This is a genomic window from Chloroflexota bacterium (assembly GCA_014360825.1).
Taxonomy (GTDB): Bacteria; Chloroflexota; Anaerolineae; order UBA2200; family JACIWT01; genus JACIWT01.
In genome coordinates, this window is the sequence record JACIWT010000003.1 from 1 (window position 1) to 215,147 (window position 215,147).

Consider the following 215,147-nt stretch of genomic DNA (forward strand, 5'->3'; position numbering starts at 1 on the left):
CTGATCCAAAACCACAAAGGCCATTGTGAGGAGAATGCACATGTCGAACGCTCTCACCGCACCGATGACGATGAATTCTACATCCCCAGAGCGCTTGCTATTCACAGCGAGCGGGATTTGCTCGACGAAGCCCTGGGCTATCTCTACTACTACAACAACGTACGAGAACACTCCTCCCTGGGCTACCAAACACCTTTTGCCCACCTCAAGGAGCAATTGCCAGAGATCGATGAGAACATCAGGTTGGTCGTACCTTTTATGCTCGACAAAGTCGCCGTTGAACTAGGCCCTTGGAGTGGATACCATGTGCTGGCACAGCACCCAAATGACTCGCACCGCTGAGGAAACCATCACTAGTGATTGCTCTCCCTTGGGCCATTCGCCCGATCTACCCACTTGCGAAAAAGGTCCGTTGGAGTATAATGACCTCTGAAGAAATCAATCTTTGGATAGGGGGAAAGAATGGGTGGTCCTAAGATCGCATTCTATATCGGCCCTATTGGCATTGCTTGGTATGGCATTATCTTGGTCGCTGCGACGTTAGCAGGAACCACAGTCGCCGCTTACGAGGCCAAGCGTCGTGGCGACAACCCAGATCACGTCTGGAATGGTGTTCTGTTGGCGTTGGCCTTCGGCATGATCGGGGCGCGGTTGTATCATGTCCTCTCAGCGTGGGACTATTACAGCCGGAACCCGCTCCAGATATTCAACACTCGCACTGGGGGGTTGGGTATTTTCGGGGCCCTTGCTGGCGGCTTGCTGGCGCTGTGGATCTACACTCGACGCAATAATCTGAGTTTCTTTCACTGGGCTGACATCGCTGCGCCGGGAGTCGCCCTGGCTCAAGTCATTGGCCGTTGGGGCAATTTTGTTAACCAGGAACTCTATGGTTACCCGACTAACGTACCCTGGGCCATCTACATTGACCCAGCCCATCGCTTACCCGGCTTTGAGAGTTACGAGCGCTTCCACCCGACTTTCCTCTACGAATCATTGTGGAGCCTGGGCAATTTCCTCTTCCTGATGTTCGTGGCCCGTCGGTTCAAAGAACGCCTCCTCGATGGCGACGTCTTTTTACTCTATTTCATCAACTATGGTGTCGGGCGTTTCCTGGTGGAATTCCAGCGACCAGATGCCTGGCGCATCGGTGGCATTGCTACTGCCCAGATTGTGGGGTTAGTGGCTGCCGCAGCATGTTCCGTAGTCCTGTGGCATCGGCACCGCGCCCTACCGCATCGGACAACCGAGCACGAGGGCCCAAGCCTGTAGGTGTGGGCAGGGGGCATCCGCTGGGCCCCAGGCGAAGTTTGGAACGATGCCATGAAAAAGCAGCGATTGTGGGCCATCCGGCTGACACTTATGCCGACTCTGGCGGTGAATCTCCTGTCCGGGCTCTCATGGGCTCTGGCTCCCGAGGCCGTCATGCCGGGCTTCGAGGTGGAGGGTATCGGTGGGCGGGTGTTGGTACAGGCATTCGGCATCTCACTTGCCCTCTCCACAATGCCGTATGTTGCGGCATGGTCGAATCCATACCGCCATCTGCTATCTTTCGTTTACGTCCTACTATTTCAATTGTTGGGGACGTTGGCGGAGATAGTGGTTATCACCACCCTGCCACCTGGGCATGAGGTATTGCGAACCACAGGGAAATTATTCATTACCGTAGATGGAGCAGGGTTTCTGCTCCTGTTAGTAGGCTTTGTTCTGACGTGGCAGGGCCGAGGGAAGCGAGTTTGAGTCTGCGAAGACGAACTTGTTGATCTTAGAAAACGAGAGAGAATAGAGGGTGTAATGAGAATCCACGATCCATTGTCAGAGGAACTTGTTTTGGTGCGTGGTTTGCTACCCAGCCTGGTGGCAGCGATGGAACGCACTGTACCCTACGCTGCTGCCTGGGTCTCACGCATGCAAGGGCTCCAGATCATAGTGAGCGACCGCGAACAACATATCGCTGAGGTACTGCCCAGCCAGGGCGCAGTCTTCACCGCCTGGAACGGCGAGTTTCTGGAAGAAGCGGCTACTAGTGATCTAAGCCGTGGGATACTCGAGAAAACCGCCCTCGATCTGGCAAAATGCATAACCTTCAGGCACGGGGCCGACGGCATCGACCCTGGCGACGCACTTACACAGGAGTATGTAACCCGAGTGAAGATGTGGCCCAGCGACCTCTCGCCTCAAGAGCGCCTGGAGTTCTGCATCGATTTGCATGCCCGCACCCGGCGACTTGACCCGCGCATCATCAATGTACAAGTGCGCTACACCGATGGCGCGATAGCCACCGTCTTCGCCAATCGGGCAAAATTGCTTTCCCAATTTGTGCAGCGCGTGCGACTCCTGGTTCTCGTGATGGTGAGCGATGGCGAGAAAATGCGCTACGACTATCTTTCCCGCGACGGTACTGGCGGCATGGAATTGCTAGAGGTCAGCGACGACGACTTGCGGAGGCTATGCGACACCGCCGTAGCACTTCTATCTGCTGAAAGAATCGAACCGGGCTTCTACAATGTAATCTGTACACCAGACGTGTCTGGCGTGATGGCGCACGAAGCCTTTGGTCACGGCGTGGAGATGGACATGTTCCTGAAAGATCGTGCCAAATCACGGGAGTTCTTGGGTAAGCGCATTGCCCCGCCACATGTGAATATCCTGGATGATCCTTCGTATCCGGGTGGCTTTGGCAGTTACTTTTTCGATGACGAGGGGCAACTTGCCTCCCCCACATACATCATTCGCGATGGTATCTTCGAGCGTGGTCTAACTGACCTGTACTCGGCGCATGTCTTAGGTTTTCCGCGCAGCGCCAATGGCCGCCGTGAGAGTTTCGCGCGCAAAGTCTACGCCCGGATGTCCAATACTTTTTTCGGAAGGGGAACCACACCGGTAAGCGAAATGGTCGCCAGCATGGAACGGGGCATCTACCTCAAGCATGTCTCCAGTGGTATGGAAGACCCCAAGGGGTGGGGTGTGCAACTGACATGTCACTATGGCGAGGAAATAGCGAATGGCAAGCCAACAGGACGGCTCTTCCACCCAATCGGTGTCACTGGCTACGTGCCAGACGTGCTGAACAGCATTAGCATGGTGGGCAACGACTTTGCGCTGGATGGTGGAAATTGCGGCAAGGGGCACAAAGAATGGGTGCCGGTTTCATCAGGCGGTCCACATCTGAAAATGAAAGTGAGATTGGGGTGATGTTAGATAGTGTAGCAGAATTACTGAATGAGCAACGTGGTGTAGATGATTGGTTAGCCCGCGAAATTGAGAAAACCAGCACCCAGGTCTATATAATAGGCGAACGGCCCGAAAGCCGACGCACCGTGTTCAACCACTTGGTCCAGGTAAAGGTATTTAATGATCACGTGGCTCCAGATACCGGTGACCGAAGCCGTGGCTCTGCTGTTTTCACTGTCCTTTCCTCAGACAAAGATAACGTACCTACTAAGATAGCCGATGCTGTTTCCATCGCTCGACTGACACATAACCAACCGTATGGTCTTCCTGGTCCCGCAATGTATCCAGAGGTGCCCATCGTGGATGAAGATATATGCCACGCACCGTTGGACGTCGCTGAGCGACTTACTGAACAGTTGCACCGTGCCTTGCGTGATGAGAAAGGCGTCCGACTTTCTAGCGCGGAAATTTTTGTCCAATCCTCACACTTGCATCTGCGCAACAGTCGGGGTATTGACGCCGTTATGGACAGCACAAGCCTATTGCTTGACCTAGTGCTCCTTGCGCGTAGAGACAATGGCGAAATGGAGTCACATGTTGCTCTGGAACGCCGCCGTAGCGCTGACCTCGACATCTCTGCCCTGGTGCATCGCTACGCCCAATATGCCCGGGATTCGTTGGAGGCTATCCTCCCCGCGACCGGTCGCTATCCCGTTGTGGTGAGCCACGAGGCGCTCGCCGAACTATTGTTTGGAGAGGGCTCCTCGCCGCTTGTGTTCCGCACTGCAGCGGAGCAGAAGTATCAGAAAGTAAGCCCTCTGGAAGTGGGTGAGAGCATCTTTGGCACAATTCAGCCAACCGGCGATCCCATTACTTTCTACTCTAATGCTGTCCTGCCCTACGGCATGCGTAGCTGTCGCTTCGATGAGGAAGGATTACCAGGCCAGAGAGTTATCATCGTGGAAAGCGGCACGTTGCGACACTTTTGGGCCCCTCAACGCTACGCTGAGTATCTGGGCGTCTCGCCCACCGGTATTTTTGGCAACCTGGAGATGGTTGGAGGCACCACGCCGATGGCTGACCTATTGCACAGCGACGGACGTATGTACCATCTAGTGGGTTTCTCGGCCATGAATCCGGATCCGATCACCGGCGACTTTGTGGGCGAGATCCGCCTGGGATATGAGATAAACGGCAACCGCAAAAGGGCCATCAAGGGTGGCTCAGTCAGCGGCAACTTGTTCGATGCCCTTGCGACAGCGCGGCTCTCAGAGGAGTCAGTTTTTCTGGGTAACTACCAAGGCCCCGTCGCGGTACTTTTCCCCTCATTGACCATCTCTGGTGCGTAAATAGTCGTCAGAGATACAATTCGGTTTCTTAGGGGTTTGCAATTCGTTTCTACTATTCTGTAACGCTGTAGATCAGTTTTGCCAAATGTACATAAATATGCTATAATAAAATTAAATAAATGTTCAAAACAGGAGTCTGAGATCACACGCCACGCGGCGGGTCAGCGGAACAATGAATTAGGAGATTGCGTTTACAAATCATAAGATGAGTCCCTAACTTTGGGGCAAGGAGGAACAACAATGACGGAAACAACAAGGACCCCATCGAAAAGCACCCGCCCCGTATCCCCCCTATGGCTAGCTCTCCTGATTGGCGCTATGGTTTTGGCTGTGGTGGCGTCACCACTGACCGGCTCAGGAGCAGCATCGGCTCAGGAGTATCTTCGCTGGCGCGGCGAGTACTACGACAACGAGGCACTTCAGGGAACCCCCCGACTAGTTCGCTACGAGAATGAGATCAAGTTCCGCTGGGGGTCTGGCCGACCTGCCGCTGACTTCCCGAAAGACCACTTCTCTGCCCGTTGGACCGCCATGGTCTTTTTCGAGCCCGGGCGCTACCGCTTCAATGCCTATGTGGATGATGGCGTGCGCGTGTGGTTGGACGGCCAGGAAATCCTCAGCGCCTGGTACAGGCAGCCAGTGACCCTCTATCGCACCATCGTGGAAATCTCTACTGGATACCACGACTTGAAAGTCGAGTATTTCGAAAACATCGGCGATGCCATCTGCGAGGTGTGGTGGGAGAAAGAGGCTCCACTGCCTCCCCACGAGGGCGAACTATGGAGAGGGGAGTATTTCGACAACCGTGATCTCAATGGTTTCCCCGTCTTAGTTCGCAACGACTCCGAGGTCAACTTTGACTGGGGCTACGCTGCGCCTGGCCCTGGGGTTCCCGCCGACAATTTCTCGGTGCGCTGGACCCGCTATATGTGGGTGGAGAACCGAACGACTTTCACCTTCTACGCTCTGCACGACGATGGCTTGCGTATGGCGGTGGATGGGTCCTGGATCATCAATGCCTGGTACGATCAGCGCCCGACCACGCATCAAGCGACCGTAACTCTCGACCGGGGCTGGCACACGTTACAAGTGGACTACTACGAGCACACCGAGGTGGCCATCGCGAAAGTGTGGTCTACACCGGGGATCGGGCCTGGGGTCACCCCAAGTCCCACTGTCTGTCCGAGTGAGGTCGTCATAGACGATTACTATGGCTCGGGCTTCTACCGGTACGGCCCGAACGAAGGTTGGTTCTCCGGTTGGGTGGGGTACCAGGGACACGTCTATTGGACGTATAACAGTTATTCCGACGTGATCAACTACGCTCGTTGGAAACCCAACCTGGTCTGCCCGGGCAACTATGAAGTCTATGCCTACATCCCCCGCCAGTATGCTGATACGACTGGAGCGCGGTATCAGATACACCATAGCGGGCAAGACCACTACAAGGTCGTCAACCAGTCCATCTACTTCAATCAGTGGGTCTCGCTGGGTACATATTACTTCACCGCTGATGGCAGCGAGTACGTCCAATTGGCTGATCCGACCTACGAGTACTATCTTTCACGCAAACTCGGGTTCGATGCCATGAAGTTTGTGCGGCGAGGTGCACCAGCCGCCACGCCTGTGCCAACCGTGACCACTATACCTACGGCGGGGCCTACACCCACTGCAACCAGCACGAGCGCACCGATACCTGTTTGCACACAACCTCTGGTTGGTGGCTTCGCGACGGTTTGGAATACACACTCCGAGGTCCGGACTGGATTGGGCTGTCCCATTGCCCCTGAGGCCAGCATCCAAAGCGCCGAGCAGACCTTTGAGAATGGCTATATGTACTGGCGCGCTGACCTTAGCTACATATACGTGCTGTACACAAGCGATCACACTTGGGCCCAGTACGTAGACTATTGGCATGAAGGCGATCCGGAGTGGGATCCCAGCATCGTCCCACCCGCTGGCCTCTACCAGCCCAAGCGGGGCTTTGGCAAGGTGTGGCGTGAGCAGCCTGGCGTGCGCAGCAAGATCGGCTGGGGCACTATCGAGGAACGCGCTCTATCTGCTGCCTACCAGTCATTTGAGCACGGCCTCATGATCTGGAGCGCCACGCAGGGCGTTTTTGTGCTATACGATAACCATACCTGGGCAAAGTATTAGGATTCGACACGCTCTTTAGACAGAGGCGGGGTTAAAAGCCGGCTCAAAATTGGCTCGGCCGTAGGGTTTTACCTAAATCATGTGCGATGGGGATGCAACTGCAAGGGTTGCATCCCCAAAGATGATGCCTGGTGAACTAAGAGCCAGGCATTTTTGGGATAGGCTCCTGAGAGTCATGCAAACCAACATCCTGCTTGTCGAAGACGAAATAACCCTTCTCGATACTCTAAGATATAATTTGGAGAAGGAGGGCTATACTGTCTCCACAGCCACCGATGGTGTACAGGCACTGGAGATAGCCCGCCGTGACAAACCTGACCTCATCATTTTGGACATCATGCTGCCCGAGTTGGATGGGCTTTCAGTCTGTCGGATCTTGCGGAAGGAAATGAGCGTGCCCATTATCATGCTCACTGCCCGCGGCGGAGAGGTGGATAAAATCATCGGCCTGGAAAGCGGGGCCGACGATTACATTACCAAGCCCTTCAGCCTAGGAGAGTTTCTGGCACGCGTCCGTGCTGTGTTGCGCCGGGCACCATCAACCCCCGCGGATCGCTTGGAATCAGGGGACCTCGTCGTGGATCTCATCGGCCGCCGGGCTTACCTCGGAGATAAGGAGCTGAACCTAACCCACAAAGAATTCAGCCTCCTTGTGGAATTGATGCGTCATAAAGGCGTCGCTCTCTCCCGGGACCTGTTGCTTACGCGGGTATGGGGCTATGAGTATTACGGTGACAGTAGAACGGTGGATGTACATATCCGCTGGCTGCGAGAAAAGATCGAACAGGATCCCTCCGTTCCTCAGAGAATCCAGACCATTCGCGGCATTGGCTATCGTTTCGAGGGATAGGCTATGGCCGCGAATTGGTTTTATCTCTTTGCCCTAATCGCTGGGCTCCTTCTGGCTTATGCCTTCTACCAACTGCACTGGCTCAGGCGACGCCTCGCTGCGGCTGGAGAACACGTCGCCGAATTGACCCATGATCTTCAGGCTGAAGCAGTGAGAACTGCCTTCTACCAGGGTCAGTTGGAAGCCATCGGCGATGCCATTTCAGATGCTCTCTTCGTTGTGGATGAATCCCGCTGCGTGATCTCTCTGAATGAGGTCGCTGCTAACCTATTCCCGATCGAACACCCTATCGGCCGTCCGTTCATCGAGGTAATCCGCGACCACGAGATCCATCAGTTACTCGGGGAAACCTTGGCTGGACATGTAGGCCTCGTTCGCCAGATTTATTTAGATGACCGCGTGTTCCTTGTCCGCGCTGTGCGCTTCAGATCGGACGGGAGCAAAGGAGCAGTTATCACTCTTCGTGATATCACTGAATTAACCCGCTTAAGCCGCGCCCGCCGCGACTTTGTCGCCAATATTTCTCATGACCTTCGCACACCCTTGACCACCATTCGCCTTTTGGTAGAAACCTTGCAGCGCGGTGCGGCAGGCGATAAAAAGCTCTGGTCACAGTTGGTGGAGCGTATTTCCGCTGAGGTGGACATGTTAGAGCGGCTGGCGCAGGAGTTACTCGACCTCTCGCAACTGGAGTCTGGCAAGGTGCTGCTGAAGTTGACCCCCGTGTCTTTGGCACAGGTAGTAGATGAGGTAATTGATCACCTGGCCTCTCTGGCCGAGAGGAAAGGAATAACTGTTTCTTCGAAAGTAACGCCCTCCAGCCTGGCGCTGGCTGACGGCGAGAAATTATCACAAGTGCTCACCAATTTGATTCACAACGCCATCAAATTCACGCCGAACGGGGGGCGCGTTGTGGTGGACGCACAGGCCAATGATGAATGGTTGCAGGTGAGCGTAGAGGATACAGGCATTGGCATTCCGGCACAGGAACTGCCGCGCATCTTTGAGCGTTTCTACACAGTAGACCGCGCCCGAAGGCGCGCCGATAGCGGCATGGGGCTCGGCTTGGCGATCGCCAAACACATTGTGGAAGCACACGGGGGCAGAATTTGGGCTCAGAGCGACGAAGGCCGTGGCTCGACGTTCTACTTTACAGTGCCCCGGGCCGAACCATCTTCGTCTCCGGAAAGCGGGGCATAACCCAAATCGCTGCTGGTATTGCGGCGATGGGTCGCATTCTGATCACAACAGTGCCCGCCCGGCCTCCATAGCCGCCTCGTATACCCGCATAAGTGGCTCCCCCGACTCCCGGGCCAGGCGCGCACAATCCTCATATTCAGGTGAGGCGCTGACTGGCTGTCCGGCCAGGTATTTCACTTTGATTCGTACCGGACCCCAGGGAGTTTCCACGGTTTGATCGCTCGTCCTCCAGGCTACATGGCGCTGCAGACGAGTTTGACGCAGGCCAAGGGTGGTGGTCTCCTGCAATATGATCTCTGCGACTGCCCCCACGCGCTCTGGTGTGGCTAGGGCGGATAACAGAATGCCAGGTCGGTTCTTCTTCATCTGGATGGGCGTGAACCACACATCCAACGCCCCAGCAACCAAGCACCGTTCCATTGTGTAACCCAACACCTGGCCCGTAGTGTCGTCCAAATTACACTCTAAGAGCACAACCTCATCGCGCTCTGCTATCTCTAATAGCGGTTCTCCGAGGACCACACGGACTGCATTTGTCCACGGCAGTTCTCGGTCTCCAAAACCGTAGCCCACCCTGTGCACGCTCATTGAGGGTTGATCGAAAGTGGCGAACTCAGCGAGCAGCGCAGCTCCAGTCGGTGTAAGGAGTTCGGTCTCCACAGGGGTAAACTGGATTGGCGCTCCCACTTCGGCCAGTATCTCTAATGTAGCCGGGGCGGGGATGGGCAAAGGTCCGTGTGCCGTTTCCACCATTCCGCTGCCGGTGGGGAGGGTCGAGGCATAGACTGTGTTCACGCCCAGTCGGTGAAGTCCGACGACGAAGCCCACCACATCCACAATGCTATCCACGGCGCCGATTTCGTGGAAGTGTACTTCATCGAGCGGAATGCCGTGCACCTTCGCTTCAGCCCGAGCCAGCCGCTCAAATACGGCGATGGCACGTGCAACCACCTGAGGGGCGAGTGTGCTCTCTTGGATAAGCGCACGGATTGCCCTTAAATCACGGTGCGGTTGGTTAGTGCTCTGGTCTACGGTCACGCGCAGTTTCGTGCCGCTTACACCACGCCGCACTTGCCGCTCCGTCGAAAGCGTGTAGCCCCCCAAAGGCAATTTCCCCAGTTCTGTCTGTAGGATATCAAGCGATAACCCGGCATCCACCAAAGCACCCAGTAACATATCGCCGCTCGCGCCTGAGTAGCAGTCGAAGTATGCGATTACCCTATCTGGCAATTTTCACCCCCTTCGCGCCGCCGCGACGCGGTTAGCGATCCGCGCCGCCACTGCCCCCGCGCCGATGCCATTGTCAATGTTCACCACGCACAACCCTGGCGCACAGGTCTGTAGCATTGAGAGCAGCGCTCCCACGCCCTCGCCACCCAAGCCGTAGCCCACGGACGTGGGCAGTCCGATCACTGGTATATCTACCAACCCTGATACCACCGAAGGCAGTGCCCCATCCATTCCTGCAGCGACGATGAGCACGTCCACGCCTTCCTCTTTCACCATATGCTCCAGAGGCCCAAAGAGGCGGTGCAGCCCGGCCACGCCCACATCGTAGGCGTTGTAAACGGCGCAACCAGTCTCGCGGCAGACGAGTGCGGCTTCTTCGGCGATGGGTACGTCGGCCGTCCCTGCAGTGATGATGCCCACCCTCCCGCCAGTTCGTGGCACCGATTGCCCACTCCTGCGGAGGATTGCGGCTCGGGGCGCAGCATACCATTCAAACATTGCATCTGAACTGAACTCAGTTCTGAGCCGTGCCTCCAATGTTGGTGGCACGCGGCTGATGATAGCCCGGCCCTCTTGTTCGAGAAAACGCCGCGCGATGACGATGACTTCTTCCTCCGCCTTACAATCGGCCAAGATGATCTCGGGTATGCCACACCGTTCGGTGCGCCCGAAATCTGGACAGGCAAAATCGTTCGGTGTCTGTATTTCACTACCTGTTGAGGACATCGTTCATGCTCCCTGATTTGAAAGCGCCCAAATCCAGCGCTACATATATGTAGCCCAGCTCGCGCAAACGCTGCACAACGCGTTGTCGATTGCCTTCCGCAGCGAGGAGTGGAATAGCCTGGGGTTCGACCTCCAGTCGGGCAATGGCGTCATGGTGACGGACGCGCACTTGTCCCAATCCGAACTCACAGCGCAGGAACTCTTCTGCTGCTTCGACCCGGCGTAACGCTTCTGCCGTCAGCGGCGTGCCGTAGGGAAAGCGCGATGCCAAGCAGGCCATGGCTGGCTTGTTCCAAGTAGGCAGGCCACGTTGTTTGGACAAAGCACGGATATCGGCTTTTGTTAATCCGACCTCTGATAGCGGTGCCCGCGCCCCCGATTCTCTCGCCGCCTCTATGCCAGGGCGGTAGTCACCCAAGTCGTCCGCATTCGCGCCATGGATTACGTGACGCAACCCTCTCTCTCGTGCTATCTCCCACAGCCGGGTCATGAGTTCTCGCTTGCAGTGGTAACAACGGTCCGGCAAGTTTCGGGCGAACTGTGGATTATCTAATTCATTGGTCTTTATCACTTGGTAGGTCGCCCCCAGGTGTTTGGCCACTGCTTGCGCCTCCTCCAATTCGCGGCGTGGATAGCTCTCCGAATCGGCGATGACCGCCAGGACGTTCTGTGGTTTCAACACTTCAATACACACTGAAAGCAAGTACGTGCTATCTACGCCGCCAGAGTAGGCCACTACCACGCTCCCTAATTCCTTCACAATACTTCGTAATCTCGCTAACTTCTCGTCTTCACCCATTGCTGTGTATCTCCTCACCAAAGCAAAGACCACCGCCCCCGGCCTCCTGGCCAGGTCGGTGGTCTTCATGACCACGTTCTCCAGCAGATCCCTTATGTTGCTCGGGTTATAGGTTGGGAACCCTTTTCAGGCTTGGCTCACTGGCGGACTCAGTCTCGCCTGACGCACGATTTCATCAATGGCAGACTCGATGTGTTCGCCCAGCGACTTGGGCTCAATGCCCATAATTTGCAGATGCGACTGTTCCACCGGCAATAGAAGTTTCACGCCGGGCGCGGCTACCACTGTTTGGGCGATCTCGGGTGTGATCTCGCCCAGCATTGAATTGGGGATCACGATGCCAATCGGCCCGACGATGAAATCCGCCGACTGCACAGTAACGCGGATGGCATTCTCCCCACTCGCACCTCTATTAGCGCGGGCTTTTAGCATACGCTCCGTGGCGATGGCATTCGTGCCCAGAGCGATAATTTCCACCTGACGCGGCAGGGCACTTCGGAGGCGGCTTACTATCTCGGCTCCCAAACCCCCGCCAAGCCCATCAATCACGGCCACAACGATTTCCCCCCGGCCTTTTTCCATAAGCCTGTCTCCGATTCGGAATTATAGCGTGAGTAAATGTCGGCGGTCAAACACGCGATAGTCATCTGTGTTAAACAGACTTAACACAAATTTAAGGACGAATTAAAAAACAGTTAAACGGCATTTAAATGTACAGTGATATGATGGTGTTGCCAAAAGAACAACTGGATCAAAAATCGTGCAAACACACAGTGAGGAGGAAACAGAACAATGTTTCACAAGATCGTACGAATAGGTCTGGTCGCATTTGTAGTGCTCGGCCTTGTTGCGGGATGCGGCCCCGCTGCCACACCAACCTCGGCCGTCCCAACCCAGACCCCCCGCGTCATCGAGGGGCTTGTCACACCGACGCCGGAGCCAAAGCCTGCTCCCGGTTCCATTGCCTTGAACGGTGCTGGTGCAACTTTCCCGTGGCCAATCTATACGGAGTGGATTTTCGCCTACCAGTATGTTGATCCTTCTGTAACGATCAATTACCAAGGCATTGGTTCTGGCGGTGGAATTAAGGCGATCAAGGACGGGACCGTGGACTTCGCTGGTTCTGACTCGCTCTTGAAAGAGGAAGACTATGCCGAAAAACCAGATTTGCAGATGCTGCCTATCCTCGCGGGTGCTGTAGTTCCTATCTACAACCTTATCGGGAAAGATGGCGAGCCTATCCAAGACCTGATCTTGGATATACCAACACTCGTTGACATCTACATGGCCAAGGTCACGAAATGGAACGATCCGAAAATTGCGGCCCTAAATCCAGACCTGAGGGACAAACTCCCAGATGCGATCATCACTGCCGTGCACCGCTCCGATGGCTCTGGCACCACTGAGATTTTCACTACTGCACTAGCAGGTGTAAGTGATGAATGGGAAAACAGCGTCGGCGCTGGTAAGGCTGTGGAATGGCCAGTGGACAAAGCAGGGAATGGCATCGGAGGCAAAGGTAATCCAGGAGTCGCTGCGGCGGTGCAGAACACGCCCAACTCCATTGGCTACGTCGAACTGAGCTACGCGGTCTCGAACAATATTCCGTTTGCCAAGATGGTGAATGCCGCCGGCAACGTAGTGGTAGCCAATGCTGAGACTCTTCAGTCTGCCATGTCGGACTTCGGCACAGCCTTCGACGAAAGGCTCACCATCAAAAGCATCAGCAATGGCCAGGGCCCATATTCCTGGCCTATCTGCGGCTACACTTACCTCATCATAACTATGGAGCAGTCGGATTGTGCTAAAGCCAAGGCGTTACTCAACTACATTCGGTGGTCTTTGACCGATCCTGGCGCGGCCAAGCGTGCAGCGGACCTGGGATATGCCACCATACCTGAAGCGGTTCGCGATCTGGTACTCTCCAAACTGCAAGAGGTGAAATGCAACGGTCAGCCTGTGCTGTCCAGTGAGTAAACGCTCCATTGATCGAAAAGAAATACAAATGCACCGATATGTTGGGATAGCCCCGCGGCGTGTGGCGGGGCTATCCCCAGACGTGCACAAGTGAGGGAGTCACGCGATGTCAGTTTCTCAAAGAACGCTGAGGAAAGTGAACGGGCCATTTGCCGCTTTTGGTCGATGGCTCCACCACGGTGACACCCCCTGGCGGCTGTTGACCTTTGTGATGGCGCTCTGTATCCTATTGGTAGTGGTGGCGATAGGAGTATCACTGTGGCAACAATCTCGACCAGCCCAGGTCGCTTTCGGTTGGCAGTTCCTCGCTCCTACCCAAGATGCGTCGTGGAACCCAGTGCTGGACAAGTTCGAGGCCTGGCCCTCCATCTACGGTACGCTGGTGACATCGCTTATCGCAGTGGTTCTGTCAGTGCCGGTGAGCATTAGTGTGGCCATTTTCCTGACCGAACTTTGCCCTGCTTGGCTGCGCACACCCCTGGGCCTCCTTATCGAATTACTGGCTGCGGTCCCTAGTGTTGTCTACGGTCTGTGGGGCATGTTTGTATTCTTGCCAACGGTTGTAACCCCAATTGGTCAATGGCTGGAAAGCGCTCTGGGAACCCTCCCGATTCTCGACGGACTTTTCTCGGGACCCGTGCCGCTCTCAGGCCTCAGTCGACTGGGTGCTGGCTTCATCCTCGCGATCATGATTCTTCCCACGATCTCGGCTGTCTCACGGGATGTGTTGCTGGCCATTCCGCGAGCACAACGCGAGGCCTCACTCGCCCTCGGCGCGACACAATGGGAGACGATCTCGCAAGTGCTCATCCCCTACGGACTTTCCGGTATCCTCGGCGCTATACTTTTGGGCTTGGGCCGAGCGCTCGGCGAAACAATGGCGGTGACCATGGTAATAGGCAACAGTCTAGAACCCACATCTTCGCTTTTGCGCCCCGGCTCCACAATGGCCAGTGTGATTGCGAACGAGTTTGCAGAAGCAGTCAGTACACTGCACTCGAGCGCTCTGCTCGAGATAGGGCTCATTTTGTTTGCGATGACCCTCCTATTGAATGCGATAGCCCGGTTGCTCGTGTGGAGCGTCGCCCGACGAATCCCACAGGAGGCGTGCGCATGAATGGCACTTTGCTGAGGACAAGATCAGGCTTACTCAACCCCAGAGCGCGATATCGTGCTCGATGCTTCAGCAACAGGTTCATGATGTTTCTGATGGGTTTGGTGACCGCATTGGCGTTTGTGCCATTGGTATGGATTGTGACCTATGTAATGGCAAAAGGTGGTCGCTACCTGAACCCAGCGTTCTTCACTCAGCTCCCCAAACCGATGGGTGTAGAAGGCGGCGGCATACTACATGCGATCGAGGGTACGTTGCTACTTGTTGGTCTGGCCACCTTGTTTGCTATCCCTATTGGTGTACTTGCGGCTTTTTACGTTGCTGAACATTCCAATGCTTCTCTTGCCATTGCTGTACGTTTCGGCACAGATGTACTGGCTGGCGTGCCCTCCATTGTGATAGGATTATTTTGTTACACGGTGGTTGTGAAATCGCAAGGGCACTTCTCCGCGCTGGCGGGTGGAGTGGCACTGGCGATTATTATGTTGCCGACAATTGTCCGCACTACAGAAGAAATGCTCAAGTTGGTGCCCCGCAGCCTGCGTGAGGCCTCATTAGGGCTTGGCGCGCCGGAATGGAAAACCTCTCTCAAAGTGTTGATGCCAGCGGCGATCGAGGGCATTATCACAGGGTTTCTACTGGCGATGGCGCGGGCAGCTGGCGAGACTGCACCCTTGTTGTTCACGGCATTGGGTAATGACCGTTACGAGATCAGCAAAATCATCCGTCAAGGTATTGCGGCAGGAATGAGTGCGGGGCAGATTATCTCTGGCGTCATCGGCCAGCCGGTGGATGCGTTGCCACTGACTTTGTGGAAATACGCACAGCAGCCTTACCCCGAGCGCATCGCCCAATCGTGGGCTGTTGCCTTGGTGCTGATGACCTTTGTCTTGTCCGTCAACGTGTTTGTGCGGATATGGATACAGCGGCGCATGTCGCGTTTGAAAGGATAACGGGCCTCGAAAGCAAGATGATTCTAAAAGAGGGGGTTTAAAATCTCATGGAGAGGGCAATAGAACGAAAGGGGCAACTATTTGTTTTAGTTCAGCCCCTATCCTATCACTGTGAGGATGTAGCGACCGCCGTGATGGCTGGTGAGAAAATGCGGGTAGACAACGTCTCGATCTACTACCGTAATTTCTGCGCGCTACGTGATGTGAGTCTGACAATCTTAGATCGGAGAATCACAGCCATTGTAGGGCCATCGGGCTGTGGCAAATCGACACTACTTCGTGCTCTCAACCGTATGAACGACCTCATTCCTGGGTCACGGCTCGAGGGAACCGTGTGGCTTGGCAATCAAAACATCTATGGCCCCGGCGTGGATGTGGTAGAGGTCCGTCGGCGCGTCGGTATGGTTTGGCAGAAGCCTAACCCGTTCCCTAAGTCCATTTTCGACAATGTCGCCTATGGTCCTCGCTTGTATGGAGTACGCGGTGGGGCGTTGAAGGAATTGGTCGAAGCCAGCCTGCGTCGCGCTGCACTATGGGACGAGGTAAAAGACATACTTCATCAGCCCGCCTTAGCCCTTTCCGGTGGGCAACAACAACGTTTGTGCATTGCTCGGGCTTTGGCTGTGGAACCCGAGGTCATCCTAATGGACGAACCTTGCTCGGCTCTTGACCCCTTCGCCACATTGCGTATTGAGGACCTGATGCGGGAACTCCGGCGGGACTACGCCATTGTCATCGTTACCCATAATATGCAGCAGGCAGCTCGCGTGTCCGACTACACCGCTGTTTTTACAATGGAAAAGGATCGCTCCGGTGTGTTAGTGGAATATGGCCCAACGAGTGAAATCTTCACCAACCCGAAGGACAAGCGCACCGAAAACTATATCACAGGCCGTTTCGGCTGACTTTGCCACCAGGCCCAGATTTGCTTGTTAGGAGAGATTCGACGATTACACGAGAGAGAATGTCAACGAACGCAGGTGGTCTTGGGAGATAGTGTTTAGTGAGGTGATCGTCTTCTTGGCCCCGAGCAGATCTCTAGATCCACTCGGGGCTGACTTCTTTTTGTAGACCCAATAGATTTTGAGGTATAATGTTTGTGATTATCTATTGTTTACTCAGAGTGAGCGAGGGATGAATACTGTTAGTGTCGTGATCCCAATTTACAACGAGGAAAAGGCTATCGCTGATGACCTGGATGTGATTATTCGCACGATGGACGCATGGGGCGGCCGCTACGAAGTCATTGTCGTTGATGATGGCTCTACCGATCGCAGCGCCGAGATTGTGAGCCAATATCCCACTGTCCGACTCATCCGGCATCCCTACAACCGGGGCACGGGTGCCGCACGGAACACGGGCCTCTTGGCTGCCCAGGGTGATGTTGTGGTAATGACCGACGGGGATGGCACCTACCCCAACCAGGACATTCCCCGACTCCTCGAGTTCATTGACCAGTATGACATGGTGATCGGCGCTCGGAAGCAGGAGAGGGGCACGCTACCATGGCTACGAGCGCCCGCCAAATTTTTCATCCGCAAACTAGCATCTTACCTGGTGAATGTGCCTATCCCCGATCTCAACTCCGGGTTCCGCGCCTTTAGGCGGGAATCCGCGTTGCGATGGCTGCATATTCTGCCGAGCACACACTCCTGGGTGAGCACCATCACGATCGCTTTTCTGAGCGATGGGTATTTCGTGAAGTGGATACCCATTGACTACTACGCACGCAAGGGCCGTTCCTCATTTCGTCCAATTCGTGACACCTACAACTATATATCGCTTGTGTTGCGCTCGGTGGTGTATTTCAATCCCCTGAAAGTTTTTCTACCGGTCAGCGCCGCACTTTTCACCATTGGCGGGGTGAAAATGATATACGATATCTTCAAGTATCACTTTCACTTCGCACCCTCGACCGTGATCCTGGTAGCGACTGCTACCCAGATTTTCGTCATGGGATTGTTAGCGGATCTCATCGCTCGTGCCAGTCGTTTGGGACGAGGTTGGCCATCCTAGCCGGAGTTCCTGGTGCGAGGCACTGTCTGCAAGACCTCCATGAATTGCCTGGCCCCTCGTTGCCACTGAAATTTCTCTCGGGTGTATTTCATGCCCGCACAGCCCATCTGTCGGGCGATGTCTTTGTGGCTTAACAAATAAAGAAGTTGCGCGGCCAGCGCTTTGGGCGTGGCTGGTACCAGAAACCCAGTGCGGCCATCTAACACGATCTCGCGGGGCCCACCCTCGTTCACTGCTACCACGGGCACCCCAAATCCTGCCGCTTCTAAGAGGACCAAGCCCAGTGATTCCTCCCGCGCAGTGTGAACGTAGACCTCGCTCAGCGCATAGTGGGCGGGCAGTTCGCTTTCGAGGACAAAGCCAGGAAACCGCACATAAGGCTCCAGTTCGAGTTCTTGGCATAGTGCTTTCAGGCGTTCGTTTTCCGGGCCTGACCCTACAATGAGTGCTACTGCCTGTGGGCGCTCGCGAACGATCAGCGACATTGCCCGCAGTAGCAGGTCGAGCCGCTTGCGGGGATGGAGGTGATTCACTGCGAGGATTACTTCACTGCTTTCTGAGAGCCGATAGCGTGCCTTGAGGGCAGTGAGTTCGCTCGGGTCAACGGAGTCAGCCAGGTCTGAGCCGCAAGTGGAGACATAGGCTTCGATTCCGTAGATCTCGCGTATTTGTTGCTTTGAGAAGTCGCTGTTCGTGAGAATGGCATCGGCATAGCCGATCATTTGTCGGTCTGCGTGTCGATAGAGGGCGAATAAACAGTTTGCGAGCGGGCCCAGGGGGCCCAGGCGAGTCGGTATTTCGGCACGGTCTCGGTAGAGAAAGCGCGGCGGTTCGAAGGCGTAGTATAGGCAAGGGATGCGCAGGCGCCGAATTGCTTTGGCATACCACAGCCCCGGTAGTCCTGGGCCGCCGAAAAAACACGCAGCGCTCGCTTCCGGTCCAATGTACTCTGCAAGGCGTAGTGAGGCCAGATATTCCAGTGCCGCCTTCAGGTAATGGTTAGTGGTCCGGTCCTTCCAGTGCCCCGTCTCAACGAGCGTTACATTCGGGGTCACAAGCGCTCGACAGGCTGGCACGCACTGGTGAGTCGCGATGGTAACAGGTTGACCCCCTCGCGCTAAGTATTCGGCCAACTTGAGGATGTGTCGCTCGGCGCCAGTGAGTTTGGCCAACCGAGGGTAAAGGAAATAGATCACCGTGACCTCTGCGATTCGGCCAGACCTTCGTAAATATCCACGAACTGGCGCGCTACATCGGCCCAGGAATATTGTTCTTGAACAGTGTGCCGGGCGCGCAGACCCAATTCTGTCCGGAGATGAGGTGCGGCTAACAGGCGGATGATAGCCCGTGCCAAGGCCACATGGTCACTGGGTGGGATCAGGAGTCCATTGCTACCATCATGAATCACTTGGGGGATGCCGGCGACACGAGTGGCGACAACGGCCCGCCCCGTGGCCATACCCTCAAGGAGAGTGTTCGGCAACCCATCTACGTTACCGCTCTCATCTTGTACCGAGGGGACAACGAAGATGTCGCATGCGGCCAGGTAACGAGGTATATCGTAGTGAGGGATGGCTCCCAGGAAATGCATATGCTCGCTCACGCCGACCTCATTGGCCTCGCGCTCCAGCGCTGGTCGTAGGTCGCCATCACCAATCAGGACAAAATGAGCGTCTGAGTGTTCCGCTAGTACTAAGGGGGCAGCGCGGATCAGGTATTCGAAGCCTTTCTTATGCACCAGCCGCCCGATGGCTAGGATCACCGGGCTATCGGACCACGGATAAGGAGGGGGCCCTTGCATTGGGGTAAAGCGCTGTGTGTCCACGCCGTAGGGGATCACCCGGGTCTTGGCGGGATCCGCACCTAAGGTCACTGCCCGTCCCCGCAAGTCTTGACTGCAGGCGGTGATGGCCCCGGCGATTTTGAAGCAAACCCGGGCCACCGCTCCCACGGGAGCCAAGCGCTCGGCCAAGTATACATCAGAGCCATGTAGGCTGACTACGAGAGGAATATCCCTGTGCCGGGCGAAAAATGCGGGCACAGGTGCATTGGGGATCACCCAGTGCGCATGCAGGATTTCAGGTCGAGCATCATGCAGTAACTGATGAAGGGCGCGAGCCATTGCCGTAACTACGAAGGGCGCGAGTAGATAGATGGCGGGCTTCACCCTGATGTCGGCGGAGAGGGACGAGGCATAGCCCCAAAGATATAGGCCTGGCAGCGGTGTGTAACGGAAAAAATGCAGGTGTACGCCATCTTCGATGGGGTTGCGGCGAATGTCGGGGTGAAAAGGGGCCAGCACGTGCACTTCATGGCCCTGGGCTGCTACGTGTGTGGCGATGGATTCGATGAACGGAGCTGTCCCATCCCCTGGGGATTTCGGATAGGATGACGTTAACATACAGATGCGCATGGTTTCACACTCTTACGCGGTTCGTTCAACATGAGTATAGCATAGCCTTCACATTCGAGCAAAGGCTGGTGGCGGTAAGATTGTCTGCGGATTATCCTTTGGTCTATATCGTCATTTTAAACTGGAATGGCGCGGCGGATACTATCGAGGCTCTCCTATCTGTCGAACAGTTGACGTATCCCCGATATTGTGTGGTTGTGGTGGACAATGCCTCCACAGATGAATCTGTCTGTGTTATTCGTGAGCGCTTTCCTCACGTGCCGCTTATCGCCAACACGGAAAACCTGGGTTGTGCGGGGGGCAACAATGTCGGCATTGCCTATGCTCTGGAGCACAGTGCCGATTATGTGTTCATTATGAATAACGATGCCGTTGTGGAACCTGGTCTGCTGGAAGCGCTCGTGGCGGAGGCACAAAAAGATAGCACTGTAGGCATCCTTGCGCCCAAAATCCTCTATTATCATGAGCCCACGCGCATCTGGAACTTGGGGGCAGAGTGTCATTGGTATGCGCCTCTGCCAGTCAGTCCGGGCTTGAATCGTGCGGACGGCCCGATGTACCAACAGGTACGCAAAGTGGATCTAGTCACTGGCTGTGGCATGCTGGTTCGACGAGCGGTGTTTGAGCGTATAGGTTTGCTTGACACACGCTTTTTCATGTATTATGAAGATAGTGACTTCTGTCGTCGCGCCCAGGAAGCCGGTTTCCAGGTACTAGTCGTACCTTCCGCGCGCATGTGGCACAAGGTGTCGCGGAGCACTTCTGACCAGGCTCCTGCGCAACGTTATTACAAGACCAGATACCGGGTACAATTCTACCGTCGACACCGCTATGGCCCACATCCACTCCTTACCCATATGTTAGTTCTCGCCAGTGTTGTACGCAATGCCGCGCGTGACCTCTTGCGAGGCGATAGTGCAGCGGCACGGGCCACTTTGCGCGGCTGGCGCGATGGTTGGCTGCCTCCCGGACGGGGTTGTGATCTGGATACCGCTCGCACAAGTTGATGCTTATGGAAAAAATTCGTTGTGATCTATGCGGGGCGGATGATGCAGCTTTATTCATGGAGGAACGAGATCGCTTCTTCAATCGTGGGGAGATATTTACCTTGGTGCGCTGCCGTCAGTGCGGCCTCGTTTACCTGAACCCTAGGCCCACACCAGAGGAGATGGCCCGCTACTATCCTGATGAATACGTGGCCTTCAGCCGGGCCATTGAAGATGAGCCAGGGATTGTGAATCGTTTGGACCGCATGTATGGCATCTACAAGAAATGCCGGGCTGTGGTCTCGGCTCAACCGTCTGGAGGACGGCTGCTTGACCTGGGATGCGCAACGGGCAATTTCCTGAACGCGATGCGCGCTCGCGATGGCTGGGAAGTCTATGGCGTCGAGGTCAATGCCAACGCCGCGGAGTATGCTCGGCGCCGTTTTGGGTTAAATGTGTTCACTGGGGAACTGGCAGACGCCCATTTCCCAGATAAGTTCTTCGATGTGGTTACATTGTGGGATGTGCTGGAACACTTACATGAGCCAACCAGGACGCTGCGCGAGATCGGACGGATTCTGGTGCCTGGTGGTTTGTTAGTGGCCAGCATGCCTAACCTCGACAGTCTCGATGCCCGCCTCTTCAGTCGCTACTGGGTAGGGCTGGACGCGCCGCGCCACTTGTACGTTTTCACCCCCGACACTGCGCGTGCCCTATTTATCAAGACGGGCTATCGGCTCGAACGCATTTGTAGTTTCACAGGGGGTTATCTCGCCTCTGCTCTCAGCCTCACCTTTTGGCTGGACGAACACCTGGGGAGCGAGAGCATAAAGCAGATGCTGAGACATGTCCTCTACTCCCCACTAATCAGGTTGTTGGCTTTGCCCTGGTTCACGCTGCTGGGGAGACTTAACAGGATTACGGGAATGACACTGTTTGCAACCCATGCGGGGGAGGTTGAACCTACGTGTTAGAGATACGTCAAGAACACATCTCCGAAAGTGCAGATAGTCAGCGTGCCTATGATGAGATTTACGCCGGTGAAGGTATCCGCCAGCCCGACTCTTTTTACCGCTGGGTTTTGGATCTCCTTGGTGTTGAGCGAGGTAAGCGTCTACTGGACGTGGCGTGTGGTATAGGGGTGCTCGTGGGCCTCGCTGCCCGGCGGGGCCTCGTCGCGCACGGGGTGGACCTCTCGCCGGTTGCCATCTGTGCCGCCTGCTACAGGACTCACGATGGCTATTTCGTGGTGGGGGATGGCGAAGCCTTGCCCTACGCCGACGAAACGTTCGACTACGTGACAAGCATTGGCAGTTTGGAACATTACTTGGATATGGAAGGTGGCACGCGAGAGATGGCCCGGGTACTGCGCGACAATGGACGAGCATTGATCCTTTTGCCCAATACATTTGCTTTGCTCGGTAACTTTCTGCACGTGTGGCGCACGGGCCGGGTATACATTGGGTCGCAGCCTATCGAGCGCACGGCAACACGCGCAGAGTGGCAAGATTTACTAGAGGCTAATGGTTTCCACGTCGTTCGTACGCTAAAGTGGGAAAGGGAAATGCCGCGTTCTTTAGCCGATCTGCGCTGGTACCTCCACCACCCCAAGCATCTGGCACGATTGATGCTCTCTCCCTTTGTGCCCCTCAATCTGGCGAATTGTTTCGCTTATCTCTGCTACAAGGTCAAATAAGCGAGGGTGTACATTGTTGAGCAAAATGCAATCCAACAACCGCCGCATACTCCAGGTGGCGCTTGGTGTGCCGATTGCCTTGGCGTGTTTCGGTTTCCTGGGTTATAGTATTTACACCAACTGGGCTAAGTTAGCATCGTATCCCTGGGAATTACGCTACGGTCCACTGATCGCCTCGTTCTTCGTGTACACCTTCGATCTGGGATTGGCAGTGATAGGCTGGCATAACATTATGCGACACTTTGACCTTGGTTCGGATCTGCGTCTAAACGCCAAGATTTGGTGTATGACCAACCCTGGGCGACGACTGCCTGGTTTCCTGTGGCATGTTGTAGGGCGTGTCTATTTTTACGAGCGCGAGGGTGTGCCCATTTCTGTCACGTCGGTGGCAAGCGGCGTGGAATTGGTGGTCATCATAGTGGCTGGGCTTATCACTGCACTCTGTGCCCTCCCCTTTGCACGTGATCTGCCATTGGAGATAGGCCCTTGGCCGCTCCTGGTGGGGCTCTTGCTGGGGCTTGTCCTCGTCCACCCACGGAGCATGACCTTCATCTTGGTAAGGTTGCGGCAATCGCCACCGCCTGGTCTGCGCTACCGCGACACCCTAGCATGGCTACTCATTTATGCAGTAGTCTGGGCAGTGGGTGGAGTGATGCTGTATGCAGTCGTCAATGCGGTGTCAACCGTGGAGGTGCGCTTGTTACCTGGTCTCATTGCTGCGTGGACGCTTTCTGGCGTGGCCTCTGCGCTTGCTACCTTTAGTCCCAGCGGCCTGGGCATCAGAGAGGTCACACTTGCGCTGCTCCTCACCCCTTACGTGCCCACCGCTGTGGGGGCCATCATTGCTTTGCTGATGCGATTGGTACTGACAGTGTACGAGGTAACGTGGGGGCTGATAGCGACCAGGATCCCTGTAGAAGTCAGGTGAAGGGATCTTACACACGAAGAGTTCGGTATCAGACAAGCAATACAACATTCGCCCTCATCTGCTCTCAGGTTACTGGGAGAAACTCTCCGCATCGGATTACGATTTGGGTGCGATGGTCTATTCAGGCCGTTGCTGCGATCACCAGCGCCCGTATCGAAGATATGCCCCAATCCGTCTTTAAGAGTGGGCAGAGCAGTTAGGCAAGGATAGCGGTGAGCAGATGCCACTCGTCCCGTTTGATTATTACAGTGTGAGTACTCACGCGCTGCGGCGCGCGATGACGAGGAATTGTATCGCCGCATTGCGGTATAATTACATTATAAGGCACTCGGACAACGTGCATTACACCATCGCTATCTCAGGGCTATTAAGAGGTGATTACAATCCCTGGCATATCTTCAAAATGGTGGTGGACATGGAAACCAACGCCTATGTGCGGGTGCTCCTTAATCAGGGCGTTTACCTGGCTGGCGATTACAAGGCAAGGTCATTGGTTCGAGTGAGAGGCCTGCCATCGTTATTGGGATTGAGGTAGAATAAGAGAAAGCAGGGTGTAGTGACCCCCTTAGAATGGACACTTTTAGGCCTGGGAACCGAATACTTTGCATCAGTGGCATAGAGTTTCAGCGGATCCACAGGTGGTCCTTCCGGACTTACACGGATAGACCGGGCTTCCTACTGCGCCTGGAATTCGGCGGGTGGTAGATAGCCTAAGGCAGAATGGACCCGCTTGTGCATGTACACGCCGTCCAGAAAGCACTGGATATGCTGGTAAGCGTCATGGGAATCTGCGTACTCGTTCAGATACACCTCCTTTTCTTTCAAGGTGCGAATCAATCTCTCGACGTAGGCATTCTCGCTCGCTTGGCCCCGCGCAGCCATGCTGTTCTCCACTCGGGCCTCGTGCAGCAAGGCCGTGTAGCCGTTTGCGGCATACTGCACGCTCTGGTCCGAGTGATGAATCTCAGGGCGACGGTGGCTCAAGGCACGTACCAAAGCCGCTTTGGGCAATTCCTCGGTCGGGTGGCGAGCCAACTCCCAGCCACGAATAGCCCGCGTGAAGATATCCGCCACCGCCAGATAGATAAACTCGCGCTGCAGGCGAATGTAAATCTGGAGGCTTTTTTGACGCCGACAACTCCATGGTCAACTGGCCTACCAAGCGTTCCAGCTCGGCGATGCGTTGCTGTTCCGCTGAGAGGGGCTCGACACCAGCAAAGATACTCGCTGCTCGCTCCAAGAAGGGCCGCCACTTGCAAAGCCTCGGTGGCGCAATCTCGTACTCGCGACAGATTTGTGCATCGCTTTTGTGGCCTTGCAGCGAATCACGCATCACCTTGAGCTTGAACTCAGGAGAGTAGGTACGTGCGTCGTTTACCCATGACAACCCCCTTCTCTTGGACAGTATACTACAAAACATTCGTTTCATACCTGTCCAGTTTTAGGGGTTCACTACAATTCGGGAACATGCTTCTGATCTTAGTGCTGGTGTTTACATTTTCGAGAATCTTGTTTTTGGATGCCGACCCCTTTATATTTAAGGGCATAATCGATATTGGAGATGAGGGATATTGGGCATACGAAGCCAGAAATAAGGTCCTATTTGATGAGTGGATATCGGATGATCTTACTGCAAGCATGGCAATGGCACCCCTATATGCTTTCTTATCATTTGTTGCATTTAAATCCTTTGGTGTGCATTTGTTTAGTGCAAGATTAGTGCCCGCAGTAGCAGGTATTCTATCTGTTTTTGGGGTGTATCTTATCGTAAGAGAATACAATAAAAGATTGGCTGTTATTGCGGCCTTCATTATGGCAATAAATAACGCATTTTTTATGTATAATAGAATCGGACATCCAGAGTCATTAGTTATATTTTTCTTATTACTCAGTTTCTTTTTCCTAACATCTAAAAAGAGATCCAATATTCATTATTTACTAGCAGGAGTTTGTTTTATGTTAGCAATTCTTTCCAAATTGACTGCAGTCTATTTTTTCCCTGTTATAATTTTTTATTTCGTGGCACTGTCCTTTAGAAAGGAGACGTACTCTAGAGGCATTCTTACCTATTTTGCTGGGGTCTTTTTAATAGCAATACCTACAGTGCTTTTTTACTATATCCGGCTCTTTCCGATGTTCAAATCGACTCTGAACGGGCTTTCGGCCGGTAGAGGTGTACTATCTTTAATCTTGATCCCTTCTCACATTTTTCGTTTTGCATCAAATCAATATTTCTCTTTACCATCTATTTTCTTACTCTCACTATTATCAATAATCTATTTCAGAGAAAGAAAGGCTCTCAGATTTTTTGGGAATATTAAACAGAATATAAAATGTCTTGATGCGATAGAACTGATGGCTTTCTCTTGGTTTTTCGGTTATCTAATCGGAGTACTGTTTTCTGATTTTTACGATAGAAGATTCACGATTCTGATAATTCCCTTGACATTATTCGGTTCGATGGTATTTGATAAGAATGAAAAAGTTAACTTTGCAGGTAAGGAACATATTGGCCTGTTTACATTCGTTATTTTGCTAGTGCCTTTTTTAAACCTGTTACGCTATCCAGTTTATGAGTTATCGAATCATATAAATTTAAAGTCAATGTTAGAGCCTGTGCTTCCTTCAAGGCTCTTTTCTATGATTGAACCACTTAAATATGCCACAGTAACAGAATTAGCATTGACAGGAATACTCCTTTTGATGGCGAGCATTACAGCAGTTTTATATGCGACCATATTTACACTTAAACCAAAATATAGAGCCCCAATAGGTAGATGTTTGCCCCAGTTTTCCCTCTTTAGTCTGTTTTTAGCATTGTTATTAAATTTCACTTATAGAAACAGTGCAATCATAGAGTTCTTTTACACTAGAATCCCCAGAAGTTTTGTCATCTTAATTGCGACATTGTTATCTATATCGCTAACTAGAGGTGTAAAAGAGCACACTTCTCTATTGAAAACAATAGTCTCAAGCATTTATGTGGTATTCTGCACACTCATAATAGCCTGCACTTTATTCTTTCCTTCCTTCTCTATAACAAAGTCTTCCGCAGAAATGGCCAAGATTTGCAATGAGAGGGAGTGGATTATTGGCCCTTTGGGGCATGAGCTCTCATTCGAGAATAAATTGAGACCCTTGTGGTGGATACCAAATGAGAAAAATTACGAAGATATGAATAAGGACGCTATGGAGAAGTACAGACCAAAGTATTATCTTAGAGCAATATATTGGTATTGGGAGGGGGAAAAGACGACTCTTGAGGATAGTTGGCCAACACCAGAACAGATCAACAGGCCATTAGTCTACTTGGATACCTTTGAGTTATGGCCCGTTTTTGGGAAACCACGAGCCATTTTGGAGTTATATAGGATAGATTATGTATTGCCTATGTAGCACACATTCAGACAGCGAAAGAGGGAGCGACCCCAAATACTACCAAGGGGTTATTGACATTGAAGCGTAGGTGTAGTAATATAATAATAAAGGTGTGAGCCGGTTTTGTTCACCCTACCCGTGGAAGGGGGTGGTAGCGAAGAAATTCGCTGGCCCAATCGGGAATCACTTTCGTCTGTCGAAAGACTATAAATCCAGACTAACAGGAGGAAACAGAGAGTATGAAAAAGATACTTGTGATCAGCCTGGCCTTGGTACTGTTGTTGGTTACACCTATGGCGGCCTTTGGGCAAATCACGTACAACACTGGTTTTCAGGTCCAGAATCTGGGCACTGGCATAGCCACTGTTACTATCACGTTCTACAACCAGAACGGCACGGTGGCAGCCACACGCACGGTGACCATTCCCGCGGGCGCCTCGATGACGTTCTTCCCCTTGGCCGATGTGCCTGATGGCTTCAATGGCTCGGTGGTCATTTCGTCTAACGAGCCTATCGCCGCCATTGGCAACGAACTGGGCAATGTCAACCAATACGCATCGAGTTACGCCGGTTTCACCGCAGGTGGAACAGAAGTGTACCTGCCCCTCATCATGCGCAACAACGCTGGGTTCAACACCTGGTTCAACGTCCAGAACGCCGGCACGAGCGATGCCATGGTCACTGTGAGATATACCGCTGGCCCAGCGGGCAACAACTACACCGATCCGACCACCTACACCATCAAGCCCGGCGCGGCGCGCACCTTTGACCAGGCCCCGCTTTCTGCCCTGGGCAGCGTCTTCATCGGTTCGGCCAAGGTTACCTGCACCAACGGCGTACCAATCGTGGCCACGGTCAACCAGGTTGGCACAGGCACGGCCAGGACCATGCTCACGTACAATGGCTTCCTGGGCGGTTCATCCGAGGTTGTGTTGCCGCTCATCAACCACATGAACGCCGGGTACGTGACTGGTGTCTCAATCATGAACATCGGCGCCTCCAGTGCAACTGTTACGCTGGAGTATACGCCCAGCCTGGCGGGCGATCCCGCTACTGAGACCCAAACTATCCCCGCGGGCGGCTCCAAGATCTTCTGCCTGAACTTCCTGACCTCGAGGTTCATTGGCTCGGGCAAGGTCACCAACCCCGAGGGACAGCCGCTGGTTGCTGTCGTGAACCAACTCAATGGCGGTGCCAACAAAGGTGCAGCCTACGGTGGTTTCAACCCTGCCAGCGCCACCGACAAAGTCTCTATGCCACTGATCATGGACCGGAACGCTGGCTTCTTCACCGGCTTCAGCGTGATGAACGCCGGCACGACCACTACGATAATCAACGTCGCTTACTCGGACTCCGCCGTCACGGAGTCGGCCACTCTGGCGCCCGGTCAGGCCTACACATCGATTCAGAATGGCCGCATCGCCAGTGGTTATGTGGGCTCAGCGACGGTGACAGCAAGCGGCGGTGGCAAAATCGTGGCCATCGTGAACGAACTCCACGCCACTCTGGCTGGCGACATGTTCCTGGTCTACGAGGCTTTCAACTACTAAGCATCTCCCCGAACGCCAAGAGGCCACCCTACAGGGTGGCCTCTTTTTCTTCTGTCTCTCCCACCATTGACCCGACGACCATGGTCAGACCGATGAAAAGCCAGAAGGTAGCCACTGCATGGGGGAAATTGAAGTTTAAGAAATAATGGTCGAAAATCCCGCCCACTAAAGCGCCCACGACTGCGGCTTGTAGGCTGATCAGCAATGATGCGATCCCCTCATTCGCGCTCACCGCACGCAGCCAACGAAATGTCTGTGCGAAGAAAAGCACCACGATGAGCGAGAATAATCCCAGACCTACCAAACCCAATTGTTCGGCGATGAGCAAGTACATATTGCTCACCCCCAGATAGATGTCGATGTCTGGCGTGCCTGTGAAACCCACCCCGAGGATGGGGTAGCGAGAGATGAGGATAAACGCATCCTTGTATTCCCCGAAGCGCATCTGGGTGGCCAGGTCCTCCCCTTGTATTCCCTCGACGTAGCGCTGGATGTACCACTGGGTCTGGGGGAGGAATAAGGCGATGAGAGCGATGATGGCCAAGAGAATGAGAAGTCTCCGGTAGCGGAAAACGCCCAGATAAACGAGCCCCAATGCCATTCCTGTGAAGGCTCCGCGAGAGTAGGTCAGCATCATGCACAGGATCATTGTGCCAAGCACAGGAACAGTCAGCAGGTTGATACCCCGCCAGCGCAATCGCCGCCAGGAGAACATAGGCAAGGGCTTTTCGGATACAAGTTGAGGGGCGGTAATAACCGTCACCAAAATCAATAGGCCGCCGAAGACATTAGGGTCGATGGAAGTGGATGTAGCACGCATTGGCAAGTCGGGGTTATCTTCAATAAAACGCAGTACGTCACTGCCTGATGGATAGTGCAGGACACGGAGGACGGATAGCAGCCGTATGGTCAAATCTTGAGGCAGGAAATACAAGACCACGCCGACGAGTGCGGCCATGAAACCCGCCAATATGATGACGCTTACAACCTGTTGCACTTGCTCAGGCTCACGCACAACATTGACAACGACGTAGTACAGGCTGATAGCCAGCAGAAACTCCCCGAACTGACGGGCTACGTTAAGTGTGGGCAAAGCATGAGATAAGCCCGCTAGGAATGATGCAATGGATAGGAGAAGAAACACGAAGATCGGGAGCCCCAAGATTGTTCCACCGAAAGTCTCCTGCCGGCCAGTTGCTATTTTCATCAGCCACACGAAGAACAGCGCCGCAAGAGCGATATCCAAGAGGGTGGGGGTAAAGGGAAAATTGCCGGGCAGGGGGATGGCAGCAAACGGTAGCAGGCAGACTACGGCGACTAGCGCGAATATCCCGAACTGCGTATTGCGCAGTATGAGTCCGCCCGCGACAAGCCCCATGACAAAGACAGCGGTGAGTATCGGGCCCAGGAAAGCCATGACCGCACCACCTATCATCCCCACCACTAAGCAAAAGATGATGGTGGCCACAAGTTTGCGGTTCCCCCTGCTTGTAACTAACCAATCTTCGAGACGTTGTCGAAAGGCGCTGCTTTCCATCCACTAATTTCCCACGACTTCTTCCAAAGGCAATGATAGCACAATGCGAATTCTTAGCCAAAAGGCGTTTGGAATGGATGTGATACTATGGCTGAATTTCCACCGTTCCAAGCAAAATGCGTCGCTCAGGGATGTCACTGCCACCTACCTGCACGGGCAGACGCATACCCGTTGCCTCATTGTACAAACCGACCTCGAGGGTATATACGCCGGGCACAACATCCACGCCGATGGGTAACGCATAATGGTCCACAACGATTTCTCCTGCGATCCAGCCACTCGTGGGTCGTGCCCCATTTTGGGGAACTGTGTCCCGTTGGGCGCGCAGGATACCTGTGGTATCCAGGAGATGCACGAAGCCTTTGTAATCTTCGCCGATGTCCGCCAGCGCTTTCCAATATAATGTAACTTCTAGTACCTCGCCCGATTTGACCGAGGATGTAGCCAGGTCATAGCCCAAAAAGGTGATACTCTCGCCCAATTGTGCCGATATGGGGTGTTGAATGGGGGGCATTTGGAATAGATATTGGCGAGGTTCGACTGGCACATTCAGCAATGACAGATCCTCCCTAAGAACCATAGTGCCATCCCCCCGTTGGAGGTTAATGAATAATGTTCCTTCTCCGGGCGATGCGTTCGGCGCTACAGGTAGGCGGTATGGTACACGCAGCCGCTCTCCCTGTGGCCACGATGTTGTCGGATACTCTAGTCCTGCTACTGGCCATAGCGACTGACCCAATATTTGTCCGTCCTGATCACGCAAAGTGAGCCTAATTTTATAGTCGGTGGAGGGCCTTTCCTGCGCCTCCCAGTACAACCAGACCGTGAGTTTTTGCCCGGCTATGGCGTGGGCCCCAGCCAATGTGTGGCCGACCAATGCCAGTTCTGGCCCTATCATTTCATGCATTGCGTTGGGCGGTGCCAATTCTTCCAACGTCGCCGGCACGGTTGCGGGCCGGACCTTGATCTCTCCCACCAGCCATGCTGTCCCTGTGCCTGTTCCTCCTGTGGTGAACACGTTCAGGCGATGGTTATCGGCTGGGCGATACACGCCCAGGACGAGCCGGTACTTTCCAGGTGGCACACCTGGCATGAGCGCTAGGGTATATGTCCCCTCGGCTTGTGTGCCCAAGACCCAGGCTGATGAAGGGTTCCCATTGGTGTCCAAGATGGGCGCATCAACCTGTGCCCACTTGCGCCCGGCTTCGTCCACTAAGTGCAGAAAAACGTTGTAGTCGCCGTCCAACGCGCCGTCACTGTGCCAGCGCAGGGCAACCCCCAAACTTTGGCGGTACTCCGCACTTGTGGCACTCAGGCCATACGCTTCCAGGCGCAGATGGTCACCAAATGCTATTTCCGCATGGCGGTCTGCCAATAGTGGTTGGAACACTGCTCCCTCACGCAATTGGTACAAGCGCAATCGGGTATGAAGAAAGACGTGTTCTTCCAATAGGAGCGCGTGTGTATCCAACAAACGTAGGAGAGTGGTGTTGCCGTAATCAATCAGCCAGATCCGCTTGCGGTTCTCTGTCCATAGGTTCAATATCTGTGCCAATGCGTTCTCATCAGCGGAGGGAACTGTGTACAAGGCAGCAGGACCCTGGTAGTGCCGGACGATGCGCGATGGTGCGCCTAACAGGATTAGGTCACTGGCGGTGGTTTGCTCTTGTAGGAGGGACAATGCCTCTTGCCCGACGATGTTCGGGTACACCCAGACGTATTCAGTGCCGAAGAGTTGTACGGTGAAAGGCGTCACCTCAGACTCCTTGAATGCCTCTAACAGTGGCGAATGAGTCTGTTCATCAGAAATGTAAAAGAGGACGTAATCTGCGTTGACCAACCCCGCTTCATCTAACGGCAGCGTCTTACCGACAAACCTTGGAGCCACACTCACCACTGCCGCTGTCGCCACACTCGTCTCCGTTGCGTTGGGCAAGGCATTTAGATAAGCGACCGCCTGGTCAATACCCTCCCCCCAACCAACAGGCAAAACCCATCTGGCCTCCGGTAGCCCACCTACGAGAGGGTTATAATAAGCCAGATAATAGGGATGGAGTGGCAGGGCGAGAAGCGCTTGTGTACCAATGAGCGCCAAGACCATTATAGCGTTCGGTAAATGGGCCATTTTCTTCACCCATTGCCCAGCCGCTCCCCAGCCGATCCCAGATAGCATTGCCAGCGCGGGGAAAATGGGCGTCAAGTATCGGTCAAATTTCTTTGCTCCCAGGGTCATGATAAGAACGAAGAGCAAAATGTAGATCAGCAAGGCGCTAACGACCCACCGCTGTTCTTTCTGTTTGGCGAGGTAGAGGGGCGACAAGATCACTCCCAGGAGCGTTAGCGGCGAAAGGCGGAAGAGCAGGGCTATCGGATAGAAAAATATACCCGGGTCAGTGTCTACCTGTTTGCCCATAAAAAAGCCGGCTAAGTGGGGGGTCGAGGCATGATGTGACGCAGTGCCCAACACCATCGTAAGGGCAGTGGCTGGTGATGTCCACATAGCCGGGAAAAGCAGAATAAAGACAAGAGCAGCAGCCAACCCCCAAGTGCCCCAACCCTGGAGCACGAAAAGTGCCCGTTCTCGCCAGGCCATTTTCTCACGCTGAAATACAAAAGCAGTAAGACCCACAAACACTATGAGAAAAGCCGCCGGCGTCTTGGTTAACACGGCTAGTCCGGCCATGGCTCCGGCGAAAAGCATATCGCTGCGAGAGTGTGGAGGTCGCAAGTAGCAGAGGCTGGCAAGTGCCGATAACGCCATGAAAGAAGCGGCCAAGGCATCCACGTGTAGCACACGGGAGAGGGCGATATGAAAGGGCTCAAAAACCAGTAACAAAGTGCCCAGCGACGCTATAGAGTGGCCGAACAAGCGGCGCGATAGGACATAGATACCAACTAAAGTGAGCGAAAGCACAATGGCTATGGCTACTTGCGCGGCAGGCAGGTAGGCGTCAAGGGTTTTCATCGCGGCTGCGTTGTAAGGGTCCAGGCTCGGGGACGAGACAAGCCAATCCCCGGCTTTAAGGGTGGGATGGAGCATGTTCGTTAGCGAAATGGCAAGGCTGCCTATCCACATTGTGGTGATGCCGGGGTGGCCAGCCAGGGCGGTCGCAGCAAAATCACCTCGAGTGAGCGCGCCCAGGAACTTGGCTGAGCGATCAACCCACTTTAGTTCATCCCACGTGATGAAGACCGCCGGCGAGATCGCACGTGTGAGGAGACTTAGAGAAAATAGTCCCAGGCAAATACACCATTCCTGCCAGCGTTCAGTAAGAGTCCGCATGAGCCTTCGCTAACCTAGGTATCCAAGATCCCTTAGCCGGTCGAGAACTTCTTGTTCTTCTTCCGCACTCATGGTGTATTCCGTCATGGCGGGTGCGGGTTCGGTTTTGGAGTATTGTATCGCGTGCGAGAGGCTGTAACCGGGTTCGAATATCTCGGTTAGCACACGCCCGTCCATATCATCAGGCACAGGCACTCCCATGCTATATAAGATCGTAGGTGCAATATCCACTATTCGTGCGCCCGCTACTTGCGTCCCAGCGCGAATATGCCGTCCATGGGCAATGAACACCCCATGTTGTCGATGGCTGCCTGAGTCGCCACGGATCTGCTGTGTGATCACATCGACGCGGCTGGCAAAGAGGGGGAAGGAGATATAGCGGTAGCCGTCCATGACCACATATAAGTCGGGGCTGCGATCGAAGTAGGGGCCAGAGCAAACCTCCTCTTTCCGTAGTATGCGATCCACGATAGGCTTGCCCGTGTGAGGGTCGCGAAGTTCACGTAATGCTGCGATGAGGTATTCTCGTACTGCTTCGTACTCTGCGCCAGGCTCGACAATCCCGTGTGGTTCGCGCCCCTTCAGATTCACATACAATTGGCCAACGTGACCCATTGAATAGGCCTTTGTTCGTGACCAATCCACATCCTCAAACGAGAGAAACCGGCTGATGATGCGGTTGCGCTGTTCTTTAGACACTTTCCAAGTCAGATTCTGCAGGCCCAGGCGCGCGATCCATTCATAGGCGTGCGCCGGGCTCAAGCCCATGCGGAAGGCTGTCCAACGCAGTTGGGTTGTAGGCCTGTTCTTGAGTCTTAATAGGCCCAGCATGAGCAGGTAACTGTTCAAGTTGACAATGTAGTGTAGTGGCCCGAACCCGTGGTCTGACATCACAATGATAGTTACATCGGTGGGGAGTCTTTCCCTCATGAGATTGATCATCCTATCTACAGCCTGATAGACGCGTTGGATGCCACTCTTGAGTTCCTCGGCTGCAGCTGGGTTATGTCGGGGATGGGTTGGGTCCATGAATCTCCACAATGAATGCTGAGCAATGTCGGTCGCCAAGAAGTGCACCATCAGAAAATCCCAAGGCTGTGTCTCCATCACTCGCAGTGCGAAACGCCCCTGGGTTTGTGTTAGGTCGAGCAAATCTTCGATAAGTGCCTCTTCGTCTCCTTCGCGGTACTCTACACGAGGCACGATGCGGTAGCGCCCTAACTCAGCCTCGTATGGCTTGAGGAAGCCAGGTGGATGGCACAGATCGGCATTCGGGGGCGAGAGCAAGCCGGTGATCATAAAGCCGTTCACCGGCGACGGCGGATAAGTTACCGGCACGTTCATGACGCCGACTTTGTACCCCGCCTCCGATAGAATGCCCCAGAGGGTCTTGCCGTCAATGGATGAGGCATTCACTAAAGTGAAATCGCCTTGCTTGTTGCGAATGAAATCGAAGACCCCGTGTTTGCCCGGGTTTTTGCCAGTCATGAAAGACGGCCAGGCTGGGGAGGTTACTGGTGGCATAGTGGATTCCAGCGGCCCACTCACCCCACCCTTTATCAGGTCTGCTAGGGCGGGCAAACTCCCCCTTTCTGCCCAAGGTCGTATCAAGTCTAGGGTGCCCCCATCGATGCCAATGACGAGGACACGGGGTTTGGGTTCGTTCTTCATACTCGCTCTATTCCAGAATCTCCCGTATCACATAAGTGCGTTTGCCCTGCGACTCGTGGTAGGTGCGCACCATTAATTCAGCCAGCAGGCCCATAGTCATGAATTGGATGCCGATCACGATTAAGAGAACTGCCAAAAGCAACAAGGGCCGCTCTCCAATGCTCCGATGGTAAGCGATTTTGAGGATGGAAAGGTACAATCCCAATAAAGAGCCTATTCCAAAAGAGATCATCCCCAGTGTACCAAACAGTTGCATCGGCCGTGCCGAAAAACTGAGCAAGAAGCGAACTGTGAGAAGGTCCAGCAGCACCCGAATGGTGCGCGATAAACCATACTTAGAATGCCCGAACATCCGCGCACGGTGGTTCACTGGCACCTCGGCTACATCCACACCCATCCAGCTCGCCAGAGCGGGTAGGAAGCGGTGCATCTCGCCGTACAGTCGTAGACTCTTCACCACCTGTCGGTCATAAACCTTGAGAGAGCAGCCATAGTCATGCAATTTGACCCCTGTAACCGTGGAGATGAGCCAGTTTGCCACCATAGAGGGCAGGCGACGAGTAAGTAGTGGATCCTTGCGGTTTTTCCGCCAGCCACTGACTACATCGTACCCTTCTTGCATCTTCGCCAGCAGAATAGGAATGTCATGGGGGTCGTTTTGGAGATCGGCGTCAATGGTGATGACCGCGTTTCCGTGGGCGTAATCGAAGCCCGCAGAAAAAGCAGCGGTTTGTCCGAAGTTCCGGCGGAAGCGGATGACCTTGAGGTTGTTGTCCTTGGCATGTAGTTCGCACAGTGTTTCGTAACTGCCATCGGTTGAACCGTCATCCACGACGATGATCTCATAGGGCCGACCCACTGCATCCATCACCTCTTTGAGTTGCTGGTGTAGTGCCGGCAAGCACTGCACTTCATTATACACCGGGATAACGATGGAGAGATCCACGCCGGCTTTGTTATCAGACATGGTTTACTCCTATTGCTGGTTGGTCGCGATCTAGAAACCGCTCTCGCAAAGGGACAGCCCCCGTGAAAAGTAGGTCTTCATGAAACATAGCCCAGATCCCTGAGCCGTTGCATCACTCGCTCTTCATCTTCCTCAGAGTAGTCTTCGCTCTCAGGCCGCTTGGTGCACCCAACCTCTTCGTAGCGAACCGGGTTAGCGCTCATATACTCGGATGCGAATGCTTCACTTAGTACGCGTCCGTCCATATCTGAGGGCACAGGCAATCCCATGGCGTAGAGTAGTGTCGGAGCAAGGTCTATGATCTGTGCACCTTCGATCTTCTTCCCCCGCTGTATTTGCTCTCCGCAGATCATCAGAATGCCGTCCATCTGGTGATGACCGGTCTGCCCGAAACTGGGTTCCAGAATGCGGTTGGAGCCGAAATCGGCATGGCCAAAGGAGACGTACTTGGAGCGGTCCGTGTGCAAGATAATATCCGGCGCGTGAACCAGGCTCTCGCCGTAGTAGATCTCCTCTTTCCGGTAGGCGTATTGGATGACGGCCTCACCAGTCTCGGGATCACGTAGTGCCAACGCCTCGCGGATGATACGATCGCGCAGGGCCTCGTACTCTGCACCGGACCGAACGATGCCCTGTGTTCGCTTACCCGCCAGATTGATGTAGATTTGACCAAAATTGCCGACGGCGAAGGCAGCCGTGTGGCTCCAGTCCACATCATTGAAGGAGAGGAAGACTCGCTTTAACATCTTCACACCACGCCCACGTTTCACGTTCTTGCGCAGCCGGCTCAATCTCAGGAATGTGACCATCTTCAACACGTTCACTGGCGTGAAGCCCAACCTATAAAGAGTATATTTCGCCATGCTGACTGGATTGCGCTTCCAGCGGAGCAAACCCAGGCTGTGCAACCAATTGTTGACGTGGAAAAAATACTGGAAAGGCCCGGCCCCGTGGTCTGACATAATCAATATTAGAGCATCCTCTCCTGCCGCATCTATGAGCTGGCCCAGTGCATGGTCAATATCTGCATAGAAGCCCCAAATTGCCTCATGGTACCGACTGGCTTGCTGTGCGTCGTGTCGGGGATGGCCTGGGTCCAGAAGATGCCAGAGTTCGTGCTGCAGCGTATCCGTCGAACTGAAGACAAATGCAAATAGGTCCCAGGTCTTGTTCTTCATCAAATAAAGCACATGCTTCACTCGGCCCAAATCAAAGTCGCGCATCTCCTGGATAAATTTGAGCACATCGCCCGATCGCTGCGCCTCTGACATAATGAGGGGAAACTCTCCCACCGCATCCCGTAGTTCATACTTGAGGCCATCAGGGTAGGTCCAAGGGCTGTCGAAATTGGGGGCGAGGAAGCAACTGGCTACAAATCCGTTCACGGGACGACTGGCGGGCGGGTAGGTGATGGGCACGTTGACTAACCCCACCTGTCCTCCTGCATCGCTTATGTATTCCCAGAAGGCGCGTCCGGAGCGATAAGTAACATTGGCAACGCAGACCTCGTAACCATCGGGTCTGGGAAATACAAAGTCAAAGAGCCCATGCTTACCCGGATTTTTGCCGGTAGCGAAAGACACCCAAGCGGAGGCCGAAACCGGCGGTATGGTAGTCCTGAGTTTGCCCCACACCCCATTGGCTCGCAATTTCGCCAAGTTGGGAAGCCATCCCTCATCCATCAAGGGCCCCAGGATGTCAAATGTGGCCCCATCCATGCCAATGATGAGAACCTTTCTCAATTTGCTCACCATATCACCTTCTATTTCTCAGCCTCGTTCTGTTTCACTGTTTTGGCCAGGCCTCGTAGTCCCTCGGCTATGTGGAGAAGTCCCCCGATGAGGCCGCCTATCATGCGCATCACATAAAATGCCAGCGACATGGCTATCGAGGCGGCGGTTGACACTCCGGCCTGGCCGAATAAATACACGTAAGCAACCTCTCGCACCCCAAGTCCGTTCAAGGAGATGGGAAGCATGGCGACCAAGTTAATAATAGGTACGAAAATCAGGAAGTAGAACAGGTGAATTCGCACATCCATAGCGAGCGCGATGAGATATCGCACGACGATCAGGGTGGCGTTGAAAAGCAGTGCAATGGCGAGGGCGCGAACAATGGTTTGGCCGTCGTAGGCTTCCATCGAGGCTACAATGCGCTGCACCTGCTGGGTTTCCAGCACTCGGCGGATAAGGGCCCAGCGGCGGCTGATATTAGCCCAGGCTTTGCGGTGGCGCAACAACCATACGCCTCCCAATACAATTGCCCAGAAGGCGATCACAGTCAAACGGATCTCTGGAGAAACAAGCCGGTACGCGAATGGCAGACTTACCAAAGCGATGGCGAAAAGCATCACGATGCCCGTCACTCGGTCCATCACCACACTGGTAGCCGCCGAGATAGTCTCTCCCTTCTCACTCGCTAACATATACATTTTTACCACATCCCCTCCGACGGTGGAGGGTAAGAGGCTGTTAAAGAACCCACCGATGAAATAGAGCACCGTCAATCGTCCCAGTGAAACGTGAACGCCTTGCGAGGCCAGGAGCACCTGCCAGCGCCAGGAACTGATAACCTCGCCAGACAGGAAGAGTGCAAAGGCCAGTAGATAGTAACGACTATCCACCTCCCGGAGAGTGCTGATCAACGAATTGAGCCCTACCCTTGAGAGTAACCAGGCAAGCAAGACAACACTGAGCGCGATCCGTCCCCCTTGCATCCATCTGCGTTTCAAGTTGGAATGGCTTCCGGCAGACATTTCAGTGCTCTCTACCACACCTGGATAGGTGGCAGCAAGATGCTGTCATCCAACGCGTTTCCCTCGGCATCCACCACCCGGAGTCGCTCGACCGCAGGCCAGGTATATAACCCGATACGGAACTGGTAGCGACCAGGAGGCGTATTGTTAGGTACAGGCACTTCGTATCGGTCCTCGATGATCTCCCCTGTTGCCCAGCGCGACGTGGGATATATGCCATCAGTAGGTTGGCGGTCTACCTGAGCCCACCGCGAATCCAGAGCATCAATGAGGTGTACGAACACAACGTAGTCTTCGCTCATTGGCTGTAGTGCACGCCAGCGCAATATCAGGGAGATGGTTTCGCCAGGATGCACTGTCGTAGGCTCCAATTTGTAATCCTCCAAACCTAATTTTCCTTCCCAACTCACTTGGGGCAAGTAGCGCTGGAGTGCGGCTTCGGCGGAGGGCACCATGATCCGCCGGCCCCCATGATAGATTTGGAATGGTTCATAGCGCTGGAAAACCCACTGTGTGAACTCTGATAGCGTCGACAATCGCCCGCTCGACAAAACAATGGCCGACGGTGATGCCACCTCCGTCGCTGCGATAGCCTCTTGGTCTGAAAGGAACCCCGCTTGAATGCGTTTATGGGACGTGTCGCACAGCCAGTTCACCGATTTTCGCCCGGCCTGGAATGCGATGATCGGGTCGTCACAAACCACCCGTGAATCCGGTGGCGTGACTATTTGCAGCACCCTGGCCATCTGAACACTCGTCTCGTCATTGGGAGCAGAAGCCAACGTTTGATTAGCGGCTATCGAATCCGGTAACGTTGTCAGGTAAAAGGCACCAAAGATCAATCCCCCGATTGCCAAGCCGCGTTGCAATAGGTGTAACGAGCCAAAACTGCGCACCATCCGCGTCATCTCACCGATAGCCACGCCCGATAGTACTCCCACTGGGGGCAGCAAAATCGCTGTGTGGTGTGCTAGCCATAACGGCGAGTGTGCCAACAACGATGCCACCGTCAGCGCCAACCAGAGCGGGACTGGCCATGACTCTCTCTTGTGTCGGAGGAACAGTACTACCGTCCCGTAAGCAGCCAATCCCAATAGGGCAGGGTACTGATTCCTCACGTAGTCCCAAAGAGCCATTGCATTGGCTCTCCAATCCAGCGGATAGACCGCCCTGCCAACCCACCACATCCCCCAGATCTGTTCCCACATAGCACGCGGCTCGTACGCGATCAGGCACAAGGACACTGGCAGGGTTATGGAAAGCAGTAAAGTGCCCACGGAGGTTGCCAAATCCAGGTAGGTCGTTCTGCTGTCGGATGGTCGTGCCAGGATAATCGCCACTAATGCCAGGCCAGAAGGCGCCATCACGGGCTTGACCAGCAGACTCAGGGCAAATATCAGACCCGAGAGGACCAACCACCATCGTCTGCCATTCCGAGTATAACGGAATGCCACTGCCAGCGCCAGTGCAGCCAGGCTGGCGGCAGGTAGATCAGTCATGACTGCCCGTGACCATTGGGAGAAGGTAGGTGTAACGGCGATGGCAGCCATGGCGAAGAAGGCTGCTAACCATCCACTGATTTGGTACGCGAGCCACGCCGCCCCGATTAGCCCTAACGTGCCGAAAAGCAGACTCGTCATCCGTCCTGCGGCCACAGTGCGTCCCATGATATCAAATGCAACCGCGATGGCCCTGATGAAAGCGGGTGGATGGGCGGCCCAAACATCGGTGTAAAGGGCGGCACCATCGTGGGTGGTCCATGCCCATTGTAGGTAGACGCCCTCATCGTAATCCCACAACCACCCGCCCAGCCGATTCGCCTGCCAGGCAAAAATCAATGTGAGTGTCACAGCCAGCACGAGTAAACCTACGGCATCCCGCCGAATGGCATATCGCGATGAGTTGGGCGGGGGACCGCTCAAAGTGGCCACTCAGCGCCTCCAATTGGCGAGTTATCCGCCTGCCACGCTATCTGCGCTCGCAGACCTGCCTCTAAATCCACCTTAGGCCGGAAACCCAACATCTCCCTCGCTCTCGTCGTGTCGGCCCAGGTGTGGCGAACGTCGCCGTGTTGAGGTGCTTCGTGGACGATCCGAGGCTCTCGTCCCACGATCTCGCCTATCCGCTGTATCACATGACCGACAGTAACCTGCGACCCGCCACCGATGTTGAGCACTTCGCCTACCAGATCCGATTTCGCTGCCAACAGAGTAGCCTCTACTGCGTCCGCGACGTACGTGAAATCTCGCGTCTGTTCTCCGTCGCCGTAGACAGTCACCTCGTGCCCTGCTGATATCCACCGGATAAAACGGTGGAAGGCCATATCCGGGCGCTGCCGGGGCCCATAGACAGTGAAATACCGCAACGAGATCACAGGCACACCGAAGTTGCGATAATAGAGGTAGCAGAGTTTCTCACACGCTAGTTTCGTCACGCCATAGGGCGAAATCGGCTGCAGGGGGCTTTCCTCGCGCAACGGCAAGTCATCGGAGTCGCCGTACACCGAAGACGACGACGCGAAGACGAATTTTCTCAAAGGGAGACCCTTCGCTGCCTCCAGCAACCGTTGGGTAGCCGCCACGTTACTCTCCAGATAGGCGGAGAAATTCTGACCCCAACTGGCACGCACACCCGCCTGGGCGGCCTGATGAAACACCACCTCAACGCCATTTAGCAATTTCGTCAGATCCACCAGATTTAGATCGCCTTCTATGAATTCGAACCGCGATTCTGTTCGAAGTTTCGCTAAATTGCCCTCCTTGACTGTGCGTGGATAGTAGTCGGTAAAGGAATCCACTCCCCGTACGTTCCAACCATCTGCCACCAATCTTTCAGCCAAGTGCGAGCCAATGAATCCCGCGACACCAGTCACGAGTGCGTTATTTGGCATCCCTTTCTCCACCCTTGTAATACCCGCGTAGACCTTCAATGGCGTAGAGCACGCCACCAATTAACCCTGTGATCCCGTTGATAGCGCCTATAGCCAGGGAGATCGAAATAGCCTTGGCCTCGGGCACACCCGCTTGTCCGAAAAGGTATACATATCCCACTTCGCGAATCCCCCACCCGCTCACTGAGAAAGGCAATACGAGCAGTGTGGAGATCAGTGGCACAAACAATAGAAAATATTTCAAATCCATTTGCACGCCCAGTGAACGAGCCAGGAGTACGTTGATGAAGATGAGCAGGGCGTTGAACGCCACTGAGATAACAGAAGCCTTCTGCAACGCTGTGGAACTATATCCCACCAGGGACTGGTATACTTGGCTTATGGTTTTCCCGCCCCAACGCGGCCGTAAGCGACCAAGCCATGCCCCAATGCCCTTGATCCAACGTCGGTTGGCAAGTGCAAGCAACCCTACCGCTGAACCCACTCCCAGGGCTATGATAAGCATCACGACCCCTGGTGGCACCAGGTGATAACTGAACGGGAGAGCCATGGTGGCCATCGCCAGGAGCGTGAGCAGTCCGGTGGCTCGGTCCCAAAGCACGGAACTCACGGCCAATGCGCTTTTATTGCTTGCCCTCCCCAGTTCATACATTTTGACAATATCCCCGCCTACGCTGGTGGGGAGAAAATTGTTAAAGAAAGTGCCAACGAAAAACAGGTGTACTAGCCGTTGTAAAGGCACGCAAAGCCCTTGGTCCGCCAGCAGCACACTCCAGCGCCAACTACGGACCACCATACCTACCAGCGATAGAAATAGCGCCAGGATGACATATCGCCAGTCCGTGCCCTGCAAGACAACCCATGTCTCCCGCAATCCCGCTGACGAAAGGACGAAAATCAGGAGTGCTACACTGACCACCACGCGGGCCAGGTTCAATAACGTATCACGCATTACAACCCCGATGGCAGAATGTGCCATATCTCGGCATATTATATATCCATATGTCGCGGGGCCGAAACTCCTATTCCATGGGCTGTAGTCTGAGAGCAGAGCAAGCATAGGGCGGCTAGAATGGCCGCCGTGGGATGCCCATTATGTCCTCAGCCGGGCGTCTTGGAAAATCATCTATCTGACGGTGACAATAGCAAGTTCTATGTAGTCGCCCAGAGAACTACCATCCGCGCCTGTGATGTCCAGCCGCTCCCCCGTTTCCAATAGATACATGCCCACTCGCAGGTAGTATATGCCCGCTGGTGCATCGCTCTGTAGAGGGATCACGTATTCGTCGCGCACTACCTCATCGGGTGACCATAGGCTGGTCGGATATTCGCCGCCCAGAGGTTGGGAATCGTGCTGCCCCCAGACTTCTCCGTTGTCATCCTCGATGTGCGTGAACACGGTGTAATCTTTTTCGAGCGGGCGCAGACAACGCCAATACAATGTTAAAGGTACGGTTTCGCCCGCTCGCGCAACGGTGCGATCCAGATCATAGCCAACGAGCGCGATGGAATCACCTAACCTGACATCCGTTGCGTGAGCCGGATGATAGATGGGTGGTGTTTTCTCGATGAGTTTGAGCGTGGCGAGGATGGGGCTACTGACAGGACGACCACTGGCGTCGCGCACGGGCAAGACGCTGTATGTTTCCAGGTCGTATAGGCCGATCTCAACTTGCACCTTGGATGGCGTGATGGCTTCATCAGATATTTGTACAGTGTAAATATCACGGACAATGTCGCCAGGCTGCCAGAGACTGGTGGGATATGTCCCGCGGCCTGGGTAACTATCGTGTTGTCCAATGGGCTGGCGTTTGTGCCCGAACAAGTGTACGAAGACGCTGTAATCTCTGCTCATGGGAGCGAGAGATTGCCAGTACACAGTAATGCGCAGCGAATCGCCAGGGTGTAGAGGAGAGCTCTCTATTTGATAGCCCAACAGGCACATTGCATTATTGTAGGTGTAGCCCACATGTTGCACCGAGGCCGGCACATCCTCCGGGCAGAGGATGGCGGGTCGGGCGTAAGCCGGTTGGATGAAAGCCCATGGGCAGATAGCAGTGATGAAGAAGAGGACCGCCGACAACACAACAAGCAGCCAGCGGTGGTAACGAGCGGACACCCATTCTTCCAGCCCGCGGTACATAAGAATAGCGATGGCTGCACCGGCTGGATAAAGCAGACGCCCTTGGCTGGCGGGCACCAACATGGTCCAGCGGATCAGCCCCGCTCCGATAATCAGCATCCAACTGAAGGTAATGCCTACCTCGCCGCGCATACCCTGTCGTGGCCGGCGCGCCAAAGCCAATCCCAGGCCAGCCACGGCAGCTATCGCAAGCAGGTCGAACGCCAGATACTGCCAACGGTCGACCAAAATCTGAAACCAGCCGAAAAGTGCCCAATAGGACATCCGAAGGCCACGAACTTCACCCCATAGTGCATCGGGCCTTGGCAGGGCAGTCCGCCGCCCGAAGACGTCCAGCATGACGTTGAGGCCGGTGAAGTCGCCGTACAGCGCGAAATTACGCACATACCACCAGCCGGCTAAAGCGAGGGCAATCAGCCCAGCGAGGGCCGCACCAGACAGTACACTAGCCCCCTCTCGCCGCCACAAAGCAATAGTTACCAGAATCGCCAATATCGCCAACCCCAACCCGCTCAGTTTGGCCAATCCTGCCAATCCCACCAACATCCCAAGGGCTATCCAACGCCGCCAAGATGGCCCATGCCGCCAAATGCGAACTAACAGCCAGAGGCCCATTGTGCATAAAGCGATGACGGCATTGTCATTGTTCACGGCACTGCTGATGAAAACGAACTGCGGCGTGAAAGCCAGAAGCATCGCTGCGCCCAAAGCGGTGTATTTTCTTTGCGGAAAAATCTCTCGTGCCAGAAGGTAAGTGAAAAGCACGGTGGTCGAGCCTAGGGCGAGGGAGAATAGTCGCAGGATGTGCACAGCCAGCGGCACGCCATGCCAGGGAAAATCCTCGTCGCGGGTGTGAATGAAGACGTTGATGTTGTCTTCTGTGCCTGGGATACCTACTTTGGCATGTGGGTTCCGCCAGCCCATCCTTTCGATGCTACCCGTTTCGATCCAGAAAGTCAGGGCCGCACCTGCTGCGTAGTACAACGGGGGCTGGCTACCCTCTTGCTTCCATGCCGTCTCGCGGTCAGGACTCTGCACCGGGAGTCCGCCGCCGTCGGCCAGATGCTGGATGTAGGCATAGTGCTCCGACTCATCGGGCGCCTCGAAGACCGGCGTGACCACGCCGTAGGTCAGACCAAGTATCCAAAAGACGAGTATCAGCAGAGCAATGCCCTGGTGTTCACACCAGTGTTTAAATCTCATCTTCATCTGTTCAGCGGGTTACGACTAAACCCACACCCAGTAGGGCGCGGCTGTCCAGTCGTTCACCCCGCTCGTTGACAACGTAAAGTCGGTCACCTGACAACCGCTGATATAAACCAATTTCCAAGTACAAAGGACCAGGAGGCGTGTCCGGCGCGATAGTCAGAGCGTATTCATCCTTCACTACCTCTCCGGGCGCCCAGAAAAGCGTGGAGTAACCGTCCTGGGGTAGTTTATCATGCTGCCCCCGGATCTGGCTCCCGCTATCGAGCAAATGTGTGAACACTGTGTAGTGGCCAAAAACTCTCTTTTGGGGCTGCCAATACAAAGTCAGGTGTATCGTCCCCCCGGGTACAGCAGTGAAGAGTGAAGACTTATCGCTCTCTCGTGGCTCTGCCACATCGAATCCCAAAAGCCGAATGGATTGTTCGAATGTGGTATTCAACTTGTAGGACATTGGGGGGACTGTGAACGCCCTCGGACGCGTCTCTACAACGATCGTTAAGGGCAAACGACGCGGGTCTCCGTCTTCTGGTGTGACTACCGCATAGTATATACCGGGTTGAGTGCGGTAGTCCACCAGGAACAGGTGTTGGCTGTAACCACTCTCGTTAACGCATTGGAGCGGCAACTCAGTCCAGGGTTTCCATCGGTATCCCTCATCGTCGTGATTGCGAAGTTCCAAGCAAACAGACTGTGGGGGTAGTGACCTCATCGTGCCAATCCATTCGAGTTGGATGATAAGGCTGTCTCGGTAATGCAATTTGGTGTACCCATCCCGGTTTATCCTGCCCCCAACTGAACTGTAGCCGCTCAATGTCAGTCCGTTCCCCACATCCAGGTCTAACGTTTGACCCTTCGCGTGATGGCTTATCTCCTTCTCGACCTCTAATGAGCCGATGACGACCTGCGACACAGCCCCGGCCTCCCGCATAGGCCGAGCGAGTAGCACCTGGGCGTTGTCCGCATTCCATAAGGAGAGTTCCAGGAAATATGTTCCTCCCACCAAATTTGGCGGCAGCAAGAGCACGTGAGCGTCTTCCACATAATCGCCGGCATCCCAGGCAGATGTGGGGTAACGCCCCTGGGCCATCTGCTGTGCGGAGATGGCATAGACACCACCGCCATCTACCAAACTCAGTTGTGTCACGATGTCGCAGTCCATTGTGGCACTAGCGTGCCAGTATAATGTTACCTCTACTTCCCCGCCTGGACGTGCCTCGGTGTCGGTAGAATAACCCAGGAGGGTGGGTCCACCTTCGAATTCCACCTGGCAAAGGTGTTGAATCGTATGGGCGGGGAATGGAGTGGTGCGCACCGGCAGACTGGGCCCGTAGGCCGGCAATAAGAAAGCATGAAGGCAGACGGCTGAGAGAAGGCATAGCGCCCCGCCAATACCAGCCGTCAAGCACATCCCCCGCTTCTGGCCTGCCCACTCCCACAGGCCGACGAAGAGCAATATGGCGAAACCGGAGATAGCCGGAAAGAGGTGCCGGCCTTGGGCTGTGTCAGGCAGGCGAGCCATGACTCCGTAGAACATAGCCTCTACGCCCAAGAATGCCAGGAATTGGAGGGCCAACAGTCCGAATGTCAGACCCCGATCACCCAGCCCCTGGCGTTGGAGATGGCGACAGGCGCGAACCAATAGCCCCACTAAGGCCAGCACACATAGGGATGCGACCACAAGATATACCCAACTGTCCGCCTGCACCGTCATTGGACCGTAAAAAGCCCAGAACGATTTAAAAAGCAGACTTGCCCAACGCGCTGGCTCGTGTCGGAAAAAGGAGATAATTGCTCCTGGAAAAGCAGTCAGGCCGGCGCCTGCTGTCCCCTCGCCCACAGAAGTGAACCAACGCTCCATATGCACTACATCCAACCAAAGCAAGAATGCTGGTAGTCCACTGCTAATCGGTGTTTGCTCGGATAAAGGGCGGATATACGACAACCACGGCCCAGCGATCACCATGCTCAACACTACGGTGCACATCCCCCCGATGGTCAATTCTCGCACCGATCGGCGCCGGAAAGAGGCGACCGCGATCACTAGCAGTGCCAAAGGCAAGAGCACCAAGGTATAGAACTTGGTCAGGCGCGTCAAGCCCAGAAGAATGCCCAACGCGACATAATCCAGAGTTCTCCGTTCTCCCTTGAGGATACGCACCAGAACAAGCAGTACCAGAGACGATAGAGCAATCGCTAGGTTGTCGTTGTTGATCATTGCGCTGATATATATGAACTGGGGAACGAACGCATTGATGGCCGCGGCCCCCGCTGCAACCCATGGCTCATCGGGATAGAATTGGCGGGCGATGGCATAAGTGGTAACAATGGTAACAACGCCGAAAATGGTTGAAAGTAGACGAACCAGGTGCCATGACAACACGACGCCCCGATAAGGTAAGCCCTCGTCGGCGGTGTGCATAACCGCATGCTCAATCAGCACTTCGCTTGGAATACTGTGGCGCGGGTAGAGATTAGGGTCAAGAAGTTTGAGCGTAGGGCCATCCGAAGTATCCACCCAAGCGGTCGCGATCGCGCCTATGATGTGATAGAGGGGCGGTTCGTGCCCTTTATAGCCTGCTGTGGCGCGCTCACTGGCCGTCTGGGGCAGCCGGTGGATCTGGAGGATGTACTGGATGAACTGGAAGTGGGCCAGTTCGTCTGGAGCTTCGCCCAAGGGAACCGTTATATTGTAAACCAAACAGAGGGCGAGGAACGCCATCAGGATAGCGAGCAATATCCAGTGCCGAGATAGATGGGTCAGTATTCCTGGCGAAACATTTGGCATAGGGAATTCTCTTCGTCCCATCGCTACGCCTCGGCTCACGATTCGGCGGGCAAAACCCGCACTTTGCTCAGGAACGCGCGGTCATCCACCACTTGGCCGCCTTCCCCCAGTACACTAAGGCGTTTTTCGCCCAGGTAAAATCCTATCTCAATCTCGTAAACTCCAGCCGGCGTCTGGTCATTCAATCTCAATTCATAGTGATCCTCGATAACCTGACCTGGCACCCAGGTGGAGGTAGGCGCATTACCGCCCTGCGGCCAACTGTCCATCTGTGCCCAGATACTGTTATTGGGACCTAAAACGTGGGTGAAAACGCTGTAATTGTCCCGTACAGGGCGGAGGCATTTCCAGAACAGCGTTAGGTGAAAGGTTTCGCCTGGTCGGGCTACCTGGCGGTCTAGATCATAGCCAACCAGCGCAATGCAGTTGTCGAAATTGATATACACGGGATTTGGAATGCCCTCCTGAGGGCTAACCGCAATGGTAATCTCGCCGAATCGCACGTGATCACCGACAGGTTTTCCCTCTATGTAGGCAGGCAGACGTTGGCCAGTTTCTACTGTGTACAGGCCTACCTCAACCTGTGCCGCTTCTGTGGCGAGTGCCACCGGAGATACCTTGAGGGCATAGGTATCCCGAATAGTATCCCCTGGCTTCCACAGGGTGGTAGGGAATTTTCCCAACCCGGGGTATGTGTCCCTCTGGCCGAGGATCAAATCGCCTGGCGCCAGCAGGTGCACGAAAACGCTATAATTGCGCTCCATCTCTTTTTGTGCTTGCCAGTATAGTGTCACCTCGAGCCAGTCGCCGGGTCCCACTGCATCCGCACTTAATTCGTAGCCCAGCAGGGTAATCTCGTCGTTGAATGAGACGTGCAGTGGATTGAGAATGGCGGCTGTTTCTGTCGGTGATAGGAGAGCAGGCCTGGCGTAGGCAGGGGCAATGTATATGAAGGGAGCAACGATCGCAATGGCGAACATAAGCGCAGCCAAAGCCGCCATGCTCCATGGCCGGACACGTGGTGGCGACAGATGCCACAAACCGAGCGCCACGATAAAGGCAATACAGGGCAGGGCAGGGAAGAGGTGTCGCCCTTGCGACGCTATTGTCATCAGGGTCCAGCGCACGAAAGAGGCGAAAAGGATGATAGGCCAGGCCATAAGCAGGGTGATTTTCAGCCAACGTTCGGTGTGGAAACGCCGCTGTAGCCAGGCCCAGACCAGCGCTAAGACACAACTGAGCACGCCGATCTCAGCAATCGCTGTCAGCAGTTGATAGATCCAATGGGCCATCGGTACATTCACTCCGCCGAAAAAGCCCCAGAACGACATAATGAATCCCCAGCGCTCCCCCCACAACTGAAGCAAAGTGGGCGTTGGGTGACGCGGCCCGGCAATGGTAACGAAGACATTGAGGCCCGTGAAATCACCATAGAGCAGCCAATTGCGAATGTACCACCAGCCGGCCACCACTGTCACGCAGGAGAAGACAATAGCACATCCTCGAACCAGGAAGGACCATTCTTTTCGCTGCCAACTTACCAATATCAGCGCCAACATTGCCAATGGCAACAAACCCAGCCCACTCAGTTTCGAAAGCGCCGCCAACCCGATGACCAAGCCCAATAATGCCAGATGGCCGCATCCCGCCCAGCGCTGAGATACCAGACGCACCATCATCCATACCGCAACAGCGCATAGGGCTGTGGCCAGGGTATCGTTATTCACTGATCCGCTAATGAAAAGGAACATAGGATTGAAGGCCGTGAAAGCCGCCGCGCCCACTGCCAGGGGTTCCCTCTCGGGGAATACTTCAACGCAGATGCGATAGGTACACCACACGGTCACTAGCCCCACGAAGACACTGAGTGCGCGGATGATGTGCACTGCCAGCACTGTCCCTTGGTAGGGAAATCTCTCGCGATCAGTATGCACTATCATGTTGATATTGCCGTCGGGGGTGGGAATGCCGATGTCTGCGTGAGGATTGCGCCACAGTATTTCACTAAGGTCGCTCGTGTCAATCCAGAAGGTAGCAAGTGCGGCCACGGCGTAATACAAAGGAGGCTGGCTGCCTTCCTGTCGCCAGAGTTGCTGGGCCGTCGGGTCCTGAATGGGCAGGCCATGCCCGTCAGCAATGTGTTTGACAAATGGATAGTGCCACAGTTCATCTGAAGCCTCGAAAATGGGCGTGACCACACTGTAAATAAGCCCCAGAAGCACGTAAGCACTTAGTACCGAAATGATAGCCCAGTGTGTTTTCCACTCAGCGCGCCAGGACGGCACGGTAAACCTCCAGCGTCTGCTGTGCAATTTTCTCCCAGCGGAATAACTCCGACAACTTGCGCGCCCCTTCCCTCAGCCTTTGCCGAACTTGTGGATCGCTCATCAGCGTTGTAACTCGCGCGGCGATCGCCTCCGCATCATCTACGGAGACCAGGGCCACGTTTTCTCCATCAACCAGTTCCGGCGTCTCGACCTGTGGGTATGTAGTGACAATGGGCAACCCATGGGCCAGTGCGGCCATGAAACTACCGCGTCGGAAACTGGCACCATCGCGGTATGGAAGCACCACGACATCTGTTGCCAACAGGTTCGCTGATACCTCTTCGGCAGGTGTGTACCCCGTCCACTGGACTCGTTTGCGCAACCCTGATTCTTCTATGAGCCGGTCAATGCCTGCGGCGTAAGCGATGTTCGTCGGGTCACTTGAACCAGTGCGCCCACCTATCATGAGCAACATTGCTGGCTTTCCTGTGTCCACCAATAACCTCAATGCTCGGATCAGCGTTTCCCCACCCTTGCTGGCGTTCAAAAAACCGAAATAGCCCAGGAGCCAATCCTCTGCCCGCACGCCCCAGCGCGCACGCCAGGCATCTCGATTATAGTCAGCAGGCGGATGAGGGCAGATGTTGCTGCCGATTGGGATAAGGTGCGGTTCCCGAGGCCTCATCCATGCCCGAAGTTGTAGGAAATCCTCGCGGTTGGTAGCGATAGCTACCTGACTTTCCCGAGCCAATGCCTTGTTCACCCAGGCCCGCAAAGGCCCTGCCTTGGGGAAGAGATATGGCACGCGCACGTCGTGAAATGTAACTACGATTGGCACGCGTCGCCTTACCCAGCGTGAAGCCAGTGGATACAAATTGATGGCTGGATGCAGGTGGTAGGCTGCTGTCTGGTACTGAATATGGACTACGTCGGCGTGCAGGGTTTGCACATATTGGTGGATCGCAGGCCAGCACCTCCACCCCCAGTTCGGAATGACGCGATGCACTGGTAGTGGCTCCGAGGGTTCACTATCACCAACGCCCGTGACCACGACGATTTCAGCACCCAAACTGCACAGGGCACGACCTAACTCGCGGGTGAAATCGCCCACTCCACCTTGTTGTGGTGGGTATTCGGCGGTCAGCAGGACAACTCTCACGCTATCCCCTTTGTAGGAGTGCGCAGGCCTGAGCGGAGCACCTGTGCATAGGCACGCACCCGCTCTGCCCTTAGCGACCGTTTGTGGCCGATCAGCCACTTCAGTCCCTCGAGGACCATCTGATAGAAATATGTGCCCAGCAAAAACCAACGTAGTATTTCGCCCCAAAGGCCAAAATACTTGCGGAAGTAATACACCTTGCTGCTCTGAAAATAGATGTGGCGCTGTGGCACTACCTGGCTACTCGAGCGGCCCTCGTAGTGTACTACCCGTGCCGACGGCAAGTAGACCACGTGCCAGCCACGTTTTACCAACCGATGGCACCAGTCCATCTCCTCAGAGTACATGAAAAAGCCCTCGTCCAGCGGTCCTACCTGATCAAGAGCCTCCCGTCGCATCATCAAGCACGCTCCCACCACCCAATCTACTTCTTGCTCTTCCTCATCAGAACGGTCCAAACAGTAATAACGGCTGAGGATGCGATTGTGCGGGAACCATTGCTGCAGGATCGTGCTTTCCAGGAAGGCGGTTGCCAGTGTGGGGAAACGACGCCGCGAAGACTGCACATGACCGTCGGGGTAGATTAGTCTGGGTCCAAGTGCGCCTACGCTGGGGTGTGCATCCATATAACGCACCATGGTCGAAAGGGCACCGTCTAACACCTCGGTGTCAGGATTGAGTAACAAGATATAGCGCCCCTTGGCGGTAGCAATGCCCTGGTTGTTCGCCGTTGTGAAACCCGCGTTGCGTTCGTTGGCGACCAGCTGCACTTGAGGGAAGCACTCCCTTACCATCTGAGGGCTGCCGTCCGTTGAGGCGTTATCCACCACGATGACCTCGATCTCCAGTCCATCGCTGGCATGGAAGACCGATTCCAGGCAATGCGCCAAGAGATCTTTCACGTTCCAGTTCACTATCACTATAGAAAGGTCTATCATACCGGACCCCGCTGGAGATGGTTGCCGACAAGGGGTGTATGCAGTTCGCTCTGTGTGGATAGGCTCAAAAGCCGAAGAGACGGCGAGCGTTCACCGTTGTGGCCTGGGCGATTGATTGAAAAGAAATCCCCCGCGTTTCTGCTACCTTCGTGGCTATGAGGCGCAGATAAACGGGTTCATTGCGCCGACCCCGGTATGGCATCGGTGCCAGATAGGGACAGTCTGTCTCTACTAGCAATCGTTCTAACGGTACCCTCGCTATTACTTCTCGCAATCTAATCGCGTTCGGAAAGGTGACAGAACCAGCGGTCGAAATGTAGAACCCCATTTGAATGGCTTCTTGGGCTGTCTCCAGGCTGCCAGAGAAACAGTGCATCACACCCTGTAGCCCTGCTCCGTCTGCCTGTAGCATCTCCAACACCTCTCGGTGTGCGTCTCGATCGTGAACGATAATGGGCAACCCCAATTCTTTGGCCATCCTTAGTTGTGCTCGGAAGGCGCGTCGCTGATCGGGGGCAGGCGACAAGTTACGGTAGAAGTCCAATCCAATTTCACCGATAGCGATCACTCGGGGATGCTTTGCCAATTGCCGTAATTCTTCCCAAGTCCTTTTGTCCGTTTCCTTTGCCTCATGAGGATGCACTCCCACTGCAGCGAATACGCCTTCATACGCCTCCGCAATCGCCACAGCGCTCTTACTGGAAGTGATATTTGTGCCCACAGTGATAATGAAATGCACGCCGGCCGCCACTGCGCGGCGGATGGTTTCTTCCAAATCGTGCTCGAACTGAGGATCATCTAAGTGGGCGTGTGTATCAACCAAGACAGGCACATCTGTGGTAGCCACTACGAATCCTGCTCCAACCCAGCGATTTCCAGCCCTGCTTCCAGGATGGGCTGCACCAAATCCTGGCGTGTGGTTTCCGTATAGATGCGGATAAGGGGTTCCGTCCCAGAGAAGCGGATGAGCAGCCAGCTCCCGTCCTCTAAGTTGAACTTGAAGCCGTCTTTAGAATCTATGTGCAACACCTTAAGTCCGGCAATCTGGTCACATCGGCAGGATTGGACACGGGAGGTTACTTCGCCCCGATCTTCAGGCGGAAAATGGACGTCTATCCGGTCGTAGTAGTGGGGCCCAACTAGCGAGTACAGATATTCGACAAGCCTGGAAGGTGACATATCTTTCCGAATCATCAGATCCAGCAGGAAGAGCCCCGCTACAATGCCATCGCGTTCGGGGATATGCCCTTTGAATCCGAAACCACCGCTTTCTTCACCGCCGAAGATCGCATCTTTCTCCATCATCATCGGCCCTACGTATTTGAAACCCACTGGCGTTTCATAAACCGGCAGATCGTATAACTTCGCCAATTTGTTGGCCATCGCAGTCGTGGTAACAGTTTTAATGATAGGGCCGCGCATTCCTCGGACTTCAAGTAGGTAGAGCAAAAGCAGCCCGTAGACCTGCAACTGGTTGATGAAGTTGCCCTGCTCATCCATGAGGCCGATGCGGTCAGCGTCTCCGTCAGTGGCCAGCCCTGCGTTAGCCTTGTGCTCAGCGATAGCCTGGGCCAGTGCTTTGAGGTTGTGGTCAATGGGCTCGGGATGATCGAGGCCCGGGAAAAGCGGGTTGCGGACGTTGTGGATTTCAATCACTTTCGTTGTGCCATCATCCAGCAAAGTTGGGAAGTAACCCATCCCTGCGCCAAACATAGCATCTACAACAACGGTTAACCCCGCCTTTTTAATAGCCTCTACATTCACCAGCCTTTTCACTTGTTCTAAGTATGCTGGACGGGGGTCGAGGTCTCTCACGAGCCCCTTCTCACGGGCCCGCTCGAGGTCTATGTACCTCACCTGGATTTTACCCGCCTGGGTTGCGCTAATGTGCTTCTCCAAGGCAGCGACAACTTGAGGGGAGGCGCTGCCCGCGTAGTCTGGTTTGTACTTGAAGCCATTCCAGATGCCAGGATTGTGACTGGCGGTAATGATGGCAGCGCCGGCGGCCTTGCGATCCAGGATAGCCCAAGAAATGGCGGGTGTGGGCGCGGGCCGGTCACATAGATAGGCGACGATGCCGTTCCCTGCCATTACTTCCGCCACAGCCGCGCCGAAGTTCTCGGACAAGAAGCGCGTGTCATAGCCTACTATCAGGCCGCGTTGAGTGTCGTTAGTCTCCTTCAGATACTCGGCCACAGCCTGTGCACAGATGCGCACATTCTCAAATGTGAAATCCTCAGCGATGATCGCCCGCCAGCCATCCGTGCCGAATTTGATGACCCCGCTCATCGTCCTTTCCCTCAACCTCGTTGTTTTCGCACCAATTCTAGATCTGCATCCACCATCATTTCGATGAGCTGCTTGAATGAGATCTCTGGTTTCCAACCCAGCACACGACGAGCCTTACTGGCGTCGCCTACCAGTTGGTCTACCTCCGCTGGGCGGAAGAATTGTTTGTCCACTACTACGTGGTCTTGCCAATTGAGCCCCACGTAAGCAAATGCCATCTCGCATAACTCGCGCACAGAATGGGTCTCCCCTGTGGCAATGACGTAATCATCCGGTTTATCTTGCTGAAGCATGAGCCACATTGCCCGCACATAGTCACCAGCGAACCCCCAATCTCGGCGTGCGTCCAGATTGCCCAAGCGCAATTCTTTCTCCAGGCCCAGTTTAATCCGCGCCACACCATAACTCACCTTGCGGGTGACGAATTCTAACCCCCGTCGTGGCGACTCGTGGTTGAACAGGATGCCGGAACAAGCGAACATATCATAACTCTCACGGTAGTTCACTGTGATCCAGTGCCCGTACACCTTTGCCACACCGTAAGGGCTGCGCGGGTAGAAGGGCGTTCTCTCATTTTGAGGGGACTCGCCCACTTTACCAAAAACCTCGCTACTGGATGCCTGATAGAAGCGGATACTGGGATCCACCAAACGAATGGCCTCCAACATCCGAGTTACGCCCAGGGCAGTGAATTCACCAGTTAGTACCGGCTGTTTCCACGAGGTAGGCACGAAGGATTGAGCCGCTAGATTATATACCTCATCGGGCCGATATTCACGCACGATATCGAGCAGGGAACCCTGGTCAAGTAAATCGCCCTGTGCCAGTGTTACCCTATCTTGGATATGACGGATACGCTCAAAGTTCAACGTGCTGGTGCGGCGCACCATGCCGATGACATCGTAGCCTTTCTCAAGCAGGAATTCGGCCAGGTATGAACCGTCTTGCCCGGTGATGCCTGTGATTAATGCTTTGGTCATTGGTTATGCTGCCTCCTCACCTTTGTGCGCCAGTCATCCAGAACGTCAGCCAACGTGCGCTCAAAGGGTATTTGTGTTTGCCAGCCTGTTAGAGCGCGGAACTTACTGCAATCGCTTAGCAATTCAGGGACCTCTGAGGGCCTCATACGTGCCGGATCTTGTTCGATCCTGACCGCGACTGTGCTCAGCGACTGGAGAATAGTCAGCAACTCCTGGATGCTGTGCGAGCGCTCAGAGCCAAGGTTATAGACCTCGCCTGGTTCTCCCATAGTGATGGCCAGATAATACCCACGCACGATGTCTCGCACGTCGCTGAAATCACGCTTGGCACTAAGATTGCCGACGCGCACGACTGGCTCGCGCTGCCCCAACTCGGCCTCAGCAATCTGTCGGGCGAAGGAGGATGCCACAAATGCATCGCTCTGGCGCGGGCCCAGGTGATTGAATGGCCGCACCCGGATAGCAGGCAACTTGTAACTCACGGCGTATTGGTAGCCCAAGAGGTCTTGGGCGACCTTACTGACCGCATAGGGACTGGAGGGGCGCAGAGGATTTGTCTCGCGGATGGGGAGTTCGCCCGGATGGACCAAGCCGTACTCGTCTGCTGAGCCGATTACCAGTACCCTCGGCATGGGATCAAGGCGCACCGCGGCTTCCAGGATATTGAGTTGAGCGCGGATATTATTCTCCAACGTAGCCCATGGATCTTCCCACGACTTGGGCACAAAAGACTGAGCAGCGAGATGGAAAATATAGTCTGGTTGCATCTCGGCGCAGAATTCCTTCAGTGCTGCGGCGTCCATTAGATCCACTTTGCGCAGGGTCAATTGCGAGTGTAGATGGGCAACGTGACCCCCACTCGAGCGAATGGTGCCCCACACTTCCCAGTCCGTGTGCTCAAGCAGGTATTCAGCCAGATGGCTCCCAGCGAAACCAGCGATGCCCGTGATCAGTGCTCTCAGTGCCCCGCCTCCGCACCCAAATTGATTCGATGCCCTTACCTTATTAAGAGTATTTCAACTTATTATAGCCTGCTTTGACTAGTAACGCAAAGCCGCCCGCGGTCTTTGCAAAGGCCCGCAGGCGGCAAAATAGCTCTCAAGAGCGTAACTATGTCCCTGCTTCCCACGATTCCAGATACTGTTTCTGCGATGGTGTCAGTGTGTCTATCTCCACGCCCATAGCACGCAACTTGAGCCGAGCGATAGCCTGGTCAATCTCGGTTGGCACCGGGTACACTTGTTTCTCCAACTCTCTCGCGTGTTTCGCCAGATACTCTACGCTCAATGCCTGGTTGGCGAAGCTCATGTCCATGACGCTGGCGGGGTGGCCCTCGGCGGCGGCCAGGTTCACCAACCGTCCCTCGCCCAATAGCGAGATACGCCGCCCATCGTGCAGAACGTACTGGTCCACATACTCGCGCACGCGACGTTTCTCCACAGCCAGCTCCTCTAATGCTGGTATATTGATCTCGACGTTGAAATGGCCCGAATTGGCGAGTATCGCGCCGTCTTTCATCACCTCGAAGTGAGGCTTATCCAGCACGTTGATATCGCCAGTGGACGTAACGAAGATGTCGCCGATTTTGGCTGCTTCGAGCATGGGCATCACCCGGTAACCATCCATGACTGCCTCTAAGGCGCGAAGGGGGTCTACCTCAGTGACAACGACGTTCGCCCCCATGCCGCGAGCACGCATGGCAATGCCTCGCGAGCACCAGCCATACCCACCAACTACGAGGGTCTTGCCCGCTAAAAGGATGTTGGTAGACCGAACAATGCCGTCAATGGTAGATTGCCCTGTGCCGTAGCGGTTGTCAAAGAGATGCTTGGTCATAGCGTCGTTGACGGCGATGATGGGATAGCATAACACGCCATCTTTGGCCATTGCCCGTAGGCGAATGACGCCGGTGGTGGTCTCCTCAGTGCCGCCCAGGACATCGTTGAGTTGCTCGCGGCGTTCCTTATGCAATGTGGAAACCAAATCCGCACCGTCGTCCATAGTGATGTGGGGTTTGTGATCGAGCGTGGCCTTGATATGTTCATAATACGTGACGTTATCCTCGCCTTTGATGGCGAATACCGGTATTTCCAGGCGCATCACAAGTGAGGCCGCTACATCGTCCTGAGTGGAGAGCGGATTGGAAGCGCAGAGTGTCACGTCGGCTCCACCGGCTTGTAAGGTGCGCATGAGATTAGCGGTCTCCGCGGTGACGTGCAAGCACGCCGCGATGCGTAAGCCACGTAGCGGCCGCTCGCGTTCAAAGCGCTCGCGGATTAACCGTAGGACTGGCATCTCCTGCTCGGCCCATTCGATGCGGTAATGACCCTTGTCTGCCAACCCCGGATCTTTGATATGGTATTCTCTATTCGTCACTCGGCTCCTTTACCAGACGCTAAATTCGCCTCGAGAGAGGCGTTCTGTGAACTGATAGATGTCCGTCAGTTCTCGTTCCATAATGCTGCTCACCCGCTTGTGAATGTCGCGGAGATCAGTCCCTGGTGCTAGCACAAGCTGGGCGGAGGCAATGAGAGGCTGATCAATGGGCTGACCGATTTGGCTGCACAACCAGACGTAAACTTCTGAGAGGCCTGGTACATTCTCATAAATGTCGTTCGCTATGCGATGGCTGAGCAGGCTGTAAATTTTGCCCACATGGCTGACGGGATTCTTCCCCGCTGCGGCTTCGGTGCCCATTGGTCGGTTCAGGGCGATCACGCCATTCACCTTGTTCCCGCGCCCCACTTGTCCACAGTCGCCACCCTCGGCCGAGGTGCCTAATACCGTCAGATACATCCCGTCTGCACCTCGCCCGGGAATATCAAGCGTGTTCAGATCCACGCGGATGCTGTTAAAGTTCATGTTCTTCGCAGAAATGAAATTCTGAATGGCATCATGAATCTCCTCTTTGCGGGCGAAATACCCCTTCTCGCTTTCGACAAAGCGGTCTACGAAGGCCATGGCGATGGTGAGCACCAAGTCCCGTCCGCAACGATAGCCCATCACTTTGATATCCTCGCCCGATTCGGGGAATTTCCTCTTGAATTCTGGGGAGTTCATGTAATGCTCCACTTCCAAGACAGCCTTCTCCGTTTCAGTAAGTGGTGCATAGCCCACGGCGGCTGAGGTATCGTTTGCACCGATAACTTCCCGGTCGAAGATATCGGTCAATTCGGGTGACCCCTCTTTGATCTCGTTCTGGTAAACCACGTGGGTCTCCGGATCTACAAAACGCAGGTTTCGGCCTAACCACTGCTGGGCGGTACGAATGGCAATATCGCCCACGTCCACGCGCTTGCCTTTGTGCTCGTAAATGGCCCGATCACCGAAGACCAAGCGCATGGGCTCCTCCACGGTACCCCCACCAATGCGGGGCGAGGTCTTGCCTGCTACCAGAAGCCCTTTGTCAATATTGTGGTGCACGATGCGGCCAAAAGTCTCGCGATAGGCAGCGCACAAAGCCAGAGAAATCTCCTCGGCGATGGCGTCACAGATGGAGTCGGGATGACCAACCCCCTTTCGCTCCACAAGTTCAACCGCTTGCTGCTCGACGGGCGTCTTGTCGAGGCTCTCAACAATGATGTTTTTCACTTGCTCCTCCTGACTGATCAGTATGGTTGTACATTTTCTCGCAATACGCCTAGGCCCTTTACAAAAGGGCGGTGAATTTCGAACCCGAGTCTCTCATTTAACTGTGGTCTCTCGAAGCCGCGGGCAGTCCTTAGCCTGCGGACAGATGACATCAAAACTAGTGAAGTTTAAGAAGTCGCTGTATCGGGACATCACATCATCCCAGGTAACCTCACGCAAGCGTTCCACACTGAAACCTTCTACCACGAATGAGGCAACCACGCTGCCATGGATAATAGCCCGTTTGATGGAAGGAAGCGTTAGGTCACCGGTTTTTGCCAAATAACCTACGAATCCGCCGGCAAATGTATCCCCTGCTCCGGTGGGGTCCTTGATTTTTTCCAACGGATAGGCTGGGGCAAAGAAATAAGAGGCCGTTGGATCCTCGCCGTTCGCGAACAGGACTGCGCCATATTCGCCCTTTTTGACCACCACGGCCCGGGGGCCCAGGCTGAGGATATGGCGTGCCGCGCGGATGAGACTGAAGGTATTGGCGTACTGCCGTGCTTCGGCCTCGTTCATCAACACGATATCCACCTTGGAGATGGTTTTAGTGAGTTCCTCTTTACGATAGGTGATCCAATAGTTCATTGTATCGAGCACAGTGAGTCGGGGGCAATCTACCTGGCTCAACACATTCATCTGCAGCACAGGATCAATGTTGGCCAGGAAAACGTATTCCGAGGCGCGATAGGATATGGGTAACTTCGGATTGAAAGTGGCAAAGACATTGAGTTGCGTATCCAACGTCTCCGCAACATTCATGTCATAGCCGTAGCGACCAGCCCAACGGAAAGTTTTGCCCTCTTCTATCTGCAGGCCTTCCAAACTGACCCCTCTGGATCTAAGAAAGTCCATATACTCTTGCGGAAAATCCGTGCCCACAACGGCGACCATATTCACCTGGTCGTATAGACTAGCCGCTGTGGAAAAGTACGTGGCTGAGCCGCCCAGGACATCTTCTACCCGCCCAAAAGGCGTTTGGATAGAGTCCATGCCTACAGAGCCAACGACCAGAATACTCAACCGACCCCCCTGATCAAACGGACAGACCGTATCTACGGCGCATGACCATAGATACGCCTGCTGTGAGTTCCAACACTAAGCGCGCCACATCTTCAGAGAGTGACCCCGTACCACATGATGGTGTGACAAGCCCGGCGGCCAGTAACTTATCTCTGGACACCCCTTTATCTGCCAGCCCTTGTATGGCTTGCTCTAAGCGGTCTACCAGACTGGTGATGGTCTCACTCACGGCCTCCGTGCTCGCGGGTACAATGCCCCAGGCGATAATACCGCCCCGATCCAGAAAGGCACTGACTTCCTCGGTGTACAGGGCGATGGTGTGCGCGTAGTTATATGCATCCAGATTGAGAATATCTATGGGTGTGGATAACAGAATTGACCAGTCCGTATTGCCACAGCAGTGCACGCCTTTAAGTCCCTCAATACCGGCCAGGACTTCGTTTAACAAGGTGATGACCTGCTCTCGACTCAGGGAAACGAAGGCGGACCCAAACGAGGCCATGTAGGGCTCGTCAACAAAGATAATAGTTTGAGGGACGACCTGCTGTAACTCGCGTTCCTGCCAAGAGGCCTTAAGCCGCAGGAGTTTGGCAACGGCGTCGGCTAGGATTTCGTCGTAGAGGATAGGGCGGCGGTTCTGATCCACTACCGTAAGTCCCCAACTAATGGGCCCTGTCACCTGTCCTTTGAGCGCAATAGGCGGTGGGTCGACCGATAGGCCTTCCTCCAAAAGTACTGCTAGCCCCGCAGCGTACTTCGGGCTGATGGCAGCATAACTGAGCCTATTCTCGAGATATGCCATGTATAGGAGTTCGAGTGTTTTGTCTTTCTCCGGGCTATCGGTGTCCACGTAAATGCGTTCGTCCTCGATCACCACACCGGGGAAACCCTCGCTGTACTGCACGTACATGTTCTCAAAAAAACTACGTCTGGGCAACTGGGGCCAACAGGGGATCTGCGGGGTGGTGCGGCGTAGAAGATCCCAGGCATCATAGGGGTTGGTGTGCGGAACACTGCCAACCGACATGGGCAGCCAGTTCGGCTCAAACTTTCTATTCATATGCACCCCTGGAACTGTGAAGTGAATGTTTTCTCTGCGCATTGGCCACAGCGCGAGCCAATCCCTGTTCGAATGGCGGATATACGATGCCCTCCTCGGTTACAATACCCATAACATAGCGGTGCGGAGTCACGTCGAAAGCAGGATTGGCAACATGCACCCCTTCGGGAGCGATGGGTATATCGCGGATGTGCGTTACTTCCCGCGTCGCTCGCTCCTCAATGGGGATCTCGGCGCCCGTGGCTATACTCAGATCAATGGTGGAAGTGGGCGCAACGGAGTAGAAGGGCACACCGTTCTCTCGAGCCAGCACTGCTAGCGAGTAGGTGCCAATCTTGTTGGCAACATCACCGTTGGCTGCGATGCGATCCGCGCCCACAAGGATAATGTCCACCTGACCCCGGGAGATGAAATGCCCAGCCATGTTATCGGTGATCAAGGTGCAGGGGATGTTGTCACGCATTAGTTCCCAGGCTGTCAAACGCGCACCCTGGAGATAAGGTCTCGTCTCATCTACCCAGACATGAACCCGCTTGCCCTGCTCGATTGCGGCCCGCACCACACCCAACGCGGTTCCATAATCTACTGTGGCCAAGGCTCCAGCGTTGCAGTGGGTGAGAACATTAAACCCGTCCTGGATGAGGATAGCGCCGTTAGCGCCTATGCGCCGGTTAACTTCCACATCTTCATCGGCGATGCGTTGTGCTTCGACCACCAGCGCCTGGCGGATATGTTCAGGATCAGCAAAGGCCGGGTTGCGGGCTAGGTGCATCATGCGCTGAATAGCCCAGAAAAGATTGACCGCGGTGGGGCGAGTAGCGCTGAGCACCTCAGCCGCTGTATCGAGGTCTCTGATGAGAGCCTGACAACTGTTCGCCGGGCTTTGGAGGGCGGCCAATGCCAAACCATAGGCAGCAGCAGCACCAATAGCCGGCGCGCCGCGGATCTCCATTTCCTTGATGGCTTTGGCCACGCCGCGGTAGTCCCTGTATTCCAACACCGCGTACTCCTGGGGGAGCCTTCGCTGATCTATCAATTTGACAATCCCATCATGCCATTCGATACTGCGCAAAATGAGCCTCCGCCGGTCACAAAAAAACTCCCCGATGGGAGAGATGCGTCTTGACAAGCACTCCCTCATCTTCCAGAGAACTACCGCTTGGACGGCAAGCCTCTGCCGGACTTGGCACCGTGATCAGGCACATCCGAACAGAAGGAACTCAACGCGGCGCGCCTGAAATGGTTGCCGGGGTTTCACAGGGCCGGTCCCTCCACCCCTCTGGATAAGAGCACGCTTTCTCCAGTATGTAATTGCTTTAGAATAAACTCATAATAGCACAGGAAGGCAGGTTTGTCAAAAATTGACAGTTTAAAAAAGGGGTCATACAATGTATTTGACTACAAATCCGCTAAGAGGAGGGGCTATGTATCAGAATACTGTGGTTGTGGGCCATCTGGGACGCGATCCCGAGATGCGATACACGCCTAAGGGTACGCCTGTGACCCAATTTACCATGGCCACCACGCGTAAATGGACAGATGCAGAGGGCAACCCGCAAGAAAAGACCACCTGGTTCCGCGTGAGCGCTTGGGGGCGTCTGGCTGAAACATGTAATCAGTATCTAAGCAAGGGACGATTGGTTCTCGTGGAGGGCGAGATTGATGCCTCGGCGTGGCAGGGGCAGGACGGCCAGCCTCGCGCCACGCTCGAACTTCGCGCCCGTAACGTGAAGTTCCTCGGTGGTCGCGGTGCTGAGGCAGCCCCTGGTGAACTGGCTGTGGGTGAGGTGGCCGAAGAAGAGATCCCCTTCTGACCCGCTTGGTAGTGCGCCTACTCAGACAAAGGCAGGCCGGTTCCTCTGCTACTCTTTCTAACTGTTAACTGGCCTGAAGTTTTGGATTGCCGCATCATGACGAACCTGGGGGGAACAACCGTCCAAAAGGTAATGATCCAAGAAACCGCAAGCCGTGTGATAGACAACATTGAAAAAGTCATCGTTGGCAAGCGCGATGTCATCGAACTTGTGTTGGTGGCTTTGCTCTGCGAGGGGCACATCCTCATTGAGGATGTGCCCGGTATCGGTAAAACCACCTTGGCGAAGGCCATCGCTCGCTCCCTAGGCTGTACCTTTCAGCGCATTCAGTTCACCCCCGATCTCTTGCCTTCTGATGTGACGGGCATATCCTTTTATAACCAAAAGAAGGGCGAATTTGAGTACCGCCCTGGCCCCATCATGTCCCAATTGGTGCTGGCTGATGAGATCAACCGCGCCACACCACGTACACAGTCGGCGTTGCTCGAGGCCATGCAAGAACAACAGGTAACGGTGGACGGTGATACCAAACCCCTGCCTCGCCCCTTTCTTGTCCTCGCTACCCAGAATCCAATCGAACTGGAAGGTACCTTCCCTTTGCCAGAGGCGCAAGTGGATCGCTTTTTAATGAAAATTGCACTGGGCTACCCTAGTGAAGAGGATGAGAATCGCATCCTCCTTCGCTTTGAGAAGGATGACCCATTAGAGAACTTGGAACCCGTTATACAGAGCGCAGACTTGTTAGAACTCCAACGCGCTGCCAGAGACGTTCGCGTGGAGGCATCGGTGCGCGAGTACATCGTCCGTGTATGTCGTGCCACCCGAGAACACCCTTCCGTGGAATTAGGGGTGAGCCCTCGTGGGACATTGGCCTTGTACAAAACATCCCAGGCCCTGGCTGGTATTCGCGGTCGCAACTATGTCATCCCCGATGACGTGAAACATCTGGCTCCGTATGTCCTCATTCACCGCATTATCATTAATCCCCAAACTCGGCTTCGCGGCCGCACCCCTCAAGAAGTGGTGGCCGAGATCGTGAACGCCGTCCCGGTGCCAGTGGAGCATTAATGTTCAACGAGGTGTGGCTCATTCTGGCTGGCTTTGTTATGCTGGTCGGGCTGGTCCTCCACCAAGACGGTTTGATGACCATCTCTTCATTGCTCCTGACGGTCGCCGGTGTCGGCTGGGTCTGGAAACATTTTGCACTGCGCTGCGTAGAATACGAACGTAAGTTCAGCGAACGGCGTGCCTTTGTGGGCGAGGTCATTGATCTTACCATCACAGTCACCAACCGTAAGCCGTTACCCCTGGCCTGGCTACGTATCGAGGATGAATATCCGCTTCCAGTGGGTCTCCTGGATGGAACTTTGGCGCCTTGTAACAAACCTGAGACCGCCTATTTGACCAACTTGCTTTCCTTGCGGTGGTATGAGCGAGTGCGCTGGCGATATCGCCTGCAGTGTAGCCAGCGTGGTGTATACGCCTTTGGCCCCGCAAAGATCAGTTCTGGCGATCTCTTCGGTCTGTTCAGCGAAAGCGTCATCTCCCCTAAGATCAACTGGCTCATTGTCTATCCTCAGGTGCGGCCCTTGGAGGACTTCGAACTACCACCCAAGGAGCCGTTCGGCGAAATCAAAGCCCGCCAGCGTATTTTCGAAGACCCCAGTCGAACCATCGGCGTGCGTGATTACCACGCCGAGGATGCTCTGAAACGCATTCACTGGAAAGCGACCGCCCGTCAGCAAAAACTGCAGGTTCGTGTCTATGAGCCAACCACAATTCAACAACTCGCCATTTTCATGAATATTGCTACGCTGCCTAAGGTTTGGCATGGCGTGATTCCCTCGCTGCTCGAAAAGGTAATCAGCGTGACGGCCTCCATCGCTGCCTATGGCATAGAGCGACGTTGGCAGGTGGGCGTTCTGGCGAACGGCTGCTGGCCGCAATCTGATCAGCCATTAAAGGTATTGCCTGGTCGCAGTCCTGATCAGTTGACCAGTATTCTGGAGTCGTTGGCGGCTGTAACTTCCGTACCCACCATCTCCATCGAAGAGTTTATTGCTCGCGAAAGCCCACGCTTACCCTGGGGCGCGACGCTGGTCGTGGTAAGTGCCGTGCTCACCGAAGAACTACTGGTAGTATTGGCGCGTCTCCATGATGCTGGGCGACGCCTGGCGTTGGTCTCGCTGGATGAAAAGGTCCCTGCCCCGCAGGTGCCAGGGCTGCTCCTCTATCGAGTGCGTGAGGATGGGGAGGTGTTCCGTATGGAGCCGCTTGAGGAGGTAGCAGATGCGCACAGCGTTGCGTGAGCGCTGGCGACAGGAAGCCCTCCTCCTCGCAGTCGCGGCAATGGAGACTTGTTGGATCTACCCATGGCTCCTTTTCCTCACCCGCATCGCCGGTGAGAGGCAGAACCAGGTGCCTCCCGTTGCCGTGTTTGCCTCCCTCTACGGCGTGATCGTTGTCGCTCGAGTTCTATCCGCATTGGATGTGCGTTTGGTTCACCAGCAGGTCATTGTCATTGTCCTGGCGATTGTATCCACCCACCTCCTTATCCGACTCTGTCTTTTTCCGGATTATGCCCCTTTTGATCCACGGTGGTGGAGCGACCTTATCGGCCAAACAGCACACACCTGGCAGCGTATCCCGGCTGCGTTAGTCGTCGCTTTCGTCAATCTGCTTGTGTGGTGGCGGGGGACCGATCTCTCCCATGAGTATTTAGGGATTGATGGTGTGGGTTTTTACTTCCGTTGGGGTATCGTGGCTCTTATTTGGTTTTTCGTAGCCAGTGTATTCGTCGCTACGCTAAACATGGCTCCATGGGTGTTCGCTTATTTCTTCTGCGGGTTGCTTGCGGTCGCTTTGGCTCGTGTGCACGAGGTAAGCCAAGGGCACATGGGCATCCGCACACCTTTCAACGCCTCTTGGGCGGTAACTGTTTTGGTTGGAGCGTTGGCAGTAATTGGGTTGGGGGCCTTGCTCGCAGGCATGCTTTCGGTGGAGAGCCTAACCGCATTGATCGTGTGGCTTAACCCCGTGATCGTCATTTTGCAGGCTGTGCTACTCGTCATCGCCACGGTGCTTGGCCGGCTTCTATTAGAACCCCTCCTTCAACTTCTGATCAGGCTCTTCGAACACGTTTTCCAAAGCGACGCTCTGCGACAATGGTTTCAAACCAACCCGGGTGAAATGCCCGCCTTCTCACCGCAGCCTTACCAACCACCCTTGTTTATTCAAGTCCTCGGTTGGGCCGTGCCACTTGTTATCTTGGGATTGGTCGTGGTGGCCATTGCTCTGACCATTTCACGGCACTTGCAAGGGCAAAATGGGCGAGAAGTAGAACGAGAGTCCGTCTGGACATCCACGGACCCTTTGAAAGATTTGCAGGGTGCATTCGGTGTTTTGCTCAAGCAGATGCGAGAGCAAGCAGCGCAACTCCTACGTATACGGGAGGAGGAATTCACTATCGAGTCTATCCGCAAGATATATGCCAGTCTGACTCGACTTGCCGCCAATGCAGGGCATCCCCGCGCCGAGGCCGAGACTCCATACGAGTACCTGGATAGACTGCGCCAAGCCTTGCCAGGTAGTGAGGGGGATGTGGCACTGATCACCCAGGCATACGTAAGGGCACACTATGGTGAACAGCCCGATGATGAGTTGGAGTTGAGACGAGTGCGTGAGGCTTGGTTTCGTGTAAGCAGTCAGATGGAAAGAGAGTCGAGTAAAACGCATTAGACGGTACGCCCACATGGACACTGGCTCTCACCGTTAGGCCTTTGTTCACTACGATAAAATCATGGAGAGGGGTACTATTTTATGCCTGTAATTGATTTTCACATTCACCTGGCCCAAGCCGAGCACAGTCTCCCCTGGGTCGTTGAGTGGACTAAGAGCGTGGTCGCCGACCCAGAGACCATCGCTGTCCTGCAAACAGGTCTGACTCCAGAAAAAGTCTGCCGAATTCTACGCGGCGCAGGAGTGGACTACGCTGTCGCCCTGGCGGAGATGAGCCCCATTACCACTGGTGTTGTCACCAATGAATATGTGGCTGAATTCTGTCGGGCTACAGACATGCTGATCCCCTTCGCCAGCATAAACCCATTTATGATCGCGTGGCCAGACCGCGAGTTAGAGCGTTGCGTGTGCGAACTAGGCTTTCGCGGCCTGAAACTGTATCCCACTTACCAGCAATTTTACCCCAACGATGCCCAACTTTATCCCATCTACGCTGTAGCCCAGGAACTACACATACCAGTGATGTTCCACACCGGCCTCTCGGTCTTCCGCGGTTCACGACTGAAGTACGGTGACCCACTCCTATTGGATGATGTGGCAGTGGATTTCCCTGACCTCGTTATCCTGCAGGTGCATGGTGGACGGGGTGTGTGGTACGACCATGCAATGCTGATGGCTCGACTGCATCCCCATGTGTACATAGAAATCTCCGGTCTACCGCCGAAGCGGTTACTTACCTATTTCCCGGATCTGGAGCGTTTCGCGGATAAGTTCATCTTTGGCTCAGATTGGCCAGGACTGCCCAGTCTAAAAGGTAGCCTCGAGGAGATACGGGCCCTACCCATTAGCAATGAGGCGAAAGATAAGATACTGGGTGGCAACGCCAGTCGGATCCTGGGGTTAAACAGCGCTTAGAAAGGCAGCGGAAACACATGCGCGCAGATGGCCGTGAAAATGACCAGTTGCGACCGGTAGTGATCAAACCAAACTACTTGGACTATGCCGAGGGCTCAGCCTTGATCCAGATGGGACATACATGGGTACTGTGTGCGGCTTCCATCGAAGACGAAGTGCCCTTGTGGCTACGTGGCCAAGCCCAGGGTTGGGTTACGGCGGAGTATGATATGTTGCCCCGTTCCACACGCCAGCGGACTCCACGTAGCCGCACGGCGATGGAAATGCGCGGCCGAACACAGGAGATACAGCGCTTTATTGGACGCTCGTTGCGCGCCTCGTTGGACTTGCGTAAATTAGGGGAGCGCACCATCCTCGTTGACTGCGATGTTATTCAGGCCGATGGCGGCACGCGTACAGCGGCCATCACTGGTGGCTATGTAGCGTTGGCCCTGGCGCTCAAGAAACTCATCCTGAACGGCCAGTTGCGCCGCGACGTTATACGTGCTCCTGTGGCTGCTGTGAGTGTGGGAGTGGTACAGGACGAACTGTTGTTGGACCTGTGCTATGCCGAGGATGCTCAGGCCGAAGTGGATTTCAATGTAGTGATGACGGCGCGGGGCCTGTTTGTCGAAGTGCAAGGAACAGCCGAGGGCCGCCCTTTCAGTCGGGATACACTGGAAGAATTACTGGCCTTGGCGGAGAAGGGAATCCAAGATCTATTCGCTGCCCAGAGGCAGGTGTTGGAGGGGAAATAAAAGTGGAACCCTCCGCCAAAAGGCGTTCTTGAACGGTCTTTTGGCGAAGAGTTCCAAATATGATACGAGGGGTCAACCAGCGATTGGCACGGAACGGGGTCATTTGCCGAACATAGAGACCCCCGGGCGCTACTTTTTGCGCTGCCGTTGCCAGCGCGTTCGTTTGAGCATCTTGCGATGTTTGTGCTTGGCAATTTTCTTGCGCCTTTTCTTGATCACTGAGGGCATACGACTTTCCTTTCTCCAGCGATTAGTTCGAATTCACCCTAATTATGCCGTAATTCTTTGCCGAAGTCAACTGACTTGTTTTGAACGCATTGTTTGCCGTATGCTCAACGCATCGTTAGAATTATTGATTACGAAATCCTTTGGGGGTGTTCTATGAATCGCGATCAGGCTTGGGCGGCGCTAACAGAATTTACAGCCAATCCTAATCTCATCAAGCATGCTCTTGCGGTAGAGGCCGCCATGCGCGCCTACGCTCGCAAGTACGGCGAAGACGAAGATATTTGGGGCATTGTAGGCCTCCTCCACGACTTCGATTACGAGCAACACCCCACTGCCGAAGAGCACCCCTTCGTGGGGATGGAAATCCTGCGCCAGCGCGGTTGGCCTGATGAGATCATTGAGGCCGTGGCCTCCCACGCTGATTACACGGGCATCCCTCGTGACACCCGGATGAAAAAGGCTCTTTTTGCCGTGGACGAACTCACTGGTCTGATCGTAGCCGTTGCACTGGTGCGACCGTCCAAAAGCCTGATGGATGTGGATGTCGAGGCAGTGCGAAAGAAATGGAAGGATAAGGCTTTCGCCCGTGGTGTGAATCGCGCGGACATCGAGCGCGGTGCAGCGGAATTGGGCGTGGATCTGAATGAGCACATTTCCACAGTTATCAATGCGATGCAGAAGATTGCTGTTGAGTTGGGGTTGGGTGGAAATGAGCCTCGTAAGTAGAGGTATAGAAACGCCAGCCTGCGCAGGTATCCTAAACACTAAAGAGGCGGGATCTCGAGAGCATGAAGGCGGCGAGGGACTCGATTTTAACTCGTGATTGGCGTAAGCAAATCCCTTGGTCGATAGTTTTGCTGCTCGTTCTGGTCTTGGCTGCCACGGCAGGAACTTTCTGGCTGCTGGCCCCCTGGGCCAGTGGTCAGGTGCCATTGGTCACCCCGACGGCCACGTGCACTCCATTTCCGCCGACACGCACGCCCACACCGACCCCTACACCCTCTGCGAGTCCTACCTTTCCGGTGAGTATCACTCACACCGTGTTGACGGGGGAGACCCTCTCTTCCATTGCCGAGGATTATGATGTGACCGTGGCATCCCTGGCCGCCGCCAATGACATGACTGGGAATGCGATCTTGCACGCAGGGCAGGTGCTTGCCATCCCTCTGCCTACTTCCGATAGCAGACCATCTGCTACTCCCACGCCGCCCCCAGTCATTCACATCGTGCGAGAGGGCGATACTCTCGGTGCGATCGCCTTATTCTATGACACTACTATAGAGGCCATTGTGGCTGCCAACGATCTTAAGAGCAGCGATCTCATCCGAGTAGGTCAGGCTCTTGTTATTGCAGGAGCCCGGCGCACCCCAACACCGACGGTGTTCTTCTCGCCTACGCCAACAGTGACCTGCACTCCTGCTTATACCTACCCCGCACCCGCGCTTCTATCACCGCCAGATGGTGCCTTTTTCCAGGGGCCCAACACAACGGTCTTTGTGAACTGGACTTCAGTGGGAATCCTGGCGCCAGATGAGTGGTATGTTTTGCGCGTGCAGCGCATTGGAGGAGACCGACGCCTGGTCGAGACAGTGTGGCTGAAGGACACAAATTGGCGCATACCTGCTTCGTGGCGCCACGGTGGCGGGCGTTTCCAGTGGTATGTGGTGGTAGTACAGAAAATCGGTAACGCAATCAAGGAACTCAGCCCAGTGGGAGAATTGCGTACGTTCAGTTGGTATTAGCGAACACTGCCGGTATGTGAACTCTAGCAGGTACAGCTCGATGAATCTCGTTCACGGAGGTTAATGAGACGAAGATGAGAGGCTTAACAAGATGGTATAATACCCTGATTGTTTTGTTGGCGATAGTACTGGTTTTGTCAGCATGTGGTGGCGGGTCTGAACCAACGGTTATTCCTACCCGCACTCCGAGGCCTACTTTCACCTATGCGCCCCTATCCACGAGCACTCCCGTTCCTACTCCAACTATGACAGCCACGCCCACCCCAACCACAAACCCTTATTACAACCCATTGTCCGGCCAACTGGTAACTGATCCGGCAGTGTTATCACGCCGCCCGCTACATGTGCGCATTGGCAACGACCCGCAGATACGCCAGTGGCAGGCAGGGCTTTCACAGGCTGAGGTTGTGTACGAGGATATAATGGACGGCTGGTGGGACACGCGCTTGACCGCCGTCTTCCTGAGCGAGGACCCCGAAGCATTGGGTCCTGTCCGCAGCGCGCGCTTGGTGAACCTGGAACTGGCACCTCAGTACGACGCTGCTTTGGTACACTCCGGGGCCAGCGATCAGATCCGCTGGCTCATCTCCCAGTCTACCATTGTGGACCTAGATGAATTCTTTCACCCCAGGCCATATTACTACGTGCAGGGCCGTGATTGGCGTGGCCGTCTGTTTACATCTGCCGAGGCTGTGCGCAAAGAACTGGTAACGATGGGGAAAGAGGGGCCAGTAGCCCTCAAAGGGTTTGTCTTCTCGCCCCAACTACCTGCCGGTGATGCGGCATCTTATATCCGCATTCCTTATCCGAAGGCAGCCATAGTCGAATACCGCTACGACCGGGAAAGCGGCCGGTATATGCGCTATGTGCAAGGCGAGCCCCACATAGATGACAATACTGACCAGGCGGTCGGCGTAGAGAACGTCATTGTGCAGTACGTCGAGCATCAAGCCACGGATATTGTCGAAGACAGCCTGGGCAATACTGCCATCCGCATCGTGCTGACCGGTCAGGGGCCAGTACAGATATTCCGCGATGGCGTGGTGATCAGCGGTATTTGGCGACGGGATAAGGAGACCGATTTCACCCAGTATCTCGATGCCGATGGCAATCCCATCCCACTCAAACCGGGTCACACCTGGGTGCAACTCGTTCCCCCGGACTACAAGATCGAATACAAAGCAGAATGATCAGTGCTGGAGCGACAAGGAGCCGAGAGCCATAGGCTCTGGGCCTTATGTCATTCTTGTGGCCCAACGTGAAGGATGGCCTCAATAGACCTGCCGTCCGTTATATCGGGAGCCATACTGAAGCCGAGGATGCGGGCCACTGTGGGGGCTACGTCTACCAATCGTACTGTTTCCACTATCCCCGGCCGAATGCCATATCCAGCGGCGAGAAATACGCCTTGCATATCCTGTTCGTCCGCTGCATAGCCCCACTCGCCGTAGGTCCCGGCAGGTTCGAAGATAGCCTGCGCGCTCAAATCATCTGAGAGTGTGTAGCCCACTGCAGCCTGCACAAATACATCGCCGCTGTATTCAGCATCCAGTCCCAAATCCGCTAGCTCGCTGCGGCGCAGGATGCGGGCGAAAGGTGCTGCACCATCTTCATCCAGGGTATTGCGAAGAGCGGCTATGACGGATTCCTGAACGGCGGCATACTGGTCAACTTCCACAGTGCCAGAACTTTCACGATCTACAAGGTTAAGGTAGATATGTGCTGCCGCGCCCGAAGAAACCGCTACGGCCTTTGTCTTGTTCGCATTGACGAGGCCATCTTTCGTAATAGCCAGTAGTCCGTCTCTGGACAGTACAGCGCTCAGGTTCACGGTGGTGTGAACAGGAGCCACACCATGGCCAGAAAGAACAAAGATGGCTGTTTCGCTTGCATTGGTTGTCTCCAACAGTTTGCCTAACGCAGTGTCGGCGATCTGGTAGGCCTGAAGCATGTAGGATTGGTAAATGCTTGCTTTTTCCACCGTATAACCCGGTTGGGCAGGATCCACCAGCAAGAACCGGCGTGCGCACAGGCCGATGATCGGCTGTGCCGTGACCAACAGATCGGGTTGGTATTTCGTCCACACATGGGCTGCAACTTCGGACATCCAGCGGGACTGCAGGGACGCCATATACAGATAGTCTTCGTCACTGATCCATCCCAGGCGATGAGCACGCTCATCCGGCGTAGGTGGCGGAAAACCAAACACATCGTTGATTTCACGCAGAAGTTCCACTGGCTGGGCCCGGTTATAACCCACAGGACTTTGATAGAGGGTACACTCACTGTCTTGTAGGTGCGTTATTTTGAAATATGCTCCACTTTGTAATTGTGGACTTACTGAGACCTTTGCCCACTTGCTTGTCTCTAGCAGTACATCACTTGGCTCCACGACCCGCTCGCGCTTAATGAGAAAGCGATCGTAGTTTTCCTGACCATCGTCGATAGAGTCGAGCAATAGTAAGTAGAGGGTGGATACTTGTGCGCCCTCAGCACTCAAAAGATGTATTGTGCCCTCAAGTGGCGGGCTATATGAGACGGGCATACCCTCCCAGTCTGCACTGGCAGTGAGGGTAATGGCATGCAAGGCACTATCCACGTAGATTTCTCCAGTCCCTACTATGTAATCGGCGACCTGTTCCGAGACATCCGGGTCCGCGTCGGGCCAGAAGAGTACCGCCGCGCGTAGTCCGTTCCGCATTGCCGTGCGCCACAGTGGCTCCACCTCACTTGGAGGCGCGGAGGCGCCGGCAGGCGACAGTTCGGTGCCAGGCAAGTGTGCGCGGTCGGCCACCAGCCCTGTTTTGGCAGGGAAGGCGCCCGAGGATAGCGCAGCGTAGGTGGGTAGCGTGGCCGTGGGATCCACGCCCAACAACGCTTCGGCCCGTGCCCCTTTCTCCACCAAGTGGCTCAAATGGGGCATTGTCGTTGCATTCAAATATGCTTTGAGAGCCTCGCTGCCTGCGCCATCGAGTACTAAGAAAAGGGCACCTGGCCCAACACGCCGGTGAAAACTTTCCTTTGGGAATGGACTAACGACGAGATGAGGGGTGATGAGCTGCGGCTGCTCAGTCTTTGTCCTTCGACAGGATGCAAGTGATATGGACAGAATGAGCATGAGAATTATCTTCAGCCGAATGCCTCTCATTTATTACAACCCTCGTTCCAGGCCAATGAAACGAACTTTCGCACTTGATTGTGTAGGAGACCATTGGAGGCTAGTAACGTAGCATCAGTCAGGTGCCAACACTCGCCAGCAAAATTCGTTACTGTACCACCCGCCTCTCGCACAATGAGAGCACCGGCAGCGGCATCCCACGGGTGCAGGCTTGGCTGGATGTAGAAGTCGATCCACCCGGCGGCGACCAGGCAGAGCGACAGAGCCGCACTTCCAATGGAACGAACGGTAACGATATGTGGCAAAATGAGACCCATCAATTTCACCAACAGTTCCCGGGCCGGAGGCTCGTAAGGGACGCTGAAACCTCCTATGGCCCGTGTCAAGTCGGGCGCAGTGTTCACATGAATGGGGCGGTCGTTCAGGTAAGCGCCTTTGTTCCTCTCGGCATGGAAGAGCAATCTTTGGTTCGGTTCATAAACCACACCCAGCAACGGCTCGTCGTCGTGATAGAGACTTATGGAGACGGAGAAAACGGGGTAGTGATGCGCGTAATTCGTTGTACCGTCCAGGGGGTCTACAACCCACAAATATCTGGAGTGCCCCTTCCCTTCATTTGCCCCTGCTTCCTCTGATAGGATAGCGTGATCCGGATAGGCCGCTTGTAGGATCTCGAGGATAGCCGCCTCCGCCTTGTAATCAACCTCGGTTACTATGTTCCGGAAACCTTTAGATCGAATCACCTGGGCCTTATTCAATTCCTCGATTAATATCTGGCCAGCGACACGCGCGGCTCTAATTGCTGTCTCTAACATGAGAAATCGCCCTGTTTACTGGGATAACAAACCATTGGCTTCGCGAGCAGCATCATCCAGGGCCTGTTTGGGAGACTTCGTCCCGTTGAGCGCTTCGCGCATAGCCTCGGCGAGCAGTTCTTGAACCTGATACCATGCGGCTATGCGAGGCTCCGCTCGGGCATAGGACAAGAACTCTGCGGCAGTGGCGTAAGCAGGGTTGTTCTTGATGTAATCCTTCATCACGTCCAGGGCGAGAGCCGACTTGCGGAGAGGGAAATAATTGGTTGCCATGGCCCATCGGGCATTGTTCTCGGGCTGGGTAAACCAGCGGATGAACAGCCAAGATGCCAGTTGCCGTTGCGGCGTGCTCTTGAAGAGGACGATGCTGGGGCCATGGATGATTACAACGGGCTCAGTTGTATTATGAGGTATCGGGGCTACTGCCCAACGGAACCTAGGTTTTCGTGTCTTGGGGTCGGTAATCTGCTGGGTATAGTAAGGGATTCCTGCCGACGTACCGGTGGTGAAGAGCGCCTTCTGTGTAGCAAAAGCGCTCTGATCATCATAGCGTTTACTCACTTGATAGGCATAGCCGCTGGAGACCAGTTCTGTGAGGAACGTAAGAGCGGCAACACCTTCGGAGTTATGAAAGGCTGCTTGTTTGTAGTCATCGCTCGTCAAGCTCCCTCCATATGACCAGATCCAATTCTCTAATACATAATGGTTCACATCCAGAGCATACCCATAGGCGTCCCTTATCCCATCCCCATCGGTGTCTCCAGAAGCGGCAATGCACAGGCTTCTGAATTGCTCCCATGTCTCCGGGGGAGTCTCGTAACCCAGCGCCTCTAACCAATCCATGTTGTAATACAGAACCTCCATGCTACGACTAGGCGGAAAACTTAATAGGCGGTTCTCGTAAGTGGGATATCGGTCAGATTCTAGAATGGTGGAAAAGATATCGGCTAGATCATCGGGAGTAAGGCCATATCGTACACTGCCAACATAGTCATCTAGCGGCTCGACAATACCGTATTGCTGGTACTCGGCCACTTGATTGGGAAAAGCGATAGCCAAATCGGGCGGCACACCAGCGGCCAAAGAGTCCAAGATCTTCTTTCGGATGTCGCTGAAATAGCCAGCATACTCTGCTCTGACAGTGATATGCCATTCGTTGGTCCTATTAAATTCCTCTACCAATTCCTGGAGTAGTCTTTCCTGGTCCTTGGTATACACATGCCAGAAAACGACCTCCTGTCCAGAGGGGTCAATGAGGCTAATTGGGTCGAGTTCAGTGGTGGGTGTGGGTGACACGACCGATGGAGAAGGCGTGGGCAATGACACGGTCGCTGGAGTGGGTGTGGACGGTGGCGCGACCGTACTGGATGTGGCAGTCGGGGTCACCAATGTGCGTACAGAAGTAGGAAACACACGGTTGGTATATGTGGGCACCGAGGTAGGATGCGCTTGGGCAACCTCTGATGTAGTGGAAGGTGCACGAATGAGTGTTTTATCCGAAGCGCAGCCCGCGAAGAGTGCCAAAGAGATGAGAGAGGTGACCATTATTATGAAAACAAGCGCTTTGAGGCGCACCTGTTTCCTCCCTGTAACCCGATTCAAGGCGATTGTATTGGAAAGATGCCCATTGGTCAAACTTTCATCCCCGACCTAAGTTGCACATTTGTTCTAAACGCATTATAATCAATCTGCTTGACCGAGAAGTTGTCTGCCGTTGTAGGCTGAGGATAGAATATGGCAGAGGATCTCTTCACTTACAGTCGAAAAGAGCAGATCCAGCGAGAAGCACCTTTAGCGGCACGGATGCGACCTCGCACGCTGGATGAATTTGTCGGCCAAGAGAAGATACTCGGGCCAGGGCGGCTCCTCAGACGCGCTATAGAGACTGATCAACTTTCTTCGCTAATCCTCTGGGGTCCACCAGGCACGGGAAAGACCACCTTGGCTATGGTCATTGCCAACCACACGAAATCCCACTTTGAAACTATCAGCGCAGTGATGGCTGGCGTGGCAGATATCCGCCGGCTAGTGGAGGAGGCCAAAAAGCGTCGTTCTCTGTACGGCCAACGCACCATTGTGCTTGTGGATGAGATTCACCGTTTCAACAAGGCCCAACAGGATGCACTCTTACCCCACGTCGAAAATGGCACCATCATTTTGGTGGGTGCGACGACGGAAAATCCATATTTTGAGGTCATCTCTGCGCTTGTCTCACGCTCGCGGGTTTTTCGACTCGACCCGCTGACTGAAGACGATTTGATCACCATCATAAAACGAGCTCTGACGGACAAAGAACGTGGTTACGGCAGGCTCAAGGTGCATATTGATGAGGACGCTTTATCACACTGGGTCAACGTTGCTGGCGGCGACGCCCGAGTGGCACTAAACGCATTAGAATCTGCTGTCGAAACCACTCCACCCGATGAAAGTGGCACAATTCACATTGATCTCAACATCGCACAGGAGTCCGTCCAGCGCCGAGCCATTCTCTATGACAAAAACGGCGACGCTCACTATGACACTATTTCTGCGTTCATCAAGAGTCTGCGTGGAAGCGATCCGGATGCCGCGCTCTATTGGATGGCGAAGATGATCTATGCTGGCGAAGACCCTCGTTTCATTGTTCGCCGCATGATCATTCTGGCCTCTGAGGATATTGGTCTGGCTGACCCACAGGCGTTGGTGGTAGCCACAGCAGCGGCCCAGGCTTTGGAGTGGGTGGGGTTACCTGAAGCGCAGTATGCTTTGGCTGAGGCGGCAATCTATCTGGCCACCGCACCGAAGAGCAATTCCGTGGGTGGCTATTGGAAAGCGTTGGAGGATGTGGAAAGGCTCGGCGCTATCGAGGTTCCTGACCACCTCAAGGATGCCAGCCGTGATGGCAAGGCGTTGGGGCACGGAAAAGGCTACAAATATCCTCACGGTTACCCTGGCCATCACGTGGCTCAGCAATATCTCCCCGATAGGCTCCAGGGGCGACGTTACTACGAGCCGGGTGAACAGGGATACGAACGGGTGATCAGGGAACGGTTAGAAAGATGGCGGAAGGCAATGCGGGGCGAGTAACCTAACCGCGCTGCCCCAGATACTCTCCCTTTCCAATCCCTGTTACTGTGCCTGACCTCGCTGATACAGAGCCTGGGCGTGAAACGAACTACGCACAAATGGTCCCGAGAGGACACCCAGGAAACCCATCGCTTCAGCCTGTTGCTGGTAGAAGGCAAAGGTGTCGGGGTGAACGTATTCTGCTACCGGATAGTGAGTGGCTGACGGTCGCAGATATTGACCAATTGTCAACAAGTCGCAGCCAACGGCGCGCAAATCGCGCATCACGGCGATCACTTCATCTCGGCTTTCGCCGAGCCCCACCATAAGTCCGGATTTGGTCAATCCACCCGGCTTCAACGTCCGTGCCACTTTGAGCAATCGTAGGGAACGCTGATAATCAGCCTGGGGTCGCACCTTGGAGTATAGGCTGGGGACGGTCTCTACGTTGTGACCCAACACCTCTGGCGCGGCGGCCATGACCGTTGCTAATGCGGTCTCATCTCCGCGGAAATCGGGCACTAATGCCTCTACTGTAACGCCTAGCTCCTCATGTAGTGCCTGGATGCAGGCCGCGAAAGCCGATGCTCCGCCGTCGGGTAAGTCATCCCGTGTGACCGAAGTCAATACAACGTGGCGTAGGCGCAAGTGCCGGGCTGCGGCCACCAGACGGGCGGGTTCGGTAGTGTCTAAGGGTTCCCCCTGCCCATGTTTCACATTGCAGAAACGGCAGTTTCGCGTGCACGTGCGGCCGAGAATGAGAAAAGTGGCTGTGCCCTCGGAGAAACAATCGCCGATGTTCGGGCAATTAGCCTCCTCACAAATGGTCGCCAGTCGCATCTGCCCCAGAAGTGAAACCACGATCTGCATCGCTTTTTGACTAGGTGCTCGTTTGACCAGCCAGCGCGGTTTCGTGTCCGCAGAATCGGTACTCATACTCCTCCCTCATCCAATTCTTGCAGGAGCATTATACTTTATGAGAGCGGAGATGAAAATGCAATGAGTCAAGGACGTCTTCTTCAAGCGGCCCCAGAGAGTCTGGCTTTGCATTATATCTAAAGCGTGGTATACTTTATATAAAACTGCGCGCTTTTTTGAAGATATGGCCCATTCGAACATGAAAGTGAATTATTCGTAGCAATCCCGTTATCGGAGAAGGAGGCTTTTTGGCATTTTGGAGAGCACAGAAATCAGCGCAATTCGCAGGTAGAATAACCACTAAGCATGTGCTCGAGGGTTCGGAACGTGAACGCTGGGAAGCAATAGAGGCAGTTGGACATAACTTGGATGCCGAGTGGGTGGGGGCACTGGTCAGTGTCTTGGGTGACCCAAGCCCCGTTTTGCGCTGGGCGGCTGGTGTCGCGCTATCGTGCTCGCGGCCTCGCAATGTATTAGAGCGGCTTGTGGCGATGGCGAGTAGAGGCAGTGTTTATCAGCGAGCCAGTGTAGCCGATGCGTTGGGAATGCTTGGAGACCCCAGCGCCATCGCCCCGCTCTGTGCAGCCCTCAAAAGCCGTAGCGAATTGGTGCGCTGGAGTGCGGCGGAAGCCTTGGCTAAACTGGCCGATGAGCGCGCTGTGCCTGCCCTCATTCGTGCTTTGCAAGATGATTCGATGTGGGTACGCCGCGGCGCTGCAATGGCTTTGGGACACGCGGGTTCTGTGAGTGCAGTGCCAGCGCTTCTGGAACTTTTGCGTCACGATGTCCCGTTAGTGCGATCCGCCATAGCGTTAGCCCTCGGCCGTATCGGCGACACACGGGCTTTCGACGCATTGTTGCAACTCACCCACGATTCACATCCACAGGTACGCCGCGATGCGGCTCGCGCGCTGGGCATGTTGGGCGACGAACGCGCCCAGCATCGCCTCCAGATGCTCGGCGCTGATGAGACTCAGGTCTTCGGTCAATCTGTGGGCGCTGCAGCTGAATGGGCTTTGGCAGAGATCGAACGTCAGAAGCGACGCCGCGTGGGGTGGCGGCGAGTTTTTCTGAATGCCTTAACTGAGCGGTTGCTCGGATAGAAATCAACCACTTGGATGCCGCGAGGCGGCGTAGGTTAGATAGCAACAAGATCCGTTTCGACAGCCATAAAGGTGTTGGAGGGACCAGGAGATGATTTACTGCCCTGCGTGTGGTACAGCGAACAGGGATGGCAGTCGCTTCTGCAATGAGTGCGGGGGGCGTCTGGACCAGAGCATTGGTCTCCTGTGCCCTAACTGCAATGCTTCCAATCCGTTGGGCACCTTGCACTGCAGCCAATGCGGTGCTCCACTAGTGCCTTCCACCAGTGGTTTGCAAGATCAGGCCGGTGAACCGGGCTATGAGGAAGCGCTTTCGGCCGAGACTCCCCCTTTGTCCCAAGAGAGCGAAGCAGTACCGGCTGTTTCACTAAAAGCCCTGCCTGAATGGCTATACCAAGAAGAGGATGAGACCGAAATCCCTGCTCCAGAGGCTCCGGTCGAGGAGGCGAGTGTGGACGTCTCCGTCCCTAATATTCCGGAAATGGTGTCGGAGGTTCATGCTAAAGCCCAACCTTCCTCTCCCACTCTATCGCTCTCATCTTCTGACTTGGACCGGGCTCCTATTTCAGGCCCTCTGGCAGGCATTGCGGGTGTGCTCCCGTTGCCAGAAGAGTACGACAGTGCCCAGAGGTCACAACGTCTCAGCCCCGTGCAATGGTGGCCAAAGCCCACGACGGAAAAGACAGAGCCAAGACCTACGGCGGGCCGGGGTTCACGGGCAGAAAGTCTTGCGCCTGGGCTGATAGCCGTAGTAGTGGTCGTCATTCTTCTGGTGCTGGCCTTATTTGGGATACTCGTTGCTCAAGGGGTTATCCGTGTCCCGGGACGCTGATTCGATTCTACTTGCTGACATTGGGAATATCTGGACAAGGGCTTGGTTGCTCGATAAGGTGGGCAACGAGCATCGGTTGGTGGCTCGTTCGCGTGCGCGAAGTGTTCTGGGAGGGCCAGGTAGCGATGTGCGGGTGGGCTTGCGAGCGGCATTCCGAACTATAGAAAAGTACTCTGGCCGCCGCCTCACCTATGAGGGGGGCGAGCCAATCTCCCCGGAGGGGGCTAGCGGTGAAGGCGTGGACGCCGTTTTTATCACGGTAAGTGCGGACTGCCCGTTTCGCTTGACATTATTAGGTGGTGAATCCGACCAAAGCGTCGATCTTCTGCGTGCTGCTTTGGCGGAACTACCAGTGCTCTTGCATGATGTTATTTATCTCGAACGAGTTTCCACTGGGAGAATAGAGGACGCTGCAGGTTTTTTGGACCATCCGCCGGACCTGGTGCTCTTGACTGGCACACGACCCGATCTTATCTATGCGGGTGCTCGCCTATTGGCTGCCCTCTTCGCTGGCATAGAACCGAACCGCCGTCCAGCGACTCTCTATGTGGGCACACCTGAGGCATTGCAACAAGTGGCAGATCTGCTGACGGGTGTGGCGGACTACGTCGCCTTGGGTGAGGATGCACTCAAAGTCAGAGCACTGCAGCGGGAACTACATGACCGCTATAAACGAGCGTTGCTGCATTATTTTCCCGGCATGAGAGCGGTCAATGGATGGTCTACAGCGCCAGTAAGGCCCAGTTACGAGAGCGTGAGAACGTTGGCAACGGCGCTGATGACACAAAGGAACCTGCCGCGTGGAGTTGCAGTGGCATATGTGGATGGAGCCTCCTGCACACTCGCGGTGATCCGGGATACAGAGCGGCTGATCGTCAGACCAGATGTCGGCTCAGAGTTGGTGCCCGTTGCTCCTGTGGACTTGGCTCGCTGGCTGCCTTTCACCGCGTCCGAAGACGAGATCGCGGTCCGTGTGGCAAATATGCGCACCCGTCCCGCCAGTGCTTCAGTGACGAGTGAAGACATTTCAGTCGAGGCGGCAATGGCGCGTGAGATTGTACGACGTGCTGCGCAGGATTATGCAAATGATGCGGGACATAGTTTCGACCTGATTGTGTTTGGTGGCCCGATAGTAGATGCCATTGGGAATCCGGCCTTGCTAACCCTTGTAGCATTAGATGCCCTTGAACCGGAAGGAGTGGGACGGCTGGTCCTGGATCGCCACGGTTTGTTGAGTTCGGCGGGCATTTGGGCAGCAATAGACCCTGCCGCTGCAGTTGATTTTCTAGAATGTGATGGGTTTCTGGATGTGGGGCCGGTTATCGCCCCGTTGGGACGTGGAAAAGTGGGCGCGCGCGCCTTATCCGTCGAGTGGATCTCAGCGGAAGGAGAACGCAAAAGAGAAAACGTGGCTTTTGGTTCGATTGCCACCATCCCAGTACACACCAGTGCCCCGATCTCTGTAGACCTGCGGCCTTCGCCTAGGTTTGACATCGGCCGGGCGCAGCGTGGATGGGGTGGGACGGTCCGTCTAGTAGGTGGTGAATTGGGCCTTCTAATTGATGCGCGAGGCCGTCCGCTGACTTGGCCATCAAAAGGCACTCAAAGCCTGATTCAACAGTGGCAGACGGCGGTAGAGATGGGATGTGGTGACCGTCTTTCCTGGGAGAACAAGTGATGACAGTGTGGCCTCTGGTGCGAGTGACACGGGCGCGGGTGCTGCCCGTGCCCGGCGAAGTGCAAGTGCAGGCGGGGCAGAACGTATCACCCGCGGATGTGATTGCCGAGACCGTTAACTCCGCACCAGCAGTGCTGATAGATGTAGCCCATGCGCTTGGCGTGGATGAAAAGGATGTCCTTCGCTTGATGCAAATACGCCCGGGTGAGGCGGTAGATCAAAGCGCGATTATAGCGTGCCGGCCGGATTTTGGTGGCTTGTACGTTCGGCGTTGCCGGTCGCCCGTGAAAGGGCGTTTCGTGGCACAGGCAGCCGGATGGGCGATTATCCGTCCCGATGGAGAGAAATACATCTGCACTGCCGGACTATATGGCGAGGTCATGCGCGTTATCCCTAACTACGGGGCTATCATCCGTGCCGATGTCGCGCGTGTTCGTGGCGTATGGGGAACCGGAGGTGAGGCACGCGGTCCCTTGGGTGTAATCTCGACCCGTCGCGGCGATATATTGTCGCCTGCCATGATCCACGAGCGACACCGGGGATGCATTCTGTTAGTTGGCGCTGGGGTTACCAGGGAGGGCATGGAAGCTGCGCTGGCTGGGGGTGTGAAAGGCATTATAACCGGCAGTCTGGATGCTGCCTGGTTGGGTACCGGAAAACTACCGCCTTTGCCGGTTATGATCACCGAAGGTTGGGGAGCACTGCCGATGGCAACCCCGATTTTCAACCTCCTGTGCGCTCTCCAAGGTCGCGAGGCGTTACTCATCGCTGTGCCCGTTGACTCTACTCACGGCACTGAGCCAGAGCTACTGGTCAGTCATGGTGCCGGCAAGCGCGCTGATGTGCCGCGCGAAGGAAATGAATCTTCGAGCACGCGAGTAAGAGCACCTGTGCGGCTGACGAGAGAACCTTATCTTGGCTTGATTGGTTGGCTGGAGGGATCTACTACTCGCCTCTCACGACTTGACCGATTTGGATACTACCAGGTAGTTGATGTAGTCTTAGGTGATGGCCAACGTATTACGGTGCCGACGGAGAACATCGAGTTCTTGTAAGAACGCGGTATCCACTCCACAGTGTCAATTTTGCCGGAAGGAGGGCAATGGATATGGCCAATGTATTGCCTGATATCTCACCGGAGGGAACTACCCCACCTTCGCGAGGGCGCAACTGGGGAGTAATTATCATTGCGATGGCAGTTGTTGTGGGCCTGATTTTGCTTGGAGCGTTAGGCGTAGCATTGTTCCTCCGCTCACGAGGGGGAATCTCTGCTATCCGCCTATTAGCAGCCACTCCTACACCGATGCCTACTTTCACTCAGATGCCTACTTTCACGCCGTTGCGACCCACATTTACGCCCCTGCCTACTGTAACACCCACATCCGTGCCAACCCTTGAGCCAACGGCAACGAGGGTGCCCACTTTCACCCCCCTACCACCGACGCTTACGCCAACACCACAGGCAGGTGAAGTCCCTAATACGGGGTTTGGCGACGCAGTATTATTTATCGGGGGTTTCGCGCTTGTAGTCGTCTTTTTCCTGGCGCGGCGGCTGCGGCTGAAGAGCAACTTCTGAGGTAGATCATGGCTCTGACACGGGAACAAGTAGCACACATTGCCGAATTGGCAAAATTGGCTTTGACTGAGGAAGAGATCGCGGTCTACAGTGCTCAACTGTCCGCCATCCTTGACTATGCGGCCCTGTTACAGCGTCTTGACACAGAGGCTATCCCACCAACGGCGAGTGTGCTGCCGTTACGCAATGTGATGGCCCCTGACGTGCCACAGCCCTGTATGGATCGAGAAGATGTTCTCTTGAACGCACCTGACGCCCAAGACGGCTATTTCAGAGTAAAGCCGGTGTTGGAATAGCCACACCGTGACATCTCGGATTGTCAATCAGTGTGAAGCGGGGAAGGGGCATTTGTTAGTCGCTTGGTTCGGCCATAAATCGCGGACACGAGGCGACGGTCTGATTACTTATTCCGAAGAGATGACGAATGGTCTCCGACAGCGTGGTCTGCGGGTGATCGTTTTCTTCCATGGACGCGAGGAGCGTGACGGGTTGGAGGCCGAAGACAATGTACGCATCGGGTCGTTCAACATCCTCAATCGAGATGTGGTTTCTGCGCCCGATGCCCTGTCCGTTATTGAGCGCAGGCTTCGGCAGGAAAAACCCGACGTGGCCCACGTGTCTCTGGCCTTCTCTCAATTAGATTTCAGCCTGCCGGAACTGTGTCACAGCCTGGGGATACCCGTTGTCGCCACACTCCATTTCCCGTACGATCGACGCACCTCGTTCTGGGGTATATTGGCCACGGCTATGTACCGCTTGTACTCGTTGTCTCTCTCTCGTTACGATGCGATAATCATTTTCTCCGAGGAACAACGACAGTTGCTCGCGGGTTTCGGCGTGCCCATTGAGCGCATCCACGTTATTCCAAACGGTGTGGATACCAGTCGCTGGTCTCCTGGCCCATCGGATTATAAGACGCAGGTAGGGGCTGATTGTCTGATCGCTTTCTGTGGGCGTCTGGACCCGGAGAAAAACGTCGGGGCGCTTTTGGAGGCCTTTGAGAGAATGAATCCTCCGCCGGGCTGTAAACTCGTCGTGGTCGGCGATGGGGTGATGGCCCCTTTGTTACGCTCTCGCTACGCCGACAACTCCAACATTATCTTCACCGGCCTGATCGCCGAAGAGACCGAGCGAGTGCGCATACTTCGCGCCGCCGATATTTTCGTTCTCCCATCGGAGGTCGAGGGTTTGTCTCTCTCCATGCTGGAGGCCATGTCCACGGGCCTGGCTACGGTTGCCACCGACGTAGGTGGAGATAGCGAGGCGCTGCGTGGAGCCGGCATCCTCATCGAGCCCCGACATCTCGATGTTCAACTCCCATTGGCGTTACAAATCTTGTTGGATTTCCCCGAGTTCCGACTCCTATTGGGTCAGCGAGCCCGGCAACGGGCGACCGAATACTATGATCTCAATAAGAACATTGACCGGGTGGTCAACTTATATCAAGACCTGGTCGTTGAGTACAGAAAGGGAGAGAATTGATTTCAGGGTGGCATGAACTTTCGGTCCACGAGGCAAGTGCACTGCTCCAGGCGAGGGAGATTTCCTCAGTCGAACTGACTGAGGCCATGATCGACCGCATCGTGGCACTGGATAACACGATTCGCGCTTTCCTGACCATTACTCCTGAGGTAGCGTTGGAGCAGGCTCGTGAAGCAGATGAGCGCCGAGCCGCCGGGGAAGGCGGTGATCTGCTAGGCATACCTTTGGCGATCAAAGACGTTCTCTGTACCCAGGGTATCCCGACCACCTGTGGCTCGCGAATCTTGGAGAATTTCATACCGCCCTATGACGCCACAGTCGTTGCCAAACTCAAGGTCCAGGGGGCGGTGATACTGGGCAAGACCAATACCGACGAGTTCGCGATGGGTTCTTCTACGGAGAACTCGGCCTACTTCACTACCCGTAACCCTTGGGATACTACCCGCGTGCCCGGGGGATCCAGTGGTGGCAGTGCGGCGGCGGTCTGCGTCGGCGAGTGTCTGGCCGCGCTGGGCACGGATACGGGTGGCAGCGTGCGCCAGCCCGCAGCGCTGTGCGGAGTAGTGGGCCTGAAACCCACTTATGGGCGAGTTTCGCGCTACGGGCTCGTGGCCTTTGCTTCTTCTTTGGATCAAGTAGGCCCCATCGCGAAGGACGTTACCGATAGTGCTATCCTGTTGAATGCCATCGCCGGATATGATCCCCGCGACTCCACATCAGTGAATGTTCCAGTTCCCAATTACCGGGCGGCACTACGTACTGGGTTAGAAGGCATGCGCATCGGCGTGCCCCGCGAGTATTTCGTCGAGGGGCTTCAACCGGGCGTCGAGGCGGCTATCCGCGCAGCCATCGATATGCTGGCCGATCTGGGGGCCGAAATCGGCGAGGTCTCCTTGCCTCACACGGAGTACGCTTTGCCGACCTACTATCTCATCGCCCCTGCTGAGGCCTCAGCCAACCTGGCTCGCTATGATGGCGTTCGTTACGGCTATTCTGACCCCGACGCACCTGACATGTGGGAGGGGTTCCGTCGCACGCGAGGCCGGGGCTTTGGCCCAGAGGTCAAGCGGCGCATTATGCTGGGAACCTACGCGCTTTCTGCTGGATACTACGATGCCTACTACCTCAAAGCGCAGAAGGTGCGCACATTGATCAAACAGGATTTCGATCAGGCTTTCGGAAAATTCGACGTGTTAGTTGGACCCACTTCTCCGACCACGGCTTTCAAAATCGGCGAAAAGGCAACCGACCCTTTACAAATGTATCTATCTGACATCTTTACACTCTCACAATCATTAGCGGGCATCACGGCCATATCAATCCCCTGCGGCTTCGTTGAGGGATTGCCTGTGGGCCTGCAGATTATGGGCCCAGCCTTCGGCGAGGAAACAATACTGCGTGTGGCCTATGCCTACGAGCAAGCAACTGAATGGCATAAGGCCCAGCCGCCGCTCGCTGCAGGTGTTGGAGCTTGACCATACGGAGGTTGATGCGACAATGAAAGTCGTTATTCCACTGGCAGGTTTTGGGACGCGCCTGCGTCCTCACACCTTCACTAAACCTAAGCCTCTGGTCAGCGTGGCAGGTAAACCTGTCCTGGGACACATCTTGGACAAACTCAAGGGCGTAGATATCAGCGAGATCATTTATATTGTGGGTTACCTGGGTAATCAGATTGAGGAATACGTGGAAGCCAACTACCAGTTCCCCTCCCGCTACGTCGTTCAGGAGGAATTGAAGGGCCAAGCCCACGCTATCTGGCTGGCCCGGGAGCATATCGAAGGGCCAGTGCTCATCATTTTCGTAGACACTATCTTCGAGACCGATCTGAGCGCCCTCAGAGATGAGCCCTCGGACGGCATCGTCTATGTCAGCGAAGTGGACGACCCGGGGCGCTTCGGTGTGGTCATTGTCGGCCAGGATGGCTATATCCAGAGGCTGGTAGAGAAACCCACGAAGCCGGTATCCAACCTGGCCGTCATCGGACTATACTACCTGAAAGATTCGGCGCTTTTGATGGAGTGCATTGACGAACTCATCCGCCGTGACATCAAGACGCAGGGAGAATACTTCTTGGCCGACGCGCTCCAATTGATGATTGACCGAGGCCAACGCCTGGTGGCCCGCACCGTGGAGGTGTGGGAGGACTGCGGGAAGCCTGAAACTGTGCTGCATACCAATCGTTATTTGCTGGAGCACGGCGGAGCCCAGGAGGTGCCCACTGACCACGGCATCCTGATCCCACCGGTCTATGTGGATAAGACGGCGGTTATCCGCGAGTCCATTATTGGGCCTTACGTGAGCGTTGCCGCTGGCGCAGTGATCGTGCGCTCCATCATTCGCAACTCCATCATCAATGAGAACGCGCACATCGAGAACGCCGTGCTCACAGATTCGCTTATCGGCAAGGATGCCGACGTTCGCGGCTCGTTCGAGCGCCTGAATGTAGGGGATTCATCACAGGTATCTTTTGCCGGGGGCGGTGATAGTAAATAATGGATGTGGAGTGCTACTCAGGCTACACCTATGCCCAAGAGCCACGAGCCTTTATCTGGCAAGGCGTGCGGCACGTCATTAAGCGGATATGGCGAGTTTGGCGGGAGCCTTGTGGGCTTTACTTCATGGTGGAAACAGAGGGCGGCTTGCTGTGCACGTTGGTGTACGACGAGGTGCAGGATCTCTGGCGCATAGAGGGTTGAGTTCCTCGGAGAATTTGACGTCTCATTCATTAATCAGGAGGAGCATCCATGATCATCGGTGTGCCAAAGGAAATAAAGGATAAAGAGTTCCGGGTCTCATTGACACCCGGCGGCGCTCGTATGCTCGAAGAAGCAGGCCACAGAGTTTTGGTACAGGCTGGCGCTGGTGAGGGAAGTGGGTTCTCAGATGAGGAGTATGCGGCAGGGCGTGCGGAAATAGTAGTTGACGCGGCGACGGTATGGAAGGGTTCCGAACTGATACTCAAAGTGAAAGAACCCTTGCCTGAAGAGTACGATTATTTGCGCGAGGGGCTTGTGCTCTTCACCTTCCTGCACTTAGCAGCGGATGAACGTCTGACACGCACGCTTTTAGAAAAGAGAATTATCGGTATTGCCTACGAAACTGTGGAACTGTCAGATGGCACACTCCCCCTGCTCACCCCCATGAGCGAGGTGGCAGGTAAGATGGCTGTGCAGATCGGTGCTCACTATTTGGAGGCGATGAACGGCGGACGAGGCAAGTTGTTAGGCGGAGTCCCCGGCGTCCGCCCCGCCGACGTGGTTATCATTGGCGGTGGTACGGTGGGTACGAATGCCGCCCAGGTGGCACTGGGCATGGGTGCCCACGTCACTATCATTGATGTGAACATAGAGCGCTTACGCTATTTGGCTGAGGTGCTGCATGGCAATCTAACCACACTCAGTTCGAATCCAGTGAACGTGGCCGAGGCGGTCCGTTATGCTGATCTCCTCATTGGGGCAGTGCTCGTCAAGGGGGCCAGAGCCCCCAAAATCGTAACCGAGGCTATGGTGCGCACAATGAAGCCTGGCAGCGTCATAGTGGACGTGGCGGTAGATCAGGGCGGGTGTGTGGAAACGACTCGCCCTACGTCACACAGTGCACCCATCTTTCTCGTCCACGGTGTGCTACACTACGGCGTTCCTAATATCCCTGGGGCTGTCCCCCGCACCTCGACGTATGCCCTGTCTAATGTAACATTACCCTACGCGCTGGAATTGGCGAATAAGGGGTTTGAAGCAGCGGTCAGGAGTGATCCGGCGCTATATAAGGGTGTCAACGTATATAGAGGACATTGCACTTACAAGGCTGTGGCGGATACGTTCGGGCTCGAGTACAAGGAGCTGGAAAGCCTACTCTGAGGTATTGGATGGACTACGAACCTGTCGTCGGCATCGAAACCCACGCCCAATTACAAACGCAATCCAAAATGTTCTGCCGCTGTCCGGCCAACTACGCCGGGGCTGAACCCAACACCCTGGTCTGTCCGGTCTGCCTGGGGATGCCAGGCGTCTTGCCGGTGATCAACGAGCGTGCCGTCGAGTACACTGTTCTTGTCGCCCTGGCTCTCCACTGTGAGATCTCCCCGTTCTCCAAATTCGACCGCAAGAACTACCATTACCCAGACCTGGTGAAGGGCTATCAGATATCTCAGTACGATCTGCCCATCTCCCGCGACGGCTGGATTGATCTCGAATTGCCCAGTGGCCGCATCTCGCGTGTCGGCATCGAACGCGTGCACTTAGAAGAGGACACGGGCAAACTCATCCACGTGGAGGGTCACAGCCTGATTGACTTCAACCGCTCCGGCGTGCCCCTGATTGAGGTCGTGACCAAGCCCGACTTGCATTCCCTAGAGGAGGTGCAAGCCTATCTGGCCAAATTGCGCAGCCTCCTGCGCTACCTGCGCGTGAACTCGGGCAACATGGAAGAGGGCGCTATGCGCTTCGAGGCCAATGTCTCTCTACGCCCCATTGGCTCTACGTCGCTCGGTACTAAGGTGGAGATCAAGAACCTCAATAGTTTTCGCGCTGTCCTGCGCTCGTTGGAGTTCGAGATAGGGCGCCAGTCCAGAGCCCTCAGCCGGGGTGAGGTTATCGTCCAGGAGACGATGGGGTGGGACGACGTACGAGGCGTTACTTTCGTGCAGCGTAGCAAAGAGTACGCCCATGACTACCGCTATTTTCCGGAGCCAGATTTGCCTCCTTTGGAATTGAGCCGAGAGTGGGTGGAGTCTGTCCGTGCCAAATTGCCCGAACTACCGGACGCCAAGCGCGAACGCTTTATGGCGCAATACGGACTATCGGCCTATGATGCGAATTTGCTGACCGCCGAACGCGACATCGCTGATTACTTTGAGGCCGCTGTCGCCGCCGGCAAATCACTGGGCGTGAGCGCCAAGAGCGTGGCCAACTGGATGACGGGCGAACTGTTCCGTCTGCTGAACGAGACCGGCCTCGAGATCAGTGCCACCAGGGTCAGCGCCAGCAGTTTGGCATCGCTCATTGCCCTGGTCGAGGGTGGCACCATCAGCGGCAGCACGGGCAAAGAGGTGCTGGCCGAGATGTTCCACAGCGGCGTGGTGGCTGAAGATATCATCGCCGCGCGGGGACTGGCTCAGATCAGCGACGTGAGCGTGCTCGAGGCCATCGTGAACGAAGTGATCGCCACAAACCCGAAGCCAGTCGCTGAATATCGAGCGGGAAAAGAGCCGGTATTGCGCTTCCTCATCGGTCAGGTAATGAAAAAGACCGCGGGCAAGGCGAACCCCGCCCTGGCAGAGGAGTTGCTGCGCAAAAGGCTGCGTGGAGAGTAGGCGAGAGGTTAGGCATGGAAAATGGAAAACAAGGGGCTTAAGCCCCTTGTCCTCAAGCCCCTTGTCCCCAAGCCCCGCGCGCCATCGGACTTGTTGGAGGAGGGCTAAAAGGTGTCAACCGACAAGGGATTCAACCAGGTTACGCGCATTGATCTCTGGGGATTTCTTCCCCCTCTCTCAAATTTTGGCCGCCCACAAATCGTGGTATAATTCACAACTGGAGCGATGTCGCTCCAATCCAGAAAACCAATCAAAGGAGAAAGTATCTATGGGCAAAGAAAATGAAAATCCCTGGCTGATCGCCCAAAAGCAATTCGACTTGGCAGCCGAGAAACTCAATCTCGAGCCTGGCCTGCGTGCCTTCTTGCGCGAACCTATGCGCGAATTGCACGTTACCCTGCCCGTGCGCATGGACGACGGGACAGTCAAGGTTTTCAAAGGCTTCCGCGTCCAGTATAACGACGCTCGTGGCCCAACGAAAGGCGGCATTCGCTATCATCCGGAGGAAACGATTGATACGGTCCGCGCTTTGGCAGCGTGGATGACCTGGAAGTGCGCAGTGATGGACATCCCGTTGGGTGGTGGCAAAGGTGGCATTATCTGCGACCCGCGGACAATGTCCCAGGGCGAGTTAGAGCGACTCAGCCGGGCCTACATTCGCCAGGTGGGGCGTATCCTCGGCCCAGAGAAAGACATTCCTGCACCAGATGTGTACACCAACCCGCAAATCATGGCCTGGATGATGGACGAATTCAGTTTCCTTCGCGGCTACAACGAACCCGGCGTGATCACGGGCAAACCACTACCGCTAGGTGGTTCCGCCGGACGTAGTGACGCCACTGCCCGGGGCGGTATCTACTGCATCCGCGAGGCAGCCAAAGTATTGGGCCTTGATCTGAAGGGCGCAACGGCAGCCATCCAAGGGTATGGCAACGCTGGACAGCACGCCCATGTGCTGGGCCAGGAAATCCTCGGCTTGAAAGTCGTGGCGGTCAGCGATAGCACAAGTGGTATCTACAATCCCGATGGTTTAGACCCCCACGCGACCATCGCCCACAAAGAGACAACGGGCAAGTGCAGGGGGTTCCCTGGCAGCAAAGAGATTACCAACGCCGAACTGCTCGAACTGGATGTAGATATCCTCATTCCAGCGGCACTCGAGAACCAGATCACGGCCGAGAACGCTCCGCGCATCAAAGCCAAGATCCAAGCAGAACTGGCCAATGGCCCCACTACGCCAGAGGCCGACGACATCCTCTATCGGAAGGGTGTCTATGTGATTCCTGATTTCCTGTGCAATGCTGGAGGGGTGACCGTTTCGTATTTCGAGGGCGTGCAGAACGCTTACAACTACTATTGGTCGGTCGAAGAGGTGTACGAGAAACTCGACGCCAAGATGACTGCAGCTTTCCACGCTGTGCATGAGATGGCGCAGAAGCACAAAGTGAACAACCGCATGGCTGCCTACATGGTGGCCGTGGCCCGGGTCGCTGAGGCGGTGAAATTGCGCGGCTGGGTGTAACGACGCGAAGCCAACCCAAAAGGGGGAGTCGCCACATCAGGCCGGGCTCCCCTTTTCTATTCGAGGGGGCGAAAGTGGGGGAAACAGTCATCCTGCGAATGACGGACATGGCCCATGGGGGGGAAGCGTTAGGACGATTTGAGGGACAGGTAGTTTTCGTTCCTTACGCCATCCCTGGTGAATTGGTGCGCGCTGAGATTCTCGAGCGGCGACGACATTTCGCCCGCGCGCGCCTACTCGAGGTGTTGCAACCCTCCCCCCATCGCGTGGAGCCACCCTGTCCTTATTTTGGACACTGTGGGGGCTGCCATTGGCAGCACATAAAATACTCTGCACAATTGGAATACAAGGCGGCCATCGTACGCAACCAACTCCGCCGCCTGGGTGGTCTGGAGGACCCACCCGTCGAATCACCTCTGGGCACTATCCCGCCGTGGGGCTACCGCAATCATGCCCAGTTCACAGTGAGCCAAGATGGCTTCCTGGGCTTTCTGGCTGCTTTCAGTCACCAGACAGTGCCTATCGCCCGCTGCCTGATACTGGACGAAGATCTGAACGATCTCTACTCCTCACTGGATATCGAGACGGCGGGCGTGCGCCGTCTCTCATTGCGAGCAGGCATTAACACGGGTGAATTGATGCTCGTGTTGGAGATGGAGGGCGACGAACCGCCAGAACTGGAGTTGGATTTCCCCATCTCAGTGACCATGCTCACTGCCGATGGACAAGTAGCAGCACTGGTGGGCAACACCTACTTCCACGAGGCGGTTCTGGGGCGGCGATTCCGGGTTTCGGCCAATAGTTTCTTCCAAGTGAACACTATCGGGGCCGAGGCGCTGGTGGAAATTGTCAGCAGTTACTTAGAACCAATAGGAGGCGAGGTCTTGCTTGATGCCTACTGTGGTGTGGGTACCTTCGGTTTGAGCCTGGCCGAGCGGGTGGGCGAGGTCATCGGCATCGAGTCACATCCGGCAGCCATTGCCGACGCTGAAGCGAACGCTGGCGAACTGGAGAATGTAACGCTGATCGAGGGTGCAGTGGAAGATGTGTTACCCGAATTGGAAGAACAAGTGGATTTGGCCGTGCTGGACCCGCCACGAGCAGGTGTTGCGCTGCAAGTGATCGAGACCCTTGCGGCAATTGGTCCAACACGCATTGCTTATGTCTCGTGCGACCCCGCGACACTGGCTCGCGATGTCCGGCGGCTCTCCGAACGAGACTATCAGCTGGTGCAAGTGCAACCGTTAGATATGTTCCCACAAACGTATCACATCGAGTGCGTGGCTCTACTTATGAGAGCCTCACCGCCGAGGTGAGATCGTTTTGTGCCGGGTTTGCCCATGTGGAGGGTGCGCCGCGCACATTTGGCGCTTGACCTAAATTGTGGTATACTTTTAACGAAACTATGAGCAGAAAAGAGGTGAGTGCATGGCTTTGGAGAAGGGCGAGAAAGAAGCCATCATCAAAGAATATCACGTTCATCCCAAAGATACGGGGTCACCTGAGGTGCAGATTGCTCTCTTGACCAAGCGCATCAATGATCTCACCGAGCACTTAAAGGTGCATACCCACGATGAACATTCCCGTCGCGGTTTACTCAGGCTTGTTGGGCGACGCCGTCGCCACCTTGCCTACTTGAGTCGCGTGGATACAGAACGCTATCGCGCTATTGTAGCACGACTTGGACTGCGCAAGTAGTTGGGAATCCAATACTTTGTTCCACGGAACGAGTAGGTGGAGGTAATGACATCTACTCGTTTGTTGTGAGAAGATATCTGGGTTTCTGTTGGGATTGGGTTACAAAGGGAGATCGGAACGGGTGGTGCAGGAATTGGGGAGTGCGTCACATGGACGCCGTCAGTAACTGCAGTAGGGTATTCTGCCCATGGGACTTACTCCCCAGTCCCTGACCGCCGATCCGATCTCCTGAACTATGGAGAAAGGATGCATGATTTCATGGTGAAAACAGTTAGCGCGCCATTGGGCAATTCCACTGTTTACATTGAGACTGGCAAGTTGGCAGGTCAGGCTGGTGGTTCTGTGACTGTCCGTTGCGGTGATACTTTATTGCTTGCTACAGCCACAGCCAGCAAAGAAATCCGTGAGGGAACTGACTTTTTCCCCCTGACGGTGGATTACGAGGAGCGTTTATATGCCGCCGGAAAAATCCCTGGAGGCTTCTTTAAGCGCGAGGGTCGCCCCACTGAGGCTGCAATCCTCCTCTGCCGGCTGGTAGATCGACCCATCCGTCCGCTTTTTCCGAAAGGCCTGCGCAACGAGGTCCAGATCGTTCTCACTGCTCTCTCTGCCGACCAGGAACACTACTTGGATATCCTGGCCATCATCGGCGCATCCGCCGCTCTGACTATCTCCGATATCCCGTTCTTGGGACCCGTCGGCGCCATTCGCGTTGGCTATGTGGATGGGCAACTCGTTTTCAATCCCACTGCCTCTCAGATGGAAAAGAGCACGCTCGATCTGCGACTGGCAGGCACAGCCGATGCCGTGATGATGGTAGAGGCCGGAGCCAACGAAGTCTCCGAAGACCTCGTGTTAGAGGCTATCCAGCGTGGCCATGAGGCCATGCAAAGTGTTATCCAGATGCAAAACGAATTGCGCGAGGCAGTAGGAAAACCAAAAGGCAATTATCCCCTTTTCGATATCGGCGACGAGGTTCGCCAAGCCATTAGTACGGCCTGGGACGATCGCATTTGGGAGGTGTTGCAAAACGCAGGCGACAAGGGCGAAAGGAATGAGGCTCTGGATGCGTTGCGTGCTGAGGTTGTCGCCAGCCTGGGCGAGAAGTTCGAGGAAGCGGTGGTGTCCCAGGCTTTTGACGAGCGAGTGAAGGCCGTAGTCCGCGATGGCATTCTGAACAAGCGCATCCGACCCGATGGGCGTGATTTCACTACCATTCGGCCCATTAGTTGTGAGGTAGGTCTTCTGCCTCGGACCCATGGTTCGGGACTATTCACGCGTGGCCAAACGCAAGTGCTCACCATTGCTACCCTGGGCACCGTCAGCGATGAGCAAATCCTCGAGGGATTAGAGCCTGTCGAATCGAAGCGATATATGCATCATTATAACTTCCCGCCGTATAGCACGGGCGAGACCCGACCTATGCGTGGCCCCGGTCGTCGCGAGATCGGACACGGTGCTTTGGCAGAGCGGGCCCTGGTCCCGGTACTGCCGCCGGAAGAGGAGTTCCCCTACACCATTCGCTTGGTGTCCGAGGTCCTATCTTCCAACGGTTCCACCTCGATGGCCAGCGTCTGCGCCAGTACCTTGGCGCTTATGGATGCTGGTGTCCCAATCCGCAAGCCCGTGGCGGGCATCGCGATGGGGCTGGTGAAGGGCGAAAACGAGAGCGCCATCCTGACTGATATCATCGGCATGGAAGATCAACTGGGTGACATGGACTTCAAAGTAGCGGGCACCCGCGATGGCATTACTGCCCTGCAAATGGACATTAAGATCAAGGGTGTCTCCCCTGAGATCACACGGCGCGCATTGGCTCAGGCTCGCGAGGCTCGTCTCTTTGTGTTGGACAAGATGCGCGAGACCATCGCTGAACCGCGCCCGACGCTCTCGCCACATGCACCGCGCATCACACTTATCAAGATTGATCCCGAGAAGATCGGCACGGTCATCGGCCCTGGCGGAAAAACCATTCGTGGCATCATCGAGGAAACGGGCGCCAAAATTGATGTCGAAGATGACGGCACCGTCTACATCGCTACCACCAATGGTGCGAGCAGCGACAAGGCCGTGGAGATGATTCGCCGCCTGACCGAAGAACCGCAGGTTGGCAAGATATACACGGGTAAGGTGGTGCGAATTACGGACTTCGGAGCCTTCGTCGAGATTCTACCAGGCAAGGATGGTCTGGTGCATATCTCCCAACTGGCCGATTACCGGGTGTCCAAGGTTGAGGACGCAGTGCATGTGGGCGATGAGGTCATGGTCATGGTAATAGACATTGATTCGGAGGGCAAGATCAAACTCTCCCGCCAGGCCGTGCTGGAAGGCTGGACAGTCGAAGAGGCTCGTGAGCGTGACCGAAAGCCAGCGAGTGTTAGTGGGCGCCGACGCCCGTCTGGCCCTCGCGACCGTCGCGGCGGGAGCGGGCCTAACAGACCTCATCGGTGATAGAGCCGCCATGTCCAGAACACCCACCCTACCACCTTCCTTCGCGCCGGAGGGGTCGCCGCCCGATCAACCGATAACCTCAATTTGGCCCCTCATAAAAACGTGGCTGCGAGACATTCTGGAGACCGTTCTCCCTGCCCTGTTCATCGTTGTTCTGGTCAACGCGTTTCTGGCCCAGGCTACACGAGTGGAAGGGCAAAGCATGCAACCCAGCCTGCACAGCGATGAACGCCTGGTCATCGAGAAACTCTCCTATCATCTCCACCCACCTCAACGCGGCGACATCATCGTCCTACGGCTGACAGATCGTTCCACCAACCCGTTGATTAAACGAGTCATCGGCCTGCCTGGCGAAACCGTAGAGATCCGCGATGGACGCGTCTATATCAATGGGCAAGTGTTGGAGGAACCCTACGTGATTCAACCCGCATCAGGGTCTATGCCACCAAGAGTTGTCCCACCTGGCCACGTTTTCGTCTTGGGCGATAACCGCGACTACTCCAACGACTCTCGCACTTTTGGCGAAGTGCCCCTCGAGAACGTCTTGGGGCGGGCCTGGTTCCGCTATTGGCCGCTGAACGAAATCGGGTTCGTGCGGTGATTGTCGCAGCCCCCTTGTTTTCGCGGTAAGGTGTGGATGGGCAAGGCATTGCTTCTGACCGGCCGCCCCGGCGTGGGCAAGACCACACTTCTAAAGACGTTGGTCACTGGCCTGGGAGCCCGCTGTGGTGGCTTCTACACCGAAGAGATCCGGGAGCGTGGAGCGCGGGTTGGCTTCCGGATCTGCACCCTCCATGGCGAAACGGCTATTCTCTCTCATGTCCACTATCCCGGCCCCCATCGTGTAGGCAAATACGGCGTGGACATAGCAGCCCTAGAGCGGGTGGGGGTGGCTGCTTTGCGCCAGGCACTCCACGAAGCGGATTACATCGTCGTAGATGAGATCGGCAAAATGGAGCTCTTGTCCTCAGCCTTTCGCCATGTTATTCTGGAGGCGCTCTCCGGTCCGAAGGCTATAGTAGGCACGGTCATGTTCCGTCCACATCCCTGGGTGGATGCCATCAAAGCGGCCCCTGGCGTGCGCGTGGTTGAGGTGACGCTTGCAAACCGAGATCGTCTGGCAAGCGAACTTTTGTCTTGGTTGACCGCAGCCACCGATTAGTTTTGCACGCTCGGACGGACCCCGCTTGTTTGTTTGCACTGACCTTGACAGAATGGTGTAGTTATGGTATCATTGTGCATAGCGATGGGGTAGCGCCTGCCCGCCCAGCGCTTTGAGACAAGGAGGCACACAATGAAAAGGCGCGCTCAACAACTCTGCATCCTGGTCGTTTTCAGCGGGCTACTTTTGGGCTTCGCCGGTTGCCGCAGGGAGAAGCCAGAGGTTCTGGTGATGACCGATACGCCAACAGTGGTAGCGGCGGTCTCTACTCCGACGGCAGAACCCACCTTAGTCACTTCTGGAGTCCAGCCGACGGTTGTTTCAGTCGCCGAAGTCGCTACTCCTACTCCCACTTGGGTGGCAGGACTGCCGACGCTGACCCCTGTACCTACAGTTACCCCCACCGGCGCTATCCCCACGGCCACGCCTACATCTACAGCCGCTCCGGGTGGCTATTTCGTGTACACTGTACAGTGGGGTGACTGGCTCTATGCCATCGCGCGGCGTTTCGGAACCACCGTGGAGGCGATCCTGGCTCTGAACCCTCTTCCCAACCCCAACTACCTTAGCGTAGGCCAGCAATTGAGAATACCAGGCTCATCGCAGCCCACGCCAGGGGGATATACGGAATATGTGGTACAGCCGGGCGATACGCTTTATTCGATCGCCATGCGCTATGGGGTTACTGTGGATGCCATTGTCCGCCTCAATGGGATTATCAACCCGTGGTTCATCCGTGCCGGCCAGACATTGCTCATACCCCAGGCTGGAGCACCAAGCGCTACCGGACCGGGAGGAGGGGGCGCTGTCTGGTACACTGTACAAGCGGGCGATACTTTGTACTCTATCGCTGCCAGATATGGCACCACACCCATGGCTATCATGAGCGCCAATAATCTCCCCAATGATCTGATTGTGCCGGGCCAGGTGTTGCTCATTCCACAATGAGGGTGACAGTCCTGGTCGAGATAGGGCCGCTCTTGGTAGCATTGCTGTCCGTGACCCTTTGTGAATTTGACTTCTGAGGGCAGAGATTTTAAACTAACAATTGTGCGTCCTACATTTGGGTTTGGGTGAAAAAGTTGAACTTTTTGTACCCGTCTCTTGTGTATATAATTGCAAGGGACGCTCGCGTTGGCGGGTGGTTCGATGTGCCAGGACGCTGAGCTCATCGCGTTGATCCGAAGTGGCGATCTCAGCGCTTTCGAGGCCCTGTATAACAAATATAAGTTGCCGGTGTTCCAGACCGCGCTGGCGATTACACGGGACCACTACGCTGCTGAAGAAATCCTGCAGGACTGCTTCGTCCGCGCTTACTTGAATATAGACCGGCTAGATGGCTCGACCTCTATCTCTCCCTGGCTACATCGGATTGCCGTCAACCTGGCCTATAATTGGGTATTGCGCCGTCGTTGGACATTACCACTGGAAGACATTGTGGATTGTTTGGTGGCTGGCCCTCGCACCTCTCCAGAGCACCACCTTGAGGAGGATGAACTCCAGCGGACGCTCCGCGAGGCAATAGATTCATTGCCGTTTCGGCAACGGGTGGTATTGATATTATACTATTTGCAGGGTTTCAGCCTGGGCGAGATCGCACAGATTTTGGATTGCCCGGTGGGCACCGCGAAGTCGCGGTTGCATTATGCCTGTGAGAAACTGCGTGCCAAACTCGAAAGAAAATTCCAGTCCCAAGCCGCCTACGAACTGCTCTGAGAGGCAAGGGTCACGACAGACGTTTGCTTCGGCAAATGAGAGTGGTGTGGGTTCTCTAATTCGTTGGGCACTGAGAGAGTCCGTATCGGGCGGGGAGCCATCGCCGCAAGTTTGGAGCAATATTCTCTCTAAGATCCAGAGTAAGGGACGAGCGGTGCAGTCGAGGCAGCGAGGTCGTTTTTCTGCTTCATTCGTGCCGCTGCTCCAGGCAGTCGTCCTCAGCGCACTGATCTTGGCTTTCGGTGTCAGCCTGGAGCGAGACCTTGATTTGTGGCATCGAAGCGCTCCATCGGTGGCGGCAACGCCTACTCGTGAAACAGTGGTGCCCGAAGTGCTCTTCGAATCTCGGGACGACATGTTGAGCGGGGCTTTCCTGGCCCGGGTCGGCCGCGAGCAAGACAGCACAGGCTTTCATTTGCCACTTTTCCGAGAAATCCCATGGTAGTTTTTCATCTTTGCTCTGAGTATAGAAAGGGGGTGAGAGATTCAGGGGAACTCGTAGTTACCAAGGTGGTTTAGCGGTACGTCATTAGTTGAGAAAAGGAGGAAAAGAGTCAATGTTCGGCAAGAGATTTGCGTGGCTTCTGACCCTGGTTCTGGTGCTGGCGACTATCCTGAGCGCCTGCAAGCCGGCCGAGAAACTGGCCACCGTGATCAACCTGAACCTGGGCACTGAGCCCCCCACACTGGACCCCCAGTTGGCCACTGACACTACATCGGTGCAGTGCGATGAACTGCTTTTCTTGGGTCTGACCGACTTCGATGAGAAGACGATGGAAGTCATTCCCGAATTGGCCACCGAGTGGAGTGTCTCTGATGATGGGTTAACCTGGACGTTTAAGTTGCGCAAGGACGTCTACTGGGTCCATTGGGATCCGGCCACTGCCAAGGCCGAGAAGAAGCGCCTCGTCAATGCCTACGACGTGGAGTACGCCGTCAAGCGCTGCCTCGACCCGGCAACAGCCTCTGACTACGCCTATGTGCTCTACATCATCAAGAACGGGCTGCAGGTTAACACCGGTGAAATCACGGACCTGAACGAAGTGGGTGTGAAGGCCGTGGATGAGTGGACGGTGCAGTTCACGCTGGAGAAACCGGCTGGCTACTTCCCGGGCATTGCTGGCATGTGGGTCTGCCGGCCTACCCCGAAGGAAGTCCATGACCAATTCGGCGACAAGTGGACCGAGCCCGGCAATATCTGGACCAACGGCCCCTACTGCCTGGATACCTGGGAGCACGAGAACAAGATGGTCATGAAGAAGAACCCCTTCTACTATGGGGCCAAGGACGTGACCATCGAGACCATCAACTGGGCCATGGTGGTCGAAGAGTCCACGGCGTTCGCTATGTATGAGGCGGGCGAACTGGATGTTTGCGGCGTGCCATCAGCGGATCTGGACCGCGTGCGCGCCGACGCAACGTTAAGCAAGGAACTCTACATCGCACCCATCCTGTGCACCTACTACTACGGCTTCAACACCACCAAGCCGCCGTTCGACAATCCCAAGGTGCGCCAGGCCTTCTCCTTGGCCATTGACCGCCAGAGGTTGATTGACACGGTGCTGAAGGGCGGACAGAAGCCGGCCAAGACCTTCGCCTGCCCCGGCATCTTCGGCTCGCCGGCTGAGGATCCAAACTTCCCGGACATTATCTTCGACCCCGCAAAGGCGAAGGCGTTGTTGGCCGAGGCCGGGTATCCCGATGGCAAGGGCCTGCCCGACATCACCCTGATGTTCAACACCAGCGAAGGCCACAAGCGCATCGCCGAGTTCATCCAGTCGTCCTGGAAGGAAAACCTGGGTGTAGAGGTGAAACTGGCCAACCAGGAGTGGGCGGTCTACCTGAAGACGGTACACGGCCCCGACACACCGCAGATCTACCGCCTTGGCTGGTGCGCCGACTACCCGGATGAGAACAACTGGGTGTTAGAGGTCTTCCATCCCACTTTGGGCTCGAATGACCCCAAGTGGAGTGGCCCAGCAGCCGAGGAATTCGCCAGGCTCACGGAGGAGGCTGCAGCCACGTCTGACCCGGCAAAGCGCAAGGAACTGTACTTCAAGGCAGAGAAGATCCTTTGCGTTGACGAGGCGGTGATCGCTCCCATCTACTACTACACCCGCGTCGTCTGCACCAAGCCGTACGTCGAACGTGGGTATGCCCCGTTGGGCGGCGAGCACATTGACCGCTGGAAGGTCAAGGCCCACTAACGTTGAACCAGGCTGTCGTATCCTGACGACCTGATGCCACGTAGCCCTCATGGATATGAGGGCTACGTGGCTTTCACAACTGCGGAGTCGCAGATTTTGCGTTTTCGAACAGCCTCGGACAGTGGTGGCGGAGCAATTGGTGCTAATTTGCAGATTTGCCAAATTGGCTATAATTTAATGATGAGTGATAAATAAAGGGGGTGTTTCATTTGGCCAGATATATTGCGCGACGCCTGTTATGGATGATCCCGGTGTTGTTTTTCATTTCGGTTATCACCTTCGGCTTGGCTCACGCGTTACCCGGCGGTCCCTTCGACCGTGAGAAGCCCCTCCCTGCGGAGGTCATCGCCAACTTGGAGAAATACTACGGCCTTGACAAGCCCGTCTACCAACAATACATCGATTACGTCGGGCGCATCGTCACCCGCTTTGACTTTGGGCCATCATATCGGGCCCGCGGTCGCACCGTGAACGACATTTTCCGGGACCACCTGCCGATATCGGCTCAGTTAGGCTTGCTGGCACTGGCTCTCTCAGTGGGCATCGGCGTGCCCTTGGGGATAGTTGCCGCACTGAAACAGAACACTTTCTGGGACTATTTGGGGATGGCAGTGGCCATCTTCGGGGTCTCGGTGCCCAATATCGTGATGGGGCCGCTTCTGATCTGGATCTTTGCCCTCAAGTTGGGCTGGTTCCCCGTTGCAGGCTGGGGCACCCCCTCACAAATGGTGATGCCGGCGATGGCCCTGGGCCTTAGTAACTCAGCCCTCATCGCCCGCCTGACCCGGGCCAGTATGTTACAGGTGATCCGTGAGGACTACATCCGCACTGCTCGCGCCAAGGGCCTCACGGAGCGGGCAGTGATGATCCGACATGCCCTGAAGAACGCATTTATTCCGGTGGCGACCATTCTGGGGCCGTTGTTTGCTGTGCTCGTTACTGGCACCTTTGTTGTGGAGCAAATCTTCGCTATCCCAGGGATGGGCAAGTATTTCATCACCAGCATCACGAACCGCGACTACCCGGTGGTGGTGGGGGCAATTCTTTTGTACGCGGTGTTCTTGGTATTGGCTAACTTGGCGGTGGATATCACCTACGCTTTCCTGGACCCGCGCATCCGGTATACGTGATAGGAGGTGGATAGAGTGACAGCAGGAGAAATGACGGCGCGGGAGCGGGCACTGGCTCGTCTCGCAGAGCGGACAGGCAAAGAAACGAACCTTTGGCTGGACGCTGCACAGCGACTGGTGAAAAATAAGGCCGCGGTGCTAGGATTGATTATCGTAACTCTGTTGGTGCTCAGTGCTATTTTCGCGCCTCAAATTGCACCGTATCATTACGCGGCAGTCAATCCGGAATTGAACTACGCAGTACCCAGGTGGCTCTTGCCCGTCATGCCCAGCGGGGCGGAGTCATACGCCAAGATTGATAACCGCTTCCTGTTCGGGGCTGACTTCTTAGGACGGGATATCTTGAGCAGGCTGATCTATGGGACGCGGGTATCTTTGCCAGTGGGGCTGATGGGTGCCCTCACAGCCCTCGTCATAGGCTTGATCTACGGCTGTATTTCTGGATACTATGGTGGGCGGGTAGATGACATCATGATGCGCATCGTGGACATTATGTACGCTTTCCCGACTATGTTGCTCATCATCCTGATGATGGCCTTCTTCAAGTCTACCTTTGCCAAAGTGGAGCCAGGCTCTGTTGCCTATACTTTCAACCAACTCAACCGAGTGGTGGATTCGATCTTGGGTCTCCAGGGTGGTGGGATGCTCTTTATCTTCATGGGCATCGGCATCACGGCCTGGATGGGAATGGCGCGACTGGCACGTGGGCAAATCCTATCCCTGAAGGAGAAGGAGTTCATCGAGGCCGCGCACATGATCGGGGCAAGCGATATGCGCATCATTGTCCGGCACATCTTCCCGAATATCATCGGCCCCTGCATTGTGGCTGAGACGCTGGCCATTCCCAACTACATTGTTACGGAGGTGTTCCTGAGTTTCATTGGTTTGGGAGTGGACCCACCTACCCCGAGTTGGGGAATGATGATCTCCGAGGGCTCGCGTTCCATTCGCTCGTACCCGCATGAGGTTCTGCTCCCGGCGCTGGCATTGGCGATCACTATGTTCGCCTTTAACTTCTTAGGCGACGGCATGCGCGACGCTCTCGACCCGAAGATGAGAGGGACCAGTTAAGGAGCGCCCTGGAAATAGATAGTCAACGCCTCATCCAGGGCAAAGGGCGCCTTCCTTTCGCGCTTGTGAATCGCATGGGGTTTTCCACTTCGATCTTGCCTGGCCATGCGTTTTTGATTGCACCTTGACAATAGGACTGTTTGACAGACGTTGGGGCCTGTGTTAACATTGCGCCCAACGAGCATACAAAGCGTTGCTTCTACTGCGGAGTGGTATGTCTAGACATAAGTGGATCCTTGTCTCTGTCCTGGTTGTTCTGTTCGGCTGCATTTTCTGCGTGTGCGCCGCTGTAGGGCTCTACTTGCTGATTGGCCGCGAGTTCGAGTTCTCGTGGACGGCGGAGCAGGGCACCCTGCCTACCGCTGAGGATACCCTCCGTCTGGCTGGCGGGATTCCACCCACCTTGGACCCGGCCCTGGTGTGGGATGTGGTCGCTGCCGAATACGTGGTGGAGATTTTCAGCGGGCTGGTTACCCTGGATGCGCAATTGGAGATCGTGCCTGACCTGGCTGAACGCTGGGATCTCAGTGAAGATGGCCGGACCTACACCTTTCATTTGCGCCAGGGCCTCCGCTTCCACGATGGGCGCCCGCTCACGGCGGATGATGTCAAATTCTCTTTGGAGCGGGCTTGTTCACCGGAGACAGGTGATCCGCAACTAATTCGCACTTATCTGGCGGATATCGTCGGCGCTTTGGACCTATTGAGCGGGCGCGCCGATTCCCTGATCGGTGTTGAGGTGATAGACGAACGCACTGTGCGCGTCACTCTCATCACGCCACGGGTGGATTTCCTGGCCAAGTTGACCTATCCCATTGCCTTCGTCGTGGACCGGCATAACGTGAAAGATGCGGATTGGACACGCCACCCGAATGGTAGTGGCCCATTCAAACTGGTCGAGTATACGGATGACCGTATTGTTTTGGAGCGCAATGAGCATTATTGCCAGGAGGTCCCGGCTCTGCGTCGTGTGGTGTTCTTATTGGATGCGCCTTCGCCACTGACCATGTACGAGAATGGCGAGTTGGATATGGCGGAAGTGACGGGACCAGCAGTGGAGCGGGCGCTGGATCCGTCGAATCCCTTGTATGACGAGTTGCACATTGTGCCTCGACTGGACATCCAGTACTTGGCCATGAATGTTACCGTGCCGCCATTCGATAGCGTGAAGGTGCGCCAAGCCTTTGTTCATGCCCTGGATCGAGAGCGATTGGCCCGGGTGGTAATGAATAACACAGTAGTTCCGGCAATTGGCATTTTGCCCCCAGGCATGCCGGGATACAACCCCCACCTGGCGGGCCTCGAATTCGATCCCGAACACGCTCGCCGTCTTATCCGCGAGTCTGGGTACGGCAACGCGACCGCATTGCCAGAGGTAACGCTAACTATCGGTGGTGAGAGCGGGGTTTTGCCTTCGTATGTGGAGGCTATCTTGGCAATGTACGAAGAGAATCTGGGGATCACCATCAGCGTAGAGCAGAGTGACCGGGCCTCGCGTCGGGGCAAGACTGTTCAGTTCTTCACTTCCGGTTGGCTGGCCGATTACCCGGACCCAAGCAATTTTCTGGAGGTTATGTTTCACAGTGAGAGTGGCCTGAACGAGACGGGCTACTTCAATCCGGAAGTAGACCAACTGCTCGAAGCAGCGCGGGTGGAGAGAGACCACGACAAGCGAATAGCTCTTTTCCAGCAGGCAGAGGCAATCATCGTCCGCGAGGCACCGTGGGTTCCACTTTGGCATGAACGCACTTATCTCGTGGTCAAACCATATGTCAAGGGGGTCGCTTATACTCCGGCGATTATCCCGTGGCTGAAAGATGTGTATATACAAAACTAGCAATCTTTTTATAATGGATGATGTAAGGAGGCATGCATGGCCGAACTCTTGAAAGTAAGAGGCCTCAAAACCCAGTTTTTCACCCAAGATGGAGTAGTGAATGCTGTAAACGGCATCTCTTATGATCTCATGGAAGGGGAAACCTTGGGCATAGTGGGAGAAAGTGGTTGCGGTAAAAGCGTGAGCGTGCTCTCCATTATGCGCTTGATCCCCCAACCGCCAGGCCGTATCGTAGGTGGCGAGGCCATCTTTCAGGGTCGTGATCTGTTGCGTGTGGATGAGGAGGAGATCCGCTCCGTCCGCGGCAATAAGATCTCTATGATTTTCCAAGACCCTATGACATCATTGAACCCAGTGCTCACCATCAACCAGCAGGTGAGCGAGGCATTGGAATTGCACTTGGGTATGACCAAGGCACAGGCACGCAAACGCACCATCGAGTTGCTGGAAATGGTGCGCATCCCAGACGCTGCCAGTCGCATTGACGATTATCCACACCAGTTCTCTGGCGGCATGCGCCAACGCGTCATGATCGCCATGGCCTTATCCTGTAACCCGCAGTTGCTTATCGCAGACGAACCGACGACCGCATTGGATGTGACCATCCAGGCCCAGATTCTCGATTTGGTCAGGCGTCTGAAAGAAGAGATCGGCATGGCGGTGATTTGGATCACCCACGACCTGGGAGTGGTGGCTGGCCTAGCAGATCGCGTGATTGTCATGTACGCGGGTTACATCGTCGAGATGGCCGATGTCAAAGATATGTACTCCGACCCGCGCCATCCCTATACCCTGGGCTTGTTGAGCTCGATCCCGCGCCTGGACGCCGAACGCAAATCCAAACTGAAGCCCATCGAAGGTCTGCCGCCAGACCTAATTGACCCCCCGCCAGGGTGCCCGTTTGCTCCTCGCTGTGAGTGGGTCATTGACCGGTGCCTGGAGGAAAACCCAACGCTGGAACCCGTCGGCCGCCGCCATTATATCGCCTGCTGGGTAGATGTGACCGGAGGGAGGAGGTAAGGTATGGTTACCGATAATATCCTGGTCGAAGTCAAAGACCTGAAAATGTATTTTCCCATCACCCAGGGGATTATTATCCAACGCAAGATCGGCGACATCAAGGCTGTAGATGGCCTGAATTTCTTCATCCGAAGAGGGGAAACCTTAGGCCTGGTGGGTGAAAGCGGCTGTGGAAAATCCACAACGGGTCGTGCTATCCTCCAGCTTTACCGGCCTACCGCTGGTGCTGTCTACTTTGAGGGCGTGAACCTCTGCGAACTCAAAGGCGAGCGGCTCCGCCGCATGCGTCGCAAGATGCAGATGATCTTCCAGGACCCTTATGCCTCTCTGAATCCGCGTATGACGGTGGGCGATATCATCGGTGAACCGCTCGAAGTTCACAATATCCTCAAGGGTAAGGAGAAGAAGGAGCGGGTACAGGAACTGCTCACGGTGGTGGGTTTGAACCCCTATTTTATTAACCGCTACCCACATGAGTTCTCCGGTGGCCAACGCCAACGCATTGGTGTGGCCCGGGCCTTGGCTGTGCAGCCGGATTTCATCGTTTGCGATGAGCCCATTTCTGCCCTCGATGTTTCCATTCAGGCCCAAATTATCAACCTGTTGGAGGAACTTCAGGAGAAATTCCACCTGACATATCTTTTCATTGCCCATGACCTTTCGGTCGTGCGCCACATCAGTGACCGCGTGGCGGTTATGTATCTGGGCAAGATCGTTGAGTTGACAACCCGAGACCAACTGTATAACAATCCGCTACACCCATATACCCAGGCCCTGCTCTCAGCCGTTCCCATCCCCGATCCGGAAGTAGAAGCCAAGCGCCGCCGCATTATCCTAGTGGGCGATGTGCCTAGCCCGGCCAATCCACCCCCAGGGTGCAATTTCCACACTCGCTGCCCGGTGAAAATTGCTGGGACCTGCGACATCACTGAACCAGAATTCAGAGATGTGGGCAACGAACACTGGGTAGCCTGCTATCGCGTGAGTTAGTGGCAGGCGAAAAACACTTCACTTTGAGCAAGTGGGCGACGCTTATCTTGCTTCCTAATAATCTGATCCTGGAAACAAGTGGGGCCTGAGAAAGAGGGGCCCCACTTTTGCTTTCGTCAGAGAGGGTGAATACCGTGAGCAAAGGACAAATCCGTCTCCGCGATCGCCTGATCCTCGACCCCAAGACCGGGCTCATCCAATTTGTAGATGGCACTCGGACACTTCTGGCAAACGCTACCGCGGCAGTCAAGTATCTTCTGCATAACGACGAAAGGGCCATTTCACTGGTCCAGGGCAAGGCAGCCTATGGTGTCTCACCTGATCGGGTTAGTCTGAGTGTCTCAGATCAACATCTGGAATTGTCATGGCAGATTGCGTTGGGCGAAGACATATTCTGCTGGGTCGAGGTACGCAACATCGGCAAACGCGAGGTCCGGCTGCAGGAACTGTGCGTCCTAAACGTGGCTGCCGAACTGGGTGGCAGGCTCGGCTATGAGACCCCGCTGGCTGAGTGGCGTTTCTTTCAACATGGCTGGCAGTCTTGGTCACCTGCCTTTGCTCGACGCACCGACGATGGAATTTACATTGACCCAAACACGGATGATTACCGCATCAAACATCAGCCTCATCCCCTTTCTCAGGCTATCAAGAGTCTGAGCAGTGAATGGTTTACAGTGATCACCCCTGGGCCAGGCACTATCCGAGGGGATTCGCCGTTGCTTCTTGGCTTCGTTACGGCGCGCAATCAACTCTCCGAGATCAGGTTGGACTTGACCGATGACGAGTTCCGGGCCCTGCGCGCTACTTCTTATGCCGATGATTATCCCCTCGCTCCTGGTGAATCCTATGCTTCTGAGCGTCTTCTCATCCGCTTGGATAGCAACCCCTTGGAATTGCTTCGTTATTACGCTGCTCGCTTAGGTGAGGTCATGGGTGCTACGGTGCCCAAGGTGGTGCCAACCGGTTGGTGCACTTGGTACTACTTTTACGGGGAAGATCGAATACACGATATCGAAGCCAACCTCAAATCCTTAGAACATTACAAACTGCCCCTTGAATACGTGCTGATTGACGATGGTTACCAGAGCGCCATTGGCGATTGGCTTACTCCCAACTTGGAGAAATACCCCGAAGGCATGGCTGCTGTCGGTGAACGGATCCGCGCTGCCGGACGTAAACTGGCTATCTGGACCGCCCCGTTCGCGGCTGAGGCGCACTCGCGACTCTGTGCGGAGCACCCCGATTGGATTCTGCGCGATGCCCAAGGGGCGCCAGTGGTGGCTTGGCAACACTGGGGTGTGGATACTTACGCACTGGATCTGACCACCCCTCAGGTCGAAGAATGGTTACGGAGCGTCTACCACACTATGCGCCAAGAATGGGGATGCGAACTGTTCAAACTCGATTTTCTGTACGCGGCTGCTCTGCCTGGAGTGCGCCACAATCCGCGACTCACCCGTGCTCAGACTCTCCGACGCGGGTTAGAGATCATCCGCGAGGCAGTTGGCGATGCGTTCATCTTGGGATGTGGCGCGCCATTGGCCACATCAGTTGGACTGGTGGATGGGATGCGCGTCGGCCCAGATGTGCACATGGACTGGGAACCGCTCTGGGCGGACCTCTCCTACCCATCGGCTCGGAACAGTCTGCACACCTCTATCACTCGCAGTTTCATGCATCGCCGTCTCTGGTTGAATGACCCTGATTGTCTGCTCGTGCGACACAGGGGCGATGAATCCAGCCTGGTGCTCAACGAGATGCGTACTATGACCTCGCTGGTCGGCTTGTTGGGTGGGCTCACTTTGAACAGCGACAACCTGGCAGTGATCCGGCCAGGGCGTCTCAAGTACCTGCGTCAAGTATTGCCCCCCTTAGGGGAGAGCGCCATTCCGGTAGATTTATTTGAGCGAGAGCGTCCGGAGGTACTGGTGCTACCCGTGCAAAGGCCATGGGGGAACTGGTGGGTGGTAGGGTTAGTGAACTGGGAAGACAAGACTCGGAAAACCACACTGCATTTGTCGCACCTCGGCTTGCCCGATGGAGAATACCACATTTACCATTACTGGCATCGTCGCTATCTGGGCCGTACCTCGGACCAAGTGACTATCAAGCGACATCAGCCTCATGAGACTGTACTCTTGTTGATCAGGCCTGTGTCGGCAGAACCAGCGATATTCACCTCTACGTTCCACGTGGCTCAAGGAGCAGCAGAGATACAGAGTGTGGAGGTCACCGACGGTAGGTTACGGGTCATTCTGAACAAGCCTGGCGTGCAAAAAGGGAAAATTCTCTTCTGCATTCCCAAACCTTATCGTGCGCTTGGCGTAAAAGTGAACGGGCGCCGACAAAAATTGGTGCCAGTGGCGGAGGGAATCTACTCTGTTGGGCTGCGATTGACAGATGCGGCAGTGATAGATCTACTTTATGAGCGTTAGAAAGCGCTGTCTGCCAGAGAGGCATAGCGGCCGCGCAACCGTTCAGGTAATAAACGAGCGATAGCAGTCATCAGTCGATCGCTGGCCCAGCGGTCGAGTTCTTCTTTGGACATACCTGGCGGGGGATGCAAGACGTAGGGCTTCCCAAATTGCACAGTCAAAATACCATCGTTCAGGTAAACACCGGCGGGCAATATTCGCAGACCGTGTTGGCAAATTCTGAGGATGAAGCGTCCTGTACCTGGCGGCGGGTCGGTAAGTGCGCCGTCGGCGCTATCTCTCCCCTCGGGAGCTAGTCCGATCATCACCTCGCCGCCCTTTTGCGCAATGGCCAGCGTTTTCCGAACCGCCTGTGCTCTCTCATGGACCTCTCCTGGCCTGGGCGGCATGGGCGGCATAGGGATACCGCCATAGCAAGTGGCCATACGGGTGAAGAGCCATCGCGTAGTCGGGGTGATGATCAGGCTACGTAGAGCGTCTTCGTAACTCCACTGATTGGTCATGATCCAGTGTACGTCACTTTCGCCTGCTGCCCGATGATGTGCTAGTATGCTCTGGATCACGGCAGGTCCCCACCAGGAATCCGCACCGGGTGCGCTGTGGTGGTTCAGCGTGATCACCAGTGAGCCAGTTGCTGGGATGTTCTCGACTCCCAGTACGACTGGCGGGTGGGGCATATGCAAGACCAGCCACTGTGCGTCTCTGGCGATGGATCTCTTCCGTCCCAGGACTACGGCGCGAGTCACCTCGATCACTTTCACTGCGGGCAAGCGGTATGGCACGCGCGCTTCACCGGTTAATCTCCTCGTTGCTCGCTCTTTTGGTGGCGGGAAAATCAAGGTCCCCATGCTCATATTGCTCCTTTCAAACGGTGTTGCTGCCCGGAGAACGGCTCAACGCTTTCAACAATTGTAGTAATACACCGCGCCAGGTAGCGTCTTTATCTATTGCCACCCAGATTTGTCTCTGCCCCATCCAAACGCACTGGCCAAAACTTTCTATTACTTTGCTTTCCCACGACTCGACGGGCCGGTTCAAACGCAGTGCCAGGTGATTGTTGTCACGGCCAATGCTGTGTATGCGTGCTTGGGCCGCCAAGAGACGAATGCGCAAGACATAGAATAAGTTGTCCACTGATTGGGGTGGGTCTCCGAAGCGATCGGCTATCTCGCTCGCCGCCTCGTCAATGGCCGACAGCGTGGTTAGCCCTGCCAGCCGGTGGTATACCCGCAAGCGCAGGTTCTCGTCCGGGATATATTCCTCTGGCAATCGTGCTTCTAAAGGCAATTCAACAGTGGGCAGAACCGGTACATCGGGCATATCGCCGCTCATTATCGTGCGTCCCTCTCGTTGCGCTCGAAGTTCCCTTACTGCCTGGGCCAGCAGCCGTGTGTAGAGGTCAAAGCCCACTGCAGCGATGTGGCCGTGCTGCTCTGTGCCTAGGATCTCGCCTGCACCGCGTATCTCTAAATCGCGCATGGCGATGCGGAACCCGGCGCCTAACTCGCTTGCCTCTAGTATGGCCTGGAGCCGGCTGCGAGAAATGGCAGAGAGGCTCTCCCGGGGGCTATAAAGGAAATAGGCGTAAGCCTGGCTCGAACTGCGTCCCACCCGCCCGCGCAACTGGTATAGCTGCGCCAATCCGAAGGTATCGGCACGGTTGATGATAATGGTGTTCACGTTGGGAATATCCAGGCCGCTCTCGATAATCGATGTACACACCAACACGTCGTACTTGCCGGCAGTGAAGTCCAGCATCACTTTGGAGAGTGCCTCCTCGTCCATTTGCCCATGAGCGATTGCAATTCTCGCTTCTGGGACAATGCGCTGCAGACGCTGAGCCATCAGATGGATGCCCATGACCCGATTATGGACGAAATACACTTGCCCTCCGCGTTCCAATTCTCGCAAAATGGCTTTGCGTATCAGTCCCTCCTCGTATGGAGCTACCTGCGTCCGAATGGGCAATCGTTGCTCTGGAGGCGTGTCAATGGTGCTCATGTCTCGGATGCCAGTGAGAGCCAGGTGCAAAGTGCGAGGGATGGGTGTGGCGGTGAGGGTGAGCACATCCACCTGCCGCCGCACTTGTTTTAACCACTCCTTGTGTGCGACACCGAAGCGCTGCTCCTCATCCACGATGACGAGCCCCAAATCCTTAAACTCCACATCTTTCTGGAGCAGGCGGTGTGTGCCAATGACAATGTCCACACCACCCTTACGTAGGCCGTCCAGCACTCGCCTTTGTTCTATTGGTGAGCAGAAGCGAGAGAGCATCTCCACCGTGATAGGAAAAGGAGCCAGGCGTTCCCTAAACGTGATAAGGTGTTGTTGTGCCAGAACGGTAGTGGGCACGAGCATTGCCACCTGCTTGCCATCCATCGCCGCCTTGAATGCTGCTCGAAGCGCGACTTCGGTCTTCCCGTATCCTACATCCCCGCAGATGAGCCGGTCCATCGGCTTAGGCTTCTCCATGTCGGCCTTGACCTCGGCTAATGCGCGCAACTGATCCTCGGTCTCTTCGTAGGGAAAGGAGGCCTCAAGTTCAGCCTGCCAAGGCGTGTCAGGTGAAAAGGCGAACCCTTGTACCACTTCGCGGGCAGCATATAGTTCCAGTAGTTCAGAAGCGATTTCGGCTACAGCCTTTTTTGCACGGGCGCGCACTCGAGCCCAGTCAGCAGAGCCGAGGCGATGCAAGGTTGGCATACGATGACCAAGACCGATGTAGCGACTGACTCGGTCTATTTGGCTGACAGGCACATAGAGTCGGTCTCCCGCGTCGTATTCGAGGTCTAGGTACTCACGCTCCGTGCCGTCCACGACTTTGCGCACTAAACCACGATAGATTGCGATCCCGTGTTCGATATGTACGACGTAATCGCCCTCATGCAATTCGGCAAAGAAGGCTTCAGGGGCTGCTGGCCTCTTACGCTGCACAAGGCTGCGCCGACGTGCCCACCCGAATATCTCTTTGTCGGTCCAGACGATGCACGAACTCCTGGACTCCGGGAGATGCAAGGTCCACCCTTCAGCCAGAGATCCTTGCACCAGTGTCAGACTGCCGGGCGGTGGCGGGGTGGCCACATCTTCTGTGGGGGTGACGTAGAGGTCGCGTTCACGCAAGAGATCTGCCAGACGTGAAGCCTGTCTACTGACCATGATCACTCGGTCACCGGCGGATTTCCTAACAGCGCATTTCTCGATCACGGCGTTCAATCGGCCTCCGAAATGCTCGCTGAGCCCCCAGACACCAGGTTCGATTGCTTCTTCTGTATCCTCGTCTATTCCCAGATGCAGAGCAGGTCGCCCCGTTAGCAATGAAGCCAGTTCAGGCCACTCAATATAGGGCACTGGGAAATCTGGTGGCAGTTCGCCGCTCTCCTCCAATTCAGCCCGCAAAGCGACGGCTTGCGCTTCAAGCCTCTTCGCAGCGCTCTCGCTCTCCCGTCGGTCATCGAAAACGAATAGCGTAGAGGGCGGCAAGTAATCGGATAATGTGCAGGGCTGCGGCGCCAAACATGCCAAGTAAAACTCCATTCCCCGGAAATAGACACCGGTCTCCAGTAAGGGTAGGTCGCGGTGCAGTCGGCCCTCCGATAGGCTATCTGGGCGAGCCGCCAGGTGATCCAGAAATGCTCGAGCATTTGCGGCATAACGAGGCAAAGCCTCGCTGGCAGGGATAATCTCGACCGATTCCATAAATTGCTTTGACCGCTGGCTCACCGGATCGAAGGAGCGCAGGCTTTCTATCTCGTTGCCAGAGAATTCGATGCGGACCGGATCCTCTCGATGAGGTGGGTAGATGTCTACAATGCCGCCCCGATGACTGAAAGTCCCTGCCTCTTCGACGACAGGCACAAGCTGATAACCGTGATCCAGCCAATTCCTGATCAGGTCGTTGATGTTCGCCTTTTGACCGCGATGAAGGGTCATGATACCTTGGCGCACGTATTCGGGCGGAATGGTGCAGGTCATAAACGCCCATGCCGAAGTAACGATGACGCTGCCCTCTTCTTTCCAACCGGTGGACGTCAGCCAGGCAAGGACCGATATGCGCTGGTGGATGGTCTCACCGTCCCAGGGGGTGCGGTCGTAAAACAGGGCATCAGGAGCGGGGAAATATCGCACTCTGTCTGGTCTTGCTGACCAGATGCGCACTTGTTCGTAAGCCTGTCGTGCCTGTTCTGGACTGGGTGTGACCAACAGGATGTGCCCTGGCCAGTGGCGCTGCAGGGCAGCAATAAACGAAGGACGGGCTGCATTCAAGAGGCTTAACGTGAGAGACGACGAGCCTTGCTCTGCAGTGGCCAGCTGTTGTAGCCCATCCAGGAAACGGCGATAGTTCGCGGTGTCCTCGATTAGGGGCAAGAGTCCGCTGAGATTCATCCCCGTGCCTGATCATTTATAACAACGGCATTAAACCGGTTCATGGCAGCAGTAATCCCCTCGGTCAGGAAACAAACCATAGCCGCGACTGCCTCATCGTAGGCGCGTTTCATGAGGGTCCACTGTGTCCGAGTGAAATTTCGTAAGACGTACATCTCTGGATCGCCCCGTACGGGCCGACCGATGCCCACTCGAAGTCGGGGAAATTCTTGAGTCCCCAGTGCCTGTATAACGGAGAGCATCCCCTTGTGGCCTCCAGCGCCTCCGCTGGCTCGCAGTCGAATGTGACCCAGTGGCAAATCCAAATCATCATACACCACTAGCAGATCTTCTAGTCCAACTTGATACCACTGCACAAGGGAACGCACTGATTGGCCGCTCAAGTTCATGAAAGTGAGCGGCTTTGCCAGTACAACAGCGACGTCCTCTATTTCCCCCTGTGCAGTAAGGGCTTTGAACTGTATCTTGTCGAATGAGAGTGCATAAACTGCAGCCAGGGCATCTACGCACTGGAAGCCCACATTATGTCGGCTCTTAGCATACTTTTGGCCTGGGTTGCCTAATCCCACGATCATTTTCACCTTGCATCTTCTCCAACACTTGTAGGGGCTAATCTTGCTGACTAGCCCCTCGCTGTGCAAACTTCCTTTTGGATGTAAGACGAATTAGTTTACATAAAACGACGCAGCGCAAATAGGATGCCGACTACGATTACCGCCGCTATCATAATTTGTGCGCCCATACAAAACGCACTTTGCCAAGCCTTCACATCGAGTAAGGTAGAAAGATCGCCAATTGGTGGTCGGGCGAGGGTAGGGGTAGGCGATGGCAATGTCAATGGCGTTCCAGGGATGATAAAGGTTGGCGTTGCTGCCGGGAGCGGAGTGTAGGTCGCTGTGGCTGTCAGGGTGGGCATCGGTGTGTCCGTCGGAATGGCGTTGGCGACGGAAATCTGGCGGACGTAATATTCCTGATAGTTACCCGTCTTATCCACTACCCGCAAAAGAAGGCTGTAACTACCATCTGGGATGTTCTGGGTATTCCATGTTTCCAGATAGCCGTCAACGACCTGGTTCTCATGCAGGCCGATGAGAACCCAGCGATTCTCCGGATTCGGTTCGGGTGCAAAATAAACCTCATATTTCCAAAAATTCGGGTGGGTGGCTGAGCCAGTGATGACCACATTACCACGCACAACGGCGTTCATGTTTGGTGACGTGATGACCGCCTGCGCCTGATTCGCGGGCATAGCAGCCTGAATTGCTGTCATGCGTGTGTGAACAACAATAACTATGATGGTGGAAATAAGCAGGACAGCCAGTGGCTTTTTCATGGCGCTGTGCACTCCCTCAATGAACACATGGTTAAACGAAAGTTTACCATAGAACATCTCTATTGGCAACTCCAAAGCGCTAGCGTGAATACGGCGATATAGCAAAGAGGCTGGCCCAAAGGAAGGCCAGCCTCTTGCGAATTCTCGAATAGAGTTACGCTTATACGCCGTCCACACGGCGCATCACCAATGTGGCGTTTTGTCCGCCAAAGCCGAAGCCATTGATCAGAACTGCATCCACTCGCGTCTTGCGGGCAACTTTGGGTACATAGTCTAAGTCGCATTCTGGGTCCGGCGTTTCGAGGTTGATGGTGGGTGGGATGATGTTATCCCGCATGGATAGTACCGCTGCCACTGTAGAGATGGCTCCTGCCGCTCCCAGCATGTGGCCAAGCATGGACTTGTTGGCGCTGACGGGTATCCGGTAAGCCTGCTCGCCGAAGACGGCCTTGATGGCCAGCGTCTCAGACACATCATTCAAGGGTGTGCCGGTCCCATGGGGTATAATGAGATCTATCTCGTCCGGTGACATCCCAGCGTCAGCAATGGCCGCCCTCATAGCACGCGCTGCTCCATCGCCAGTAGGGTCCGGCGCCACAAGATGGTAGGCATCCTCCGTCAGCGCATAGCCTACTATTTCAGCCAGAATCGGTGCATCTCTACGCATGGCGTGTTCCCATTCCTCTAAAACGACGACTGCGGCACCATCACTCATAACTGTGCCGTCACGGTTTTTGTCGAAGGGACGGATGGCCTTGGGAGGATTGTCTTCGTGGCCGCTGGAGAGCGCCCCCAGCCGTCCGAAAATGGCGAAGGCAAGTGGCAACTCAACCGCCTCAGTGCCTCCCGCTAGCATTACGTCCGCATCGCCATGCTGAATACGTCGCATGGCGTCGCCGATGGCAGCATTGCCGGTGGCACAGGCCGCCACGGGGCTCATAGTCGGACCCTTAAAGCCAAACAGGACCGCGGCGTGACACGCAGCTGTGCTGGTCAGGATGCTCGGCAAGAAAGCGGGATTCACGTGGCGCCAACCCTTCTCCCGAAAAACTGTAGCCTGCTCCACGATGGGGATAATCCCACCTATGGCACTGCCTATCTCAACCCCCACTCTGCTGGCATCCTCGCAAGCCATGTCAATTCCGGCATCTTCCATGGCTTGTTTGAGGGCTGCACACCCATATTGGGTAAACAATGCCATGCGGCGCGCCTCGCGCCGTTCGAAGTAGTTCTCAGGGTCGAAATCTACAACCTCGCCCATGACCTTGGCTGGATACTCGCTGACATCGAACCTGCTAACTCTCCGTACGCCGGATTGTCCTTGGCAAAGTTTTTCCCAGAAGTCTGCCACTGTTAGGCCAAGAGGAGTAATAACCCCCATGCCGGTGATGACCACTCGTCTAAGTTTCGCCATAGGAGAGCCTCCCGAATTCATTTCCCATATATTAACACCAAAAGGGAGCAAAAGGACGTGCGGAGCCGCAGGGACTTTGACAAAGAGGGGTAGAGTGCGTAGAATTAGCCCAAAGTTTGGAATTTTTGGAAACGCCGGAGGCGTGAGATGGATCTGACCCCGCGGCAGCAGGCTTTCTTATCCAAATTGGTGGAACTGTATAACGCTGGTGGCCGCGCCGTCCACTATTCCATCGTGGCTCAGGCCCTCGGCGTGAGCCGGTATTCTGCTTATGACATGCTGCGTTTGCTGGAAACGAAGGGCTTAGTTGCCTCCGAATATCATCTCGATAGCACTCACTCAAGTCCAGGGCGCTCATCGGTTTTCTTCTATCCTACTCATAACGCTCGGTTTTTGATGTCGCGGCATGGTGATCTGAAGGTGAACGAAGATTGGAACCGCTTCAGAGCGGAAATTTTGCAGCGACTGCGAGGAGCCTATAAGTCGGACCCATTGGAAGCCTTGCGGGATGCGCTCTCGAATCTGCGGGATTGTCGGTCGCCTCTCGAATTTTGCGCTCGCATGATCGGCGCTTTGCTTCTGAACCTCAACGGCGCTCTGGAGATTGCCAACGATCATCGCGTTCTCAGTGCCCTTCGCTCAGGTGGAGAGTGGAGCCTGGGCACATTGATAGGCCTTAGTATAGGCTCAACTCTGTCAAAAACGGGGGACGTCTCGGTACTCGACCAGCTTTTAGCCTGTACCCGGCAGTACCAACGGTATCTCCAAGAACTGAGTTACGAGAACCGCCGGCGGTTAGCAGGGTTTCTCCAAGAGGCTCTGGCTATTTTTTCGACATAGTGTTAAGCCATCCTCGTTGCCACTCATATCAGCAGACCCCTCGTTGCCCGTAACTTGTGTAGCCCGATGGTGTTTCTAAAAGTGATACCTCGGGCAATAAGGTGAACCCGAGAGAATGGATGTCGAAGAACGCACACTCGTGGAGAGAGCCAAGCAAGATCCATCTGCCTTTGGTATACTTTACGAGTTACACGTAGACAAGATTTACAACTACATTTATCAAAGGACGGGAAACCAACGTGATGCGGAGGATCTGACCGCTCGTACCTTCTATCGTGCTCTAGCCAACATTCGGTACTACGTTCCACGGGGTGTACCGTTTTCCGCCTGGCTCTACCGGATTGCCCACAACCTAGTTGCAAACTGGCATCGCGACCGTAGCCGGCGCAAGGTTGTTTGTCTGGACGACCTAGTTACTGCCGATGGGGAGGGCGACGGGCTTGAAGGGGTCCTCCAGAATCAGGAGCAGGAAGCAGCACTACGCCGTGCCATTCGACGTCTGAGCCCCGAGCGCCAGCAGTTGCTGATCTTGAAATTCAGCGAAGGACTGTCGAATGCTGAGATCGGGGCCATCATGGGGCGTAGCGAGGGGGCTATCAAGTCACTTTATCATCGTACCCTTGTGGCTCTGCGTGAGGAACTACAAAACGAACAGCCGTAAAAGCATTTGAGGTGAGGTGTTCCCATTCGCTTTCGTATCCGTCTCGATACGTCCATCTCTATTACAGTTCATTTCTCGCGACGACGCGAACAAAGCAAGGAGGCTTTGGTTCCAAGATGGCAGTGAGTGTTGAAGATATGTTGTCTGAACATGCAGATGCACTGAATTGTGGGCAACTATATGAACCGCAAGGCACCGAAACAGTGGCCATCCTGTCGCCGCTGATAGACCTGGCCATTCGCGTAAAGTGGGTTCTGGCTCCAGCGAGGCCATCGCCACAATTTCGTGAACAATTGCGCGCTAATCTCATGCAGATGGCCGGGCATGCGGAACTACAGCCGGTGCTGATGCACCAGGCCCCGCGGTATCAGCGCGGGTTGCTCATCGGTGCGGCAGCAGTATTTGCGGGCAGTGTTGCCTATCTATTGCGTAGCCGCATCGCGGGAAGGGCGCATTGATGCCCTAACCATCAACTGAATGAGGATAGCAATGAGAACGGGCACCGGGGCCCGGCTCGGTGCTCGTTTTCTTTTCGCAGGGTGCAAAGGCGAATTCTGGAGGTGATCAATTGACATTCTATGCTCGTTTAGTGGGCTGGGGCAAATACCTGCCCAAAAAGGTTGTGACTAACGACGACTTGGCAAAGATTGTGGATACTAGTGACGAGTGGATCGTGTCTCATACGGGAATCCGTGAGCGCCGTGTGGTGGCCGACGATGAAACTACTGTGGATATGGCCTTTCATGCAAGTCAGGAGGCGCTCAAGGTTGCAGGATTGGCTGCAAAGGACTTGGATTTGATCATCCTGGCCACGTCTTCCCCAGATTATCAGGTACCAAGCGGAGCCAGCGTCCTACAGGGGCGGTTCGGAGCCAAGCGCGCTGCTGCCTTCGACCTCCGTGCTGGGTGCAGTGGCTTCATCTACGGGCTGGCGACCGCTAGCCAGTTTATTGCTACTGGTACCTATCGTAATGCTCTGGTGGTGGGCGCGGAGATCATCTCCAAGTTTATGGATTGGACCGATCGGCGGACGTGTGTGCTATTCGGCGATGGCGCGGGTGCAGTAGTACTGCAGGCCAGTCGCGAGCCATGTGGGGTGTTGTCCTTTGATCTGGGCTCCGATGGCGAAAATTATGATGCGCTTTATATTCCCGCTGGCGGCAGCGCCCATCCGTTTGATCAAGAGGCGCTCGATAAAAAACTGCACCGCATTCGCATGGATGGGAAACGCATCCTCCGCTTCGCCGCGAAGATCATTGGTCCAACGGCAAAAGCAGCGGTTGCGGGCAGCAGTCTCCATCCCGATGAGATTGATCTGCTCATACCTCAGCAATCCAGCGCTCGTTTTATAGAATATGCCAGCCGGCGACTCCATTTCCCCTTGGAAAAGATTTTTGTGAATGTCGACCACTATGCGAATACATCGGCAGCTTCGGTGCCCATTGCTTTATGCGAGGCCTTCGAGCAGGGGCGCATTCGAGAGGGCGACAATGTCCTGCTTATCAGTTTCGGTGCAGGGCTTACGTGGGCTTCGGCAGTAGTATCGACGGGTGTGTCGAGAGAGATGCCTATCGCTGTGGATTGGCCACTGGCCCGTTTTTTCGAGAATGTGCGCGAGGTCGTCGAGGTGGTGAGTAGCACAGCTGCATCTGCTCTTTCGGCCTTACTTCTGCCCTTCTTCACCCGCAACGACCGAAGATAGAACTTCCTAGGACATAGAAGCCGCCTGTGCAAGTGCAGGCGGCTTCTTTCTTTGCCGAATTGGGGAAATCACTTTGAATAATCAGAAATCTAGGCTGCTACAGCCATGCAGCGTGGTTGTCCCAATGTCAGCGAGTGGCGAACGGGCTTCGTAGATTGGTGGGTCAGACTGGGGATGAATTGCACTAACGCGCGGTAAAAGTCCGGGATCCGACCAGCCTCGGCGAAATGCAGCCATTCTTCACCATCGATGACCCCCGCTATGAGGGTAGGGCTCCTTTCGCGATCAATGATTCGCACCCTGAACAGAGAGGGATGCCAGCGGGAAGCGGGTGGCACGACGGCAGGTGGAAGACCCTGCCAGACTCCGCGTAGGACCTCGGCGAGCTGCCCAAATGGCCAGCGTCGTTCAATGTTGCCATCGAGCCGCCAGCGAAGCGATGGTTGCGAAGTGCCTTGGGGAGGGATCAATGTAGCGCAATAGTTGGCAGATCGGGAGTCCCAGTGCACATCAAACCAAGCCTTACCTTCGTTAGCGCTCTTCAGTCTAGCCATAAATTCGTCCATTGTAGTCAGAGGGATCCACAGTACTGACCAGAACGGTCCTGCTTTTCCTGATATCAATTCCAAGACGGTGACGAAACCCGAATTCAGTTCTGCCAGGGAAATGTCGTCGAAAATCTCCCAACTAACGAATGGGCGTGTAGTTCTGCCAAGCCAAGCAGGTAGGGACGCTGTCAGGGAACGACTATTGCTAAGTTGCTGTCGAGGGGCGGGCGATGCAAGGCGCAGGTTTGTTATAGTCCCCTGCTGAGCGCCTATGCCTTGCTTGAGTCGAGCAACCTCATAAGCTCGGATCAACTCTTGCATGTTCGTGCAGTTGCGAGGCACATTGTCCGGAGACCACTCTGGGGGTAGCGTGATGTATAGGGGCTGCCCTCTGGGAGAGAACCCCAGACAGGGGCCATTTTGGTTGCTTCGGCAGGGGAATGGGAGATCAACGGGAAGACGAGGGAAAGGAAGATCCCTCAATTGGCAATCTGAGCAGTTAATCCCTGGGTAATAACGCCGCAGGATATTTGGCCACCATTGTAGCCAGTTCACAAGTTGAGTGGAAATGGGACTGCTCGCGTTACCCGTCAACAATGCTTCGAGCAATTGTTGTGCCCCGAGGGCATCTGATACTTCGAGCGAGCCTCTGCGGGCCGCCATACGGGCTATGATATTCCACGCCCTTGCCGCATCGGCTTCTAACATCTCTAACCAGACGATATTGAGCGTTGTTAGCGCCAGACGAGCATCAGGGGGTATAGCACGTGGGATCGGCCACCCCACAGTGATGGCGAGCATTTGACGCTCAATGGCGGCAAGTTGCGTATCGGAAATTCTCGCCGTGCCAGAGTGACGCAATGACCATAAAGCGGCGATTGCTTGATCAGGTAACCCACTTCGTCGCTGTCCTTGACAGCCAAGCCGGGCGGAAGGCCTTGTGCGTGTGGATGTAGGCATCGATGTTGCCTCCGTACGTTGGCGTGGGCGGAAATTTGTTTGCGGTTGGATTCGCTGTTGTTTGCTGCGTTTCGACGATAGTGTCTGTCAGCGTATGCGCGTCCGCTCAGTGCCTCAACCGCAGCAAGCGAATATGTTCTTCGATTCTCACAGGTAGGGAAGAGTTCCCCTTCTGATCTCCTTGACTCTCTTGTGGTTCAAATCCTATTATAGCATAAAAAGGCTCATAAGTCAAATATAAGTATCTAATAGGGTGCTATTTGGTATCTACACTCTTTTCTGGTGGGTGCTGCACTGTCTTCTCCAGTTCGCTACTCCAATTCGATTCGCTTGAAAGCCTCGGCGTAGGCCATGCCATGCCCCTGAGCCGTTGCACTATTCCAGCCACGTATCATTTCCTCCACCCAGGCGCCTTCTCCGACCTGACTTTTATGTGCTTTCAGAGCAGCGATTTTCTGATCTATGAAATCGGTGATGTCTATCCAAGTATCCGGTTCCAGGGTACCGGACAAATACACCTCTTTCACCTTGTGCGGCTCCAATCCTTCGTCCAGCAATTCGGGGAAAACGAAGCGTGTTTCCGCTGACGGGAACACCGCGTCCAAGGCCGCATCAGCGGCAGCGCGGTGGTCAGGATGGTTCAGGTATGTGCTATTGTATATACGCACGCGGGGGTCACCGCACACCACCAAATCTGGCTTGTAGCGGCGGATCTCGCGCGTGATGTCACGGCGTAGTTCCAGGGTGGCCTGTAATGTGCCATCAGCATAGCCCAGGAAAACCACATCCTTGAGGCCCAGTATGCGTGCTGCTTCGCGCTGTTCTTGCTGACGGACCAGCGCCATCTGTTCCGGGCTCATTTGTGGGTTGTTGCTGCCTCGGCTGCCATCTGTGCAAATCACGTAAATGACGTCGTGCCCTTCAGCCACCCACCGGGCCACGGAACCCGCTACTGTAAACTCAGCATCATCTGGGTGAGCAACGATGACCATGATCGTTTTCTTCGCTGACACGTATCTTCACCCCTCAATCCATTCGATATGTTTCCATTGCGGCTCCTAGCCAAAATATCTCATGCGCTAGTGGGATCTTATTGCATATAGCCGTCCAACCCCCTTGGCGTAGCCTCATTACTGCGCGTGAAGGATAACGCGGCATCGCAACATCATGGAAGTGACCGTGTGCTGTGAAAACAGTCCGTGATCTGTAGCGAGGCACCCGTTGGGCGAGGTTCTCTGTGGAGGATGTTCTCGACCGGCAGGCTCTGCACGCTTTCTGTCGAAATGGATCTCGATCCCGAGACCATCTATTACACGCTATCCGATGGCTACAGAATAGTAACCTGGTCCATTTTCCATAGGTTCTTATCGCCCTCAGGCACGCGGGTGAGATTCCAGCGTATTCTCGCCGGCGGGCTCTGTGTACCTGCCTCGCTGACAAAGATGGCGGTGAGTTCCACAGTGGCTGCAGTCGAATCCTCGCCTGGTGGGTAATACCGGATCTCTTTAACCAAGACGCGCTTGAGTTTGTCCGTTGGCCAAGGGGAGCCGTAATTCAGTGTTTTCTTCCCGAGTTGCTCCGCGGCCGCCTTGCTCAGGAGTTGTTTAGCGGAGTCCGGGGCGGATGGGAGCCAAAGGTAGAAGGATAGCACGATCTTCTCAGGATATGGTGATTCCATGACGTTGGCTGGTGGGCGACCTCCGGGGAACGTTAGATAAGCCTCGCTTGGGTCTACCAGTTGATTGGTCAGTGATTTGAAAAAGGTGTTGGTTTGGGGGTCTAATTTGTAAGCCTTGACCACGATGAAGCCACTTCGTTCGTTTGGATCGGTAGTATAGACCTCGACCGTCTGGGTATCGGTGATGACGTTCACCCCAGCGTTGCCCTGGAAATAACCGATGCATTCATAGACAGGCGTGTCGGGGCTATCGAACGGCTGGCCCAGAGGTCCCCCAGGCTTATCATTGACTTTGATGATCGCCAGTTCAGTACCGCTGGAGACCATCAATTGGGGCCTATTTGCGTCCATCGGGGTCAAAATGCTTATTTTGCTGATCTGCGTTGGTATTTTCTCCGGATCTCCATGATAATAGCCAAGCCGACCTTGCCCTGGCATCCGCAACTTGTAGGGGTATATGATAGGTGGATTGCCACGGTCAGAATCGTACACGAGCACACCGATGGGCCCGGTTCCATTGATATTTTCCATCAAATAGAGCACTACCCATTCGTCTTCGCCATCGAAATCTGCGTCGAAACGCCGCACGTCCACGACGTTGTCGCCTAACACCTCCGGGGCTCTGAAATCCACCCAGAGGGGTGTTTTGGTCTCCTCAGTTTTGCACGCGCCAAACAGCAGGCTGCCGATCGCAGTGATGAGCAGGACTGCGCGGTTGAAAGAGGCTCTTTGTACCATCTCACCCCTCCTTGTGATGACCAGAGCCGTGCGCTCCCCTATGCTTGGCTCGACGTCACCTTCTTGCGTGATGTTGCAGTTTCAGACACAAGAGCCACCGGTAACACCTCAGCCATATGCTCTACCAGAACGAAGTCCAGTTCCCGTTTGACTTTCTGGGGGATATCCACCAGGTCTTTCTCGTTCTTGCGTGGGATAAGCAACTTTTTCAGCCCGGCGCGGTAAGCCGCCAGAGCCTTTTCTCGTAAACCGCCGATGGGCAGCACGCGTCCGCGCAGCGTGATTTCACCAGTCATGCCCACTTCGCGGTGCACAGGTCGGCGCGTCAGGGCTGAAACCAGCGCAGTGGCCATGGTGATGCCTGCCGATGGGCCATCCTTCGGTATTGCCCCCTCTGGTACGTGGATGTGGATGTCCACTTTGTCGAAATCCACATTTTCAATACCTAACGCTTTAGCATGTGAGCGGGCATAACTCAATGCCGCTTGAGCCGATTCCTGCATCACCTCGCCCAACTGCCCTGTCAGCAGGAGTTGCCCTTTGCCTGGCATGACACTGACCTCCACAGGCATGGTATCGCCGCCAGCCTCCGTCCACGCCAAAGTGGTGGCTACGCCAATTTCGTCGTCCTCTTCCGCCATGCCAAAGGTGAAACGTGGCGGCCCTAGGTACTTAATTAGGGAACGACCTGTGACGTGGGTGGGGGCGCGTTTGCCCTCTGCTATCCGTCGCGTTACTTTACGGCAGATGTTAGCGATCTCTCGCTCGAGGTTGCGCACTCCAGCCTCGTGTGTGTACTCGCGTATGATTTGCTTGATCGTCTCCTCGGGGAAATGAAGTGAGGAGAGCCCGTGTTCTTCGATCTGACGCGGGATCAGAAATTGCTTCGCAATCTCTATTTTTTCCTCTTCAATATAACCGGGGAACTCGATCACTTCCATCCTATCCTGCAGAGCGGGTGGGACGGGATCGAGGATGTTGGCTGTAGTGATGAAGATAACTTTGGAAAGATCGTATGGTACTTCCAAATAATGGTCGGAGAAGGCGAAGTTCTGCTCTGGATCAAGCACCTCAAGCAGCGCCGCTGAGGGGTCTCCACGAAAGTCGATCCCCACCTTATCGATTTCATCGAGCATGAATAGCGGATTGATTGTTCCGGCCCGGCGCATGGTCTGGATAATGCGCCCCGGCAGTGCCCCCACGTAGGTGCGGCGGTGTCCGCGTATCTCCGCCTCGTCGCGAATGCCACCTAGACTGACACGCACAAACTTGCGTCCTAGCGCCTGAGCAATAGATTTGCCCAGCGATGTTTTACCCGTGCCAGGAGGTCCCACAAAGCAAAGGATGGGGCTGCGCATTTTATTCGCTGCCATTTTTCGGACAGCGATATACTCTAAGATGCGTTCCTTCGCTTTCGGCAAACCGTAATGATTTTCATCTAACACCTTGGCGGCGTGATTGATATCCAAATTGTCTTCGCTGGCTTCAGTCCAGGGCAATTCCAAGAGCCAGTCCAGATAAGTTCGAATCACTGCGATTTCCGGGGCCATAGGGGGCATGGCAGCCAGACGGGCCAATTCTGCCTCTGCTTTACTGCGCACCTCCGCTGGCCACGCTTTCTGCGCGATTCGCTCTCGCAATTCGTTTATTTCCTGCATCATAGGGTCGCTCTCGCCAAGTTCGCTTTGTATCACCCGCATCTGTTCGCGCAGGAAGAATTCGCGCTGGCTCTTGTCCACCTCCTGTTGTACTTGGGAATGGATACGGTTCTCCAATTCCAAAACGTCAAGTTCCTTGCCCAGCAGAATGCTCACTTTCTGCAGGCGTGTGTTGGCATTGAACGTTTCCAGTAGCTCCTGCCGCCTTTCCACACTTAGAGTGAGGGTATGGGCTACCAGATCGGCCAGCCAACTTGGGTCCTCGATATTCATCGCTAAAACATAGGCATCGTCAGGCAGACTGCGACTCAGGCGCACACATTTCTCAAACAAAGCCAGCACTGCTCGCATCAATGCCTCTGTGGCCAGGGTCTGTTCGATCGTCTCCTTCACGGGGGTTACATGGGCAGTGATATAGGGTGCACTCTGCACAAAGCCCTCTAACCGCACCCGCTGTCGGCCTTGCACAAAGACGCTCGTGGTCCCATCGGGCATGCGCCACATCCGCCCGATGACAGCCTCTGTTCCCACGGTGTACAAGTCGCTTTCGCTGGGGTCCTGGACTTCGGGATCCCGCTGAGCGAAGACGACGATGCGCTGGTCGTTCGCCATAGCCGCTTCGACAGCGCGGATGGAACGATCGCGTCCTACAAAAAGTGGGACCACCATGTGGGGGAACAACACTGTATCACGCACAGGAACCACTGGTGCCTCAAACGGTTCCTCGCTGTCCGTCAACGGTAGGGTCGGAAATTTCACACCATCAAATTCTATCATTGGGAGAACCAAATCCTCCATTCTCAAAGTCGTCCACTTGCAGGTAACTGAATTATATCGCCCGAGGGAAGAGTTGTCAACCACTCGTTTGCGATTGGATTGTTACCTGGGGTAGAATAATTACTAAATAGCGCCCATTTTAGATAATTGTATCAGGGCTACATGTCACTCTATCGGAAAGGAATCGCACGATGGCAATCTACGAGTTCGAGGGTCGTGTTCCGGAAATTGGAGAGAACGCGTATGTGCACCCATCTGCCCAAATCATCGGTTTGGTGAGAATCGGGGCTGGTTGCTGGATCGGTCCAGGTGCTAGCCTGCGCGGTGACTACGGGGAAATTGTGATTGGCTCTCACACGAGCGTGGAGGATAACTGCGTTATTCACGCCCGCCCTGGAGAACGCACAAGCATTGGCTCCTATGTTACCATAGGTCATGGCTCGGTGATTCACAATGCCACAATACACGACTGGGCGATCATTGGCATGGGCGCGGTGGTAAGCGATTGGTCGGTTGTGGGCGAGTGGAGTGTGGTAGGCGAAGGGGCTGTGGTTACCCAACGGAGTCAGGTACCTACGGGACAAATTGCCGTTGGGATCCCTGCCAAAGTGATTGGGGTGGTCAATGATGAGTACAAGGCGATTTGGACGTCTTTCAAGGACCTTTACGTAGATTTGGCCAGACGCTATCCTCAGGGGTTGAAGTTATTGCGGTGAGGCTCGGGGAAAAGGAGGTGCTGCAATGAAGAAAGAAGCAGCGCTTTATAACAGACTGGAAGGCAATGCGGTGCAGTGTTATCTATGTGCCCACCGGTGCCACATTGCGGATGGTAAACGTGGCATCTGTCTGGTGCGCGAGAACCAAGGTGGCACGCTGTACTCCCTCGTTTACGGGCGGGCGGTGTCTCAGGCGATTGACCCAGTGGAAAAGAAACCGCTTTTCCACTTCCATCCCGGTTCATTAACTTATTCTGTGGCTACTGTCGGATGTAACTTCCGATGTGATTTCTGCCAGAACTGGGAGATTTCCCAGGCTCCCCGAGAAGGGCGGGAGTTTCGAGAACGGGAAACTTCACCGGAAATGATCGTGGCCGGAGCGCGCCACTACAACTGCCGGAGTATCGCATATACCTACACGGAACCGACGGTCTTTTTTGAATACACTTATGATACATCTGTGCTGGCCCGTGCTGCGGGTATTGCGAACATCTACGTCACCAACGGTTATATGACCACTGAGATGCTTGAAGCATATAAGCCCTATTTGGACGCGGCTAATGTGGACCTCAAGGCTTTCCGCGACGAAACTTACCGCCGCGTCTGTAAAGCCAAGCTCCAGCCGGTTTTAGATGCACTCAAGTACATGAAGCAGCAGGGCGTGTGGGTTGAAGTGACTACTCTGCTCGTACCCGACATGAACGATTCCGAAGCCGAGTTGCGCGAATTGGCTGAGTTCTTAGTCAAAGAGTTGGGGCCCGAGACACCCTGGCACGTCAGCCGCTTTCACCCCGATTACAAAATGCTCGATCGTTCGGCTACGCCTTTATCCACGCTGCATCGAGCACGCGATATCGGGCGAGAAGCGGGGTTACGCTACGTCTATGAGGGTAACGTGCCATGGGCCGAGGGGGAGAACACCTATTGCTATCAGTGTGGCCGGCTCCTTATCCGCCGCTATGGTTTCAGCGTCACCGAGAACGTTATCCAAGACGGCCACTGTCCCTACTGCGGCACTATGATAGATGGCGTGGGATTGTAAACACTGAATTAGGGAGCGCTCAGCACCTTATCGGCGTAGTCTTGACCTAAGATGAGGCGGATATCGACTCCACTGGGTACATCCGGTGAATGTCGAATGTTTTCGGGTTCGACCGCGAACAGTGCAGCCAATGCGCTAACAGTGTAGTGCTTGCCGGTATAGTCAACGATCACTGTTTTGGGGTAGTCCGAACGATCGGCATTGCTGAAAGCCACGACGTTATAGCCCACTTGTTTCAAATACTCATAGGTACGCTGGGCCAGGCCAGCCGTCTGGGTGCCATTTTGGACCTCGATCGTAGCCGCCTCAGCAGCCAACTGGTTCTGTCCAGGCACGCTTTCTGGCGCAGTCGAACTGAACAGGCGGGAAACTAACTCTCTGACTTTCTCCTTCTGGGGGATCAATACGGCCCAACCCTCGGGCGTGACGGTAGGTGTGGTCATGTTCTGGTCAATGAAGGCGCTCTCAATGTTCTCCTGATCTATCTCGCGAAGCAACTGTGCCAGCCGGTACATCTCATCCAGATTGAGGTCGGTTTGCACCGATGAGCCAAGTAATCTGAGGACCTCGGGTATCTTGGTAAGAGGAATGTTCAGACTAAGCACTTTATCACGAACGGCAAGTATGACCTGCTGCTGGCGGCGAGAGCGCTCAAAATCGCTGCCCCCGTGACGTGAACGAGCGTACTGGAGTGCCGTTTTGCCATCCATGTGCTGGAAGCCCGCTGGAATGTCTACTGTCATATAGCCGTAGTTCTCATCGGGATATTGCTCATCGTGAATGGCACGTTCCACGTTGATGTCAATGCCCCCGATGGTATCTATTAATTTCTCGAAACCGTCGAAATTCAAGCGCACATAATAATGTACTGGCACGCCCAGTGTGTATTGAACCGTCTTTTTCGCCAAGGCTGGTCCACCACCAGGATAATTGTCCTTTTGGCCGAGAAAATGGGCGGTGTTGATGCGATTCTCACCATATCCAGGGATGGTAACCCACAAGTCACGCGGTATGGATAGCATGGCGGCGGTCTTACTCGCTGGATCTACCGTGGCCAGGATCATCGTATCGGTGCGCCAGGGACCGGGGTCATTGCGCCGCTGATCAATGCCCAGAATAAGGATATTGACGCGCTCTCTCTTCTCCCACTGGGGCAACTGGTCGTCTGGGTTTCGGCCAAGTTGCGCGTGAGGCCAATTGGGGAGCAGGGTAAACTGGGCGTGGGCCACAATATCGCGAACAGTGCTATAGAAGAGGTAGCCAGCGAACAAGCCACCAGCCAGGAAAGCAAAAAGCAACATGGTCAATAAAGCCTGTTGCCAGCTCGGCACTCTGGATGGTGCTGCAGCGCCCTTTCCCATTCATCCTCCTGAATGACTGGATTTGCATGTAAAGTATAACACATTCCTAAGCCATGTGCCAAAGCGCACCCTGAATGGCAAGTCATCTTCTACGAATTTAGTCGTCATTATTTGACATTTATTCACCTGGCTATTAAGATTACCGCGACTCTGACCATCAGGAGCGCAACCATGGCGAGAATGGGTGAATCCCTGCGTAGCGCGCGAGAGGCGAAGGGCATTTCACTGGCGCAGGCAGAAGAAGCAACGAAAATACGGGCCCTATACCTTCAGGCTATCGAGGAAGAAAACTACGGGAATTTGCCACCGCTGGTGTTCGTCCGCGGGTTCATTCGCAACTACGCCACCTATCTGGGCCTCAATCCTGAAGAAGTTTTGAGACTTGAGGGTGCCCCACCTCCGGAACCCGAAACCCCGCTTGTTCTCCCAACCATGGAAGAGGCCGTACTGGTACCGCCTGTGGTATCACGCCTCCTTTTGATGTTAGCAGCCGTTGCGCTCCTGGCTCTTGTTGTCGGCCTGGGTGGATGGGCCATCCAGCATGGATATATCATGCTCCCCGGCTTCTCACCGACAGCCACACCTACATTCCTGCTACCTACTGCCACACCCTCGCTACTGATGCCCACCCACACGGCCACATTGCTGCCAACAGCGACACCTACTCACTCCCCTACGCCGGAGCCTGGCGTGCGGGTTGATTTGCAGATCGTCCAGCGAGCCTGGTTACGGGTTTTGGTTGATGGTGTGGAAGTGTTCACTGGCATTCTGGAGGCGGGGGAGCGGCGCACCTGGACCGGGAAGGAACGGGTGTATGTGCATTGCGGCTTTGGCATGGGTGTGGTTGCCACTGTGAATGGTCAGCCTTATGGGCCGCTTTCCTCGGAACCTGCGCCCGTGCGCGTGGAATGGAGCCGGGTGACGGGTCCACCTTCTTTGATGAGCACGCCTGGCCCCACAATCGTGCTGTTGCAAACGCCGTCGCGATAGCCGACACTTTACGATATATCGTATCTGTGTATCAAACGGGCTGGACCTAGTGGCCAGCCTTTTATGCGTGGAGTGTGTCTGGTGGATAGGAGTTTTTACCTGCTGACGTTGGGCTGCCCCAAGAATACCGTTGATTCTGAAGGTATGACGCAGATTCTTTTGGAGGCAGGATATCATGAGTGCGCAGAACCTACTGCCGCTACTTTCATCATTGTTAATACGTGCGCCTTTATTGAGGCTGCGCGTCAGGAGTCCCTCGCTGTCTTGCGCGAAATAGCTGAGCAGAAGCGCCCTGGCCAAAAACTAGTGGCTGCAGGTTGTCTGTCAGAGCGTAATGGAGGGGAGTTGCAGGCTGCGATACCTGCTGTAGATGCCTGCCTCAGCACACGACACTGGGCACGCATTGCGGAAATATTAGACAACCTATCCAGTGCATCGAACCAGCGCATCCGTCACTCTGTCTCTCCGTCCATTGTCGCCCCACTAGTTCGTCACATCTCCCCTGGCGTTAAGACTGCTTATCTTAAGATTGCCGATGGATGTAGTGCTCCCTGTACCTTCTGCGTGATACCGATGATCAAAGGCCCTGCCCAAAGCAAGCCGAAAGAACTCATCCGCACCGAGGTGCAACAATTGACGGCGGTGGGTATGCGGGAAATCATTCTTATTGCTCAGGACACCACCGCCTATGGCCACGATTGGGGTGAGCGCGAAGGGCTGGCGCATCTGTTAGAAGACATGGTCCACTGGGTGCCTCGTGGAACGTGGCTGCGGGTGATGTACGCTTACCCACAACACGTCACGTCCAGGCTCATACAAGTCATGGCCGAGCATCCCTCCGTCTGCCGCTATCTCGATCTACCCCTACAACATGCACACCCAGCCGTTCTACGCCGCATGAAACGTCCGAGCGACGTAGATGCTGTGCGCCGCCTAATCGAGAGCCTGCGCTCTGCTATGCCTGACATAGTCCTGCGAACAACCTTTATCGTCGGCTTTCCCGGCGAAACTGATACCGAATTTCAAACCCTTCTGGATTTCATGGAAGAGGTCGCTTTTGACCACGTCGGCATCTTCACCTACTCGCGGGAAGAGGGAACAGCAGCCGCTTCACTGCCAGATCAAGTGCCTGAGGTAGTCAAGGAGGCGCGTTATACTGAGGCTATGGCCCTCCAGCAAGAGATCTCGCACCGCCGCAACCAACGCTGGGTAGGCCGTACGTTTGATGTGTTGATAGAAGGGGCAGGCGACGGTATCAGCATCGGTCGCTTCTACCGCGATGCACCCGAGATAGATGGTTACGTGCTGATAGATGGAGAATGGCCAATTGGCGAAATGCAGCCAGTGATGATAACAAGCGCGCTGGAGTATGACTTGCTCGGCGTGGTGACTCGTGAAGACGGATAGGGCTAACAACCCTTTAGATAATTAGATACGAAATAGAGCCTATATAGATACTATTATTTGACTTAGTATCGATTCTGTGCTATAATTTATATTGCCTGATCATCCCGCCCACAATCTACATAGAAAGACCGCGCGAGATGAATCCCTTTCGTCGTAGCCGCGAAGCTCACGTGGTGCGAGTACGCAATCTGGTGTGGCTGGGAAAAACCACCGCCGAAATCGGGCGGTGGTCCACGGCCAGGAGATGCTTCCGCAGAGCACTTGAACTAGATCCCCGGTGCGAGGAAGCGTGGCTGTGGCAAGCAGGTCTAGCCGACAATCGCGAACAAGCCCTCGCCTATCTGGACAGGGCCCTTGTCATCAATCCGAACAGCGGCCGAGCGAAAGCGGGTATCCATTGGGCACGTCGGCATCTTGCATCAGTGACGGCAAAGCGGCGGCCAGTGCCTAAATCTTCTTTCTCACTAGCTGCCCTCAGGAGACTTCTAATTCGCAGCCTCGTGATAACGGCCATTATCTTCTGTATCGTGATTGGACTTCAGCACGGAACGAATTTTTCTTTGCCGCTGTCTCCATTGACAAGTGGCATTACCTCGAAATCAGTTTCCCCGTCACTCACTCCTACTACAATGGAATCGCCGATTGCGGAGGCGATCATTTCTACGGCTGCAATGGCGTCCTCTGCGGATTCCAACTCGGTTGCGCTGCCAACAGTGACACCAATAGCTGCGCCGACATTTGTTGAGACCGCTATGCCCCCTTTGTCAGCAACGCCTGTGGCCTCACTGCCAATCGGACCGGAAGACACTCTTGCTGGTTTGGCAACCACCGGTGAAGGAAACAAGGAGAAACGCATTGAGATTGATCTGAGCGCGCAGACACTCGTGGCCTATGAGGGAGACGTCCCAATTTTCATTGCCCTTGTATCCACGGGCACCGCTTGGACGCCGACCCCGGTAGGGCAATTTCGGATTTATCGTAAGTTGCTCAAACAAGACATGTCCGGGCCTGGGTACTACCTGGCCGATGTGCCTTACGTTCAATACTTCTTCGGTGCTTACGCCCTTCACGGTGCATACTGGCACAATGATTTCGGCCGGCCGGTTAGTCACGGATGTGTAAACCTGACAGTTGAGGATGCCCGATGGTTGTTCAATTGGACAGAGCCAACATTAGCCCCTGGCGAGTTCGAAGTGCAATCCACAGTCTCCATACCTGGCACTCTGGTGGTCGTGCGTGAGTGAAATGCGCGGCTTGACAGGATCGTGGCTCTGTGGTATAAAGCGAATTAATGATATGGCACAAACGGCGATGAAGGAGAAGAGTACGGACACACCGGAGCACAGAGAGCCGCGTTGCTGAGAGGCGGCCTCACGGGTGTCCTGAAAGACGCTCCGGAGCCGCGGGTTCGAACCGACAGATTGCAAGTTGCGAGTAGGGCCCGCCGGGTGCTCCCGTTAACGAGCCTCGAGGCCGCTTCAAGCGGCAAAGTAAAGGTGGCACCACGGACCATGCTCCGTCCTTTGCGGACGGAGTATTTTCTTTCCAATGGGAGGTAGTCAGATGGAGCGAGTGCGGACCAATGAAGCGCATTTACACGTCGGCAAGCGGGTGCGCTTGTGTGGCTGGCTGCACAATTTGCGTCGCATGGGACGCATCAATTTCCTAGTCCTCCGAGATGGGTCGGGCACTTTCCAGGTCCTCTTGGATCAACCAGACCAGGTGGAAAAACTGAAAGGCCTGCAGGCCGAAACTGTGCTGGAGATAATAGGCACAGTGGCGGAGGAACCACGAGCACCAGGGGGACTAGAGTTACACGATTGCGAATTAACCGTTCTCTCGCCAGTGACGGAACCGACACCCTTCGAGATCAATAAGAAGGTGCTCAAACCAGGATTGGATGTCTTTTTAGATTACGCGCCTATCGGATTGCGCCATCTTCAGAAGCGGGCTCTTTTCCATGCCGCTGCCATTGCGTTAAATGCCTATCGCGAATTCCTGACTAAGGCGGGCTTCGTGGAGATACAGACCCCGAAGATCGTTGGCACGGCCACAGAAGGCGGGGCGAATGTTTTCGCCATTGACTATTTCGGCCAACCCGCCTATCTGGCACAGAGCCCGCAACTCTACAAGCAGATCATGGTGGGCGTGTTTGAACGCGTTTTCGAAGTGGGCCCCGTCTTTCGCGCTGAACCACATAGCACAGCCCGCCATACCAATGAGTACGTAAGTCTAGATGTGGAGATGGGGTTTATCCAGGATCACCGAGATGTAATGCATATCCTCTCTGAAACGATACGCCATATCGTAGCACGCTTACGTGAAGCCGAAGACCTGGCCGACCAGGCAGGATTAGACCTGCCAGATGTGCCACCGGAGATACCCAGCATCAAGTTTCGCATGGCCCAGCAGGTAATCACAGAGCGCTACGGTGTGCCCTCGGGGGTGGAGATGGATCTTGCTCCCGCGGAGGAAGAGTTGATTTGCCGATATGCACAGGAGGAGTGGGGCTCTGAGTTCATCTTCGTCACTCATTATCCTACGGCGAAACGACCTTTCTACACTATGCCTGATCCCGTCGACCCAGAACATAGCCACAGTTTCGATCTGCTCTTCCGTGGCTGCGAGATCACAACGGGTGGCCAGCGAATTCACTTATACAGCCAATTGGTGGAAAGCATGGCTCGCCGGGGGTTGAGTGTGCGTGGCTTCGAGGGTTACTTGCAGGCCTTCAAATACGGGATGCCCCCTCACGGCGGCTTTGGCATGGGGTTAGAACGTCTAATGATGCAGTTCGCCCGACTATCCAACTTGCGTGAGGCCACCCTGTTTCCCCGCGATATGACACGCCTTTCACCCTGATGCTCCAAAGGGTGGCGAGACTTAGAGTATCCCGTAATCGAGGATTGTCAGCACCCCAAACAACGATTACTGTTGCGAAAGCACCCCATTGGCATTATAATTACATCGCAAGCGCTAACAGGAAATGAGGGGGTATATCTTGCTCTCGGCGTTGGCTGCATTTCTAGTGTTGAGTTTGCTCATGACGGTCCATGAGTTGGGACACTTGTTTGTAGCCCGGCTGGTTGGCATAAAGGCGGCAGAATTCGGCCTTGGCTATCCACCTCGTCTATTCACCCTGGGACGGATTGGGGACACCGATTACACCTTGAACCTAATACCCTTCGCCGCCTTTGTTCGCGTTTCGGATAACAATGATTTTTCCCAAGACCTCACATTCCATAGCCACAGCGTGGGTCAGCGGTTTGCCATGGTCGCTGGCGGCGCCTTCATGAACCTTCTCTTCTCGGCGGCTCTCTTCGCCACCTGCTTTGTTACTGGCTGGGTGGAGGTTCCCGAAACGGTAGTTACAGTCGAAAGGGTATTTCCTGGTTCGGTGGGCGCAGCAGTGGGCTTTCGAGAGGGCGATGACATCCTCCTGGCGGATGAAACAGAGGTGAGTAGTGTGCTGGAACTAATCTCATACAGCCGCTCGCGGGACGGAGCCATTAGGACCGTGGAAGTCCGTCGTAGCGGCCGCCGTTTTGCTGTTCGGCTTCCTGCAGGAAGGCCCTGGTTTGACAGGCCGGAAAGCCGCGGGGTAACCATTGCGAATAGGGCGGGGTGGGTACAGATAGTTCGATACCCGCTCCTCGAAGCCCTTTGGCGCGGCTTCACCGAGTCGATTGCTGCTATAGTTTTCGTGTTCGCCATCCCGCTCAAAGTACTTCAGGGCCTTATCCCGCCCGATTTAGTGCGGCCAGTGGGACCAGTGGGGTTGGGGCAACTCGCTGGGCGGGCGGCCTTAGAAGTGACCACAACTGGTCATTGGTTCTACTTCCTGCGACTGGTTGCTACCCTTAGTGCATCTTTGGCTGCCATCAATCTACTGCCCTTACCTGGTCTGGATGGCGGGCGACTGGCATTTCTAAGCCTCGAAATCGTACGCCGCAAGCGTATGGACCCAGCCAAAGAGAGTTTGATTCATTTGGTCGGTTTGGTCTTGATGTTAATACTCCTTTTGGTCGTCACATATCAGGACATTGTGAACCCTCTCGGCTTGAAGCACTGATTGGACTACCTCCTCTGCATTTCAGCCATTGCGGTGACTGTCATACCGATGCCCGTTTACTCAATGCATCGGATCCCCTCTTCTAGGCTCCATTCTGCATTGGCGTATCGCAGCCTGCTTGAAACCGTCTTATATAGTGGAAAGGGGACACAGTATTGTGAGAGTCCGCTGTCTTAGCCATGTGTCGTGTATTGTCTCGAGTTTGGCGATATTGTCCCTTTTGATAGCGCCTAAACCTGTGTATTCAGACAGCGGGAGCACTCGCGTTTTGGTCAAAGCAGCGATCTCCCCAAAATCTATGAACGCGCTGTTGGATGGTCGGGGCTACATTTTGAGGCAATACCCGCAGTTAAGCCTCTATGAGGTCGTCCTTACGCCTGGCCTGGAGACAAACGCGTTGCATGTGCTTTGGGCTACTCCCTCTGTCATATACGCTGAGCACGATCAGCGCGTGAGGGCTTTAGGAGTACCTAACGATCCCTACTGGGCGCAACAATGGAATATGAGCATTGTGAACGCGCCTGCGGCGTGGGATGTGATCACCGGATCTGAAACCGTGATCATCGCCTTTTTGGACACCGGCTTGGATCTCGATCACGAGGACTTGCAAGCGAAAATCTGGCGAAACCCCAGCGAGATACCTGGCAACGGTTTAGACGATGACGGTAACGGCAAAGTGGACGATGTGAACGGCTGGCATTTTTATCACAAACGTGTAGGCTTCGACTACGTCCCGGCCGAGGACGGTAACGTTCAGGATGATAACGGACACGGCTCACATGTCGCGGGCATCGCTGCTGCCGATACCAACAATGGCCTCGGTGTAGCAGGGATGTGTTGGGGCTGCCGCATCTTGCCGGTAAAGGTGCTGGATTCCAATGGCGAAGGGTGGTATTCGGATATCATTGCTGGCCTGCTATATGCGGTGGAGCAGGGAGCAAGAGTGGTCAACCTGAGTCTGGGTGGGTCAGACCAGTCACAAGCATTGCAGGATGCAATTACCCATGCTCACGATGCTGGAGCGCTCCTGGTGGCCGCCGCGGGCAATGATGGTGGACCGGTGCTCTATCCAGCCGCATGTCAGCACGTTCTCGCAGTCGCCGCAACAGACCAGAGCGACCAACGCGCTTCTTATTCCAACCATGGCCCGCAGGTGGATATCGCTGCACCTGGTGGTCCTATCTACAGTACTTGGTGGCGAGGCAACTATTTCGTCAAATCCGGCACCTCAATGGCAGCGCCCCACGTTTCAGGTGCTGCAGCTCTCCTCTGGTCTCTCAACTCTCGTTACACCAACGTAGAGGTGGCGGATATCTTGCTACATACAGCCACGGATACCAATGCACCTTTGGCAGCGGGATGGGATGAGTTCATCGGTTGGGGGCGGCTTGATGTGGGTGCCGCCGTAAGCCAGACGGTGAGTTTGCCCAACCGGCTCATCCTCAGCGCCCAACCCTCGTCTATTCGCATTGGTGGCGAGACGGCGATTGTCCACGCTCTTGTGGTGGATTCCCAAGACCGAGCGGTACCCGATGGCACACTCGTTACCTTCGCCGCCACCTTAGGTCGGCTGTCATCCACTATCGTTGGAACCCACGATGGCCTCGCGGAAACCACACTAACATCGGAATGGGAACCCGGCACATCCGTGGTCACGGCCATGGTCAATGGGGTCAGCGAGTCGGTGGAGGTGCAGTTCTGGGCCTACCGATTGTTATTCCCAAGGGTTCACAAAGACTCCATATCATTCTTAGAGATTCACGAAACATCGCCCTGATGAGGTTACCAGTTGTGAGGGCATCCATTTGGCGCTGGCTTCTGATGTTTGCTTTGCTCAGCATATCCTTTTCCCCCTTCCCTACACACGCTGACGATCACCAGCCCACACCAGAGGAAATAGTTGCCAAGATAGACCCCCGTCTTCGTGACCTGGCACACTCCGGAAGCCAGGGGTTAGTACTGGTGGATTGCATCGTCCAGCCAGGCGTTGATTTGATGCCCCTTTTTGAACGCGCCCTTCTCCGTCCCTCGCTGGAACCCTTCGGCCCGCGCATTACCGGTTACATCCGTGCCGATCGCCTCTCCAAGTTAGCCTCATCGCCCAGCGTCCAGGCCGTCATGGCGACCGGTTTTCCGCGTCCAGAGCCCTATCCGGCATCTCTGACCCAAACGAATAATGAAGAACAGGCACTTTTATTGAGCGATGACCAGGCATGGGCCAGTGGCTGGTTTGAGAAAGACTATGTAGGATGGGAAACCGCCTGGGCGAATGGTTTTACCGGTAATGGGGTATTCGTTGCTGTTCTCGACGATGGTGTGGACTTCGGTCATCCTGATTTGATGGGCAAACAGGCGCGGATCACTGACTCTGAATCTCCCTACTACGTCACGAACAAGGACGGCGAGCCCATGGGGTGGCCTATTGTGGTGGATGCGTGGTCTATGCTTTGGTACGTCCTCGACCCGCCAGATGAGCACGGGAACTGGGGTTTTTATGTGAATACCCGCACGGCGCTGCCCATATCTTCAGCTCAGACGGTGGTCTTTGACGACGTCCTCTATACCGTCCCAGCGACTTCTAAGACTAACCTGGTGCGCATGGGTTACCATCCGGACCGCGCCCTGGCTTCCCTCTATGGCGAACCCGTTGCCATCCTACTGGCTGACGAGGGCCGCGCTGACCTGGATGGCAATGGCCAACGCGACGACTACGATACGGTGTATGTGGATCTCAACCACAACCGCGACTTCACTGATGATAAACCATGTACCATTGGCGATGAAATCTCTTGCTGGGATAGCGATGGCAATGGCTACCCGAATTTGTCCGGTGGCATGATCTATTTCATCGCGGATGGCGCACACCACATCCCGACTATGGACTATCTCTTCCCGGACACGCCACCTCCTGCCAAAGGTGACATGATCTGTTTCGCCATCAACGATGTGGGCCGTGGTGGTTCCCACGGCACCCTCTGTGCCTCTAATGTGGCCTCGCGAGGGATCATTGATGGCTCTGGCCCCGGTCGACCAGTATGGAAAACACCAGGAGATGGCACCCCCGGCACCGGCATGGTACAGGCGGGTGGGAAAGATACCCTTGTTATAGCCACCGGCGACTTCTATGCGGGGGGTGCCCTATTGGACTGGTATCAGGCTCTGATGCGGGGTTACGACGGCGTCCCCGATGGCGACTTTCACTGCGATGATGCACAGATTATTAGCCAGAGCTTCGGCTCGGGCTACACCGACATGGGTGGGTGGGATTACCTCTCCCGCGCCATTGCCGAGATGAATACCAAACTCAATCCCCACGTGACTCTGGTAGATTCAACCGGCAATGGTGGTCCTGGGTACGGCACAGTGAACAGCCCTCACCCGCCAACCGGTGTCCACGTTGCCGCATCTACCCAATACGCCTACACAGGCCCTGGGGCAGACCCCTTCTTGAGCAGGCGGCAGTGTACCTATGGCGACTTCCAGGGCCTCTCGAACCGAGGGCCCGGTGCTCTTGGCGACACGGGCGTTACGGTGATGGCAAACGGTGGTTGGGGTACTGGGGACGTGCCGGTGAATATGTTATATGGTGGGGATAGTTGGAATGCATGGACGATGTGGGCTGGGACAAGCCGCGCTGCACCGGTTGTCGCCGCTGTACTTTCGCTCATCTATGACGCCTACACCCAAGCCCACGGCGGATGCCAACCTACCTACGATGAAGCACGCGATCTACTCATGGCTGGCGCCACCTACACTGGTGAGGACCCCTTCACGGCCGGGGCCGGGTTGGTCAGCGCAGCCAACGCAACTGCTCTCGCTGCGGGATTGCCAGGCATTCGTATATCACCCGCCCACTGGGAGGCTGGCGACTATGCAGGTGTCCAGTATCCCGGGTTCCCACATCTCCTTCACCCGGGGGAGGCGAGCGAGCAAACTTTCACGCTGTACAACCCCGGTCCAGAGGACCAAGTGGTGTTTGTCCGCGCAGGCCACCTCGTGGAGATAGGAGACCCTATTACCGGTACGCTGCGAACAGCAGACCGGTGGCAGGAATCCAGTTTCAACCCGGGGCGACCAGACTATTTGGTTCGCATTCCCAAGGCCCAGATCCCAGAGGAGACGAGGCTTATGATCGCTCGGTTGGCGCAGCCTCTGGATACCTTCGATACAGATTACTCGCCAGGGGACCCAACATCTTATGTGCCCCCAGGCAACAATGTGTTCAGTATCGTTATCTATAATTGGTGGGATGCCAACGCCGATGGCAACTTGTGGACCGACAGCAATGGCAATGGTTGCGTCAATAGCAACGAGATAGACTACGGCGAATATAACCGTTTCGGAGGAGCGGAGAACATAGCCAACGGCCAGGAGGTCCGTGTCCATGATCCCCTGGGCAGAGTGGAGACCGACATTTACCTGGGAGTTTTCCACAGTGTTCGTGCTTTGACCATCCCCACCGCTACATTGCACTACGAGGCACGTTTCTATGGCATCCAAGATTGGGATTGGATCCATTTCCTGGGTGAGGACCAAGAGCGAGAACTTGTCCTGACTGTTCCTGCGGGGGACTCTATCTCCTTCACCGCCGCCTTGAGGGTGCCAGAAGAGTATTCCACAGGTCTCTACGGTGGCCACATCTTCGTCCACGATTCGCGCCGCACTACCGCCGTGCCAGTGGTAGTGAACGTGGCTGGCACTATCCGCCAGCCCCTAGTGCTCGGTGGGGCGGCAGCAGGGAGGCCCTATGATAACAGCCAGATGCACGGGTTGGGATCTGACAAACCTGAATCAGGCGACTGGCGCACGTTCTTTATGGACCAGTCGGAACAGCCGCCTGCAGGGACGCTGCTTGCTGTGCACAGCACTTGGCAGGGCGCGCCCCCGAATGATGTGGACACGCTTATCTTCGGCCCCAAGGCCGATGCGTTCAGCGCTAGTAACCCCACATTCTTTGGACCCCATGGGTTAGCACAGGTGGGAGGCAGCGCTCGCGTGACCGTCGGTGATCGCCCGCACTGGGTGTTTGATACAAACTCGGGGGGGAGCGAGGACTGGATCTTTGCCCCGCTGAGCCGGGGCTTGCACATGGTGCGATTCCAGAACGTGCTCTTCGGCGGCGAGAGCATCTCTTTGCCTTTCCGTGCTGATGTTGGCACCGTCCAACTGGAGCCATTATCGCTCCGGTTTCCTGACGACTCCCCTGTTGGAACAATCGTGACGCTGAACCTCCAATCGAGTATGGAGTTTCCTCAGGGCATCGAGGTCCGGGCGTATGGGTTGAGCCCGGACCTGACGGAGATGCTAACTTGGGAGTCGTCCTACGCCAACATCATTCGCGAATACTCCCTATCTGGAGCGGGTTTACTGGAATTCGCGACTTACGCTCACGAAAGCACTGTTGCAGATGTGGATTTGCACTTGTGGCGCTGGGATGAGTCACAGAGCATGTGGGAAAAGGTAGCCTCTTCCAGCAACATTGCTGCCGAAGAGTCCATTCGCCTGCTCACTCCACCAGATGGACTCTACCGTCTCGAGGTGGTCAATTTCGCTCACCAGCCTGGTCATGTCATGTTGCATGTGCGCCGGCCCCAAGGGACTGGGATCGCGGCGCAAGATGTGCCTGATGGCTCTATCCATGCCGGACAGATGGTGACTATCACTATTCGATTGGACCAACTGCTTAGCCCAGGCAACTGGGAGGGCTGTCTTTTCCTGGGTCCGGCGGGAGCCTGGCGAGCAATAGAGGTGCCCGTGCGTTGCGTGGTGACTCAGCAATGGCCGACGATATTTCTCCCCATCATGGTCAAGAGCGCTGAGCAGTGGCCCTGGTGACGGCGCGTGTTTGCAGTTTTGGAGTGATTGTGCTATAATCAAACTAAATTGAATATTGCAGCAGGGGTGACCTTGTCCGAAAGGCTAGGCTGAAAAGGGGAAGTCCGGTGCGAGTCCGGCGCTGTCCCGCAACTGTAATTCCACATTGTGGAAGAGCCAGGATACCTGCCTCTGTGCTGTTCCGAGAACCTTCGAGAGAAAGGGGGTAGGAAGCAATGATCAGAATACCATTAGATTGACAAACCCCTTGTCCCGATGGGCAAGGGGTTTTCGTTTCCGGATGCAGAGCAAACAAAGTTGATGGAGGAGAATGCAGATATGAAGAAGTTCACTTTGGCTTTCAGTCTCACCCTTGTGGTGTGTGTGCTCTTGGTGAGCGGGTGCAGCGTATTAGCAACTCGGCCGACCCCCGCGCCACTACCCACATTTACGCCGCTCTCGCTGACGCCCACGCCAATCTCCACCTTCACTGATGATGCCGGGCGTGTGGTGCAGATCGCAGGTTCCGTCGAGCGCATTGTTTCACTTTCACCAAGCAACACGGAAATCCTTTTTGCCCTGGGCCTGGGCGACCGTGTGGTGGGCGTGACGGACTTCTGCGATTATCCACCTGAGGCAGCAAGCATCGAGAAAATCGGTGGTATAGAACCCAACCTGGAGAAGATTCTGGCTCTGGAGCCTGATCTCGTACTAGCCATCGGCGGATCACGCCAATTAGAAACCGTAGCCAAACTGAAGGAACTCGGTCTGAAAGTGCTGGTGTTGGCGCCCACCGACCTGGAGGGTATCTACCATGATATCCAGTTGGTGGCTGACGCCTGTGGCGTGCCTGAGGCAGGAGCCGCGTTGGTTCAAGAGATGCAAACCCGCGTCCAATCGGTACTGGATACAGTCGCTTCAACGAACACGAGACCCAAAATCTTCTACGAACTAGACGCCACCGATCCCAATAGACCCTGGACCCCAGGCCCTGGCACTTGGCATGACAAATTTATCAGCATGGCGGGTGGGGTTAACATCGCTGCCAATGCGGAGGCCGCATGGGCGCAGTATTCCAGTGAGGACATCATCGCCCAAAACCCAGACGTTATCCTGCTGGGCGATGCTCTGTGGGGCATCTCACCCGAGATGGTGGCCGCCCGTCCTGGCTGGGATGCTATTACGGCGGTGAGAAATGGAGCCGTCTATCCCATAGACGATAATCTGATCAGTCGCCCTGGCCCCCGCGTGGTGCAGGGCTTGGAGACGCTGGCCAGACTCATTCATCCCGAGGTCTTTCCTCAATAGAATCTGAGGCACATCCGAGCGGACGAGAGGAGTACGTCCGCTCGGATGCAGCGCGAGGTAATAACAAATATGAACAGCATACGTGGGAAAAGATCGGTCGTTTTGATAGCTCTGGGTTTATGCCTGGTGCTTTGCATTACGTTGGCCGCTTCTCAAGGCAGCGTTACCATCAGCCCAGATACGGTGGCGGCGATCATTGCAAGTCGCGTGATGAGGCTCTCATCAACGCCTATCTGGAAAGCCGCAGAGGAGGCTATCATCTGGGATATTCGCTTGCCCCGAGTGCTAACCGCCGTGATTGTAGGGGCAGCGCTCTCAGTGGCGGGGGTGATATTCCAGGGCTTGCTGCGCAATCCGATGGCTGATCCTTATATCATCGGGACCTCGGGCGGTGCGGCATTAGGCGCTACTATCGCTATGCTCCTGCCGGTGGGCAGGACTTGGCTCGGATTCACACCCATCCCGGTTTTCGCCTTCACTGGGGCGCTTTTGGCAGTGCTCGCCGTCTACAATATTGCCCGCGTGGGCCCAGCCACCCCTATCACCACACTCCTCCTCTCGGGCTTTGCGCTGAGTTCCATGATGGCAGCACTGATGTCCTTCCTGATGCTGCTTAGTGGAGATGCACTGCGAAAGGTGGTGTTGTGGACGATGGGTGGGGTTAGTACCGCTGGTTGGGTACCATTGACCATTGTGATTCCGCTCGTGATGCTGGGAATGCTTATGGCCTATGGTATGGCACGAGATCTCAACGCCTTTCTCTTAGGCGAGGAGCAGGCTGCTTACCTGGGTGTGCGAGTAGAACAACGGAAATTGGCCCTGCTGATGGTAGGTTCGCTACTTACTGGGGCTGCGGTTTCGGTTAGTGGACTTGTGGGCTTCGTTGGATTGGTGGTGCCCCATGCAGCGCGTCTCATCCTCGGTCCCGATCACCGCCTGCTCCTGCCAGCATCAGCGCTCTTAGGTGGCTCATTTCTGGTGTTGGCCGATCTGATTGCTCGGATGCTCTTATCGCCAACAGAACTGCCAGTGGGTGTTGTCACCGCAATGATGGGTGCGCCCTTCTTTATCTACCTGCTGCGCCGCAGCAAGAAGGAATATAATTTCTGAGGAGGTATCCGTGACCATCGAAGTGCCGCGTCATCCCTTTTCGGCATTGGTGGGCCCGGCTATGCCCCTGACAAGCCAGGCGGAGTACGTGCTTTATGCTCGTGGCGTGAGTTTCTCTTACTATGATGGCGATGTGCTTTCGGATGTTACCTTGAAATTGCAGTGCGGTGAACTCGTGGGACTCATCGGGCCCAATGGCTCTGGTAAAACCACGCTGCTGAAGTTACTGAGCGGGCTTCTCAAGCCCAAAGCCGGCGCTGTGTATTTGGGGGGACGCGATGTGCGATACATCCCCCGACGCGAGATGGCTCGTCGCATAGCCGTGGTACCGCAGGACCTAAATGTCCCCTTCGCCTTCACCGTCCACGAACTGGTGATGATGGGCCGCACCCCTTACATTCGGGCTTGGCGGGGCGAGAGCAAGCGAGACCGTGTAGTGGTCGAGCGGGTGATGGAGGCCACAGGCACGATTGAATTAGCCGAGCGTCCCTTCAATGAGTTATCTGGAGGAGAGCAACGTCGTGTGGTCATTGCCATGGCTCTGGCCCAAGAGCCGGAGATCCTGCTCCTGGACGAGCCAACAGTACACCTGGATATCAACCACCAGGTTGAGATGCTGGAACTCATCAAACGATTGAATGCAGGGGACAAAGTCACCGTGTTGGCCGCTATACACGACCTGAACCTGGCCGCCCTTTATTTCGAACGCTTGGTGCTATTGAACAGAGGTCGGCTGGTGGTGGATGGTCCGCCGGAACGAGTGTTAAACGAGTTTACCTTGCGTGGCGTCTTTGGTGCCGATGTTCGAGTGTTGGAACACCCAACCTGCCAAGGTGTGCCCCAGATCACAGTGCTGCCTCACGCACTGGAAAGATAGCGAGTGACGCTTTCACAGAGGCCCTCCTGTGGGGGAAAACAAGAGAGGGGACTGGCTCCTGCGAGCCAGTCCCCTTCTCTCGTGGGATGACGTTAACGGGTGTTGTTTTTCATGATAAGTGGCATGTACACCTTCAGCGCTGCCTGGAAAGTCACATAGGTGAAATTGCCACGGCCGTTCTCTGCACGGGCCCAAACCACGGCTATGTGTGGGACGACGTCGGCCCGCAAGTGTGCGATGGCAATGCCGCTTGTGGTAGTGCTGGTATAGGCGGTCGTGCCACTCTCGACCCACGTTCCGAAGTTCGTGGTGAATCCGATTCGCGTGCCGTTCTCGACGGTGTTACCCTTTTCATCTTGTACCAAGGCCGAGACCGTAGACACTGCCAGGCCGTCAGCAGGGATGTTCGGTGGATAAGCGGCCACGTCCACATAGTACGGCGGTCCGGGGATGAAATAGGCGGAGGCCGTACCGATCACGCTGTTCACAGTGGCCGTCAGGTGCACTGTCCCAGCGATGTCGCCCGAGCGCAGTGTGGCCGTGGCTACTCCTCCAGTCGTGGTTGCATCATAGAAACGGCTGCCGGTGAGGAAGAGCCCCTTATCGGTCTGGAACTGCACGGCAGTCCCATCGTCCACGGGGTTACCTGCACAGTCTTGCACTCGCGCGTTCACCGTCATGTCGTGTCCGAGGATGGGCACCGAATCTGGAGTTGTGGTTATTGTCACACTAAAGGGCACGCCGGCAATGATGTCCAGGTTTGCCGGTCCGATTTGGCCACCGGATTGCACCACTACCTGCTCCGTCTCTGGGATGTGGGGTAGGATCTCGTTGCGAGAGCGGACAGTCGTCGTTACCATACCGTTAATCGTGCCCATCTGCGTGGGCGAGAACGAGACCAAATTCTTGTTGGCGGAGAAGGTTGCTAGCGTGCCATTTTTTACCCGGTTCAACCATTTGTCCACAATCACGGCAGAGAGGGTCGCGGTGCCCCCACAGTTGCGGATGGTGGTGGGTAGGACAGTGGAATCAATATAGGCTGGCGGGCCGGGATCAACCGTTATTGTGACCACTTTCGTTGCCGGACCGCACGTGATAGTGATGGGAGCCAAGCCCGGCTGGACATCACTGCGGTAGGTGGCCAATGCTACTCCTCCCGCTGAAGTGGTTGTAGTGTAGATATTTGTGCCACTTTCTAAGAATGCCCCGCCTAAGCCACTCGTCCGATAGGTTACGGTAAGGCCAGCCGGCAAGCGGTTATTGCCGCAATCTTCAACAATAGCCTGGATAGAGGCATAAGAATTCAGCCCGGTGTCGCGGACGGTGATAGTGGGCGCGTCTATGTACGTGTTGATGTGATGCGGCGGACCCTGTACCAGTGCTACGGTTGCGCTGCCGCTGGCCGCTGAGTCTGCCGCATAGACGACGACGCGCAAGAAGCCTGCGCCGAGAACACCGCCAGTGGTCAGGGTAGAAGTGGCTACCCCGCCCACGGTGGGCACGATAGACGGGTCGAAGGAACCCTGACCGCCCATCTCGACGTTGAAGAAGATGTTGGTTCCATCAGGCACCGGGGAGCCGAACCGATCTGTGGCCGTTACGGTGACTACGCGCTGAGCACCACACAAGGGCACTGGCGAAGGCCCGGCCACGGCTACCGAGACGGTGTATGCCATCCCGGCCCGGAATGTTACCGTGGTGTCACCCATACGCCCGTTCTCCGTCGTGGCCGTGATGATTGCCGTGCCTGGGGCCTCACCCGAGGTCAGGGCAACAATCGCATTGCCATCCATTGTCGTCGCGCTGATTGTCGTAGTGGGCGGCGGAAAGCCACCGAGCGTTGTGGTGAAGGTAACCAGCAAGCCGTCCATCACGTTATTGCGGTAGATGTCCGTTACATGTGCCCGGATGGTAGATCTCTCTCCGCCTACGGAGATGACCTCTGGCGCTGCAGTAACTGTCACAGTGTAGGCCTCGAGTGGTAGGAATTTCACCTGCACGTCATCCACTACCCCCGCGGCGGCGATACCCCAGACCGTGGCCGTGCCCGCCACATCTCCCGAACGCAGTGTGACAACCGCCTGCCCATCGGTCGTGGTTGCTGATGTGGTGGGATTAGTTGGGAGCCCGCCCAATGTGGTATTGAAGTTTACTGGCGTGCCGTTGGCTACTGCATTCCCCCAGGCATCCCTGACGGTAGCCGTGATCAGGCAGTCCTGGTTGTGCACCAGTACGCCCGTGTACTGCGAAGTCAGTGTGATGGCTGCGGGCAAGCCAGGGATGACGGTGAGCGTTACACCCATTTGATTATTACCACCTACTGGGTCGTTAGTGCGTGAGCCAATACTCGCCGTGTTCGTCAGCCCCCAACTCAGGGGCCAGGGCACACTGGGATCCACCCGAGTAGTCAATGTGATCCAGCCCCGGGCACTGGGATTTACCGTGCCCACATTCCAGACATGGTCCTGAGGAGACGCAGGTGTTGGGTATCCCACATTCGGGGTGGACGTGGAGGTCACAAAGAGCAACCCGGTGATGGGCAATGTATCCGTCACCCGCACCCCTGTCGCTGCGGCTGGGCCAAGATTATGGTACTCCACAGTGAAGGTCACCAGTCCATTGGGCCGAACAGCAGTAGTTGGCGACAGCAGGGTCTTGGTGATTGCCGTATCGGCTCCTTGGAAAGTAATGGCCGCCGTACCGGTGACCACACCTGGCAAAGTGGTCAAGGCAGTGATGATGCGGCCGTTGGGGGCAGTAGCCCAGACTTCACCTGTACCCGGCGTGGAGGCTGCAGTCAGGAGCGTGGTGGCACGACCACCGCTGGTGGTCGTGCCGGAGCGGAATGCATCGATAAAGATCCAGCCACTTGTGCATTGCACCGTCACGGTATAGCGGCCAGAGGCGAGTGTGTTAGTGAGCACTCGCTCGACCTTGTACTCGATGGGGCCACTGGTGTTCATGTCTATAGTTGCAATGGGAGAAGGGCTCGTGTTCAGGTAGACGCTGGCTGTGCCACCCGCCACACTCTTGAGGTAGATCACCGAAAACGCTGTACCAGTAAACGACCAGGTAGCCGTATCCCCGACGTTGTTGGTAGCAGCATATTGGCCACCGCTAGCGCTACCATCTGGTACAAGCGCCCACCCAGGACCGGCCAAGGTAACGCCGGGGTCGTTCTCTTCTGCATAGCCGAAGATCGTGGACCCCATTGTGCTCGTGAAGCCCACGAATGTACCATCAGGCACCAGTTGTCCTGCCCCGTCCCAAACGGTAGCGCGTAGCGTAGACAGGCTTGTGCCGTCGGCGGGGAGAGTGCTGGGATCGGCCGTCAATTGGAGGGTGGCTGGCACACAGAGGGCCGGCTCGTAGGTCACCAGACCCAGGGCTGCTGAGTCATAATTATGCCGGATTTCATCTTCGATGTCACGCAGGTTGCAAACTCCCCAGTCGTTAATCGTGGCAGTGATATCACGGCTGTAGTTCTGCAAATACAAGGCCCGCTGGCTGCCCTGGAAGCCACGGAACCGGTTGGCCGCTGTAACACTGCCGCCAAGGATGGTAGTATGCGCACCCGTTGCAGTGGCAGGCGCCCGATACATGCGTATGCCGGTCGGTGTACCCGTCGTGGCGGCGATGAAGGTGTTGCTATACATCTTCGTGTTCTGCACGATGTTCGGAGTCACCTGGGTCATGCTGATGCCTATAGTAGCCCGATTGAAGGTGTTGTCCTCCAACGTCAAATCATAGGCCCAGTCGTAGATTAAAATGCCGGCCTCATTTCCCACCGCGCCGTTGGAACCATTGATGACGTTGTTCCGCACAACGGTCCCGGTGATGGGGTTGTCCAGGCGAATATGCGAATCATGATTTTTCAGGGAGCCGCTGGCGTACCCCAATGTATTGTTAGCGATTACAACCGGCCCGGGCACGACGGCCGGTGGGGAAGGGTTCTCGATGTAGATGCCTACCAATTCATTTCCCGTAATCACGTTGCCAGCGCTCACGCCAATCTGGCCACTGGCTTCCTTGATGTGGATTCCATGCTGATTGAAACCGTGGATCTTGCAGTTATCAATCTTGAAACCTGTTATGTTTGGCCATGTCGAGCCGTCGAAGTTTGCGATACCGACATCAGGGCCGGGGACAGCCCATGGATTGGCCTGTATGGTCATATTAGAGAGGGTGACATTGTTTGCTCCAATGCCGACGGCATAGCCTCCATTGACCTGTATCACCGTCAGGTCTGGTCCGGCTCCGGTAAGAGTGATAGACTTTGTGACAGTGATGTACTCGCGGTAAGGTAGGAATGGCTCATTAGGGCCAATGTGTACCGTCCCGCCTTCCGCGACAGCCTTTAGACCGTCGGTGATGGCCGAAAATGCAGTTACACCCCATAGGTGACCGTCGTTGCCTAAGTCCGAGGCATAATTGTCATCCACCCATACTTCCAAGGGTGCGAACCATACGGCGTCGGCCACCACATTGGGAACAGGCGCGGGCTGTGCTGGTCCATCGTTGAGTTCGACGTATTGACTAGCCGGTACACCACGATCGAAATAGTAAATTCCCAATAGTACCCAGCCCGAGTTGCCGCCGGGAGCAGGCACGAGGTTGCCGAGGTAGTCCAGTTTCTGATTCACGTACACTGTCTTCGTGCCGTATTTGTGGCGGATGGTATAGCGGGCCCGATCTGTCTGCGCGTCCTGGTTGGCCCAATAGTGCACGTATACCTTATACCAGCCCGCATCGAGGTCTGGCTTCCATTTCACGGTGTGGCCTGTGCCATCCTGAGGGGTGTAAATGCAAGCCCCTCCATAGCCTCCGCCAGGGAAATGGCTCCAGCCAGTCGGGGCGGGAGGGAAGGGGCCAGGTGGTTCGAACCCGGGGCCACCGTCGTCAATCAGGTAGCCGGTGGAGGACGGAGCCAGCACAGAGGCCCGCTGAGCAGTGACTATATAAGCCGATCCTAAGAGAACCACCGTGGTGACAGAGGCGAGGATAAAGAGCCTGACAAATCTTGCCCGGAGAATCATATCATGCCCCCTTGTTGGTGTGTGTGACCAAATGTCCGGCACGCAGAAAAAACATTAGAAAGGCAAGGTTCGCTGCCTATTCTACCACATTAGACGATTGGCTTGGCGAAAAGATACGGGCTTGCTCTAAAGCGCGAAACGCAGCATCGAAAACATTATAGCGTGTAACAATTCGTGGTGTCAAACTCTGTGGGTTCTCTAATGTTGGGCTCGTCCACCAAGCGGTCTGGATAAAAACATGGTCGAGGATAGCCTTTTTAGTGAGAGGCACAACTTGCCCCTATCTTCGCACCCCTCAACCACTTGTAGGCACGCAGGAATCAGCCGTCTTTCTTCCTGTTCCCCCAGTAACACCAAAGAGGCTAATGACTTTCACTACCTTGCGGCTGCCGCAGACGGGGCAGACTAGATCGGGTTTGGTGCTGGAACGCACCAGAACCTCGAATTTCTCGTTACAATCTTCACACAAGTATTCATAGATGGGCATCGTTTTCCACTCCCATGAAGGTTTGACTGCGCCCACGCTTATCAGAGTGCAGCACCGATTGCATGTACCCCACCAGGGTATATGATACTCTGACCCAGATTTTTGTCAAAATGCCGGATCACTTGTCTGCGCTAAGGCTATGGCAAGAACATCCTCTGGACAATAGTCTGGGGCAGGGTATTTCGGTTGTTCACGGTGGCTTTGAAGCAGGTGAAGTTCACTTCTGGTAACCGTGTCTGCAAGTGGTCCAATAGAGTCTCGCGAACGACGATCAGGGTGCGGGAGAAGATTCCGGCCCGCAGAATGGGGAAAACCACAAGGAATCCTTGGCTGCTTTCTAGTTCCAACCGGCCCACCTCATCCACAATCAACAGATCACATCGCGAGTCTACGGCGCGTTCCACCCTTGCTTGTCCCCACGCTAGCGCTCGCGGGTCAAAACTGTACATCCCCACCCGTGGACCACCTAAGTCCACATCGGTGCGGGCTAAGCAATACTGTTCGCCAGTGGCCACATCTACAATGGCCAAACCCAGCCGAGTTCCGTCTTTGGCCACTATGGGCGGCGTCAAGATGCCTCGCACTGTGTAGCCGCGTTCTCTCACCAGGGCGATGACTTTCTGGCAGATGGTGGTCTTGCCGATATGGATGGGCCCGGTGAGCACGGCATTTATCATGGTATACGATCTCCTCCCAAAGCACCAGCAGCAATATGCACAGTTCCTGGTAGGCGTGCGACCAGCATTGCATCTGGCTCTATGGAAAAGGCCAATAGGTGCGTGACACACTGACAATCAGATGCACCGAATCCGGGAATGGGCTTCGTCGCGCCGGGCAGGCTACTTAAGGCCTGGGCCCACTTACATTCCAACCGCTGAGGAGACTCGGTCCACCAGATCGCACGCCACTGCGTATGTGGGCGCAGATAGTCAATGTGCCAGCGCAAGGGATTTCCCTTGCGGGCATGTCGAGCAATGCGCGCCGCCAAGCCCCCTGGTCCTCTGGCACTACCCACATAAGTGTAATAGCCTGGCTCAAGATCGAACGTGCCCAGCCCGCCCACAATTAGAGACAACTCCTTCGGCAAGTAGAGTATCAGAACATAGGTGCCAGGGCGAGGAGGTGGTGAGTGGTTTATCACAGCCGCCTCCGCCAAGCCCATGCTTGCCGCCACAAGGCGTAAAGTGGCTTGATATACACGTAATCATACGCCCCTATGTAGCGCACGACCCGTCCTCCAAAACCGAACTTGAACCTGTAGAGTCCCCAGGGCAGGTCATCCTCGCGCTTGGCCTGGGCTGCCATGTCCTCGTACTCATAATCGGGGACGCCCCACAGGTCGTAGAATTCACAACCTTGTTCCCTGGCCCAGCGCATGGCTGTCCATTGCAAGAGATGGTTGGGCATTCGCTGGCGCTCTTCATTCGATGATCCGCCGTACATATAATATGCCTTGCGACCAAAGGCGAAGACCATCAGTGCGGCCAGTGGCCGGCCTTCGTACTCCGCAATGAACAACTGCGCCTGGCTGCGGGGAGCGAAGAGCTCCCACACCGCCTTGTAGTAGGCCGGGCTGTGCACACTGAATCCATCTCGTTGGCCGGTGATCTCCATCAGACGGGCGAAGTCAGCCAGGTTCGTAGCATCACCTGGCCGGACAACCACACCTTTGCGCTCGGCCAAGCGGACATTGTAGCGCGTCTTAGGTTTCATCTGTGCCAGTATCGCCCCTTCATCAGGCCGGAGGCTCACGATCACTGTGCGCCGGGGCTGGACGGTCTCCGCGCTGGGTACAAAGCCCCTCTCGCGCCACCAGCGATGGGCCATCTCACCCTCTTCCCAATCTGGCTCTACCTTCAGATAGATAGCACGCGAATGACGGGCCAGGCGATGGATGGCAGCGAGGAGCGCGTAAGCAATCCCATCGTCAGTGGCGAGGAAAACCGGCCCTTTGGGCACGTAAGCCACACTGAGCCCAGCCAAAGGTCGGAAGAGAACTTGGGCAGCGGCCACCATCTGCCCGCCGGCGTGGACGGCCACGCGGCGGGGCACCCAGCCGAACCGACCCTTGAGTTCGCCCCAAGCCCAAGTCTGGAGAAGATGACCACCAGGAGCACTACGCTGAAATTCGTCCCACGAGTGTGAGGAGGTCTCGTCAATTGTAACCTTGATGGGAGGAACCATTCCTCCGTCTCCCTTAAAATATTAGGGTTATTATACCTAACGAAAGTGAAAACTGCCCATTTTCATTTGCGTATCTTTTGGGAAAGGCAAACGTCTTCACGAAAGAGAACCCTTTATTTGTACTGGATGGCCGGTCTAGAGTCTTTGACACGGTACGCTTTCGTGCTGTATAATTTGTATTAAACTGAAATTAGACTGACCTCGGTACGCATGCGGTCGTCTGACCGGAAGTTTCGACCGCAGTCCTCTGTTTGCAATGCAAAAGCAGATTAGGGAGAGAGGAGACTCACGAAATGAGAGCCCCAGACCACATTACCACTGGCAATCCGGTCGGCAAGCAGCGTGGCCGGTTGATTTTCCTCTCAGCAGCGATCTTTCTCATCGCTTTCATCTCCATTTTCCTTGGGCCTGCGTTTTTGTTCCAATGGAGGTCTAGCGAAGCGGCACCATCCGGTCCGGATGATGGATTACCTCATCTAGCCTCTACGTTTAGTGCCACCTCCACTGTTACGGAGGTAAACTTCCAGCAAGGGGTTTTCCCTACCGCGGGCTACTCGGGTTGCTTAGATACCTCGATTGTGGCTTGGCAAGAATGGCCTCACGACGACCTCTGGCTGCGAGCAGGCCAACTTTCCTATTACCGACCACTCATTTACTTTGATCTCACCCCCGGCGGCATTCCCACCGGCGCCTATGTAGAGTCGGCAACGCTCTATGTATACGCCTACACGCGAAACATGGTCCGTGAGCTCGAGGTGGAGCCGTACTACGTAACTCGCACTTGGAGCGCACCTGATGCCACCTGGACCTATGCCACGCTCACCGATACCTGGGGTATCGCTGGTTGTGATGATCCGACTACTGATCGTGCGCCTCATCCGAGTTCCACTACAACGTATAACACCGTCGGCACGTGGCACTCTTTTGACGTGCGGTCTATTGTACAGCAGTGGGTGGACGACCCAACAAGCAACCATGGCATGGTCCTCGTCGCGAGGACCCCCTCGGTCATCTATTACTATTGGAGTAGCCAGTGCAATGTGGCGGAGTATCGCCCCCGCCTCCGGATTGTATATGGCGCGGCACCTCCCACCACACCTACACCCACCCCGACACCAACCAAGACGAACACCCCGGGTCCTTCGCCCACACCAACCCGAACACCTACCGTGACGCCTACCCTGCCTGGCCCACCCGTCATCTTAGACGATGGCGACCCTGGTTATTCCCGTTCCGGAGCCTGGTTTGACGCTGTTGGCAACGGTGGATACGCCAATGACTACGATTACGAGACCGACGTACTGACTACCAATACCGCTAGCTGGCAACCACCAGCCTCAGATCCTGTCCCGGCTGATGGGATGTACGAGATCTTTGCTCATTGGAGTGTGCACTCTGCCCGGCCTGTGAATGCGACTTATACCATCCATTATCAGGGTGGGACGGCTACTGTCCAGGTGGACCAAACGAAAGACGCGGGCGGTAGTACCGTGCCCGACTTCACTGCATCCGGCTGGAAGAGTCTGGGTATCTATCCCCTCGCGGCAGGTACAGTCAACTATGTGGAGATTTCCAGCGTTTCTCCGGGCGACACCTGCGCTGATGCAATTCGCATTGTCCCTACCGGCTTGCCGGGCCAGCCGTACAGTATAGAAGTTGTCGCCGACCCTTCCAGCATTGTAGCCAATGGCACTGCTACTTCTACCATCCGCGCTACAGTGCGCGACCGCTTCGGCAACCCAGTCGCTAACGGCACAATGGTGGGCATTACTTGCACTGCCGGGGCCTCCGTACCCACAGCCTACGCCGAGGCCGAACTCGCCCCCGTCGTGCAATCCGGCACTTGGGTGACGGTGGCGAATGCTAGCGCCAGCGGAGGTAACTTCCTGCGGTCCAGCACGGCTGGCTCCGAACTCTCCTGGAGTTTCACTGGCTCGGCTGTTTCACTGGTGTATGCAACATCTCCCACCGGCGGCATCGCCGATGTGATTGTAGACGGGAGTTTTGCCACCCAGATTGATATGTCCTCTGCAGCGACCAAGTGGCAAGTCGAGCGCGTGATCCGCAATAATTTGACTTTTGGTCCGCACACCATTGTGGTGCGGGTGATCAGCGGCATCGTACGAGTGGACGCCTTCCGCTCTGGGGTAATCACGTCCGGTGGTCTGGCCACCGTCAATCTTACCGCAGGCACGACGCCAGCGGTAGTGACAGTGCGTGGCACGGCGCTGGGCATTGACTACGTTGGATTGGCCCCTGCCTGGCCAATGGACGAAACCACTGTGACCACAGCAGGGCCCTTTGAGGTCTGGGTAGATGACGACTACACTCCGGGTGGTTACAACGATGGCCACCAGTGGGGCTATGATGCCTTCAATAAAATATACGATGGCGTGACCAAAACGATCAGCACTGGCACAGTGCATGTTTTATCTGGCACCTACAACGAGAATGTGGTGGTTACCAAGACCCTGAGCATCCTGGGCGTGGGGGCCGACACAGTCATCTTAGACGGCGTCAGCGATACTGGGACGGGCTTCTACATTGATCAGGTCAGCAATGTTACTATTTCCGGCCTGACGATCAAGAACTTCAGCCGAGGCATTGATATCCACGGCACCGGGGCGACCAACGTTTACACCATCACCATTACTAATAATATCTTCGACTCCAATGGAGTGAGTGCTGGTTCTGAGGCTATCTACGGCACCTACGTATTCAATAGCATCCTCTGCAACAACATCATCCGTAATGGTCAGGATGGCATAGACCTGTGGCTTGCTAACAATGTGGTGATCTGCTACAACGAGATTTACAACAACAAGGGTGTTGGCGTCTGGATCGAGCGCGGCGACAACAACTCCATTGACAACAACCATATCTACAATAACCGGCACATTGGCGTGCGTATCACCAGCCCCGCCAACAACAACGGCATTTTCAACAACCACATCCACGACCAGTACTGGGATGGCATTCATCTTGGCTCTGCCGTGGCCGGCACCCAGATCGTGAGCAACACCATCACCAATACGAATAAGATGCAGATGGACGGAAATGGCAATGTGCCGAGCGTGGACGAGAACGACGGGGCCATCACTTTGGTGAGCACTACCAACACCAATATCCTGGACAACGTCATCCAAGGCGTATCGAATGCTGAAGGTACGAACGGCGACACTGCCGGCATCCATTTGCGCAACCCAGCCAACACGAATTGCATTATCGAGCGCAACTCCATCACCTATAACGCCAACCACGGGGTGTACATTCGCGCCGCCGCCGGCCGCCCGGTATTGCATCGCAACACTATCTGCGGCAACGGCAAATTCGGGATCATAAACAACATGGCGCTCCCTGCGGTGGACGCTGAGGGTAACTGGTGGGGCCGCAACAGTCCTACCCAGGGACTTACACCACCCCGCGATATTTATTACGATGGCATAACCGACAGTGTGGATGAGGACCCACAAATCCGAATCACGTTGACCCGCTATCCCACCGCTATCGCTGCTGACGGTGTGTCTACTTCTACTATCACGGCCACTGTGCGCAGTACGAGTGGCCACGACATCATTGATGGTTCGCTCGTCACCTTTGCTACCAATAGAGGGACCTTTGTTGGCGGGCCCACCGTGCCTACATTGAATGGTGTCGCCACCATTCTCTTGCGCGCGGGCACCGTTGCTGGCACTTCGTACGTGACAGGGACATTACCTTGTAACGGCACAGCAAGCACCACAGTGAACTTCACTGCTGGCCCACCGGCAAACCTCTCTGTCGTTGCTATCCCCAGTGCGATACCTCGGGGTGGTCCGCCGGCTGGTCAAGCGGTGATCAGCGCTACCCTGAAGGACATCTATGGCAACCCCGTACCCGGGGAGGTTGTAACCTTCACGGTGGATACCACTTACGCCTACCTGGTCGGCGCGCCGCCCGTGGTGGACACGACGGATGCCCTCGGTGAAGCCACGGCTACCTTGCGCTCACTCGACCTGGTTGGAACTGCCCAGGTGACAGCGACGGCAGCCTCACTGATTGCCAATACCACGGTTGACATCACTGGCGGCCCCCCCGTTACTATCACTGTGACGGCTGATCCCACACACCTGCCAGCGAACGGCGTTGCCCAATCGCTCATCACTGCCGTGATAAGCGATGCGTGGGGCGGGCCCGTGCCCGATGGTACGATGGTTGGCTTCACCACTACGGCGGGCTCAATGATCCACGCCTACACTGAGGCAGAGAGTGGCGAGGTGTTCAAAACCACCGGCGATTGGACCACCGCAGCCGACGCCAGCGCCAGCGGTGGACAATTCGTGTATACCGACAACCCTGGCGCTTTCGTCAGTTGGTCTTTCAGGGGCCAGGCGGTGTCCTTGAGATACGTGAAATCGCCTCTGGGCGGGGTCGCTGAAGTCTCTGTGGACGGCGTGGTGCGCAAAACCATTGATATGTCTGCCGCCGGCGTCCAATGGTTGGAGGAGATCATTGCCTCGGACCTTTCTCCAGGCGCACACCAGATCCGAGTGCTGTGTCTAAGCGGGCGGGTTTATGCCGACGCCTTCCGCTCTGGTACCACGACCACAGACGGCGTAGCGACAACCTATTTGACGGCGGGCGTTACACCGCTGGTTACCGCTATCGTCTGGGGGACGACGGGCATCGAAACCGGTATCATCACCGACGACGCCAGCGTGTTCTTCGAACAGTCCAGCGTCGTCTGGGTGGACGACGATTGGGTTGGACTGCCAAACGGAACAGATGTCGGGTCAGGTCGCATTATTGGGTCTAACGCTGCCGCGACCATCCAGGATGGCCTGAGCCTGGTGCAGACGGGCGGCTCGGTATTTGTGTTAGGTGGTACCTACTACGAAAGCCCGCTGATCACCAAAACCCTGAACTTGGTGGGGTTCGAGCCTGGCCACAATGCCGTTGTGGACGGCTACAATACTCTGACCTATGGCATCCGTGTGGATCCGGGCGTGGATAACGTCCTCATCTCTGGCTTCACTATCCAGAACTTCCGGCGCGAGGCTGTCCGCGCCATCAACACAGCCGGGAATCCCGGCGAGGGTCTGCGCGTGCTGGATAATATCATCCAGAGCAACGACCGGCAGTATGGCGACCTCACGCCGAACTGGACCAGCGCTATCTCTGTTACCTACGTGATGGGCGGCCAATTCGTGAGCAACGTCATCTCAGGCAACCAGGGTGGCCTCTACTTGCGCGAATCCAACGGCAACCTCATCCAGAGCAACCAGATTTACAACAACAACCGCTACGCCATCGAACTGGAAGTCTGTGACAACAACATCGTGGATAGCAACGAGATCCACGATAACGAGAGTTATGGCATCCGCGTTTACGGGGCAGGTATCAGCAACACCATTTCCAGCAACATCATCCACGATGTGTATTGGGATGGCATCCGCGTGGAATCTGGAGACACCACGCGCGTGATCAGCAACACCCTTTACAATACGAATAGGCGCATCAACAATGGCGAGGGTCTGAGCAGTGGACCCAATTTAGGTGCGATTGTGCTACGGGACAGCACAGATAGCCTGGTACAAGACAACTGGATCTACAACACCCAAGACGCCGAGGCGACGATTTACTCGGGCGGCATCGTCCTGGACGGGAATAATAGCGGCATTACTATCTTGTACAACTTGCTGCATGACAATACTCACAGCGGCATCCGCATCCTAAACCCTGGCTGGACGGGCACCGTCCCCGAGATCCACGGCAATAGCATCTATGGCAATGCCGATTATGGCATCGCCAACTTGCAGCCAGGCACGCCTGTGGACGCAGAGTGTAACTGGTGGGGCCGCAATACACCCACCGTGGGCGCAGTGCCGCCACGCGATATCTATAATGGAGTAGGGGCCAACGTGGACTACAACCCGCGCCTCCAGATCGTTCTCACTGCCAACCCCACTTCTATCCCAGTGGGCGGGTTGAGCAGTTCCGAAATCAGGGCTATTGTTCAGTGTACCAGCGGTGGGACGCTTTATCACATCCGCAACGGCACACCAATCACCTTTACCACGAATCTTGGCGCCATCACTGGCCCTGTGACCACGACGATGACCGATGGTATTGCCACAACGGTCCTGCACTCGGGTCTCACCGCAGGCACAGCAACAGTAACGGGTTGCATCCCGCCACTACCGACTGGATGCAACACGGTGGATGTAGAGTTCGTCCCCGGGCCTCCGTTCAGCATCAGCATGGTGGCCGTGCCAAATACCATTCCGACGGGACTTGCTACTTCCATAGTTACTGCTACGGTCCGCGACCAATTGGGTAACCTGATTGATGGCGCGACCATCTACTTCTCGGTGAATCCACCCACTTTGGGCACGGTCAATCCAGTCTCGAGCGTCACGGCAGCGGGCGTGGCTACGACCACTTTCCGCTCTGCGACCACGCCCGGGGTGGCCACTGTCAGTGCCAATTGGGGTTACGTGACCGGCTCGGTGCCTATCACGATCACGGCAGGCGCACCTTACACCATCACTCTCGTGGCCTATCCCACCAGCATTCCCGCCGACGGGGTCTCCACAGCAGCCCTGACGGCTACTGTGGTGGACCTCTTTGGCAATCCGGTGCCAGATTGCACACTGGTGGGCTTCACCACGACGCTTGGCTATCTGCCCTTCACTTATACCGAAGAGTCGGCGCTCAGTCCGGCAGCCTGGGTGGGCACGTGGACCACGGCCTCGGACCCCGCCTTCAGTGGCGGCTCCATTCGGTATACATCCGATAACACCGCCGCTGTCACCTGGCAGTTCACCGGCACTGCTGTCTCGCTCATCCACAGCACGGCGTCGAATGGCGGAGAAGCGCGGGCTTATGTGGATGGCCTAGGTCCCTATGTCATGAACATGTATTCGGCCAGCACTCAGAACCGCGTGGAAAGCCAAATCCCCATTTGTGTGCCGTATGGGGTGCATAACGTGCTTATCGAAGCCCAGTTGGACCCTGGTGAGTTCATCTGGGTGGACGCTTTCCGTTCTGGGCTGGGCACAATCAACGGCATGGCTGTTGCAGCGCTCAGATCCACCACCACCCCTGGCACTGCTACCGTTTATGCCACTGCAGCCGGCAATCCCGCGCTGCAGACCTCCACGACTGTGGAATTCGCTCAGCCGTGCACCGTCTGGGTGGATGACAATTGGGTTGGGACGCCCATTGGCACGGATTTGGGCGGCGGTAAGGTCTACGGCTACAGCGCCTTCGCCACAATTCAGGCTGGCGTGGATGCCGTGTGCGATGGCGGGACTGTTTACGTCCTCGACGGCCTTTACAGTGAGCAGGTCAGTATCACCACCAAGAGTTTGAATCTCTTGGGTGCTGGTAGCGCTACGACCACCATCCAAGGGCCGGCGGGCATCACTGCCACCGCTCAGATCGGGACGCGAGGCATCTACGTTTATCGGCGCGATAACGTGACCATCTCCGGCTTCACTATTCGTCGCTTCGATTACGGCATCTACTTGCACGGTACGGCAATAAACAATGTCGTCGGTGCGATCATACAGGATTGCGTCTTGGAAGACAACGATGCCCATGGTTCGGGCGTCCCGAACAACGCCAGTGCTATCTTCGGGCAGTATGTGACCTCCAGCCTGCTACGAAACCTGACCATTCGACGCGGTCAGGCCGGCATTCAACTGGAAAACTCCAGTTGGAACGACATCTCGAGCAACCTGATCTACAACAACAATCAGTACGGGATTATGTTGTACAACGGTCAGGGCAACACCTTCAATAACAACGACATCTACGATATGCGCGAAGGTGGCATCTACAATGTCGGTAGCACCGACTCCAACACGATCATGAACAACCGCATCCACGACACGTCTTGGGATGGCATCCATATCGGTACCCTTGCCACCAATGCTCGCGTCGTAGGTAACACAGTGTACAACACCAACCTGAGTTACCTGAACGGTGAGGGAGTTGCTGCCGATGATGCTGCTCCAGTGCCTCGGCGGAGAGCGAACCGCGGTGGTATCGTCCTGTGGAGCACGATGACCACCACAGTCGAGTATAACACCGTCTACGGCGTCTCGAATGCCGGGCTTCAGTTGCCCAATTCCGCTGGCATCCTGCTCGCCGGCCCGAATCCCGGCTCGATGGTGCGCTATAACGTCAGCCGCAATAACACCAACCACGGCATCTGGCTCTCCACTGATGCGGTGCCCGGTACAAACCGGCCGGAGTTCCACGGCAACACCATCTGCGGCAACGGCAAGTTCGGCTTCATCAACACAGGGGCCAATACTGCGGACGCCACGGGCAACTGGTGGGGACGCAACACACCTACCACTGGATTGACGCCGCCACGCGACATCTACTCCTCATCCGTGCTCTGGGATCCGCCCATTCGCATCACATTGACTCGCTCGCCAACGAGTATGACAGCCGATGGTGTGTCCACGGCCGTCGTGACTGCCACGGGGACCAGTGGCACGTATAATATCCTGAATGGCACATTATTCACTTTCAGCACCGACATCTATTCTACACTGATCACCCCGTCTATCGTGCCTTCGGCGAATGGCGTGGCCACGGCCACTATCCGGGCTGGTACAGTGGTGCCGCCTGCTCCCAATCGCACCTATATCACCGTCACCACCGAGCCATGCAGTTACACGGATTCAACGCATGTGACCTTACGGCCCGGCCCACCGTACACCATTACGTTGCAGGCCTCGCCAGTTTCCATCCCGATCCTGGATGGCCCGAGTTACATCACAGCCACAGTAACCGACCGTTACGGCAATCTGGTTGCCGATGGTCTCTGGACACTGAACATCAGCACCGATCTCGGTAACTTCGACGCCCCGTTAGGGCCAACTAACGTTACCCGTGCTGTCGTCGGTGGGCAGGCCTACGTCCAGTTGTATTCCGCTGACATCTGTGGCGTGGCCCATGTGCAGGCGAATAGCAATGAAGTGCCCGGCGTGAGCGGCAGTGTCAATGTTGGCATCATAGGTGGACCTCCTGCTTCGGTGGGTGTCGTGGCCAGTCCTCCAGTGTTACCGGCCGACGCTCTCTCCACTTCCACCATCTACGCTACCGTTGTAGCCACGGGCACAGGTGGGTGCCCGGTGGAGGATGGCACCTTCGTTGGCTTTGACAATCTTGGCGGGCTGGGCAGTATCCCGTACGACTTTGTGGAAGCGGAGTTTGCTCCTGTTCTGCAGTCTGGCAACTGGATTACGGGTACGAATGCGAACGCCAGTGGGGGCATGTTCCTGCAAACGGACGAGCCCGGTGCCTCCTTGACCTGGCAGTTCTACGGCAAAGCAATCGCGGTCAAGTATAGACGCGGCACTGCTGGCGGCTTGGCCAACGTCTACGTGGATGGCCTCTTCATCAAGCAGATTGATATGTCGCTGGGCTGGACAGAGTGGCAAACTGAGCAGGTCATCGCGAATAACCTAACCGAGGGTGTCGCCCACACGATCCAGGTTTCCTGCCTGAGCGGACGGGTGTGGGTGGATGCATTCCACTCTGGCTCAACGACCCAAGCGGGCGTAGCGACTTGTATCCTCACCGCGCACGACGACCTAGGCGAGACGACTATCCGTGCCACGGTTGGTCCGTTGACGACGCCGGTTACTTACACAGCGTTCAGCGATGTAGTGATACAGTTCCGTCGCTCGCGTCTGAGCATCACCAAGTCGGTCGTACCCACTGTGGCGCACCCGAGTGAGATCGTAACCTTCACGTTATACTACACCAACACGAACACGGGGATCGGAACAGATGCCACTGGCGCAGCCACCAATGCCACCATCGTGGACACGTTGCCGCCCGGGCTGGTCTACGTGAGTTCCACTTCTTCGCCTGATATCGGCAGTCCGACGGGTTCTAACCCATATTCCTGGAGCGCGGGCACCCTCGCACCCGGTGGGAACGGCTGGCTCAGGATACAGGCGCTGGTAACCACAACCGTTGGCTGGGGCCAGAGCACCATCTTGACCAACACGGCCACTATCACCACGACCACGCGTGATAACGACCTGGCCAACAATACCACGGCTATCACCCTTGAAGTGAAGCCCGGCCCGCCGCACCAACTGTTGCTCACCGCCGACCCGCCAAGCATCCCGGTGGGCGGAGGCACGTCGAATATCCAAGCTACGGTTACCGATCAGTGGGGCAACCCAGTATTGAACGGCACACCGGTTACTTTCACCACTGACCTGGGGGGCTTCCCAGTGGTGCAGAGCATCACAGGAGCAACGACGAACGGCGTAGTCAACCAGACCCTGACCTCAGGCCCGATCGCGGGTACGGCCCACGTTGCGGCTGAGGTAAACGGCATCACTGATACCGTGAACGTACAGTTCACACCATTGTCGCCTTTCACCATAACAGTGGCGGCTTACCCAAGCACCATCGCCGTTGGCGGAGAGATGGCCTACATCGTCGCCACGGTAGTGGATCAATATGGCAACCGCGTCGCCGATGGCTGGTCGGTCTCATTCGAGGCCTCGATGGGATCTCTATCTCCTAACATCACAACCACGGTAGGCGGCGATGCTCTCACCCAGTTGACATCGGGTGATGTCGCCGGCACGGCTTACATTACCGCCACCTGCAACGGGCGCATCGGCACAACCACCGTGCAGTTTGTGCCTGCTGAAGAGCGGCAGGTGACATTGCAGGCGGATCCACCCATCGTTCGTGTCGGCCTTGGTCAAGCGGATGGTTCCAGACTGATCGCCACTGTACGCGACCTCTTCGGGAACCTTGTCGGTGGGCGGGTCGTGACTTTCACTACATCGCTGGGCACTTTCCCCAACGGAATGAATACGTGGGTGGGCATGACCAGCAATGCCTCTGGGAGCCCAGATTTTGGAAAAGCCATCGTGCGATTGCAGTCCATTACTGTGGGGACGGCTATCGTGAATGCCGAGACCGAATATGGCTCTGCCTCCACGCAAGTCAGGTTTATACCTGGTCCCACTGAACACATCAACCTAACCATTCACCCGCGTATCATCCCCATCTGTGGTGGCACAGGCATTATCACAGCCACAGTACAAGACATGTTCGGCAATGCTGTGCAAGATGGCACGTTGGTCGGCTTCTCCATCTTCAGCATCGGCACAGTGGACCCAGGGTCGGTGCCCACGGTCAATGGTGTGGTCACGGCAGTGGTGCGTTCGGAGTCGCAGACGGGCTGGGCAACAGTGCAGGCGGAAGTGCGCGAGGGCGGCGCTTACGAAATCCAGCATGCCGACGTGTACTTCATAGTTGGCAAGCCGGATCATATCGTCATCTTCCGCGAGCCGTGGGAGATCCAGGTGGGAGGCCAGGTATCGCGTATCACAGCATTGGTGCAAGACTGCGGCAACAACAGCGTGGCGGATGGGACAGTGGTAACATTCACCACGAGCCTGGGCACATTTGGTAGTGGCACCACGGTTACGGATACTACGCGGGCTGGGCTCTCGAGTGTCTATCTGACCTCGGGGAATAGACCGGGCACAGCAACCATCTCAGTTCAAGCCGATTCGCAGACCAACTATGCCACTGTGGACTTCATCCCCGGTCCGCCGTACACGATCACGTTGAGTGCTAGTCCGCGCTCTATCCCTGCCGATGGCGTAGCAACTTCCACCATTGTGGCTGTCCTGCAGGATTACTATGGCAACCCAGTAGCCGATGATACTGTAGTACGCTTCAACGCATCACTCGGTACGTTCAACGGTATCAACCGCGCCGAAGAGTACTCCAGAAATGGGCAGGCCTCTGCGGTGCTAAAATCCGGCACGACACCAGGCCGGGCCTACGTAAACTGCAACTCTGGGGCTGCCTACGCTCAAACTTACGTGGACTTCTATTATGCGCCCACACCCACACCGACACCCGAATGGGCCTACTACTTGCGGATGCCCATCATCATCAAGAAGTTTGCTCGTTAGCCTGGTGTCGGGGTAGATTCGCGTTCTTCATAGGAGGCTTGGAGACAATAGAAGAGCCCTCCCATTGGGAGGGCTCTTCGCGTTGTCGTGAGAGTCTCAAAAAGCGAGGCTGGCGAAGCCCAAGAAGGCCACAGCGCCGTTCCAGATCCCATGAAGGGCTACGCTCAGGAGATACATAGCCAGGAGCAGCGGAACACGCCGTTCCACTAGAGCATGATACCACCCTAATCCCATAAGTGCCCCCGCCACACCATGTACTGCCATGGTGACCAATCGCAGCCCGATGAGCACTGGCCAGTCGTCTAACAGGATAGCCACGTTTATTGCTGTCTCCACTGTGGCAAAACCAAGACCACACGTCAGTCCCCACAGTATCGCCTCGTTTCTGCTTGGACGGCGGTAGGATAGGAAGGCGACGCCCAGCCCTTTGATTGCCTCTTCAAATAATGGCCCGAGGAAAAGGACAAGGGCCGCGACGATGATCAGCATCGGGGGTGATGAGAGCAAGTAAACCCAGGCAGAAGGTTGTTCTAAGATCGCTGGGTTGCTCAACAGATCCATCAATTCTTGGATTCTGGCCTGGCCCCCGGGTAAGACCATTGTCAGGGAAACGGTCATCGTGCTCACCAGAAAGATGCCGATGAACTCTGCAATAGCACTTAATGCCGGGGCGAGGATGGTGCCGTAGGCTAATTGCAGCACTTCGGTTCGCCAGTCTGCCCCTGGCCAACGCCGGGCAGCGACCGACAATATTGCCAGGGCGGGTATGGAAACGGCGAAGATATGGAAGGGCGGGAATAGGTAGGCCGACGCCAAGCCAATCCGCCGCATCGTCTCTCCGATGATCAGTATTGTTGCGAAAAGCAAGGCCAACAGCCAGGTCGGGGGTAATTGAAACACCTTGCTAGGCTGCCCGCGCAGACTGTTGAGCCCTTGAAAAAAGAGCAAAAGTCCCACCATCCCAGAGACAAAGACCAATACGCCCAAGATCGTGTTGAGGCGCAAGGCCTCATTCGCGCTTCGCCCTCCCCACAGTGGGACCACCAAACAAACCACCAACCCCAGTAGCGCCGTGAGAGTGAGGATGAGCCCCGTGATGGCTACACCCGCCTTAATGCCTCTCAAATTCCCTCCTCCTCGCAACCTGCTTAGCGGTTGCGCTCACCCTGCAATAGGGCGGACAATATCATCACCGCTGCTCCTTTATCCAACGGCTCGTTGTTGTTCCCACATTTAGGCGACTGGATGCAACTGGGGCAACCTTCTGTGCAAGGGCAGTCGCGGATTGCTACCAGCGTCGCCCTCCAGAGTTCGGGCAGCAGTTCGTACCCCTTTTCTGCGATGCCAACGCCGCCAGGGTGGGCATCGTAGATGAATATCTCGGGTTGCCCCGTGTCTGGATGCGTTGGCGTGGAGAGCCCACCGATGTCCAGCCGGTCACACATGGCAAAAAGGGGTAGCATACCGATCGCAGCGTGCTCTGTGGCGTGTAATCCACCGTGAAAGTCCAACCCACGCGCAGCGATGGCGATCCGTGTTTCCTCTGGCACCTCGAACCACACTGCGGTGGTGACGAAGGACTGGGGCGGCAAATCCAGCATTTCCTCCGATAGCACGGTATCTGTGAACTGCTGGAGCCGCCGGAAGCCTATCACCTGTTGAGTAACCGCCACCTGTCCGAAATGCGCCATCGTCTTGCCTATTTTGCATTCCCGCTCCACTCTGATCACCCGCACCTCATTGATTTCACGAGGCTCGGTGTAGTAGTTCACGTCAGTGGGTGAGGCATAGGCGATGCGTGTGCTGAGATCCAGATGTGTAATGAGGTAGGTTTCCCCTTGGTGCAGGTAGATGGCCCCCGGATATACGCGCAAGAAAGCCGTGTCACCCTCAATTTCCTCCATCGTGCGGTAATTATCGGACTCGTCGAGGAGGACGTATTTCTCCGGTGAGGCTGAGCGTAGGCTTACTCTTTGCGCTGGGTAGTCGGGGATGCTGTAGTACCAACGTTCACCGCGATACTCCAGCGTTCCGTTGCGTTCTAATTGAATCATAGCCTGGACGAACCCGGGTCCAAATAACACCTCGTCGTCGTTTGTGAGTGGTCGCTCATAGGCGGCGCAGGGCAAATGTTTTTCCAAGAGATGCACGTTGTCCGGGTCAATCAAGGCGTGTTCGTGTGGCCGACCGAATAACTCTGTCGGATGGCGCATGAAGTACTGGTCAATTGGGCTATCTTGGGCGATGAGCACGGCTAACGAGTGGCGGACGCCACGCCCGGCACGCCCGGCTTGCTGGCGCATACTGGCGATAGTGCCCGGATAGCCGACCAGCACTGCTGCGTCCAGACTACCTACATCCACACCCAGTTCCAGAGCGTTGGTCGCTGTTACACCCAGGAGTCTGCCGCTGAAAAGTTCTCGCTCGATCTCCCGCCGCTCCTCGGGCCGATACCCGGCGCGGTAGGACCGGATCAGAGAAACCAGATCGGGATCATCTTTTTCCAAGATCTCTCGGGTGTAGCGTAGGATTAACTCGGCTATCTTCCGTGTGCGAGTGAAGGTGATGTTGCGGATGCCGTGTCGCACCATCTCGGTGAACAGCGTAGTGGCCTCCACATTCGGGCTGCGACGGGTCGTGCGTGCGGCGTCGATGAAGGGAGGGTTCCAGAGGACGAAATCTTTGGCCCCATGGGGAGAGCCATCGGCATCAATGACTGTGACTGGCACGCCAGTGAGTTGTTCTCCGTGCTCAGCGGGGTTGGCGATGGTGGCTGAGCAACAGATGAATTGTGGGCTGGAACCATAGTACTCGCACAGGCGGCGTAGGCGGCGCAAGACGCAGGCTACATGCGATCCAAAGATACCCCGATAGACATGAGCCTCGTCTACCACTACATATTTCAGGTTCGCGAGAAATTTTGCCCACAACCCGTGGTTGGGCAGAATACCGACGTGCAGCATATCTGGGTTGGTGAGGATGATGGCCGCCGACTTGCGAAGACGCGTGCGTGCTCGCTGGGGCGTATCGCCGTCGTAGGTCCCGAAGCCCACGTGTTTCAACGCCGCGCGCGTGAGTTGTTGCAGGGAGCGCAGTTGGTCCTGAGCCAATGCTTTGGTGGGAAAAAGGTATAGCGCCCGTGCATGCCAATCGCGGATCACTGCCTCAAGCACTGGCACGTTGTAGCACAGTGTCTTCCCGCTGGCCGTTGTGGTGGCTACCATCACGTCTTCACCGTCGAGGGCTGCGTCAATGGCTGCTGCCTGATGGGAGTAAAACTGTCCGATGCCTGTCTCTCGAAGAGCCCTTGTTATCTCTGGCGATAGCGTGTGCTGTGGCGTGCCGAAGCGAGCCTGGCGGGCGGGCAGGTGCTCGATATGTACGATTTGCTCCCTATACTCTTTCTGGCTACGCAGGTAATTCAAAAATTCAGGTACGTTCACGCGACATCCTATGGTCTCGCCTCGACCAGCAGAAACACTGTCATGCCATTGTCATATTTCACCATATAATGTGGGGCCTCAACCGCGTACCACACCCATTGCTTAGTTGAGACGAAATTCAGTTCCACCTGGTAGGCCTCAAATGTACCAGCAGGCGTCTCTACCATCTCGCGCCCCAATACTTTGAGTTTGGTCGTGATCTGAGACCCGTTGGTAGGCACAACTGTAGTAAACCGAGCCACATAGTCATCGCTATAGGGCAATGCTCGTAAGATCACCAATAACTGGTCGTTATCGTAGGCGTCCGCTGAAACGCGAAGGTTCGCGGACTTCTCGCCATCCCTCGTTTGCGCCGAGATGTGCAATCTATCGTCGGTATAGGTCGTATGGAGCGTGAAGTCATTTGCAGTACCACTCAGAGCGCGCTCGCCACGGAGAGGCTTTAGGTCACTGGCCCGCATGCTCAGAGAGATCTCGTCTTTGATTTCCCCGAGTACGAACGTTGCCTGTAACTCGTAGACATCTTCTGTTCTGCGGATCATCCACATACCAGTGCCAACCTCATTGCCCTGTTGGTCACGTATGGAGTACACAGTCTCCTCCTGGTCTCCCCATGGCACGGTGAGTGGAAGTGGTTCGCCACCGGTTACCTGACAGGTCGTGGCCAGCAGGAGCACTATTAGACCTAAGCGAAGGGATTTGTGCATGTTGCCCCTAGCATCATTAACGCCAGCGAGTCAGGATCTCCTCGCGCTGGAAGAGCCGAACACCCACATACAGAGCGATCACATCAAGCAGGGCCAAGACCACAGCAGCGATGGCAAAAGCCCGGGTGGTGTAAAACACTTTGCCGGCTACCTGTAGCAGACTGAAGCCGACCAGGGGGATGATAATGAAGCCCGCAATCTGCTCTGCCACTCGGACGTCATTCACCCGAGATGAAACGATCACTGCCAGCGCCACCGACAGAAGGCAGCAGAGTGGCGCGATGATGAGCATAGCCAGCAGCCACATTAAGTTGACCAAGAGTGGCCTTACTGGCGGTGTGGCGAGGAACCACGCGCCCAGCGCGAAAATGCCGAAGGCAAGCCAAGTGGTCAGGACAGCAGGGATCGCCGCAGCCAGCGATTTGCCCAATAGGAGTTCCCCGACCGTGATCGGTGTAGCCAGGAGTGGTTCCAGGCTGCGCTGTTGTTTCTCGCCGATGATACTAAAAGAAGCAATGGTCATCGGGATGAACAGTGGCATCATGAGGAACATGAACAGGAACTGGCTGACGATGATAACCTGCATGACCTCATTTGGTGCCAGACCTGCCAACTGCGGCGCGACCCGGTAGTACATCTCCACCTCTTCGGCTGGCACTTCCTCCGCGCCCGTCAAGTGGAGCATAAGAAGTGGTATGGCTACTAGGAGCACGGGCACCAGAAACACGCTGAAAAGGAGGAGCCGGTTACGGATAACTTCCGTCCACTCTTTACGAACGATCAAGATCACCTTTTTCATCGCCCGTCCTCTTTGACCAAAGCCAGGTATATTTCCTCCAGCGAATGCTCCAACTCTTTCACATATTGCACTTCAGCCCCAGCGGTTGCCAACTGTCTGACGACGATCGGGTTCTGCCTTTCTGGGTCGTTTAGCCGAATGAGCATCTGCTTGTCGTCCATCCAGCGCACTTCTTGGACGAAATCCAACTCCTGCACAGCCTTCAGGAACCGATCCGAGCAGTTCGCCACTTGTACTACGGTTGTGCGTCCGAAGAGTCGGCGCCGGAGGTTCTCCGGGGTATCCACCGCGATGAGGCGAGTGCGCAATACTGCAATCCGATCGCATAAGCGCTCGGCTTCGTCCAGGTTGTGGGTACAGAGGAAGATGGTGCGTCCCTCACCTCTTAACTCTTCAATGAATTCGCGGACGGTCTTTGCCGCCTCGGGGTCCAGGGCAGCGGTGGGCTCGTCCAGAAAGAGCAACTTGGGCTCATGAATGAGGGCACGGGCGAGGGCGAGTTTCTGCTTCATACCCTTTGAGAACTCGGCCACTGGCTCATCGCGTCGCTCCCACAGGCCGAGCATGCGCAGATATTTCTCTACCTGTGGCCGATAGTTCTCCACTTCGTACATTTGCGCGTAGAAACTTAAGTTTGCCTCGGCGCTCAATTTCTCATACAGCCCTGGTGACTCAGTGAGAATACCCGTGGTGTGCCGGATGGCTATATTCTCTTGCCCAACCCGAAAGCCGTTGACAATAGCCTCCCCAGAACTGGGCGCGATCAGGCAAGCGAGCATGCGCACTGTGGTGGTCTTTCCTGCGCCGTTCGGACCCAGAAAACCGAATACTTCGCCCTCGTGTACATCCAGATCGAGGGACTCCACCGCTGTCTTGCCATTGAACCGTTTGGTCAGTGCGTACGTCTTAATCATAATCGCTCATTCTAACAGAGCCTGCAAGGCGTTCCAATCCGTGTGAGCACTTAGATCTATCGTGATCGGTGCAACGGACACCACCCGCTCCACCATCAGGGCGTAGATGTCAGAATCGGGCTCGGCTGCCTCTGGAGAGAAAACGCGCCGATAACCGTTCATTTGTTTATTCCCATTCTCGTCTTCCGTCACAACGGATTGAAAATACCTCAATCGTGAGACCCGCGTCAGCCGCCAAGGCGTTGCGGGTGTGGCATCGCACGGTATATCTACCTTCAGCACGTCTACCCCTGTTGGTAGGCCATGAGCCAACACGCGCTCAGCAAAGTGGCGCGTGAAAACCGCTGCCACTGAGAAATCTACCTCCTCGCTGTGGGTGAGATGGAGCGATTCCTCCGTCTCCAGTGAGACGGCTAATCCAGGGATGCCGAAACTCGCACTCTCCAGGACTGCGCCCACGGTTCCTGAGATAGTGATGCCTGACCCTACGTTCTCCCCATAGTTGATACCGGAGATCACCAAATCTGGCAGCCGTGGAGCGAAGCGGAGCAGCCCGTGACGCACTGCTGTCGCTGGTGATGAGGTCAGTGCAAAAGTTTCGACTCTCTTGCCTCGGATACTCATGTTGTGGCGGGTTGTCTCAACTGGCCCAGGCGGGAAACTCCGGCTGGAGCCCGATTGTTGGTCCCGAGGGGCTACAACGAGCACGTCGCCCAGATCGTAAACAGCCTCCACTGCCGCGCGCAGGCCCGGCGATTCGATCCCATCATCATTGGTGATGAGAATCAATGGTCGATCTCCCAAGATGAGCCTCCGTGATGTACTATTTTCTTGCAGGCAAGCGGGCGAACGGCGCGCCGCTCGCCCTGCTCGCTATTGCGGCCAGTATTATCGCCTATTTGAGAACGGCAGTCAAGGTCAATCTTTCAAGGTTTTTCACTTGCTCTGCGGGCCGGAGCGACTACAGGTCAGCGTTGCTCGTGTGCGCAAAACGTGCTATACTTGTAGGCTGCATCCCGCAAGGGATCTTCGTTCTGCCAGGCTGCGGTGGAATAGACTGTCAACTGAAGGAAAGAATTTCGTTGATGTTATTCGTCGAAATCACCTACTTATTTTGCACCCTGCTCCTGGCCATCTATGGTCTGAACAGCCTATACCTTATCTGGCGATTCTGGCGCACGCGGAAACGGGACGTGCCCCGCCCACCCGATCCAGATATATGGCCCACCGTCACTGTGCAATTGCCTATCTATAATGAATTGTATGTGATAGAGCGGTTGCTGGGTGCGGTAACGGCGCTGGATTACCCGAAGGATCGGCTTCAAATCCAGATACTCGATGATTCCACTGATGAGACGGCCACTGTCGTCCGCCGCGCTGTAGCCCAATACCGTGCCCGAGGCTACGACATCTCCTGCATTCATCGCCACGTCCGGCGTGGGTATAAGGCTGGCGCGCTTGCCGACGGACTTCGCTTAGCCCGGGGCGAACTAATTGCTATCTTCGATGCCGATTTCGTGCCCAGCCGGGATTTCCTGTGCCAAACGGTGCCCTACTTCGCCATGCCGGATCTTGGCTGTGTCCAGACCCGCTGGGAACATGTGAACGGGGATTATTCGACCTTCACCCGTGCGCAGGCGATGGGTATTGACGCCCATTTCTTCGTGGAGCAAGCAGCGCGCAGTCAGAGCGATCTCTTCATGAACTTCAACGGCTCTGGTGGCGTGTGGCGGCGGGAATGCATTGTCTCGGCTGGGGGTTGGCAAGGCGATGTGTTGACTGAAGATTTGGATCTTAGTTATCGCGCTCAACTTCAGGGCTGGCGCATCCTCTTTTTGTCTTACGTAAGCGTACCTGGTGAACTGCCACCACAGATGGATGCTCTGCGCCGGCAACAATTCCGCTGGGCCAAAGGGAGCATCCAGACAGCGCGCAAACTGCTCCTACCCCTACTATGCTCTCGCCAGCCACTGCGCATCAGATTAGAGGGCGCTATTCATCTGACCAACTACCTGGTCCACCCCATTGTGCTCGTTATGCTTTTGCTTATGCTACCGCTTAGTCTGAGCCCCAACCATCTATCTGGCCTCCTGCCCTACTCACTTCTGCCGGCCCTTGGTCCACCTTTGTTGGTAGCAGTCGCGGCGATGCAGCGGGGCAAACCATATCGTTATTGGCCCCTCTCCATGCTCTTGCTGCTTCTCATTGGGACAGGACTATCACTGAGCAATGCAATAGCCGTGGCGGAAGCCGTCCTGGGGCGGGGGAGCGAGTTTCAGCGCACGCCGAAGTTCAATGTTCGCAGCCTCCATGATCGCTGGGAGCGGAGCATTTACTCGCTGCCACACGATTGGAAGCCATGGTGCGAACTGGCGTTGAGCGCGCTCGCGCTTATGCTGATGCTGTTCGTTTCTGTTCAACAGAAGCATATCCCCTCACCCTGGCTGGCGGTGTACACTCTGGGCTATGGTTATGTGGGTCTGCTCAGTCTGTCTCAGTCATGGCGACAGCGCCGTGCACCCAAAATACGCCCGGCACTGGCAGGTCGGATGTGAGACGATCGTAGTGTATAGCGCTGCGCCGAGGTTATGAGACATCACGCGATTTTGCGTTCGCTTCGGTTATGCTATAATGGATGTGAACGAATGCCCCTGTAGCTCAGTGGACAGAGCGAGGGCGTCCTAAGCCCTGTCGTCGGGGGTTCGAGTCCCTCCAGGGGCGCTGTCCGGGTAGTGAGAGGTCATTTTTCGGGGCGAGTTGGCTTCTGCTTGTACAGTTTTGTGAGCCTTATGACTATCTCTTCCCTGATCATCGGTGTCGCTGGTGGAACGGCGTCGGGCAAGACGACCGTAGTCGAGGCTATCCTCGATCGCGTGGGCCGAGAGCGCATCGCCTATATCCAGCACGACTCGTACTACAAAGACCTCAGCCACCTGCCCTTCGAGGAGCGAAGGCGCTTCAACTTCGACCATCCCGATGCACTGGAGACCGATCTCCTCATCCGACACCTCCAGTCTTTGCGGAACGGCCGACCCGTTGAGGTGCCCGTCTATGACTTCACCTGCTATTGTCGGCTGCCCGAAACGCGACATGTCGAACCACGTCCGGTGATCATCATTGAGGGATTACTCCTCCTCGCCGAACCGGCGCTCCGTGACTTAATGGACGTCAAAATCTACGTGGATACAGACGCTGACCTGCGCTTCATCCGTCGCCTCAAGCGTGACGTGGCAGAGCGAGGCCGCACGGTGGACTCGGTGATCGAACAATACCTGGCTACCGTGCGCCCGATGCACCTGGAATTCGTGGAGCCTTCCAAACGCTATGCCGACGTGATTATCCCGACTGGGGGACAGAACGTTGTGGCCCTGGATTTGGTGACGGCGCGAATTCTGTCTTTGCTGGGTGAGTAAACCCATTTTCTCCAAACTTAGCAATGCTATGCGAATACACCCCTATGTGAAATGCGCCTTGGATGCCGGTGAGGCCGTTGTGGCCATGGAGTCCACACTCATCAGCCACGGCCTTCCTTTTCCGGAGAACCTGCAGGTGGCCCAGGCAATGGAACAGGCCATACGTGCCGAGGGCGCGATCGCAGCCACCATCGCTATCCTCAGCGGCGAACCCATTATAGGTTTGGACAATGCTCAGATGGAGTACATCGCCCGGAGCAAAGAGGTGCGCAAATGTAGCCGGCGCGATTTGGCCATCGTCGTAGCCAAGGGACTGGATGGGGCCACGACAGTCTCCGGGACAATGGCTTTGGCACATAAGGCGGGCATCCGCGTCTTCGTCACCGGCGGCATCGGGGGAGTACACCGCGGTCATCCTTTCGATGTCTCGGCGGACTTGGAGGAACTGGCCCGCACGCCTATGATAGTGGTCTGCTCAGGGGCCAAAGCGCTTTTGGACCTGGAGGCAACCCGGGAGCGCTTGGAGACGCTTGGCGTGCCTGTTCTGGGATACCAGACGGATCACTTCCCGGCCTTCTACACCCGGGAGAGCGAGCTGTCGGTGGATATGCGTGTAGATGGACCAGGGGAAGTCGTGGCTATTGCCCGGGCGCGAGATGAATTAGGACTCCAGGCTGCAGTGCTTGTAACGGTGCCTGTGCCGAGGGAGGACGAACTGCCTCGCGAGGAAGCCGAAAGCGCCATCGGAGAGGCAGTTCGGCTGGCAGAAGAAAAAGGCATACGCGGGGAAATGGTCACGCCCTTCATTTTGGCTCGAGTTGCTGAATTGACACAGGGACGTAGCCTGCGCGCTAATCTCAGCCTATTGGTCAACAACGCTCGGGTGGGCGCACGTATCGCCCGGGCCTTTGTAGTTGGACAAATGACATCTTTTGTGCTATGATAATATTAAACCATCCACCGCAGACGAGCGGGGGTGAGGTTTACCTACCTTCAAGCGAATAGGGAAGACCCCAGGCGCTTGGATCGTGTGCGACCGAGACGACCGCAGGTTTGGTCTTCGTGGCTTGCGGGTTTCCGGCGTGACTGGGGCCCGCAATTTGTTTTCCCAGCACTTTGGCGAAGGATAATGGAACCGCTGATCCGTGTGGAAAATCTGGAATATGTCTACCCCATAGGTCGGGGAGGGGGAATTCCTGCCCTGCGTGGCATCCATTTGAACATTCAGAAGGGGGAGTATGTCGCTATCATTGGTGCTAACGGTTCGGGCAAATCTACCCTGGTCCGGCACCTGAATGCCCTGCTCCTACCCACCAAAGGCGACGTCTGGGTAAATGGTTGGAACACTCGCGACGCGGATCATATCCGTGACATCCGTCAGACAGTGGGCATGGTCTTTCAAGTGCCGGACAACCAAATTGTGGCCACGGTGGTGGAAGAAGATGTGGCTTTCGGCCCGGAGAACCTCGGCGTCCCTGATGAAGAACTGCCCGCGCGTGTAGCCTGGGCCCTGGAGACAGTGGGGCTCTTGGCTCAGGCCAAACGCGCCTCTCACCTCCTCTCGGCGGGGCAAAAACAGCGGTTGGCTATCGCTGCGGCTTTGGCGATGAAGCCGCGTTGCCTGATTTTGGACGAGGCAACGGTCATGCTGGACCCGGTTGGTCAGGCGCAGTTGCTTGAGACAGTTCGTCGCCTCCACCACGAAGGCACCACGATCATTGCTGTGACGCATATGATGGAGGAAGCAGTGGAGGCAGGCAGAGTTGTAGTGTTACATGAAGGCCGGGTAGCAATGGAGGGTACCCCTGCTCAAGTGTTCAGCGACGCTGGTGCACTGCGTCGTCTCGGCTTGGATGTGCCTCCGATCTCTCGATTGGCCCATCTGCTGGCCGAGCGTCAACCGGGGTTTCCCACCGACATTTTGACAGTGGACGCGTTCGCCGATGCAGTGTGCCCAACAACGAGGTGATCTCGATGGCGCTGGATGGTACACCCTGGATCGAAGTGGAAGATTTGCATCACACCTACCTGAAAGGGACACCCTTGGAGGCAGTGGCCCTCCGCGGGGTCAGTCTCAAGGTTTGGCCTGGGGAGATAGTGGGACTAGTGGGGCCGACTGGCTCGGGCAAATCCACTTTGCTGCAGCATCTCAACGGCCTGCTTCGCCCCCAGCGGGGGATGGTGCGTGTGCTTGGTATGGACTTGGGTGATCCCTCTGTGGATGTGCGCCGGGTGCGCCGACGGGTTGGACTCCTCTTCCAGTACCCAGAGGACCAACTGTTTGAACGATATGCAGGCGACGACGTCGCTTTCGGGCCCCGCAATATGGGTTTGCCTTTGGCGGAAGTTCGCACTCGTGTGAAAGCGGCGATGGACGCAGCGGGCTTGCCCTTTGATACATACAAAGACCGGCTGACTCTCACCCTCAGTGGAGGTGAACGGCGAAGGTTGGCATTGGCTGGCGTGTTAGCATTGGAACCGCAGGTGTTGCTATTAGATGAGCCGACTGCAGGATTGGATCCCCATGGACATCGATCCCTTTTATCCTTGCTTACTCGTTGGCGGGATCAGAGTGAGCGATCTATTGTGCTAACGTCGCACAACATGGATGATCTGGCTCTGTTGGCTGACCGATTGTACGTGCTGGTGGATGGGCAAATCATCCGCGAGGGGACACCTCGCGAGGTATTCAGCGATCCTGGTTTTCTCCTGGAACATGGGCTTGGCTTACCGACCGCGACCCAGGTAGTGCGAAGTCTCCACCAGCGAGGTTGCCAAATACCCGCAACTCTACTGACAATGGAAGAAGTCGTTGAGGCGATCACGGAATTGGTCTACCGTGTCTGAATTCGAACTGCTACGCTCGGTGACTCTTGGGCAGTACCTGCCCACGGGGTCCTTTCTACATCGGGTGGACCCCAGAGCCAAACTAGCAATGGGGATATTGTTGGTCGTGGGCGCTATTGCGACCTCCAGTCTGACCGGCTTAACCTTCGTCCTGACAATAGTAGTGGTCGGGTTCATAGTGGCCCACATCCCGCTGGGGTATGGACTTTCTGGCATCAAGCCGATGTGGCCCTTCCTGGTCCTCTTGGCTTTGCTCCAGGTGGTGGCCATCCCCCAGAATGATGTGAACACGGTGGTACTGGCGCAGTGGTGGTTTATTACCCTGACGGTTAGAGATTTGATCGCTGCCGCTTTGCTTTTTCTGAGATTCACAGTGATGGTTTGGGGTTTGAGCCTGCTTTCCTTTACTACCACAACTACAGAATTGACCCACGGCACTGAGCACTTACTCAGGCCATTACAGCGCCTAGGCCTGCCCACTCATGAATTCGCGCTAATGGTCAACATTGCTCTCAGGTTTGTGCCTTTGCTGGCTGAAGAAACAGAGCGGTTGATGAAGGCCCAGGCCTCGCGGGGCGCGGACTTTGGCGGCGGACGTCAGCTGAATTTTATCCAACGGACGCGCAAACTAATCCCTTTGCTGGTTCCACTTTTCTTATCCAGCCTCCAACGGGCGGAGGACCTCATCCTGGCAATGGAAGCCCGTTGTTACACCGGGGGCAGGGGGCGCACACATTTGATTCATTTGCATGCCTCGTGCGTGGATTATCTGGTTTTGTTTCTCATCTTCGCTGTTTTGGCTGTGGCCATTGCGACTGGAATTTTTTCCGCCGACCTTGTGGCCTGGCGGATTCTGCAAAATCTAATGTAATTCAAGGAGGGAACTATGGGTACAGAAACAGCAGTTCGGTCCACGCCAGTGCGAAAAATCGTCATATCTGGAGTGCTGGGGGCAGTGGCTATCTTTTTGGGTTGGAGTCACCTGGGCTTTATCCCGTGGGTGGCAGGTGTGGCCATTACCATTATGCACGTGCCAGTGATCATCGGCGCAGTTCTGGAAGGGCCTCTAGTGGGCACGGCCATCGGCCTCATCTTCGGGTTGTTCAGCATGATCCAGGCTGTGTTGGCGCCAACCGGCCCGGTGGACGTCTGGTTCCAGAACCCTATCATCTCAGTTCTCCCCAGATTGTTCATAGGGATTGTGGCTTGGCTAGGATACAAGGCCCTGCGGGGTATCAATGAACCAGTGGCACTGATCCTGGCGGGTGTCTTGGGCACTCTGACGAACACCGTGTTGGTGTTGGGTGCCATTGGGCTGTACAAGTACCTACCCTGGGCTGCACTTCCGCCCATTGTCATCAGCAACGGCCTGCCCGAAGCTGTCGTGGCCGCAATTCTAACCCTCGCCGTTGTGGGGGCTTGGAAGCGTATTGAGACGGGGAGACGCAAATCACAGTTGTAAGGTCCAGTGGCCACTCAAGTTCAAGGGACTGCACGGGCGCAGTCCCTTGAACTAAACAATGAGGAGAAAAAGTATGCTGCTTTGCATTGACATTGGCAATACCAACATCGTTCTCGGCCTGCATGGCGACGGCAAGTGGCTGGCTCAGTGGCGTATCCGCACCGCCCCGGACGTTATGCCGGATGAGTACGCCATGCTCCTGAAGCAGTTGCTGGCGGATAGAGGGTGTTCATTCACCGAGATCACGATGGTTACGGTAGCCAGCGTGGTGCCTCCGTTGACGGGCGTTTTCAGTGAACTATGCCAGCGCTATTTGGGCAAGCAAGCATTGATCATCGGCCCGGGCGTGCGAACTGGGATGCGCATTCGGATTGACAACCCCGCGGAGCTGGGTGCAGACTTAGTATGTGATGCTGTGGCCGCCTATCAGCGCTTCGGCACCGCCTGTATCGTAGTGGATTTCGGCACCGCGACCACATTCAGCGCTATCGCCAAGAACGGCGATTTCCTGGGTGTAGCCATTGCCTTAGGGCTGGGAGTCGCTGCCGACGCCCTTGCGGCCCGCACTGCCCAATTGCCACGTGTTCACTTGATCCCACCACCCACAGCCATTGGCAAAAACACCGTTCATTCTATGCAGTCTGGTCTGATATTCGGTTACGTCGGGCTGGTGGAGAGTCTCATTGCCCGTATCCAAGGCGAACTGGGTGGGCATGCCAAAGTCATCGCCACCGGGGGACTAGCCCCTGTCATTGCTTCCCTCACGCACGTGTTTGATGAAGTGGATCCTTGGTTGACCCTGGAGGGAATCCGCATCATCAGCGAGCGAAATGCTTCTGAGGGAGGGCTGAGATAACAACGGGGTGATGCTGTCACAGGACGCACGATTCGGGGAAAACAAAATGACCAGTTACTAGACATAACTGGTCATTTGTTCATTTGCACAAGCATCAAGCCCTTTTCAGAGTGGTAGTCGGGGCGAGAGGATTTGAACCTCCGACCACTTGAACCCCATTCAAGTGCGCTACCGGACTGCGCTACGCCCCGATAGGATATTCTGTAAAAATTATAGCACAAAACTGCCAAAAGTGAAAAAGAGAGGGTATGGGGTAACAAAATGATCTAAGAGATGCCCGTTCTGATATGTTGTGCGAACTCTGCCGGCAACCCGGACTTCTCAATGGCCCGCGCAGCAGCCTCTGTATCGTATTCCACACGCGGGAACTGCACTCTCAGCTTGCCATTATCCACGTCTATTACTGCGTAGCAGGCACGTGGGTCGCCGTCTTTCGGCTTTCCTACAGATCCATCGTTAATCACGTGGCGGCCACCGGAGAGGATGCGGTGATATGGTAGGTGAGTGTGACCACAGACGAGGATGTCAGCCGCCGCCATATCCATAAGCCGGATTACACTGCTTTCTAAACGGTCTTGAAATAAATATTCATTGGTTCTGCGCGGGCTGCCGTGCACCAACACTACATGGAGGCCACCGACTCTGTATTCCACACGAGGGAGAAGGCTCCGTAGGAACGCTTTGTTCTCTGCTGTAACGTGTTCCCGATGCCATAGGAGCGACTGCTGCCCGCGCTGCACCTCCTCTTCCTCGCGGTAGGCACAGCCGCAATCATCGCGGTCGTAACCTACACCGTCGTCATAGTTACCCTGAATGGTGGGGACACCCAATTCGCGTAGCCGGAAGATAACTTCGTTAGGAAATGCGCCGTAGCCAACCAAATCGCCTAGACATACCACGTGATCGGCTTTGTGTTGTGCCAGGTCCGCGAGCACAGCGTCAAGGGCGTGAATATTAGCGTGAATGTCCGAGAACGTAACGATGCGCATGTTCGGCCCTCCTTAGGTGGTCATTATACAGCGCCACTGGCTGGAAGCAAACTTTCGACACCATTTGACCCTCGGTCATTGGGACGCAGTAGCGATGCTGTTTCGCACTTTGGTCGGCATTGGCTATACTAAAGTGCAATTCTGCATTCTCCCTTGGGGGAAACGATGGGCAGACGTGACCTCTTATTTACGTTCCTAATCACTGTTTTTGTTCTGACAAGTTGTGCTCTGCAACAACCAACCTTTACACCGACAGCTTTGCCCCTTCCTACCGCTACCCTTGCTCCTACCCAGGTGGCGACCCCTTCTGCGACCACGGTCATTGAATCGCCTACCCGCTGGTGGGACGATTGCATTTTCTACGAAGTGCTGGTGCGCAGTTTCTATGATAGCGATGGCGATGGATACGGTGATCTGGAGGGCTTGATCCAGAAATTAGACTATCTGAATGATGGCGACCCCGAGACCACCGGTGATCTGGGCATCACTGGCCTTTGGCTCATGCCCATTTGCGAAGCAACAAGTTATCACGGCTATGATGTGACGGATTATTTTAGTGTGGAGTCGGATTACGGCGATGAGTCGACTTTCCACCGTCTGGTTGAAGAAGCACACAAACGCGGCATCTACGTTATTGTAGATATGGTGTTAAACCACACTTCGGAGAAACACCCTTGGTTTGTGAATGCCCAGACCGGCCCACAGGCCGAGCACTATGACTGGTATATCTGGTCAGAGACCAACCCCAGTTATAAAGGGCCTTGGGGACAAGATGTCTGGTTTCCTGCTCGAGAGCAATATTATTATGGAGTATTTGGTAAGTCTATGCCTGACCTCAATTACCGCAACGAGGAGGTCACGGCACAGATGCTGGAGGTAGTACGCTTCTGGCTAGAGGATATGGGTGCGGATGGACTGAGGCTCGATGCGATCAAGCATCTCATTGAGGAAGATCAGCGCCAGGAAAATACTCAATCCACTCACGATTGGCTGCGCCGCTTCCGCGCTTTCTACAAAAATGTGAAACCAGATGCGTTCGTGGTTGGCGAAGTGTGGTCTCCGACCAAAGACGTTGCGCCCTACGTGGGCGATCAACTGGACGCTTGCTTCGAGTTCGATCTGGCGAGTGCTATTCTGACTAGCATCAACGAGGGTAGCCCAGCCCGGCTGAAGGTTGCCCAGTTGTTGGTGGAAAATTCGTACCGTGACCATCAGTATGCCATTTTTCTCTCCAACCACGATCAGGTGCGCGTTTTCTCGCAACTAGGGCGCAGTGAGGAGAAAGCACGCCTGGCCGCGACCATCTACCTGACTTCACCTGGCATCCCCTTCATATATTATGGAGAGGAGATCGGCATGGCTGGCAATAAGCCCGACCTTTACATCCGCAAGCCCATGCAATGGTCCGACGCCCCACGGGCTGGCTTCACTACTGGCATCCCGTGGACATCCGTCAACTTAGACTACACCACTAAGAATGTCACTGCGCAGCAGGATGATCCCGACTCTCTTCTCAATCATTACAAGCGGTTGATTAGGCTGCGAATGCAACATGCGGCCTTGCGCACCGGCAGTTTTACTTTGCTGGGCACCGATAACCGTCTGGTGTACGCTTACCTTCGTCATAATGAAAGCGAAGATATTGTGGTGGTCCTGAATTTCTCAGATAAACCAATTGAATCGTACGCCCTCTCTGCGCGGGAGGGCAGCCCTATGAAGTTCGGGACCTATGTGGGACAGGAATTGCTTACGGGGGAAGACGCAGGGGAAGTGCGCGTCACCAGTGCAGGAGGATTCCAGGGTTACAAGCCGGTGCCTGTCTTGTCTCCACGGGCTGGATACGTGATCTTGCTAAAACGCCAATAAAACGCTACGAGGAGGCGCTTCTATCTAAGTGTTCAGTAGGGGAATCCACTGGCGCTACTGTTAACGTAAAGGTAAATTCTGAACCCTTCCCGACCTCGCTTTTCACCCAGACGCGCCCTCCGTGGGCTTCTACTAGTTGCTTGACGATGGCTAGCCCCAACCCCGCTCCGCCTGTCGTCCGTGCCCGCGACTTATCCGCTCGGTAGAATCGTTCAAAGACATAGGGTAAATGTTCGGGGGCGATGCCTATCCCCGTGTCTCGAACACTCACCTCAACCTCGGAGCCTACTGCTCTGGCTGCTACGGTCACCTCTCCACCTGCTGGCGTATAGTTCATGGCGTTGGTTAGCAAATTGCGCAATATCTGCCCCACTCGCTCTGGATCGGCATCCACGAGTGGTAGATCCGCCGGCACGTCCACATGGAGGGAGAGTCCTTTTTCAGCCGCTTGGGTTTGAAGCGCATTCACCGTTCTTTCCACCACATCTGCCAGAGCCAGTGGCTGACGCACCAGCCTGAGTTGTCCTGCTTCGGCCAAGGCCAGTTCCTGTAAATCATCCACCAGATGGCTCAGCAGCATCGCTTCTTCATAGAGGGAGTCGATCACTGTCGGGTCCGGCTTCATCATCCCTTCCCTTATGGCTTCCAAGTAACCGCGGATGTTAGAAAGCGGGGTGCGCAGTTCGTGGGCCACGTCGGTTACCATGTTGCGTCGCAATTGGTCAAGGTGGGTCAGGCCATCCGCCATGGCATTGAAGGCGCGGGCCAGTTCGCCGATCTCATCCTTGGATTGCACTCCCACTCGCTGACTAAGGTCGCCTTTCTCCATCCTGCGCGCGGCGGCTGTCAGAGCCTCGACCGGACGTAGAATTCGACGGGAGAGGAATAACGTCAATACCACTGCCGCAAATCCCGCAGCCAAGACCGCTAGTATAAGCGAACGGTTCACTGTGCCAATGAAGGTCCCCTCACCAGCACGGCTCCCGGGTTCACTGGGTGGGCCAATGTAGACCAGGCCAACCGGCACGCCCCTGGAAGTAATAAGCGCAACAGGCCCGGGCCAATCTTGGCTAACCACTTGCCCTACCAACTTCCGGTCTGAGTCGGCGAGAATTTTCCCCATCCCATCAGCCAAAATGATTCGTTCGCCGGTAATCTGTCCCATCTGCTCTACCAAAGGCTGCACACCGTCCCAGTTCTGGCTAGCACGGTAATACATAGCCAACACGTTCTCGAATCGCTGGTGGCGCATCATCCCACCGTATTCGATATAGCGCTGGAACTCGCTAGTGGTGGCGCGGCTCGCGGACAGAGCGACGGTCCCTACCGCAACCATCACCACGAGGCTCATCATTAGAAGCAGGCGAAAGCGCAGACTATGGAACATCTTATTCCTCGGCGAATCTGTAACCTACCCCGTAGACTGTCTGGATATAGGTTTGATGCCCAGGGTCGGGTTCGATTTTCTTGCGCAGGTTCATCACATGGACGTCCACGGTGCGCTCCAGACCCTCGTAATCGAAACCAAAGACTCGATCCAGGAGTTCCAAACGGGTGAAGGCACGCCCTGGTTCCTTGACCAGTGTCTCCAGTAATTTGAATTCCCTGGGTGTTAAATGGACGGGTTGTCCTCGTACCCGGGCCTCATGACGAACAAAATCCACCACCAGATCACCGAAGTGCACCTCTGGCGGGCCTTCTTGCTCCCCTTCGCCTGCCCGCCGAAGCACAGCCCGCACCCGAGCCAGGAGCTCTCGTGGGCTGAAGGGTTTGGTCACATAATCGTCGGCCCCTAACTCCAGGCCCAATAATTTGTCCTCCTCTGTAGTCCTGGCAGTGAGCATGATGATGGGCACTTGGTTGCCCTCGCCTCGCAGAACGTGGCAGATGTCAAGCCCATCCATACCTGGCAGCATTAGATCTAGGATGATCAAATCCGGTCGCTTCTGGCGGGCTAATCCCAGAGCCTCTCGACCCTCATAGGCAGTCAATACCCGATAACCATCTTTCTCAAGATACAACTTGATCAGTTCGACTACTTTTTTGTCGTCGTCCACGACGAGTATATTCCGGTCAACTTTTCTGGCTACCACCAATCTACACTCCGAAACCGATCAATTTCTTACCGCTAGTTACGAGCTGTAATATTTTCCAGGTGCTACTGCTTATGCCGGAAAAGTATGCCCATCTCCCCAAAAAGGATAGTAACACCATCGTCCGTGTTCACTTTCCCGATTTGCCGACGCAACACACTTACTTATTGCGTTGACGGGGTGGGGCCTGCAGCAGGCGGTGACTTGTGCCAGTAACGGCCGGCTACAAAGGCTAGTACAACCAGTGCCGCGAAAAACACCAAGCGCATTAGCCCGCCCGCGACGCGGAGTAGCCAGGCGCGCCACATTATGAACCCGCGCCCAAGGGTGAGGTGTCTGCCGTCGAATGGCCTCCAACCAAAATCGGAACGGTATGCCTTGACTCCCCATCCCAGTAGCCGGTACACGGCCGCTCCCAAGCTCCAACCGCGCTCACCACCACTGCGCCAATAGACTATCTCTCCCCAATGGAGCAGGCCCAGTCCAAAAAGGACCACGAGAATCACAAGCACTCCAATTGCCAATTTCCATGTCTTAGACATCACTCTATCCCCCTGAGTCAGGAAACTTGGTTTTTTCTTAGATGCTCGCTCCGATAACCAAGCACATTATACCAATACCGGGCGGCCAAGAAAGGCCCCTGTTATGAGGGGATCACGGTGTCATTTGAAAACCTGCTACTCATATCTCAATGCGTCGATAGGGTTCAGGGCCGCGGCGCGGCTGGCCGGATAGATGCCAAAGAAGAGCCCCACCGCGATGGATACGCTCAGCGCCATAATCACACTTTCAGGGGTAACCAGAGCACGAGTACCTCCCAGCAGCGGGGTAACGACTCGCGCAGCACCATAACCGGCTAGAACGCCAACGAGCCCACCCGTAAGGCTAAGTACCACTGCCTCCACGAGAAATTGGGCCAGAATGTCGCGTCGTTTGGCTCCCACCGCCTTGCGAATGCCGATCTCTCGCGTCCGCTCGGTTACGGAGACCAGCATGATGTTCATGATGCCGATGCCCCCTACTACCAAAGAGATGGCTGCTATGCTGCTGAGCAGCATAGTAAAGGTCTGTGAAGTCTCCTGCACCATCTCCACGATCTGGGCCTGGTTTTGTATGATAAAGTCATCAGCCTGGCCCATCGTCAGGCCATGGCTGGCCCGCAGGATGGCGGTCAACTCCGCCTGGGCCAAATCCATCTTGTCCGCAGAAACTACCTGCACATTGATGGCTTGCAGTGATCTGTTGCCTGCCCCGCCAAACTTGATCTGGGCCGTGCTCAGAGGAATGAAAACTTGGTCGTCCAAGTTCTGGAAGCCGCCGGCAGTTCCTTTGCTGGCCATGATGCCCACAATTTCGTAGTTTTGACGGTTGATCTTGATCGTTTTGCCCAGGGGATCAATGAGCATTGCCTCTCCAAAGAGGTCCTCAACCACCGATGCCCCCAGTACAACCACCTTGGCCTGGCTTTTGAGGTCCAGTTCTTCAATAAAACGGCCTCGTGCGATCTGCCAGTTGCGCACTGTGAGATACTCCGGAGTAACCCCCAGGACGGTGGTCTGTGTGTTCTTGTTGCCGTACACTACTTGGGCGCGAGTGGAGTATTCTGGCGCGATGGCAGATACAGAGTTGGCCAGACGGGTGATGGCCTCCACGTCATCGTTGGTCAGACTCTGGGCGCTGGCGACTCCCATAGAGACGCCGCGCACAAAGACCCTTCCTGGTGAGATGACCAGCAGGTTGGAACCTAGGCTCTCAAACCGCTCCGTTACTTGTGCCTGGGCCCCGGCGCCAGCGGCCACCAGGGCGATCACCGCTCCCACGCCGATAATGATGCCCAGCATCGTCAGCCCGGCGCGCAACTTGTTAGATGCAATGGACTGCAAGGCTATCTTCACGCTTTCGATCACGTTCATAGCCTCATCTCCCTTGTACGACGACCCGGGAACCAAAACCGAAGAAGCCCCCGAAGCCACGGAAAATACCTGTCTGCTGCGTCGTTGAGGAGTACTGGAGCACCACCTGGTCGCCCTCGTTGAGGCCACGCAATACCTCAACGTATGTTCCGTCGCTCAATCCTAATTCCACCCGTGTCGCCACCGCGGTGCCGGTGGAGGGGTCTTGCACCATGACTATGTTCCCTTCTTCTCCTTGCTGTACCGCCAGCACTGGTAGCAATAAGGCGTTCTGGCGTCGTCCTACTATGATCTTCACGTTGGCGGTCATCCCTGGGCGTAGAGGGACATCGTCTGCGCCTTCGAGGCTCACGGGCACTTCGTAACTGACCACATTCTGCACCAGTTTCCCCTCCAGGGGGACTTCGAGCACTTTGCCTTGGAACTTGCATCCTGGGAAGGCATCGAAGGTGATCTCTGCTTCTTGTCCCACTTCCACCTGGCTGATATCGGTCTCGTCTACGATGGCTAACACTCGCAGATTGGAGAGGTCGGCCAGGGTAACCACGGTGATGTTGGAGGAGACGAGATCTCCCACCTCTGCGCCCACGGAGATGACAGTGCCGTCGAAGGGTGCGACCATAGTGGCTGCATCGAGGGCGGTCTGGGCATCTTCGAGGGCTGCTTTGGCGGCATCGTAGCGGGCCTGGGCTAATTGGACGGTTTTGGGATCGGGGCCGGCCAAGATGGTGGCCAGGGTGTCTTTTGCTTTGGCCAGGTTGTATTCGGCCTGTGCGACTTTATTGCGGGCCTGGGCCTGTGCCAGGCCTGCTTGTAGCCCGGCTAATGTCTCCTCGGCCTCAATGACTTCATTCTGGGCGTTGAGCAGATCCAAGGCGGCCCGGGCCTTGGCTACCTCCAAGGCGTCTTTGGCATCAAGCATGCGATTGTAGGCCAGGAGTTCGCGATCTCTTCCTTCCTCGGTAGAAATCGGACCCTCCAGCAGTTTGCCGTGTTCTACTTCGGCTACGTTGGCTAGCCACTGCAAGCGATCAATCTGCTCCTGGATCGAGTGGTCGTTTTGCAGGGCAGCCAGCCTGTCCTTGGCCTGTTGTAGCGCACGGATCGCGTCTTGCAGTGCTTTCTCTGGGGTATCCAATTTGGCTTCCGCCAACGCAGCCTCAGCCAGAGCCACATCCAGTTCGGCTTTCTGCCGATCCAGTTCGGTGTAGGGGTTTTTCGCCTTTTCCAGCGCGTCCTCCGCCGAGAGCAGTTCCGATTTTGCCTGGTCCACCGCCCTTTGGAGTGAGGAGGGGTCAATGCGAGCCAGCACGTCTCCTTTGCGCACCTGCTGGCCTGGCGTAACGTTGAGTTCAATGAGTGGGACCTTGGTGACGTCGAAACTCAGCTGTGCTTGACGTGGGGCATAGACCTCGCCGGTGGGATTGATGGTCGCCACCAGGTTCCCTCGCTCCACTGTTACCACCTGACTGAAGTCGGTTGTCTGACTCTGGCCTCGCAGCACTCGGACTCCCAGCAAGACCAATGCACCTACCAGGATCACCGGCAGCGCCCATTTGAATAGGGGCTTTAACTGCTTCATCTTCCCACCTCGCTTCCTATTGGCTGGGTGTCGCGGATGGGAGTGCCCGCATGGACTGAATGGAGCGAGCAGTGATACTGCCATCATCGTTCCGAGTGCCTGAGATGATCACCCGCTCGCCCGTCTGCAGGTCTCCCACGTTCACAGACATGTATTTCTCAATCAAGGTGGTATCGGTCGTTTGCACGCGGAGGGTTCCTTCCTCAGTGCTCACGACTAAAGCATTGCCCTCGATCTTTTCGATGGTGCCCATAATGCCACCACCTACTCTCTGCACGCCGCTCTGTCCGGGCTGTGGGGTCTGAAACGGAATCACAAACTGACCACCTTGGCCTCGGGCTCGTTGCTGGAAGAACAGGGCTGGATTCTGCATAACCCGGTTTTCACCTACCTTCATCCCGCCCCAGAAGGCTCCACCTGCGACGACGGCCAGAACCGCTATGGCGATTAAACCGATCGTGATTTTCTTCATGATCTCAACTCCTCCCTACAATGTCTGCAATCTAACAGACGCAATGTCTTGCACAACTTTCTTAATGACCTTTGTCAGTGCCTGAGGTCTGATCCGAGATCTGTCCATCCAACATACGGACGATGCGTCCGGCTTGCGCACCAATTGTCGGTTCGTGTGTCACCAGGACGATGGTAATTCCTTGCTCCTGGTTCAGCCGTTTCAAGATGGCCATCACTTCTTGCCCGGCCTTGCTGTCTAGGTTCCCCGTCGGTTCATCGGCCAGGATGATGGCTGGCTCGTTGACTAGAGCACGAGCGATAGCCACCCGCTGCTGTTCTCCGCCCGATAATTGATTGGGCCGATGCTTGGCCCGATCGGCCAGGCCTACCCGTTCGAGGGCAGCCATTGCCCGGCGATGGCGGTCCCGTTCACCTCCGTATATGAGGGGCAATTCGACGTTATCCAAAGCAGTGGCTCGGGGCAATAGATTGAACATTTGGAAGACGAAGCCGATGTGTTTGTTGCGAATAGCGGCCAGCCGATCGTCATTGAGCGTGCTTACATCCTCGCCGGCCAAGCGGTAGTTGCCTGAAGTAGGTCGGTCCAGACAACCGATGATGTTCAGCAAAGTGGACTTGCCGGACCCAGAAGGACCCATGATGGCCACTATCTCACCCTCATTCACGTTTAGAGAGACGTTGCGCAGGGCGTGGACCTCCACAGCGCCCATCTTGTAGATCTTCACTATGTCTGTCAGTTCGATGATCGGATTCATCCCTTCCCCCTTTTTGTGAGCCCAAGTACCAACACTGTGCCTCTTCGGACCCACTCTTGAGAGTCAGTGTTCAATGGCACTGGTTAGGTACAGAAAGCGTTTGTTTTGAAACGCTCTGACATACACTCGGCAGAGTATAGCCACGAGATTAGAATATATTGTAACACACAATTGTTAAGATTTTGTTTAGAAACCTTTAAGTTTTGATGAAGATTTCGCTCAGGGCTGTGCACAGCGCCGTTTGTGTTTTGCTTAACAGCCTCACCCTCCCGCCGGGCGCTCCTCTAACCGGACCTGAACCTTTAACTGGCTGCCATTCCGTAAGAGGGTCAGTGTGATTTGCTGCCCTACCTCCGTCCGTCGTGCCAGATAGCCTACCAGATCATCGAAACTCTTTACCTCTGCCCCGTCCACGGCTACAATAATGTCACCACCAATGGTCACCGGCAGGCCATCCACGTAGGTTCGCCGATACCCGCCCTGGATTCCTGCCTGTTCGGCTGGGCCACCGCTGACGGTTAGTTCCACCAGTGCTCCTTGCTGCACGGGCAATTCCAAGGCCTCCGCCAGGGCAGGGGTGATGGAGCGCCCAGAGATACCGAGCCAGGGATGGGCATAGTGCCCTTTCTCGATCAGTGCCGGCACCACCCGTTTCACCGCTGCTACTGGGACGGCCAAACCCACTCCCGATGAGACGCCGGTCTGAGAGAAGATCAGAGTATTCACCCCAATCACGCGGCCTCCCACGTCCAGCAGCGGCCCTCCAGAATTGCCAGGGTTGATAGGCGCATCCGTCTGAATCAGGTCCACAATGGCGAAGCCCGAACTCGCTGCCGACAGCACCCGCCCCAGGGCGCTGATAATACCCACTGTCATCGTCCCTTCGAGGCCAAAGGGGTTGCCAATAGCCACGGCCAATTGTCCGACTTGCAGGGTATCTGAGTCGCCCAAGGTCACTGGGTGGAGTTCCCGTGCTGGGCGATCAACTTGTATTACGGCCAAGTCGGTGCCGGGGTCAGTGCCAACTATCTTGGCAGGGAGCATAGTCCCGTCGGCGAAGGTGACCCAGATCTTGGTGGCATCGGCAACTACATGGTTGTTGGTGACGATATGACCCTTGTCATCGTACACGAAGCCCGAACCAGTGCCCTGTTGCGCGAACGAACCACTTCCCTCGGTGACAGTGATGTTCACCACGGAGGGGTTTACCCGTTGATATAGATCCGCCAGCAGTTGTTCCTGTGTTAACAACGCTGTGGCTGGCACAGGAGTGGCAATGACCTGGGATTGTGTGGTCGTAGGCGCCACCGCTGCCGTAGCGGGTGTTTGAGTGACGGTGGGTGCCGCTGGGCCGATGAGGGCTAACAGCCCAGCCGGGCTACACCCCGCCAGGAGTAGCAGGCCAATTAGACTTATTACAATCAAAAGTCTGAAGAATATGGATCGGTTCATAAGGTGACTCCTCCGTCTCCAGAATTGAGGGAGCAAAGCAGACGCTTTGCTCCCTCTGACTGGTGCGGCCAGCCCTCCTCAACTGGCCGCAAGGCCAATAAGCCGTGGCGCCTTTAGAGCGAGGAGGAGCTCGGCGTCACGGAAGGGGTGGTAAGCGGGGCGAAACCGCGGAAGAAACCGATGCCCCGACCACCGAAACCGAACCCACGCCCAAAGCCGCGCCCCATTGGCATGAATCCCAGTTCGAGACCCTTCAGCAGCCAGTCTGCCTGCTCTTGAGTGAGGTAGCCATCCTCTACAGCCTGCTGGATGGCATCCTTGAAGGCAGCCTGGTTCGCGGCCTCGACCGCATCTCGGATGGTCTGCAAGTCCACTCCGGCTTTGTCGGCCAGTTCGGCCAGGGTCCTACCGCCCCACAGTTGGGTCGATAGTTCATCGGCGGTCATGCCGAGCGCTTTGGCGGCGGCCTCTAGCCCTGCCTGCCCGAAGATGCCCCGACCAAATCCGAAGCCGCATCTCCAGCCGTAGGGGGTCTTGGGTGTAGGCGTAGCCCCTTGGGCTAGAGCCGTGCCGGCGACCAATGTGCCCGCCAGCATGACTACAGCCAGTGCACCCGCCACAATCTTTGCCCCCTTGCTCATGTTATTCACCTCCTTGTATACTGATGTTGATCACCCCAGTTGACCTCTGGGGCCACTCCGTTGAAAGAGTGGTGTATAATGCTCTCGTAGAAGCTGAGGCTGGCGTTCGTCCTCCTTGAGGCTCGGCCTCGTCAGAAAGACTGCCACCTCGGCTCTGCGAGAGGCCACGAATCAGCAGGTTGCTGGCAGATGGCTAGCGCTTCGCTCACCAACAAGGCTGTGGGTCTCGTAGAGCACTGAGGTTGCCTCGCTTCGGCTATCCCTATTCTGGAGGTAATCATCATGTACTACCTAGGCATCGATGTCGCCAAGCGTCAGCACACGGCTATCATCTTGGATGACCAGGGTCAGGTGATCCATCGTTCCTTCACCTTCCACAACGATCGGGCAGGCTTTGATCAGCTTGTCACCGAGATCAAAGCTTTGCCTGCACCCGTCACCATTGGCCTGGAAGCCACAGGGCACTATTGGCTGGCCCTTTACGATCACCTCACCCACCTGGACTACACCGTCCTGATCCTCAATCCTTTGCAGATTGCTGCATACCGCCGCACCGGCATTCGCAAGCGCAAAACCGACCGCCATGACGCTTATTGGATCGCCGACTTTGTGCGCATCGGCGGTGGCCAGCCCTGTCACGTGCCCCAGCAGATCATCCTGCAGATCCGCGAACTGACCCGCTTCCGTTTCCGCCTCGTCGAGCAGATCGGCGATTGCAAACGCAAAGCCATCTCGGTCCTGGACCGCGTCTTCCCGGAGTACGAAACCTTCTTCTCGGACCTCTTCATCCACACTTCACGACGCCTGCTCCAGGAAGCGGTCACCGCCCAGGAGTTCGCCGACTTCCCCCTCGATGAACTACGTTCCTTGCTCACCTCCGCCAGTCGAGGACGCTTTGGTGTGACTAAAGCCCAACAGATCATCGCCACTGCCGCTCGATCGGTCGGCGTCTCCTTCCTCGCCGATGCCGCTCGCCTGGAACTCCGTTGCCTGTTGAACCAGATCGAATTCTTGGAGGCCCAAGTCACTGACGTGGATGCCGCTCTGGACGCCTTGCTTCAACAGACCGAACAATATCTCACCACCATCCCCGGCGTCGGCCTGGCCTCAGCCGCAGCTTTCCTGGGAGAGATCGGCGACATCCACCGCTTCCCCACCCTGGAAAAGTTAGTGGCCTACGCAGGCATTGACGCCACCGTTTACCAGACCGGCGAGTTCGAAGGCGACCAGGCACATATGAGCAAACGCGGCTCCCCTTACCTGCGCCATGCCTTGTGGCTAGCGGCAGCCATGGCGCGTCAATATGACCCGGAACTGAAAGCCTACTACGAACGGCGTCGCGCCGAAGGCAAGGCTCACGGTACTATCATGGGAGCCATCTGCCGCAAGCTCCTTGCTCGTGTCTACGTAGTGCTACGGGAAAACCGACCCTATGTCATCCGTACTTTGTAAAGGTGCTGATTTGACTTTCTATAGCAGGTCTTTCTGCTACGCAGTGCTCCATCGGTTCTCACCGACTTGCCTCTAGTATAGCAGAGGAATATAAAGAACTGATGAAGAATCTGTCAGGATGCGGTTAAGTTTGGCTTCTATCTGTGGAATAAGTCGCTATTCGCGCGACTACAATGGTCGCTGCATAGGAGTACTTTTTCCTCTCAATCCATCCAGCGGGATAAGGTGCGTGTTGCCAGTGAGAACATAACCAGTGTGAAGATGGCCAGCACGCCCAGATCAAGCGCGGTTACAGGTGATGCACGCCCGTTGAATGCTGCTTGTAACACTTCGACCGCGTAGGTCAGCGGCAAGGCCCGGGCCACGATCTGCAGAGCGGGTGGCATAGACGATAAGGGCACGAAAATGCCGCCTAGGAACATCATGGGGAAGCGAATGAAATTTGCCAAGGTCTGCGCCTCGAAGACCTCTCGCACCGCTACCGAGACAAACGCTCCCAAGGCTGAAAAAGCCGCTGCGGAAAGCAGCAACCCCGCGACAAGCAGAGGCCAGTGGATATTGCTAGTGCCGAAAGCGGCCAATGCGACGCATAGCACGAACGCCGTTACCGTCAGCCCGAAAGCCATGCCGCCCAACAGTTTGCCTGCCAATAAGGCTGGCAGGCGCACCGGGGCTAATAGCAGCCGTTCCAAAGCACCGATACGTCGCTCGAAGACTATGACGATGGCCTCCATAGAACTCGTGCCGAAGAGGGTGGTCAGCGCTAACAGACCTGGCACTAGTTGCCGCAACTCGCCCGGGTTGCGAATGGCGAAGGCTAGTACGAAAGCGAAAGGAAAGAGGATCCCCCAACTGATATTGGGCGGCTTGAAGTAGTAAGCCCGCAGGTCTTTCAGGGCGATGTACCATATCCCACGCAGGTCATCCGCTAACATTGGACCCTCCTTTGGCGCCTTTCTCAACCAGCATAATCTCTGCGCTCAAGCCGGTCAATCGAACGAACACATCCTCGAGCGTTGGGCGAAGTGTGTTGGCGGCCAGTATACGTCGGCCACTGACCTCCGCTTGTGCCAGCGCTCTGCGCAGCGCCACTTCCACATTGTCACCTTCAAGGCGCAGGACCTCGACATAACCATCACCGTCGCTCAGCGTTACTTCGACTACCGTCTGGTCCTGCGCCTGTGCTTTTAAGACATCCACTGTGTCCAGTGCCACGACGCGTCCCTGGACGATGATGGCAATACGGTCGCACAACCGCTCAGCCTCCTCCAAATAGTGGGTGGTTAGGAACACAGTGACCCCTTCGTCCCGCAGCCCGGCGATCATCTGACGCAAATTGCGTGCGCTCATCACATCCAGCCCGCTCGTCGGCTCGTCTAAGAAAAGGAGCGGTGGGCGGTGGGCCAACGCAGCAGCAACGGTAAGTGCCCGTTTCATCCCCCGCGAGAGTTTAGCGAAGGGAGTGTCCCGTTTCTCGCCCAGACGGAAATGCGCCAACAGTTCCTCGGCGCGGGCTTTGCGTTCCCGACGTGGCACACCATACAGTTGCATGGCAAACACCAGGTTGTCGAAGGCCGAGAGTTCGTCATACAGATTGGACATCTCTGGCACGACGCCGATGTATTTCTTGATGCGCGTCACATCCGTGGCCAGGTCAAAGCCCAGAATATGTGCCTTGCCCGCAGTAGGGCGAGTCAAACCAGTCAGCATGCGGATGGTAGTTGTCTTGCCGGCGCCGTTGGGCCCCAGGAAGCCGAATATCTCCCCCTGGCGCACATCGAAGTTGACGTGATCTACGGCCAGCACGCCGGAGCTCGGCGGGCCGTATACCTTGGTCAGGTTACTCACTTCTATCGCGTAATTCATCGGCTGATTACCTCCACATCAGAAAGTCACTCAAGAGATCGCCTTCTGCCCGTAACTGCGCTCGCCGAAAGTGCTCCGTGCCGAGAAACAGATGTTGTCGCTCTGGTGGAGCCGTCAGGATAGGCGATCCTCCCAGTTGGGTGCGGTGACAGCGGATGGCCGCCAACTTCTGTTCCCAGACCGGGCTCACGTCCACGGTCAGGGTGATCTCCCCATCGGGTGTGGCGTGAAGGTGAGACAGCCCCAGGGCCTGAACCACGGAACGCGGCACGGCCAGGTGGTAGAGCGCGGTCGGTGCGGCGGATCCCAGGGCGGCTGCCCGCTGGAAGGCCAGTGCCGTCCAGCGGCTGACGGCGATATGGTCGGGGTGGCCGGAGAGGCCGTCCGGTGGCCAGGTGAGGAGCACCTGGGGCCGCAGTTCCCGGACAATCACCAGCACCCGCTCCACGGCCTCTTCCTCGTCCACCTCGGCCAATGTACCGTCGCGGTAGTCCAGCAGGCGAGGCGGTTCAATGCCCAGAGCCGTACAGGCACAGCATAGTTCCTGTGCGCGTACGGCAGGCAATTCCTCGGGTGTACATAGTGGTGGGTCCCCGCACGAGCCAGCCTCGCCTCACGTGGCGGTGAGCACTTGTACCCGCACGCCCCGCTGGGCCAGCAAAGCCAGAGTACCGCCACAACGAGATGCCTCGTCGTCGGGGTGGGCGAGTATGGATAGTAGGGTTGGGAATCGCACCATGATACGATCACATTATCCTCCCGCAGACTTAGAAGCCTGCGGGAGGATGATAACTCTTTACGGATGTGCGGTGCACTCCCAAGGGGGCTGCACATCCATTATCTTTCACTATTTGCTCGCTTTCAGCTCAGCGATGCGCTCTTCCACCGCCTTGGCTTCTTCCTGGAGGGCCTTTAGGTATTCCTCCAGGCGAGCGATGCGCTCATCGCGAGTGGAAAAGCGTCGCCTGAAGGGGAAACGAGGCCCCCAGGGGGTAGGAACGCAGCCGCACCAATCACACCAATTGGCGTAGTGACCACGATGACTGTGATATTCACTGTGTCCGCACATTTCATTCACCTCCTTTCGTCACCGTGGAAATAAGCCTCGTACTCGGCCAGGAATCGATCCAGCCGCTCCCGAGTGCGACGAATATTCACTGCCCGGGCGTGAAGGTATTCCACTCCCTCCGGTGTCACCTTGTACAGCCGCCGTGCAGGGCCACTCCCCTCTGTATCCCATGACGACTGAACTAATCCCTCCTCTTCCAATTGCCGCAAAGTGCGGTATAAGAGACCCGGATCGGCACTAGGAGAGTCCTCGTCCTGAGCCAAACGTTCCATTAGCTCATAGCCATGGCTTGGCTTCTGTAATAGGAGCAGGAGCAGCCAGGGCTGCACAAAGCCTCTTATCCGTCGCCGTGGTGGACAGCAATGTCTCTCGTTAATTTCCCCTTCGTGTTCCCGGCACATGCTTGGCCTCCAAATTGAGTAGATAATATCCTATATATGACTTATACCTATATTGTACTGCAAAATCCCGAGACTGTCAAATTCCTGGGTGGGGCGCAGAGAACAGAGGCTACCAGGCGGCATCTGCACTTTGGATCCAATGCTGGTTGCTTATCGCCGAGCATCAGGTCCATCCTCGCTTGTGCGAATGACCTAATGCGTTGGCTTTTCTTTCAGGGCCTTTTCGATGGTCTCGACGATAGCCTGTGCCACTTGATCGATTTCCTCAGTAGTAAAGGCCAGGCTGCTGAAAGGCCCCTGCTTGTTTATGTGCAGATCCGTCTCCAAGTTCAGGTAGACATCCGGGGCGATGCCTATCCCTGCCAGCAATTGACGGGCACACTCGTTGTGACAACCATCAATTACGATCAACGTTTCTATCCGCCGCACTAGGACAGATTGCCGGGGCACTTGGTTCAAAACGGCTGGCAGCGAGCAAACACCCACCAACTCACTGCCGAGCCGTTTCACCACTTCTAGGGCGGCCATCCCAGTCAGTGAGCCGGTGTTAGAACCACCACTAAAGCAGGCAAAAAGCCCCACTTTTGGTAATATTCCTTGCTGTTTCTGCAAATCCATTTTCTCGGCCCTCGGTGTGTGATAGGGAAGGTAAGTGAGCACACAAATCACGGTTTTCCACTGTTGCTCTGTCGCGCTCTAAAGCGGCAGGGCGTCATATCGCCCCCTCTACAAAAGTCACCTGGCAATCACCCGGCAGGAAGATACCTGCCGCCACCTCCATCGCCTTCAGTATCGCAGCGGGCACAATGCAACTGTTGCGGCATACATGTTCGGTAGCCAGCCGATAAACCCGTGTCTCGATCAGTGGGCAGGACATATCTTGGGCCACGTCCACCTTGCCCAACGCCTCGGCCAGGGCTTGGATATGCTCACAAGTGCTCGTGATCTCAAAGGTGACATGTGTTGCATCGGTCTTGCGGGCTTCGATCGTAGTTTCCTGCCCACACTGGCCGGCTTTAACCCAACAGAATGCCACATCTACCTCCGTGAAAACTCGGAGCAATTTGCATGAGCGACAGATTGCTTACCCCGGCGCTCAGAGCCTGGTGTGATCCAACACTGAGGCGGTCACCAAATCTGGATTCCAAAGAAAGCGGTGATAAACTTCACTGCGACGTAAAGGAAGTACACGCCGAAGAGCAGTTTCAGTGTTGCGGGTCTGAAACGCTTGATAAGGGAGGCTCCTACCTGAGCGCCAATGACGATACCCGCTGCAATAAGCAGGCCTGTAGCCAAATGCACAAATCCCTCTGCGAGTTTGATGCCACCGCCGATCACTGTAAGGGGGATCATCGTCGCCAGAGAGGTGCCCATGGTGATATAGACGGGTGCGCCGAAGAGGTAGATCAGTCCCGGAACCAAGGCGTAGCCTCCGCCCAGGCCTGCCAGACCGGTAGCGATCCCGACTATGAAGCCAAAAACTGCCATCACCCAGCCCGAACCCGGAATCGCCCCTCCCTCCCCTTTGGGTGCGGCGCGCTGGACGATCCCTTCGTAGACCATCCGAAGCGCGGGCCAGAGGAAGATCAAGCCGAGGATGAGCCCTAATAGTTTCGCCTGATGCGAGAGTACTGTGAACAGCCACGAACCGAGCAGGACGCCGAGAGTACCGCCGGAGCCCAGCCGCAGAAAAGCACGCACATCCACGTTTCGGCGGACGATGTGGCCATAACCGCCCGAGAGCGCGGTGAAAACCACAGCGAAGAGTGTGGTGCCGACGGCAATTGGGGCAGGATAGCCCATCCAGAAATGGAGGATTGGCAACACTACGCTACACCCGCCTGTGCCGATTAATCCGCCAAGCAAGCCGGCAAAGAACCCGACCACAATGAGCACTATGCCTTTCCCTGCATTCATCGGCGCCACGCCGGGGGCAGTGCCAATTCCCGTTGCCAGCGTCCACACCGTCAGCACGGCGATAATGAGCACCAGCACCACGGTTGGGATTTGCTCATACCACCATGGTGTTGGTTTATCAGAGGATATTCGAGGCTTCATTTTCTTCCCCTTTCTGTTTGTTATCGTCTGCTCACCCAAGCAGTATCAGGTTACAGGAGTCGGCTCAGGGCATCTTCGCCTTTCATCCCTTCGGCCACTCCCAGTTGCTTGGCTTGAGCGGTGCAGGATTCGATGGGCGCGCTCAGTATTTCCTCAAACGAGGTGATACCCTGTACTCTGGCAGCCGCAACCCCTCTTTGTTCCAAGGCGACAATGTCAAAGTTCCGGCACACAATCATCCCCTTGTTCCCAATCAAGACGATGATCGTCGCTTTCTCAGGATTCTGAGGGTTTCCGATGCGCACGCCCACGGCTGTACTTGTGGAGACCTCGACGAATTCAATCTGTATATTTCCCGCCATTTCATCCTCCCTCCTGGCCTACTGAAATTGAAGGCTTCTGGTGCCGTTCTCTAGCGACACTGGGAGTCTCTTTTACTTAATGGGGGTTTGTTACTCCAATGCCTCCTTAGCAATCTTCTGGGCGATGCGATGTACATCCTTTTCGTCAAAGTCGAGGGTGGGTACTTTCTCCACCCCCTCCTTGGCGATGACCGTCTCGTAATCATAGGGGATGCCCAATTTCTCCAACACCTTGCTGGCGCAGCGATTCCCACAGCCGTTGATGACGATGAGTTTCCTGGCCCGCTTGGCAATGTCCACGTGGACCTTCGACTCGGCGGCTATGGCGGTGGTACAGCACATACGTGCCGCTTCTTTAGAGTTCGTCAATTCAACGGCTACTGCGTGACCCACCTGGCCCACACTGGCTGCACCGTCACAAGCCAGGATGATATCCAGGTTTTCAGCTTCTTTGGCGCAGACGGGTAATAGCCTGATGGGTGCTTCCGTTACTTCTGCCATTTCGAATGCCTCCTTACTTTTGTCTTTATATGACTTACTCACTTATTATACTCAACCTGTCAAATCGCTCCTCCATAGCAACGTTGGACTTTGAACTCCGGGGAGAGGGACAGTATAATGAAATTGCAGATCCGTGTATTTCTTTTGTAAGGCCGGGGAAAATGGCAGCAGTAGATCCCTGCTCGCATGACAACGCTCGCCAAGGCGGGTCAAAAATGGAACGCATTACATCGGAGGAGCCAACTGCAGGGGCAGGCCTCTTGCGCGCTGTCCCCTACTTCGCCTGTCTTGATGGCAGTGACCTTGCCGCTGTGATCAGCGTGGCAAGCCGCCGAGAGTACGATCAGGGTCAGATAATTTTTCTGGAGGGCGAACCATGCGCCGGACTGTTCGCAGTAGAGTCGGGACACGTCAAAGTGTTCAAAGTGTCGCCGGAAGGGCGGGAGCAAGTGTTGCATGTTCTGGGCCCAGGGCAGACCTTTAATGATGTGGCTGTCCTCGACGGCGGCCCCAATCCAGCCAGTGCGGCGGCCCTGGAGCCGACAGCCCTGTGGGTCGTGGACCGGAACTCGATGCTGGCCCTGCTCCATCAACACCCCAGCCTGGCCGTGGCTGTCATCGAAAACTTGGCTACCAGAGCACGCCATTTGGTCTCTCTTATAGAAGACCTTTCTTTCCGCAGCGTGTCGGCCCGTTTAGCCCGGCTGCTGTTGCAGCAAGCCAGTGAGGGCGAACGCAGCCTAGAACTGGGGCGTCGCCATTTGATGACCCAGGAGGAGATGGCCGCCCGGTTAGGCACGGTGCGAGAAATGGTGGGGCGCTCGTTGCGCAGTCTCGAAGACGAGGGGCTAATCAGGATGGAGCGCCACCGCATTGTCCTCCTCGATGTGGATGGTCTGCGAGACAGAGCGATGATGTGATGTGTGAATGAGACTAAAGTCACAGACGGGGGGCCGTAGAGGCAGTATAATGAAAATGCAAGCCGAACGGCCCCATTTTCACTGTAGGGAGATGTGGGATGGATGAGGAGATAGTTCTGCCGGTCATTGATCCGCTCAAGTGCGATGGCTGTGGGGTGTGTGTGACTGTCTGCCCGAGCGGTGCATTGGCCATTGAGGACGGTAAGGCAGCGATCGTGCACCCCGAAGCATGCCAATACGATGGCGCTTGTGAGGCTTTTTGTCCTGCTGGGGCGATTGCCCGCCCTTTCGAAATCATCATTGCAGGAGATAGGGGTCGCTAAATATATCCGGCTATGCACTTCAGGATACCCCTCACCCAGAATTCAGGAAGGAAAGAAGGATGATACCGACAGAAGTACTCAAGCATGAACACGAGATTATCCTGATGGTCCTAGATGCGGCTGAACGCGAAGCAGGCCGCGTTCAGGATAGCGGCAAAGTAAATGCGGACGCACTCGACAAGATGGTTGACTTCTTCAGGAACTTCGCCGATCACTGCCATCATGCCAAGGAGGAAAAGCAACTCTTTGCCAAGATGCGGGAACGGGGCATGCCCGGCGATAGGGGACCGATCGCGGTGATGCTCCTAGAGCATGACGAGGGGCGGCGGCGCGTGAGGGCGGTAGCCGAGGCACTCCCACAGGCCCAAAAGGGCGATTCGCTGGCCATTCGTTCATTGCAGGAGAATTTGTCAGCCTATGTTCAACTCTTGCGGGCGCACATTGACAAGGAAGACAACGTTCTATACCCCATGGCGGACCAACTCTTCACCCCAGAGGATCAGCGAGCATTAGCCGAGGCTTTTGAAAAGATCGAAGCCGAGGAGGTGGGGGAAGGAGTGCACGAGAAATATCACCAACTCGCTTATGAACTTGCCGAAGGATAGGGGATATTAGTGGTTAGTCGTCAAATTGTCAAAATCAACGAAGATCTATGTAACGGCTGCGGCCTCTGCGTTACCCCCTGTGTTGAGGGCGCTATCGCGATCGTGAATGGGAAAGCCCGCGTGATGAATGAGGAGTTGTGTGATGGGGCAGGCTTTTGTTTGGCGGTTTGTCCGACTGGGGCGCTCACCATCGAGGAGCGACAGACAGTTCCCTTCAACAAAGCGACCGCTGAAGAACAGCAGAGATTCCGAAGTCCAACTTACATTGCCCAATCGTGCTTCCGGTGTGGCTCGACCGAGGAACAGGCGGTACTTTTGCCGTGTCGCCGACATGGGGAGAGCCTCTGGGTTTGCACTCGCTGCTTGCCATATCTGATCCACGGATGAAGTTAGAAATATGTGGGTCCTTTTAGAGGTATGTTAGCATGGCCTTGTATAAGGGATGTCCGGGAGCGATCACTATCCGCGAAGCATCGCCAGAGTACGTGATCTGTCCCCATTGTGGTCAGGAGACAGAACTCTGGTCTGATGAGAGAATAGGCCATTGCCACCATTGTGGCGCTCCTCTTCTCCGCGAGGTGGGATCATCCTGTATTGACTGGTGCGCCTATGCGAAAGAATGCATAGGCGAAGAAAAATATCGACAACTGAAGGAGAAAGGCGCGGGGCCGTGACCGTTGTGCCTTTGTATGACGAATTCAGCACCGATTACGACCGTTTTGTGGATTGGGAGGCGCGGCTCTCATCCGAACTGCCCTGTTTCGAAGGGCTCTTTGCCAGATATGGAGTGCATCGCGTGTTGGATGTGGCCTGCGGAACGGGGCATCACGCCATCGCTTTGGCGCAACGAGGCTACGATGCGGTCGGTGTGGATCTCAGCGAACCGATGATAGAGCAAGCGCGAAAGAACGCCATCCGCGCTCAACTCGATGTGGTTTTTGTCGTTGCCGGCTTCGGTGAATTGGCAGAGAAAATAAGCGGGAAGTTCGATGCTATCATTTGCTTGGGCAACAGCCTGCCCCATCTGCTCAGCAGAGAGCAGTTACATCAGGCCCTGAGCGATATGGCCGTTATGCTTCGGCAGGGAGGGGTGCTCATTCTTCAGAATCGGAACTACGACCGTATTTTGGCAGAGGAGCAGCGCTTCATGCCTCTGGAGGCACGTGCTGAGAGTGATCGGGAATGGTTGTTCCTACGAGTGTTGGACTTCGGACCGCCGGAACATGATGGCTTGCCTGGCCTGACTTTTCACATGCTAACCGTCCACCGTCAACGGGGGCAGTGGGCTTGTAACGTTCGCTCAGCGAAGCAACGCCCTATTCTTAGTGCCGAACTTGCCAATATCCTTCCAAGGGTAGGCTTCGGTGAAACGAATTTTTACGGCGACTACTGCCTCACCCCATATCACCCTCAGAGAAGCACTGACCTCATTGTAGTAGCCCGCCGAGGGCAAGAAAGTCGGAGATAGCCTGCAGTAGTGCCTCGGGGCGTTCTTCCTGTGGCAAATGACCACATTCTGGGATAACTACTAGGCGTGCGTCCGGTAGTTCCCGGGCCAAGCGGATACTGTGCTCAGTGGGTACAATGCGATCCTGATCCCCGGTGATAACTAAGACGGGAATCGTGATCTCCTCCAATTGTGCCGACAAGTTGAGAGGATGACTAGCCAGGGTGAATTCCCACAGGGCACGATCCCAATCCTCCGCCTGCAAGGGCTTTTTGTAACCCGCTAGGATGTCTGGACTAACTTTCGTCTGATCGTGCCAGGCTAAGCGAATGGTCGTTTCGCCGCCTGTGGCAATGGAACGCACTAGCAATGGGCCCAGATGGCGTGCCTGTGGTGTGTGCAATAGCGGGCGTAACCAAGCGGGTATGCCATCTCCGACGTAGATGGCCGCATCGACCAGAATCAGTGCCTGAACTCGTTCTGGGTGACGTAGGGCGGTCAGAGTGGCCACCGAGCCGCCGGCAGAGTGACCAACCAGCACGGCGCGCTCTACACCCAATGCATCCAGCAAAGCAACGGTTAGATCAGCCTGATATTCAGGGCTGTAGGGGTTCTCGCCTGCCCATTCCCCTGGCATAGGGCGAGCAGTCAGACCAAAACCAGGGCGATCGAAGGCGATGACCGTCCCCCATTGGCCCAGTGGCGTCATGACTTCCCGCCAAGAAAAAATGCTGGCTCCAAAGCCGTGCAGGAGCACCAGAACCGGCTCCCCAGACCCTGCAATTTTGACGTGCACGCGCAGACCGTTGACCTCGATGAACTGACTATCGGGGTCAGCCAGTTGCTCTGGTGCCTGGGTGCCCTCCAGTGGTGGCACAGGGATGAAGAAAGGGCCGACAAGTACGACGGCCAGCAAGAAAACAACTATGAAGAGTACGGTGCGGATGCGTTTTGTCCTTTTGGTAGACAATGAATGCACCTGTAGACGGGAAGAGATGTGGCAAAATCGTTAAGCGGGAGGCCTTGTGCCCCCAACTGCTCAATGGAACCCCTTCTTACCACCCTTTCAAAGCATAGTAGTCATCTAACATTTTCCGCAATTCTTCCCGGGATAGTACCTTTTGCTCAGGCTCCAGTGGTTCCTTATGGAACCGTTCTGGTAGAGCGTCGTCTGCTGGTGTCATTCCCTCCCGCAAATTAAATTCGCGAGCCCGAGTGGTGATATTGCGGGCCATGGCAGCAAGCCCCTCTTTATCTAACTTGAGTCCCGTGAGCACGTAGATGACCTGCGCCAACTCGTCCCACCCGATCAGGTCGCGGTAGAAACGGCAGAAAATCAGTGTGTCGAACAGAGTATGTCGGTCCTCAAAATCGGTCAGGATCTGTGCCTTGCCTTCTATAGCGTCCGGCTCGATCACCCCGGATAACTCGGCCTTATACACCGTTGCCCGCAAGTGACAGGCCCCCCGATCAGACACAGCGTAGGCCAGCCCCATGCCCTTCAATACCCGTGGATCGTAACCCGCCGGTTCCAAACCTTTAACGTGCACAGCGATGTCCTCCAACCCAAGCGCCGCACTGGCTGCCCGCACTCCACCCGACAGCAACTTGCCGATGCCCTCCTGGCGGGCTATCTTCTCCAGCAGTTCTGCCGCTCCCTCGGCGTCGCCGTAATCTAACGCCGGCTTGAACACACCTCGCTGCGACGCTTCCATCACTAGAGCAATTACGTTACCGGCAGTGATTGTGTCCATGCCCAGCCGGTCACATAGTTCATTCAGATAGATGATCTCTGCCAAGTCACTTATCATACAGAGTCCACCGAAGGCGTAGATCGTTTCGTATTCCGGGCCTTCAATGCGCAAGCCGACATGTGGGCCATCAGGCACAGTAGATATCTTCCCGCAAGCCATGAAGCAGCGGTAACAGGCATGGCTCCGAACGTCGAAGCGTTCCAACAGTTTCTCGGCGCTGATTTGAGACCAATGATCCACCCGGCCCTGCGACCAATAACGGGCCGGGAACCCGCCCACCTTGTTGAGCGTGGCTACCAATCTCGGTGTGCCGAACTCGCGATAGGCTTGGGCTCCGGGGTCTTCCCTACCTCGCCGCCGCAATGCGGCATCGAAAGACTGGACCCCCGCAGGGTCGTAAAAGGTCGGCTTGGCTTGCCCATGAAACACGACTGCCTTGACCTTCTTTGAACCCATCACCGCGCCCATGCCAGTGCGGCCAGCATGCCGCCAGTAATTGTTGTTCACCAGCGCAAAGGGCACCAGGTTTTCCCCCGCCGGGCCAATCACGATGGCTTGCGCCCCCGGTACAGCCACGTCTGCCTTCACCCGGTCCTCGGTCGCATGAGTATCCAGACCCCACAAGCCCCTCGCGTCTCGGAACCTCACTCCTTGGTCACTAACCTCGAGATAAACCGGTTCGGATGAAGCACCCTCTAGCAGGATGGCATCGTATCCCGTGGCATTGATTTGCGGGGCAACGAATCCGCCGGCGTAAGATTCGCCGTATAACCCTGTGAGTGGCGATTTGGCGTAGAGGCCGTAGCGACTGGCAGGGGCAAGGCCGGAACCAGTTGCTGGGCCAGTGGCAATGATGAGGACATTTTGGGATGAGAGGGGATCTGCACCTTGGGGCACGTGTTGCAGCAAAAGATATGTTCCCAAACCCTTGCCGCCTAAGTATGCTGCCAGAATTTCATCGGGTACAGGCTCAACGGTTGTTTCTCGAGTGGTCAGATCGATTCTCAAGATACGGTTGTAGAAGCCGTGCATTCCCCTACCTCCCAGTAGACGCTGCTGCCGCAGGATCGAGTTTGCTGTCAATCGAGATGACGAGATAGGCGCTTGCCTTCGAGTGAATCATCGAACCTTTGGTGTCATTGCGGGTTCGCGCGGAAGGGGCATACTATTTCTAGGGAAGATTTGGTTCTTAAGAGCGGTTCTTCTTATTCACCGCAGGGAGGTAATTCAGGATACTTCGTCTTCTGGCTTGGGCCACCACATCAAGTTCCCGGGCCATAGCCCCCGCCGAGATCAGTTTTTCTAACGCTGCCAACCACGCACCGGACTCCACTGGGCTGTGTAAAACGTATCGTCTCTCAACCCGTATTGCTCCCTCTTCGGGACATACCACTTGACAAGCCCCGCAGTAGAGACAGAACCGCTCATCGAGGAGCACTTCTCCCTTCTTGAGAAGCAAGGCGTCGGTGGGGCAGATGTCCACACAAGCCTGACAGCCTTTGGGGCATCGCGTCCGATCCAGATACACGCGCCCGGCCATGGGCTTGGTCACTGAAATAGCCCCCTCTGGACAAGCGACTTCACACTGCATGCAGTAAATGCACCCCTCACGGTCAATGCGCACGTCTAAGATAGTTTTCACGCGCCCTCGGGAGTCCGTTTCAGTCTCCACTTGGATGACCTCTGGCGGGCAGTTCTCACGACATGCCAGTTTACAACTGGGGCGGCAAGCCGCTACGTTTACGCTGATCTCTTTGACCAGGGAGGGGAAAGCCTCATACTCCAGCACGGGGATCTTGGGCTCACCATCTACAGTGATCCGCAGTGCGTTGGTCGGACAGAGGACCACACATTCGCCGCAAAAATTGCACTTGCTCTCGTCAATATCAATGCTTGGGCGCACTACCAGTCGGCCGTTCTCCACATTTCCCCGTTGCAATCTAACGGCTTCTAATGGACAGGCCGCGGAGCATATATCGCAGCCCACGCACTGCTGGCGTAGCCATTCTAAGCGGTGGGAGCGAGTGATCATCCGACGCTCTAAGACAAAGCCGAGTCCAGTCTCTTGTTTGGTAGTAATGCCGCGTTTCACTGTTCACTCCTCAGACCAAGACGTAGTTTGTATAGGGCGTTGGCGAAGTAACAACGCGCGCTATCCCAACGGTTGGTTGATACGTCTAGTACTCGCGTGGTAGGCCCTCCAATTCGGCATAATTGAATATTGGGCCGTCCTTGCAGACATAGAGCGGGCCAACGTTACAACGGCCACATTTGCCAATGCCGCATTTCATGCGCCGTTCCAGCGAAGTATAAACCCTTTCTCTCGGGAACCCCAGCTCATCTAACACGGGCAGCGTAAAGCGGATCATGGCCGGAGGGCCACACATCACTGCATAAGTATTCTCTGGGCTGGGTGCCACTTCCTTCAGAACTGTGGGCACAAAGCCGACCCGCTTCGTCCAGCCAGGAAATTCTGTGTCCACGGTCAAATGCATGCAAACGTCCGTTCGTGCCTCCCAGCGCTCCAGTTCTTCTTTGTAGAGGAGCAGGCCGGGCGTCCGTGCCCCATAGATCACGCTGATCTCTCCGAAGCGGCCACGTTGCTCTGGTTCCAGCATATAGACCAGGAGTGAGCGCAAGGTGGTGAAAGCGAACCCACCCCCGATGATAATCACGCTGTGATTTTCGAAGAGGTCCAGTGGGTAAGCATTTCCTAAAGGCCCCCGCAACCCGACCTCATCGCCCTCCTTCAACTGGTGAAGCGCTTGGGTAACCAATCCGGCTTTGTTAACGGTGAAGCGCAGGGTGCCCCCCCTTTCCGTCGGAGAGGAGGCGATACCTAGGGGTGCTTCTCCCTTGCCAAAAACCGATATCTCGCAAAATTGCCCTGGCATAAAATGGAATGCTGCCTCGTCACTCGGTCTGGTGAAGGCTAAATCAAGGCTTTTCTGCATGCCATCCTCAGTCTCAACGAACACCCGCTGGACACGCATAATTATGGGCAGATAAGGGTTTTCCATTGCTGGGTATTCCTGTCTGGGTTTATCGCGGATTGATATGGTCATGTTGCTTTCGCGGCGGTGATAGCGCCTAATATTTCTCGGATGTCAATATTGACTGGACAACTGATCACACACCGTCCGCAACCAACGCATCCCAATGGCGCACCACCCATCGCCATGTAGTTAAACTTGTGCATAACTCGCTGGCGCATCCGCTCCCGACCAGTAGGTCGCGGGTTGTGCCCCGATGCCTCCAGTGTGTAGACAGCGAATTGACAACAGTCCCAGTTGCGGACTCGTTTTCCGGATGTCGCGTCGCATACCTCATCTACGATGTCGAAGCAATAGCAAGTTGGGCAGACGTAAGCGCAGACGGCGCACCCTAAGCAGCGTTCCTGGAGCGCTTGCCAGATGGGCGCCTCTATCATACCGCCCAGGGCTGACGGCAGGCTGGTTGTATCCGGGAGAGGCGCCATTTGTTTGCGGGCATGGGTGGCTATCCGTTTGGCATCACTGCGCTCTTTTTGGGTGGCTTCGCGGAAATGCGCGGTGCTCAGTAAAGCCTCTCCTCGTGGCGTGAGGGGTTCGGCCAGGTAGCGATCCCCGAGGTCAGTGAGCAACACATCGGCCCCCTCTTTGCCAAAGGGATCTCCCCCCACGGCAGTGCAGAAACAGGTGCTTCGGGGAACGTTGCATCCTAAGGCTACAATGGTCGTCCGTCGGCGCCGGTTCACGTAATAGACGTCTGGTTTTTCCTCCGTGTCGAACACTCGGTCCAGGATGCTAACGGCGCGCGCATCACATGGACGTACGGCCAGCAACACCCTATCTTTCGCCACGTCCTCTATGGGCTCGAGTTTCACATGGCCGTTGTTCATTTCATAGCAGAATAGCGTCTCCGTTTGTGGTAGAAAGACCCCTTTGGCCGACGTCGTGGTATTTGCATAATGCCACTGACCCTCTTTCGGCTCGCGGATTTTCTGAAATGTGATGGCCTCTCCTGCCTCAACCGGTGCATATACTTCGTAGTCTTCTATCAACTTAGCGACGAAGTCTGGCCACTTCTCTTTGGCAATGATCTTCATGTTTTCGGGGCCCCTGCTTCTATTTGGGTAGCGATTTCGCGTTCCTTATCTGATTGGAAGGTAGCCAGTGGTGGAACGGCCTCGGGATTCAATCCGGTCTCGAATTCGAAGAGCTCGCGCACGTCTTCATTCAATCGAGCCATCAGGTACACGAGTTTGATCCCCATCGGGCAAGCGCGCTCGCAGGCGCCACAAGTCACGCAGCGTCCTGTCTGGTGGTAGGCTCGCACTATATGCCAGAATTGCAGGCCACTCGGGGTGACACCAGTCTCTGACCAGCGGGGCATCGTGTGGTCTACAAAACACTCGTTGCAATAGCACATTGGGCATGCCTCACGGCAAGCGTAGCAACGAATACAGCGTTCGGATTCCGATGCAAAATATGTCCAGCGTTCCTCGTGGGAGAGGGACTCGAACTGGTCTGTGAGAATAGACAGGTCTCCTTTTGACTCCACCGGTTTGGCTACGAGCACGTCGTAGATCACTGGGTTGGGATATTCGCAGGCTTGGCAAGAGGAGTGTAGATACTTCCTGCGCGGCAGAATCATCTCGAAGTCCTTTCCGCGCGCGAAAATCCTCTGGCCTTTCACCTCAACCTCTGTGATCTCGCCAGGCACCGCCTTAGCCACTTGACGGCTATCTACCATGCCGTTGCAAGGCACACCAATGATGAAAATCCGATCGCGATCCACTTGCCGCTCTGCCATAAGGGCGACGATCGCTCGTGTGTCGCAACCCTTGGCCACAATGCCTACCCTCTGATCCCTTACCTTAAGCAGGTAGCGAGCTAGATTATTCTCGCAAAAGCCGTTCCACACTAGGGTTTCTACATCTTCGGGCCTGCGAATAAAGGTCGGCCTTGCCCGGAGAGGTAGAGACCCCTTCTCGAAGCCGATCACAGCCTCAACCTCGCCGCTCTCTAACAAGCGGCGAGCCTCACTTTGAATTCTCCGTGTGATATCCGCCATGCTAACATACTCTTCGAAAGCGCTGAGATTGACCTAATTGGCTCAGATTTTCTGTCATACTCTGAATCAATCTTGGGAACTGATGTCGTTCCGCTTCGTTGACCCAGGCGAATTGAATCCTCTCCGGCTCAATACCCACGTATTCCAAAAAACGTCGGAGAGTGATCAGCTTGCGCTCGCTCAGGTAATTCCCGTCTTTGTAATGACATTGTCCCGGATTGCACCCTACGACAAGAACCCCATCCCGGCCATTTTGCAGCGCGTTGAGGATGAAGAGTGGATTCACCCGCCCGGAACAGGGCACCCGAATAACTCGAATGTTTGGGTTCTCTGCCACACGATCCACTTCCTCCCGATCACTGGGGGTATATAACGACCAGTTGCAGAGGAAAACCAGGAGGCGAGGCTGCCATTCGCTCTCTATGCTCATCGTGTGACCTCCACTGGAATCAGCACCCGCTCACTCAAGCCCCGAATTTGAGCGATGATTTCGTCGTCACTGAAGTCAGTTACATCAATCGCTGCACTCCGACAAGAGGCCCCACACAACCCACAGCCCATGCACAGCGTGGCGTTCACCTGGGCCACCTTTTTCTCTTGCCCCAAAACCCGTTTGGAAACCAGTTCGATGGCATCGTATGGACAAACTTCCACACACACGCCGCAGGCGGAGCACACCCGTTCATTCACTTGTGCTGGGGTCCGCCACGGTCGTTTTCCCTCGCGAATGGCGATGTTGCGGATCGCCCTCATTAACTCGGAAATGCGTACCCCTTGTGGGCAGCGCTCGTAACAATTATCACAGGCTGAGCAGAACCAGACCGCCGGGCTAGCGAGAACCTCATTTCGTAGGCCCAAGACTATCATACGCACAATGCGGCGGGGGTTATAGTCCGCATTCCACCAGCGAATGGGGCAGGTAGCCACACAGGTGCCGCAGGAGAAACAACGCCACAAGTATTCGCCGCCGGGTTCAGCCGCGACCTCTGCTGCAAAGCCTGGATCGTAGCGGTTTGATTTCAGCATGTTGGCATCCTCAGGCGGGCACTAGTTCTGGCTCTTTGGTGACACCTAATACCTCGGCCACCCCGGGCACTTCTGGCCATTTTCTTAGCCGCCGATCAAGTTGTGGCCGCGCTGCCTCGTTCTCCCGGCGGATGGTCTCCGGGTCAAAAGAGCGCAGTGTGGCATCCATCTCCGTGATGACCTGGGCGTATTTCTGGCCTTCGGCAGCGGAAATCCACTCCACTCGGAAGCGCTGCGGGGATATGCCCATTGTTGCTAACTGTTGTGCCAGGCGCTCGAAACGCTTGGCTGCATGGTGTTGTCCGGTGATGTAGTGGCAGTCCTGCGGATGGCAGCCGGAGACCAGCACCATGCCCGCGCCGCGGCGGAATGCTTCGAACACGAAGTCCGCATCCATGCGCGCCGAACACATAACCCGGATACCCCGCGAGGTGGGTGGATACTGGAAATGGCCCGTGCCCGCTGAATCAGCACCACCGTAACTGCACCAGTGGCACATGAAGGCCAGTATCTTTTTCTCCGGACTCTCGGCCAAGAGGGCGTGGATTTGCGCCAGTACTTGTGCATCTGTAAAGTGCATTTGCGTGATGGCGTTTTGTGGACACTCCGCCACACATGCCCCGCAGCCGTGGCATTTGGCTGGAATAACCTCGGCGACCTTTCCGGGTTCGATGACGATGGCGTTATACGGGCACTTGGTAGCACAGATGCCGCACTTGTCGCCTCCTTCTGCACGGATGCACCTATCGGGCCATACACAAGCCACAATGGGCTCGATCTCCCAATAACCAGAAGATAACACTCGGCTGGCTCGCGATGCCGCAGCACTACCCTGGGCGACACTGGATGGAATATCTTTGGGCCCTTGTGCTGCGCCAGCCAGGAATATCCCTTCGGTTGGTGTATCAATGGGCTTTAATTTCGGGTGATATTCCATATAAAAGCCGCTGGGATCGCGCGGTATGGTCAGGACAGAACTCAATTCCTCTGCGTCCGGACGGGGGATCGCTGCGGTGGATAGGACCACCATCTCGCTCTCCACTTCCACCATCTGCCCCAGGCTGATATCCTCAGCCCGGATGAGCAGGTTCTTTGTCTCTGGGTCCTCGATGATGGCCGAGGGTCGCCCTTGGATAAAGCGGATGCCCATATCCCGCGCCCGTTGATAGAATTCCTCATATCCCTTGGCTGGGGTACGGATATCCATATAGAAGATAGCCACTTCCATATCCGGGTATGTGGTCTTAAGGGCGATGGCGTTTTTGATAGTGTACATACAACAGAACCCAGAACAATAAATATGGTAGCGGCTGTCCCTGGACCCAACGCATTGGACAAAAGCGATGCTCTTCGGCGTCTTTTTATCCGAAGGACGTATGACTTCGCCGACTGTGGGGCCACTGGAGTTAGTCAATCGCTCCAGTTCAAGGGCCGTCAGGATGTTCTCGTACCGCCCATAGCCATATTCTTCCAGAGGTGTGGGGTCGAAAACATTGAAGCCTGTGGCCACCAGGATAGTCCCGACGTCTAGATCTATTTCTTCCTCTTTCTGAGAGAAGTCAATGGCATCCAATTTCCCACACGCTTCCACGCATTTGTAGCACTTGATGCAGTGGTCCATATCAATTGCGTAGACTAGGGGGACCGCCTGGGCGTGGGGGACGTCAATGGCTTTGCGGGGAGCCGCGTTGGCCTCAAATTCATTGGGTATCTCAATGGGACATGCCTTGGCACAAAGGCCACAACCATTACAACGGTCGGCTATGACGTATCGAGGCCTCTGGAGCACTTTGACCCGGAAGTTCCCTATGAACCCATCAACTCGTGTTACCTCTGCATTGGAGAGGATTTTGATGTTGGGGTGACGCGCCGCGTCCACCATCTTGGGGGCGAGAATTCATATCGAACAATCCATGGTGGGAAAAGTCTTGTTCAACTGGGCCATCCGGCCACCGATGGTGAGATCTTTTTCCACCAGGTAAGTCTCAAACCCCATGTCACCCAGGTCAAGAGCAGCGCTGATGCCAGCGATGCCGCCACCAATCACCAAGGCCCGTTTGGTAATGGGGACTTTGATCATCTGTAGCGCTGTGAGGTAGCGGGCTTTGGCCACCGCGCTGGCGACCATATCCTTGGCCTTGGCCAATGCTGCTTCTGGCTCGTGTGTGTGCACCCAGGTGTCTTGTTCCCGGATGTTCGCCATCTCCATCAAAAAGGGATTTAGCCCCGCTTCGGCCACGCATTGCCGGAAGGTAGGCTCGTGTAGGCGGACGCTGCACGCTGCCACCACGACCCTGTTCAGATTGTGTTCCGCGATGTCCTTTTTGATTAGATTCTGTCCGGGGTCACCACAAAGATACAAGTAGTCCCGCGAGACTACCACATCGGGTAAAGTGGCTGCATACTCAGCCACTTCTTTGGGAGAGATGACCCCACCGATATTCGAGCCGCAATGGCAAATGTACACACCAATGCGAGGTCGCCCATTTTCGCTCATATCCCTACCTCTCTCGGAATTCATCTCACAACAAATCCCCGCAGGGAGATTACGCTTACTACCTCAACTCCAGGTAGTAATGTGTGGTAATCCACCCTCGCGCGGATGAAGTTTTGGACTTATAGCAACTCTTTCAGTAACTTGGCCACCGCTTCACGGCGAGACTTCTGCGCCACAATATCAGGCGTGGACAAGCTCAGAGCCTCCTTGGGACAGTACGCCACGCACTGCGGTCCCTCCTGATCGGCGCAGAGATCACACATTGCCACGACCTTGGTGGCCGAGTCGAGCATGATCGCTCCAAACTCGCACGCCGAAACGCACCAACCGCACCCGTTGCACTTGTCTTTGTCCACCAAGATAGTGCCTGTCTCCGGGCTTTGCGAGAGGGCGTCTCTGGGGCAGGCGATGACGCAAGGCGCATCCTCGCAGTTGCGGCAGGAGACCGACATCATGACCACCGGCTCGATACGCACGACACGGATGCGGGATTTCAAGGGGTCGAAAACGCCCTCTTTCGTTGCCGAACAAATCAACTCGCACGTTTGGCATCCGACGCATTTGTCGGGATCACAGACGATGTATTTGTGTACCATGTTCAGACCCCCACTTCCTCGGCTATATCTTCCAGTCCCAACTCGATTAACTTTTCCTTCGGAATCAGCCCGTCCTTGGTCCACCCGCGCGCTTCATAATAGTCATCAATTCCAAGGCGCAGTTCTTCTGGAGTGACATAATGTCCCTTGGCGGGCCCGTCGGGAATGGGCTCCTCGGTGAAACGTGGCGGGAGCCAGTCGTCCTGTTTGGTCCAACCCTCGCGGATGTTGAAAGCCTTCTTTAGATTGCACACCCGCTCGCCTAGCGTTCGGAGGTCGTCCGGCGTCATCTCAATGCCCGTGGTCATTGTGTAAAGTCGAGAAACCTCAGCGTGGAAATCTTTGAAGCAGCCGCGCAAGAATTTGCAGAGCATGACGATATCGTAGAGAGAAGCGTATTCTTCCTTCTCTTTGACGATTTTTCCTCGACCTTTCTCCATCTTGAAGCGGTCTACCTCACCCTTGATATCCGCCTCGTAGGCCAGCGAACGGTTGTGACAGCCGCCCCGCGTGCCCACAGCCAGGCCGACGGCAAAGGTCTTCAGGCTGCGAGGGTCATAGCCGCACATCTCAAGCCCCTTGACGTGCATGGCCCATTTCTCGCTCCCCTTGCCGATCTCGGCAGAGGCCCGTTTAACGCCCTCGGCCAAGACATCACCGATGCCATCGCGATGGGCGATCTTGTCCACCAAAGCCACGGCGGCCTCGTGATTGCCGAACTCCATTTCCAGGCCGTCGAAATCTCCTTTGGTCAGGACACCACGCTGGTAGCACTCCATAGCAAAGGACACGGTGACGCCCGTGCTCAGGGTATCCATTCCGTAATGGTCGCATTGGTCAGCCAATTTGATGATGGCGGGGAAGTAATCAATGCCACAATTTGGCCCCAGTGCATAAAGGGTCTCGTAGTCAATGGAAACCCGAGCGCCTGTATATGGCCCTTCTGCTACTGAAGTAACTTGTTCGCACGCGATAGCGCACCCTGAGCAGGCCACGGCCTTCTCAGTGAAGTGTTCGTGCATGTATTCGCCGCTGACCTTCTCGGCTCCCTCGAACGTCGTCTGCTGGAAATTGCGGGTGGGGAGCACGCCAATCCGGTTCATGGCCAGAACGTTGGCCGGAGTCCCCAGGATGCGGTATTTCTCCGTCGCTGATCCCTGCGCCAACTTGATCAGAGGCAAGCAGGCTTTCTTCAAGCCCTCTAGATCCGCCACCTTGATAGGATGCGAGCCTCGGATGGCGATCGCTTTGAGGTTCTTGGAACCCATCACTGCCCCATTGCCGCAGCGTCCTGCCTGACGCCCGCGGTCATTGCCTATACTTGCAAAGCGAATTAGATTTTCGCCCGCGACGCCGATGCTTGAGACTCGTACCGTCTCATCACCGATCTTCTGGCGGATTAACTCTTCGGTCTCAAAACAGCCTTTCCCCCATAAGTCTGCTGCGTCTCGGAACTCGACCAGATCGTCGTCAATGAATATCCAGGTTGGCTTCTCAGCCCGCCCTTTGATCACGATCCCGTCGTATCCGGCTCGCCTCATAGTTTGGGAGAAGTAACTGGAGGCCAGCGAGTCGGCGATGAAACCCGTGAGCGGGGACTTGGATGCCACCCCGTGTTTCGTGCCGACCGGCACAATGGTGCCGCCGAAGGCACTACATGCGAAACACAAGGCGTTATCGGGGCCTAAAGGATCAACGCCCTTTGGCGTGTTGTCGTATGCCAAGCGCGTCGCCAACCCCACGCCTCCCACATACTTCTTGAGGAAATCCTCGTGAATGTGCTGCACCCAGCTCTTCTTAGTCGTTAGGTCAATGTGCAGGATTCTGCCCGTATACGAATACATTTTATCCTCCCGCTTCTTGAAACATTAGGATCAGTTTTTGTCCCTCTTGGACTTGTACGTCCAGGCTCTGCGCCGGACGTTTCCCGTCAATGACGAAAAAATAGGGTGCTACGAATTCGTGGGTCTGCGGTGCGAAGACCTGCCCTATCAATACCGGATATCGGTTCGTCAGTGCCGTCACCACATCGCGGAGGGTAGCTCCTTCGCTGACCTCAATCTCTACCGCCTTCTCTTGGGTCAGGCGTCGGGCGAGGCCGAACATCTCCACAGTGAGTTTCACTCTAGAGATCACCCCCTAGCCCATCCGCTGTGCCATATAGTGGGTCAGATCGGCGACGCGACAAGAATAGCCCCACTCATTGTCATACCAGGCAACCACCTTCACCATGGTCTCACCGATGACAGCGGTGGTGCGACCATCCACAATAGAGGAACGGGTATCGCCTTTGAAGTCCATGGACACCAGCGGCTCCTCCGTGTAGCCCAGGATGCCTTTCAGTTCGCCCTCCGCTGCTTCTCTAAACGCCGCATTCACCTCGGCCGCGGTAACCTTCTTCTGCACCTCACCTACGAAATCCACGATGGACACCGTGGGGGTGGGCACACGTAGCGCCAAACCAGTGAACTTGCCCTTCAGTTCCGGGATGACCAGAGCCACTGCCTCGGCAGCTCCAGTGGTGGTGGGGATGATGTTGAGGGCCGCGGCCCGGGCACGGCGTAGGTCTTTATGGGG

The 215,147-nt window shown here is 55.6% G+C and carries 179 protein-coding genes, 2 tRNA genes, 2 pseudogenes, 2 riboswitches and 1 other annotated feature; of the genes and pseudogenes, 92 read left to right on the forward strand and 91 right to left on the reverse strand.

What is annotated here, in order from left to right; genetic code table 11:
* The 8 genes from H5T64_02505 to H5T64_02540 form a co-directional block, all read left to right on the forward strand.
* Positions 1–342: transposase (locus H5T64_02505; GenBank protein ID MBC7263211.1), on the forward strand; the 342-nt coding region annotated here is incomplete at its 5' end.
* Between the two features lie 120 nt (positions 343–462).
* Positions 463–1,269, forward strand: a complete 807-nt coding sequence (locus H5T64_02510; protein MBC7263212.1) for a prolipoprotein diacylglyceryl transferase — start codon at positions 463–465, stop codon at positions 1,267–1,269.
* A 51-nt stretch (positions 1,270–1,320) separates the two neighbouring features.
* Entirely contained in the window at positions 1,321–1,737 is a 417-nt protein-coding gene (locus H5T64_02515; protein ID MBC7263213.1) for a hypothetical protein, read from the forward strand.
* Between the two features lie 54 nt (positions 1,738–1,791).
* A complete protein-coding gene (locus H5T64_02520; GenBank protein MBC7263214.1) occupies positions 1,792–3,192 on the forward strand; it encodes a TldD/PmbA family protein in 1,401 nt (466 codons plus the stop codon).
* Entirely contained in the window at positions 3,192–4,520 is a 1,329-nt protein-coding gene (locus tag H5T64_02525; protein ID MBC7263215.1) for a hypothetical protein, read from the forward strand. The genes H5T64_02520 and H5T64_02525 overlap by 1 nt, the downstream gene beginning before the upstream one ends.
* Before the next feature lie 240 nt (positions 4,521–4,760).
* The gene (locus H5T64_02530; GenBank protein ID MBC7263216.1) at positions 4,761–6,677 is read left to right on the forward strand and encodes a hypothetical protein; all 1,917 of its coding nucleotides are present in this window, start codon (positions 4,761–4,763) and stop codon (positions 6,675–6,677) included.
* A gap of 175 nt (positions 6,678–6,852) precedes the next feature.
* On the forward strand, positions 6,853–7,527 hold the full coding sequence (locus H5T64_02535; protein ID MBC7263217.1) for a response regulator transcription factor: 675 nt from the start codon (positions 6,853–6,855) through the stop codon (positions 7,525–7,527).
* 3 nt (positions 7,528–7,530) lie between these two features.
* A complete protein-coding gene (locus H5T64_02540; protein MBC7263218.1) occupies positions 7,531–8,727 on the forward strand; it encodes a PAS domain-containing protein in 1,197 nt (398 codons plus the stop codon).
* A 42-nt stretch (positions 8,728–8,769) separates the two neighbouring features.
* Here H5T64_02540 and larC read toward each other — a convergent pair whose 3' ends face one another.
* The 4 genes from larC to H5T64_02560 all read right to left on the reverse strand — a co-directional run bounded on the left by larC (position 8,770) and on the right by H5T64_02560 (position 12,043).
* Positions 8,770–9,957, reverse strand: a complete 1,188-nt coding sequence (larC, locus tag H5T64_02545; GenBank protein MBC7263219.1) for a nickel pincer cofactor biosynthesis protein LarC — start codon at positions 9,955–9,957, stop codon at positions 8,770–8,772.
* Between the two features lie 3 nt (positions 9,958–9,960).
* Positions 9,961–10,683, reverse strand: a complete 723-nt coding sequence (larB, locus tag H5T64_02550; GenBank protein MBC7263220.1) for a nickel pincer cofactor biosynthesis protein LarB — start codon at positions 10,681–10,683, stop codon at positions 9,961–9,963.
* Positions 10,667–11,482 (reverse strand): ATP-dependent sacrificial sulfur transferase LarE, encoded by an 816-nt coding sequence (gene larE / locus H5T64_02555; GenBank protein ID MBC7263221.1) that lies wholly within the window; start codon positions 11,480–11,482, stop codon positions 10,667–10,669. Before larE ends, larB begins: the two co-directional genes overlap by 17 nt.
* Positions 11,483–11,608: 126 nt before the next feature.
* Positions 11,609–12,043 (reverse strand): DUF3842 family protein, encoded by a 435-nt coding sequence (locus H5T64_02560; GenBank protein MBC7263222.1) that lies wholly within the window; start codon positions 12,041–12,043, stop codon positions 11,609–11,611.
* A gap of 231 nt (positions 12,044–12,274) precedes the next feature.
* Here H5T64_02560 and pstS point away from each other — a divergent pair, with 231 nt between their 5' ends.
* The 5 genes from pstS to H5T64_02585 all read left to right on the forward strand — a co-directional run bounded on the left by pstS (position 12,275) and on the right by H5T64_02585 (position 17,542).
* Positions 12,275–13,459 carry a phosphate ABC transporter substrate-binding protein PstS gene (pstS, locus tag H5T64_02565; GenBank protein ID MBC7263223.1) on the forward strand — a complete coding sequence of 395 codons (1,185 nt, stop codon included), beginning with the start codon at positions 12,275–12,277 and terminating at the stop codon, positions 13,457–13,459.
* Between the two features lie 106 nt (positions 13,460–13,565).
* Entirely contained in the window at positions 13,566–14,576 is a 1,011-nt protein-coding gene (gene pstC / locus H5T64_02570) for a phosphate ABC transporter permease subunit PstC (GenBank protein MBC7263224.1), read from the forward strand.
* A gap of 80 nt (positions 14,577–14,656) precedes the next feature.
* Positions 14,657–15,526, forward strand: a complete 870-nt coding sequence (gene pstA / locus H5T64_02575; protein MBC7263225.1) for a phosphate ABC transporter permease PstA — start codon at positions 14,657–14,659, stop codon at positions 15,524–15,526.
* Positions 15,527–15,660: 134 nt separating this feature from the next.
* A complete protein-coding gene (gene pstB / locus H5T64_02580) occupies positions 15,661–16,431 on the forward strand; it encodes a phosphate ABC transporter ATP-binding protein (GenBank protein ID MBC7263226.1) in 771 nt (256 codons plus the stop codon).
* Between the two features lie 229 nt (positions 16,432–16,660).
* Entirely contained in the window at positions 16,661–17,542 is an 882-nt protein-coding gene (locus H5T64_02585) for a glycosyltransferase family 2 protein (GenBank protein ID MBC7263227.1), read from the forward strand.
* Here H5T64_02585 and H5T64_02590 read toward each other — a convergent pair.
* Complete coding sequence (locus H5T64_02590) at positions 17,539–18,738, reverse strand: glycosyltransferase family 4 protein (protein ID MBC7263228.1); 1,200 nt, start codon at positions 18,736–18,738, stop codon at positions 17,539–17,541. The two genes, H5T64_02585 and H5T64_02590, sit on opposite strands and share 4 nt — an antisense overlap.
* The gene (locus tag H5T64_02595; protein MBC7263229.1) at positions 18,735–19,955 is read right to left on the reverse strand and encodes a glycosyltransferase family 4 protein; all 1,221 of its coding nucleotides are present in this window, start codon (positions 19,953–19,955) and stop codon (positions 18,735–18,737) included. The genes H5T64_02590 and H5T64_02595 overlap by 4 nt, the downstream gene beginning before the upstream one ends.
* An 80-nt stretch (positions 19,956–20,035) precedes the next feature.
* Between H5T64_02595 and H5T64_02600 the strand changes: the two genes are divergently transcribed.
* From H5T64_02600 to H5T64_02620, 5 genes are all read left to right on the forward strand, one after another.
* The gene (locus H5T64_02600; protein ID MBC7263230.1) at positions 20,036–20,962 is read left to right on the forward strand and encodes a glycosyltransferase family 2 protein; all 927 of its coding nucleotides are present in this window, start codon (positions 20,036–20,038) and stop codon (positions 20,960–20,962) included.
* 56 nt (positions 20,963–21,018) lie between these two features.
* Positions 21,019–21,915: a class I SAM-dependent methyltransferase gene (locus tag H5T64_02605; GenBank protein MBC7263231.1), complete on the forward strand. Its 897-nt coding sequence runs from the start codon at positions 21,019–21,021 to the stop codon at positions 21,913–21,915.
* Positions 21,909–22,637: a class I SAM-dependent methyltransferase gene (locus H5T64_02610; GenBank protein ID MBC7263232.1), complete on the forward strand. Its 729-nt coding sequence runs from the start codon at positions 21,909–21,911 to the stop codon at positions 22,635–22,637. The genes H5T64_02605 and H5T64_02610 overlap by 7 nt, the downstream gene beginning before the upstream one ends.
* A gap of 16 nt (positions 22,638–22,653) precedes the next feature.
* Positions 22,654–23,565, forward strand: coding sequence for a hypothetical protein (locus H5T64_02615; protein MBC7263233.1), 912 nt, complete (start codon positions 22,654–22,656; stop codon positions 23,563–23,565).
* A gap of 220 nt (positions 23,566–23,785) precedes the next feature.
* Positions 23,786–24,100, forward strand: coding sequence for a hypothetical protein (locus H5T64_02620; GenBank protein MBC7263234.1), 315 nt, complete (start codon positions 23,786–23,788; stop codon positions 24,098–24,100).
* Positions 24,101–24,240: 140 nt separating this feature from the next.
* Here the strand turns inward: H5T64_02620 and H5T64_02625 are convergent.
* Positions 24,241–24,985 (reverse strand): annotated as a pseudogene (locus tag H5T64_02625) (DDE-type integrase/transposase/recombinase).
* A gap of 95 nt (positions 24,986–25,080) precedes the next feature.
* Here H5T64_02625 and H5T64_02630 point away from each other — a divergent pair.
* Both H5T64_02630 and H5T64_02635 read left to right on the forward strand, forming a co-directional pair.
* On the forward strand, positions 25,081–26,961 hold the full coding sequence (locus H5T64_02630; GenBank protein MBC7263235.1) for a glycosyltransferase family 39 protein: 1,881 nt from the start codon (positions 25,081–25,083) through the stop codon (positions 26,959–26,961).
* A gap of 221 nt (positions 26,962–27,182) precedes the next feature.
* Entirely contained in the window at positions 27,183–28,493 is a 1,311-nt protein-coding gene (locus H5T64_02635; protein ID MBC7263236.1) for a hypothetical protein, read from the forward strand.
* A 28-nt stretch (positions 28,494–28,521) separates the two neighbouring features.
* Here the strand turns inward: H5T64_02635 and H5T64_02640 are convergent, their stop codons facing one another.
* The 23 genes from H5T64_02640 to mtnA all read right to left on the reverse strand — a co-directional run bounded on the left by H5T64_02640 (position 28,522) and on the right by mtnA (position 62,223).
* Positions 28,522–29,961 carry an O-antigen ligase family protein gene (locus H5T64_02640; protein MBC7263237.1) on the reverse strand — a complete coding sequence of 480 codons (1,440 nt, stop codon included), beginning with the start codon at positions 29,959–29,961 and terminating at the stop codon, positions 28,522–28,524.
* A 154-nt stretch (positions 29,962–30,115) separates the two neighbouring features.
* Positions 30,116–33,313, reverse strand: a complete 3,198-nt coding sequence (locus tag H5T64_02645) for a glycosyltransferase family 39 protein (GenBank protein ID MBC7263238.1) — start codon at positions 33,311–33,313, stop codon at positions 30,116–30,118.
* A 9-nt stretch (positions 33,314–33,322) separates the two neighbouring features.
* Positions 33,323–34,984, reverse strand: a complete 1,662-nt coding sequence (locus H5T64_02650; GenBank protein ID MBC7263239.1) for an alkaline phosphatase family protein — start codon at positions 34,982–34,984, stop codon at positions 33,323–33,325.
* 7 nt (positions 34,985–34,991) lie between these two features.
* A complete protein-coding gene (locus H5T64_02655; protein MBC7263240.1) occupies positions 34,992–35,951 on the reverse strand; it encodes a glycosyltransferase family 2 protein in 960 nt (319 codons plus the stop codon).
* 77 nt (positions 35,952–36,028) lie between these two features.
* Positions 36,029–37,705 (reverse strand): alkaline phosphatase family protein, encoded by a 1,677-nt coding sequence (locus H5T64_02660; protein MBC7263241.1) that lies wholly within the window; start codon positions 37,703–37,705, stop codon positions 36,029–36,031.
* Between the two features lie 8 nt (positions 37,706–37,713).
* Positions 37,714–38,682, reverse strand: a complete 969-nt coding sequence (locus H5T64_02665; GenBank protein ID MBC7263242.1) for a flippase-like domain-containing protein — start codon at positions 38,680–38,682, stop codon at positions 37,714–37,716.
* Between the two features lie 35 nt (positions 38,683–38,717).
* Positions 38,718–40,637, reverse strand: a complete 1,920-nt coding sequence (locus H5T64_02670; GenBank protein MBC7263243.1) for a glycosyltransferase family 39 protein — start codon at positions 40,635–40,637, stop codon at positions 38,718–38,720.
* Entirely contained in the window at positions 40,625–41,596 is a 972-nt protein-coding gene (locus H5T64_02675) for a GDP-mannose 4,6-dehydratase (protein MBC7263244.1), read from the reverse strand. Before H5T64_02675 ends, H5T64_02670 begins: the two co-directional genes overlap by 13 nt.
* Positions 41,586–42,548, reverse strand: coding sequence for a flippase-like domain-containing protein (locus tag H5T64_02680; GenBank protein MBC7263245.1), 963 nt, complete (start codon positions 42,546–42,548; stop codon positions 41,586–41,588). Before H5T64_02680 ends, H5T64_02675 begins: the two co-directional genes overlap by 11 nt.
* A 174-nt stretch (positions 42,549–42,722) precedes the next feature.
* Positions 42,723–44,942, reverse strand: a complete 2,220-nt coding sequence (locus H5T64_02685; protein ID MBC7263246.1) for a glycosyltransferase family 39 protein — start codon at positions 44,940–44,942, stop codon at positions 42,723–42,725.
* Positions 44,943–44,952: 10 nt separating this feature from the next.
* Complete coding sequence (locus H5T64_02690; protein MBC7263247.1) at positions 44,953–47,733, reverse strand: glycosyltransferase family 39 protein; 2,781 nt, start codon at positions 47,731–47,733, stop codon at positions 44,953–44,955.
* A 35-nt stretch (positions 47,734–47,768) separates the two neighbouring features.
* The gene (locus H5T64_02695; protein ID MBC7263248.1) at positions 47,769–50,018 is read right to left on the reverse strand and encodes a glycosyltransferase family 39 protein; all 2,250 of its coding nucleotides are present in this window, start codon (positions 50,016–50,018) and stop codon (positions 47,769–47,771) included.
* Positions 49,999–51,159: a glycosyltransferase family 4 protein gene (locus tag H5T64_02700; GenBank protein ID MBC7263249.1), complete on the reverse strand. Its 1,161-nt coding sequence runs from the start codon at positions 51,157–51,159 to the stop codon at positions 49,999–50,001. The genes H5T64_02695 and H5T64_02700 overlap by 20 nt, the downstream gene beginning before the upstream one ends.
* Positions 51,156–52,097 (reverse strand): glycosyltransferase family 2 protein, encoded by a 942-nt coding sequence (locus tag H5T64_02705; protein ID MBC7263250.1) that lies wholly within the window; start codon positions 52,095–52,097, stop codon positions 51,156–51,158. Before H5T64_02705 ends, H5T64_02700 begins: the two co-directional genes overlap by 4 nt.
* Before the next feature lie 64 nt (positions 52,098–52,161).
* Entirely contained in the window at positions 52,162–52,929 is a 768-nt protein-coding gene (locus H5T64_02710; GenBank protein MBC7263251.1) for a TatD family hydrolase, read from the reverse strand.
* Positions 52,930–52,943: 14 nt separating this feature from the next.
* Positions 52,944–54,386, reverse strand: coding sequence for a phosphoglucomutase/phosphomannomutase family protein (locus H5T64_02715; GenBank protein ID MBC7263252.1), 1,443 nt, complete (start codon positions 54,384–54,386; stop codon positions 52,944–52,946).
* An 11-nt stretch (positions 54,387–54,397) separates the two neighbouring features.
* Entirely contained in the window at positions 54,398–55,366 is a 969-nt protein-coding gene (gene gmd / locus H5T64_02720) for a GDP-mannose 4,6-dehydratase (protein ID MBC7263253.1), read from the reverse strand.
* Complete coding sequence (locus tag H5T64_02725) at positions 55,363–56,328, reverse strand: GDP-mannose 4,6-dehydratase (protein MBC7263254.1); 966 nt, start codon at positions 56,326–56,328, stop codon at positions 55,363–55,365. The genes gmd and H5T64_02725 overlap by 4 nt, the downstream gene beginning before the upstream one ends.
* A gap of 148 nt (positions 56,329–56,476) precedes the next feature.
* Entirely contained in the window at positions 56,477–57,742 is a 1,266-nt protein-coding gene (locus H5T64_02730) for an adenosylhomocysteinase (GenBank protein ID MBC7263255.1), read from the reverse strand.
* 9 nt (positions 57,743–57,751) lie between these two features.
* Positions 57,752–58,957 (reverse strand): methionine adenosyltransferase, encoded by a 1,206-nt coding sequence (locus H5T64_02735; protein ID MBC7263256.1) that lies wholly within the window; start codon positions 58,955–58,957, stop codon positions 57,752–57,754.
* 93 nt (positions 58,958–59,050) lie between these two features.
* The gene (locus H5T64_02740) at positions 59,051–60,022 is read right to left on the reverse strand and encodes a sugar kinase (protein ID MBC7263257.1); all 972 of its coding nucleotides are present in this window, start codon (positions 60,020–60,022) and stop codon (positions 59,051–59,053) included.
* A gap of 13 nt (positions 60,023–60,035) precedes the next feature.
* Positions 60,036–61,082: a methionine synthase gene (locus tag H5T64_02745; GenBank protein ID MBC7263258.1), complete on the reverse strand. Its 1,047-nt coding sequence runs from the start codon at positions 61,080–61,082 to the stop codon at positions 60,036–60,038.
* Positions 61,075–62,223, reverse strand: coding sequence for an S-methyl-5-thioribose-1-phosphate isomerase (gene mtnA / locus H5T64_02750; GenBank protein ID MBC7263259.1), 1,149 nt, complete (start codon positions 62,221–62,223; stop codon positions 61,075–61,077). Before mtnA ends, H5T64_02745 begins: the two co-directional genes overlap by 8 nt.
* Positions 62,217–62,372, reverse strand: a riboswitch (SAM riboswitch). It overlaps the preceding gene by 7 nt.
* Before the next feature lie 134 nt (positions 62,373–62,506).
* Between mtnA and ssb the strand changes: the two genes are divergently transcribed.
* From ssb to rph, 6 genes are all read left to right on the forward strand, one after another.
* Complete coding sequence (gene ssb / locus H5T64_02755; protein MBC7263260.1) at positions 62,507–62,896, forward strand: single-stranded DNA-binding protein; 390 nt, start codon at positions 62,507–62,509, stop codon at positions 62,894–62,896.
* Between the two features lie 132 nt (positions 62,897–63,028).
* Positions 63,029–63,964, forward strand: coding sequence for a MoxR family ATPase (locus H5T64_02760; protein MBC7263261.1), 936 nt, complete (start codon positions 63,029–63,031; stop codon positions 63,962–63,964).
* Positions 63,964–65,205, forward strand: coding sequence for a DUF58 domain-containing protein (locus H5T64_02765; GenBank protein ID MBC7263262.1), 1,242 nt, complete (start codon positions 63,964–63,966; stop codon positions 65,203–65,205). Before H5T64_02760 ends, H5T64_02765 begins: the two co-directional genes overlap by 1 nt.
* Positions 65,186–66,634: a DUF4129 domain-containing protein gene (locus tag H5T64_02770; protein ID MBC7263263.1), complete on the forward strand. Its 1,449-nt coding sequence runs from the start codon at positions 65,186–65,188 to the stop codon at positions 66,632–66,634. Before H5T64_02765 ends, H5T64_02770 begins: the two co-directional genes overlap by 20 nt.
* Before the next feature lie 81 nt (positions 66,635–66,715).
* A complete protein-coding gene (locus H5T64_02775; protein MBC7263264.1) occupies positions 66,716–67,549 on the forward strand; it encodes an amidohydrolase in 834 nt (277 codons plus the stop codon).
* 17 nt (positions 67,550–67,566) lie between these two features.
* On the forward strand, positions 67,567–68,286 hold the full coding sequence (gene rph / locus H5T64_02780; GenBank protein ID MBC7263265.1) for a ribonuclease PH: 720 nt from the start codon (positions 67,567–67,569) through the stop codon (positions 68,284–68,286).
* A gap of 129 nt (positions 68,287–68,415) precedes the next feature.
* Here the strand turns inward: rph and H5T64_02785 are convergent, their stop codons facing one another.
* Positions 68,416–68,514 carry an AURKAIP1/COX24 domain-containing protein gene (locus tag H5T64_02785; protein ID MBC7263266.1) on the reverse strand — a complete coding sequence of 33 codons (99 nt, stop codon included), beginning with the start codon at positions 68,512–68,514 and terminating at the stop codon, positions 68,416–68,418.
* 153 nt (positions 68,515–68,667) lie between these two features.
* Between H5T64_02785 and H5T64_02790 the strand changes: the two genes are divergently transcribed.
* The 3 genes from H5T64_02790 to H5T64_02800 all read left to right on the forward strand — a co-directional run bounded on the left by H5T64_02790 (position 68,668) and on the right by H5T64_02800 (position 71,446).
* Positions 68,668–69,240 (forward strand): HDIG domain-containing protein, encoded by a 573-nt coding sequence (locus H5T64_02790; GenBank protein MBC7263267.1) that lies wholly within the window; start codon positions 68,668–68,670, stop codon positions 69,238–69,240.
* Between the two features lie 62 nt (positions 69,241–69,302).
* The gene (locus H5T64_02795; protein MBC7263268.1) at positions 69,303–70,256 is read left to right on the forward strand and encodes a LysM peptidoglycan-binding domain-containing protein; all 954 of its coding nucleotides are present in this window, start codon (positions 69,303–69,305) and stop codon (positions 70,254–70,256) included.
* Between the two features lie 74 nt (positions 70,257–70,330).
* A complete protein-coding gene (locus H5T64_02800) occupies positions 70,331–71,446 on the forward strand; it encodes a DUF3048 domain-containing protein (protein ID MBC7263269.1) in 1,116 nt (371 codons plus the stop codon).
* Positions 71,447–71,496: 50 nt separating this feature from the next.
* Here the strand turns inward: H5T64_02800 and H5T64_02805 are convergent, their stop codons facing one another.
* Genes H5T64_02805 through H5T64_02815 form a run of 3 tightly spaced genes read right to left on the reverse strand, consistent with a single transcriptional unit; the run spans position 71,497 to position 75,407 of the window.
* A complete protein-coding gene (locus H5T64_02805; GenBank protein ID MBC7263270.1) occupies positions 71,497–73,404 on the reverse strand; it encodes an alkaline phosphatase family protein in 1,908 nt (635 codons plus the stop codon).
* On the reverse strand, positions 73,401–74,189 hold the full coding sequence (locus H5T64_02810) for an inositol monophosphatase (protein MBC7263271.1): 789 nt from the start codon (positions 74,187–74,189) through the stop codon (positions 73,401–73,403). Before H5T64_02810 ends, H5T64_02805 begins: the two co-directional genes overlap by 4 nt.
* 15 nt (positions 74,190–74,204) lie before the next feature.
* Entirely contained in the window at positions 74,205–75,407 is a 1,203-nt protein-coding gene (locus H5T64_02815; protein ID MBC7263272.1) for an ABC transporter substrate-binding protein, read from the reverse strand.
* Positions 75,408–75,441: 34 nt separating this feature from the next.
* Between H5T64_02815 and H5T64_02820 the strand changes: the two genes are divergently transcribed.
* Together H5T64_02820 and H5T64_02825 are read left to right on the forward strand one after the other, a co-directional pair.
* Positions 75,442–75,843 (forward strand): hypothetical protein, encoded by a 402-nt coding sequence (locus H5T64_02820; GenBank protein ID MBC7263273.1) that lies wholly within the window; start codon positions 75,442–75,444, stop codon positions 75,841–75,843.
* Positions 75,844–75,923: 80 nt separating this feature from the next.
* Positions 75,924–77,255: an AAA family ATPase gene (locus tag H5T64_02825; protein MBC7263274.1), complete on the forward strand. Its 1,332-nt coding sequence runs from the start codon at positions 75,924–75,926 to the stop codon at positions 77,253–77,255.
* Between the two features lie 42 nt (positions 77,256–77,297).
* On the opposite strand, the gene lipA is transcribed toward H5T64_02825, so the two are convergent.
* On the reverse strand, positions 77,298–78,170 hold the full coding sequence (lipA, locus tag H5T64_02830) for a lipoyl synthase (GenBank protein MBC7263275.1): 873 nt from the start codon (positions 78,168–78,170) through the stop codon (positions 77,298–77,300).
* A gap of 230 nt (positions 78,171–78,400) precedes the next feature.
* Between lipA and H5T64_02835 the strand changes: the two genes are divergently transcribed.
* The 28 genes from H5T64_02835 to H5T64_02970 all read left to right on the forward strand — a co-directional run bounded on the left by H5T64_02835 (position 78,401) and on the right by H5T64_02970 (position 109,376).
* On the forward strand, positions 78,401–79,255 hold the full coding sequence (locus H5T64_02835; protein MBC7263276.1) for a HEAT repeat domain-containing protein: 855 nt from the start codon (positions 78,401–78,403) through the stop codon (positions 79,253–79,255).
* Between the two features lie 91 nt (positions 79,256–79,346).
* Positions 79,347–80,087, forward strand: coding sequence for a zinc ribbon domain-containing protein (locus tag H5T64_02840; GenBank protein MBC7263277.1), 741 nt, complete (start codon positions 79,347–79,349; stop codon positions 80,085–80,087).
* Positions 80,071–81,765, forward strand: a complete 1,695-nt coding sequence (locus tag H5T64_02845) for a glutamate mutase L (GenBank protein MBC7263278.1) — start codon at positions 80,071–80,073, stop codon at positions 81,763–81,765. The genes H5T64_02840 and H5T64_02845 overlap by 17 nt, the downstream gene beginning before the upstream one ends.
* Positions 81,765–82,820, forward strand: a complete 1,056-nt coding sequence (locus tag H5T64_02850; protein MBC7263279.1) for a hypothetical protein — start codon at positions 81,765–81,767, stop codon at positions 82,818–82,820. Before H5T64_02845 ends, H5T64_02850 begins: the two co-directional genes overlap by 1 nt.
* 53 nt (positions 82,821–82,873) lie before the next feature.
* The gene (locus H5T64_02855) at positions 82,874–83,341 is read left to right on the forward strand and encodes a hypothetical protein (GenBank protein ID MBC7263280.1); all 468 of its coding nucleotides are present in this window, start codon (positions 82,874–82,876) and stop codon (positions 83,339–83,341) included.
* Between the two features lie 5 nt (positions 83,342–83,346).
* The gene (gatC, locus tag H5T64_02860) at positions 83,347–83,637 is read left to right on the forward strand and encodes an Asp-tRNA(Asn)/Glu-tRNA(Gln) amidotransferase subunit GatC (protein MBC7263281.1); all 291 of its coding nucleotides are present in this window, start codon (positions 83,347–83,349) and stop codon (positions 83,635–83,637) included.
* A gap of 52 nt (positions 83,638–83,689) precedes the next feature.
* Complete coding sequence (locus H5T64_02865; GenBank protein ID MBC7263282.1) at positions 83,690–84,823, forward strand: glycosyltransferase family 4 protein; 1,134 nt, start codon at positions 83,690–83,692, stop codon at positions 84,821–84,823.
* Positions 84,823–86,298: an Asp-tRNA(Asn)/Glu-tRNA(Gln) amidotransferase subunit GatA gene (gene gatA, locus H5T64_02870; GenBank protein MBC7263283.1), complete on the forward strand. Its 1,476-nt coding sequence runs from the start codon at positions 84,823–84,825 to the stop codon at positions 86,296–86,298. The genes H5T64_02865 and gatA overlap by 1 nt, the downstream gene beginning before the upstream one ends.
* A gap of 22 nt (positions 86,299–86,320) precedes the next feature.
* Positions 86,321–87,319, forward strand: coding sequence for an NTP transferase domain-containing protein (locus H5T64_02875; GenBank protein MBC7263284.1), 999 nt, complete (start codon positions 86,321–86,323; stop codon positions 87,317–87,319).
* Positions 87,319–87,522 carry a hypothetical protein gene (locus tag H5T64_02880; GenBank protein MBC7263285.1) on the forward strand — a complete coding sequence of 68 codons (204 nt, stop codon included), beginning with the start codon at positions 87,319–87,321 and terminating at the stop codon, positions 87,520–87,522. Before H5T64_02875 ends, H5T64_02880 begins: the two co-directional genes overlap by 1 nt.
* Before the next feature lie 48 nt (positions 87,523–87,570).
* Positions 87,571–88,683, forward strand: coding sequence for an alanine dehydrogenase (gene ald, locus H5T64_02885; GenBank protein ID MBC7263286.1), 1,113 nt, complete (start codon positions 87,571–87,573; stop codon positions 88,681–88,683).
* 8 nt (positions 88,684–88,691) lie between these two features.
* Entirely contained in the window at positions 88,692–90,137 is a 1,446-nt protein-coding gene (gatB, locus tag H5T64_02890) for an Asp-tRNA(Asn)/Glu-tRNA(Gln) amidotransferase subunit GatB (protein ID MBC7263287.1), read from the forward strand.
* Between the two features lie 268 nt (positions 90,138–90,405).
* Positions 90,406–91,659: a Glu/Leu/Phe/Val dehydrogenase gene (locus H5T64_02895; protein MBC7263288.1), complete on the forward strand. Its 1,254-nt coding sequence runs from the start codon at positions 90,406–90,408 to the stop codon at positions 91,657–91,659.
* Positions 91,660–91,757: 98 nt separating this feature from the next.
* Positions 91,758–92,975: a class I SAM-dependent RNA methyltransferase gene (locus H5T64_02900; protein MBC7263289.1), complete on the forward strand. Its 1,218-nt coding sequence runs from the start codon at positions 91,758–91,760 to the stop codon at positions 92,973–92,975.
* 112 nt (positions 92,976–93,087) lie between these two features.
* Positions 93,088–93,357 carry a 30S ribosomal protein S15 gene (gene rpsO, locus H5T64_02905; protein MBC7263290.1) on the forward strand — a complete coding sequence of 90 codons (270 nt, stop codon included), beginning with the start codon at positions 93,088–93,090 and terminating at the stop codon, positions 93,355–93,357.
* Positions 93,358–93,603: 246 nt separating this feature from the next.
* Positions 93,604–95,808, forward strand: a complete 2,205-nt coding sequence (locus H5T64_02910) for a polyribonucleotide nucleotidyltransferase (protein ID MBC7263291.1) — start codon at positions 93,604–93,606, stop codon at positions 95,806–95,808.
* A gap of 10 nt (positions 95,809–95,818) precedes the next feature.
* Positions 95,819–96,409, forward strand: a complete 591-nt coding sequence (gene lepB, locus H5T64_02915) for a signal peptidase I (protein ID MBC7263292.1) — start codon at positions 95,819–95,821, stop codon at positions 96,407–96,409.
* 36 nt (positions 96,410–96,445) lie between these two features.
* The gene (locus H5T64_02920; protein ID MBC7263293.1) at positions 96,446–96,970 is read left to right on the forward strand and encodes an NTPase; all 525 of its coding nucleotides are present in this window, start codon (positions 96,446–96,448) and stop codon (positions 96,968–96,970) included.
* Positions 96,971–97,102: 132 nt separating this feature from the next.
* Positions 97,103–97,918 carry a LysM peptidoglycan-binding domain-containing protein gene (locus tag H5T64_02925; protein MBC7263294.1) on the forward strand — a complete coding sequence of 272 codons (816 nt, stop codon included), beginning with the start codon at positions 97,103–97,105 and terminating at the stop codon, positions 97,916–97,918.
* A 201-nt stretch (positions 97,919–98,119) separates the two neighbouring features.
* The gene (locus H5T64_02930) at positions 98,120–98,686 is read left to right on the forward strand and encodes an RNA polymerase sigma factor (GenBank protein MBC7263295.1); all 567 of its coding nucleotides are present in this window, start codon (positions 98,120–98,122) and stop codon (positions 98,684–98,686) included.
* Between the two features lie 46 nt (positions 98,687–98,732).
* The gene (locus H5T64_02935) at positions 98,733–99,131 is read left to right on the forward strand and encodes a hypothetical protein (GenBank protein MBC7263296.1); all 399 of its coding nucleotides are present in this window, start codon (positions 98,733–98,735) and stop codon (positions 99,129–99,131) included.
* Between the two features lie 112 nt (positions 99,132–99,243).
* Positions 99,244–100,893 (forward strand): peptide ABC transporter substrate-binding protein, encoded by a 1,650-nt coding sequence (locus H5T64_02940; protein ID MBC7263297.1) that lies wholly within the window; start codon positions 99,244–99,246, stop codon positions 100,891–100,893.
* 209 nt (positions 100,894–101,102) lie between these two features.
* On the forward strand, positions 101,103–102,023 hold the full coding sequence (locus H5T64_02945; GenBank protein MBC7263298.1) for an ABC transporter permease: 921 nt from the start codon (positions 101,103–101,105) through the stop codon (positions 102,021–102,023).
* A gap of 30 nt (positions 102,024–102,053) precedes the next feature.
* The gene (locus tag H5T64_02950; protein ID MBC7263299.1) at positions 102,054–103,094 is read left to right on the forward strand and encodes an ABC transporter permease; all 1,041 of its coding nucleotides are present in this window, start codon (positions 102,054–102,056) and stop codon (positions 103,092–103,094) included.
* Between the two features lie 214 nt (positions 103,095–103,308).
* The gene (locus tag H5T64_02955) at positions 103,309–104,931 is read left to right on the forward strand and encodes a peptide ABC transporter substrate-binding protein (GenBank protein MBC7263300.1); all 1,623 of its coding nucleotides are present in this window, start codon (positions 103,309–103,311) and stop codon (positions 104,929–104,931) included.
* Positions 104,932–104,967: 36 nt separating this feature from the next.
* Positions 104,968–105,951 (forward strand): ABC transporter ATP-binding protein, encoded by a 984-nt coding sequence (locus H5T64_02960; GenBank protein ID MBC7263301.1) that lies wholly within the window; start codon positions 104,968–104,970, stop codon positions 105,949–105,951.
* Positions 105,952–105,954: 3 nt separating this feature from the next.
* The gene (locus H5T64_02965) at positions 105,955–106,941 is read left to right on the forward strand and encodes a dipeptide ABC transporter ATP-binding protein (GenBank protein ID MBC7263302.1); all 987 of its coding nucleotides are present in this window, start codon (positions 105,955–105,957) and stop codon (positions 106,939–106,941) included.
* A gap of 134 nt (positions 106,942–107,075) precedes the next feature.
* Complete coding sequence (locus H5T64_02970) at positions 107,076–109,376, forward strand: alpha-galactosidase (protein MBC7263303.1); 2,301 nt, start codon at positions 107,076–107,078, stop codon at positions 109,374–109,376.
* Here the strand turns inward: H5T64_02970 and H5T64_02975 are convergent.
* The 5 genes from H5T64_02975 to fabF all read right to left on the reverse strand — a co-directional run bounded on the left by H5T64_02975 (position 109,373) and on the right by fabF (position 116,506).
* Complete coding sequence (locus H5T64_02975) at positions 109,373–110,224, reverse strand: hypothetical protein (GenBank protein ID MBC7263304.1); 852 nt, start codon at positions 110,222–110,224, stop codon at positions 109,373–109,375. The genes H5T64_02970 and H5T64_02975 overlap by 4 nt on opposite strands.
* Before the next feature lie 16 nt (positions 110,225–110,240).
* Positions 110,241–113,759 carry a transcription-repair coupling factor gene (gene mfd / locus H5T64_02980; GenBank protein ID MBC7263305.1) on the reverse strand — a complete coding sequence of 1,173 codons (3,519 nt, stop codon included), beginning with the start codon at positions 113,757–113,759 and terminating at the stop codon, positions 110,241–110,243.
* A complete protein-coding gene (locus tag H5T64_02985) occupies positions 113,756–114,340 on the reverse strand; it encodes an aminoacyl-tRNA hydrolase (GenBank protein MBC7263306.1) in 585 nt (194 codons plus the stop codon). The genes mfd and H5T64_02985 overlap by 4 nt, the downstream gene beginning before the upstream one ends.
* An 89-nt stretch (positions 114,341–114,429) precedes the next feature.
* The gene (locus H5T64_02990; protein ID MBC7263307.1) at positions 114,430–115,092 is read right to left on the reverse strand and encodes a hypothetical protein; all 663 of its coding nucleotides are present in this window, start codon (positions 115,090–115,092) and stop codon (positions 114,430–114,432) included.
* 160 nt (positions 115,093–115,252) lie between these two features.
* Positions 115,253–116,506: a beta-ketoacyl-ACP synthase II gene (fabF, locus tag H5T64_02995; protein ID MBC7263308.1), complete on the reverse strand. Its 1,254-nt coding sequence runs from the start codon at positions 116,504–116,506 to the stop codon at positions 115,253–115,255.
* Between the two features lie 147 nt (positions 116,507–116,653).
* Here fabF and H5T64_03000 point away from each other — a divergent pair, with 147 nt between their 5' ends.
* The 4 genes from H5T64_03000 to H5T64_03015 all read left to right on the forward strand — a co-directional run bounded on the left by H5T64_03000 (position 116,654) and on the right by H5T64_03015 (position 119,709).
* Complete coding sequence (locus H5T64_03000; protein ID MBC7263309.1) at positions 116,654–117,346, forward strand: hypothetical protein; 693 nt, start codon at positions 116,654–116,656, stop codon at positions 117,344–117,346.
* A gap of 115 nt (positions 117,347–117,461) precedes the next feature.
* A complete protein-coding gene (locus H5T64_03005) occupies positions 117,462–118,007 on the forward strand; it encodes a sigma-70 family RNA polymerase sigma factor (GenBank protein MBC7263310.1) in 546 nt (181 codons plus the stop codon).
* A gap of 116 nt (positions 118,008–118,123) precedes the next feature.
* Positions 118,124–118,465: a hypothetical protein gene (locus H5T64_03010; protein MBC7263311.1), complete on the forward strand. Its 342-nt coding sequence runs from the start codon at positions 118,124–118,126 to the stop codon at positions 118,463–118,465.
* A 110-nt stretch (positions 118,466–118,575) separates the two neighbouring features.
* The gene (locus tag H5T64_03015; protein MBC7263312.1) at positions 118,576–119,709 is read left to right on the forward strand and encodes a ketoacyl-ACP synthase III; all 1,134 of its coding nucleotides are present in this window, start codon (positions 118,576–118,578) and stop codon (positions 119,707–119,709) included.
* Positions 119,710–119,798: 89 nt separating this feature from the next.
* Here H5T64_03015 and H5T64_03020 read toward each other — a convergent pair whose 3' ends face one another.
* The 4 genes from H5T64_03020 to lon form a co-directional block, all read right to left on the reverse strand.
* Positions 119,799–120,263 (reverse strand): hypothetical protein, encoded by a 465-nt coding sequence (locus tag H5T64_03020; GenBank protein ID MBC7263313.1) that lies wholly within the window; start codon positions 120,261–120,263, stop codon positions 119,799–119,801.
* Positions 120,264–121,528: 1,265 nt separating this feature from the next.
* A complete protein-coding gene (locus H5T64_03025; protein ID MBC7263314.1) occupies positions 121,529–122,209 on the reverse strand; it encodes a PIG-L family deacetylase in 681 nt (226 codons plus the stop codon).
* Between the two features lie 335 nt (positions 122,210–122,544).
* Positions 122,545–123,633 carry a hypothetical protein gene (locus H5T64_03030; GenBank protein ID MBC7263315.1) on the reverse strand — a complete coding sequence of 363 codons (1,089 nt, stop codon included), beginning with the start codon at positions 123,631–123,633 and terminating at the stop codon, positions 122,545–122,547.
* Between the two features lie 38 nt (positions 123,634–123,671).
* Positions 123,672–126,068 carry an endopeptidase La gene (lon, locus tag H5T64_03035; GenBank protein MBC7263316.1) on the reverse strand — a complete coding sequence of 799 codons (2,397 nt, stop codon included), beginning with the start codon at positions 126,066–126,068 and terminating at the stop codon, positions 123,672–123,674.
* Positions 126,069–126,259: 191 nt separating this feature from the next.
* Here lon and H5T64_03040 point away from each other — a divergent pair, with 191 nt between their 5' ends.
* Both H5T64_03040 and amrS read left to right on the forward strand, forming a co-directional pair.
* The gene (locus tag H5T64_03040; protein ID MBC7263317.1) at positions 126,260–126,784 is read left to right on the forward strand and encodes a gamma carbonic anhydrase family protein; all 525 of its coding nucleotides are present in this window, start codon (positions 126,260–126,262) and stop codon (positions 126,782–126,784) included.
* 25 nt (positions 126,785–126,809) lie between these two features.
* On the forward strand, positions 126,810–127,826 hold the full coding sequence (gene amrS / locus H5T64_03045) for an AmmeMemoRadiSam system radical SAM enzyme (protein MBC7263318.1): 1,017 nt from the start codon (positions 126,810–126,812) through the stop codon (positions 127,824–127,826).
* Between the two features lie 8 nt (positions 127,827–127,834).
* Here amrS and H5T64_03050 read toward each other — a convergent pair whose 3' ends face one another.
* Entirely contained in the window at positions 127,835–129,187 is a 1,353-nt protein-coding gene (locus tag H5T64_03050) for an LCP family protein (protein ID MBC7263319.1), read from the reverse strand.
* 171 nt (positions 129,188–129,358) lie between these two features.
* Here H5T64_03050 and H5T64_03055 point away from each other — a divergent pair, with 171 nt between their 5' ends.
* From H5T64_03055 to H5T64_03100, 10 genes are all read left to right on the forward strand, one after another.
* Positions 129,359–130,177, forward strand: a complete 819-nt coding sequence (locus H5T64_03055; GenBank protein ID MBC7263320.1) for a helix-turn-helix domain-containing protein — start codon at positions 129,359–129,361, stop codon at positions 130,175–130,177.
* Between the two features lie 63 nt (positions 130,178–130,240).
* The gene (gene rimO / locus H5T64_03060) at positions 130,241–131,584 is read left to right on the forward strand and encodes a 30S ribosomal protein S12 methylthiotransferase RimO (GenBank protein ID MBC7263321.1); all 1,344 of its coding nucleotides are present in this window, start codon (positions 130,241–130,243) and stop codon (positions 131,582–131,584) included.
* Between the two features lie 752 nt (positions 131,585–132,336).
* The gene (locus tag H5T64_03065; protein MBC7263322.1) at positions 132,337–132,828 is read left to right on the forward strand and encodes a L,D-transpeptidase; all 492 of its coding nucleotides are present in this window, start codon (positions 132,337–132,339) and stop codon (positions 132,826–132,828) included.
* A gap of 58 nt (positions 132,829–132,886) precedes the next feature.
* Positions 132,887–133,111, forward strand: a binding site (T-box leader).
* Between the two features lie 36 nt (positions 133,112–133,147).
* The gene (gene aspS / locus H5T64_03070) at positions 133,148–134,446 is read left to right on the forward strand and encodes an aspartate--tRNA(Asn) ligase (protein MBC7263323.1); all 1,299 of its coding nucleotides are present in this window, start codon (positions 133,148–133,150) and stop codon (positions 134,444–134,446) included.
* A gap of 139 nt (positions 134,447–134,585) precedes the next feature.
* Positions 134,586–135,656 carry a site-2 protease family protein gene (locus tag H5T64_03075; GenBank protein MBC7263324.1) on the forward strand — a complete coding sequence of 357 codons (1,071 nt, stop codon included), beginning with the start codon at positions 134,586–134,588 and terminating at the stop codon, positions 135,654–135,656.
* A 268-nt stretch (positions 135,657–135,924) separates the two neighbouring features.
* Positions 135,925–137,433: a S8 family serine peptidase gene (locus H5T64_03080; GenBank protein MBC7263325.1), complete on the forward strand. Its 1,509-nt coding sequence runs from the start codon at positions 135,925–135,927 to the stop codon at positions 137,431–137,433.
* Positions 137,434–137,447: 14 nt separating this feature from the next.
* Positions 137,448–141,491 carry a S8 family serine peptidase gene (locus H5T64_03085; GenBank protein ID MBC7263326.1) on the forward strand — a complete coding sequence of 1,348 codons (4,044 nt, stop codon included), beginning with the start codon at positions 137,448–137,450 and terminating at the stop codon, positions 141,489–141,491.
* A gap of 47 nt (positions 141,492–141,538) precedes the next feature.
* A riboswitch (cobalamin riboswitch) is annotated at positions 141,539–141,679 on the forward strand.
* Positions 141,680–141,809: 130 nt separating this feature from the next.
* Positions 141,810–142,778, forward strand: a complete 969-nt coding sequence (locus tag H5T64_03090; GenBank protein ID MBC7263327.1) for a cobalamin-binding protein — start codon at positions 141,810–141,812, stop codon at positions 142,776–142,778.
* Positions 142,779–142,847: 69 nt separating this feature from the next.
* Positions 142,848–143,888, forward strand: a complete 1,041-nt coding sequence (locus tag H5T64_03095) for an iron chelate uptake ABC transporter family permease subunit (protein MBC7263328.1) — start codon at positions 142,848–142,850, stop codon at positions 143,886–143,888.
* 61 nt (positions 143,889–143,949) lie between these two features.
* A complete protein-coding gene (locus H5T64_03100) occupies positions 143,950–144,765 on the forward strand; it encodes a heme ABC transporter ATP-binding protein (GenBank protein MBC7263329.1) in 816 nt (271 codons plus the stop codon).
* A gap of 92 nt (positions 144,766–144,857) precedes the next feature.
* Here the strand turns inward: H5T64_03100 and H5T64_03105 are convergent, their stop codons facing one another.
* The 5 genes from H5T64_03105 to H5T64_03125 all read right to left on the reverse strand — a co-directional run bounded on the left by H5T64_03105 (position 144,858) and on the right by H5T64_03125 (position 152,472).
* Positions 144,858–149,801 (reverse strand): right-handed parallel beta-helix repeat-containing protein, encoded by a 4,944-nt coding sequence (locus H5T64_03105; GenBank protein ID MBC7263330.1) that lies wholly within the window; start codon positions 149,799–149,801, stop codon positions 144,858–144,860.
* Between the two features lie 295 nt (positions 149,802–150,096).
* Complete coding sequence (locus tag H5T64_03110; GenBank protein MBC7263331.1) at positions 150,097–150,288, reverse strand: zinc ribbon domain-containing protein; 192 nt, start codon at positions 150,286–150,288, stop codon at positions 150,097–150,099.
* Positions 150,289–150,425: 137 nt separating this feature from the next.
* Positions 150,426–150,965, reverse strand: a complete 540-nt coding sequence (locus tag H5T64_03115; protein MBC7263332.1) for a DUF2478 domain-containing protein — start codon at positions 150,963–150,965, stop codon at positions 150,426–150,428.
* Positions 150,962–151,429 (reverse strand): GIY-YIG nuclease family protein, encoded by a 468-nt coding sequence (locus tag H5T64_03120; protein MBC7263333.1) that lies wholly within the window; start codon positions 151,427–151,429, stop codon positions 150,962–150,964. Before H5T64_03120 ends, H5T64_03115 begins: the two co-directional genes overlap by 4 nt.
* Positions 151,426–152,472 (reverse strand): peptidoglycan bridge formation glycyltransferase FemA/FemB family protein, encoded by a 1,047-nt coding sequence (locus H5T64_03125; protein MBC7263334.1) that lies wholly within the window; start codon positions 152,470–152,472, stop codon positions 151,426–151,428. Before H5T64_03125 ends, H5T64_03120 begins: the two co-directional genes overlap by 4 nt.
* Positions 152,473–152,765: 293 nt before the next feature.
* Between H5T64_03125 and H5T64_03130 the strand changes: the two genes are divergently transcribed.
* Entirely contained in the window at positions 152,766–164,432 is an 11,667-nt protein-coding gene (locus H5T64_03130) for a right-handed parallel beta-helix repeat-containing protein (protein ID MBC7263335.1), read from the forward strand.
* 96 nt (positions 164,433–164,528) lie between these two features.
* Here the strand turns inward: H5T64_03130 and H5T64_03135 are convergent, their stop codons facing one another.
* Genes H5T64_03135 through surE form a run of 6 tightly spaced genes read right to left on the reverse strand, consistent with a single transcriptional unit; the run spans position 164,529 to position 171,099 of the window.
* On the reverse strand, positions 164,529–165,557 hold the full coding sequence (locus tag H5T64_03135) for a PrsW family intramembrane metalloprotease (GenBank protein MBC7263336.1): 1,029 nt from the start codon (positions 165,555–165,557) through the stop codon (positions 164,529–164,531).
* 23 nt (positions 165,558–165,580) lie between these two features.
* On the reverse strand, positions 165,581–167,875 hold the full coding sequence (locus H5T64_03140; GenBank protein ID MBC7263337.1) for a DEAD/DEAH box helicase: 2,295 nt from the start codon (positions 167,873–167,875) through the stop codon (positions 165,581–165,583).
* 8 nt (positions 167,876–167,883) lie between these two features.
* Positions 167,884–168,582 (reverse strand): DUF3108 domain-containing protein, encoded by a 699-nt coding sequence (locus tag H5T64_03145; protein ID MBC7263338.1) that lies wholly within the window; start codon positions 168,580–168,582, stop codon positions 167,884–167,886.
* 16 nt (positions 168,583–168,598) lie between these two features.
* Positions 168,599–169,381 carry an ABC transporter permease subunit gene (locus H5T64_03150; GenBank protein ID MBC7263339.1) on the reverse strand — a complete coding sequence of 261 codons (783 nt, stop codon included), beginning with the start codon at positions 169,379–169,381 and terminating at the stop codon, positions 168,599–168,601.
* On the reverse strand, positions 169,378–170,295 hold the full coding sequence (locus H5T64_03155; GenBank protein MBC7263340.1) for an ABC transporter ATP-binding protein: 918 nt from the start codon (positions 170,293–170,295) through the stop codon (positions 169,378–169,380). The genes H5T64_03150 and H5T64_03155 overlap by 4 nt, the downstream gene beginning before the upstream one ends.
* A gap of 6 nt (positions 170,296–170,301) precedes the next feature.
* Positions 170,302–171,099, reverse strand: coding sequence for a 5'/3'-nucleotidase SurE (surE, locus tag H5T64_03160; GenBank protein MBC7263341.1), 798 nt, complete (start codon positions 171,097–171,099; stop codon positions 170,302–170,304).
* Positions 171,100–171,380: 281 nt separating this feature from the next.
* On the opposite strand from surE, the gene H5T64_03165 reads away from it, so the two are divergent.
* The 9 genes from H5T64_03165 (at position 171,381) to H5T64_03205 (ending at position 178,873) form a co-directional block, all read left to right on the forward strand.
* On the forward strand, positions 171,381–172,850 hold the full coding sequence (locus H5T64_03165) for a glycosyltransferase (protein MBC7263342.1): 1,470 nt from the start codon (positions 171,381–171,383) through the stop codon (positions 172,848–172,850).
* 92 nt (positions 172,851–172,942) lie between these two features.
* Positions 172,943–173,016 (forward strand) — tRNA-Arg (locus tag H5T64_03170).
* A gap of 68 nt (positions 173,017–173,084) precedes the next feature.
* The gene (udk, locus tag H5T64_03175; GenBank protein ID MBC7263343.1) at positions 173,085–173,708 is read left to right on the forward strand and encodes a uridine kinase; all 624 of its coding nucleotides are present in this window, start codon (positions 173,085–173,087) and stop codon (positions 173,706–173,708) included.
* A gap of 28 nt (positions 173,709–173,736) precedes the next feature.
* Positions 173,737–174,651, forward strand: coding sequence for a pseudouridine-5'-phosphate glycosidase (locus H5T64_03180; GenBank protein ID MBC7263344.1), 915 nt, complete (start codon positions 173,737–173,739; stop codon positions 174,649–174,651).
* A 186-nt stretch (positions 174,652–174,837) separates the two neighbouring features.
* The gene (locus H5T64_03185; GenBank protein MBC7263345.1) at positions 174,838–175,677 is read left to right on the forward strand and encodes an energy-coupling factor transporter ATPase; all 840 of its coding nucleotides are present in this window, start codon (positions 174,838–174,840) and stop codon (positions 175,675–175,677) included.
* A gap of 5 nt (positions 175,678–175,682) precedes the next feature.
* A complete protein-coding gene (locus H5T64_03190) occupies positions 175,683–176,555 on the forward strand; it encodes an energy-coupling factor transporter ATPase (protein MBC7263346.1) in 873 nt (290 codons plus the stop codon).
* Entirely contained in the window at positions 176,548–177,426 is an 879-nt protein-coding gene (locus H5T64_03195; protein ID MBC7263347.1) for an energy-coupling factor transporter transmembrane protein EcfT, read from the forward strand. Before H5T64_03190 ends, H5T64_03195 begins: the two co-directional genes overlap by 8 nt.
* Before the next feature lie 15 nt (positions 177,427–177,441).
* The gene (locus H5T64_03200) at positions 177,442–178,017 is read left to right on the forward strand and encodes an ECF transporter S component (GenBank protein MBC7263348.1); all 576 of its coding nucleotides are present in this window, start codon (positions 177,442–177,444) and stop codon (positions 178,015–178,017) included.
* A gap of 73 nt (positions 178,018–178,090) precedes the next feature.
* Positions 178,091–178,873, forward strand: coding sequence for a type III pantothenate kinase (locus H5T64_03205; GenBank protein MBC7263349.1), 783 nt, complete (start codon positions 178,091–178,093; stop codon positions 178,871–178,873).
* Positions 178,874–178,990: 117 nt separating this feature from the next.
* Here the strand turns inward: H5T64_03205 and H5T64_03210 are convergent.
* Positions 178,991–179,064: transfer RNA gene (locus tag H5T64_03210), tRNA-Pro, on the reverse strand.
* Between the two features lie 75 nt (positions 179,065–179,139).
* Positions 179,140–179,862 carry a metallophosphoesterase family protein gene (locus H5T64_03215; GenBank protein ID MBC7263350.1) on the reverse strand — a complete coding sequence of 241 codons (723 nt, stop codon included), beginning with the start codon at positions 179,860–179,862 and terminating at the stop codon, positions 179,140–179,142.
* Positions 179,863–180,027: 165 nt separating this feature from the next.
* On the opposite strand from H5T64_03215, the gene H5T64_03220 reads away from it, so the two are divergent.
* Positions 180,028–181,728 (forward strand): alpha-glucosidase C-terminal domain-containing protein, encoded by a 1,701-nt coding sequence (locus H5T64_03220; GenBank protein ID MBC7263351.1) that lies wholly within the window; start codon positions 180,028–180,030, stop codon positions 181,726–181,728.
* A gap of 4 nt (positions 181,729–181,732) precedes the next feature.
* Here the strand turns inward: H5T64_03220 and H5T64_03225 are convergent, their stop codons facing one another.
* From H5T64_03225 to H5T64_03265, 9 genes are all read right to left on the reverse strand, one after another.
* Positions 181,733–183,115, reverse strand: a complete 1,383-nt coding sequence (locus H5T64_03225) for a HAMP domain-containing protein (GenBank protein ID MBC7263352.1) — start codon at positions 183,113–183,115, stop codon at positions 181,733–181,735.
* A 1-nt stretch (position 183,116) separates the two neighbouring features.
* On the reverse strand, positions 183,117–183,821 hold the full coding sequence (locus H5T64_03230) for a response regulator transcription factor (GenBank protein ID MBC7263353.1): 705 nt from the start codon (positions 183,819–183,821) through the stop codon (positions 183,117–183,119).
* Positions 183,822–183,985: 164 nt separating this feature from the next.
* Positions 183,986–184,363, reverse strand: a complete 378-nt coding sequence (locus tag H5T64_03235) for a hypothetical protein (protein ID MBC7263354.1) — start codon at positions 184,361–184,363, stop codon at positions 183,986–183,988.
* Between the two features lie 135 nt (positions 184,364–184,498).
* Positions 184,499–185,734 (reverse strand): ABC transporter permease, encoded by a 1,236-nt coding sequence (locus H5T64_03240; GenBank protein ID MBC7263355.1) that lies wholly within the window; start codon positions 185,732–185,734, stop codon positions 184,499–184,501.
* Between the two features lie 4 nt (positions 185,735–185,738).
* Positions 185,739–187,316 (reverse strand): efflux RND transporter periplasmic adaptor subunit, encoded by a 1,578-nt coding sequence (locus H5T64_03245; protein MBC7263356.1) that lies wholly within the window; start codon positions 187,314–187,316, stop codon positions 185,739–185,741.
* A 16-nt stretch (positions 187,317–187,332) separates the two neighbouring features.
* Positions 187,333–187,788, reverse strand: a complete 456-nt coding sequence (locus tag H5T64_03250; GenBank protein MBC7263357.1) for a hypothetical protein — start codon at positions 187,786–187,788, stop codon at positions 187,333–187,335.
* Positions 187,789–187,849: 61 nt separating this feature from the next.
* Positions 187,850–188,536: an ABC transporter ATP-binding protein gene (locus H5T64_03255; GenBank protein ID MBC7263358.1), complete on the reverse strand. Its 687-nt coding sequence runs from the start codon at positions 188,534–188,536 to the stop codon at positions 187,850–187,852.
* Between the two features lie 270 nt (positions 188,537–188,806).
* Positions 188,807–189,997 (reverse strand): trypsin-like peptidase domain-containing protein, encoded by a 1,191-nt coding sequence (locus H5T64_03260; GenBank protein ID MBC7263359.1) that lies wholly within the window; start codon positions 189,995–189,997, stop codon positions 188,807–188,809.
* Positions 189,998–190,110: 113 nt separating this feature from the next.
* The gene (locus tag H5T64_03265) at positions 190,111–190,638 is read right to left on the reverse strand and encodes a hypothetical protein (GenBank protein MBC7263360.1); all 528 of its coding nucleotides are present in this window, start codon (positions 190,636–190,638) and stop codon (positions 190,111–190,113) included.
* 282 nt (positions 190,639–190,920) lie between these two features.
* On the opposite strand from H5T64_03265, the gene H5T64_03270 reads away from it, so the two are divergent.
* On the forward strand, positions 190,921–192,090 hold the full coding sequence (locus tag H5T64_03270; GenBank protein ID MBC7263361.1) for an IS110 family transposase: 1,170 nt from the start codon (positions 190,921–190,923) through the stop codon (positions 192,088–192,090).
* Positions 192,091–192,293: 203 nt separating this feature from the next.
* Here the strand turns inward: H5T64_03270 and H5T64_03275 are convergent, their stop codons facing one another.
* The 11 genes from H5T64_03275 to H5T64_03325 form a co-directional block, all read right to left on the reverse strand.
* Entirely contained in the window at positions 192,294–193,025 is a 732-nt protein-coding gene (locus tag H5T64_03275) for an ABC transporter permease (GenBank protein MBC7263362.1), read from the reverse strand.
* Positions 193,012–193,956: an ABC transporter ATP-binding protein gene (locus H5T64_03280; GenBank protein ID MBC7263363.1), complete on the reverse strand. Its 945-nt coding sequence runs from the start codon at positions 193,954–193,956 to the stop codon at positions 193,012–193,014. The genes H5T64_03275 and H5T64_03280 overlap by 14 nt, the downstream gene beginning before the upstream one ends.
* Before the next feature lie 7 nt (positions 193,957–193,963).
* Positions 193,964–194,521: a PIG-L family deacetylase gene (locus H5T64_03285; protein ID MBC7263364.1), complete on the reverse strand. Its 558-nt coding sequence runs from the start codon at positions 194,519–194,521 to the stop codon at positions 193,964–193,966.
* 48 nt (positions 194,522–194,569) lie between these two features.
* Positions 194,570–194,695, reverse strand: a complete 126-nt coding sequence (locus H5T64_03290) for a PIG-L family deacetylase (protein MBC7263365.1) — start codon at positions 194,693–194,695, stop codon at positions 194,570–194,572.
* A 108-nt stretch (positions 194,696–194,803) separates the two neighbouring features.
* Positions 194,804–195,025, reverse strand: a complete 222-nt coding sequence (locus H5T64_03295; protein ID MBC7263366.1) for a DUF5320 domain-containing protein — start codon at positions 195,023–195,025, stop codon at positions 194,804–194,806.
* 5 nt (positions 195,026–195,030) lie between these two features.
* A complete protein-coding gene (locus H5T64_03300) occupies positions 195,031–195,426 on the reverse strand; it encodes a helix-turn-helix transcriptional regulator (GenBank protein ID MBC7263367.1) in 396 nt (131 codons plus the stop codon).
* A gap of 192 nt (positions 195,427–195,618) precedes the next feature.
* Positions 195,619–196,044 carry a putative zinc-binding protein gene (locus tag H5T64_03305; protein MBC7263368.1) on the reverse strand — a complete coding sequence of 142 codons (426 nt, stop codon included), beginning with the start codon at positions 196,042–196,044 and terminating at the stop codon, positions 195,619–195,621.
* A gap of 94 nt (positions 196,045–196,138) precedes the next feature.
* Positions 196,139–196,462: a hypothetical protein gene (locus tag H5T64_03310; GenBank protein ID MBC7263369.1), complete on the reverse strand. Its 324-nt coding sequence runs from the start codon at positions 196,460–196,462 to the stop codon at positions 196,139–196,141.
* A gap of 92 nt (positions 196,463–196,554) precedes the next feature.
* On the reverse strand, positions 196,555–197,484 hold the full coding sequence (locus tag H5T64_03315; GenBank protein MBC7263370.1) for a sulfite exporter TauE/SafE family protein: 930 nt from the start codon (positions 197,482–197,484) through the stop codon (positions 196,555–196,557).
* 50 nt (positions 197,485–197,534) lie between these two features.
* Positions 197,535–197,846 (reverse strand): DUF1805 domain-containing protein, encoded by a 312-nt coding sequence (locus tag H5T64_03320; protein ID MBC7263371.1) that lies wholly within the window; start codon positions 197,844–197,846, stop codon positions 197,535–197,537.
* A 90-nt stretch (positions 197,847–197,936) separates the two neighbouring features.
* On the reverse strand, positions 197,937–198,347 hold the full coding sequence (locus tag H5T64_03325) for a zinc-binding protein (protein ID MBC7263372.1): 411 nt from the start codon (positions 198,345–198,347) through the stop codon (positions 197,937–197,939).
* A gap of 215 nt (positions 198,348–198,562) precedes the next feature.
* On the opposite strand from H5T64_03325, the gene H5T64_03330 reads away from it, so the two are divergent.
* From H5T64_03330 to H5T64_03350, 5 genes are all read left to right on the forward strand, one after another.
* Positions 198,563–199,267 (forward strand): Crp/Fnr family transcriptional regulator, encoded by a 705-nt coding sequence (locus H5T64_03330; GenBank protein MBC7263373.1) that lies wholly within the window; start codon positions 198,563–198,565, stop codon positions 199,265–199,267.
* Positions 199,268–199,365: 98 nt separating this feature from the next.
* A complete protein-coding gene (locus H5T64_03335; GenBank protein MBC7263374.1) occupies positions 199,366–199,590 on the forward strand; it encodes a 4Fe-4S binding protein in 225 nt (74 codons plus the stop codon).
* A gap of 59 nt (positions 199,591–199,649) precedes the next feature.
* On the forward strand, positions 199,650–200,195 hold the full coding sequence (locus tag H5T64_03340) for a hemerythrin domain-containing protein (protein MBC7263375.1): 546 nt from the start codon (positions 199,650–199,652) through the stop codon (positions 200,193–200,195).
* Positions 200,196–200,204: 9 nt separating this feature from the next.
* Entirely contained in the window at positions 200,205–200,582 is a 378-nt protein-coding gene (locus H5T64_03345; GenBank protein ID MBC7263376.1) for a 4Fe-4S binding protein, read from the forward strand.
* 283 nt (positions 200,583–200,865) lie between these two features.
* Positions 200,866–201,663: a class I SAM-dependent methyltransferase gene (locus H5T64_03350; GenBank protein MBC7263377.1), complete on the forward strand. Its 798-nt coding sequence runs from the start codon at positions 200,866–200,868 to the stop codon at positions 201,661–201,663.
* Here the strand turns inward: H5T64_03350 and H5T64_03355 are convergent.
* The 13 genes and pseudogenes from H5T64_03355 to H5T64_03415 form a co-directional block, all read right to left on the reverse strand.
* Positions 201,623–202,588 (reverse strand): alpha/beta hydrolase, encoded by a 966-nt coding sequence (locus tag H5T64_03355; GenBank protein ID MBC7263378.1) that lies wholly within the window; start codon positions 202,586–202,588, stop codon positions 201,623–201,625. The genes H5T64_03350 and H5T64_03355 overlap by 41 nt on opposite strands.
* 109 nt (positions 202,589–202,697) lie before the next feature.
* Complete coding sequence (locus H5T64_03360) at positions 202,698–204,428, reverse strand: aldehyde ferredoxin oxidoreductase family protein (protein MBC7263379.1); 1,731 nt, start codon at positions 204,426–204,428, stop codon at positions 202,698–202,700.
* A 157-nt stretch (positions 204,429–204,585) separates the two neighbouring features.
* Positions 204,586–205,488: a 4Fe-4S binding protein gene (locus H5T64_03365; protein MBC7263380.1), complete on the reverse strand. Its 903-nt coding sequence runs from the start codon at positions 205,486–205,488 to the stop codon at positions 204,586–204,588.
* Positions 205,489–205,573: 85 nt separating this feature from the next.
* Entirely contained in the window at positions 205,574–206,416 is an 843-nt protein-coding gene (locus H5T64_03370) for an FAD/NAD(P)-binding protein (protein MBC7263381.1), read from the reverse strand.
* A gap of 41 nt (positions 206,417–206,457) precedes the next feature.
* A complete protein-coding gene (locus tag H5T64_03375; GenBank protein MBC7263382.1) occupies positions 206,458–207,483 on the reverse strand; it encodes a 4Fe-4S dicluster domain-containing protein in 1,026 nt (341 codons plus the stop codon).
* Entirely contained in the window at positions 207,480–208,451 is a 972-nt protein-coding gene (locus H5T64_03380) for a 4Fe-4S dicluster domain-containing protein (GenBank protein ID MBC7263383.1), read from the reverse strand. The genes H5T64_03375 and H5T64_03380 overlap by 4 nt, the downstream gene beginning before the upstream one ends.
* Position 208,452: 1 nt before the next feature.
* The gene (locus H5T64_03385) at positions 208,453–208,881 is read right to left on the reverse strand and encodes a hydrogenase iron-sulfur subunit (GenBank protein ID MBC7263384.1); all 429 of its coding nucleotides are present in this window, start codon (positions 208,879–208,881) and stop codon (positions 208,453–208,455) included.
* Positions 208,878–209,477: a 4Fe-4S dicluster domain-containing protein gene (locus H5T64_03390; protein MBC7263385.1), complete on the reverse strand. Its 600-nt coding sequence runs from the start codon at positions 209,475–209,477 to the stop codon at positions 208,878–208,880. The genes H5T64_03385 and H5T64_03390 overlap by 4 nt, the downstream gene beginning before the upstream one ends.
* A 517-nt stretch (positions 209,478–209,994) precedes the next feature.
* Positions 209,995–211,974: pseudogene (locus H5T64_03395) on the reverse strand (CoB--CoM heterodisulfide reductase iron-sulfur subunit A family protein).
* A gap of 119 nt (positions 211,975–212,093) precedes the next feature.
* Entirely contained in the window at positions 212,094–212,570 is a 477-nt protein-coding gene (locus tag H5T64_03400; protein MBC7263386.1) for a 4Fe-4S dicluster domain-containing protein, read from the reverse strand.
* 2 nt (positions 212,571–212,572) lie between these two features.
* Positions 212,573–214,414 (reverse strand): aldehyde ferredoxin oxidoreductase family protein, encoded by a 1,842-nt coding sequence (locus tag H5T64_03405; GenBank protein ID MBC7263387.1) that lies wholly within the window; start codon positions 214,412–214,414, stop codon positions 212,573–212,575.
* Between the two features lies 1 nt (position 214,415).
* Positions 214,416–214,694: a MoaD/ThiS family protein gene (locus H5T64_03410; GenBank protein ID MBC7263388.1), complete on the reverse strand. Its 279-nt coding sequence runs from the start codon at positions 214,692–214,694 to the stop codon at positions 214,416–214,418.
* 15 nt (positions 214,695–214,709) lie between these two features.
* A partial coding sequence (locus H5T64_03415; protein MBC7263389.1) for a type I glyceraldehyde-3-phosphate dehydrogenase occupies positions 214,710–215,147 on the reverse strand: 438 nt, incomplete at its 5' end.

Coding starts and splice junctions, on each gene's coding strand:
- H5T64_02510 (MBC7263212.1), top strand. CDS start 463: ATGGGTGGTCCTAAGATCGCATTCTATATCGGCCCTATTGGCATTGCT.
- H5T64_02515 (MBC7263213.1), top strand. CDS start 1,321: ATGAAAAAGCAGCGATTGTGGGCCATCCGGCTGACACTTATGCCGACT.
- H5T64_02520 (MBC7263214.1), top strand. CDS start 1,792: ATGAGAATCCACGATCCATTGTCAGAGGAACTTGTTTTGGTGCGTGGT.
- H5T64_02525 (MBC7263215.1), top strand. CDS start 3,192: ATGTTAGATAGTGTAGCAGAATTACTGAATGAGCAACGTGGTGTAGAT.
- H5T64_02530 (MBC7263216.1), top strand. CDS start 4,761: ATGACGGAAACAACAAGGACCCCATCGAAAAGCACCCGCCCCGTATCC.
- H5T64_02535 (MBC7263217.1), top strand. CDS start 6,853: ATGCAAACCAACATCCTGCTTGTCGAAGACGAAATAACCCTTCTCGAT.
- H5T64_02540 (MBC7263218.1), top strand. CDS start 7,531: ATGGCCGCGAATTGGTTTTATCTCTTTGCCCTAATCGCTGGGCTCCTT.
- larB (MBC7263220.1), bottom strand. CDS start 10,683: ATGTCCTCAACAGGTAGTGAAATACAGACACCGAACGATTTTGCCTGT.
- larE (MBC7263221.1), bottom strand. CDS start 11,482: ATGGGTGAAGACGAGAAGTTAGCGAGATTACGAAGTATTGTGAAGGAA.
- pstS (MBC7263223.1), top strand. CDS start 12,275: ATGTTTCACAAGATCGTACGAATAGGTCTGGTCGCATTTGTAGTGCTC.
- pstC (MBC7263224.1), top strand. CDS start 13,566: ATGTCAGTTTCTCAAAGAACGCTGAGGAAAGTGAACGGGCCATTTGCC.
- pstA (MBC7263225.1), top strand. CDS start 14,657: ATGATGTTTCTGATGGGTTTGGTGACCGCATTGGCGTTTGTGCCATTG.
- pstB (MBC7263226.1), top strand. CDS start 15,661: ATGGCTGGTGAGAAAATGCGGGTAGACAACGTCTCGATCTACTACCGT.
- H5T64_02585 (MBC7263227.1), top strand. CDS start 16,661: ATGAATACTGTTAGTGTCGTGATCCCAATTTACAACGAGGAAAAGGCT.
- H5T64_02595 (MBC7263229.1), bottom strand. CDS start 19,955: ATGCGCATCTGTATGTTAACGTCATCCTATCCGAAATCCCCAGGGGAT.
- H5T64_02605 (MBC7263231.1), top strand. CDS start 21,019: ATGGAGGAACGAGATCGCTTCTTCAATCGTGGGGAGATATTTACCTTG.
- H5T64_02620 (MBC7263234.1), top strand. CDS start 23,786: ATGCCACTCGTCCCGTTTGATTATTACAGTGTGAGTACTCACGCGCTG.
- H5T64_02635 (MBC7263236.1), top strand. CDS start 27,183: ATGAAAAAGATACTTGTGATCAGCCTGGCCTTGGTACTGTTGTTGGTT.
- H5T64_02645 (MBC7263238.1), bottom strand. CDS start 33,313: ATGCGGACTCTTACTGAACGCTGGCAGGAATGGTGTATTTGCCTGGGA.
- H5T64_02650 (MBC7263239.1), bottom strand. CDS start 34,984: ATGAAGAACGAACCCAAACCCCGTGTCCTCGTCATTGGCATCGATGGG.
- H5T64_02655 (MBC7263240.1), bottom strand. CDS start 35,951: ATGTCTGATAACAAAGCCGGCGTGGATCTCTCCATCGTTATCCCGGTG.
- H5T64_02660 (MBC7263241.1), bottom strand. CDS start 37,705: ATGGTGAGCAAATTGAGAAAGGTTCTCATCATTGGCATGGATGGGGCC.
- H5T64_02675 (MBC7263244.1), bottom strand. CDS start 41,596: ATGCCAAATAACGCACTCGTGACTGGTGTCGCGGGATTCATTGGCTCG.
- H5T64_02680 (MBC7263245.1), bottom strand. CDS start 42,548: ATGCGTGATACGTTATTGAACCTGGCCCGCGTGGTGGTCAGTGTAGCA.
- H5T64_02685 (MBC7263246.1), bottom strand. CDS start 44,942: ATGAGATTTAAACACTGGTGTGAACACCAGGGCATTGCTCTGCTGATA.
- H5T64_02690 (MBC7263247.1), bottom strand. CDS start 47,733: ATGCCAAATGTTTCGCCAGGAATACTGACCCATCTATCTCGGCACTGG.
- H5T64_02705 (MBC7263250.1), bottom strand. CDS start 52,097: ATGATAGACCTTTCTATAGTGATAGTGAACTGGAACGTGAAAGATCTC.
- H5T64_02715 (MBC7263252.1), bottom strand. CDS start 54,386: ATGAGCGGGGTCATCAAATTCGGCACGGATGGCTGGCGGGCGATCATC.
- gmd (MBC7263253.1), bottom strand. CDS start 55,366: ATGACCAAAGCATTAATCACAGGCATCACCGGGCAAGACGGTTCATAC.
- H5T64_02745 (MBC7263258.1), bottom strand. CDS start 61,082: ATGAATAGAAAGTTTGAGCCGAACTGGCTGCCCATGTCGGTTGGCAGT.
- mtnA (MBC7263259.1), bottom strand. CDS start 62,223: ATGAGGGAGTGCTTGTCAAGACGCATCTCTCCCATCGGGGAGTTTTTT.
- ssb (MBC7263260.1), top strand. CDS start 62,507: ATGTATCAGAATACTGTGGTTGTGGGCCATCTGGGACGCGATCCCGAG.
- H5T64_02760 (MBC7263261.1), top strand. CDS start 63,029: ATGATCCAAGAAACCGCAAGCCGTGTGATAGACAACATTGAAAAAGTC.
- H5T64_02765 (MBC7263262.1), top strand. CDS start 63,964: ATGTTCAACGAGGTGTGGCTCATTCTGGCTGGCTTTGTTATGCTGGTC.
- H5T64_02770 (MBC7263263.1), top strand. CDS start 65,186: ATGCGCACAGCGTTGCGTGAGCGCTGGCGACAGGAAGCCCTCCTCCTC.
- H5T64_02775 (MBC7263264.1), top strand. CDS start 66,716: ATGCCTGTAATTGATTTTCACATTCACCTGGCCCAAGCCGAGCACAGT.
- rph (MBC7263265.1), top strand. CDS start 67,567: ATGCGCGCAGATGGCCGTGAAAATGACCAGTTGCGACCGGTAGTGATC.
- H5T64_02785 (MBC7263266.1), bottom strand. CDS start 68,514: ATGCCCTCAGTGATCAAGAAAAGGCGCAAGAAAATTGCCAAGCACAAA.
- H5T64_02790 (MBC7263267.1), top strand. CDS start 68,668: ATGAATCGCGATCAGGCTTGGGCGGCGCTAACAGAATTTACAGCCAAT.
- H5T64_02795 (MBC7263268.1), top strand. CDS start 69,303: ATGAAGGCGGCGAGGGACTCGATTTTAACTCGTGATTGGCGTAAGCAA.
- H5T64_02800 (MBC7263269.1), top strand. CDS start 70,331: ATGAGAGGCTTAACAAGATGGTATAATACCCTGATTGTTTTGTTGGCG.
- H5T64_02805 (MBC7263270.1), bottom strand. CDS start 73,404: ATGAGAGGCATTCGGCTGAAGATAATTCTCATGCTCATTCTGTCCATA.
- H5T64_02810 (MBC7263271.1), bottom strand. CDS start 74,189: ATGTTAGAGACAGCAATTAGAGCCGCGCGTGTCGCTGGCCAGATATTA.
- H5T64_02820 (MBC7263273.1), top strand. CDS start 75,442: ATGAGGCTAATTGGGTCGAGTTCAGTGGTGGGTGTGGGTGACACGACC.
- H5T64_02825 (MBC7263274.1), top strand. CDS start 75,924: ATGGCAGAGGATCTCTTCACTTACAGTCGAAAAGAGCAGATCCAGCGA.
- lipA (MBC7263275.1), bottom strand. CDS start 78,170: ATGAGTACCGATTCTGCGGACACGAAACCGCGCTGGCTGGTCAAACGA.
- H5T64_02840 (MBC7263277.1), top strand. CDS start 79,347: ATGATTTACTGCCCTGCGTGTGGTACAGCGAACAGGGATGGCAGTCGC.
- H5T64_02850 (MBC7263279.1), top strand. CDS start 81,765: ATGACAGTGTGGCCTCTGGTGCGAGTGACACGGGCGCGGGTGCTGCCC.
- H5T64_02855 (MBC7263280.1), top strand. CDS start 82,874: ATGGCCAATGTATTGCCTGATATCTCACCGGAGGGAACTACCCCACCT.
- H5T64_02875 (MBC7263284.1), top strand. CDS start 86,321: ATGAAAGTCGTTATTCCACTGGCAGGTTTTGGGACGCGCCTGCGTCCT.
- H5T64_02880 (MBC7263285.1), top strand. CDS start 87,319: ATGGATGTGGAGTGCTACTCAGGCTACACCTATGCCCAAGAGCCACGA.
- ald (MBC7263286.1), top strand. CDS start 87,571: ATGATCATCGGTGTGCCAAAGGAAATAAAGGATAAAGAGTTCCGGGTC.
- gatB (MBC7263287.1), top strand. CDS start 88,692: ATGGACTACGAACCTGTCGTCGGCATCGAAACCCACGCCCAATTACAA.
- H5T64_02895 (MBC7263288.1), top strand. CDS start 90,406: ATGGGCAAAGAAAATGAAAATCCCTGGCTGATCGCCCAAAAGCAATTC.
- H5T64_02900 (MBC7263289.1), top strand. CDS start 91,758: ATGACGGACATGGCCCATGGGGGGGAAGCGTTAGGACGATTTGAGGGA.
- rpsO (MBC7263290.1), top strand. CDS start 93,088: ATGGCTTTGGAGAAGGGCGAGAAAGAAGCCATCATCAAAGAATATCAC.
- H5T64_02910 (MBC7263291.1), top strand. CDS start 93,604: ATGCATGATTTCATGGTGAAAACAGTTAGCGCGCCATTGGGCAATTCC.
- lepB (MBC7263292.1), top strand. CDS start 95,819: ATGTCCAGAACACCCACCCTACCACCTTCCTTCGCGCCGGAGGGGTCG.
- H5T64_02920 (MBC7263293.1), top strand. CDS start 96,446: ATGGGCAAGGCATTGCTTCTGACCGGCCGCCCCGGCGTGGGCAAGACC.
- H5T64_02925 (MBC7263294.1), top strand. CDS start 97,103: ATGAAAAGGCGCGCTCAACAACTCTGCATCCTGGTCGTTTTCAGCGGG.
- H5T64_02930 (MBC7263295.1), top strand. CDS start 98,120: ATGTGCCAGGACGCTGAGCTCATCGCGTTGATCCGAAGTGGCGATCTC.
- H5T64_02940 (MBC7263297.1), top strand. CDS start 99,244: ATGTTCGGCAAGAGATTTGCGTGGCTTCTGACCCTGGTTCTGGTGCTG.
- H5T64_02950 (MBC7263299.1), top strand. CDS start 102,054: ATGACGGCGCGGGAGCGGGCACTGGCTCGTCTCGCAGAGCGGACAGGC.
- H5T64_02955 (MBC7263300.1), top strand. CDS start 103,309: ATGTCTAGACATAAGTGGATCCTTGTCTCTGTCCTGGTTGTTCTGTTC.
- H5T64_02960 (MBC7263301.1), top strand. CDS start 104,968: ATGGCCGAACTCTTGAAAGTAAGAGGCCTCAAAACCCAGTTTTTCACC.
- H5T64_02965 (MBC7263302.1), top strand. CDS start 105,955: ATGGTTACCGATAATATCCTGGTCGAAGTCAAAGACCTGAAAATGTAT.
- H5T64_02975 (MBC7263304.1), bottom strand. CDS start 110,224: ATGGGGACCTTGATTTTCCCGCCACCAAAAGAGCGAGCAACGAGGAGA.
- mfd (MBC7263305.1), bottom strand. CDS start 113,759: ATGAATCTCAGCGGACTCTTGCCCCTAATCGAGGACACCGCGAACTAT.
- H5T64_02990 (MBC7263307.1), bottom strand. CDS start 115,092: ATGAAAAAGCCACTGGCTGTCCTGCTTATTTCCACCATCATAGTTATT.
- fabF (MBC7263308.1), bottom strand. CDS start 116,506: ATGGCGAAACTTAGACGAGTGGTCATCACCGGCATGGGGGTTATTACT.
- H5T64_03000 (MBC7263309.1), top strand. CDS start 116,654: ATGGATCTGACCCCGCGGCAGCAGGCTTTCTTATCCAAATTGGTGGAA.
- H5T64_03005 (MBC7263310.1), top strand. CDS start 117,462: ATGGATGTCGAAGAACGCACACTCGTGGAGAGAGCCAAGCAAGATCCA.
- H5T64_03010 (MBC7263311.1), top strand. CDS start 118,124: ATGGCAGTGAGTGTTGAAGATATGTTGTCTGAACATGCAGATGCACTG.
- H5T64_03020 (MBC7263313.1), bottom strand. CDS start 120,263: ATGGCTAGACTGAAGAGCGCTAACGAAGGTAAGGCTTGGTTTGATGTG.
- H5T64_03025 (MBC7263314.1), bottom strand. CDS start 122,209: ATGGTCATCGTTGCTCACCCAGATGATGCTGAGTTTACAGTAGCGGGT.
- H5T64_03030 (MBC7263315.1), bottom strand. CDS start 123,633: ATGGTACAAAGAGCCTCTTTCAACCGCGCAGTCCTGCTCATCACTGCG.
- lon (MBC7263316.1), bottom strand. CDS start 126,068: ATGATAGAATTTGATGGTGTGAAATTTCCGACCCTACCGTTGACGGAC.
- H5T64_03040 (MBC7263317.1), top strand. CDS start 126,260: ATGGCAATCTACGAGTTCGAGGGTCGTGTTCCGGAAATTGGAGAGAAC.
- amrS (MBC7263318.1), top strand. CDS start 126,810: ATGAAGAAAGAAGCAGCGCTTTATAACAGACTGGAAGGCAATGCGGTG.
- H5T64_03050 (MBC7263319.1), bottom strand. CDS start 129,187: ATGGGAAAGGGCGCTGCAGCACCATCCAGAGTGCCGAGCTGGCAACAG.
- H5T64_03055 (MBC7263320.1), top strand. CDS start 129,359: ATGGCGAGAATGGGTGAATCCCTGCGTAGCGCGCGAGAGGCGAAGGGC.
- rimO (MBC7263321.1), top strand. CDS start 130,241: ATGCGTGGAGTGTGTCTGGTGGATAGGAGTTTTTACCTGCTGACGTTG.
- H5T64_03065 (MBC7263322.1), top strand. CDS start 132,337: ATGCCCCCTTTGTCAGCAACGCCTGTGGCCTCACTGCCAATCGGACCG.
- aspS (MBC7263323.1), top strand. CDS start 133,148: ATGGAGCGAGTGCGGACCAATGAAGCGCATTTACACGTCGGCAAGCGG.
- H5T64_03090 (MBC7263327.1), top strand. CDS start 141,810: ATGAAGAAGTTCACTTTGGCTTTCAGTCTCACCCTTGTGGTGTGTGTG.
- H5T64_03095 (MBC7263328.1), top strand. CDS start 142,848: ATGAACAGCATACGTGGGAAAAGATCGGTCGTTTTGATAGCTCTGGGT.
- H5T64_03100 (MBC7263329.1), top strand. CDS start 143,950: ATGCCCCTGACAAGCCAGGCGGAGTACGTGCTTTATGCTCGTGGCGTG.
- H5T64_03105 (MBC7263330.1), bottom strand. CDS start 149,801: ATGATTCTCCGGGCAAGATTTGTCAGGCTCTTTATCCTCGCCTCTGTC.
- H5T64_03110 (MBC7263331.1), bottom strand. CDS start 150,288: ATGCCCATCTATGAATACTTGTGTGAAGATTGTAACGAGAAATTCGAG.
- H5T64_03115 (MBC7263332.1), bottom strand. CDS start 150,965: ATGATAAATGCCGTGCTCACCGGGCCCATCCATATCGGCAAGACCACC.
- H5T64_03125 (MBC7263334.1), bottom strand. CDS start 152,472: ATGGTTCCTCCCATCAAGGTTACAATTGACGAGACCTCCTCACACTCG.
- H5T64_03130 (MBC7263335.1), top strand. CDS start 152,766: ATGAGAGCCCCAGACCACATTACCACTGGCAATCCGGTCGGCAAGCAG.
- H5T64_03145 (MBC7263338.1), bottom strand. CDS start 168,582: ATGCACAAATCCCTTCGCTTAGGTCTAATAGTGCTCCTGCTGGCCACG.
- H5T64_03150 (MBC7263339.1), bottom strand. CDS start 169,381: ATGAAAAAGGTGATCTTGATCGTTCGTAAAGAGTGGACGGAAGTTATC.
- H5T64_03155 (MBC7263340.1), bottom strand. CDS start 170,295: ATGATTAAGACGTACGCACTGACCAAACGGTTCAATGGCAAGACAGCG.
- H5T64_03165 (MBC7263342.1), top strand. CDS start 171,381: ATGTTATTCGTCGAAATCACCTACTTATTTTGCACCCTGCTCCTGGCC.
- udk (MBC7263343.1), top strand. CDS start 173,085: ATGACTATCTCTTCCCTGATCATCGGTGTCGCTGGTGGAACGGCGTCG.
- H5T64_03180 (MBC7263344.1), top strand. CDS start 173,737: ATGCGAATACACCCCTATGTGAAATGCGCCTTGGATGCCGGTGAGGCC.
- H5T64_03185 (MBC7263345.1), top strand. CDS start 174,838: ATGGAACCGCTGATCCGTGTGGAAAATCTGGAATATGTCTACCCCATA.
- H5T64_03190 (MBC7263346.1), top strand. CDS start 175,683: ATGGCGCTGGATGGTACACCCTGGATCGAAGTGGAAGATTTGCATCAC.
- H5T64_03200 (MBC7263348.1), top strand. CDS start 177,442: ATGGGTACAGAAACAGCAGTTCGGTCCACGCCAGTGCGAAAAATCGTC.
- H5T64_03205 (MBC7263349.1), top strand. CDS start 178,091: ATGCTGCTTTGCATTGACATTGGCAATACCAACATCGTTCTCGGCCTG.
- H5T64_03215 (MBC7263350.1), bottom strand. CDS start 179,862: ATGCGCATCGTTACGTTCTCGGACATTCACGCTAATATTCACGCCCTT.
- H5T64_03220 (MBC7263351.1), top strand. CDS start 180,028: ATGGGCAGACGTGACCTCTTATTTACGTTCCTAATCACTGTTTTTGTT.
- H5T64_03225 (MBC7263352.1), bottom strand. CDS start 183,115: ATGTTCCATAGTCTGCGCTTTCGCCTGCTTCTAATGATGAGCCTCGTG.
- H5T64_03235 (MBC7263354.1), bottom strand. CDS start 184,363: ATGTCTAAGACATGGAAATTGGCAATTGGAGTGCTTGTGATTCTCGTG.
- H5T64_03240 (MBC7263355.1), bottom strand. CDS start 185,734: ATGAACGTGATCGAAAGCGTGAAGATAGCCTTGCAGTCCATTGCATCT.
- H5T64_03245 (MBC7263356.1), bottom strand. CDS start 187,316: ATGAAGCAGTTAAAGCCCCTATTCAAATGGGCGCTGCCGGTGATCCTG.
- H5T64_03250 (MBC7263357.1), bottom strand. CDS start 187,788: ATGAAGAAAATCACGATCGGTTTAATCGCCATAGCGGTTCTGGCCGTC.
- H5T64_03260 (MBC7263359.1), bottom strand. CDS start 189,997: ATGAACCGATCCATATTCTTCAGACTTTTGATTGTAATAAGTCTAATT.
- H5T64_03265 (MBC7263360.1), bottom strand. CDS start 190,638: ATGAGCAAGGGGGCAAAGATTGTGGCGGGTGCACTGGCTGTAGTCATG.
- H5T64_03270 (MBC7263361.1), top strand. CDS start 190,921: ATGTACTACCTAGGCATCGATGTCGCCAAGCGTCAGCACACGGCTATC.
- H5T64_03275 (MBC7263362.1), bottom strand. CDS start 193,025: ATGTTAGCGGATGACCTGCGTGGGATATGGTACATCGCCCTGAAAGAC.
- H5T64_03280 (MBC7263363.1), bottom strand. CDS start 193,956: ATGAATTACGCGATAGAAGTGAGTAACCTGACCAAGGTATACGGCCCG.
- H5T64_03290 (MBC7263365.1), bottom strand. CDS start 194,695: ATGGTGCGATTCCCAACCCTACTATCCATACTCGCCCACCCCGACGAC.
- H5T64_03295 (MBC7263366.1), bottom strand. CDS start 195,025: ATGTGCGGACACAGTGAATATCACAGTCATCGTGGTCACTACGCCAAT.
- H5T64_03300 (MBC7263367.1), bottom strand. CDS start 195,426: ATGTGCCGGGAACACGAAGGGGAAATTAACGAGAGACATTGCTGTCCA.
- H5T64_03305 (MBC7263368.1), bottom strand. CDS start 196,044: ATGGATTTGCAGAAACAGCAAGGAATATTACCAAAAGTGGGGCTTTTT.
- H5T64_03315 (MBC7263370.1), bottom strand. CDS start 197,484: ATGAAGCCTCGAATATCCTCTGATAAACCAACACCATGGTGGTATGAG.
- H5T64_03320 (MBC7263371.1), bottom strand. CDS start 197,846: ATGGCGGGAAATATACAGATTGAATTCGTCGAGGTCTCCACAAGTACA.
- H5T64_03325 (MBC7263372.1), bottom strand. CDS start 198,347: ATGGCAGAAGTAACGGAAGCACCCATCAGGCTATTACCCGTCTGCGCC.
- H5T64_03330 (MBC7263373.1), top strand. CDS start 198,563: ATGGAACGCATTACATCGGAGGAGCCAACTGCAGGGGCAGGCCTCTTG.
- H5T64_03335 (MBC7263374.1), top strand. CDS start 199,366: ATGGATGAGGAGATAGTTCTGCCGGTCATTGATCCGCTCAAGTGCGAT.
- H5T64_03340 (MBC7263375.1), top strand. CDS start 199,650: ATGATACCGACAGAAGTACTCAAGCATGAACACGAGATTATCCTGATG.
- H5T64_03360 (MBC7263379.1), bottom strand. CDS start 204,428: ATGCACGGCTTCTACAACCGTATCTTGAGAATCGATCTGACCACTCGA.
- H5T64_03370 (MBC7263381.1), bottom strand. CDS start 206,416: ATGGAAAACCCTTATCTGCCCATAATTATGCGTGTCCAGCGGGTGTTC.
- H5T64_03375 (MBC7263382.1), bottom strand. CDS start 207,483: ATGAAGATCATTGCCAAAGAGAAGTGGCCAGACTTCGTCGCTAAGTTG.
- H5T64_03380 (MBC7263383.1), bottom strand. CDS start 208,451: ATGGCGGATATCACACGGAGAATTCAAAGTGAGGCTCGCCGCTTGTTA.
- H5T64_03385 (MBC7263384.1), bottom strand. CDS start 208,881: ATGAGCATAGAGAGCGAATGGCAGCCTCGCCTCCTGGTTTTCCTCTGC.
- H5T64_03390 (MBC7263385.1), bottom strand. CDS start 209,477: ATGCTGAAATCAAACCGCTACGATCCAGGCTTTGCAGCAGAGGTCGCG.
- H5T64_03400 (MBC7263386.1), bottom strand. CDS start 212,570: ATGGTACACAAATACATCGTCTGTGATCCCGACAAATGCGTCGGATGC.
- H5T64_03405 (MBC7263387.1), bottom strand. CDS start 214,414: ATGTATTCGTATACGGGCAGAATCCTGCACATTGACCTAACGACTAAG.